This is a genomic window from Roseateles sp. (genome assembly GCF_039595295.1).
In the GTDB taxonomy this organism is placed as follows: domain Bacteria; phylum Pseudomonadota; class Gammaproteobacteria; order Burkholderiales; family Burkholderiaceae_C; genus Roseateles.
On the sequence record NZ_JBCNLU010000002.1, the window covers coordinates 112343 to 281787 of the forward strand.

The window sequence follows — 169445 nt, forward strand, 5'->3', positions numbered from 1 at the left end:
AGGGATCGCGTGCTTCAACGCTTGTTCACGCCGTTCAGGACGGTCGTGAATGCCTCGGTAACGGCTTTCAGCAACTCCACGCCCGGCAGGTTGGGCCCCCCGGACAAGGCGGCGCCCCCGGGGCTCGGCGATCTGTCGACGTTCACCCGCATGCTGAAAGTGGCCCTGATCAAGCCGATCGCCAGCACGACGTCGGCGACCAGCAACGCGGTGATGGCGGCCACCAGGGCGCTCGGCCAGCTGCTCACGCGGCTCACGGCCTCCTCCGATCCGGCCGCTGCGTTGATCAACTCCGCCGGGATCACCCCCAGCGATTCCACGGGCATGGCGCGCTGCCCCTCGACGAGGGCGACCGTGACGGTGTGCAGGCTGGCTGACACCAGGATCAGAACGAACGCGGCGAGGCACAGCGACAAGGTGCGGAAGCAAAGTCGGGCACGTGCGTCGGTGGCATCCCGTGCGAGGTCCTCCTGCGTGAGCGGCGAGAGCGACCCCACCGAACTGGTCAGGGCTGGGGTTGGGGAAGGTGACATGGCGGTTCCTCGACTTCAGGACCAGCGGCATCAGCGGCGCTCGGCCAGCAACTGTGCGTAGCGATAGTTGAGCAGGGACATGGGGACGCAGAGCGTCCTCTCGATCTGCGCGGCATTCCTCATCCAGCCGCTCGTCACGCACCAGCGGAGGTCTTCTCGCGGCACCAGCAGGCTGGCGGCGAAACGTGCAGGCGGCTGATCGGGTGTCTCCACGGGCTCGCTGGAGGTGCGCTCACAGAGCTCCCACGGACAGGCAGGGGGGCGAACTTGTCTCAGGACGATCTGTCCGAGGGCATGCGCAACGGCAAATCTCTGCTCATAAACATGAATCGAGAGATCCACGAGGATCCACAGGATCCCCTCCGGATCGACCGTCACCGAGCCAAGTGGTTGAACGGTCAGCTCTCCGACTTTCACGCCCAGGTGCTGCGCGATCAGCTCCGGCTTGATCGGCATCACCCCCCCGCCATACCGCGCCACCAGCCACTCGGCTGCGTCCTCCGGCCGCATGTGCGACAGATCCACCGGCCACTTCACCTGGACCCCATCGACGACGTCGTTTCCTTGCATTCATGGCTCCTGAGCGCCCATCCCGGACGCAAGGCCGCCAGTGTCCCGAGCGGCCGGTTTCACGCCTAGCACCCTGTTGGGGCATTTCTCGGGGGTGCCCACCCCCCGCTCGCGCATGGTTTTGGTGCGCATGGGGGCTTGACGGGGCGTTGACCGCAACGATTCGTCGCGTCATGGGCCGCTTTGGGGCCGATGGGCGGTCGGTGCGCCCTGGCACAAAAGCTGCAAAGCCTGCCGTGATCGCAGTACGCCCCCAACCTCCAGGAGCCCTCGCGCATGAAAACCCACGCCGTCCGTGTCACCGTCCGCGCCGCCGCCATGGCCGCCGCCCTCGCCGCCACCGCCCTGCCGGCGCTGGCGCAGGAGACCAACCCGCTGTCCTTCAACCTCAGCGTGACCTCGGACTACCGCTACCGCGGCATCTCCCAGACGCGCCTGAAGCCGGCGCTGCAGGGCGGCGTTGACTACGCCCATTCCTCGGGCTTCTACGTCGGCGCCTGGGCCTCGACGATCAAGTGGATCAAGGACGGCGGCGGCGACGCCGACGTCGAGATCGACACCTACGCCGGCTACAAGACGGAGGTCGGCGGCGGCGTCACCGTCGACGTCGGCTTCCTGCGCTACAACTACCCCAGCAACAAGCTCCCCACCAGCGCCAACACCAACGAGCTCTACGGCGCCGTCAGCTACGGCCCGGCTACGCTGAAGTACTCGCACAGCATCAGCAACCTGTTCGGCTTCAGCGATTCCAAGAACTCCGGCTACCTGGATCTCAGCGCGACCTTCGATGTCGGCAGCGGCTTCACCGTCACGCCGCACATCGGCCACCAGTGGGTCAAGCGCAACGACGCCTTCAGCTACACCGATTACTCGCTGACGGTGAACAAGGATTGGTACGGCCTGACCTTCGGCGCCGGCTTCGTCGCCACGAGCACCGACGCCTACATCGGCGGCAAGGGCAAGGACCTCGGCAAGAACGGCGTGGTCGTCTCGGTCAAGAAGGTCTTCTGAATCTGAATCCGGCCGGTCGCGCCAGGCGCGGCCGCGCCGCCCGTCCGTCGAGGAGAAATCGCCATGAAACTGATCACCGCCGTCATCAAGCCCTTCAAGCTGGATGAAGTGCGCGAAGCCCTGAGCGCCATCGGCGTGCAGGGCCTCACCGTCACCGAGGTCAAAGGCTTCGGCCGCCAGAAGGGTCACACCGAGCTCTATCGCGGCGCCGAGTACGTCGTCGACTTCCTGCCCAAGGTCAAGATCGAGGCCGCCGTCTCCGACGGCGTCGTCGAGCAGGTGATCGAGGCGATCGAGAACGCCGCCCGCACCGGCAAGATCGGCGACGGCAAGATCTTCGTCTCGCCGCTGGACCAGGTCATCCGCATCCGAACCGGCGAGACCGGCCAGGACGCGCTCTGATCGCCGCGCCCTGAGCGAAACGTCCTGATCCACGCCCACCGTTTTCGAGTCTCCGCGGTCCTCGAGGGAACCGCGCCCGCCGATCCCCAAGATCCAACGAAGAGAGTCCCGACCATGAAGAAACTACTCGCCTGCCTGGCCTTGGCCGCGGCAGCCTTCACCGGCCTGGCCCCCGCGGCCATGGCCCAGGACGCGGCCTCCGCGCCCGTGGCCGCCACCAGCGAGGCCGCGCCCGCCAGCGCCGCGCCCGCCGCCGCCGCCGTCGCGGCTCCGGCCGCCTCCGCCCCCGCGGACGCCGCCTCGGCCGCCGCCGCGCCGGCCCCGGTGCCCAACAAGGGCGACACCACCTGGATGATGGTCTCCACCCTGCTGGTGATCCTGATGACCATCCCCGGCCTGGCGCTGTTCTACGGCGGCCTGGTGCGCAGCAAAAACATGCTGTCGGTGCTGATGCAGGTCATGGTGACCTTCTCGCTGATCGTCGTGCTGTGGGCCATCTACGGCTACAGCCTGGCCTTCACCGAGGGCAACAAGTTCATCGGCGGCTTCGACCGGCTGTTCATGAAGGGCCTGTGGGACAACGTCGCCGGCACCTTCGCCAACGGCGCGACCTTCAGCAAGGGCGTGGTGATCCCGGAGATCGTCTTCGCCGCCTTCCAGGCCACCTTCGCCGGCATCACCTGCGCGCTGATCGTGGGCGCCTTCGCCGAACGCATCAAGTTCAGCGCGGTGCTGCTGTTCATGGTCATCTGGTTCACCTTCAGCTACGCGCCGATGGCCCACATGGTCTGGTTCTGGATGGGCCCGGACGCCTACACCTCGGCCGCCGTGGTCGATGAGATGAACAGCAAGGCCGGTCTGATCTGGCAATGGGGCGCGCTGGACTTCGCCGGCGGCACCGTGGTGCACATCAACGCCGCCGTCGCGGGTCTGGTCGGCGCCTTCATGGTCGGCAAGCGCATCGGCTACGGCAAGGAAGCCTTCACGCCGCACAGCCTGACGCTGACGATGGTCGGTTCCGCGCTGCTGTGGGTGGGCTGGTTCGGCTTCAACGCCGGCTCCGCGCTGGAAGCCAACGGCTTCGCCGCCCTGGCCTTCATCAACACGCTGTTCGCCACCGCCGCCGCCGTGCTGGCCTGGTGCGTGGGCGAGGCGCTGCTCAAGGGCAAGGCCTCGATGCTGGGCGCCGCCTCGGGCGCGGTGGCCGGTCTGGTCGCCATCACCCCGGCCGCCGGCAACGTCGGCATCGGCGGCGGTCTGGTGATCGGTCTGATCGCCGGCTTCGCCTGCCTGTGGGGCGTGTCGGGTCTGAAGAAGCTGCTGGGCGCGGACGACTCGCTGGACGTCTTCGGCGTGCACGGCGTGGGCGGCATCATCGGCGCGCTGCTGACCGGCGTGTTCAACTCGCCCAACCTGGGCGGCCCGTCGGCCGTCGGCGACTGGGTGACGGCCGCCGCGATCGCGCCGGACGCCTACTCGATCGCCTCGCAAGTGCTGACGCAGGCCAAGGCCGTGCTGCTGACCGTCGTGTGGTCGGGCGTGGTCTCGGTGGTCGCCTTCAAGATCGTCGACCTGGTCATCGGTCTGCGCGTCTCCGAAGAGGAAGAGCGCGAGGGCCTGGACATCACGTCGCACGGCGAGACCGCGTATCACAAGTAAAACGAGCGCTCCTGCAATCGCTCAAGCCGCCCCTCGGGGCGGCTTTTTTCATTCGCCGGAGCGCTGCCCATAATCCGCCGCCATGAATCTCCGCTTTGTCGAAGCCTTCCACTGGGCCGCCTCGCTGCGCAGCGTCACGCGGGCGGCGCAGAAGCTGCACCTCACGCAGTCCGCGCTGTCCAGCCGCATCGCGTCGCTGGAGGAGGAACTCGGCGTGGTGCTGCTGGACCGGCGCGACAAGCAGTTCCGGCTGACCGTCGCGGGCCAGCGCTTCCACACGCTGGCGCAGCGGCTGCTGGAGGTGCAGCGCCAGGTGAAGGAGGAGATGGGCGGCGCGGGCGGGGCGGGGCGGCCGGTGACGCTGCGCATCGGCGCGATCGAATCCGTGGTGCACAGCTGGCTGACCGGCTGGCTGCAGGAGATGCGCGCCGGCAATCCGGACTTCGAGCTGGAACTCACCGTCGAGACCTCGCCCGTGCTGGTCGACCAGGTTCGCCGCGGCGCGCAGGATCTGGTCTTCGCGGCGATTCCGGCGGCCGACGCCGGCGGGGTGCGCACGCGGGCCATGGCCTCCATGCCCATGGGCTTCGTCGGCCGCGCGGATCTGCACACCAAGCGCCGCTACGGACTGTCCGATCTGGCCGGCCACGACCTGCTGACCTTCCAGCGCGGCTCGCAGCCGCATCAAGCGCTGCTGCAGATGTTCCAGGAGTCGGGCCTGCCGCTGCCGCGGGTGCATGCGATCTCGTCGATCTCCGCGATGGTGCAGCTGGTGGAGGGCGGCTTCGGCATCGCCACGCTGCCGGTAGCGGTGGCGGAGCAGCTCGCCAAGCGGACGTCGCTGCGCGTGCTGCGCAGCGACACCGACCTGGTGCCGCTGCCCATCCACGCCAGCTATCGCGAGGATCCGAGCTCCCAGCTCACCGAATCGGTGCTGCAGTCCGCGCTGGACTTCGTCACGCGGCGCAAGCCGTCCGGGAAAGCCCGCATGGCCGCGGACGCGCGCGGCGGCTAAGCGGAAGGGCTGCTTTGCTCATCGAAAAAATCGATGAGCGACGCGGGAAAATTTGCGTTGGATCCGGAGCCGGGCGGACTCCCACAATGCGTCGCATCGACCCGCCTCCCCAGCGATCCGCCATGACCTCCTCCCTCGCCAGCCGGACCTCCGCCCGCCCGCAGGACCACCGCCTCGACGCCGCATCGAGCGCGCTGGATGTTCGACTCGCCGCGCGCCGCGGCGGCTTCGTCGGCCACACCAGCGGCCTGGCCGCCGAGTACGTGCAGGCCAATCTCGCGGTCCTGCCGGCGGCCCAGGCCGAGGACTTCCGCCGCTTCTGCGCGCTGAATCCGCAAGCCTGCCCGCTGCTGGGCGTGAGCGAACCCGGCGATCCCACGCTGGCCGCGCTGGGCGTCGATCTGGACATTCGCAGCGACGTGCCGCGCTACCGCGTGTGGCGCCACGGCGAGCTGGTCGAGGAGCCCACCGACGTGAGCGCCTGGTGGCGCGAGGACTTGGTCACCTTCGCGATCGGCTGCTCCTTCTCCTTCGAGCATGCGCTGCTGGCCGAGGGCATCCCGCTGCGCCATGTCGAGCAGGGCCGCAATGTCGCGATGTACCGCACCAGCATCGAGACCCAGGCCGCCGGCGTCTTCCGCGGACCGACGGTGGTGTCGATGCGGCCGCTGAGCGCCGCCGACGCGATCCGCGCCGTGCAGATCACCGCGCGTCTGCCGCGCGTGCACGGCGCGCCGCTGCACCTGGGCGATCCCTCGCGCATCGGCATCCGCGACATCGCGACGCCCGATTACGGCGACGCCGTCGAGATCCGCGACGGCGAGCTGCCTGTGTTCTGGGCCTGCGGCGTGACGCCGCAATCGGCGATCGCCACGGCCCGTCCGCCCTTCTGCATCACCCATGCGCCGGGCTACATGCTGGTCACCGACCTGATGAACCGCGATCTCGTCGAGGCCTGATCCCCGACGCGCGCCGAGCTTTCGCCTCCTTCCCGCAGTCCTCGCAGTACCGTCCCGGCCGTCGCTCCGCAACGACGACGGCCGTCTCCGTCCCTCGCCGGACGTCGATCCGGCACGACCAGAAAGACGCTGACACCATGTGGCTCCGAGACACCACGCCCGCCGAGCGGCGCACCCTCACCGCGACCTTCGCCGGCTACGCCGTCGACGGCTTCGACTACATGATCTACACCTTCCTCATCCCGACGCTGATCGCGGCCTGGGGCATGAGCAAGGGCCAGGCGGGCGCCATCGCCACCGGCGCGCTGCTGACCTCCGCGATCGGCGGCTGGGCGGCGGGCGTGCTGGCCGACCGCTTCGGCCGCGTGCGGGTGCTGCAGTGGACGGTGCTGTGGTTCGCGATCTTCACCTTCCTGAGCGGCTTCACCAGCTCCTTCGAGCAGCTCTTCTTCACCCGCGCGATGCAGGGCTTCGGCATGGGCGGTGAATGGGCGGTGGGCTCGGTGCTGATCGCGGAGACCATCAGCGCCAAGCACCGCGGCAAGGCCGCCGGCCTGGTGCAGAGCAGCTGGGCCATCGGCTGGGCCGCCTCGGCGCTGGCGTTCTGGGGGCTGTACTCGGTGCTGCCGCCCGAGACGGCGTGGAAGGTGCTGTTCTGGATCGGCATCCTGCCCGCGCTGCTCATCCTCTACATCCGCCGCAACCTGGGCGAGCCGCCGGTGTATCTCGCCGAGCAGGCCCGCGCCAAGGCCCGCGGCGAGCGCGCCAACTTCCTGCGCATCTTCTCGCCCGCGCTGCTGCGCAACACGGTGCTGGCCAGCCTGCTGGCCACCGGCATGCAGGGGGCGTACTACTCGGTCACGACCTGGCTGCCGACTTTCCTCAAGACCGAGCGCCAGCTCTCGGTGCTGGGCACCAGCGGCTACCTGCTGGTGCTGATCGCGGGCTCCTTCGCCGGTTACCTGACCAGCGCCTGGCTGTGCGACGCGATCGGCCGTCGGCGCTGCTTCATCCTCTTCGCCGTCATGGGCGCGGTGCTGGTGCTGGCCTACACGCAGATGCCCATCACCGACGGGCTGATGCTGGTGCTGGGCTTCCCGCTGGGCTTCTTCCTGTCGGGCATCTTCTCGGGCATGGGGGCTTTCCTGTCCGAGCTCTTCCCCAGCGACGTGCGCGGCTCCGGCCAGGGCTTTTGCTACAACATCGGACGGGCGCTGGGCGCCGCGTGCCCCGCGCTGATCGGCCACTTCAGCACCACGCAGCCGCTGGGGCAGACCTTGGGCTGGATGGCGGCACTGTGCTACGGGCTGGTGGTCATCGCGGCACTCGCCTTGCCCGAAACTCGGGGCCGGGAGCTGACCCCCGCCGCAGCCTGACCGTCCCCCGCCTCCCTCACGTCCTCACCCACGACCTCATCGCGCTTCACCCCGTCATCGCGCCCCGACGCGCCCACGCGCTCGACGCCATTGACGCTTCAACGACTTCTGGACCTCACGATGCAAGCCATTCCTGTCCCCGATCGCTGGCAGTTCTGGATCGACCGCGGCGGCACTTTCACCGACTTGGTGGGCCGCGCGCCGGACGGCACGCTGCGCACGCTCAAGCTGTTGTCCGAGAACCCCGAGCACTACCGCGACGCGGCGGTCGAGGGCATCCGGCGCCTGCTCGACCTGAAGCCCGGCGAGCCCATCACCGCCGACCGCGTCGACTGCGTGAAGATGGGCACGACGGTGGCGACCAACGCGCTGCTGGAGCGCCGCGGCGACCGCACGCTGCTGGTGACCACGCGCGGCTTCCGCGATGCGCTGCGCATCGCGACGCAGGCCCGGCCCAAGCTCTTCGAGCGCCACATCCAGCTTCCCGAACTGCTCTACGAGCGCGTGATCGAGGCGAACGAGCGCGTCGACGCGCAGGGCGCCGAGCTCGAGCCGCTGGACGAGCCCGCGCTGCATGCCGAGCTGCAATCCGCGTTCGACGCCGGTCTGCGCGCCTGCGCCATCGTCTTCCTGCACGGCTGGCGCGCGCCGGCGCACGAGCTCGCCGCCAAGCGGCTGGCCGAGGCGGTCGGTTTCACGCAGATCTCGGTGTCGCACGAAGTCAGCCCGCTGATGAAGCTGATCCCGCGCGGCGACACCACCGTCGTCGACGCCTACCTGAGCCCGATCCTGCGCCGCTACGTCGACCAGGTCGCCGGCGAGATGCCGGGCGTGCGGCTGTTCTTCATGCAGAGCTCCGGCGGCCTGACCGAGGCGCGGCGCTTCCAGGGCAAGGACGCGATCCTGAGCGGGCCTGCCGGCGGCATCGTCGGCATGGTGCGCACCGCGCAGGCGGCCGGGCATGACAAGGTCATCGGCTTCGACATGGGCGGCACTTCCACCGACGTCAGCCACTTCGCCGGCGAGTTCGAACGCGCCTTCGACACCGAGGTGGCCGGCGTGCGCATGCGCGCGCCCATGATGAGCATCCACACGGTGGCGGCGGGCGGCGGCTCGGTGATCGCCTTCGATGGCGCGCGCTTGCGCGTGGGGCCGGCCTCGGCGGGCGCGAACCCGGGTCCCGCGAGCTACCGACGCGGCGGTCCTCTGGCGACCACCGACGCCAACGTGATGCTGGGCCGCATCCAGCCGGATCACTTCCCGCGCGTCTTCGGACCCGGCGCGGATCAGCCGCTGGACGGCGAGGTGGTGAAGCAGCGCTTCGCCGAGCTGGCCGCGCAGCTGTCAGCCGCCGGCAAGACCACCAGCGCCGAGGAGGTCGCGGCCGGCGCGCTGCAGATCGCCGTCGGCGCGATGGCCAACGCGATCAAGCGGATCTCGGTCGCGCGCGGCTACGACGTCACCGGCTACACGCTGCAGTGCTTCGGCGGCGCGGGCGGCCAGGCGGCCTGCCTGGTCGCGGACGCGCTGGGCATGACGCGCATCCTGGCGCATCCCTTCGCCGGCGTGCTGAGCGCTTACGGCATGGGCCTGGCCGACCAGACCGCGATGCGCGAAGCCTCGATCGAGCGGCCGCTCGACGCCGCGGGTCTGGAAGCGGCGCGCACGGCGGCGCAGACCCTGGCCGGACAGGCCTCGGGCGAGCTGGTCGAGCAGGGCGTGCAGGCCGAGGCGCTGCGCACGGTCGCGCGGGCGCAGCTGCGCTACCAGGGCACCGACACCGCGCTCACCTGCCCGCTGCCGCTGCATGAGCCCTCGACCGCCGCCATCGCGGCGATGCGCGAGGCCTTCGAGGCCGCGTACCGCCAACGCTTCGCCTTCCTGATGCCGGACCGGCCGCTGATCGTGGAAGCGGTGTCGGTCGAGTGCCTGGCCGCGGGCGCGGCCCTGGCCGAGCCGGCCGATGCCGGCATCGCCGGCGCCCATGAGCCCGAGCCGGCGGCGCGGGTGCGCATGTACTGCCTGGCCGATGAGCAGCCGGCCGGTTGGCGCGAGGCCTCGCTGCATCGGCGCGAACGGCTGAGCCCGGGCGCCCGCATCGACGGTCCGGCCATCGTGGCCGAGCGCAACGCCACCACCGTCGTCGACGCCGGCTGGCGCGCCGAACTGCAAGGCAACGGCGACCTGCTGCTGACGCGCGTCCGTGATCGCGTGCGCGCTCACGCGCTGGGGACCGAGGCCGATCCGGTGGTGCTGGAGGTGTTCAACAACCTGTTCATGAACATCGCCGAGCAGATGGGGCTGCGGCTCCAGAACACGGCCTACTCGGTCAACATCAAGGAGCGGCTGGACTTCAGCTGCGCGCTCTTCGACCGCGAGGGCCAGCTGATCGCCAACGCGCCGCACATGCCGGTGCATCTGGGCTCGATGAGCGAATCCATCCGCTCGGTCATTGCGCGCAATCCCGGCATGAAGCCCGGCGACGTGTTCGTGCTCAACGACCCGTATCACGGCGGCACCCACCTGCCCGACATCACCGTGGTCACGCCGGTGTTCCTCGACTCGGATGCGGGGCCCGACGCCGCGCCGGGCTTCTTCGTCGCCAGCCGCGGTCACCACGCCGACATCGGCGGCATCACGCCGGGCTCCATGCCGCCATTCTCCAAGGACATCACCGAGGAGGGCGTGCTGATCGACAACTTCAAGCTGGTCGAGCAAGGCCGGCTGCGCGAGGCGGCGCTGACGGCGCTGCTGACCGGCGGTCCGCATCCGAGCCGCAATCCGGCGCAGAACCTGGCCGACCTGCGCGCCCAGGTCGCCGCCAACGAGAAGGGCGTGCAGGAGCTGCGCGCGATGGTGGCGCAGTTCGGCCGCGCGACGGTCGAGGCCTACATGCGCCACGTGCAGGACAACGCCGAGGAGTCGGTGCGCCGCGTGATCTCGGTGCTCAAGGACGGCGCATTCACGCTGCCGCTGGACAACGGCGCGCGCATCCAGGTGGCGGTCCGGGTCGACGCGGCGAATCGCCGCGCCACGGTGGACTTCAGCGGCACCAGCGCGCAGCAGCCCAACAACTTCAACGCGCCCAAGTCGATCACGATGGCGGCGGTGCTCTACGTGTTCCGCACGCTGGTGGACGACGCGATCCCGCTGAACGCGGGCTGCCTCAAGCCCATCGACGTGATCGTGCCCGAGGGCTGCATGCTCAATCCGCGCCATCCGGCGGCGGTGGTGGCGGGCAACGTCGAGACCTCGCAGTGCGTGACCAACGCGCTCTACGGGGCGCTGGGCGTGATGGCGGCCGGGCCCTGCACGATGAACAACTTCACCTTCGGCGACGCGACCCACCAGTACTACGAGACCATCTCCGGCGGCTCCGGCGCGGGGCCGGGTTTCGACGGGACCTCGGTCGTGCAGACCCACATGACCAACTCGCGGCTGACCGATCCGGAGGTGCTGGAATTCCGCTTCCCGGTGCGGCTGGACGCCTATGCCATCCGGCACGGGTCGGCCGGTGCGGGCCGCTGGTCCGGCGGCGAGGGCGGCGAGCGCCGCATCCGCTTCCTCACGCCGATGACGGCCTCCATCCTGAGCAACGGGCGTACGGCGGGCGCTTTCGGCATGGCCGGCGGGCAACCGGGGGCGGTGGGGGAGAACCTCGTCGAGCGGGCCGACGGCCGCGTCGAGACCCTGGGCCACATCGGCCAGGTGGAGATGGCGCCGGGCGATGTCTTCGTGATTCGCACGCCCGGCGGGGGAGGGTACGGCACCCCGTGAGGGGACCCCTTGAGATGTGGGAGAAGACCCCAATGTCCGCGTGCCTAGAATCAGAAGACCCCGCCCTCCCAGGCTGTCCAGGCGTCGCTCATCATGGTCCCTCATCTCATCACCGCCCTGACCGGGCCCATCAATGAACTGGAGCAGCGCGTGCTCGAGTCGATGCCGGCGATCGAGCGCTGGTTCCGGCTCGAGTGGATGGAGCACACGCCCCCGTTCTACAGCTCGGTGGACCTGCGCAACGCCGGCTTCAAGCTGGCGCCCGTGGACACGAATCTCTTCCCGGGCGGCTTCAACAACCTGACCCCCGAGATGCTGCCGCTGGCGGTGCAGGCGGCCATGGCGGCGATCGAGAAGATCTGCCCCGAGGCCAAGAACCTGCTGCTGGTCCCGGAAGCGAAGAACCGCGGCAGCTTCTATCTCTCGAACCTGTCGACGCTGGTGCGCATCTTCTCGATGGCCGGCCTGAACGTGCGGCTGGGCACCTGGGACGAGTCGGTCAAGGAACCCACCACCCTGACCCTGCCCGACGCGACCTGGCTGACGCTGGAGCCGCTGGTGCGGCAGCGCTCGCGCCTGATGCTCAAGGACTTCGATCCCTGCACCATCCTGCTCAACGACGACCTCTCGGCCGGCACCCCGGACATGCTCACGCATCTGCACGAGCAGTACCTGCTCCCGCCGCTGCACGCCGGCTGGGCGCAGCGCCGCAAGAGCCAGCATTTCCGCGCCTATGAAGAGGTGTCCAAGAAATTCGCCAAGCTGCTGGGCATGGACCCGTGGCTGATCTATCCGCACTCGGTGGCGGTGGACGGGCTGGATTTCAGCACCGGGGCGGGCCTGGATGCGCTGCAGGCGCAGGTCGACGCGACGCTCACCCGCACGCGCCGCAAGTACAAGGAGTACGGCATCCAGGAGAAGCCCTTCGTCGTCGTCAAGCCGGACGCGGGCACGCACGGCCTGGGCGTGCTGACCATCCGCGATGCCAAGGACCTGGACGCGCTGGCCATCAAGGCGCGCGACAAGCTGGCCAAGCTGGAGGGCGTGCCGGCGCTGTCGCAGGTGCTGGTGCAGGAAGGCGTGGCCACGCATGAGCGCATCCACGACGCGGTGGCCGAGCCGGTGGTCTACATGATGGACCGCTACGTCGTGGGCGGCTTCTACCGCGTGCATGCGGACCGGGCCGAGGACGAGAACCTGAACGCCCCCGGATCGAGCTACGTTCCCTTGGCTTTCGCCCACTCGTCGCACCTGCCGGCGCCGGGCGAGAAGCCGGGCGCCAGTGCGCCCAACCGCTTCTACATGTACGGAGTCATCGGCCGGCTGGCCATGCTCGCGGCCAGCTATGAGCTCGAGACCACCGACCCGGACGCCGAGGACTACGCCTGAGCCTTCTGGCGACGTCGGGGTCAGGCCTTGATGTCCTCGCTGCGAGCCGCTTCGGCCAGCAACTGGGTGAAGCGATCCAGCGCCTCGCCCTGCGCATCGGGCAAGCACCAGACCGAGGTCGGCCCCAGGCCCAGGTCCACCGCGTGCGGCAGGATCACCACCGTGCCGCGCTTGGCCGCGGCCATCGCCAGGTCGTGCGGCATCACCGCGACCAGCGGCATCTCACGCATCAGGCTGACCGACAGCATCGCGTCGCCGCTCTCGATCAGGTCGGTCGGGGCGGGCAGCCCCATCTGCTGCCAGAGCCGGTCCATCAGCATGCGGGTGCGCGTGCCCGGCAGGTGCCAGATCCAGCGCTGCGCGCCCAGGATCTCCCAACTCAGGCTCTTGGTCCGCGCCAGCGGGTGATGGGCGCTCATGGTCAGCACCTCCGGCTGAGAAGCCAGCGGATGACGGACCAATCCCAGCGGCTCGTCCTGCGGCATCGCGCGGGCGACGATCAGGTCCAGCGTCCCGGCCTGGAGCTCCGCGAACAGCGAGCGCAGCGCATGCGTGCGCACGCTCAAGGTCACATGCGGATGCTCGCGTTTCATCGCGGTGATGGCCAGCGGAAGCAGCTTGGCCAGCGCCGCGTTGGTCGCCCCTATCCGTAGTTCCCCGGAGGCGCCGCGCACCAGCGCCGCCACGTCGCCGGCCGCGCGCTGCAGGTCCGCATCGAGCTTGCGGGCCAGTTCGAGCAGCCGTTTGCCCACCGGCGTGGCCTGCATGTTGCGTCCGCGCCGCAGGAACAGGGTTTGTCCCAGCGCCTGCTCCAGCTCGGCTAGCGTCTTGCTCACTGCGGGCTGGCTCACATGCAGGAAATCCGCGGCCTGACTGACGTTTCCGGTCTCGTGCAAGGCCAGCAAGACCCGCGCATGGCGAAGGCTCATGCGCCGCATGACGAAATGTTCGGCCCCTTCCGGGGAGGCTGGTAACGCATTCATAACCAAAGGTTCATCTACGGATCACAAAGCTTCATAGCAATTTGGAAACACATCTTTACCGTGACTGTCGCCGGCTGATGTGCATCGCATCAGACCGATGAAAAAGCCTCCCCAAAAAGGTCTGTCCCGTCACAGGAGTGATTTCCAACATGTCCCGCTCTTCCCACCCGTTCAGCCCGCACCGCTTGTGCTGGGCCGCCGTCGCCGCCATCGCCGCGATCAGCCAAGCCCAGGCCCAAACCCAGCCGGCCAAGCCCGCCCCCCAGGATTCCGCCAAGCTCGAACGCGTGGAAGTGACCGGCTCGCTGATCAAGCGGACCGACAAGGAGACCCCGTCTCCCGTCACCGTGATCACCGCCGAGGACATCAAGTCGTCAGGTTACGCGAATCTGGAAGATGTGTTGCGCGCCAATAGCGCGGTGGACATCAGCTCGGTGGGCGACGGTGCGGCCAGCGGCTTCGTCTCGGGCATTTCGGCCATCTCGATGCGCGGCATGGGCCCGCAGGCCACCCTGATCCTGATCAACGGCCGCCGTCTGGCGCCGGTGGGTGCGGTGGACATCAACTTCGGCCGCGGCAACCTGATCAGCACCAACACGATCCCCAAGTCGGCGATCGAGCGCATTGAAATCCTGAAGGACGGCGCCTCGGCGATCTACGGCTCGGACGCGATGGCCGGCGTGATCAACTTCGTGCTGAAGAAGGAATACCAGGGTGCCGAGATCAGCGCCTCGACCGGCGCGAACGACCACGGCGCGGGCAAGAACCAGAGCGCCAACATCGGATTCGGCTACGGCAACCTGGACACGCAGCGCTTCAACGTCTTCGGCGGCCTGGACGTCTATCACCGCGACCGCGTCGGCTACAACGAGCTGAAGAACGTCGGCAACCTGGCCCAGTACGACGCCTGGAACGCCACGCAAAGCGTGCTGCCCAGCTTCTTCCCCAGCAGCCGCAACTCCTTCTACGCCAACTACTACGCCGTCCCGACCACGGCCACCACGGCCAACACCAACGTCGACGGCAGCTCCTACCTGGGCACCCTGAACGGTTGCCCGGACGCGCTGACGGTGGGCAAGGGCGTGCCGACCAAGTCGCCGGTGAGCAGCTCGGTCTACCCGGCCGGCCAGTGCCGCTACAACCTGGACGACGCCAGCGAAGCCATCGCCAAGCAGGACCGCGTCAGCGGCTCCGTCCGCGGCAACTTCCTGGTGAACAACGACACGACGGCCTACGTCGACCTGATGTTCTCCAAGACCAAGACGACGCAGCGTTCGGCGCCTTATGCGCTGACCTCGTCGCTGGTGTCCTCGGCCGACCCGCGCGCCTCGACCTGGTTCCTGCCCAACGGCCAGACCATCTCGCAGAACGCGCTGATCCTGCCGGTCGGCCATCCGGACAACCCGACCAACGGCCTGCCCGCCGCCCAGCAGCGAGCCGTGCAGCTGCTGTACCGCTTCGAGGACATCTCGCAGGACGTCGTCTCCGACCTGCAGGCCGTGCGTCTGAGCACCGGCCTGATCGGCGAGTTCAAGGGCTGGGACTACGACACCGCCATCGTCTACAGCCGCTCGGACAACAAGGCGATCCGCACCGGCCGCCTGCTGCGCTCGGGCCTGACCGCGGCGCTCGCGCCCGCCGGCGGTCTGTACCACTTCGGCAAGCAGAACAACGCCGCCGCGATCGCCTCGATCTCGGCCGACGCGACCAACAAGGGCGAGTCGGAGATCACCTCCATCGACGCCCGCGCCAGCCGTGAGCTGTGGGACATGGCCGGCGGCAAGGCCGGCGTGGCCCTGGGCCTGGAAGCCCGTCACGAGAAGCTGTCGGCCACCCCGGACGACAACTACAAGAAGGGCGATTACATCGGCCTGGTGGCCAACGAGTCGCACGGCAGCCGCAACATGGTCGGCGCCTTCAGCGAACTGCGTCTGCCGGTGCTGAAGTCCCTGGAAGCCCAGGCCGCCCTGCGCTTCGAGAACTACAGCGACTTCGGCAACTCCACCACCGGCAAGCTGGGCTTCAAGTGGTCGGCCTTCCCGAGCCGTCTGGCCTTCCGCGGCACGGCCGCCACGGGCTACCGCGCGCCGTCGATCTCGCAGATCGGCACCGGCTACTCGCTGTCCTTCCACAGCAACACGGCCACCCGCGTCTACGACCCGCTGCGTTGCGACATCAGCAACCCGAACGCGCTCAAGAGCAAGTCCACGCTGCCCAACCAATGGCGTGACTGCAACGTGCTGGGCTACACCGCCGGCATCCCGACCACCGAGCGCCCGGGCAGCATCCCGACGGTCGTGTCGGCCAACCCGGATCTGAAGCCCGAGAAGTCCAACTCGCTGACCTTCGGCTTCATCGCCACGCCGACCGACTACGTCGACCTGGCCGTGGACCTGTGGTACTTCAAGCGCAAGAACGAGATCCGCGTCCAGCCGGGTCTGGCGGTGATGGAGGCCTACATCGCCAATCCGTCCGCCAACGAGCAGTTCCTGATCCGCGACCCCAACCAGGCCACCTGGCTGAAGGATTCGGCGGGCAACCTGATCCCCAACAGCGGTCCGATCCTGGGCCTGACCCGCAACTACGCCAACTTCAACTACACCGTCACCTCCGGTGTGGACTACGAGCTGAACATCCGCTTCCCGGCGACCTCGTTCGGCAAGTTCAAGGTGAAGTTCGAGGGCACCTACACGCCGCGCTATGACCAGAAGGTCCTGGACACGTCGGCGGTGGACCACTGGGCGGGCACGACCTCGGGCGGCGTGCCGCGCACCCGCGCGACGGTGCGTCTGGACTGGCGTCTGAACGACTGGAACGTGTGGACGCGCTTCAACCACAGCGATCCGCTGTGGAGCCTGTCGACCACGGCCCAGTGCCGCAACAACCCGACCGCGGCCCAGGCCGTGCCGAGCGCCGCCGGCTGGTGCACCTCCAACCGTGACCGCACGGTGGACCTGGGCATCGGTTACACCGGCTTCAAGAACCTGCGCCTGTACGGCTCGGTCCTGAACGTGACGAACAAGTACGACGCCACCAACGCGGGCTCGGTGCCCTCGGCCTGGTCGTACTACGACGTCAACACCACGGGTCAGATCGGCCGCCGCTGGCAGCTGAGCGCGACCTACACCTTCGACTGATCGAAGGCTGAGCGTCGCTCATCGCGGGGTCCTCGGGACCCCGCCACGGGCCGGAATCCTGCGGGGTTCCGGCCCGTTTCTGTTTCCGCCGCGCTTTCATTGCCGCGTCTCAGTGCCGCTTCCATTTGGCCGGCCTCGCGTCGGATCGGCGCGGCCGGATCCATCACGGTGCTGGCCCGCAGTGTGGGGGACACCGTCATCGCTTTCTGAAAGAGGGTGAAGGCCAGCAACGCGGCGATGTCTTCCGCCGTCAACTGCACCAAACCCTTCTCTGGCTCGCACGCGCAGGCATCCAGCACGATGTCGGGATCGAACCTGTGCAGATCAGGGGAACCTTCCCGCACGGTGTTCCGGATCTCTCTGGCAATCCGAATCAAGCGCGTCAACCGCTCGGGTTTCTCCCCGTACGCCACGGGCTCCAGGCCTTGCTTAATCGCCTCCTCGCAGGCGTCCAGCAACTGGTTGAGCGGGGTCGGCTCCGGCACGCCGGCGCGCGTCACCGGCACCTCGCAGTCCGGGCCCTTCATCCGGGCGCGGGGGTCGTGCACCCGAGTGCGGTACTGAGACAGCAGGTTCTGGTCATAGGTCCGGATCACGAAATGCGGGCGTGGCGGATTCAGCGTCGATCGGTTCGTGGCGAAGCCCACGCGCGACGACGTGTCGAGTGTCCGCGGGCTCCTCGAAGCGACCTGGCGGGTCAAATCGGCCCACGTCGTCTTGCCCGCCTGGAAGAAGGACCCCAGCACCCGTCCCAACGCTTGTTCCCGTGCCTTATCCGAGTTGGCCGGCGGCACGGGCTTGTCGCCATTCACGCCGGCCAGACAGGCCGAGAACAGAGATCGTGCGACACCAGTCATCGAGGGCATGGAAAGCGGCTCCGGAATCAGAAGAGGCCGTCAGTCCGGGGCCGAGCCAGGGGCATCCGCCACCCAAGCGCAACTGTCTGCGGCCGTCAAGCCCGTCCCCGCGAAGCCGGGTGACGCCGGTAAAGCCGGTTGACGCACTGCACAACGAAGGGCAGACAATACGCGCTTTCGACTTCCGGCGGCCGCTTGCGTGGCCGCCCCTGCTTTTCGTGAGTTCACACAACGCGGCCCGTTCCCCTGCGGCCCTGGCCGGCCTGACCATCGGCGCGCTGGGCGTCGTCTACGGCGACATCGGCACCAGCCCGCTCTACGCGCTGAAGGAAGTCTTCCACGGCGGCCACGTGCCGATGAACCACGACAACGTGCTGGGCGTGCTGTCGCTGCTGTTCTGGACGATGACCATCATCGTCTCGCTCAAGTACGTGCTGCTGATCCTGCGCGCGGACAACAACGGCGAGGGCGGCCTGATCGCGATGCTGGCCCTGGCCACGACGGCCGTCAGCGGCAAGCCGCCGCTGCGGCGCGGTCTGATGATGGTCGGTCTGTTCGGCACCGCCATCTTCTTCGGAGACGCGGTGATCACGCCCGCGATGACGGTGCTGGGCGCGGTCGAGGGCATCGACGTCTACTTCCCGCAGTACGACGACGCCATCGTCCCCATCACGCTGGTGGTGCTGGCGGGACTCTTCGCGGTACAGCGTTTCGGCACCAGCGGCGTGGGCAAGGCCTTCGGCCCGGTGATGCTGGTGTGGTTCACCTCGCTGGCGCTGCTGGGCGTCCCTCAAATCGTGCGCAACCCGCATGTGCTGCAGGCCATCAACCCGCTGTACGCGATCGAGTTCTGCGTCCATTACGGCTGGGTGGCCTTCGTCGCGCTGGGCGCGGTGGTGCTGGTGGTCACCGGGGGCGAGGCGCTTTACGCGGACCTGGGGCATTTCGGGAAGAAGCCGATCCGCATCGCGTGGTACGGCTTCGTGATGCCGGCGCTGGTGCTGAATTACTTCGGCCAGGGGGCGCTGCTGCTGGACCGGCCCGAGGCCATCAAGAACCCCTTCTTCCTGATCGCGCCGCAATGGGCGCAGATTCCGCTGTTCTGTCTGGCGACGCTGGCGGCCATCGTGGCCTCGCAGGCGCTGATCACGGCGGCATTCTCGGTGACCAAGCAGGCGGTGCAGCTGGGGCTGCTGCCGCGCATGCGGATCATCCACACGTCGGTGCGCGACATCGGTCAGATCTACGTGCCCTTCGTGAATTGGGGGCTGTTCGTCTTCGTCGTGGTGGCGGTGGCCTTCTTCGGCTCGTCGAGCCGGTTGGCCGGCGCCTACGGCGTGGCCGTGACCATCGACATGACCATCACCACGGTGATGACCTTCTTCGTGATCCGTTTCGGCTGGCGCTATCCGCTGTGGCTGTGCATCGTGGCGACGGGGCTGTTCTTCGTCATCGACGCGACGTTCCTCGCGTCCAACCTGCTGAAGGTGACGCACGGGGGCTGGTTCCCGCTGCTGATCGGCATCGGCATGTTCACGCTGATGCTGACCTGGAAGCAGGGCCGGCGGCAGCTGTCGGACAAGCTGCGCGAGGACGCCATCGATCTGAAGAGTTTCCTGGAGGCGGTGTTCATCAACCCGCCGACGCGGGTGTCGGGCAGCGCGGTGTTCCTGGCGGCGGAGCAGGGCGTGACGCCCAATGCGCTGCTGCACAACCTCAAGCACAACAAGGTGCTGCACCAGCAGAACCTGTTCGTGAGCGTCAAGCATCACGAGGTGCCGTGGATCGGCTTCGACAAGCGGGTCGACGTCGAGAGCCTGGACAACGACTGCTGGCAGGTCACGCTGCACTTCGGCTTCAAGAACGAGCCGGACGTGCCGGACGCGCTCAAGCTGCTGGAGACGCACGGCGTGCATTTGGAGGAGATGGAGACCAGTTACTTCCTGTCGCGGGACATCGTGATCCCGACGATCGGATCGGGCATGGCGCTGTGGCGGGAGAAGCTCTTCGCGAGCATGCACCGCAACGCCGCGGCCGCGGCGGACTTCCTGCACCTGCCGGCCAACCGGATCGTGGAGCTGGGGTCGAAGGTGGAGATCTGAGGCCGCGCGGCGGCGACCTCGATCGCCGCCGCAGCCGGCATCAAATCCGGGGAAGCTTCAGCTTGAAGTTGGGGTCCCCTTCGCACAGGGGCTCGGCGAGCGGCTTCTGCAAGGCCGGGCCGATGTAGATCCCCTTCTCCGAGATGCCCAGCACCTTCGCCGCGCGAGCGGGCGAAGGCGGCGTGTAGCCGGGGACGTTCAAGCCCAGTTGCCGCAGACCTTCGGCGTCGGGCACCCACCAGACGCAGCGTTCTCGCGAGAGCGTGAACTGCATCCGGAAGCTGTCGTCGTCATGGACCGCCTGGTTGACGCCGAGGCTGGTGGATCCTTCGACAAATTGCTGGATGTACTCGGGCACCCGCGACTGGGTGCGCCGGCCCTCGCGCAGCTCGGCCGATGCCGTCCAGATCGCCGGCGGGAACTTGGCCTTGAACGAGGCAACGGAGGCGCTGGACCGATCGTCGTCAATGCTCAGCGCACCGGCATCCAGCTGCTCGCTGACGCTGGCCCAGAGCTCGGGCAGCATGCCGAAGGCGATCACCGAGTCCTTGTCGACTTCCAGGCTGCGGCCGCTGTCGAGCATGAACCACGCACAGGCACCGACGCAGTGGCCGCGCAGCTTGATCGCGGGTTGCTGCTCGCGCAGCCACAGGCCGATGCGCATGACCTCGCGACCGTAGCTGTCGGGGTCGACTCTCAGGATCAGCGGATTGGCGAATTTTCCGGTGAGGTCGCGCTTGGCCTCCTCGAGTTCGCCGGGCTTGATGAGACCGCTGATGCGCGGGTCTCCCAACAGAGTCCCGATGCTGGCCGCCTGCGCGCCGGGCCCGATCTGTCCGGACCATCCGGCCAAGGCGATGCCGAGCATCGCCGCCGTGCGCGCGATGTGATGCTTGTTCATTGTGTTTCTCCCTGTGGGGCCGGACTCTAGCCGCATCGTGGTCGTTATGCTTGCCGCCATGAAACGCTGGCTGCAAGACCTGTCCCTCTCGTCCGCCGTCGCGGGCTTCGTCGCGGTGCTCGTGGGCTTCACGAGCTCGGTGGCGATCGTGTTCCAGGCGGCGCAGTCGCTGGGCGCGACGCCCGCGCAGACCAGCTCCTGGATCTGGGCGCTGGGCCTGGGCATGGGCCTGACCAGCCTGGGCCTGTCGCTCTGGACCCGCCAACCCATCCTCACCGCCTGGTCCACGCCAGGCGCCGCGCTGCTGGCCGGCATTTCCGGCGTGTCCATGGGCGAGGCCGTCGGCGCCTTCCTGATCTGCGGCACGCTGATCTTCATCGCCGGTGCCACCCGCTGGTTCGAACGCATCATGGACCGCATCCCGCTCGCCATCGCCTCCGCGCTGCTGGCCGGCGTGCTGGCGCGCTTCGGCCTGGACGCGGTGCTCGCCGCGAAGACCGCGCCGGCCATCGTGCTCACCATGGCGCTGGCCTATGTGCTGGCGCGCCGATTCATCCCGCGCTACGCCACGCCGCTGGTGCTGGTCGCCGGCATCGTGGTCGCCGCCGCGCAGGGCCGCCTGCATCTGGAGGCCGTCGAGTGGGGCTGGGCACATCCGGTGTGGGTCACGCCGAGCTTCTCGTTCACCGCGCTGATGAGCATCGCCCTGCCGCTGTTCCTGGTGACGATGGCCTCGCAGAACCTGCCTGGCGTGGCTGCCCAACGCGCCTCGGGCTACCAGACGCCGGTGTCGGCGAGCATCGCGGTGACGGGTCTGGCGTCGGTCGTCTTCGCGCCCTTCGGCGGCTACGCCTTCAATCTGGCCGCGATCACCGCCGCCATCTGCATGGGTCGCGAGGCGCATGAGGACCCCTCGCGCCGCTACACGGCCTCCGCCATGGCCGGCGTCTTCTATCTGGCGGTCGGCCTGGCGGGAGGCGCGGTCGTGGGCCTGCTCACTGCCTTCCCGCGCGAGCTGGTCGCCGCCGTCGCCGGGCTGGCCTTGCTGGGCACGATCGGCGGCGGCCTGTCCGCGGCGCTTAAGGACGAGCGCCACCGCGACGCGGCGATGCTGACCTTCCTGGTGACGCTGTCCGGCCTGACGATGGCCGGCATCGGATCGGCCTTCTGGGGGGTGGTCGCCGGTGCGGTTTCTCTTTTGGTGCAACACTTCCGGGCTTCCTCCAGCTCCCCGAAGTAACCGCCGGCGCGACGCGTCGACGTTCCGAAGAAAGACCCGCTCATGAAGATCCTGTTCGTCGCCGATCCGCTGTCCGCGTTCAACACCTACAAGGACTCCACCTTCGCGATGATGCGCGAGGCCGCCCGACGCGGCCATGAGATCTGGGTCTGCGAGGTGCCGGACCTGCTCTGGGTCAGCGGCGGCCGCGTGACCGCGCATGCGGCGCGGCGGCTCGAGTTGACCGAGGAGGCCAAGGCCAGCCAGGCCGGCACCAAGATCGAGATCTGGCACGCCGTCACCGCCACGCAAGACCTGGCCCTGGCCGACGTGGATGCCGTGCTGATGCGCAAGGATCCGCCTTTCGATTCCGAGTTCTTCTATGCCACCCACCTGCTGGAGCAGGCCGAGCGCGAGGGCGCCAAGGTCTTCAACAAGCCGGCCGCGCTGCGCGACCACCCGGAGAAGCTCGCGATCCTGGAGTTCCCTCAGTTCATCACGCCGACGCTGGTGACGCGCTCGGCGGCGGCGATCCGCGCCTTCCACGCCGAGCACCGCGACGTCATCCTCAAGCCGCTGGACGGGATGGGCGGCATGGGCATCTTCCGCGTCAAGGAGGACGCGCTGAACCTGGGCAGCATCATCGAGACGCTGAACAAGAACGGTGCGCAGTCGGTGATGGTGCAGCGCTTCGTGCCGGAGATCGCGCAGGGCGACAAGCGCATCCTGCTGATCGGCGGCAAGCCGGTCCCTTACTCGCTGGCGCGCATTCCGCAGGGCACCGAGGTGCGCGGCAATCTGGCCGCCGGGGGCAAGGGCGTGGCGCAGCCGCTGAGCGACGCGGACCGCCGCATCGCCGAGGCGCTGGCGCCGGTGCTGGCGGCGCGCGGCCTGCTGCTGGTGGGGCTGGACGTGATCGGCGACAAGATGACCGAGATCAACGTCACCAGCCCGACCTGCTTCCAGGAAATCATGCAGCAGACGGGATTCGACGTCGGCGCCGTCTTCATCGACGCGCTGGAAGCGGGCGTCGCCGCGGCGGCCTGAGCGAGGGCAACGCCTGACCCCCAGCCGGGATGAGTCCAAGCGCTCGCCGAGTGACATGCGAGCCAGAGAAGCCCAAGAAGCCCAAGAAGCCCAAGAAGCTTAAGAAGTTGGAGAAGTACTGATGGATATGCGACAGCAAGTGCAGGCCGTGACGGCGCTGGGCACGGTCACGAACGAGCACGGCAGCTACGGCGGTCGGCAGCTTTTCCTTACGCATGAGTCGGCCGAGATCGGCCTGCCGATGCGCTTCGCGTTGTATGTGCCGCCGGGCGGCGCGAAGGGCTTGCTGGTCTTCCTGGTCGGCCTGACCGCGACCGAAGAGACCTTCACGATGAAGGCGGGCGCCCAGCGTCTGGCCTCGGAGCTGGGCCTGGGTCTGCTGATGCCCGACACCAGCCCGCGCGGCGAGGCGGTGTCGGCGATTCCCGGCGCGACGGCGTCCTGGGATTTCGGCGTGGCGGCGGGCTTCTACCTGGACGCGACGCAGTCGCCCTGGTCTACGCACTGGCGCATGGAGAGCTATCTGATGCGCGAGCTGATCCCGCAGGTGCAACAGGCGCTGGGCCTGGACGCAGCGCGCACGGGCATCTCGGGCCATTCCATGGGCGGCCACGGCGCGCTGACGCTGGCGCTGCGGCATCCGGGCGCGTTCGCGTCGCTGTCGGCACTGGCGCCCATCGCCGCGCCCAGCCGCTGCCCCTGGGGGGAGAAGGCCTTCAGCGGCTACCTTGGCGAGGACCGCGACGCCTGGCCGGCGCACGACGCGAGCGCGCTGATGCAGGCGCGGGAGGAGGCGCCGTATCCGCATGGGATCCTGGTCGATCAGGGGCTGGCGGACAAGTTCCTGTTCCAGCTGCATCCGGAGGCCTTCGAATCGGCCTGCGCTTCGGTGAGCCAGCCGCTGACGCTGCGCCGGCACGAGGACTACGACCACGGCTACTACTTCATCGCCACGGTGATCGACGATCACCTGGCGTTCCATGCGCGGCGGTTGATCGGCGAATCGATCAATCGGTAATCGGGCGAGCGCCGCGGGGCCAGTTGCTCGACGCGCTGACCAGTTGATTCACCGGGAGGCCTCATGCGCATCGCCTTGCTGTCCGACATCCACGGCAATCTGCCGGCCCTGGAAGCCGTGGTCGAGGACATCCGACGCCGCGGCGTCGACCGCATTGTCAACCTGGGCGACATCCTGTCCGGTCCGCTGTTGCCGCTGGAGACTGCCCGCTATCTGATGACGCAGGGCTGGCCGACGATCGCCGGCAACCATGAGCGCCAGTTGCTGGCGATCACGCCGGCCAAGCCCGGTGGCGGCTCGGACCGCTTCGCGCGGGAGCGCTTGGGGGAATCGGAGCTCGCTTGGCTGCGCTCGCTGCCGAAGACGCTGCGGCTGACCGATGAGGTGCTGCTGTGCCATGGCACGCCGCGGCGCGACATCGAGTACTTCCTGGACACGCAGGAGGGGCATCGGCTGGTCCTGGCGAGCGCGCGGGAGATCGCCTCAAGGCTGGGGCAGGAGCGGGCGCGAGTGATCTGCTGCGGCCACACGCATGTGCCGCGGGCGCTGCGCTCCGCACGCGGCCAATGGCTGGTGAATCCAGGCAGCGTCGGCTTGCAGGCCTGGGATGACGCGCATCCGGTGCGGCATGTGGCGGAGACCGGATCGCCGGACGCGCGCTACGCGGTGATCGAGCGTCGCGCCGATGGGTGGCATGTCCAGCAGCTCAGCGTGCCCTACGACCATGAGGCGATGGCGAGGCTCGCCAGCGCCAACGGGCGCGAGGATTGGGCGAGGTGGTTGAGGACGGGACGGGCGGATTCATAGGTCGTCCTGATGTGCCCCCTCGTCATCGACGCCCGCGACGTCGAAGTAGATCTCGTCGGCAGGCACGATCAGATCGACCGACTTCAGCTCCAGCGAGGCCTCGCCCTCGTAGCGGTGAAGCGACCAGTGGTTGCCGGTCTCCCGGCGATGCAGATCGATGCGGCGCTTCTGGAATTCGATCAGCACGTACTCTTTCAGCGAGGGGAGCGTTCGATACGCCCAGAGCTTGGCGCTCCGATCCACTCGACGCGTGGAAGGGGACTGCACCTCGACGATCATCAACGCGTCGGTCAAGCCTTTCTGCTTGCCATCCGGTCCCTTTCGGCAAGCCACAGCGAGATCGGGCAGGAACTTGTCCCCCGACTTCGTCGATGTGAGCTGGGCGTTGGCCATGTAGCAGCGGCATGTCGTGCCGCGCAGGTGCAAGCCAATGGCGAGGGACAGATTCATCGATACCCGGACGTGGCCGAGCACCGGCGCTGTCATGGCGACGATGCGACCTCCAATGAACTCGTATCGGGTTTCCTCATCGGCATCCCAATCGAGGAACTCCTTCAGCGTCAGCCTCGGCTCCGGCCGGTCGAGCCCCTCGAAGAGCGTGGCGGTCGGCGCGCGCAGACCGACAGACAGGAGCTCGAAGTTGGAGGCAGCTGGATCCGAGACCGGCAGCCAATCTCCCGAGGACCCGCGGTGGTGGATCGCGATGGTCCGACGCTCGATGTCAATGCTGGCGAACTCGACGAGGCTGGGAATGCGCTTGGCGGCGGCGGCGCGTCGTCGCAGTTCTGCGGGGTCGACCTCTGAGGACAGGATCTCGATCACGAGTCGCGGCGCGCGGCCGGCGTCCGAATCCTCGATGACGACGGCATCGGGATAGATGACGTCGCGCTTTCCCATGGGGATGCGCTCGCCCTGGATGCGGGTCGCATAGGGCGAATCTCCGAGGTGCTTCTTCAGCGCGTTGGAGAGATTCACGAGGACTCGAAAGAAGCGCGGGTCACGCTCCCGGACGCCGTGAGGCGTTCCCTCGATCAGCTCAAGCAGCCCTTCGTGCTGCGTTTCCGCTCGGGCATGCTGCTCCGCATCCATCACCAGCTCTTCATGCATGTGGGCCATCCGTCGCTCCTGCCAGTCCGACAACGAGCGTGTGATTCTTCGGAGGGCGGGCGGGGCTGTCTCTGACTCGAATCAGCAGGATTCCAGTCGACAGCCCCGGATGAGAGTCGATGGGTGACTGAAGTCGGGGGCGAGGGGGTAAGGCCCGGTGGGCGTCGTCGCCGCTAGCTCGCCGACGCGGACGTCGAAGCATCCGCCGCCGGCGTGCTCTGCCGATGTCCGGCCGCCGCCTTGTAGCGCTTCACGAAGGCGTCGACCTCCGCCGGATCGATGACGTCCTCCAGCTTCCCGAAGCCCTGGGGCGCGCGCTCCTCGACCATGTCGAGGATGTAGTCGAGCCCCTCTTGACGATTGAGCTCCACGATACGCGCGCACATCGGACGGCGCTCAGCCTCATAGTTCGCGAGCGCCGCCTCCACGCGACGTTCCTCGCGGAAGGCCTTCGCGATCGCGCTGGCATCGAGGATCGCCTGCGTCGCGCCATTCGATCCGATCGGATACATCGGGTGCGCCGCGTCGCCCAGCAGCGTGATGCGGCCGTGGCGCCAGCGCGGCAGCGGATCGCGGTCGACCATGGGCCACTCCAGCAGTTGCGTCGCCTCGCGGATCACGCCGGGCACGTCCAGCCACGGGAAGCGCCAGTCGCCGAAGGTCGGCATCAGATCGTCGATCGAGCCCGCCTTGTTCCAGTCCTCGCGACCGGGCGCCGTGAGGCCGCCGCCCAGGCCGTCCTCGCGCAGCCGACGGTCGCAGATCCAGTTGATCAGCTGCAGCCCGTCCGGTCGCGGCGGCGCGATCGGATAGACCACGAACTTCGCGCGCCGGTGACCCGCCTGCACCATCGTGCGGCCGTCCAGGAAGGGCTTGGCCAGCGAGGTGCCGCGCCACATCATCATCCCGTTCCAGCGCGGCGCGCCCTCGTCCGGATAGAGCTGACGACGGATCGTCGAATGGATGCCGTCCGCCGCGATCAGCACGCCCGCGCGCCGCTCGACCGAGCGTCCGTCCGATGTCGTGAGCTGCGCGACGACCTCGTCGCCATCGAGCTTCGCGCCGGTGATGCGCTCGCCCAGGATCATGCGATCGGTGCCCAGTCGCGCGACCGCCTCGCGCCACAGCATCAGCTGCAGCTCGCCGCGATGCACGCTGAACTGCGGATGGCTGTAGCCGCCGGCCAGGCCGCGCACGTCCTCGTAGATGGTCTGTCCATGCCGGTTGGCGAAGACCAGCGCCGAGGTCGGCACCGCCATCGCCTGAAGCGAGGGCAGCAGACCGAGTTCGTCCAGCACCGCCACCGCATGCGGCAGCAGATTGATGCCCACGCCCAGCGGCTTGAGCTCGGCGGTGGCCTCGCAGACGGTGACGCGGTGGCCGTCGCGGTGCAGCGCGAGCGCGGCGGCCAGGCCGCCGATGCCGCCGCCGGCGATCAGGATGTCCAGGGGCATGGGTGTCTCCAAAGCGTTCTTCGATTGCCGCGGATCTTGCGCCCACGGTCCGTTCGGGTGGGGCAGGGTAAGCGAGATAGTTGCACTGCGCAACAGAACCTAAGCTCGACACGATGAGCCGATCCGCGACCGTCAAGCTCGTTCCCGAGCCGCCCGAAGCCCCGTTGCTGCCCGTCCCCGGACTGGACTACGGCGTGCTGGACGAGCTGCTCGGCTACGCGCTGCGCCGCGCGCAGAACGCGCTCTATCTGGATTTCCATCGGGCCACCGCCGAGCTCGACGTCAGCCCGCAGCGCTTCGCGGCGTTGGTGCTGGTCGGGCGCAACCCCGGCATGCGCCAAGGGCTGCTCGCGCAGGCGATGGGCCTGCACCGCAGCGGCGCGCTGCGCCTGACCGACTGGCTCACGGGTCGCGGCTGGGTCGAGCGTCGCGACGATGCCGAGGACGCCCGCAGCTGGGGTCTGCATCTGACGGCGCAGGGCAAGCGCAAGTTGGCGGTGCTGGAGCGGCGCGTCCGCGCGCACGACCAGGGATTGATGAGCGGCCTGGGCGACAGCGCCGCGCGCCTGAAGGCGGATCTGGAGCGCCTCGCGGCCGTCGCGGCGGCAGCCGCCGCGGCGATCGACACGACGCAGTAGGCAGTTGGCAGTGACGCTCGGTGATGGCGAGTCGGCGCAAGCCGGTGCCCTCTGAGCGATTTGCGGAGAACGCGTCGCTGTGCGGCGCGGGCGGCGCGTATGAGCGAAGGGGGCACCGGCTTGCGCCGACGTGCTCGGTCGACGACAGCAGAAGTCGGAAAACAACCCGTCAGAACGGGACAACAGGAGACAAGCGATGACCCGAAACGGAGTGAGCAGGCGCGACGCCTGCGTGCTGGTGGCGACCGGACTGACCGGCGCGAGCGGCGCCTTGCGTGCGCAGACGGCGGCGATGCCGCGCATCCTGGTGGGCTTCCCGGCGGGCGGCTCGGTCGATGTGAGCGCGCGCCGCGTGGCCGAGGCCTGGCGAGGACGCCTGGCGGAGACGGTGCTGGTCGAGCAGCGCGTCGGCGCGGGCGGCCGGCTCGCCATCACGGCGCTCAAGGATGCGCCGCCCGACGGTGGCACGCTGCTGATGAGCCCCTCTTCGATGTTCACCATCTATCCGCATGTCTATCGGAAGCTGGCCTACAAGCCGGACACCGACGCGATCGCGGTATCCCCGATCGCCAACGCGACCTGCGGCTTCGGCGTGGGCCCGATGGTGCCGGCCTCGGTCAAGACCTTGAGCGACTTCGTCGCCTGGGCCAAGGCGCATCCCGAGCAGTCGGCCTATGCGACGCCCGCCGCCGGCGCGATGCCGCACTTCCTGGGCGACCAGTTCAAGCGCGCCGCCGGCATCACGCTCACGCATGTGCCGTACCGCGGCGCCGCGCCGGGTCTGCAGGACCTGATGGGCGGGCAGATCGCCTCGGGCTGCTTCATCCTGGGCGACTTCCTCCCGCATCTGCCCGGCGGCCGCCTGCGCATCCTGGGCGTCACCGACCACGAGCGCTCGCGCTTCGCACCGGAGGTTCCGACCTTCGCCGAGCAGGGCTTCAAGGGAATCATCGGCGTCGAGACCTACGGCCTGTTCCTGCCGCCGAAGACGCCTGCGTCCATCGTGGACAAGATGTCGGACCTGGTGCGCGTGGCGCTGCGCGAGAAGCAGGTCGTCGAAGGCCTGGCCAAGCTGGGCTTCGAGCCGCTGGCGATGACGCCCGCCGACTACGCCCGGCGCCTGGCCGCCGAGCGCGTGCAATGGGGCCCCATCGTGCAAGCCTCGGGCTTCTCGTCCGACGACTGATCGCGCCCTTCTTATTCCCTCGCTTCCTACTCCCTCTCCCGCTTGCGGGAGAGGGCAGGGGAGAGGGTCTTCCTCCCGCCTACCGCTAAGGCCCCCGATGCAGCCGCCTCCAAGCCAGCAGCGCCAGCGGGACCGCCAGCAGCGACAGCCCCAGACTCACCCCGCCTGCGCTGCTCCACCCCCAGCGCTCCACCACCGCCCCCACCAACGGCGGCCCCATCAACGCCCCCGACGCCCCGAACTGCGTCAATCGCCCGCTCGCCAGCGAGAGCCTCTCCGGCGAGCCCGCCGCCAACGGCAGCAGCGCGAACACCAGACTCGGGAACACCCCCGAGCACAGGTTGATCGCCACCGCCAACGGCGCCTGCATCTCCGACGCGCCGCCATCGCGCATCACGCCCAGGAAACACAGCCCCGACAGCAGCAGCGACAGCCCCATCGCCACTGCGATCGTCGACGAACGCGCGCCATGCCGTCGCAGCAACCAAGCGCCGAGTGCGCTCGCGGGCACGTTGGCAAGCGCCGCGACCGCCGTCCAGCTGCCCGCCGCGCCCAAGGACATGCCGCCCTGCGTGAGCAGACTCGGCAGCAGCGCCAGCAGGCCCACCTCCGCGATCGCATACGCGCCGAAGGCCGCGACCAGCGCCCACAGCAGCACCCCAGTACGGCCGGGATGACGATGCTCATCGGCAAGCGCGGCTTCATGGGCCGACGGAATGCGCCGCAGGCCCAGCCACAGCAGCACGCCGCCCGCGACGCTCAGAACCTGCGCCGTGCGCCACCCCATCACACCCGCCGCGTTCGCGTAGGTCCAAGCGCCGACCGCCATCCCCACCGGCACGAAGGTGCTCCACAAGGCCATCGCGGCGGCCTGTCGCCGCCCGTGCGCCGCGCGCGCGACCAGCACCGGCGCCGCGACGACGACCACCAGATAGCCCAGGCTCTCCAGCAGACGCGCCAGCGTGAGCGTCACCACGTCCTGCGCGAACGCTGCCGCGGCCGATCCGATGACCAGGCTGAGCACCGCCAGCGACAGCCCGCGCCGCAGGCCCAGCCGCGGCAACCAATACCCGGCGACGCCGCCCAGCGTCGCGCCGCAGACTTCCAGCAGCGAGGTCAGCGCGGCCATTGCCGCCAGACCGAGATGGAGCTCCCGCGAGATCAGCGGAGACAGCGCCGCGAACTTGCCCAACTGAGCCGCCGCGAACACGCCGCAGGCGTAGTACAGGAGAATCCTCACCTCGCGCCTCCCCGCTGCCTCATCGACCTCTCCGTCCCGCCATGAACGACGCTCCCTTGCTCTCCTGCGATGCCCGCCAGCTCGGCCGCAGCCTGCGGCTGTGGCGCAGCGTGCGGCGATTGAAGCAGGGCGCGGTGGCCGCCGAGCTGGGCGTTTCGCAGACGACGGTGTCGCGCTGGGAGTCCGGCGGCAGCGCACCGACCTTCGACGAACAGCAGGCGCTGCGCCGCCTCATGGCCGCGCGCCTGGACAGCGCCGCCGATTTCGAGCTCGGCCGCCTGGTCGAGCGCGCGCCCGTGCCGGTGCATCTGATCTGCGATCTGAGCCATCGGCTGCTGGCGATGTCCCAGGGCCGCGAGCGCCATTGCCGGTTGCCACGCTCGCAGCTGATCGGCCGCGCGCTGTGGTGCTACGCCACGCCGGAGATCGTCGCGCAGGAAGCGCAGCTCGATGCGCGGGGCTGGTATGAGCCCGCGCCCGACGCGATCGAGTTCGACACCGGCTCCGCCGTCGAGCAGGACATGCCCATCTGGTCGAGCCGGATGCGCTGGGTGCGGATCCAGCTGTCCGACGGGAGCTTCGTGCGGTTGTCGGAAACGCTGGGCGTGGACTGAGCACGCGCGCGGCTTTGGCGCGGAGGGCCGATGACACGGCCAATGACATGGCCGATGCGGGAGTGACGGGAGCATGCCCGTCACGCTAAGCGGCGAGGACGGCGGCGTCCATGAATAAAAGATTCGCGGGTTCGCCCCTCAGCGCGGCAGCAGGCGCAGCCGCAGGGGATGCTTCGGGCGCAAGGTGATGTTGAGCACCGGCTCGGGCGGCGCCTTGCCGGGTACCCGCGCGAGGCGGTGCCGCTGCAGCACCATCGCCGCGACCAGCGTGATCTCGTTCAGCGCGAAGTGGCTGCCCAGGCAGACCCGCGGGCCGGCGCCGAAAGGCATCCAGGCGCCGCGCGGAATCTCCGCGTGACCGCTGGCCGGATCGAAGCGCTCGGGGCGGAAGTCCTCGGCATCCTCGAACCAGCGCGGGTCGCGTTGCATCACCCAGGGCGTGATGCGCAGCATCGTGCCGGGCTGGAGCTTGAAGCCGGCGATGTCCAGCTCGGTCGTCGCCTGGCGCGAGAACAGCGCCGGCGCCGCCGGATACAGCCGCAGCACTTCCTTGATGCACAGGCTCAGCCAGGGCATCCGGGTCAGGTCCGCCGCCGTGGGCGCGCGATCGCCCAGGACGGCGTCGACCTCTTCCGCCGCCCGGCGCTGAGCCTGCGGATGCGCGGCCATGCACCAGCCCCACCAGGTCAGCGCGGCGGCGCTGGTCTCGTGCCCGGCCAGGAAGGCGGTCATGCATTCGTCGCGGATGGCGGTGTCGTCCAACCCGCGGCCGTCCTCGTCGCGCAGCGACATCAGCAGCGCCAGCAGATCGCCCGGCCCGGCGTGCGCCGAGACGCTCCTGCTCGCTCCCGCCCCCATGCCGCGCCGCTGCGCCACGTGGCCGCGGATCAGTCCGTCCAGCGCCTTCAACGCGCGCCGCTTGCCCGCCTTCCACGGCGCCCACAGCGGCGCGCTGACGGGGACGTACATCTCGCCCATCGCGACGCGGCCCAGCTCATGGACCGCCCAGGCCGCTTCGACCGAGGCGGCATCGGCGTCGCCGCCATCAGGGCTCGTCGTGGAGAACAGCGTCCGCAGGATCACGTCCATGGTGAGCAGCGTCATCAGCTGCTCGAAGTCGACGTCCACCGGTTGGCGGCCCACGACGGCGACGCGCCCCAGCGCGCGCTCGGACGCCTCGACCATCAGCGGGACGAAGCCCTGCACCCGCTGAGGCGAGAACCCCGGCTGCAGCAGCTTGCGCTGGCGCTGCCAGGCCGGTCCCTCGGCCACCAGCACGCTCTGGCCGTGCGCGTCGGCGAAGACCCGCGTCGCGCGCTCCCAGCGGATCATCCCGTCGTGCGCGGCGATGAGCAGCTCCCGCACCTGGTCGGGGTGGAAGAAGTTGACGTCGTCCAGCCCCAGCAGGCGCTGATGCACGACGTCGCCGTAGCGCTGCCGCAGGCGCTGCATGTGGCCCAGGTAGTCGCGCCGCATGGATAGGACTTCGGGCAGGCCGGCCCAGCGGGGACGGGGGCCGGGGAGGTTACCGGAGAGGGCAAGGACGTGGCTCATGGTGTCGCATCGTGGCCGGCGTCTGGCGTGCTGTCTTGAATCGAAGCGACATCGCGGGGTTTCGCGTCGCGCCCTCGCGTGCGAGGCCGCGTCCCGCCTAGACTGCGGCGCCATGGACGCCCCTTTGCATCCCGACACCGTCGCCCGGCTGCGCGTGCCCTCGCTCGCGCTGGACGGCTGCGTCTACGCCTACCTCTGGCGCGATCTGAGCGCCGCGGCCGACATCAGCGACGAGCAGCTCACCACCTGGTTTCCCGCCACGCCGCTGTGCGGCATGAGCTGGGCCTTGAGCGGCCAGGTGCGGGAGCTCGCGCCCGACGGCACGCCCGGCGATTGGCTGCCGGCCGGGTTGGTCGGCGGACCGCGCAGCGGGCCCAAGCGCTTCCGCTCGACGCGTGGGGGCCGCGCGTTCATGGTCGCGATCCGGCCCGAGGCCTTCCAGGCGATGACCGGCGTCGACCTGAGCGCGCTCAAGGACCGGATGCTGGGCTTGTCCGAGGTCGTCGACGATCCGGACTGGCGTGCCTTCGATCGGGCGATGCAAGCCGCACGCGATGAGCATGAAGCCCAGCGCTTGTTCGAGGCCTTCCTGTTGCCGCGCTGGCGCGAGGCCAGCCGGCGGATGGCGGAGGAGCCGGACGCCGCGGCCGTGGCCCCGCGCGGCTACAGCGGCTGGATGCAGCATCTGGCGATGCGCGCGGTCGCCGCCGGCCACGGTCGCAGCGTCCGGCAGGCCGAACGCCGCATCAAGCAATGGAGCGGACAAAGCCTGCGCGCGCTGCGTCTGGTCAGCCGCGCCGAGGCGGCCTTCAAGTCGGTGCGCCGCCAGGAGGAGAGCGCCGAGACGATTCTGTGGAGCGCGCTGGCGCACGACAACGGCTACGCCGACCAGGCGCACCTGTGCCGCGAGACGCGCCGCCTGAGCGGCTTCAGCCCCGAGGAGCTGCGCCGCCTGGTGTCCGAAAGCGAATCTTTCTGGGCCTACCGTGTCTGGGTTTGAGGGGACAATCCCGGGATGGCTGTCCTCTCCCTCACCAACGCCCACCTCGCTTTCGGTCACGTGCCGCTGCTCGACGGGGCCAATTTCTCCCTGGAAACCGGCGACCGCGTCGGCCTGATCGGTCGCAACGGCACGGGCAAGTCCTCGATGCTGAAGATCCTCGCCGGCATCGAGAAGCTCGACGACGGGCTGCTGCAGCTGGAGAAGGGCCTGACCACGGTCTACGTCCCGCAAGAGCCCGACCTGCGCCCCGAGGCGACGATCTTCGAGGTCGTCAGCGAGGGCGTCGCCGAGGCCAAGGCGCTGCGCGAGCGCTACGAGGCGCATGACGAGAACGACGACCTGGCCTGGGTCCAGGAGCGCATCGAGCAGATCGGCGCCTGGAACTGGGAACAGCGCGTCGACGAGACCCTGCACCGGCTGGAGCTGGACGGCAGCCGTCGGGTGGGCGAGCTCTCCGGCGGGCTGAAGAAGCGCGTGGCGCTGGCCCGCGCGCTGGTCGCGCAGCCCGACGTGCTGCTGCTGGACGAGCCCACCAACCACCTGGATCTGGACGCGATCCGCTGGCTGGAAGAACTGCTGAACGCCTTCAAGGGCTCGCTGCTGCTGATCACCCACGATCGCGCCTTCCTGGACAACGTCGCCAACCGCATCGTCGAACTCGACCGCGGCCAGCTGCGCGGCTACCCCGGCAACTTCGCCGCCTTCCAGGCCGCCAAGGCCTATGAACTCGAGAACGAAGCGCTGGCCAACGCCCGCTTCGACAAGCTGCTGGCGCAGGAAGAGGTCTGGATCCGCAAGGGCGTGGAAGCCCGCCGCACCCGCAGCGTCGCCCGCGTGCAGCGCCTGCACGAGATGCGCGCCGATCGCGCCGCGCGCCGCGACGTGCAGGGCAAGGTCCGGCTGGACGTGGCCACCGGCGAGTCCAGCGGCAAGATCGTCGCGGAGCTGGAGAACGTCTCCAAGCGCTTCGGCGACCGCGTCATCGTCGACGGCTTCAGCGGCACCATCCTGCGCGGCGACAAGGTCGGCCTGATCGGCCCGAACGGCGCGGGCAAGACCACGCTGCTCAAGATGATCCTGGGCGAGCTGCCTCCCGATTCCGGCGAGGTGCGCCTGGGCACGAAGATGACCGTCGCCTACTTCGATCAGATGCGCGACGCGCTCAATCTGAGCGCCACGCTGGCCGACACGATCAGCCCGGGCAGCGAGTGGATCGAGATCGGCAACCAGCGCAAGCACGTCAAGAGCTACCTGAGCGACTTCCTGTTCTCGCCCGCGCGGGCCGAGTCGCCCGTGTCCAGCCTGTCCGGCGGCGAGCGCAACCGGCTGCTGCTGGCCCGACTGTTCGCGCGCCCGGCCAACGTGCTGGTGCTGGACGAGCCGACCAACGACCTGGACATCGAGACGCTGGAACTGCTGGAAGAGCTGCTGGCCGAGTACGACGGCACGGTCTTCCTGGTCAGCCATGACCGGCGCTTCCTGGACAACGTCGTGACCTCGACCATCGTCAGCGAAGGCGCGGGCCAGTGGCGCGAGTACGAGGGCGACATCGAGGACTGGCTGCAGCAGTCCAAGCGCGCGGCCGAGATCAAGGCGCGCCAGGCCCCGGCCCCGGTGGCCGCGCCCGCGCCGGCGCCCGCTCCGGCCGCTGCGCCGGTGGTCGCGACCAAGCGCAAGCTCAGCTACAAGGAACAGCGCGAGCTCGACGAACTGCCCGGCAAGATCGCCGCGCTGGAGACCGAGCAGAAGCACCTGAACGCGCTGCTCAACGGCAGCGAGCTCTACACGCAGGGCGCGGCGAGGATCTCCGAGGTGACGCAGCGCGCCGGCGAGATCGACGAGGAGCTGCTCGCGCTGATGGAGCGGTGGGAGGTGCTTGAGGCGAAGTGACGGCGCCCGCCGAACGGCTTTTGCACGAAGCAAACTCATCGGCCCTCTTCCACTCCAAGAGGGTTCGTCATGTGGACTTCAGTTCGTAGGGATGCGTCGGCCTCGGTCGAAGGCTCTGATCCGATCGGCGGCGCGATGACCGCTCCGGCCGGCATGCCGCCCGCCACGGTCCGCATGATGTCCGCGAACGTGTTGTCGATCGCTAATGGGCGGCACGATCAATGCGTCGATGACGCCGTTCATGTCCGCCTGGATGACGCGCTGATGACGGCGCCGATCCGGCTCTCCGGTCGATGGCGATGGGTCGAGATGACGAATGCGCGGATCATCGGCCCGACTGTGGACGGGCCGATGGTCGAATGCGCCGCGCTGCGCATGCGAAGCGCTCATCTGGTGGGGGACGTGCGCTGCGATGACCTGCAGCTATGTCCGAACTCCACGATCCGTGGAAACGTGTCTGTGGCGGAGAGCCCCTGCTCCTTCAGCATGGAGGGCAAGATCGACGGTGAGCTCTCGCACTTTGGCAATGACACGATCGACGGCCAGGTCCGGACGCTCAAGCTGCTCCAACGGGGAAGCTCGCCTTTCCCCGTTTATCTGGGGCCCCGGGCGGTCGTCGGGACACTGATCGCGCCTGCGGGCGCCATTGTCGGCATGCACCCACAGGCGCAGTTGGACAGCTGTCCCGCAGGCGTGCGCATCATGAGCCTCGACAAAGCCAGGCGCGAGTTCGACCGGCTGTTTCCGCCTCAACCCGAGGCGGAATGAGGGTCTTGATCAGGCGCGCACGACCAGGTCCCCCAGACCCGCATAGCGCGCCGTCACCATCGCCCCCTTGGCCAGCTTCGTCGCCACGCGCCACGACCCCGTCGTCACCACGCTGCCCGCCGGCACGGTCAGGCCGGTGCGGGTGGCTGTCTTCAGCCAGCCGGCCATCACCCAGGCCGGATCGTTCAGCCCGTGACCGCCCACGCCGCCCATCGGCGGCTGGTCGCCCACGATCAGCTCGCAGGGCTGATTCGCCCAGTCGTGTCCGGGCTTCCAGGCCTGCCACGGGCCCAGCGCGAGCGCCCCATGCGTCTGCGCATCGGCCAGACGCAGCAGGTTGTCGGTGGCCAGACCGTCCTTCCAGCGCGAGCCCAGCCACTCGATGGCCACGCACATCGCGGCGATCAGGTGTTCGGCCTGGCCAGGCACCAGCGTGGCAGCCATCTCGGGCGTGACGTCCTCAGCCAGTCGCAGCGCGATTTCCGCTTCGGCGCCGATCAGCGTCAGATCGCCGAAGTCCCCGCCGTTGCGCAGGCCGCGAACTTCCCGCGTGCGCAGCGGTGGCAGCGGCGAAGAGCCCAGCGCGCCGTCCCGCGACGAGCCGCCGACCTTCCAGACCTGCGGCCGGCCGGGGGCGAGCCAATCCAGGCGCTGGGCCAGCACGGCTTGGGCTTCATAGGCGGCGGCTTCGTCGTGCAGCGACCAGTCGGCCGCGTCCAGCAGTTGATCCGATTGCCAGGCCTGCGCGAGCGCATCGCCCAAGGCGGCGGGAGAGGAGTGGGTGGTGGCGTTCATGGCCGCCGACTGTAGCCTCGCGAGACTCCGCCAGCGTGCCGCGGGCTTGCGCCACCGCCCGACGACGCGATCCTGGCGGCGGTCAGCGCCGCGTCGCCTCGCGCACCTGATCCCGGGTCTTCTCCAAGGCCTGCCAGAACTTGGGGTCCTGCGAGGTCGCGAAGTTGATCCGCATCAGCGTGCCCGGCGTGCGCGTCGGGCTGAACAGGATGCCCGGCGCGATCAGCCAGCCCTGGTCCATCATCATCGGGGCCAGCCGCTCGGTGTCCACGCCCACCTCGACCCAGCCGAACAGCCCCGCAGGGGTCGAGACGAAGCGGCAGCCCGCTGCTTCGGCCAGGCGCACGCAGCGCTGGCGCGCGGCCTCGAGTCGCGATCCGATGCGCTCGGCGTGCTTGCGCAGCAGCCCCTGCTCCAGGCACAAGGCGACCGCGCGGTCCATCAGCGGACTGGTCGTGAGCGAGGCCACCAGCTTGAGCTCCGTCAGCCGCGCCATGCGGTCCGGGCTGGCCGCGACGAAGCCCACCCGCCAGGCCGGCGACAGCATCTTCGAGAAGCCCGAGACGTAGATCGTGCGCCGCAGCTGGTCGAGCGCCGCCAGGCGCGGCGCGTGATTCGGCGCGAACAGGGCGTAGGTATCGTCCTCGACGATCAGCAGATCGTGCTCGTGCGCCAGCTGCAGCACCTGGTGCGCGTGCGCCAGGTCCAGCGTCGCGCCGGTCGGGTTGTGCAGCACCGACACCGTCACGTACATGCGCGGCCGGTGCTCCTCGATCAGGCGGCGCATGACCGCGATGTCGGGGCCGTGCGCGCCGCGCGGCACCGGCAGCAGGCGCATGCCGGCCTGCGACAGCCGGGCGTACTCGATCGCCCAGCCCGGGTCGTCCACCAGCACCGCGTCGCCCGGCGACAGGAAGGAGCGGGTGATCAGGTCCAGCCCGTGTGTCGCGCCGACGGTGCTCATGATCTGCTCGGGTCCGGCCTGGACGGCGATGTCCAGCAGCCGCCGCGACAGCGCGCGGCGCAGACGTTCGTCGCCCAGCGGCTCACCGTAGCCGGACAGCAGCGCGTCGTCGGCCTGTGCGGCCAGGCGGCGCAGCGTCGATTGCAGCAGCGCCAGATCCAGCCACTCGGCCGGCAGCGTGCCCAGGCCGGGCGAGCGCCGCGCGTCCGCCTGGAACATGCCGCGGATCAGCGCGCTGGCGTCCACGGGCGGCGGCAGTGGCGCCGGCGCCTCGGTCGGGGCGAAGGGCGTGCGTGTCGGCAGGGCGCGGGTTTCGCGAACGAAAAACCCTCGCTTCTTGCGCGCCTCCAACAAGCCCTGCGCGAGCAGCTGGTCATAGGCCGCCACCACCGTGTACGGGCTGACGCCGTGATGGCGCGCGCAGTCCCGCACCGAGGGCAGCCGCGCGCCCGGCAGCAGCAGCCGCTGCTGGATGCGCGCCGCGAAGCGCTGGGCCAGCTGCTGCGCCAGCGGCTGGCTGGCATTGCGCGAAAGGACGACCGGCGCGACATTGGCGCTTGAGGGTGCGCTCAGGCCGGCGCTGGCTGTGCTGGTGTCCATGCCGATACAGATGATGCGGTGGTATGGCGCAGTGTATTGGTTCTGTGCTGGTCGAGGCACTAGACTGGGTCGCTCAACCGGAGACATCCCCCATGAACCGCAGTCCTTGGACCCAGGCCCGCCGCGCCGCGCGCATGAATCCGTCCATCATCCGAGAGATCCTGAAGGTCACCGAAAAGCCCGGCATCCTGTCGATGGCCGGCGGCCTGCCCAGCGCCGACACTTTCCCGGTCGAGGCCATCCAGGCCGCCTGCGACCGGGTGTTGACGAACAACGCCAAGGAAGCGCTGCAGTACGCCGCCAGCGAGGGCTTCGCGCCGCTGCGCGAATGGGTGGCGGCCAAGGTCGCGTCGCTGGGCATCAAGGCCCAGCCGGATCAGGTGCTGATCACCAGCGGTTCCCAGCAGGGCCTCGACCTGGTCGGCAAGCTGCTGTGCGACGCCGGCGCGCCGGTCGCCGTCGAGACCCCGACCTATCTGGGCGCACTGCAGGCCTTCACCCCCTATGAGCCCATCTTCGCCAGCCTGGCCAGCGACGACCAGGGCCCGCTCCCCTCCGCGATCGCCGCGCTGCCGCACGACGCGCCGGGTACCCGCTTCGCCTATCTGCTCCCGAATTATCAGAACCCCACCGGCCGCGTGATGAGCCGTGAGCGCCGCGAGGCCGTCATGGCCGCGGCCCGCCAGGCCAACGTGCCGGTCGTGGAGGACAACCCCTACGGCGACCTGTGGTTCGACGAGGCGCCGCCCGCCGCGCTGAGCTCCCACTGGCCCGAGGGCAGCATCTATCTGGGTTCGTTCTCCAAGGTGCTGACGCCCGGCTTCCGCCTGGGCTACATCGTCGCCCCGACCGAGATCTACCCCAAGCTGCTGCAGGCCAAGCAGGCGGCCGACCTGCACACCCCGGGGTTCAACCAGCGCGTGGTCTACGAGGTCATCAAGAACGGCTTCCTGGACGAGCACGTGCCCAAGATCCGCGCCCGCTACAAGGCCAATCGCGATGCGATGGCCGCCGCGCTGCGCGACTTCCTGCCTGCCGGCTGCGAATGGCAGAAGCCCGAGGGCGGCATGTTCTTCTGGATCCGACTGCCCGAGGGCCTGGACGCGATGGCGCTGCTGCCCCGCGCCGTCGATGCCGGCATCGCTTACGTGCCGGGCGCCGCGTTCTACGCGCACCAGCCCGATCCGCGCACGCTGCGGCTCTCGTTCGTCACGCTCACGCCGGACCTGATCACCGAGGGCGTCGAGAAGCTGGGCCGCATGCTGCACGAGGCGCTCGCCCAGACCGCCGAGACGACGCCCTGAGCGTCGGCGACTCACCGCCCGCCGGCGAGTCGCCTCTCGGTTCGCCACCGCACATCCGGCCGCCTGTCACCGTCGTGTCAGGCGGCCCGGGTGAACTTCGTCCCTACGTTTCGAGGTCCTCCATGTCCCAGTCGTCCGAATTGCGCCGCTTTGTCCAAGTGGATGTCTTTACCCCGCAGGCCTTGAAGGGCAATCCACTGGCGGTCGTCATCGACGGCGCCGGGCTGGACGAGGCCACGATGGCGGCCTTCGCCCGGTGGACAAATCTGTCGGAGACGACCTTCCTGCTGCCGCCGACGGATCCCGCGGCGGACTACCGGGTCCGCATCTTCACGCCGGGCGGCGAGCTTCCGTTTGCCGGTCATCCGACGCTGGGCTCGGCGCATGCCTGGTTGAGCAGCGGCGGTGATCCGAAGAAGCCCGGCGAGGTCGTCCAGGAATGCGCGATCGGGCTGGTGCGCATCCGCCGCGACGGCTCGCGTCTGGCCTTCGCCGCGCCGCCGCTGCGACGCGAGGGGCCGGTCGAGCCCGAACTGCGCGCGCAGGCGGTCAAGGCGCTGGGCATCGCGGATTCGGACCTGCTCGATCTGGTGTGGGTCGACAACGGGCCGCAGTGGATGGCGGCGCGATTGAGCTCGGCCGAGGCGGTGCTGCGGTTACAACCGGATTTCGTGTCAATGGCGGGACTCAAATTGGGCGTCGTGGGCGCTTATCCTGCGGGCTCGCCGCAGCAATTCGAGGTCCGGGCCTTCGTGCCCGGCCTGGGCGTTCCGGAAGACCCGGTCACGGGCAGCCTGAACGCGGGTCTGGCACTATGGCTGCAAGGCGCCGGACTGGCGCCCGACCGCTATGTGGCCTCCCAGGGCACGGCCATGGGGCGCGCCGGCAGGGTCCATGTGGCCCGCGAGGAGGGGCATTGCTGGATTGGCGGCGATGTCGCGCCATTGATTCACGGACAGGTGAGGTTGTGAGGCCATGAACATGGAAGTCGATCATCTCGTTGTCGCCGCGAACACGCTGGAAGAGGGCCGCGCCTGGTGCGAACAGGTCCTGGGTGTCGCCCCTCAACCCGGCGGACGCCATGCGTTGATGAGCACGCACAACCTGCTGCTCAACATCAGCGCGCCCCCGACCTATCCGCGCTGCTACCTCGAGATCATCGCCATCGATCCCGAGGCGCCCGATCCTGGCCGCCCACGTTGGTTCGACCTCGATCAGCCCGCCGTGCGCGAGCGGCTCAAGGACGGTCCCGCGCTGCTGCACTGGGTCGCGCGGGTGCCGAGTCTGGATGCGACGCTGGCGATCTGGAAAGGCGAGGGCATCGAGGCCGGCGAGGCCGTCGAAGCCGCCCGCGGCGACCTGGCCTGGCGCATCGCGCTGCGCGAGGACGGCCGCCGTCTGCGCAAGGAAGGCCTGCCGGTGCCGATCGAATGGAAGGGCAGCGCCCATCCGACCGACAAGCTCCCCGAGAGCGGCGTGCAGCTGCTGGGCTTCGAGGCCCGCGACGGGCTGCGGGCGCAGCTCGCTACACCCAAGGGGACGGTGGAGCTGGAGGCGATCGAAGGGACCTTGTCCGATGCGCCGACGCAGTCCGGCGACCTCGAGGACGTTCTGCCCTGATGAGCACGCTGGATCTGTTCCGCGAAGACGCGCAGCTGCGCGAATGCGGCGCGACGCTGCTGCGCGTCGACGAGCGCGGTCTGCTGCTGGACCGCACGGTGTTCTATCCGCAAGGCGGCGGTCAGGCGGGTGACGCGGGCACGCTGACGCTGGCCGACGGCCGGGAGATCCGCATCGTCGACACCCGCAAGGGCGAGGGCGGCGAGATCCTCCATCTGACCGAGCCCGAGCAGTCGCTGGCCGGCATCGACGCCGGAACGCCGGTGACGGCCCGCATCGATTGGGGGCGTCGTCATGCCCACATGCGTTTCCACACCGCGACGCATTTGCTGTGCGCGCTGGTGCCGCATCCGGTGGACGGATGCTCGATCACGGCGAGCTATGCGCGACTGGACTTTCACATGACCGACGCGCTCGACAAGGACGCGCTGACGGCCGGCATCGCGCGTCTGGTGGCGGAGGCGCATCCGGTCGGCCACAGCTGGATCAGCGATGAGGAGCTCGACGCGAATCCGGGTCTGGTCCGCAGCATGAGCGTGCAGCCGCCGCGCGGCAGCGGCCGCGTGCGCCTGCTCAAGATCGATGAGGTCGACCTGCAGCCTTGCGGCGGCACGCATGTCGCCAACACCGCCGAGATCGGCGCCGTGGTGGTGACCAAGATCGAGAAGAAGTCGGCCAAGACGCGCCGCGTCGTGCTGGGCTTTGCGTCATGAGCGCGCTGCGCGTGCTCGGCCGCGCCGGGTCCATCAACGTGCGCAAGGTGCTGTGGACCGGCGTCGAGCTGGGCCTGGAGATCGAGCGCGAGGACGTCGACGTCAAGGCGGAGGCTTTCCGGCTGCTGAATCCCAACGCGATGATGCCGGTGCTGATCGACACAGCCGAAGGCCTCGCCGGCGCGACCGGCGTGCCTTTCTCGATGTGGGAGAGCAACAGCATCTGCCGCTACCTCGCGCATCGCGAGGGCCGCATCGATCTGCTGCCCGACGAGCCGCATCGGCGGGCGCTGGTCGAGATGTGGATGGACTGGCAGGGTGGCGAGCTCAACAACAGCTGGCGCTACGCCTTCATGGGGCTGGTGCGCAAGAGCGCCCTGCATCAGGACGCCGCACAGATCGAGGCCGGTATCGCGGCCTGGAACCGCCACATGGCGATACTGGAGGGACAGCTGGCCGCGTCGGGCGGGCCCTTCGTGCTGGGCGCGAGCTTCACTGTGGCAGACGTGGTGCTGGGCTTGGCGACGCATCGCTGGCGCGCCGCGCCCATTGCGCACGCCGCGCTGCCACGGGTCGAGGACTATTACCAGCGTCTGCTGGAGCGTCCCGGTTTCGTCCTGCACGGGCGTGACGCGGGGCCCTGACTCCCATCGGGTGCTTTCGCTACACTCGCCCGGGTGGAAACCCCTGAGATACGACTGATCAGCCCCGATTCGCCCCTGTTGTGGGAAGAAGCGCGGCTGATCATGCGCGAATACGCGCAGACCCTGGACATCGACCTCGATTTCCAGAACTTCGAGCAGGAGCTCAGCTCGCTGCCCGGCGAGTACGCGGCGCCCCAGGGCGGCTTGCTGCTCGCGCTCATCGACGGACAGGTCGCCGGCTGCGGCGGCTTCCGGCCGATCGCCGACTCCGACTACGCGAACGCCTGCGAGATGAAGCGACTCTTCATCCGTCCGGCCTTCCGCCGCTTCGGACTGGGTCGCACGATGGCGCAGGCGCTGATCGACGCGGCGACCAGCGCGGGCTACTCCACCATGTTGCTGGACACGCTGGACGACATGGAAGCCGCGCGTGGGCTCTACGAGCATCTCGGCTTCGTCGAGATCCCGCCGTACTACTTCAATCCCATCCCCGGCGCCCATTACCTGAAGGTGGATCTGGCCTGAGGGCCAGGTCTTGCAGGTTTCGCCAAGTTACGGACATAGCATCGGGGCATGTCGCATACGCCCTCTCCGACGCCGTCCGCGGTGCCGTCGTCCTCGTCCGCAGCCGCCGACGAGCGCTTCTTCCAGCTGGAGCCCGCGTCGCTGACCCCGGCGCTGCTGGGCGAGTCGCCGTTCTGGCACCCGGTGGAGCAGCGGCTCTACTACCTGGACATTCCCGGCAAGGCGCTGCTGCGTCTGGACACCGGCGCGACCGAGCCGCGTCGTTGGGCGCTCACCGACGAGCCGGGCTGTGTCGTCCCACTGGAAGAGGGCGGGCTGTTGATTGCCCAGCGAGACGGTCTATGGCGCTTCGACCCCGAGCGGATGGATGCCGGAGATGCGAACGGCTATCAGCGCCTGATCGATCCGCCCTACGACCCGAGCAAGCGTCGTTTCAATGACGGCAAAGCCGATGCGAAAGGCCGCCTGTGGGTCGGCACCATCGATGACGCGCGCCAGCCGGAGTCCGCGCTCTACTGCCTGCGCGACGGCCGCTTCGAGCAGGTCAAGGAGGGGATCACGGTCTCCAACGGCCTGGCCTGGAGTCCGGACGACCGGACGATGTATTGGTCCGACACCAAGGCCCATGAGATTTATCGGCTCGACTTCGATGTCGAAACCGGCGTGGTCGGGGAGCGACAGCTGTTCGCGCAGTTCGAGCGCCGCGGACCCGAGCAACCGCTCGAGACCTATGGCGGGCGGCCCGACGGGGCGGCGGTCGACGTTGAAGGCTGCTACTGGGTCGCGATGATGGAGGGGCAGCAGCTGCTGCGACTCTCGCCGTCGGGAGAGGTCTTGCAGCGCGTCGCGCTGCCGGTGCGTTGCTCGACGATGCCGACCTTCGGTGGTGCGGATCTGCGCACCCTTTTCGTCACCACCGCACGCGAAAAGCGCAGCGCCGAGGAGCTGGCCGCTCAGCCGCTCGCGGGTTGTGTGCTGCAGATGCGGGTGCCGGCGGCGGGGCTGCCGACGCGATTCGCGAAGATCGACGAGACCCTGGGGAAAACCCCTGTGACTTGAGGCATGGCCCGCCCGCGGAGGGCGGATCAGGGTCAGGTGTTGCGCGCCCACTGCGCGCGCGACCGACTTTACGCGCGCGGGTCCGATGGCCGGGAAGGCCGATGGACACGGGCTCTCGGGCCCTTATGCGTGGATCGCACAGCCTGTCAAGTCGAGCCGGAAGGGCCGACGGCGGGGTCTGTTAAGGGTCTGTAAGGGCAAAGCACCTATAATCTCGTGGTTTTGCCGACCGCACCTCGCAGCCGTGACTCCCGATCCCGCGCGCGCCTCCGCGCCGCAAGCCGCCACGACGTCAGACGTTCAAGTGAACGCTCAGCGCCCCGCAGGCCAGGATCCCTGGGACGACCGGATCGACGCAGATGCGGACGGCGAACAGGCTTTCAAGCCCCTGTCTCGAGAAGAGGCGCAGGACTTGAGGGCCCGGCAGCCGGCGGTGTCGGCCTGGACCTTGTTGTCCTGGCAGGCGGTGGCGGGTGTCGCGATGGTCGCGCTGTGGGGTCTGCTGTCCCTACAAGCCGACAAAGCCCTGTCGGCGCTCTTCGGCGCCGGCGCGGTGGTGGTGCCCGGCGCGTTGATGGCGTGGGGCATGACCCGGCGAACGGCGATGAATGGCGGCACGGCGGTGCTCTCGTTCATGGTCTGGGAGCTGATCAAGATCATTCTGGCGGTCGCCATCCTGGTGGCGGTCGCCGTGGGGTTCTCGTCCTTGAGTTGGCCAGCCATGCTGTCGACCCTGGTCGTGACCCTGAAGGCAAATTGGCTGGCCCTGCTTCGGCAGGGTCGAATCAGAAAATAAGCATCGGAAAGCAACCATGGCAGCAGAAGGACACGCGCCGACCTCGGGTGAATACATCACCCACCATTTGCAGCACTGGCAAAAGAACTTCCAGTTCGAGAACGTGAAGCAGACGAACATCGTCGACTTCAGCGTCTTCAACTTCGATTCGCTGCTGTACACGTCCGTCCTCGGCCTGCTGGTGGTGTTCTTCCTGTGGCGTGCCGCTCGCAAGGCTCATGCCGGCGTCCCGGGCCGCTTCCAGGCCGCCGTGGAAATCCTGGTCGAGATGGTCGACAACCAGGCCAAGGCGCTGATCCACAACGAGAAGAGCCGCCGCCTGGTGGGCCCGCTGGCCCTGACCGTGTTCGTGTGGATCTTCTTCATGAACGCCATGGACATGCTGCCCGTGGATGCGCTGCCGTCCGCCTGGACCGGCTACGTCGCCTCGACCGGCCACGATCCGCACCACGCCTACATGCGCGTCGTCCCCACCGCCGACCTGTCGACGACGCTGGGCATGTCCACGTTCGTGCTGCTGCTCTGCTTCTTCTACAACATCAAGATCAAGGGCCTGGGCGGCTGGGCGCATGAGCTGATCGCCGCTCCGTTCGGTGACCACTGGGCGCTGTGGCCCTTCAACTTCCTGATGCAGGTCATCGAGTTCATCGCCAAGACGGTGTCTCATGGCATGCGACTGTTCGGCAACATGTTCGCCGGCGAACTCGTGTTCATGCTGATCGCTCTGATGGGCGGCGGCTGGGCCCTGACCGGCACCGGCATCGGACTGGCCATCGGCCACGTCATCGCCGGCACGGTCTGGACGCTGTTCCACATCCTCGTGATCACGCTGCAGGCCTTCATCTTCATGATGCTGACGCTGATCTACCTGGGCCAGGCGCACGACGCGCACTGATCCGGACGGACAGCCTCGATCTCGTCCCTCTCGTTTTTCTTTCCCTTTTCTTTTATCTAACTCTCTCAGGAGCAAAACATGGAAAACATCCTCGGTCTGGTCGCTCTGGCTTGCGGCATCATCGTTGGTCTGGGCGCGATCGGCGCTTCCATCGGCATCGCGCTGATGGGCGGCAAGTTCCTGGAGTCCTCGGCCCGTCAACCCGAGCTGATGAACGAACTGCAAACCAAGATGTTCATTCTGGCCGGCCTGATCGACGCCGCCTTCCTGATCGGCGTCGCTATCGCTCTGCTGTTCGCCTTCGCCAATCCGTTCGTGCTGCGTTAATCCGCCACGCCCCTTTCACGTCTGAAAGGATCGTGCCGTGAATATCAACGCTAGCCTGTTCATTCAGTGGATCCCGTTCGCCATCCTCGTGTTCATCACGATGAAGTTCATCTGGCCGCCGATCGTGAAGGCGCTGGACGAGCGGGCCGACAAGATCAAGGCCGGACTGGCCGCCGCTGACCAGGCGAAGAGCCAACTGGCCGACGCCAACAAGAAGATCGACGAGCAACTGGCGCAGACCCGCAATGACTCGACGAAGCTGCTGTCCGACGCTGAAAAGCGCGGCGCCGCCATCGTCGACGAGGCGAAGAAGCGTGCGGAAGAGGAAGGCGCCAAGATCATCGCCGCTGCCAAGGCTGAAGCCGAGCAGCAGTCGGTGCGCGCCCGCGAGGCCCTGCGTGAGCAGGTCGCCGCGCTGGCCGTCAAGGGTGCTGAACAAATCCTGCAGCGCGAGGTCAATGCCGGCGTGCATGCCGAATTGCTGAACCGTCTCAAGACGGAGCTGTAATCATGGCTGAACTCGCAACCATTGCCCGTCCCTACGCCGAAGCGCTGTTCCAGGTCGCGTCCTCGCAGGACCTCAAGACCTGGAACGAGCAGCTCGCCGCGCTGGCGCTCGTCGCCAGCGACAGCCAACTGCGCCAGTTCGCCGAAGACCCCAAGGTGAGCACCGAACAGGTGTTCCAGGTGGTGTCCGCGGCGAGCAAGCAGTCGCTGCTGCCCGGCGTTCAGAACTTCCTGCGCGAGGTGATCGCCAACGGCCGCCTGTCGGTGCTGCCGGCGATGGTCCAGCAGTTCCACGAACTGGCCAATGCCGCGTCCGGCGTGTCCGATGCGCACATCTACAGCGCCTTCCCCATCGAGCCGGCTCAGCTGGCCGAGGTGGTCGCGTCGCTGGAGAAGCGCTTCGGTCGCAAGCTGCAAGCGCAGGTTGAGCTGGAGCCTGGCCTGATCGGCGGTATCCGTGTGGTGGTCGGCGACGAGGTGCTGGACACCTCGGTGAAGGCCCGCCTGGAACGCATGAAAGTGGCGCTGACCGCCTGAGGCCTCTGGCCTTCAGGTGCTCAGCCCGACTGCCAAAGATCCCCCCGATTCACCCTGGTGTCCCGCTACGGCGGGATGCCGCTGGGAGCAAGCAATGCAACTGAATCCCGCTGAAATTTCCGAACTGATCAAGAGCCGCATCGAAGGCCTTGGCGCCACGACCGACGTGCGCAACCAGGGCACCGTCGTGTCCGTCTCCGACGGCATCGTGCGCGTGCACGGCCTGTCCGACGTGATGCAAGGCGAGATGCTGGAATTCCCCGTCGCCCCGGACGGCTCGCAGACCTTCGGTCTGGCGCTGAACCTGGAGCGCGACTCCGTCGGCGCCGTGATCCTGGGCGGCTACGAGCACATCGTCGAAGGCGCCACCGTCAAGTGCACGGGCCGCATCCTGGAAGTGCCGGTCGGCCCCGAGCTGGTCGGCCGCGTCGTCAACGCGCTGGGTCAGCCGATCGACGGCAAGGGCCCGATCAACGCCAAGATGACCGACGTCATCGAGAAGGTCGCCCCGGGCGTGATCGCGCGTCAGTCCGTGGACCAGCCGGTCCAGACCGGTCTGAAGTCGATCGACTCGATGGTGCCTGTCGGCCGTGGCCAGCGCGAGCTGATCATCGGCGACCGCCAGACCGGCAAGACCGCCGTGGCGATCGACGCGATCATCAACCAGAAGGGTCAGAACATGACCTGCGTGTACGTCGCGATCGGCCAGAAGGCTTCGTCGATCAAGAACGTCGTGCGCGCCCTGGAAGCCGCCGGTGCGATGGAATACACCATCGTCGTGGCCGCCTCCGCTTCTGAATCCGCCGCGATGCAATACGTGTCGGCCTACTCGGGCTGCACGATGGGCGAGTACTTCCGCGACCGCGGCCAAGACGCGCTGATCGTGTACGACGACCTGTCCAAGCAGGCCGTCGCCTACCGTCAGGTCTCGCTGCTGCTGCGCCGTCCTCCGGGCCGCGAAGCCTTCCCCGGCGACGTGTTCTATCTCCACAGCCGCCTGCTGGAACGCGCCGCCCGCGTGAACGCCGAGTACGTCGAGGCTTTCACCAAGGGTGAAGTGAAGGGCAAGACCGGCTCGCTGACCGCGCTCCCGATCATCGAAACGCAAGCCGGCGACGTGTCCGCCTTCGTTCCGACGAACGTGATCTCGATCACCGACGGCCAGATCTTCCTGGAAACCAACCTGTTCAACGCCGGCATCCGTCCCGCGATCAACGCCGGTATCTCGGTGTCGCGCGTCGGTGGCGCTGCCCAGACCAAGCTGATCAAGTCGCTGTCCGGCGGTATCCGTACCGACCTGGCGCAGTACCGTGAGCTGGCCGCCTTCGCGCAGTTCGCCTCGGACCTGGACGCCGCGACCCGCAAGCAGCTGGACCGCGGTGCCCGCGTGACCGAGCTGCTGAAGCAGGCGCAGTACAGCCCGCTGCCGATCAGCCTGATGGGCGCGTCGCTGTACGCGGCCAACAAGGGCTTCATGGACGACATCGAGGTCAAGAAGGTCCTGGCCTTCGAGCACGGCCTGCACCAGTTCCTGAAGACCTCGCACGCGGCCCTGCTGTCCAAGCTGGAAAGCGACAAGGCCATGGACAAGGACGCCGAAGCTGAACTGAACGCCGCGATCACGTCGTTCAAGAAGTCCTTCGCCTAAAGCAACCATGACCGGGTCTCGCTGAAGTACTGGCAAGACCCGGCCCTCACAAGGAGAAATCATGGCAGCAGGCAAGGAAATTCGCGGCAAGATCAAGTCGGTCGAGAACACCAAGAAGATCACCAAGGCCATGGAAATGGTCGCCGCTTCGAAAATGCGCAAGGCGCAGGATCGGATGCGCGCGGCCCGTCCGTACGCGGAGAAGGTCGGCAACATCGCCGCCAATCTCTCGAAGGCCAATCCCGAGTACCGCCACCCCTTCATGGTGACGAATCCGGACGCCAAGGTGGCCGGCTTCGTGGTGGTCACGACGGACAAGGGTCTGTGCGGCGGCCTGAACACCAACCTGCTTCGCGCCGCGACCAACAAGCTCAAGGAGCTTGAGGCCGCCGGTCAGAAGTCGGAAGTGGTGGCGATCGGCAACAAGGGTCTGGGCTTCATGAACCGGATTGGCGCCAAGGTCGTCGCGCATGCGACGCAACTCGGCGACAGTCCCCAGCTGGAGAAGCTGGTCGGCCCGGTCAAGACGCTGCTCGACGCGTATGCCGAGGGCAAGCTGTCGGCGGTCTATCTCTGCTACACCCGCTTCGTCAACACGATGAAGCAGGAGCCGGTGGTGCAGCAATTGCTGCCGCTGACGGCCGAGTCGCTGGAGACGGATGCCGCGGGCCACGCGTGGGATTATCTGTACGAGCCCGACGCCCAGACGGTGATCAACGAGCTGTTGATTCGCTACACCGAGGCCCTGGTCTACCAGGCGGTCGCGGAGAACATGGCGTCCGAGCAATCGGCGCGCATGGTGGCGATGAAGGCCGCGACGGACAACGCCGGGACGCTGATCGGAGAGCTGAAGCTGGTCTACAACAAGACCCGCCAGGCCGCGATCACGAAGGAACTGTCGGAAATCGTCAGCGGCGCCGCCGCCATCAGCGGTTGATCCCGCGAGCGATCGCAGGCAACGCATAGATTTGGAATTGAAGGAACGAAAAAATGGCTAACACTCAATCGGTGGGCAAGATCGTTCAGTGCATCGGCGCCGTCGTGGACGTGGAGTTCCCGCGCGACCAGATGCCGAAGGTGTTCGACGCTCTGAAGATGGAAGGCTCGGCCCTGACGCTGGAAGTGCAGCAGCAGCTGGGCGACGGCGTGGTGCGCACCATCGCGCTGGGCTCGTCCGACGGCCTGCGCCGCGGCACCGAGGTCTACAACACCGGCGACATGATCAAGGTCCCCGTGGGTCAAGCGACCCTGGGCCGCATCATGGACGTGCTGGGCAACCCGATCGACGAGCGCGGTGACGTCTCGAGCGCTCAGACGGCCCCGATCCACCGCAAGGCCCCGGCCTACGACGAGCTGAGCCCGTCGCAGGAGCTGCTGGAAACCGGCATCAAGGTGATCGACCTGATCTGCCCCTTCGCCAAGGGCGGCAAGGTGGGTCTGTTCGGCGGCGCCGGCGTGGGCAAGACCGTCAACATGATGGAGCTGATCAACAACATCGCCAAGGCTCACTCGGGTCTGTCGGTGTTCGCTGGTGTCGGCGAGCGTACCCGCGAGGGCAACGACTTCTATCACGAGATGTCGGATGCGGGCGTCGTGAACCAGGAGGACCTGAGCAAGTCGAAGGTCGCCATGGTCTACGGCCAGATGAACGAGCCCCCGGGCAACCGTCTGCGCGTCGCGCTGACCGGCCTGACGATGGCCGAGTCCTTCCGTGACGAAGGCCGTGACGTGCTGTTCTTCGTGGACAACATCTACCGCTACACGCTGGCCGGCACGGAAGTGTCCGCGCTGCTGGGTCGCATGCCGTCCGCGGTGGGCTACCAGCCGACGCTGGCCGAGGAAATGGGCCGTCTGCAAGAGCGGATCACGTCGACCAAGGTCGGCTCGATCACCTCGATCCAGGCCGTGTACGTCCCTGCGGACGACCTGACCGACCCGTCTCCCGCCACGACCTTCGCCCACTTGGACGCCACTGTCGTGCTGTCGCGTGACATCGCGTCGCTAGGCATCTACCCGGCCGTGGACCCGCTGGACTCGACCTCGCGTCAGATCGACCCGAACGTGATCGGCGAAGAGCACTACACGACGACCCGCGCGGTGCAGTCGGTGCTGCAGCGCTACAAGGAACTGCGCGACATCATCGCGATCCTGGGCATGGACGAGCTGTCTCCGGAAGACAAGCAGGCCGTGGCCCGCGCTCGCAAGATCCAGCGTTTCCTGTCGCAGCCGTTCCACGTCGCGGAAGTCTTCACCGGCGCGCCCGGCAAGTACGTCCCGCTGAAGGAAACCATCCGCGGCTTCAAGATGATCGTCAACGGCGAGTGTGATCACCTGCCGGAGCAGGCCTTCTACATGGTCGGCACGATTGATGAGGCTTTCGAGAAGGCCAAGAAGATCCAGTAAAGAGCCCTCGACGGAGTGCCGCGCGAGCGGCGCTCCATCGAACTCCGAACGGACTTCTCACTTCTCGATTAAGGAAACGCAATGGCAACCATCCACGTGAACGTGGTCTCGGCGGAAGAGCAGATCTTCTCGGGCGAGGCGAGCTTCGTGGCGCTGCCGGGCGAAGGCGGTGAGCTGGGCATCATGCCCAAGCACACCCCGCTGATCACCCGCATCAAGCCGGGCGCCGTGCGCATCAAGCGCCCGGACGGCGAAGAGGAATTCGTCTTCGTCGCCGGCGGCCTGCTGGAAGTGCAGCCCGACGTCGTGACCGTCCTGGCCGACACCGCGATCCGCGGCAAGGACCTGGACGAGGCCCGCGCCGAAGCCGCCAAGAAGGCGGCCGAGGACGCGATGAAGAACGCCAAGAGCGACATCGACTTCGCCAAGGCGCAAAGCGAGTTCGCGGCCATGGCCGCGCAGATCGCCGCGCTGCGGAAGTTCCGCGCCAAGCGCTGAACCCCGCCCGCGCGGAGTGGACTCGCGACGGCGAGCCCGCTCCCGCGACGACAATCGACGGCAGGCCGTGCACCCCGCACGCCTGCCGTTTCTCATTTGCGCCGCCGGATCGGCCTGCGGCCCGCCACCACCAGCATGAGCACTCCGATCTCCATCACCCGTCACCAGGGCCTTGAGGCCATCGAACTCCGCGCCCCGGACGGCGCCCGCGCGACGCTGCTGCTGCACGGCGCGCATCTGGTGTCCTGGATCCCCGCCGGCGCCGACGAGCAGCTCTATCTGTCCCCCAAGAGCGCCTTCGCGACGGGCCAGGCCGTGCGCGGCGGCGTGCCGGTGATCTTTCCGCAGTTTGCGACCCGCGGCCCGTTGCAGCGCCACGGCTTCGCGCGCGGCAAGCCCTGGCAGCTGGTGAGCGCCGAGTCGGGCAAGGATGACGCGCTGGCCGTGCTGCGCCTGACCGACGACGGCGCCACCCGCATGGTCTGGCCGCACGCCTTCGAAGCCGAGATCAGCGTCCGCATCTCCGGCCGCGCGCTGGAAATGGAGCTCGCCTGCGAGAACCGCGGCGACGCACCGCTGTCCTTCACCGCCGCGCTGCACACCTATCTGCGGCTGACGCAATACATGTCGGCCTCGCTGCAGGGGCTGTCGGGCCTGGCCTACTGGGACTCGACCATCGAGCGCGCCGGCACGCAGCATGAGGACCTGCTGCGCCTGGATGGGGAGATGGACCGCATCTATCAGGACATCAGGCATGACCTGACCCTGCGTGACGGCGAACGCCGCCTGGCCATCTGGCAGCAGGGCTTCGCCGACGCCGTGATCTGGAATCCCGGCCAGGAGAAGGGCGACGCGCTCGTGGACATGCCGCAGGGCGGTTGGAAGGAGATGCTCTGCGTCGAGGCCGCGCAGGCGCTGCGCCCGATCGAGCTCGCACCCGGGGAGACCTGGGCCGGTCTGCAGACCATCGTCTTGCTCTGAGCTTCCCGAGTTAAGCTGCCCCGTCCACCACCGACGGAGCCAGCATGGGCGACAAGAAGTCCGACAAGCGCGCGAAGCAGAGCAAGCTCTCCAAGGCCGATTACTACGACCGTCTGCTCCCGCTCCAGGTCGAGCTCAACAACCTGGCCCGCTGGCTGCAGCACACCGGCAAGCGCCTGCTGATCCTGGTCGAAGGGCGCGACACCGCCGGCAAAGGCGGCGTGATCAGCGCGATTTCGGAGACGCTCAATCCGCGCCAGTGCCGGACCGTCGCGCTGGGCAAGCCCAGCGAGCGCGAGCTCGGCCAGTGGTACTTCCAGCGCTACGTCCAGCACCTGCCCGCCGCCGGCGAGATCGTGCTCTTCGACCGCAGCTGGTACAACCGCGCCGGCGTCGAGTCCGTCATGGGCTTCAGCACGCCCGAGCAGGTCGACGCCTTCCTCAAGCAGGTCCCCACCTTCGAGCGCCTGCTCGTCGACGACGGCCTGCTGCTGTTCAAGTACTGGCTGACCGTTGACCAGGCCCTCCAGGAGGAGCGCTTCGCCGAACGCGCCATCGATCCGCTCAAGCGCTGGAAGCTGTCGCCCATCGACCTGGAATCGCGCGAGCATTACGAGGACTACGGCCGCGCCCGCGACCGCATGCTCGAAGCGACACACAGCAAGCACACGCCCTGGACCCTGGTCGACTTCAACGATCAGCGTCGCGGCCGGCTCACGCTGATCCGCCATCTGTTGGACCACCTGCCCGATGTGAGCGTCCCGCCCAAGGAGATCGAGTTTCCGCCGCTCACCCGCAAGGCGAAGAAAGAGCATTTCGGCTGGAAGCTCAAGCCGATCGATCCGGCGGTGTGATCGCCCTCGGCTCGGCTCGGCTCGGCGATTGGATCGGCGGCAAGGGCCGCCCTCAGATCACGACGACCGCGTCCGGCAGCTCGTTGCGCGGCGGCGCCGACGGATCGGGCGGGAAGTGCTCGGCGAGCAGGCCCTCGACCGCCCGCACCGCTTGGATGAGGCCCTGCTCGAACTGACCGGCCTTGAGGGAGCGCCCCAGCCCGTCGACGACCGCGTGCCATTGCGCCGCGTCCACACGCCGGTTCAGGCCGCGGTCCGCGACGATCTCGATCGCGTGCTCGGCCAGCAGCAGATAGATCAGCACGCCGTTGTTGCGCTCCGTGTCCCAGACGCGCAGCTTGCCGAACAGCGCCAGCGCCCGCTCGCGCGCCGGCGCATGGCGCCAGAGATAGCTGATCGGTAGCGAGGCCTCGACACACAGGCGGATCTCGCCGCCGTGCTTGAGCTCGCTCTCGGTGACGCGCGCGGAGAGCCGCGCCAGCGCCGCTGCGGGCAGCACGCGCCGCACGTCGGCCTCATCCCAGAAGCGATGACGCAGGAAGCGACGAAGCCGCGCGATCACGCCGCGCTTGGCCGGCGCTTGCGGCGGCATCGGGGGATGCGATTGCGATTGCGGCGTGGAGTTCGTCATCACCAGTCTCCCGACGCGCCGCCGCCGCCAAAGTCGCCACCGCCGCCGGACGAGAACCCGCCGCCGTCGCTGCCGCCGCCACTCCAGCCGCCACCGCCTCCACCGCCGCCGCCCCAGATGATGGGCGGCACGACGCCGCCGCGGCCGTGGGCGCTGCGCCGGTAGTTCGAGTACGGGGAATTGGGATTGCTCCGGCGCGCCGCGCCGATGCCCAGCAAGCCGACGAGGATCAGCGAGCCGACTGCCGCGCCGATGCCCAGCAGCAGGCTGCCGCTGAGCGTCCAGCCGACGGCGCCGGCGCCCATGCCGGTGACGACGCTGCCGAGCTTGCGGCCCAACATGGCCGTCAGCAGCGCACCGGCCAGCGGCACGCCGATGAAGGCGAGCATCGCGATCTCACCGATGTCGATGCCGGGACCTCGCGCGGGCTTGGCGGTCTGTACCGGCGCGGGCAGGTGCTCGCCGCGGATGCGCGCCTGCAGCGAGTCCACCGCGCGATTCAAGCCGCCCGCGAAATCGCCGGCCTTGAACGCGGGGCCGATGTCGCGCTGGATGATCTGGCGCGCGGCCAGGTCCGGCACGGCGCCTTCCAGCGCCTTGGCGGTCTGGATGTTGACGCGTCTATCGTTCTTCGCGACGACGATCAGCAGCCCGTCGCCCACATCGCGCCGGCCGATCTTCCAGCTGTCGCCGACACGCTGGGCGTAAGCGGCGATGTCCTCCGGCGCCGTGGTCGGCACCATCAGGATCACGATCTGCGGACCCGCCTCGCGCTCAAACGCGGCGAGCTTGGTTTCGAGCGCCTGCTTCTGCGCCGCATTCAGCGTGCCGGTCTGATCGACGACGCGCCCGTTGAGCGCGGGCACCGCCTGCACGTCCTGCGCGCGCGCCCGCGGCACCAGGCCGCCGAGCATCAGCACGCCCAGCAGCATCAGCGCCCAGGTCCGCAGCAGCGCGCCGGCTGGCCGGTGCCAGGTCATGCGCGCGTCCTCAGCGCGAGGCCGGCGAGGCTGCCGGGGCAGGGGCCACGGGCGTCGGTGCCGTCGTCGCCGGAGCAGCCGGTTTGTCGAAATTGACCGTCGGGGGCGCGGAGATCTGCGCCTCGTTCTGCACGGTGAAGTTGGGCTTGACGTCGTAGCCGAACATCTTGGCCGTCAGGTTGCTCGGGAAGCGGCGCGTCAGCACGTTGTAGTCCTGCACCGCCTTGATGTAGCGGTTGCGGGCCACGGTGATTCGGTTCTCGGTGCCCTCCAGCTGCACGCGCAGATCCTGGAAGCCCTGGTTGGCCTTCAGGTTCGGATATTGCTCGCTGACGACCAGCAGCCGGCTCAGCGCGCCGGAGAGCTCGCCCTGCGCGGCCTGGAACTTCTGCAGCGCCGCCGGGTCGCGCGCCAGCTCGGGCGTGACCTGGATGCTGGTGGCCTTGGCGCGCGCCTCGACGACCTTGGTCAGGGTCTCCTGCTCGAAGCCGGCCTCGCCCTTGACCGTGTTGACGATGTTGGGGATCAGGTCGGCGCGGCGCTGGTACTGGCTCAGCACCTCGGACCAGCTGGCGTTGACCTGCTCGTCCAGGCTCTGGAATTCGTTGTAGCCGCAGCCGCTGAGCGCCAGCGGGGCGCCCACGATCAGCGCCGACGCCGCGAGCGCGCGGGTCGACGACAGCCAACGAGCGGCGACGGGCTTGGATGTCTTCAGGGTCGTGGTCATCGACGGGTCCTCCATGTGTGCCGGCATATGGTTGGCGGCACGGGCATTTTCAAGGGAACACCGGCTTGACCGCATCGATCTGCCGCCGCCGGGTGTCCGACGACCCCGAGGATAATCGCCGCCCATGAGCGCCCCTCTGAAAAACGACGTCTTCCTGCGCGCCTGTCTGCGCCAGCCCACCGACTACACGCCTGTCTGGCTGATGCGCCAGGCCGGCCGCTACCTGCCCGAGTACCGCGACACCCGCGCCAAGGCCGGCAGCTTCATGGGCCTGGCCACCAACAAGGACTACGCGACCGAGGTCACGCTGCAGCCGCTGGAGCGCTATCCGCTGGACGCGGCCATCCTCTTCAGCGACATCCTGACCGTGCCCGACGCGATGGGTCTGGGCCTGTCGTTCGCGCAGGGCGAGGGCCCGAAGTTCGAGAAGGTCGTGCGCGACGAGGCCGCGGTGAAGGCGCTGGCCGTGCCCGACATGGACAAGCTGCGCTACGTCTTCGACGCGGTCAGCTCGATCCGCCGCGCGCTGGACGGCCGCGTGCCGCTGATCGGTTTCTCCGGCAGCCCGTGGACCCTGGCCTGCTACATGGTCGAGGGCGGCGGCTCCGACGATTACCGCCAGGTCAAGAGCCTGATGTACGCGCGCCCGGATCTGATGCATCGCATCCTCGAGATCAACGCCGATGCTGTCGCCGCGTATCTGAACGCGCAGATCGAGGCGGGCGCCCAGGCGGTCATGATCTTCGACTCCTGGGGCGGCGTGCTGGCCGACGGCCAGTTCCAGCAGTTCAGCCTGGCCTACTCGCGCCGGGTGCTGGCGCAGCTGAAGTCCGAGCATGAGGGACAGCGCATCCCGCGCCTGCTCTTCACGAAGGGCGGCGGCCTGTGGCTGGAAGAGATCGCCGATGCCGGCGCCGATGTCGTCGGCCTGGACTGGACGGTCAATCTGGGGCGCGCCCGCGCGCAGCTGAACGACCGCGTCGCGCTGCAAGGCAACCTCGACCCCAACGTGCTGTTCGCGCCGCCGGCCGCGGTGCGCGAGCAGGCCCGCGCGGTGCTGGACAGCTTCGGCCATCCGCTGCGCGCGGACGGCCAGTGGGGCGGCCACGTCTTCAACCTGGGCCACGGCATCAGCCAGTTCACGCCGCCGGAAAGCGTCGCCGAGCTGGTCGACGAGGTGCACCGGCACTCTCGCGCACTGCGCGAGGCCGGGACCTCGAAAGCGGCTTGAGATCGGGCTGGGACTCGACGGGGATTCGGCTGGGAATGGGCGCCGATCTGGCCTTGTCCGAGCCCCGCGCCAGCGTGAAAAATGTTCGGCCCGATTCCAGTTATCCCCAAATCCGTGCTTGTCACCGAAATGCAGCACATGCGGTCGGCCGCCGCTAGGGCTTTCCCCGATGGGCGCGTAAGTGATTGATTTCAAAGGGGACTACAGGTTTCCCCGGAATTTGACGCCGGCGGGCCCACGCGGCGCCAATCGGCCCGGAGGCGGAAAACCCCGGGCGTTTCCCACAAAGTTATCCACAGACTGACGACCCCCGTCGTGAACACCCTTGGAAATCAGGCACTTGGCGCGGCTTCCTCATGCCGCGTGCGCGTCGCCGTGGAGGCGCCGCAGCACAGCGGCCTGACCGGGCCGCTGGATTACCTGGGGCCGCAAGACCTGACCCCGGGCACCCTGGTGCAGGTGACGCTGGGCTCGCGCGACGTGATGGGGCTGGTGTGGGATCCGCTGCCGCCCGGGCAAGTGGACGAGGACGACCTGCTCCCCGAATCGGAGTTGCGCCCGGTGGGCGAGGCGCTGGACGCGCTGCCGCCGCTCTCGTCGGCCTGGCGGCGTCTGCTGGACTTCGCGGCCAGCTATTACCAGCGCAGCGTGGGCGAGCTGGCCTTGTCGGTCCTGCCCAAGACGCTGCGAGAGTTGGACGGCGCCCAGCTGCAGGCGCGGCTGAAAAAGCTGGACAAGGCGGACGCCGCCGCCGCGAAGGCCGCCGCGGACGCGCCGCTGGCGGAGCCGGCTCGACCCGCGCTCACCGCGCAGCAGCAGCGGGCGCTGGACGCGCTCTCGGCCGAGGCCGCTTCCGCGTCGCCGATCCCCTCGCTGCTCTGGGGTTTGACCGGCAGCGGCAAGACCGAGATCTATCTGCGCGCCGCCGAGGCCGCCCTCGAACGCGGCCAGCAGGTGCTCGTCCTGGTGCCCGAGATCAATCTGACGCCGCAGCTGGAGGCGCGTTTCGCCGAACGCTTCGTCGGGCGCTCCATCGTCTCGCTGCACAGCGGGCTGACGCCGGTTCGGCGCCTGCAGAACTGGCTGGCCGCCCACCTGGGGCGCGCGCAGCTGGTGCTGGGGACGCGGCTGGCGGTGTTCGCGTCGATGCCGCGGTTGGGGTTGATCGTCGTCGACGAGGAACACGACCCGTCCTACAAGCAGCAGGACGGGGCGCGCTACTCGGCGCGCGATCTGGCCGTGTACCGCGGTCATCTGGAGAAGATCCCCGTGGTGCTGGGCTCGGCGACGCCGTCGCTGGAGAGCTGGCAGCACGCGCTGGGCGGCCGCTATCGGCGCGTGGACCTGACCGAACGCATCGGCGGCGGCGCACTGCCGCAGGTCCGGCTCTTCGACATGAACCGGCTCGAGCGCAAGAAGGGCGTGACCACGGCGCTGTCCGTGCCGCTGCTGGACGCGCTGCGCAAGCGGCTGGAGCGCGGGGAGCAGAGCCTGGTCTTCCTCAACCGCCGCGGCTATGCGCCCGTGCTGCATTGCGACCAGTGCAACTGGAAGAGCGACTGCCCGAACTGCAGCGCGCATCAGGTTTTCCACAAGGAGGACCGCACCCTGCGCTGCCACCATTGCGGCGTGTCGCAGCGGGTGCCGCGCGCCTGCCCGTCCTGCGGCAATCCCGACATCGCGCCGCTGGGTCGCGGCACCGAGCGGCTGGAGGAGCAGCTCGCCGCCGCGCTGCCGGGCGCTCGGGTGGCCCGCATCGACGCGGACACGACCAAGCTCAAGGGCAGCCTGGAAGAGCAGCTCGCGGCGGTGCATGAGGGCGAGGTCGACATCCTGGTCGGCACGCAGATGATCGCCAAGGGTCACGACTTCCGGCGCATCACGCTGGTGGCGGCGGTGAACCCGGACGATGCGCTGTTCAGCAGCGATTTCCGCGCGCCGGAGCGGCTGTTCTCGCTGCTGATGCAGGTCGGCGGTCGCGCCGGGCGCGACGCCGCCCAGGCCTCGACCAGCGAGATGTGGATCCAGACCTGGTACCCGGATCACCCGCTTTACCAGTCGCTGGGCCAGCACGACTACGAGGCCTTCGCCGGCGCGCTGCTGCGTGAGCGCACGACGGCCAATCTTCCGCCGTTCGCGCATCTGGCGTTGGTGCGGGCGGAGGGCCGGACCGTCGAGGCCGCGCGCGACTTCCTCGTCGCGGCGGAGCGGGCCGCGCGGGCGCTGCCGCTGTCGCTGGGGCTGGTGATCTATCCGCCGGTGCCGATGTCGATGGCGCGGGTGGCCAATGTCGAGCGCTTCCAGATGCTGATCGAGGCCGGCAACCGTACGCAGCTGCAGCGCTTCCTGCGCGAATGGATGCAGGATCTGCACGCGCTCAAGCGCCGTCAGAAGGGCCTGACGCGCTGGGCGGTGGACGTGGATCCGCTGGCGATCTGATCGATCGCTCAGAGCAGCTTGGCGAGCGCGTCCTCGAGCACCGGCCAAGCGGCGCGGACGGCCTCGTCGGCCGCGTCGGATCCGGCGGCAGCCTGTTGGGCGTCGAGCTCCAGCTGACGCGCGACCGCGGCCGCCTCGGTGTGACCCAGCGTCAGAAGCACACTCTTGAGGCTGTGGGCCAGATGGCGCAGCTTGTCGTGCTCACCGCGTTCCCAGGCCTTGCGGCCGTTGGCGATGTCGTTGGGGAACTGCACGCGTGCCCGGGCCAGGAAGGCCTGGTACAGCGCGGCGTTGCCGCCGAAGTACTGCTCGATCGCCGCCTGATGGATGGACGGCGTGGCGGCGCTGGGCGGCGCGTCGCGCAGACCGTCCAGGCAGGATTGCAGGTCCGCCAGCGAGCAGGGCTTGGACAGGAACCGCGTCACGCCCAGCGCTTCCAGCTGCTCGCGCACGGCGGGATTGATGCCGGCGCTGAAGACCGCCAGCCGCGCCCCGGCGCGGAGTTCCGGCCGTTTGTGCAGCGTTTGCAGCAGATCCAGCCCGTGACGGCCCGGCAGCATCAGGTCGCTGATGACGAGATCGAAGCGTTGGGTCGCCAGCGCGAGCAGGGCTTCGTCGACGGAGATGCAGGCTTGCAGGCGGACGTCGTCCTCCTCCAGGGCCATCGCGACGAAACGCTGCAAGGTGGGGTCATCCTCCACCAGGAGGACGCGCACGCGGACCCCCATGTCAGGCGGCGGCCTGGGGCTGGCGGGCGCGGATACGCTGGATCGCGGCGCCCAACAGCGGCGGCAGATCGGTCACCAGACGCGGCTTGTGCACCAGCGGCAGGCCGGCCAGCGCGAAGGCGTAGGGCGCGCGCTGCTGCTCGTCCAGCGCGGTGACGAAGATCAGCTCGCTGCTCGCGAACTGCGGCTGCGAGCGCAGGCTGGTCACCAACGCCGCGCCGTCGATACCGGGCAGCAGGATGTCCACCAGCAGGATTTCGGGCTGCAGTTGCCCATACATGACGAGGCCACCGATCCCGTCGTTGGCGGTATGCAGGTCCAGGTCGGGATACTCCTGCTGGGCCAGCAGCGAGACCAGGTTCTGGTAATGGACGGAATCCTCGATCAGGAGCGCCTTGAGCCGGCGCGGCGATCCATCAAGCGGCGTCAGATCGGCCGGCTTGGTCGGCGCCAGCCCGCGCCCGGTCAGCCAGGCGTCCAGGGAGCTGCGCAAGATACGGCGATGGCCGCCCGGCGTGCGCCAGGCTTGCAGCTCGCCGCGGTCCACCATCAGCTGCACCGAGCGGACGGCCATGCCGAGGCGCTGCGCGACTTCGCGCGTGCTGAAATCCTCTTGCATATCGTCAGGGGTGCGGGCAATAGCAGTCATAGGTCGATTTTGCCGAATTTCCCAGATGTACAGGTGGGTGATCTCCCCATTTATAAGCGCTAAAACTGATATTCGGCGTGACAAACGACGGGCATTCGGAGTTCCCGCGAAGTGCGAGATACGGATCTCTGGTGCAATCCGGGGCCGAGGAGATGCGATGACCCTGTCTGTTCCCATGAGCGGCAAACGCCGCGCCGGCCTTTGGGGCCGCACGCGCGCGCCGGCGAGGCGGGCGTCGATCGCGTCGCTCACGGCGATCGCCACGGGAGCGATGGCCCTGATGCTCACGCTCACGCTCACGGGACCGGCGCGGGCCGAGCCGGCCAAGTCGGCAAAACCGGAGGCCGGACCGACGCTGCAGCGCATCCAGTCCGCCGGGGTGCTCCGGGTCTGCATCTGGCCCGAGTATTACGGCGTGACCTACCGCCATCCGCGCGACGAAACCCTCAGCGGCATCGACATCGACCTGTCCAACGAGTTGGCCAAGGAGCTGGGCGTGCGGCTGCGCTATGTCGAGTCCTCGTTCCCGCGCGTGGTCGCCGATCTGGACGGGGACCGCTGCGACGTGGCGATGTTCGCGGTCGGCGTGCTGCCGCAGCGGCGCGAGGCGCTGGCCTTCACCCAGCCCTATCTGCAGAGCGACATCTATGCCATCACCATGCGCGCCAGCCGCGTGGTCAAGCGCTGGGAGGACATCGATCAGGCCGGCGTCGTGGTGGCGGTGCAGGCCGGCACGTTCATGGAGCCGGTGATGCGCGCCGAACTGCGCCGCGCCAAGCTGCTGGTGGTGCATCCGCCGGGCACGCGCGAGCGGGAGCTGGAATCGGGCCGGGCCGATGTGTTCATGACCGACTATCCCTACAGCCGGCGGCTGTTGGACAACGCGGACTGGGCGACGCTGGTGGCGCCGCCCAAGCCCTTCCATGTGCTGCCCTATGCCTACGCGGTCAAGCGCGGCGACCCGGCCTGGCTGGCGCGGATGGACGATTTCGTCGCCCGCATCAAGCGCGACGGACGTCTGCGTGAAGCCGCCGCGCGCCATGGCCTGAGCGCCATCGTCGTGCCCTGAGACCGCGATGCTGGGTCCCGCCGTCCGATCGCTTCAACGCCTGCGCCGCGCCGCGCTGTGGGCGGGGGTGACGCTGACCCTGGGGACGCTGGCGGCGCTGGTCGGACCGGCCTGGGTCGGGCGTCAGGAGGCGATCGAGGAGGCGCGCACGCGCGGCGCGCTGCTGGCGCAGGTGCTGGAGGCCGATGCGAGCCGCACCATCGAGACGGCCTCCTTGTCGCTGCATGCGCTGGGCGACGGACTGGCGCGCGGCGCCGATGCGTCCGGTCATCGCGACGAGGAAGAGCACCTGGGCGAGCACTTCAATCATGTGCTGGTCGGGCTGCCGTTCATCCGCGCGGTGGCGCTGCTCGACGCGCGTGGCCGGGTGTTGACGAGTACCGATGCGCAGGACGTGGGGCTGGAGATCCCGCTCGACGACTTCGGCCGCTTGCCGGGACCGGATCGCGATCTGCTGCTGCCCTTGCGGCCCGGGCGCGGGCTGGCCGATCTGGCGCGCGGTCGTCAGCCGCGGGGCGCGACAGCGGTGAGCATGCTGCCGATGCTCTTGCAGCTGCCCGCGCCGCCGGATGCGCCGTCCAGCGCGGCCTCGTCGCCGGCCGGCGTCGTGCAGGGCCCGAGAGATCGCGATCCACGTTGGCTGCTGGCGCTGATCAATCCGGACGCCTTGGCGCAGGTGCAGCAGCGCGCGCTGCCGACGGGCCGCAGCGCGGCGTGGCTGGCGTCGACCGATGGGCAGCTGCTCGCGGCGATGGAGACCCTGCATCAGCTGCCCGGCCAACGGCTGGACGGCCACCCGGCCTTCGACGCACTGCGCCGCGGGCGCGAGCACGGCACCTACCTCGGCACCGGCGCGCTGCCGGGCGAACTGGTCGTCGCTTTCCGCGCGTCCAGCCGGCGGCCGCTGATCGTCGGCGTGGAGCAGTCGCTGGACGAGGTCCTCGCAGGCTGGCATGCGGGACTGCGCTGGCTGCTGCTGATCGGCGCGGTGGCGCTGGCGTTGATCGTGGCAGCGACCGCGACGGTGCGGCGCAGCCTGCAGGCGCGGGCCGAAGCGATGGAGGCGCTGGAGGGCGCGCATGAGCAGCTGGCCGATCGCGAGCGCGACATGCGGGTGCTGCTCAAGAGCGTGCAGGAGGTGATCTTCCGGACCAATCCCGGCGGGACGCTGACCTTCGTGAACGCGCGCTGGACGACCTTGCATCGCGGTCGCCCGGACGAGGCGGTGGGACGGCAGCTCGCCGATCTGGCCGAGCCCGCCGATCGCGAGGCGGTGGCCGCGCTCTTCGACGCCGATGACGGCGTGCGCGGTGTGGAGGCGACCATCCGCAACGGCGAGGGCGCGCCGCGCCGCTATCAGATCGCGGTGGTGCCGCTCAGGCGCGATGGCGAGCTGCTCGGCTATGCGGGCAGCGCGGTCGACATCACCGAGCGCTCGGCCGCGGAGCGGCTGACCCGTCAGGCGCGTGACGCGGCGGAGGAGAGCGCGCGCACGAAGGCGGAGTTCCTCGCCAACATCAGCCATGAGCTGCGCACGCCGCTGCAGTCCATCCTCGGCTTCTCGGAACTGGGCATCGCCCGCAGCGGCGAGCAGGAGCGACTGCGGGCGATGTTCGCGGACATCCACGGCTCGGGGCAGCGGATGCTGGCGCTGGTGAACGATCTGCTGGAGGCGGCCAAGCTCGACAGCAAGGTCGGGACGCTGGAGTTGCGTCCGCTGGATCTGCGCGAGCCGGTCGGCGCGGTGCTGCGGGAGCTCACGCCGCTGACCGCGAAGCGGCAGTTGAGCCTGGCGGTCGACATGCCCGAGGCGCTGCCCGCGCGCGCGGATCCGCTGCGGCTGCAGCAGGCGGTGCGGAATGTGCTGGCCAATGCGATCAAGTTCGCGCCGCAGGGTGGGACCATCGAGCTGCGCGGACGGCGCGAGCCGGACGGGGCGCTGCACCTGTGCGTCGCGGACCGCGGGCCGGGCATCCCGGAGGACGAGCTCGAGCGCATCTTCGATGCCTTCGTCCAGTCGAGCGCGACCAAGGACGGCTCCGGCGGGACCGGGCTGGGGCTGCCGATCAGCCGGCGCATCGTGGCGCTGCACGGCGGTCAGCTGTATGCGTCCAACCGTGAAGGTGGGGGGGCGGAGTTCCATTTGCTGCTGCCGCCGTGCGATGCTTCAACCTTGTCTCTGACGGACAGCTCAGGAGTCCAGGATGAAATGGGAAGGCCAGCGCGAGAGTGACAACGTCGAGGACGCGCGCGACGGAGGCGGCGGGGGCGGCGGCCTGCCGATCGGCGGACGCGGCATCGGCATCGGCGGCATCGTGGTGGCGCTGCTGGCGTCCTGGGCCTTCGGGATCAATCCGCTCACGGTGCTGAGCGCGCTGGACGGGAGCACCGTCCAGACCGCGCCGGGACCTCGCGAGGTCGCCCCGACCCATCCGCAGGATGAGCCGGCCCGCTTCGTGAGCGTGGTGCTGGCCGATACCGAGGACGTCTGGACCGGCATCTTCCGCGCCAACGGCCGCGACTATCAGGCGCCCACGCTGCGGCTCTTCACCGGACGCGAGGCGACGGCCTGCGGCACCGGCGCGGCGGCGATGGGGCCGTTCTACTGCCCCGGCGATTCCAAGGTCTACATCGACCTCAGCTTCTATCAGACGCTGCGGGATCGGCTGGGCGCGCCGGGTGACTTCGCGCAGGCCTACGTGATCGCGCATGAGGTCGGACATCACGTGCAGCATCTGCTCGGGATTTCCGACAAGGTCGACGCGGCGCGGCGCACCATGTCGGAAAAACAAGCCAATGCGGTCAGCGTGCGGGTCGAGCTTCAGGCCGACTGCTTCGCCGGAGTGTGGGCGCAGCATTCGCAGCAGTCCAAGGGCTGGCTGGAAGCCGGCGACATCGATGAGGCGCTCAATGCGGCCTCGCGCATCGGGGACGACACGCTGCAACGCGGCGCGGGACGGGCGGTGGTGCCGGAAAGCTTCACCCACGGCACCAGCGAGCAGCGCCAACGCTGGTTCAAGCGCGGGCTCTCCCAGGGCGATATGAGGGACTGCGATACCTTCTCGGTGAAGCAGCTGTGAGCGGTGGCCCCTTGATCAGTTCTGGCGGGAATCGCCCAGGCATCCCTTGAGCCATTGGCTCATTTCCCATTGCACCTGGCCCGCGGACTCGCGCGCGGCGTAGCCGTGCGCCTCGAAGGGGAGCAGGACGTAGCGGGCGGTTCCTCCCAGCCCGGCCAGGGCCTGGTACAGGCGCTCGCTCTGCATCGGGAAGGTGCCGCTGTTGTTGTCGGCCTCGCCGTGGATCAGCAGCAAGGGCTCCTTGATCTGCTGGGCGAAGAGGAAGGGGGACAGCTTCAGATAGATGTCCTTCGCGTCCCAGAGGGAGCGGCGCTCGCTCTGGAAACCGAAAGGCGTCAGCGTGCGGTTGTAGGCGCCGCTGCGCGCGATGCCGCAGCGGAACAGCTTGGTGTGCGCCAGCAGATTCACCGCCATGAAGGCGCCGTAGCTGTGGCCGCCGATCGCGACGCGCTTGGGATCCACCGTGCCCAGGTCCTCGGCCTTGTCCAGGATCGCGCGCGCATTCATCGTCATCTGCTCGATGAAGCTGTCGTTCATGTTGCGCGCGTCCCCCACCACCGGCATGGTCGCGTCCATCAGCACGACGTAGCCATCCATCAGCAGGTTCAGCGGGCTGATGCCGCTGAAGCTCATGTACCGGCCCGGTGAGCCGCTCAGCTGACCGGCGATCGCGGCGTCGTTGAACTCCAGCGGATACGCCCACACCAGCGCGGGTCGGCGCTCGCCCTCGCGCTGATCCGGCGGCAGGTACATCCAGAACGACATCTCGACGCCGTCGCTGCGCTTGAAGGTCACCAGCTCGCGCCGCACGCCCTTGAGCAGCGGCAGCGGATCCTTGATCTTGGTGAGCGCGATCGGCGGCTTGCCGTTCTCGCGCGCGACCAGATTGGGCGGCTCGTGCTCGGCCTCGCGCTGCGTGATCAGCTTGCGATCGTCGAGCAGCGCGACCGGCTGCTCGTAGACGCCGTCGGCCGACTGGAACAGCCGCTGCACCGTCAGACCGCCCAGCGAGAGCTTGTCCAGGAAGGGCCGATCGCCTTTGGGGCTCGCGCCCTGGCCCGTCAGCAGCAGCGCGCCATCCAGGGTCTGCGCGACCAGATGCCCGTTCGGCAGCGTGCGCATGAATGGGTTGCCGGGATGGCGGTAGCGCTCGCGCACCGAGTGCTCGAACAGGAGCCGGCTCTGCGTGCCGCGCAGCGGCAGCAGGTAGGTGCGCGTCCAGCCGCGGCTGCGGTCCTCCTCGGTCAGCAGGCCGTGGACGCCGTCGTCCAGGAAGCGCAGCCGCGTGAAGCGATACGGCATGCGCTGGACCTCGAAGGGATCGCCGGTGTAGGGGGGATCCAGGCGCATGACGCGGTCGCGGAAGCTGGCGCGCACCGCCGGGTTGCCGCCGTCGAGCGCCTCGACCCAGTAGATCGCGGCGTCCTTGGTTGGCGACGGATAGAACACGCGCGGGCCGGGCAGCGCGCCGTCGATGGCCACGCCTTGCTTGAGCGGCATCTTGGCCAGCTCGCGGATGAGCTTGCCGTCGCGCTGACGCACCTCGACGACGGTGGGGAAGTCGTCGAAGGTCAGGTTGTAGCTGAAGGGGCGGATCAGCCGCTCGGTGAGCAGCGCCTGGCCGTTGCCGACGCTGGAGACACTGGTGAACAGGCCTGGCGTGCCCAGGTCGCGGCTCTGGCCGCTGGCGATGTCGACCAGCGTCAGCTGCGAGCGGGCGTAGTACTCGAACAGGTCCTCGTCGCGCGGGTTGCGCAGCAGGTCGGGATAGGTGCGTTCGGGCGAGGCCTTGCCATGCGTCTCCTGGATCGCCGGGCCGGTCTGCGCGCGGCTGGGCAGGCTGCCGCGGTTGTCGGGCACGGTCAGCACCACCACCTCGCGCGGGTTGAGCCAGGCCATGTCGTCCGCATCGATGGCGTTGTTCAGACGCACGTTGTAGATGCGCCAGAGCTGGCCGTTGGAGGTCGAGCCGGCCCAGAGTTCGTCGGCCGTTTCGGTGCGGCGGGAGAGCAGGAAGCGCTGCCCGTCCGGCGCCCAGACGAAGTTGTGCCAGGTGCCGCCGGCGGGTAGCTCGACGTCGCGCTCGGTGGCGTCAGGCTCCAGCAACGGGCGCAGGCGCACGCGCTGCACGGCGCTGAGGTTCTGCTGCGTGGCGTTGCGCGGATCGAAGCGCGCGCCCGCCAGCCGCAGGCCCGGCCGGGCGAGCTCCTCCAGCGGCGTGTAGCGCCGCTGCTCGACCAGTGCCAGCGTCTGCCGGTCCGGGGACACGAGCAGGCGCGGCAGCGCGGGCGCGTCCAGCAGATCGCGGATCGCGGGGGAGGGCTGCTTGTAGGGGGAGGGCGCGGCCGTCGCGCCGGGCGCGGACAGGGCGGCGCTCAGCGCCGCGATCACCGCGAAGGCCTGCACGGCCCTGATGCGTCCCGCGCGCCCGACGGCCTGGAAGGCGTCGCCGATCGGGTCGGCCGCGCGGGCCGATGTCGCCGGAGACGGGGTCGGGGACGGGAGCGGGGAGGACGGACGGACCATTGGCTTGCGGGGTATGGGCCGCTTTGGCGGCACGTGGGCGCGTTGCCGGAAGTATCGCTGCGCTAGGATCCGCGGCCATGACCGAGCCGTTCGCCCCGCACGCCGACGCGCGTGATCCGCACGATCCGACCGGCCCGCACGGCTTCGCCGGGTCGGGCGACGGTCCGGTCCGCGCGCCCGCCGCGCTGCCGGTGGTCGGTGATCGGCTGGGCGTCTGGCGCGTCAGCGCGGCGCTTTTCGACTGCGGCTCCGGGACTTGGTATCGCGTCGAGCACGGCATGGCCGCGGCGCAGACGGGCTTGGCGCTGGTCTATCGCCACGAGTCGGACGCGCAGGCCGTGCTGATGCGCTTCGCCGAGGACTCGGACGCGCTGTCCCGTTTCACCCATCCCGCCTACGGTGCGCCGCTGGACAGCGGGCTGAGCCCGTCGGGACTCCCTTATCTGATCGTGCCCGCGATGGACGGCGCGCCCTTGCTGCGCGTGGCCATGGCGCTGCCGCTGAAGCGGCGCATGCAGCTGTTGCTCGATCTGATCGAGATGCTGGATCTGGCCCACGAGCAGGGGCTGGTGCTGCACGAGCTGGACCCCGGCACGCTATGGCTGAGCCCGGCGCAGCAGCTGCACTGGCTGGGGCAAGGCCTGGCGCCGACGGACAGCCAGGCGCCGGTGGCGCTGGTGCGCGCCGCCGAGCCGCTTGCCGCGACGCGACAGCGCGCCGGTGCGCGTCCCGATGCGCATGGCGAGACCTACGCGCTGGGACGCCTGCTGGGGCTGCTGGTCAACGGCCGGTTGCCACGCCGCGAGGGCGCCGAGGACCTGGGCCTGGACGAGGTCGAGCCCGGCACCACGCCGGTGGCCTCGCTGCAGTCCTGGCTGTCGCTGACGGCCGCGCAGCGCGAGAGCCTGGATCAGTTGCTGGACCGGGCGATGATGGACGGGCGCTCGTTCACCGATCGGCAGTTGCTGGCCCAGGCGGTGCGTGATTGGATCGACGCGGTGCCTGCGGTGACGTCGGGTACGAGCGACGCGGGCGGGTCGGCCCCAGCGGCCGGTCCGGCATCGGCGCCCGCGCCGCTGCCACCCCCGCCGCCGCTGGAGGACGACGAGCCGTCGACGACGACGCTGCCCGCCGCCTCCATCGCGGAGCGCATCGCCGGGATCGCGCTGGTGCTGGCCCTGGCCGGCGTCGTGCTGTGGATGCTGTTGCGCAGCTGAGTTGCTGCGACGGTCCCGGAAGACCCTCTCCCCCACCCTCTCCCGCAAGCGGGAGAGGGGGCAGTACCGCACCGAGCGTCGTTGCGGGCAGCCTCGGTCGCTGCCCGAGTGACTCTCTCACCCGCTTCTTTTTTCGAGAGCCACGAGTGACTCCCTCTCCCGCTTGCGGGAGAGGGCGGGGGAGAGGGTCTTCGGGGTCCTGACACCAGGATGACGCGTCTCCCCCCTCGCATCCCCCCAAATCGTCGACAAGCGCTCGCGACCCCCTTGACCAGTGCATCCGGCGCGATAGGTGGCTGACTCCCGCCCCTCACCGACTCGCACAAGCTAGTTCACCGTCACCACGCTCTCGCAGCGACCAGACGAATCCACAACATCCGCGCATCCTTCCGCAAAGAGAAGCCACCCGCGCGCCATTTCAGGCGGATTGTCCGAGGGCCGTCCCGCTGCCAGCATGCCTGCCCGACGTGACGACCGGCAGGGGCCGGCGAGGAGATGGCGCAGTGAAATTCGAGATGAAGCCGATGACGGCCGAGGACTGGCAGGCCTGCCGGCGCGACACCCTGACCGATCCGGAGTGTTCCGCCTGGCTGCGCAACGCGCTGGAGACCTGCAACGATCCCAAGGGATCGCGCTGGGTCCGCCTGGCCGAGCGATGGGCGGTGGACGCCGCCAGCGGCAACTACCTGGTGCGCCTGCCCTCGCTGATGGGCAGCCAGTTCGAGGACCAGTTCTGCGCCCGTGTCGGGCCGCGGATGTACGCCCTGCGCGGCCTGGGCGTGGGCGACCCCAAGGTCTACTTCAACGGCGGCTCGTCGCCCCCGCACACCGAGATGATGGAGGTGCAGGACGTCCTGATGGCCGCCTTCGCGGTGCACGGCTCCTACGGCGAGGACATCGGCCGCGACCCCATCCGCGCCCCCGTGTTCGTGCCCGGCCCGCTGCCGGAAGCCGGCGCGGCCAAGGCGCCCTCCGTGGTCCTGCCCCGGTGACTTCCCTCCCCTGGACGGCGCTCCTGGCGCGCCTATCATCGGGCCCTTCATGGACGCCGACCGCCGCCAACTGCTGCTCCGTCAGGCCGCCCTCGCGGCGCTGACCCTCGGCGTGCCGAGTCGCACGACGGCCCAGCCGACCGCCGCCTCATCGGCCACCGCGCCGCCAGCGTCCGCGACCGCCAAAGGCGCGGCCCTGCCCCGATCCGGTCCGGTGAGCATCGTCGGCACGACCTTCGCCAAGCTCTTCGAGCCCGCTTCCTCGTCGCGCGGCGCGGCCGAGGGCAAGCCGCAGGGCCTGGCAGTCGACCTGCTGGACGCGATCCTGATCCCCGCCGGCTACCAGCCGCGCTACGCGCTCTACCCGTGGCTGCGGGCCCAGTCCATGATCGAGCGCGGTCCGGCGCAGATCCTCATCGGCCCCTACCGCACGCCCGAGCGCGAGCGCCAGATGCGCTTCTCACGCCAAGCCTTCTACGAGGACTCGCTGGTGTTCTATGCGCGCCGCCGGGAGGAGGGCCTCTGGTGGGGTGACTTCCACGCGCTGCGCTCGCTGCGCATCGGCTCGGTGCAGGGCTGGGTCTACGGCGAGCGCTTCGAGCAGGCGCGCGCCGCGCTCGACGTCACACCGGTGCGCGACCTCCACACCGCGCTGCGGATGCTTCAGGCGCGCCGCCTCGACCTGATCGCGGCCAATCAGCGCAACTCGGAGCCGGTGATCCAGGAACTCGGCCTGAGCGATCAGGTGGCCCTGTGCGCCCCGCCGTTCGCACAGCTGCGCGGGCACTTCGCCTTCGGCACCGACGCGGCCGGCGCGGGCTGGCAAGCGCTGATCGATGCCGGCATGCAGCGGCTGCGGCAGTCCGGCGAGCTCCAGCAGATGGCCGCCCGCCGGGGCGTCAACCTGCCGGACTGAGGCCTCAAGCGGCCAGCGTCAGCGCCAGTCCGAGCGCCGCGGGGAGGGCCTGGATGAAGAGGATCTTGCGGCTCGCGGTCGCGGCCCCATACAGCCCGGCCACCAGCACGCAGGCCAGGAAGAAAATCTTCACCGGACCGCCAGCCGCGCCCAGCACGAGCCCCCAGATCAGGCCCGCCGCCAGGAAGCCGTTGTACAGCCCCTGGTTGGCGGCCAGCACCTTCGTCGCCTCGGCGAACTCCGGCGTCAGGCCGAAGGCCTTGCGGCCCTTGGGCGTGGTCCAGAGAAACATCTCCAGCACCAGGATGTAGACGTGGATCAGGGCCACGAGGGCGACGACGATGTGGGCAGCTGTGTTCATGGTTCGCACTGTACGTCCCGCTATCATCTTCGGCCGCCTCGAAGTTCCCTGTCCCTTACGCGCCATGTCCAAGACCACGCTCAATCCGGCCCAGTTGGCGGCCGTGCATCACCTCGCGGGTCCCTGTCTGGTGATCGCGGGCGCGGGCTCGGGCAAGACCAGCGTGATCACGCAGAAGATCGCCAAGCTGCTCTCTGAGGGCTACCGCCCGAAGAACATCGCCGCGATCACCTTCACGAACAAGGCCTCGCAGGAAATGCGCGAGCGCGCCAAGCACCTGGTGGGCAATAAGGCGGGCTCGGAGCTGCTGATCTCCACGTTCCACTCGCTGGGCGTGCGGATCCTGCGCGAGGACGGCCGCCACCTCGGGCTCAAGGAGCAGTTCTCCATCCTGGATTCGGACGACGTGCTGTCCGTGCTGCGCGACGCTGGCGGCACGACCGACGCGGCGACCGCCAAGTCCTGGCAATGGACGATTTCGCTGTGGAAGAACCAGAACCTCAGCCCGCAGCAGGCGCTGGCCTACGCCAAGGACGACATGGAGCGCGCCGCCGCCGTCGTCATGCAGCGCTATCAGGAGCGGCTGACCGCGTATCAGGCCGTCGACTTCGACGACCTCATCGGCATGCCGCTCAAGCTGTTCCAGACGAATGAGGAAGCGCGCGGCAAGTGGCAGGAGATGCTGCGCTATGTGCTGGTCGACGAGTACCAGGACACCAACGCCGTCCAGTACGAGCTGCTCAAGTACCTGGTGGGCGAGCGTGCGATGTTCACCGCCGTGGGCGACGACGACCAGTCCATCTACGGCTGGCGCGGCGCGACCATCGAGAACCTGAAGAAGCTGCCCGTCGATTTCCCGCAGCTCAAGATCATTCCGCTGGAGCAGAACTACCGCTCCACCAGCGCCATCCTGCGCGCGGCCAACAACGTGATCGGCAGCAATCCCAAGCTCTTCCCGAAGACGCTGTGGAGCGAGTTCGGCGAGGGCGATCCCATCACCCTGATCGAGGCCGACGGCGAGGAGCACGAGGCCGAGCGCGCCGTCGCCCGCATCCAGTCCATCCGCGCGAACCACCCGACGACCAAGTTCTCCGACTTCGCCATCCTCTACCGCGCCAACCATCAGGCGCGCATCTTCGAGCAGGCGCTGCGCCGCGCCGAGATTCCGTACAAGGTCTCCGGCGGCCAGAGCTTCTTCGACCGCACCGAGATCAAGGACCTGTGCGCCTGGCTGCGCCTGCTGGTGAACCAGGACGACGATCCCGCGTTCCTGCGCGCGGTCACTACGCCCAAGCGCGGCATCGGTCACCAGACGCTGGGCCACCTGAGCGAGTTCTCCGCCAAGTGGAAGCTGTCCATGTTCGAGTCGCTGTTCGCGGAGTCGCTCAAGGCGACGCTGTCGAGCAAGGCGCTGCATGGGCTGCACGAGTTCGGCCGCTACGTGGTCGACCTCGAATACCGCGCCCGGCACGCCGTCGGCGGCGAGGAGGGCAAGGCGCTGATGATGGAGTGGCTCAAGGACATCAGCTACGAGCAGTACCTCATCGATCAGGAAGAGAACGAGAAGGTGGCGCAGGCCCGCTGGGGCAATGTGCTGGACTTCGTCGACTGGGTCGCCAAGCGCTGCGGCGGAGAGATCTCCACCGACGGCGGCATCACGACCGAGAGTCCGCGCCAATCGCTGCTGGAGGTCGCGCAGACGATTAGCGTGATCCTGTCGTTGGCCGAGCGTCAGGAGGAGCAGGACCAGGTCGTGCTCACGACGCTGCACGCGTCCAAGGGCCTGGAGTGGCCGCATGTGATGCTGGCCGGCGTGAACGAGGGCCTGCTCCCGTTCAAGGCGGAGAACGACGAGCTCACGCCTCAGCGTGTCGAGGAAGAGCGGCGCCTGATGTACGTGGGCATCACGCGGGCGCGGCGGACGCTGGCGGTGTCGACGCTGCGCCGGCGCAAGAAGAATCGCGAGACCGTGGTGGGCGTGCCCAGCCGCTTCATCGCGGAGATGAAGCTCGACGAGAGCGGCATCAAGGAAGACCCACGCGAGAAGCTCAAGCGCATGCGCGAGCAACTGGCCGCCAAGGCCGCGGCCACCGCGGAGAAGCAGGCGCAGGCCGCCAAGAACGAGCGCTAGCCCGCCCGCGCTGAACCGATCTTGACCGGGCGGCTTTGAGGGGGGCCTTGACGGGTGGGCCTTGACGTGGCGACCGACCGTCGCCGAACGATTCTTACTGGTTCGAGTCATTTCGCTGGCGCGAACGGCTTCCTAGCATCCGTTCCCTCTGAAGCGCGCCCGCCGCTCCCCACCACCGAGGGAGCCGGCGGCGGCGCCTCGCCAGGAGTGCCGCGATGTCCGTCGTTCCGAAGTCCGCCCCATCCGTCGACCCGTCCCCCGTCTCGTCTTCTCCCCTCCCACCGTCCCCACGACGCCCTGTCGAGCTGGACGAGTCCCGGCTGCGCGAGATCGACGCCGCCGCGAGCGCGCTGCTCACCGAGTTCTGGAAGGAGGAGGGCGCTCCGCTCAACCTGGCCGTCTTCACCGACGGCGCCGGCGTTCAGGTGCGCGAGCGCGGCGGGCGGGCGGAGCCGATGTATGCCCATCACGGCCGCCTGCTGCGCCTGGACGGCGCGCCGGTCATCGAGGTCAACCGCGCGCTGGACCCATGGACTCGGCGCCTGGTGGCGGCGCATGCGCTCGGCCATCACGTGCTGGGCCATTTGGCCGTGCCGCCCGAGATCCCCGAGCACTTCGGCTCGACCTGTCAGTCCGTGATCGAGCGCGAGGCCACCCGCTTCGCGCTGGCCCTGCTGCTGCCCGAGGCGGCGCTGCGGCGCGGGATGGAGGAGGGCTGGGTTTCGGTGAAGCGGCTGTCCGAGGGCTTCGCGATGCCCGAGGCCTGCGTGCGCGAGCGCATCCTGCAGATCGAGCGGCACTGTCCGCTCTGAGCCCGTGCCGAGCGCGCCCGGGCGAATCGCGTTCACGGGCGTGAATCGCCCCGCGCCACCTGTAAGGTCTACCACCTCCGAGGGGGCTCCCTACCGCCGGTGTCGCCGCCAACCGGCAGAATGCGGCGCCATGACCGTTACCGCTCCCAAGTCCGGCGTCCTGTTGCCGCTGCTGACGCTCGCCAGCGCCGCCGTCGCGATCCTCGCGCTGTCGCAGCCCGCACAACTGCCTGCCGGACTGGGTTTCATCTTCAAGCCGCTGACCACCGTCCTGATCCTGCTGCACGCCTGGCCGCGCGGCGCCGATCAGCCGCGGCTGGCGCGCTGGCTGCGCGTCGGCCTGCTGTGCTCGCTGGCCGGCGACATCGCGCTGCTCTGGCCCGAGCAAGGCTTCCTGCCCGGGCTGGTGAGCTTCCTCGTCGCGCACCTCTGCTACATCCTGGGCTTCCGCAGCCGGGTGCGGCTGGGCGCGATCCGCTGGCCCTTCCTGATGTTCGGCGTGATCGCCGCGATGGTGCTGGGTCGGCTCTGGCCCAACGTGCCGGCCGCGCTGCAGGCGCCGGTGATCGTCTACGTCGTCTGCCTGGCCGCGATGGCGGCGCAGGCCTGGGTCTGGTGGCGCGCCAGCACCGGCCTGCCCGACGAGCCTCGTGCCCGCTGGGCCGCCTGGGGCGGCACGCTGTTCGTGCTGTCCGACGCGATGCTGGCGATCAACAAGTTTGCCGGCCCGATGGAGATGGCCAGCTTCTGGGTCCTGGCCAGCTACTGGCCGGCGCAATGGTGCATCGCCAACAGCCTGGGACGGACGCGCGCATGAAGTTCGTCCTCCCGACCCGGCCGTCCTCCTTCGGCGCGCTGGCCCTGAGCCTGGCTTGCGCCGTCACCGGCCTGTGGCTGTCCCGCCATTACCCGATCGAGCCCGTGGCGATGACGGCGCTCTGGGCCGCGATCGCGGTGGGCGGCTTCTTCGGCTGGCAGGTGCTGCCGATGCTGGTGCCGGCGCTGGTCCCGATCATCGGCTTCGCGCCCTGGACCGGCTGGCTCACCTTCGAGGAACTGGATCTGCTGGTGCTCGCCGTCGCGGCGGGCGGCTACGCGGCGTTGGCGCTGACCGTGTCCTCGCACCGGCCGGTGCCCTGGCGCTACCGCGCGCTGCGCTGGCGTGCGGCGGTGCGGGTGCTGCTGGCGGTCTTCGGGCTTTCGGTGGGCATCGCCATCTGGCGCGGCTTCGACCAGGCCGGCGGACTGCAGTTCGGCTTCTGGCAAGGCCTGCAGGAACCGATGAACAGCCTGCGAGCCGGCAAAAGTTTCGTGCTGGTGCTGTTGCTGCTGCCGCTGTGGCAGAAGGCGTCGGACCTGCGGCCCTCCGCCGTCCAGCGCCTGACGCGCGCGGCCTGGCTCGTGGCGCTGCTCCTGACCGCGCTGGGCGCCGTCTGGGAGCGCTGGGTCTATACGGGGCTGACCGATTTCTCGAGCGACTACCGCACCACCTCCTGGTTCTGGGAGATGCATGTCGGAGGCGCCTCGCTGGACGGCGCGCTCGCGCTGGGCGTGCCCTTCGCGCTGCTGTGGACGCTGCGGGAGCGGCGTCCGCTGCGCTTCGCCTTCGGGCTGCTGGTGCTGCTGCTGGCCTTCTACGCCTGCCTGACGACCTTCTCCCGGGGCGTCTATCTGGCGGTGCCGGTCGGCATGGGGCTGTGCGCGCTGCTGTGGGCGTCGCAGCGTCGGCTGGGCCTGGACGCGCCGCGATCCGGCGGCGCGCCGGCCTATGTCTATCCGCGGGTGGAACCCTCGCTGCCGCTGGGCTGGTCGGCGGGCGTGCTGCTGGGCACGGCGGTCGCGGCCTGGCTGCTGTTCAGCGCCGGGGGCTATCGCGCGATGCTGGCGCTGGCCGGCAGCGCCGCGGTGCTGCTCGCGATGCCGCATGCGCGCGCCGCCTGGCCGCGCGGCCAGACGCGGGCGCTGTTGGTGCTCGCGCCGCTGCCCGCGCTGCTGCTGGTGCTCGCGGGCGGTCTGCTGATCGACGTCTTGCCCAAAGGCGCCTACCTGATCGACGGCGCGCTGGTGCTGCTGGGACTGCTGCTGGGCTGGATGTGGCGCGGCGGGCTGACGCAGCCCGCGCAGGCCTTCGCGCTGGCGACGGTGTGGATGGGGACGCTCGCGGGCGCCGGCCTGGTCGCCGCGCATTGGGGTGAGGGCCGCGCCATCGTCCCCGCCGCCGTGGCGCTGGCGGTGCTGGCGCTGGTCTGGATCGCGACGCAGTGGTCGCCGCGGGTGGGCAGCGATCTGCGCACCGCCGGCTGGCGCGTGCGTGGGCTGCTGTGGACGGGCTGTCTGCTGATCTGCGCGGTGGTCGCTGCGCTGAGCGGTGGCGCCTACATCGGCCAGCGGATGTCCACCGGTACGCAGGATTTCGAGGGCCGCCTCGAGCACTGGCGCATCGGCCTGGGCCTGCTGCACACGGTGGACGAATGGCTGCTGGGCAAGGGCAGCGGCCGTTTCCCGGCGAGCTTCGCCAACAGCGGCCCCTACGAGGAACGCGTCGGCGAGGTGCGCCTGAACGCGCCCCGCAGCGAGCCGGTCCCGTCGCCCGCCGGCGGCGCGCCGGCCGAACCCTTCCCGGGTCCGACGATCACGCTCACCAGCGGCCTGCATCAGACCGGCTACAACGAGATGTTCCGGCTCGGCCAGCGCCTGCCCGCGGTGGGCGGCGACGTCGGCGTGACGGTGGTGCTGCGCGCGGCCTTCCCGACACGGCTGCGGGTCGAGGTCTGCGAGAAATTCCTGCTCTACCCGCTGCGCTGCGTGAATCGCGAGACCGAGATCAAGCCGCTGGACGGTGCCTGGCAGACGGTGCAGATGCCGCTGGGCCGGGTGCCGGCGGACTTCGGCGGACCGGCCTGGGCGCCGCGCCGGATCGAGATGTCGATGATGCAGAACCGTCGCGGCGGGCTGCTGGAGATCGCCTCGGTGAACTTGGTCGACAGCGAGCACGGTCCGCTGCTGCGCAACGGCGATTTCACCGAGGGTCTGGCGCGCTGGTTCTTCACCAGCGACCGCGTCCACATGCCCTTCCACATGAAGAGCTTGCCGGCGCATGTGCTGTTCGAGCAGGGCTTGCTGGGCCTGGCGCTGTGGACCGCGCTGCTGATCACGGCGCTGTGGCGCTGCGCGCTGGGCGCGGCGCGGCGGCATCCGCTGGCGCCGGCGGTGGCGGGCGGGCTGCTGGCCTTCCTCGTCGTCGGGCTCTTCGACAGCCTGATCGACGCGCCGCGCATCGCCTTCCTGTTCTACGCGCTGCTGGCGCTGGGACTGGGCCTGCGGACGCCGTCACGCAAGCCGATGCGGGAGGGGGAGGGCGACTCGATGCTCGGCATCGAGACCGAGTTGCCGGAGTTGGACTCCGACCTGGACGCGCCCGAGGTCCGGCGCGCCCTGGACGCGGCGGGCATCACCCGCCCCGTGCCCCTGAACTGACCCCAGCTCCGACGTCCACCGCCACGCGGCGACGAATCGGGTGCTGAGCTAGGCGCAGACCACAGCCATAGCAGCGCTATGGCGAGGATCTGCAACGACGCACAGCGCCCGATTCGCAGCCGCGTCACATGCCTTTGAACAGGTGGGTGTAGCTGCGGCTCACCTCGAGTTTCTCGTCGAGGCCGCGCACGCCGACCAGCTGGCGGCCGCGGAAATCGCGGCTGATGCCGTTGATGGCCTTCACGTTGACCAGCGTCGAGCGGTGGATCTGCCAGAACAGCTGCGGATCCAGTTCGTCGACCAGCTCCTTGATCGGCTTGCGGATCAGCGCCTCGACGCTGGAGGTCTGCACGCGGGTGTACTTCTCGTCGCTGATGAAGAAGAGCACCTCTTCGACCGGGATCATCTGGATGGTCTGACCGACCGAGGCCTGGATCCATTGCAGGTACTTGGGCGCGCCGCCGGTGTTGTTCACCCGCGCCGACAGCGAATGCAGCAGCTGCTGCAGTGTGCCGTTGGCGGGGCCTTCCGGCTCGAGCTCGCCGGCGCGCTGGGCCAGGCGCTTCTTGATGCGCTCGACGGTGACCAGCAGGCGCTCGCGCTCGGCGGGCTTGAGGACGTAGTCGCACACGCCCTGCTCGAAGGCCTCGACCGCGTATTGGTCGTAGGCGGTGATGAAGACGATCTCGGGCAGCACCCAGTCCTCGTCGTCGGGCAGCTGCGCGATCTGCTTGGCCGCCTCGACGCCGGTCAGCCCGGGCATGCGGATGTCCAGGAAGACCAGATCGGGCTTGTGTTCCTTGACCAGCTCGACCGCCTCGAGGCCGTTCTTGGCCTCGGCGACGATCTCAAGCTCGGGCCAGACCTCGGCGATGCGGCTGCGCAGTTGCTCGCGCATCAGGCGCTCGTCGTCGGCCAGGACGGCGCGGGGGGCGGTGGTGGTGTCGCTCATGGGGGGCGATGTTAGGTCAGCGAGGGCTCGGTCGGCGCGGTCGGACCGGTGGGGGGCTGGGGGGGCAGCGGCGCGGCGGTCGACATGGCCGGCGGGGCGGCGGCGGGCTTGCGCGGCTTGTCGCGCAGGATCAGCCAGAGGATCAGGCCGATGATGATGGCGGGCGACCCCAGCACCGCGCCCACGCTCAGCAGCGCGACGATGCCGGCCAGCAGCACCAGGCCCAGGATCAGCAGGGGCAGGCCCAGGCCCAGCAGCAGCACCAGCGGGATGACCAGGCACATCACGCCGAAGGCGATGACGAGGCCCAGGCCGGCGCCGAAGGCGTCGGCCAGATTCATGCTCGACCACATGAAGTCGTCGCCGTTGATGGTCAGGTGGGCGCCGGGAATGTCGGACAGCAGGCCCAGCACGCTGAAGCCCAGGACGGAGGCGAAGGCCGTCAGCGCCAGTCCCCCGATGAGGACGATCTTGAACAGCGTTTTCATGCGTGTGCTCCTTGTTCCTGGGCTTGATGGGCCGTCCGGTAGGGGACGGTGATGGTGACGACGGTGCCGCTGGGCTGGTTCTCCGCCACGGTCAGGCTGGCGGACTTCCCATAGAGCAGCGTCAGGCGTTCGCGGATGTTGGCCAGACCCACGCCGGTGCCCGAGGTCGCGGCCCGGCCGAAGCCCAGTCCCGTGTCGGCCACCGTGACCTGCAGCTTGCCGTGCACGATCTCGGCCTTGAGCGTCAGGCTGCCGCCCTCGGCCTTGGGTTCCAGGCCGTGCTTGATGGCGTTCTCGACCAGGCTCTGGATCATCATGGGCGGGAACTCCGCCGAGAGCAGGCCGTCCGGCACGTCGATGCGGCTGACGAGCCGCTCTTCCATGCGGACCTGCAGGATCTCCAGATACGGCCGGATGACGGCCATCTCGCGGCCCAGGTCGCGCACGCCGGTGGCGTTGGTCTCGCGCATGGTGGGCATGGAGGCCCGCAGCAGCGCGATCAGGTTCTTCTGCATCTGCGAGGCGCGCGGCGGATCGGTCTCGATCAGGTGGTCGATGGAGGCGAGGGTGTTGAACAGGAAGTGCGGCTCGACCTGCGCCTGCATCGCGGCCATGCGGGCCTCGACGACCTGGCGGCGCAGCGATTCCGCCTCGGCGGTCTCGGTGGCCTTGGCGGCCTTGACCTCGGCTTGCAGCCGGCCCTTGTAGGTCGCCTTGATCAGCGCCGAGGCCAGCACGATCAGCACCGCCAGCTTGTCCAGGAAGTCGCCCAGCTTCACCGTGCGGTAGCGGGTCTTGCGTGAGGTCTCGCGCTGGGCCTGCTCCAACTCCTGGCGCGCTTCCTCGGCGTCGGCCTTGGCCTGGCGGGCGTTCTCGGCGGCTTCCTCGAGGGCGCGCTTGGCCTCCTCGACGGCGGAGCGCACCGCCTCGCGCTGCTTCTCGGGCAGGCGGATGTCGAGCGAGGGCAGACCGGTGACGTCGGTCGCGTCGCCGGCTTCCGAGGCGCTGGACGCCGCGGCGCTGGCGGACATGCCCGGGGCCGCGCGCGGCACGATGCGCACGCCGCGGTTGTCGATCTGGACTTCGTAGCGCAGGCCGTTGACGTCGACGACGGAGCGGCCGTCGGAGCCCGCCTTCTCCGCTTCCCGGGCGGCGCGCAAGGCTTCTTCCTTGGCGCGCTCGAGACGCTCGGTCCGGGCGTCGTCGTCCTCGTCCTGGGACTGCTGCCGGGCCTTCTTGTCCTTGCGCAGTTCCTTGGGGGCCGAGGGCTTGGAGTGGACGGTCTCGGTGGTCTCTTCCAGGCGCTGCCAGCTGAAGGAGAAGGGCGGCAGCTGCTGCAGGATGTTGGCGCCGATGATGAGCAGCACCGCCAGCAGCGAGAAGCGCTTCCAGGTGATGGTCACCAGCCAGCTGCCGTAGGCGTGGAAGCCGTGCTCGGCCGCCTTCATGAAGGCGAGCCAGCGCTGGCGCATGGGGGTCTGGGCGGGAGTCGGCGCGTTCATGAGGGGACCTGTCGTATGGCTTCGCACTGTACGCAAGTCCTTTGCGCGCCCAGGGGCCGCGGCGACGCGCCGTGCGGTCGGCGGGATGGACTGCAGCGATCGCCGACAGGCCGGAGGGGCTCCCCAACGAAAAAGGCCCGCCGAAGCGGGCCTCGTTCAGGGGCGCAGGGGCTTACTGCTTGATCGCCTCGACCTGGATCACGACCTTGACTTCCTTGGGGAAGCCGTAGGCCACGCCGTAATCGGCGCCGAAGACGGTGCGGTCGAAGGTGGTCTCGAAGTCGCCGCCGCAGACTTCACGCTTGAGCATCGGGTTCTCGTAGCAGTTGAAGTTGTCGGCCTTCAGCGTCACGGGCGCGGTCTTGCCCTTGAGCGTCAGCTCGCCGTCGATGGACGAGACCTTGTCGCCGGTGAAGTTGAACTTCGTGCTGACGAACTTGGCGGTCGGGAACTTCGCGGTGTCGAAGATCTCGGCGCTCTTCAGGTGGCTGTCGAACTTGGAGAAGCCGGTGTTGACGCTGTCCACGTTGATGGTGATCTCGACCTTGCCGGTCTTGGCCGCCTTGTCCAGCTGCACGGTGCCTTCCTTCTTGTCGAAGCGGCCGCGGTTGGTCGACGTGCCGAAGTGGCGCATCTCGAAGGTGGCGTAGGTGTGGGTCGGATCGATCGCGTAGTTGGCGACTTCGGCTTGGGCCAGGCCGGTCACGGCGATCAGGGAGGCCAGCAGCAGGGCTTTCTTCATGGTGGGTGGTCCTGTTATGAACGGGTGGAACGGTGAGAAAGGTGGAACGGGACGGACCCGGACCGGTGGGGAAAACTGTCGATGAGCCGCAGGCCGCGCTTTACAGCGGACCCATGCCGGTGATGGCCAGCTTGAACTTCACCTGGACGTCGTTGGCGACGATGGAGGTGTCCTTCCACTCGCCCTCGCCGATCTTGAAGTCCAGGCGCTTGATGCCGAAGGCGCCCGTGGCGGTCGTCGTGCCGCCGGACTGCACCAGCGTGACCGGCACCACGGCGTCATGCGCCTGGCCCTTGATCAGCAGCTTGCCGGCGACCTCGAACTTGCCGCCGCCCAGCGTCTTGATGGACGTGCTCTGGAAGGTCGCGGTCGGCACCTTCTTGGCGTCGAACCACTCGGGCTTGATCAGCTCCGCGTCGGTGGCCGCGTCGCCGATGGTGGCGCTGGCCAGTTCGATGGCGAAGCTCACCTTGCCGGCCGCGGCGTTCTTCGGATCGAAGGCCAGCTGGGCGTCGAACTTCTTGAAGTGGCCGTCCACCGGGACGCCCATCTGGCGGAAGGTGAAGGCGATGTCGCTCTGCGCCGGCACCACCTTCGCGGCCGTGGCCGGCGCGGCGGCCGGAGCCGCCGCCGTGGTGGCGGCGGGCTTGGCCGCCGGCTTGGTCTGGGCCATCGCCGGCGCGGCCAGGATCAGCGCGGCGCTCAGCACCGACAGCGCGGTGACGGAGAAATGGGTGGCCAGTCGTTTCGTCATGAGAGTCCTCTTGAAGGCGGGGAGGTCTTGAGGGAGCGGGGCTCGCGCCGGGGCGCGAGGGTCAGGTCTTGTCTGCTTGTCTGGGAGTCGCCTGGATGGCCGCGCTCAGGCGCGGCCCGGGAGCATGCGCTTGAGCAGGCCGTCCTTGTCGATGACGACATGCTTGACCACGGCGCCGAGATGGGCAAGCACCAGCAGGCCGAGTCCGTAGGCGAAGAAGGCGTGGACTTCCTTGAGCGTGGCGGCCAGCGCCTTGTCCGGCGCGACGAAGTCGGGCAGCTGCAGCACGCCGAACCACACGATCGGGAAGCCGGCCGCGGAGCTGTAGGCCCAGCCGCTCAGCGGCACCGCGAAGAACGCGGCATAGAGCAGCCAGTGCACCGCGTGGGCGCCGAACTTCTGCCAGCCGGGCATGGGCAGATCCGCGGGCGGGCGGTTCGCCAAACGCCACAGCAGGCGCAGCGCCGACAGCGCCAGGATGGTCACGCCGGCCCACTTGTGCCAGTTGAAGAGCTTGAGCCGCGTCATCGAGAACGGCAGGTCAGACATGTACCAGCCCACCGAGAAGGTGCCGATGATCAGCAGCGCCAGCAGCCAGTGGAAGGCCATGGCCAGGCCGTCGTAGCGGGTCTTGACGGGCTTGGCCACGGGGGTGGGCGCGGCGGCGACGGCGGGCGGAAGCACCGGCGGCGTCATGGCCGCCGCGGCTTGCGCGGCAGCCTGAACCGGGACGGCGGGCGTGGGCTCGACCGGGACGGCGGCGGCCGGCGCGGGCACCGGGGTGCCGGCGGGGATGTGGTCGTTGTCGTTCGTGCTCATGTCGGGCTCTCGTCCTTGGGAAGTCCTGGGGTGGCTCCGGAATGGAAGCAAGTGTCCGCGCGGCGCACAGCGTGTCGGTTCACCGGAACTGAGGCCACTGTTCAGTCGATTTGAATGTGAGGGCCGGGGACAGTTCACAGATCCGTCATGGCGGACATCGAGACTGGCGGCCGCTCCGCTGTGGAGCCGAGCGTTCGGAAGGATTGGCCATGGACTTGATCGCCAAGATCGAGGCGCTGTTTCAGCGCCGCGGTCATTTGCGGTACGGCGACGAGCGTCGCGAACCCGTCACCGCCCTGGAGCACGCGCTCCAATGCGCGCAACTCGCCGAATGGGCGCACGCGGAGCATAGCCTCGTCGCCGCCGCCTTGCTGCACGACATCGGGCAGTTGATGGACGGCCCCGAGACCGCCCCGCTGCGCGACGACCAGCATGAGCTCAGCGCGCTGCCGCTGCTGCGCGCCGGTGGCTGCGGGCCCGAGGTGCTGGAGCCGATCCGGCTGCATGTGGCGGCCAAGCGCTATCTGGTCAGCACCGATGCGGCCTACGGGCCGGGGCTGTCGGACGCCTCGCGTCACAGCCTGGCGCTGCAGGGCGGCCCGATGAACGCCGAGGAGCGGCTGATCTTCATGGCCCATCCGCACGCCTCCGCCGCGCTGCAGCTGCGCCGCTGGGACGATCTGGCCAAGCGGCCGGGCATGCGCACGCCGCCGATGGCCTATTACCTGGCGTTGCTGGAGGAGCTCTTGCGGGACAAGCGCGCCCCGCACCGGATGAGCATCGCGTGAGGCGAGGGGGTGATCGGTTCGCCGTCTCCCTCTTGAGGGGGATTCCGGTGGCCGGGAGGCCTTTGCATACTGGCCCCCGATCGCGCGCTGCCTGGACCTCAGCGTCGTGATCAAGGGGAGGAGTGCTATGCCGACCTACCAAAGCCCATCGGGGCGGCGGTGGTCGGCATAGTTTTTTCTGGGGTTCGCGGGGAGGGACCGCGCGGGACCCCGTCTTTGGAGGGCGTTCACGCCCGGCGTGCCTACCGCCCGGGTGAGCCCGTGCCCCGAGCGGCACCGCTTGGGGTGATCGGGACCGGCGAGCTATATTGCCGGCCCAATACAAGGTTTACAAAAAGCATGCATTTCCACTCGTGGCAGCGGCCAGGGGCTGCCCCATCCGGTCATGGCGGGTGAACGCAGCGCCGGGCAGGCGAGCGTCGACCTCGAGCTGCTGCGCCTGATCGGCAAGCAGGGCCGGCGCGTGCCTTATCCGGTGGGCATCGCGGCCTTCGCGCTGGCGCTGATGGCGTCCAACGTGGTGTCGGGCTGGGTCGCCTTCGGCTGGCTGGCGCTGGCTTACCTCGTCCTGGCCGCGCGTTGGGCGGTGCTGGGCCGGCTCCCGGAGATGCATCAGCGCCCGCTCGACCAGCGCCTGAACTGGGCGGTGGTCCTGAGCCTGGTCAACGGCGTGACCTTCAGCCTGTCGCTGATCGTCGCCCCCCATTTCAGCGACTTCCAGCGCATGGTCCAGACCATCGTGCTGCTGGGCCTGTGCGCCGGCGCGGTGGCGACCACGGCCGGGCACCGGGTCGTGTTCCAGGTCTTCCTGTGGCCCGTGACCATCGCCAATGCGCTGGCCTGGGGGCTGTTCCACGACTCGGGCGACTACCGCTGGCTCGACGCGCTGCTGGCCGCGCTGATCGTGTTCTTCGGCGTGATCCTGACCGGCCTGGCACGCGACACCTACCGCGTCTTCGCCGAGTCCGTGCTGATCCGCCAGCAGCAGATCAAGAGCAACCAGCAGCTGCGCGCGGCGCTGTCGCAGGCGGAATCGGCCATGGCGGCCAAGACGCGCTTCCTCGCCTCGGCCAGCCACGACCTGCGCCAGCCCATGCACACGCTGTCGCTGTTCGGTGCCGCGCTGGACAAGCGCCCGATGGACGAGGAGGGCCGCGTCATCGTCACGCAGATGAATTTGGCGCTGCAGTCGCTGTCCTCGCAGATGGACGCGCTGCTGGACATCTCCAAGCTGGACGCCAACGTGGTGCCGGTGAACAACCAGGTCTTCGCGCTCCAGCCCTGGCTGGCGCGTCTGCAGCGCGAGTTCCAGCCGGTGGCCCTGCGCAAGCAGCTGCTCTTGCGGCTGGACTGCCCGCCCGAGGCCTGCGTCGAGAGCGACCCGGTGCTGCTGGAGCGGGTGGTGCGCAACCTGATCGACAACGCGATCAAGTACACGCAGCGCGGCGAGGTGGCCGTCGAGGTCAGCCGCGGCCAGGACGAGGACGTCTGGCGCCTGTCGGTGCGTGACACCGGCATGGGCATCCCCGAGCACGAACAGGCGCGCATCTTCGAGGAGTTCTATCAGGTCGGGAATCCCGAGCGCGATCGCGCCAAGGGCCTCGGCCTGGGACTGTCCATCGTGACGCGTCTGGTGGATCTGCTGGACCTGCACCTGGCGTTGCGCTCGGCGCCGGGCCACGGGTCCAGCTTCATGCTGAACGTGACCGCCGCCGACATGAGCCTGGTGCAGCCCGACACCGCGACGCGCCACGGCCCGTCGCTGCCGCCGGTGCGGGTGCTGGTGATCGACGACGAGGAGCCGGTGCGCGTGGCGATGCATGCGCTGCTGAGCGCGCACGGGTGCCAGGTGCTGGTGGCCGGCTCGACGCGCGAGGGCCTGCTCAAGAGCATGGGTCAGCAGCCCGATCTGCTGCTGACCGACTTCCGGCTGCGCGGGGGCGAGGACGGCATCAGCGCCGTGCGCTCGCTGCGCAGCGCCTTCCCGGGCCTGCCGGCGCTGCTCATCAGCGGCGACACGGCGCCCGAACGCCTGCGCGACGCGCATCAGGCGGGCCTGACCCTGCTGCACAAGCCGGTCACGGAGGAGCAACTGATCAACGCGATGCAGGCCGCCCTGGCCGAGCACCGCAGGGAGGGTTCCGATGTCACGTCCGTTCGAGGAGGCGCCGCCAGCCCGGCCTGATCGCGCCTCGTCCCCTGACTCCGCGCCGCCGGTCGACCCCGGCGGCGCGCGGCCTTTCGGCACGCGTTGGCTGTCCCGTCCGCTGGAGGACTGGATGGCCGAGCGCTTCGCCGCGCCCGCGCCGGGGCCGCAAGCCGTCGACGTCCTGATCGTCGGCAGCGGCTATGGCGGCGCGGCCGCCGCGCATGCGCTGGCCGGAAGGCTCGACGCCGAGGGCCGGACGCAACGCGTGGTCGTGCTGGAGCGCGGCCGCGAGTACCTGCCCGGCGCCTTCCCCGACCGCTTCGCCGAGCTCGCCGGCCATGTGCGGCTCGCCACCGCCGGTGGCGATGCGCCCTCGGGCCGGCGCGAAGGGCTCTTCGACCTGCGCGTCGGGCCCGATGTCTGCGTCGCGCTGGGCAACGGCCTGGGCGGCGGATCGCTGATCAACGCCGGCGTGATGGAGCGTCCCGATCCCGCGGTGTTCCGCGAGCCCGGCTGGCCGCAGGCCTTCCTGAACGAGGACCTCACGCCCTGGTTCGAGCGCGCCGAGCGCCAGCTGGGCGTGCGCGACGAGGCGGGCGACAACACCATCGAGCGGCTGCGCGGCCACAAGCCGCGGCGGCTGGAGGCGCTGCGCGGGCTCGAGGCCTCGCGCACGCGCCCGGTGCGCATCCAGGTCGCCTTCGACGAGCAGCCGCGCGGCGCGGCGGCGTGGCCGCACAAGACCTGCGCTGCCTGCGGCGACTGCGCGACCGGCTGCAACCACGAGGCCAAGCAATCACTGGACACCAGCCTGCTGCTGCAGGCCTGGCGGCAGGGCGCGGAGCTGGTCTGCGGCGCGAGCGTGGAAAGCCTGGAGCTGCTGCCCGGTGCCGGTTGGCGCGTGCAGGTGCAGCACACCGACGAGCTGCTGCGCCACCGGCAGGGCGAGGCCTTCGAGGTCGTCGCGCGGCGCGTGATCCTGGCCGCGGGCAGCCTGGGCTCGACCGAGATCCTGATGCGCTCGCGCGCGCGCGGGCTGAGGCTGTCGCGGATGCTGGGCCAGGGCTTCTCCGCCAACGGCGACGTCATCACCGTCGGCCACGAGCTGCCCAAGGCGGTGCACGCCGTCGCCGACGAGCGCCAGGCGCCTGGCGCTCGGCAGGTCGGACCGACCATCACCGCGATGCTCTCGGCCGGCGGCGATCATGTCGTGCAGGACCTGGCGATCCCCGGCGCGCTGCGGCCGCTGTTCGAGGAGAGCTTCGCGCTGGCCGGCACGTTGGACGCGCTGAGCCGCGCCAACGCCGGCCCGCACGAGGAGCGCGAGGACTTCGAGGATCCCTTCGCCGTGCGGCCCTCGGTGACCGACCGCTATCTGCCGATGGCCGTCATCGGTCGCGACAGCGGCACCGGGCGCCTGACGCTGAAGGACGGTTGCCAGGAGCCCGGCAGCCTGCAGGTCGAGTGGCCCGGACTGCGCAATGAGCCCGCGGTCGCGCGCCGGCATGAGCTGCTGGAACGCCGTCTTCGCCCGCTGGGCGCGCGGCTGCTGCGCAACCCGATGTGGCAGCTGCTGCCGCAGGAGATGGCTTTCCTGATGTCCGGCGCGCGGGGGCCGATGATCAGCGTGCATCCGCTGGGCGGCTGCTCGATGGGTGACATCGGCGCGGACGGCGTGGTCGATGCGATCGGACGGGTCTTCGCGGGCGAGGGCGACGCGGTGCACGAAGGCCTGGTGGTGCTGGACGGCGCCATCGTGCCGACCTCGTTGGGCATCAACCCGGCGCTGACGATCAGCGCGCTCGCGCAGCGCGCGCTGGATAGCCTGATCCCGCTCTGGGGCCTGGACGGCGCCGAGCGCGCGCCGACGCGCGTCGAACGCGTGCGTCCCCGATTCGGCGAGGTCGCACGCGACCAGGCGCCGGCCGATCAACCGACCGAGATCGAAGTGCGCGAGCGCCTGGGCGGCTTCGTGCACTGGCCCGGCGCGGAGGGTTCGCCGCTGAAGTACCTGGAGCTGTGCTTCGTCTATCAGCCCAAGGCGGTGACCGAGCTGCTGCGGCCCGGCCCGGCGCGCAAGCTGGTCGCGGCGCCGGGCAGCATGCTGCGCGTCTTCGAGGCGCGCGAGACCCGGCCCGGCCGCTTCGAGATCGTCGGCCCGCGTGCCGGCGACGGCCGCCTGTGGCCGCACCTGGAGCGCGGCGACGACAACGCGCTCTTCACCGTGCCCATCGCATCGGGCGAGCTGGCGATCTTCCAGCGCGAGGCCTCCAGTTCCCTTCGCCGACACGCGCGCGGACTGTGGGCCTGGCTCATGAATCGCGGGGTGCGCGACAGCTGGCAGGGCGTCGTCGATTGGGCGGCGGGACGCAGCGCGCCCAAGGCGCCGGGCGATCCGTCGTCGGGCCTGGGGGCGCGCATCGTCAACGCCTGGCACCTGTCGGGTCACGCGGGCGAGGCGCGGCTGATGCGCTACAGCGTCCGCCTCGACGAGGGCGCCGAGCTCCCGCCCTGGGCCGTCGGTCTGCGGCGGCAGACGCTGAGCGGCCACAAGCGGATCAGCTACACCCGGCGCGGGAATCCGTGGTCGCAGCTCAGCCGCATGACGCTGGCGCCGGTCGCGGGTCTGGCGCCGCCGCCGGGCGCGAAGGAGATCCGGCTTGAGCTGGACCTGCATCACCTCGCGCGCGAGCGCATGCCGCTGCTGCGCATCCGCAAGGCCCGGGACATTCCGTCCGGCGTGCGCGATGTCGGCGCGCTGATGGCCTACGTCGCACGCATGACGATCGGCCTGCATGTCTGGACCTTCCGCAAGCCCGACACGCCGCCGCCGCGCCGCATCGACCGCCTGCCCGGCAGCGTGCCGGGCCTGCCGGAGCCGACCATCCTGGAGATGGCCACGGGCCGCTGGGGCGATGCCGGCGCGCAGCGGCAAGACCTGGATCGCCGCCCCCGCGAGGACGACGACCGGCCGGTGATCGTGCGCCTGACCCGCTACGCGCGTTCGGGCGGCACGCCGGTGCTGTTCATTCACGGCTACAGCGCCAGCGGCACGACCTTCGCGCACCACTCGGTGCAGCCGGGGCCGGCCAAGCTGCTCTGGGACCAGGGCTACGACGTCTGGATCGTGGACATGCGCACCAGCGCCGGGTTGCCGACCGCCAAGCTGCCCTGGACCTTCGAGGAGGCCGCCTTCAACGACATTCCGCTGGCCGTCGACCGCGTGCTGCGCGAGACCGGCCGCGAGCGGCTGCATGTCTTCGCGCACTGCATGGGCTCGGTGATGCTGCACATGGCCTTGCTGGAACCGCGCGAGCAGTCCTGGGAGCGCTTCTACCCGCTGCGTCGCGGGCTGATGGGGAAGATCTCCAAGCTGGTGATCTCGCAGGTGACGCCGCTGATGGTGATGTCGCCGACCAACAGCCTGCGCGGCGTGCTGATGCAGTACCTGCGACCCTATCTGCCCTTGCAGGACTTCGCGTTCCGGCCCGAGGGCATGCCGACCTTGCTCGACCAGCTGATGGATCGGCTGCTGGCCAGCCTGCCGTATCCCGAGGCGGAGTTCGACATCGAGAATCCGCCGCCCTGGCCGATCTGGAAGATGAAGCGCACGCCGTGGACCGCGACGCGGCATCGCATGGACCTGCTCTACGGGCGGGACTTCGCGATCACCAACGTCGACCAGCCGGTCTTCGATTTCATCGACGACCACTTCGGTCCGCTGAACATGGACACGGTGGCGCAGGCGGTGCACTTCGCGCGCTGCCACGAGATCACCGACTGGCAGGGCGCGAGCGTTTATCTGGACAGCCTGGCCAAGAGCCTGGCGCTGCTGAAGTCCTTCCCGGTGCTGTCGCTGCACGGCGAGGAGAACGGCCTGTGCAGCGCCGACAGCGCCGAGCTGCTCGCCGACCATTACGCGCAGGCCGCCAAGGGCCGCTATCACTATCGCGTGATCGCCGGCCACGGCCATCAGGATTGTCTGATTGGCCGCGACATCGAGAGCAAGGTGTTCCCTTACGTGCTGGACTTCCTGGCCGACGGGCACGATGAACGCCGCGGCGCGCGGCAAGGAGAGGCCGCATGACCACGATCACCGCGCCGATGGTGGCCACGACGCTGCGGGCGCTGGCGTCACCGATGCCGCCGCCGGCGGATCAGGAGTTGCTGCTTTGCGCCGAGGCGCCTCGACATCGCGTCGAGCATGCGCCGCCGCAGGGCGATCGCGTGCCGCTGCTGAGCGCGCTGCGACCCGAGCTCGGTTGGCCGCATTGGCTGCTGCGCGTGCCGATGCGGTGGCTGGGCGAGTCGCGCTATGAGCGCCTGCAGGGGCTGGACTGGCAGGTCGAACCCTTCGTGCCGCCGTCGGTGGGGCAGCCGGGCGAACCCTGGCGGTTCTCGCTCGATGTGGCGCAGTTCCCGCCGCGTGCGGCCCGTGTTCCGCGCGTCGACACAAGCGTCGAATCCGCCACCGACGTCGGCGGCGTTGCGAGCGGCGAGGTGGAGAACGACGCAGGGGGTGAGGTCGACATCGAGATGAACGGCCTGCTGCTGCTCGGTCTCTACCTGGAGCCGCGCGCGGTGGTGATGGAAGGCGAGCGGCACGGCGTGATGCATGAGCTCTCCGCGGCCGAGTTGAATCAGCAGGTGGCGTGGGCGTTGGACGAGCTGTTCGAGTTGCCGCCGCATCGCTGGGCGCATGGCTTCGTGCCGTCGCCGGGCGAGGTCGACGCGCAGGCCGCGGCGATAAGCGAAGTGAAGGGCGAGTCGGCCGGCGAGTCCGACGGCGTCTGCTTCGTCGTCGCCGCCTGCCAGTACCCGCCAGGCATCCTGGACGTGAGCCCCGGCTGCGAGCTGGATCCGACGCAGGCCGGGCCGGCGCTGGCGGCGTTGGCGCGCCTGCATCGCTTCGCGCGCTCGACGGCGCTCGGGCGGCGCTGTTCGCTGGTGCTGTTCGCGGGCGATCAGATCTATGCGGACGCGAGCGGCGGGCTGGCGGACTCGCGCAGCGGTGTCGAGCGCTATGCCCGCAGCTACAACGAGTTCAAGGCCGGACCGGCGCGACTGCTGCCGCAGACGGTGGCACGCGTGGTGCACGGCATCGACGATCACGAGATCGTCGACAACTGGGAGCCGGGCGCGAGCGACGACCTCGGGCCCTGGTTCAGCGTGGCGCGGCAGGCGGCCTGGGATCACCGCTGGGAGGCGGGGGCGCGGGCCGGCGGACCGGAGGCCTTGTGGCACGACTTCGAGTGGCGCGGGGCCTCGTTCTTCATCGCGGATGCGCGCTGCGAGCGCGAGGCGCGACGCGTCGCCAACTGGTCGACGGCGCGCATGTGGACGGCGGTGCAGCGCGATGCCTTCGTCGCCTGGCTGGCGCGCAGCGCGGGTCGGCCGCGCTTCATGATGAGCGGTTCGCTGCCGCTGCCGCGACGCCGCGCGACGGCGGAGCATCCGGCCAGCAGCCTGCGTTCGGATGCCTGGGACGGCTATCCGCACAGCCTGCACGAACTGCTCGGCGAAGTCTGGCGCGCGCGGGCCTCGGGGCTGGTGTTCCTCTCGGGGGACGAACATCGCTCGGGTTGGGTGAGCGCGCAGATCTCGGCGGTCGACGGCGGGTCTGATGGCGAAGCCGGCGGCGATCCGGTGCGGATTCACTCGGTGCACAGCTCGGCGCTGTACGCGCCGTGGCCGTTCGCGATCACGGCGAAGGAAGAGTTCGCGGCGCCGGAGGCCTTCGAGTTCGACGGCCCGGACGGGCGGCGGCTGCGCTGCGTGGTGAGCGCCTGGGACGACCATCCGGGCGATGGCTTCGCCGTGCTGCGCGTGCGAGCCGGTGCGGTGGAGTTGTGGTTCGATCGGGCAGGGGATCCGGTAGGGGATGGCGCCGACCCCCATGCGACACTCCTCCGATGAATGAAATCGAGCTCCGCTTCCAGATCCCCGAGTCGCAATGGCCTGCCGTGCGGCGCTGGGTTGCTGGGGATGCCCGCTCCGCCACGGCGCAGGAGCGGCTGCAGGCCTCCTACTTCGACACCGTCGATCGCGACCTCGCGCAGGCGGGCTTCGCGCTGCGCCTGCGCCGCGAGGGCGAGGTCTGGGTGCAGACGCTCAAGGGCGCCGCGCCCGACGGGATGACCCGGCTCGAACACAACGTGCCCCTCGGCGCGGACGAGCCCGCGCTCGACGTCTCGCGTCACGCCGACCATCCCGCCGGACAGGCGCTGCAGCAGTTGCTCGCCGAGCTGCCCGAAAACGCCTTGCAGCCGCTGTTCCGCACCGACATCCAGCGCCTCACGCGCTCGGTGCGCACGCAGTTCGGCACGGTCGAGCTCGCGCTGGATCACGGCGCCCTGCTCGCCGGCGAGGGCGACTCGCTGCGCTCCACGCCGGTGTCCGAGCTCGAGATCGAGCTCAAGAGCGGCCAGGCCCGCGCGGTGCTCGAAGTCGCGCGGCAGTGGGCGGTGGAGAAATTCGGCCTCACGCTGGAGCTGCGCACCAAGGCGCTGCGCGGCGATCTGCTCGCCCGCAACCTCGATTGCGCGCGGGTGTCCGCGTCGTCCCCCATCCACTGGTCCGGCGACATGAGCCGCGACGACGCGCTGTATGTGCTGCTGGGTGCGTCGCTCGAACCCATCGTCGGCAACGCCTCTCAGATCGTGAGCGGGCGGCATCAGCCGGAGCATCTGCATCAGCTGCGGGTCGCGCTGCGCCGCCTGCGCGCCGGCCTGCGCCTGTTGATCGAGGACGGCGACGCGGGCCTGCAGGCGCTCGCCGATGGCGCGGGATCGCTGTCGCAGGTGCTGACCGCCGCGCGTGATGCGGACGCGCAGGCCGAAGCGTCCTGGCGCGTGGGGATGCTCGCGGCCTGGCAGGCGGAGCGTCCTTCCGCCTCGACCGAGTCGGAGCCGACTCGTCCGGTCGACGTCGCCGCGCTGCTGCGCGACAAGGACGTGCAGGGATGGATGCTCGCCATCATCGGCTGGCTGGCGCGTCCCGCCCCGGAGCAGCAGGAGGAACTCTCGGGCGTCCACGCGCGCATTGACGAATGGCGCGCCGCGGCCGACCAGCAGATCAAGCGCTTCGGCCGGCTGGACAGCGAGGGCCGCCATCATCTGCGGCGCCGCCTGCGCAAGATCCGCCTCGCGCTGGAGCTCGCGATCGCGCTGCCCGGCGGCGGTGCTGGGGCGCGTCTGTCGAAGAAGGAACTCGAAGGCCGCGGTCGACTGCTGGCGCAGGTGCATGAGGCCCAGCAGAAGCTGGGCGCGCTGAACGATCTGGAGGTGGGCCTTGCGCAGGCGCGCGAGCAGCTCGCGATGGCGATGGCGCGCGGCGACGTGCCGGCCGCCGCGCAGGCGGGCTTCTCGCTCGGCTATCTGCGGCCGCGTCAGGCGCAGGCGCTCGACAAGGCGGCCAAGGCCGTCGCCCGCATCAAGCCGGTCAAGGCCGCCAAGAAGACCGCAGACAAGGCCGCAGACAAGGCCGCAGACAAGGCCGCAGACAAGGCCGCAGACAAGGCGGAACCCAAGTCGGGCGACAAGAAGCGCTGATCGCGCGCGGCGCTCGCCTCACCGCGGTGCGGAGAGGCGCTGCGAACCGGATCCACGGTCCCTGATCACCACTCACGAACGCGCCGGGCCTCGTCACGAGGCCCGGTCCATGTCAACGCGTTCATCAGAGGCCTCATGGATCACGACCCTTCCCCGCTTCATCCGCTCCCCGCTGAAACCGCGTCCGCATCGACGGCATCGGACGACGCCCATTCACCCCTGCCGCCGCGGCCCGATGCGGATCGCATCGCGATGCTGCTCTCGCATGCAACCTCCGCCATGGAGCTGCGCGCCGCGCAGGAGCTCGCTGCTCGCAAGCTGTTGAACAACGCTGGCGAGCGCTATCCCGCCGACGGCTGCGCCATCACGCTGTCCGTGCTGATGCAAGGAGCGGGCTTCGACATGCCGGACCTGTACTGGGCCATCGAGGTGGCGCCGTACCTGGTCGGCCGCGGATGGATCGAGGTGCCCGTGGGCTCGCAGCGGGGCGGCGATGTCGGCAGCACCTGCCGCGAGTCGCCGCATCACGGCGAGGACCACGTCTACCTCGTGATCCGCGCGGTCAACGAGGACGAGATGGTTGTCGTCGACAACCAGGCCGCCCACCCGCACTTCCGCTGGGCCAGCGGCCAGGGCGGCAAGACGCCGACGACCCGCTTCTATCGCGCGCCGGCGGTGGGCGCATGATTCGCGACACCGCCTATCTGGTGCCCGGTGCGGCGAGCGCCGCTGCCGACGCCACGGTCGCCTCGGGCGCGGACGACGCCGGGGCCATCCGTGGTTTGCTCTTCCGGATCCGCCATGAGCCCCGCTGGCGACTCGATGTTTGGAAGGAGGCGAGCCGGCTGCAGGAGCTTCACGATCCGGACCAGGATCCTTATCCGAAGAACGGGTGTGCGAGCACGCTATCGGTTCTCCTCAAACGATGCGGCATCGACGTCGGCAACGAGGTGTATGCGCTGCGCCTCGTTCGTCAGCTGCTGGAGCGTGGTTGGGAGCGGGTCCCGGTCGGGCAACAACGCGCGGGGGACGTCGGAACGACTTGTGGAGATGAACGTCAGCCCGGCATCGATCACGTCTATTTCGTGCTCGACGTCGATCCTCTTGGCGGCATGACCGTGGTCGACAACCAGGATGGCCTTCGGCCCCACTGGCGCCCGACCGAGGCGCAAGAGAGCTTCAGTCCAACGACGACTTTTCTTCGGGCGCCGACGGCCAGCCGCTGAGTTCGCCGCCGCCCACGCCCGGAGGGCGGAACCGCTCGCCCATTGGCGCCTTGACCCCATGAGAATCGGCCCGCCCGGAGTTCCGGAACGGGCCGTGCGCGGGCCGCGAAGTCGGCGACTCGCCGTGCGGCGTACGCGGCTTACGCCGCTTCAGCCCAGCGCTTGCTCAGCTGGTCCCACTTCAGGCGGGCCGCCTTCACATTTCGCTCCTTCACGTGGCCGTAGCCGCGGATCTCCTCGGGGATGCGCGCCAGATCGACGGCCACCGGCAGGCGATCAGCGCTCAAGCCCTTGGCCAGCACCGCTTCGATGGTCGCGCGGTAGTCGACGATGAGCTGGCGCTCCATCTTGCGTTCCTCGGTCCGGCCGAAGGGGTCGAAGGCCGTGCCGCGCAGGCCCTTCATCTTGGCCAGCAGACCCATCGCCGGACGGATCCAGGCGCCAAAGGGCCGCTTCTGCGCCTCGCCCTTGTCGTTGGTCTTGGCCAGCATCGGCGGGGCCAGGTGATGCACGACCTTGAAGTCGCCCTCGAACTGGGCCTTGATGCCGTCCAGGAACTTCGGATCGGTGTGCAGGCGTGCGACCTCGTACTCGTCCTTGTAGGCCATCAGCTTGAACAGATAGCGCGCGACCGCCTCGGTCAGGCGCGTGCTGTTCAGCGAGGCTTCCGAGGCGCGGACCTTCTCGACAAACGAGCGGTACTGCTCGGCGTAGGCGGCGTTCTGGTAGCCGGTGAGGAAGTCCACCCGCTTGGCGATCAGCTCGTCCACGCCCTGGCGCTTGACGAAGTTGATCACCTGCTGAGCCGCGAACAGCGACTTCACCGCCGCCAGGTCATGCGCGCAACGACGACCCCATTCGAAGGCGGCCTTGTTGTTGTCCACCTGCACGCCGTTGAGCTCGATGGCGCGCATCAGCGCGGCGTGGCTCAGCGGGACGCGGCCCTTCTGCCAGGCGAAGCCCAGCATCAGCGGGTTGGTGTACAGCGAGTCGCCCACCAGCTTCACCGCGACTTCTTCCGCATCGAACATGCCCACGTGGTCGGTGCCGACGGCCTTGGCGATCGCGGCCTCGCAGGCGTGGCCCGGGAAGGACCAGTCGGCGTTGTTGACCAGGGTCGCTGTGGGGGAGCCATGCGTGTTCAGCGCGACATAGCTGCGGCCCTCGCGCATCACGGCCAGCGTCGTCTTGTTGGCGGCGACGATGGAATCGCAAGCGATGACCAGATCCGCCTCGGCGGTGCCGACCTTGGTGCAGTAGATCGCGTCGGGGCTGTTGGCGATCTGGATGTGGCTCCAGGTCGCGCCGCCCTTCTGCGCCAGGCCTGCGGCGTCCTGCGTGATGATCCCCTTGCCCTCCAGGTGCGCGGCCATGCCCAGCAGCTGGCCGATGGTGATCACGCCGGTGCCGCCCACGCCCGCCACCACGATGCCCCAGGCGTCGATCGCGTTGGGGATGGACGGCTGCGGGATCGCGGGGAGCGAGGCGTCGAAGGGGCTGACACGCTTGTCCTTCTTGGGCTTGCGCAGCTCGCCGCCCTCGATGGTGACGAAGCTCGGGCAGAAGCCCTTCACGCAGCTGAAGTCCTTGTTGCAGGTGTTCTGGTTGATCTGGCGCTTGCGGCCGAAGTCGGTCTCCAGCGGTTCGACCGACAGGCAGTTGGACTGCACCGAGCAGTCGCCGCAGCCTTCGCAGACCAGCTCGTTGATGACGGTGCGCTTGGCCGGATCGACCATCTTGCCGCGCTTGCGGCGGCGGCGCTTCTCGGTCGCGCAGGTCTGGTCGTAGATGATGACCGTGGTGCCGGCAATCTCGCGGAACTGGCGCTGCAGCGCGTCCAGCTCGTCGCGGTGATGCACGGTGACGCCGGCCGCCAGCGGCTTGCCGTCGTACTTCTCGGGCTCGTCGGTGACGATGATCAGCTTGGCCACGCCTTCGCTGATCAGGCTGTTCATGATCTGCGTGACGCTGTGGCCCTCGGGGCGCTCGCCGACCTGCTGACCGCCGGTCATCGCGACCGCGTCGTTGTAGAGCACTTTGTAGGTGATGTTGACGCCCGAGGCGATGGACTGGCGGATCGCGAGGATGCCGCTGTGGAAGTAGGTGCCGTCGCCGAGGTTGCTGAAGATGTGCTGCTCGGTGGTGAACGGGGCCTGACCGACCCAGGGCACGCCCTCGCCGCCCATCTGCGTGAAGGTGGCCGTGTTGCGGCCCGGCATCCAGGTCACCATGTAATGGCAGCCGATGCCGCCCACCGCGCGCGAGCCGTCAGGCACGCGGGTGCTGGTGTTGTGCGGGCAGCCGGAGCAGAACCACGGCGTGCGGTCCGCGCCGCCGGCGGTCTTCTCTTCCGACTTGAGCGACTGCTCCTTGGCGTCGATCAGCGCCACGCGCGCTTCCAGCCGCGCCGCGGTGTCCGCGTCCACGCCCAGCTTCCTGAGCCGCTTGGCGATGGCGCGGGCGATGATGGCCGGCGTCAGGTCGGCCTGCGGGCGCAGCAGCCAGTTGGTGCTGGGATTCGGGCGCGACCATTCGCCGCCGCTCTGGTCGCCTTCGGTCTCGTCGAACTTGCCCAGCACGTTGGGACGCACGTCGGGACGCCAGTTGTACAGCTCTTCCTTGAGCTGGTACTCGATCATCTGGCGCTTCTCCTCGATGACGAGGATCTCCTGCAGGCCCTGGGCGAAGTCGCGGGTGATGGTCGCTTCCAGCGGCCACACCACGTTGACCTTGTGCAGCCGGATACCCAGGCGGCGGCAGGCGTCGTCGTCCAGTCCCAGGTCGTGCAGCGCCTGGCGCGTGTCGTTCCAGGCCTTGCCGGAGGCGATCAGGCCGATGCGGTCGTTCGGCGTGGAGATGACGTTGTGGTTCAGCTTGTTGGCGCGGACGTAGGCCAGCGCGGCGTACCACTTGAAGTCCATCATCCGGGCTTCCTGATCCAGCGGCGGATCGGGCCAGCGGATGTGCAGGCCGCCCGGGGGCATCTCGAAGTCCTCGGGCATGAGGATCTGGACGCGGTCCGGGTCGACGCTGACGCTGCTCGAGGACTCGACGATCTCCTGGATGGTCTTCATGCCGGACCACAGGCCGGAGAAGCGGCTCATCGCGAAGGCGTGCAGGCCCATGTCCAGGATCTCCTGGACGCTGCTGGGGAAGAAGACCGGGAAGCCGACCGCCTTGAAGACGTGGTCGCTCTGGTGCGCGGCGGTGGAGCTCTTGGCGATGTGGTCGTCGGCCGCGATGGCGATGACGCCGCCGTGCTTGGACGTGCCGGCCATGTTGGCGTGCTTGAACACGTCGATGGAACGGTCCACGCCCGGTCCCTTGCCGTACCACATGCCAAAGACGCCGTCGAACTTGTTCTTCTCCGGGAACAGGTCCAGTTGCTGCGTACCCCAGACGGCGGTGGCGCCGAGTTCCTCGTTCACGCCGGGCTGGAAGACGATGTTCTGCTTGGCCAGGTGCTTCTTGGCGGCCATCAGCGCCTGGTCGTAGCCGCCCAGCGGGGAGCCGCGGTAGCCGGAGATGAAGCCCGCCGTGTTGAGCCCGGCGATGGCGTCGCGGGTGCGCTGCAGCATGGGCAGGCGGACCAGCGCCTGGACGCCGCTCATGAAGGCGCGGCCTTCGTCGAGGGCGTACTTGTCGTCCAGCGTGACCTTCTCTAGCGCACGCAGGATGTGTTCGGGCAGGGGGGCGTTCATGCGGGGAGTCTCCAGATGGGTGGCTGACCTCGGTCCCCGCTTGTGACGGGGCCGTGTGCCTTTGCTGCCGACGCGTCGAGTATGGCGCCGTGAGTCCAGTGTAGGAAACAAGCCCGGGCGAGTGCTTGCTTGTTCTGCCCCGGCGGATGTCGTTTGAGCAAGAATCTTTCCCAGAACATCGACACGGAGACGAAATGGCATCGAAAAATGTGGCTTCAGGGAAAACCATGAGGCGACCGGCGGGATCGCCGCCGGTCGAGGAGGCGGACGAGGGCGGCCCGGCGGGGGGCGAGCTGGACCGGTACCACGTGGCCATCCTGGCGGAGCTGCAGCGCGAGGCGCGGCTGTCGAATGCGGAGCTGGCGGCGCGCATCGGGCTGTCGCCGGCGCCGACGTGGCGGCGGGTCAGGTGGCTGGAGGAGCAGGGGTTCATCACGGGTTATCGGGCGGAGATCGATCGGCGGCGCTTGGGGCTGGGGGTGCTGGCCTTCGTGCGGGTGGATGCGGATCGGAACAACGGGTCGGCGACGAAGGAGCTGGAGGAGGCGATCCGGCAATTGCCCGAGGTGATCGCGTGTCACTACATCAGCGGGGCAGGGACCTTCGAGCTGGAGGTGATGGCGACGGATCTGGATGCGTTCAGCCGGTTCTCGATCGATACGTTGCTGAATCTTCCGAATGTGAAGGACATCCATACGAGCTTCTCGCTCGGGGAAGTGAAGGCGGGAGGGGCGTTGCCGTTGGGGCATTTGAGGCCGAAGGGGTAGGGGGCTCGGTGGCACGTGGCTCCCTCGCCCGCTTGCGGGAGAGGGCTGGGAGAGGGCCTTCTGCCTCGCTGTACCGGTCGCCCTCGCATCTCCCTGTACGGGGCGCTGGCCGCGCCCCGCTGGCATAGTCGGCGATCCCCTCGCATCCGCCCCCGCCGCCATGACGCTCCCGCTCCGCCACTTCCTGCTCGCGCTGTCCGTCGTGGCCATCTGGGGCAGCAACTTCGTCGTCATCCGCTGGGGCCTGAACGCCTTCCCGCCGCTGCTCTTCGCCGCGCTGCGCTTCACCTTCGCCGCGATCCCGGCCATCTTCCTGCTCCCCAAACCCAAGATCGGCTGGCGCAACCTCGCGGCCTACGGCGGCTTCGTCGGCGTCGGCCAGTTCGGCCTGCTCTACCTGGCGATGCGCTCCGAGATCTCTCCCGGCCTCGCCTCGCTCGTGATCCAGACGCAGGTCTTCTTCACGCTGCTGCTGGCCATGCGCATGAGCGGCGAACGCGTGCAGGGCTTCCAGTGGCTGGCGCTGGCGATGGCCGCGGGCGGCATCGGCATCATCGCGTCGCACGCGGACGGATCGACCACGGTCCTGGGCCTGGCGATGGTCCTGGTCGCCGCCTTCAGCTGGTCCAGCGGCAACATCGTCGGCAAGCGCGCCGGCGCGGTGAACATGCTGGCCTACGTCGTCTGGAGCAGCGTCTTCGCCGCCCCGCCGCTGTTCGCGCTCTCGCTGGTCGTCGAGGGCCCCCAGCAGATGGGCGACGCCCTGCGCCACGCGGGCCCGGGCGCCTGGGCCGCCGTGCTCTGGCAGTCGGCGGGGAACACGATCTTCGGCTACGGTGCGTGGAGCTGGCTGCTGTCGCGCCACCCGGCCGCGACCATCGTCCCGATGGCGCTGCTGGTCCCCGTCTTCGGCATGAGCTGCTCAGCCTTGCTGCTCGGCGAGGGCCTGCCCGCCTGGAAGCTGGTGGCCGCCGCGATGGTCATGAGCGGCCTGGCCGTCAACCTGCTGTGGCCGCGCCTGCGCGGCGTGCTGAAGGCCGCGTGATGGCGCGGTGCCCGCGCCCGATGAAGGCGGTCCATCGCGCGATCGGCGCTTTCATCGGCTTTGTCGTGCTGGCCGCGCTGCTGTTGCTGCTCGTCCCCACCGGCGCCAGCGCCCAGCTCGTGCCGCCCGACAAGAGCAAACCCGCGCTGGCCTCGGTGCGCGACCAGGAGATCGCCCAATGCCTGCCCGGCGAGATCCGCACCTGGGGCGACGGCCGCGACCGCCCGGCGGCCTCGCGCGTGCTGCGTTTCGCCTACCGCCACGAGGCCGCGCCGCCGTGGTTCACCGAAGCGCAAGTCCTGACCCTGGTGCGCCAGTCCGCGCACGCCTGGTCCGCCTGCGGCCTGAAGCTGGAGGTGATCGCCGTGCCGCGCGGCCAGGTGCCATCGGACGACGCGATCCAGATCCTGTGGAGCGACACCGGCAGCCGCGGCCAGTTCGCGTTGGCCAACGTCACCGCCAGGAGCCTGTCCATCGGACCCAGCCTCTTCGCGCTGCTGCGCGAGCGCAACCCCAAGCACCCCGCCGAGCAGACGCTCCAGATGGTGCTGTCCCACGAGATGGGCCATTTCCTCGGCCTGATGGCGCATTCGCGGCGCTGCGTGGACACCATGTCCTATTACGACAACGGCCAGGGCGAGCGCTGCGCGCTGCGCGATCCGAAGAGCTGGGGCAGCGTGGTCGAGTACCGTTCCATCTTGCCCACCGCCTGCGACATCGACCGCTGCAAGGCAATCAACCCGCCGCGTTGAACCCTCGCGGCGTATGCTGCCCCGCATGAATCCGCATCGCCGCCTCCTCTCGTCGACCTGCGCGCTGGTCGCTGCCATGGCCTTGGCGTCGTCACTCGCGCCGTCGCGGGCGCTGGCCGCCGGTCCGCGCCAGAACTTGCAGGTCGAGCTGCGCTGGGTCGAGTCCGAGCTCAGCCCTGCCGCCGTCTCCGGCCTGCGCGACGGCGGCACGGCGGTGAGCACCGGCGGCAGCGTGTCGGCGCGCGGCGGCGTCTCGCTGTCGACCGAGAACCGCGAGCAGCGCCAGCAGCTGTTCCCGCGCATGCTGGTGCTCAACGGCGCGCAGGCCTCGTTCACGATGACGGAGGCAACGCCGGTCCAGTGGGTCGACGTCGCCGTCGATCGCCAGCAGGGCGCGCAGGACCGGGTGGTCGTCGTCCCGCGGCAAGGCGTGGCCGAGCGGGTGCGCGGTTTCAGCGTCAAGCCCAACTGGCCGGGCGGTCGCAGCCCGGTCAACGTCGAGGTCCGCGCCACCGATCAGGCCCAGCAGCCGCAAGGCCAGTACGGCAGCCAGTACGGCACGGCGGGCATGGGCTCGGCAGGGTATGGAAGCTCGTCCGGCGACCCTCAGCAGCGGCCCTCCACCGACGTGCTCAGCACCGTCCAGGCGCCGCTGGGCGTGTGGGTCACCATCGCCCGCACCGGCGGCGCGGCGACCCCCTCGCCGCGCGGGACATACAGCACCCGCGACGCCGAGGTGCAGAAGCTGCGCGAGTTGCAGCTTCGGGTCGAAGTGGCTCCATAAAGGTAGCGTCGTGTTCTCCGAATCAGTCGAATTGGTATTTGACTGGTGTTGACTTTGCCAGGCTTCCGTTAAGCTGCGGCGTCCTTTGGAGGCCCCGCATGTCCGTTCGAGTCCTGTCCCGAATCACCGCCGCGCTGTCCGTCCTGGTCGTCGGCGCCGCCTTGGCCGCCGATGCCGCGCCGGCTGAAGCGCCCGGCTATGCCCTCTTCGGCGCCAAGCCGGTCGAGTTCGAGCGCACCGGCGGCAAGGTGGTCGGCATCTACGTCCCGAACTGGGAGCCGGTGGAGCTGATCGAGCGCGTCCCGCCGCAGAACCTGACCCATGTGCTCTACGCCTTCCTACGCCTGTGCGGCCCGGGCCAACTGGCGAAGGACGCCGCCAAGTGCGTCGGCAAGAAGGATTTCGAGATCGGCACCGGCCCGATCGACCAGCGCTTCGACGCCGCCTTCCAGCGCTACAAGCAGCGCGCGCCGCATTTGAAGATCGTCGCGTCGGTCGGCGGCTGGGGCGGGTCGGATCCGATCTTCCACATGGCCAACGACGCGTCGCGGCGCGCCGTCTTCGCGGCCTCGGCGCAGCGCTTCCTGCGCGAGCATCCGGCCTTCGACGGCATCGACATCGACTGGGAGCATCCCGGCGACAACGGCGCGGCCAACGGCGTGAAGCTCGGCAGCCCGCAGGACGGGCAGGGTTACGCGGACCTGATGGCCGACATGCGCCGCGCGCTGGACGCGCTCACCGCCGAGACCGGTCGCCCCTATCTGCTGACGACGGCGGTGAATCCGATGTCGCCCATCATCGACCGCATCAACTTCAAGCAGGCCGCGGGGCCGCTGGATCTGGTGTTCATGATGAGCTACGACTTCTACGGCAACTGGTCGCCGGTCGCGGGGCATCACACGGCGCTGCGCTCCTCGACGCCGGAGGCCGACGACAGCCTGGAGCGGTCGGTGCGCAACCTGACGAGGGCCGGCGTGCCGGCCGGCAAGCTGGTCGCGGGCGTGGCGGGCTATGGCCGCGGCTTCACCGGCGTGAGCGAGACCAAGGCCGGCACCGCCAAGAGCGGCAGCTATCCAGGCAGCGACGGCTCCCAGGGCTATCGGGAGTTCGCCGGGCGGCTGCTTGACGCGCAGGGCAAGGGCAGGCAAGGCTATGAGGCGCGCTTCGACGCGGTGACGCAGTCCTGGTCGCTCTACCACCCCCGGCTCAAGCTCTGGCTGGGCTATGACGACCCACGCGCGGTGCTGGCCAAGGGCCGCTTCGCGCGCGAGCAAGGCCTGGCCGGCGTCTTCGCCTGGGAGCTCAGCCAAGACAACGGCGACCTGCTCAACGCGATGAATCGAGGCGTCGGCAATCTGCCGCTCGTGCCGACCGAAGCCGCCGCCGTTCCGAAGACCGCCAAGCCCAAGGCCGCCGCGCAGCCGAAGGCGCAGAAAGAATCGCAGCCGTAACCGGATCGCGGCCGTCGCCCCCTACCATCGCGCCCATGACTGCAACGACCGCTTCCGCTCTCCCCGGCGACGTGCCGGCCAGCCCCGCCACGCCGGTCCGCCCCGGCCCGCTGCGCATCGCCCTGATCGCCCATGACGGGAAGAAGGACGAGATGGTGGTGCTCGCCAGCGAGTTCGCGCGCTTCCTGTCGGGTTGCGAGCTGGTCGCGACCGGCACCACCGGGACGCGGCTGAACGCGGAGGTCGGCCTGACGGTCGAGCGCATGCTCTCCGGCCCGCACGGCGGCGACCTTCAGATCGGCGCGCGGCTGGCCGTGGGCGGCGTGGACGCGGTGGTCTTCCTGCGCGACCCGATGACGCCGCAGCCGCATGAACCCGACATCAACGCGCTGGTGCGCGCCTGCGACGTGCACAACGTCGCCTGCGCGACCAATGTCGCGAGCGCGCGCTTGATGCTGGGGGCCTTGCAGGACGCCGCAGCCCGGAGTCGCTGAACCCCGCCGGATGCGTCGGAACTGAGGCCGTCCTTGATCGCGGCCTCACATGCACCAGCTAACCGCCCCCATCGAACAAACGACGGTCTTGTTGCAAACATGGGCGGACGGGGCGCCCGCGGCGCGAGGCGATCCGCCGCTCACGGGCGAGGCGGTCAGCGAAGCGAGACCGGCGTGGCGCCGCGCCCATCCGGCACCCCCGGGGGCGTTGACGAGGATCGTGGTCGACGTTCCTCCGGGGCCTAACGAATCGCTACTGAGCTACATCCACCGGACCGGCGTCAGGACGGGGTGGCGCTTCTCGGCCGACGAGTGCAACGCGCTCTTGCGAATTTGGGATCGCTTTGCCACCCCGCATTGCCCGCTGAGACAGGAGCCCTCGACGGGCGTGCCGCCAGGGCGCCCATTTCGTCCGATCGCGCCGGACGTGGAGCCCGCCCTCATGCGGGTGTGGAACTGGCGGACCGCGCCAGCGGGTGCGGACGAGGATCGCGAAGCGGCCATGCACCGGGTGTGCGCGGCCATCGTGCGTGGTCACCCCCATCTGTCATTGGCAGGTCTGCGGCTCAGAGGAACGCCCCCGTTGGAGAGCTGCCTGCAGCTGCGAACCCTCGATCTCTCCGGTAATCGCCTGACCGCGTTGCCGATGCTTTCCGCGCCGCAGCTGCTCCTGGTCGACCTCTCCCGCAATCCATGGCCTCAGCGGCCGCCGCCGATGCTGGGTGCCGTGTCCGTCATCGCAGGCCCGCCGCGTGCGGGCGATCGCTCCCGATCGGATCGCGCGCCGGTTCTGCGGCGCTTTGCTCGCGTCTTCTCGTGTCGGACCCGGGAGACGCCCATTCCAGCGATTCCGAATCTGCTCGAAGAACGATTGGCGCGCGCCAGTGAAAGCGTGGTCGAGTCTCCCGTCCGGACGCTGGATGCCGTGATCGTCCACGACCTCCGTGAAGCACCGGCGCAGGAGCGCAAACCGGAGCCGGGCCGGCTGCGCCAGGCCGCGGCGGCGGCGTGCTGGGTCGAAGTCGCGCTGGACCAGGCCCGCTCCGCCTTCTTCGAGGAGCTTGGGCAGTACTGCGACCTCACCGGCGACGGACCGCAGTGGCAATCGACCCTGGCCGATCGTCCTGCTTGCGTGCTGCACCATCCGATGGCCCCCGACCCCGCGATGGACGACGCCTTTCCGTGGCGCGATCCTGAGAATCCCCACCGGGTCCACCGCCGCTATGCGGATGCGGCCGGACGGGTGTCGCCATGGACCAGTGTCGGGCCGGTGCGATGGATGCCGGCGATGGACGCCCATTTCTGGACCCTGGCCGAGCGCGACGAGACCTTGCGGACACGCGCGCTTTCCGCGCCTGAGCGCAGGCAGTTGCGAGAGGCGCTGGCCCAGGACGTCCACGACGAGTTGGCGCGCCTGATTGCCGGGCGGCCGCGCACGCCCCGCTGTCATGTGAGGCGCTTGCGTCCTGAAGAGCTGCCGGCGCATGAGCAGCCGCTGGCGGGGCAGCAGGGCCTGTTCGTCGACGGGGCGGACGAGCCCGGTCAGCGCCACACGGCGACGCGCGGCCGGATCCTGGGGCTGTACATGGGCATGCTGTTGGAGTCCGAGGACGAGGAGGCTGCGCATCTGCAGCGGTATCCCGGCGGCAACGCCTATCTGCTCGATGTTCGCCGACCCGGAGGACGGTTGATTGGCCTGGCGGGGCTCGGGGCGGCCAACGCCGCGGTCTTCGCCAACACCAGCCTGCTGCCGGGCGAACCCGCGCGATATGACAAAGAGCGGCTGAACGCGAGCTTCGTCGCCTTCGATGTCCGGATGACCGACGGTCGGGGCCGCGCCGTCCGCGAGACGGCGGTCGCGCTCGTCGCATTCGACGCGCTCTATGGTCCGTTGCATCCTCGTCGAGAGGTCCGCGTCGATTACGGGGATGACTACCTGCGCCACTTCGCCGGCGGGTCGGTGCAAGGGGCGACGGCGTGCGACATCAAGCAGGAGCCGGGGCCGGAGTAGAGTCATCCGCCTCGGGATCCGTCGCGGATGATCCGCCGACGGTCTGTTCCGCCCCAAGGAGACTCCCATGCAACGTCGTTCCCTGATCGCCGTGGCGGCGAGCCTGTCCGCGCTCCCTGCGCTGTCCGCCTTGCCGGTGTCGACGGCTCGCGCGCAGGCCGCGAAGTCCGATGCCAAACCGGGTTCGGGGCCTTCGAGCCCGCGGAGCTTCGCCGCCGACACGACCTTCTTCATTTTCCTGGAGACGGGGCGCCCGACGCCCGATGACAAGGCCGCGGTGCAGGCCATGCAGCGCGGCCACCTGGACAACTTCAAGCGCCTGTTCGCCGAGGGCAAGCTGCTGGCGGCCGGGCCGCTGCGGGATCCGTCGCGGGCCAAGCGCGGCATCGTCGTCGTGAAGGCGCCGAGCCGGCAGGTGCTGATGAACTACTTCGAGCCCGACGCCTATGTCCGCGAGGGCTACATGACCGTCGACGCGCAGCCGGCGGTGGCGCATCAGGGGCTCAACCACATCGGCATCGATCCCGACGCGGGCATCGAGGAGCACCGCATCGTGCTGTTCTCGCGCGCGGACGAGAAGGACAAGGCCGGCGTGCCGGTGTTCCTGCAGCGCGCGCTGGACGATGGGGTGATCGGGGCGTGGTACTCGCTGGAGGACGGGCCGATCGGGGAGGTCGTCTTCATGCGCGGCACGGATGAGACCGCGCTGCGCAAGGCGATGGTCGAGTACCCGGGGCTGTCGGATCAGCGCGTGACGATGAGGATCTGGGGGCAGTGGTTGGGGAAGGGCGTGTTGAAGTGAGCGGGGCGGGGGAGCTCGAAGACCCTCTCCCCCACCCTCTCCCGCAAGCGGGAGAGGGGGCCGCCAGCGCTCAGGCGTTTGTGTGACGAGGGGGGCCGCCAGCGCTCAGGCATTTGCGTGGCAGACATGCCAGGCATGACCTGGCCCCATCGAGACATGTCGAGCCTGACGTGCCCCTCGCCCACGAAGTGGGAGAGGGGTTGGGGTGAGGGCCGTTGAAGTCAGCGAGCCCTCTTGCTCCCTCTCCCGCTTGCGGGAGAGGGCAGGGGAGAGGGTCTTCGAGGTCCCTCAACGCGACAACGGCAGCGGATAACTCGCCAGACTCGCGTGCCCGGACTTCGACACCGCCTGCACCCCGAAGATCAGGTTGTCCTTGGACAGCGGTAGCGTCACCGTGGTCACCAGACCGACGTCCTTCGCCCCCTCCCAGCCCTGCGACTCGCTGCGCCGCCACACGACGCGATAACCCGCCAGCTCAGGATCGGCACTCGCCGCCCACAGCAGCGTCGTGTCATTGGTCAGCTCGCGCGCGTCAATGCGCGCGCCCTTGACCGGCGACGGCGCCCAGGCCAGCGTCGCCAGCCCCACCAGATTGATCCGCGCCACATCCGCCACGTAGCCGAAGTCGACGAACTCCGGCAGATCCCCGTAGACCACACCGTTCTCGGTGCGCAGGTTCTGATGCTGGTGACGGAAGTCCTCGAAAGGCTCGGAAAAGCGCACCGCCGCATAGCCGCGCTCCAGGAAGGGCAGGTGATCGCCTCCTCGCAGGTAGCGGTCGCGACGCTGGATCAGATCCACATGGAAGCCGGGCAGATAGCGCTCGCCCTCGGCCTTCAAATGACGCCCGAACTGCTGCGTCGGCAGGTCTTCCCCGCCGCCCGCCACGGCCAGCGGCTGCAGCTGCGCGCGGATCGCCGCATTGGTCTTGGCCTCGTCCTCCGATGCCGGGCTGTTGCTGTTCGCGTTGACCAGCAGCCGCAGCAGCGGATCGAATCCGTCGGCGAACAGCCTCAGGCGCTTGGGGTCGTGCTCGCCCTTGTCGCCGCGTGAGCTGCCCACGATGTCGTTGGTGATCATGCCCTCGACGTTCAGCCCCTGTGCCCGCGCGCGGCGCGCCCAATGACGCGCGCCGAGCAGCCCCTGCTCCTCGCCCGGAACGGCCATGAACACCAGCGTGGCGTCGAAGCGTTGTGTCGCCATCGCGCAGGCCATGGCCATCACGGCGGCGGTGCCGGACGCGTCGTCATTCGCGCCGGGCGCCTCGCCGCTCGCGTCCATCACGTCGCTGTTGCGCGAGTCGTAATGCCCGCTGACCACCAGCACCCGCTCGCGCGGCGTGCCCGCCGACGCGCCGGGCAGCGTGGCCACCACGTTCACCAGCTCGGTGGGCTGCGTCAGGCGCGGGCCGGGGGGCTCGATGAACGCGTCCATCGTGACCTGCAGCCGTCCGCCCGTGCGCGCGCTGCAGTCCTTGAGCTGCTGCTCGATCCAGCGCCGCGCCGCGCCGATGCCGCGGGTGTCGCTCTTCGTGTCCGAGGCCGTGTGGCGCGTGCCAAAGGCGGCGAGCGTGCGGATGGTCTGCTCGATACGCGCGGCGGAGATGTCCGCCAGCATGGGCGCCACGCGCGGATCGAGCGGCGCGGGCGCCGTCTCGGCCGCCGCGCGGGCCGTCGCCGTCGACGGGGTCGTTGCAGTCCCTGTCGTCGACGCCGAGGTCGACGTGACCTGCGCGCAGGCGCCCAGGGTCAGCAGCACGGCGCTCAGCGCGAGGACGGTGGGGACGTGGTGTCGGTGCATGGTCGGCGCGGGTGGCTCGGGGGTGCGGGTGATCCGGCGGGCTCAGCCCAGATGCTTCTTCAGGAAGTCCAGCGTGCGGGTCCACGCGAGCTGGGCGGCGGCCGCGTCGTAAACCTCGGGACGGGTCTTGTTGGAAAAGGCGTGGTCGGCGACATAGCGGTGGATCTCGGGCTGATGGCCGCCGGCCTTGAGGCGCGCTTCGAGCGCGTCGACCTTCTCCGGCGTGCACCAGTCGTCGCGCGTGGCGAAGTGGCCGAGGAAGGGCGCCTCGATCTTGGCCGGATCGGCGAACTCGACCGGCGGGATGCCGTAGTAGCAGACCGCCGCCTGCAGGTCCTTGATGAAGACGCCGGACGTGATGGTCAGCGCGCCGCCCATGCAGAAGCCCATCACGCCGACCTTGCCGCAGCCCAGCTCGTCGCGCAGATGGTTGAGCGCGCCTTGCAGGTCCTGCGTGGTGGCGTCGGCGAAGTCCAGCCCGTTCATCATGTGGCTGGCCTCGTCGGCGTCGGCGGCGATGCGGCCGCGATAGAGATCGGGCGCCAGCGTCGTGATGCCGGCGGTGGCGAGCTGCTCGGCGATCTCCTTGATGTGGGGCTTCAGGCCCCACCACTCCTGGATCAGGATCATGCCGGGCGCGCCCTGGCCGCCTCCGGCGAGATAGCCGCTGGTGGTGCCGCCGTCGGGGCGGGCGAATTCGATCATCTGACCCATGTTGAACTCCTTCGTATCATCGACGCCCTCAAGGCCGTCGCGACCAGCGGTCGCATCCTGAGGGAGGAACCTGTGAGTCTGCACGAGCAGTTGTACCAATGGACGGCCCGGCAGGGCCTGGATGCGAGCAGCGCACGCCGTCTGCGCGCGTTCAGCGGCATCGACGATCCCCCCACGAATCCCTGGCTCTGGCTGCGCCGCGGCACCGGCGCGCTCGCGGCCGGCCTGGTCGGCTTCGGGCTGATCCTGTGGATCGCGGCGAACTGGGGCGAGCTCGGCCGCCTGATGCGCTTCGCGCTGATCGAAGTCCTGTTCATTGCGAGCCTGGCCGGCGCCGCTTTCCGCGCCGCGTGGCGCGCGCCGCTGGGCCTGCTGGCCTTCCTCACGTTGGGCGGGTTGCTGGCCTTCTACGGCCAGACCTACCAAACGGGCGCCGATCCCTGGCAGCTCTTCGCGGTGTGGGCGCTGCTGGGCCTGCCCATCGCATGGGCGGCGCGCTCGGACCTGATGTGGACGCCGTGGGCCCTCGTCGTGGCCACCGCCATCGGGCTGTGGATCCAGACCTTCTCCGATCACGGCTGGCGCGTGGACGCGCTGACGCTGCCGGTGCATGCGATCGGCATCGTCGCCTATGGCCTGCTGTGCCTGGGCATGGCGCTGCGGCCCGGTGCGACCTCGCGCTCATGGTCCTGGCGCGTCGCGGTGCTGGCGACGGTGATCGCCGTGTCGGCGATCGCGCTGGGCGGACTGTTCTCGCGCCACGTGGCCGCGCAGTACGGGCTGGGACTCGCGGCCATCGCCGTGGGTCTGGCGCTGGCGTGGATCCGGGCCGAGGTCTATGCGCTCAGCGCGCTGGCGCTGGGCTTCGACACGCTGATCGTCTGCGGCATCGGCCGCGTCGTCCTGGAGAGCATGCGCTTCGACATCGGCGGCCTGTTCCTGATGGGGCTGGTCGCGTGCGGCGTGCTCGCGGTGAGCGTGAGCCTGATCATGCGGCGCCTGCGCGCCGTGGGAGCGCGCGCATGAGCACGAGCGATACGACAGCGGCCGCCATGGGCGCGACGTCCATGAACGCGACCGCAACGCAGGCGCCCGAGTGGATCGCCCGAGCCCGCGCGGAGGGGCTTGCCCCGCCCGACGACGACGCGCCCCCGCGGCCCTGGCCGGTGGTGGTGCTGACAGCGCTGGGCGCCTGGCTGGCGGTGCCGCCCTTCCTGATCCTGTTCTTCGTGATGTTCGGCCAGGCCTTCGAGCGCGGTCCGATGCCCTACATCGAAGGCGTCGGCTTGAGCGCGGTCGCGGTGGTGCTGCTGCGCTCACGCGGGATGCCGCTGTTCCTGGAGCAGGTCGCGGTGCCGTTGCTGCTGACCGGGTTGGCGAGCCTGGGCTATGCGCTGGTGCGCGATCTGCCCGCCGTCGCGGTGGAGCTGATCGGGCTGCTCATCGCGGCCGGGCTGATCGTGCTGCTTCAGGCGAGCTGGCTGCGCGTGCTGCTGGGCCTCGCGGCGGCGCTGTTGACGGGCGCGCTGTTCAGCGACTTGCTGATGAGCGATCCGGGCAGTTTCTGGCGCCGCATGGACGAGCCGGGTTGGGGAGCGGTCTGGCTGGTGCTGGGCGCGGGCATTTCTCTGCTGGCGTGGCAGCACCGGATCGGCGGCACGGCTCGCGGGGCGGCGGTGGCGGCGGCGCTGGAACCCGTGCTGGCCGGCTGGTGGGTCGCGCTGTTGGGGGTGCTGGTGCTGCTGTCGGGCAGGTCCTGGGCCGCGCTGGGGACGATGCCGCTGGTCGATGCCGCCGTCGGCGGCGACCGTGCGCTCTCGTCATGGATGCCGCTGTATACGGCGATGGGCGCGTCGGCCCTGCTGGCCTTGGCGGCCGGTGCGCGCCTGGCCATGCGGTGGGCCTGGGCCCGTTCCTGGCGGCTGTTGCCGCTGTTGCTGCTGCTGACGGGGCTGGCGGCGCTGATGCCTTCGCTGGGCGGCTGCCTGTTGGTACTCGCGTTGATGCTCGAATCGAGGCGCCATCGGCTCGCGGCACTGGCCGCCGCGGCCGCGCTGTGGGTGCTGGGCTCGTTCTACTACGAGCTGCATTGGCGCTTGGCTGACAAGGCGCTGGTGCTGGTCGTCGCGGGCGTGCTGCTCGCGGTCTGGACGCGTTGGATCGCGTGGCGGCCCGCGGCGACGTTCGCATCGCCCGATGCGCCTGACGCGTCCGCTGCTCCGGTGGACGAGTCAGCGCGGCGCGAGCGGCTGCTGGCCATCGGCTTGCTGGGGCTTGCGGGAGTGGCCGCGCTGCTGACGGTGGACTACTCGATCGCGCGCAAGCAGCGGCTGATCGCGAAGGGGCGGCCGGTGTATGTGAAGCTGGCGCCGGTGGATCCGCGCTCGCTGATGCAAGGGGACTTCATGCGGCTGAGCTACGACCTGCCCGGCGTGGGCTGGCGCGGCCGCGGCGACGCAGAGCCGCCCATGCTGTGGGGCGCGCGGCCGCGGGTGGCGGTGACCCTCGACGCGCAGGGCGTGGCGCAAGAGCCCAAGCTGCTCGCGCCGGGCGAGGCGGCACCGCCGGGGACGCTGGTGCTGACGCTCACGCCCAAGGACGGCGGCTGGACCTTCGTCTCCGACGCCTGGTTCTTCAAGGAGGGCGAGGCCGCGCGCTGGCAGGCCGCGAAGTACGGGGAGTTCCGCGTCGACGAGGACGGGCGCGCGCTGCTGGTGGGGGTGGTGGGGGAGGGGTTGAGGCCGTTGTGACGACGGTCACGCAGGCCCGGCCAGCTCAATGGAGGGCGGCTTCCGTCGTCTCGGCGCCGCTTGGCCCCCAACCGGGGATCGCCACGTAGTAGCGAGTCGATCGCCCAGCGCCGACGCGACGCAGCAGGCCGAGCTGCTCCAACTGCAGCAGCTCGCGCGAAGCCGTCGCCTTCGAGGTGGCGCCGATGCTCTCGTACTTGCGTGTGCTCATGCCACCTTGGAAGCCGTCGGGGCCCGCGTCAAGCAGGACGTTGAGCACCTTGCGCTGACGCCCGGTCAGTTCGAGCGCCGCATGATCGACCCAGAAATGGAATTTCTCGATCGTGTGGTCAATGAGAAGGCTCGCCTCCTCGCAGCAGGTGCGTACCTGCTCGAGAAACCACAGCACCCACCGCGTGACATCCACGGAACGCGCCCCGCGAAGCTGGTCGTAGTACTCGGCCCGGACCTTGAGCAAGCGCTGGGAGGTGCGAATCAGGCGACTCGACGCGCCCATCTCCCGCGCGAGCACCAGATCGATCAGCGCCCGGCCCACCCGGCCGTTGCCGTCCTCGAACGGATGGATGCTCTCGAACCAGAGGTGCGCCAGGGCTGCGGCGACCATCGGGTCCTTTCCGAGCCGAAAAGCGGTCATAGCGTTCGCCCTCGATCGCCGCGGTCGCGAGCGCATCCTCGCTCCAAGCGGCGGCCTCCAGCACCGCGCGATGCCGGGTGGCGACGGACGCCCATTTGCCTTCCACCATGCCCTGAGCCCGTCTCGCCTTCGAGAGGGCATCAGAGACGAGATCGATGTCGAAACGCAGCTGAGGCCAGGCAGTGTCCTGCCAGATGAGAGGGAGCTCGTAAGCCATCGCAGTCTCGTCAATCAACTCATGGGGTGAGTTGATTATGAGTCGAGGATGCCGGGCTTGGCCTGATCGCCTCACGCCCCGTCCAACCCCTCCGGCTCCCCGCCATCGATCAACAGATCGATCAGTTCGCGCAGGAAGGCGAGGGCTTCCTCGGCGGTGGCAAAGTAGTACTCCCCGCCGAGGTCCGCCGGATGGCCGTCCGGTCCGACGTGGACCACCGACCATCCTTCCGCCCCGCCGCCGATCGCGCAGATGCCGAAGCTGCCCGGCGCGAGGTCGCGCGCGGAGCCGGCGGTGATGAAGATGTCCTTGCCCCGATGGGCGTAATAGCGTTTGAGCACGAGGAGTTGGAATGAAAGCGATCTGGAACGGCGTGGTCATCGCCGAGAGCGACGACACCGTGGTCGTGGAGGGGAATCACTATTTCCCGATGGCCGCGCTCAAGCGCGAGTACACGACCTTCAGCAACCACCGTACAAGCTGCCCTTGGAAGGGGCAGGCCAGCTACTTTAGCCTGCTGGTCAACGGCGACATGAACCCCGACGCCGTCTGGTATTACCCCGCGCCCTACGAGGCCGCCGCCGAGATCAAGGATCGCGTGGCCTTCTGGAAGGGCGTCCAGGTCACCGAGTGACTCCGGCCGCGAGGTCCGGTCGAGGCGCCGCTCAGCGGGCGCCCGCCGCGCCGGATCCGGCCGCCGCCGTGCCGGCGCCGTCCCGCGGCCACAGCGCCCACAGCCGCAGCGGCTGCTTCATGCGGCCCGCCTGGGTCTCCGCCTGGTCGCCCCAACCCCAGAAGTAGTCGGCCCGCACCGCGCCGACGATGGCGCTGCCGGTGTCCTGCGCCATCACCAGCCGGCGCAGCGGCGTGGTCGACAAGGGCTCCGTCGAGTCCAACCAGACCGGCGTCCCGTAAGGGATGCTGGCCTTGTCCACTGCGATCGAGCGTCCCGGCGTCAGCGGCACGCCTTGGCCGCCGCGAGGCCCCACCGCCAGATCGGGCAGCGGCTCCTCGCGAAAGAAGACGTAGCGCGGATTCGCCCACAGCGCCTCCTTGAGCCGCTGCGGATTGCGTCGCGCCCAGTCCTTGATGCCCGGCCAGGAGACTTCTGTCGCCTTGAGCTCGCCCTGCGCGATCAGCCACTGGCCCATCGATCGGTAGGGCTGCTCGTTGTGCCCCGCGAAGGACAGCCGCACCCAGCGGCTGCTGCCGTCGCGCTCGGTGATCCGCAGCCGACCGCTGCCCTGGATCTGCATCACCAGCGCATCCACCGGGTCCTGCACCCAGGCCAGGCTCAGCCGGCCCAGCGCGGTGTTGGCCTCGATCTGCTGACGGGTGTCGTAGGGCTTGCGCTGCGCCAGGTCCAGCGGCGGCGCCAGCAGCGGCACGCGGAACTCGCCCTGCGACTGGCGGCGCGCCTCCAGCTGCGGCTCGTAGTAGCCGGTCATGACGCCTTCTCGCTGGCCCTCGGGCGTCTCGATCCGATAGGGCTGCAAGGTCCTCATCAGCCAGACCATCGCCTCCCAGTCGTCGCCCGGACGCAGCGCCCGCGCCTGCGCGCACACCGTCGCCCAGCCGGGCATCGGGCGCTCGCAGCTGCGCAGCAGCGCGGGCCACCATTCCAGCGCGCGGTCCTGGCCCCAACCGGGCAGCTCGTTCCAATCGGCGGCGATCCACCGCGAGCGCTCGCGCTGCAACACGCGCCGGCCAGTGCTGACGTCCTCGCCGTTGAGCAGCTTTTGCGGATCCACCGTCGACCGCGGCGCGGCGGCGACGGGCGGACGGCTCGCGGGCGTACCCTGGCCCGCCGCTCCCGACGTCGCCCCCGGGACCGAGCCGAGGCCCGTGCCCGACGGCTGAGACCTGGGGGAAGCCCCCGGTTCCCGCACTGTCGGCGGGCCGCCGCAGCCGGCAAGCACGCCTAGAATCGCCAGCGCCGCGCTCCAGCGGCGAGTCCTGCAACGAAGAGCACCACGACACATCATGGGCGTGATTTTGCTGGAGGCGCTCGGCGCCCTTGCGCTGCTGATCTTCATCGTCTGGTGGACGATGTTTTCCGGCCGCAAAGGCGGCGAGCGGCCGGACGACCGCGACGCCGCCTGAACGGTGGCGCTCAGCGAGCCGCGGGCCCGCTCGGACCCGGCGCGATCGGGCGATCCGGCATCGTGTTGCTGTCGCTGCTGCTGTTGCTGTTGCCGCTGTTGCCGACGAGGGCGGTCTTCTCGCTCGTCGCTTCCAGGCGCGCCAGCAGCGACATCCGCGCCCGTCGATCAACGGCCAGATGCTGTTCCAGCGCGGCGTCGTCCGGCGGATTCGCACGCAGCAGCTGCTCGACGCGAATCGCGTCATCCCCCAGCCATTGATAGAGCGAAGGCCCCGGCCCACCGTTGGCCGACGCGGCCTGTGCACGCACGAGCTCGAGCGCGGTCTCATCATCGATCCAAGCTCGCTCCGCAAAGGTCGCGAAGGTCCGGATGTTGGCTTTCAGAAAGGGCGTCGCCCGCCGCCAGAATCGTTCTTGCGTGCTCGGCGCGCAGGAGGCCGGTGTTCGGGGCGCCAGCGCGCGCAGCACCGCCACCATGTGGTGGCGTTCGTCCATCGGCAGCACTTCCAGCAGGCGCCCGACTCCGTGCAGCCAACTGCGCCAGGCCTGGAGCGACTTCCCCTCGAAGGGCGTAGCGCCGTCGTGGAGCAGCATCTGCCAGGGCGCGGCCGGGCCCGCCCACAATGCCGGGAGACGCGCGGGCGTCAAGAGTCCTTCCCGCAGCGCTTCGGCGAGCGCCGCCAGATAGATCTCCAACGCCGTCGTCAGCCGGCTGAACAGCGCTTCCTGAGCGATGCCGCCGAACGCGTCGCCGCTCAGCAGCCGATGCAGGGTCGCTTCATCGACGACGCCGGATCGCCGCCAGCTCAGCACGCCGTCCAGCAGGGTTTCCCATTGGTCCATGCCGCCTCTGAGCGCGAGCTGAAACGCGGACGGCTGGTCCCGCCTCGGCGGCGCGAACAGCTTCAGCAGACCAGCCACCGACAGCCGGCCACCGGTGACGAGCTCGCCCAGCGCCCGAAGATGGCCTTGGATCAAGCGCGGTGACGAGCGCTCGCTCGTCATCTGGCGCCAGAAGCGTTGCGGATCGGTCGTTGACGCGGGGAGGAGCAGCTCGTGCTGCGCATCGGTGTCGAGCCAGCCCATGGCTGCGGATTCGCCGATCAGCATGACGTAGGTGGCGAGTGCAGCCGCGTCCTGGCGGCGCATCGCCTGCCACAGCCCGCCGTGCACGGCCGGGCAGGCGATGGCCCGCAACTGCGCGCGCATCGTCAGGCACGACGCGTGGTCGTTCGTCAGGCCCAGGTCGAGGAAACGCATCAGGACGGCGTCGCGGGTGTGGGCGTCCGGCTGGGCGAACGCCTCCCGAAGCAAGGCGGGCGCCAGCGCACGCGCTCTCGCGGGACCGCGGGCCGGACGATTCCAGGCATCGAAATGCTCGGCGCTCAGCAACGCATGCCGCTGCCTGCGGACCAGCTCCACCTGCCAGGCATGCCGGAGTGGATCCCGGAAGCCGCGACCGTGCCGGGCCAAGGCGGCCTGGAGTCTTTCGTCCGACAAGCAGTCGCAGCAGACCGCGCGGCTCTGTACGTCGATCATCCAGGACGCCGGGACGACGCCCTCGTCCGGGGGCGTGTTGGCCAGTGCGATGCGCAGCAGGCAAGCCCTCAGCGCCGGGTCCTCTCGACCGGCACCGGTCAGCAGCTCGAGATCGGCGAGGACGAGCCGCTCCGGGTGGCCGCGCATCAGCTTCCAGGCCGCGAGCCCTTTGCCCAGGGTTTCGATCGCCACAAGCGGCTCGAGACGGGGGCCGCCGTTCCTTGCCACGGGATATCCCTCCACCAGTCGCTCGGGATGGTCGTTCGCACCAGGGACGAGCAGCGCCTTGTCCTGCAACTCGATGTAGAGGTGGCGCGCCAGCAGCGACGCGTCGGCGGGCACACGCATGCGGCCGTCCCCGCCGACCTCCATCAGCGCGTGCTCGGGCAGCGGGCCGTAGCGCGCCACGACCGCGTCGCTCGCCGCCCGCGAGGCGCTTGCGCTGCGGTCGTCCCAGGGCACGCCGTCGATGAGCCTCGCGGCATCGACGCTCAGGCGAATCGCCATCTCGTTTGTCCAGGCGGCGAGAGCCTCGTCCGCCAGACTCGTGACCAACAGGGCCGGCCGCAGCGACGCGCGCAAGGCGTCCAGGCAACTCCTCACGTATTCCCTGGCGAGCGGCGCGGCGAGCCGGTCCTTCGGAGCGGGAAGACCGAAGAGGGGCAGGATCGCCCGTCGATAGGCATTGATGCGATGGATGTCGAGCGGCGACACGAGGCCTTGCGGCTGCTTGCCGACGCCGATCCTGCGCACGTGCTCGCACAGGGCGGCGTCCAGCAGACGTTCCAGCATCTGGCCGGCCTGGGCCGCCAAGCCGCGGCTCGAACGCCCCAGGGTGTTGAGCGACGTCTGGATCTCGCTCATCAAGCCATCGGCGCAGGCATCGAGACGATCGATCAGACGGGCGAACTCCACGCTGCGCCCGCCGGAGGACTCTTCCTCATCCTCCAACAGGGCGGCGACGCGCTCCAACGCGGGCATGCCCTGGTCGATCAGGAGCCAGATGCCGTCGCCGAAGGCAAGGTTGTCGCCGTGCCAGTCGGCAACGAACAGCCGGTGGTGCATCCCGGCCAATTCGCGGTCCAGGGTTTGCGGCGTGATCGCGTCCAGGCGCCGATTGACGGCGAGCAGACGCGCCGCGAGCGCCGACCAACGCCGCTGCAGCGCCAGGCCGGCGTCGCTGTCGCGGTAGCGAGCGAAGCTGGTCCTGTCCTCTTCGGCCGGACGCGGCGATGGTGGACCAGGCTCGATCGCTGGCGGCTCTGGCGCCGTGGACGGCGCGAACAGCAGTGGCGAGAAACCGGGCAGGGGCAGCGACATGGCAGCGTCAGTCCCGACGCGCCGGGCGGGGTTCTCGCCGCCCCCCGCCCCGCCCGCTCCCCGGCTATTGCAAGCTCATCGCCGGCTCATCCCTTGGGCGGCACCAGGAAGCTCATCGGCTGACGGCGCATGCGTGCCCAGATCGCCGCGCGCACCCGCTTCTGATCGGCCAGCCGGATGCCGCGCGAGCGCAGCGCCACCTTGAAGGCCAGGAAGAAGCTCACCCCCACGTTCAGCACGCCGGTTCCCAGGATGCTGATCACGCACAGCCAGAACGGCCAGTGCTTGAGCACGTCCCAGCCCAGCGCCCCGGCCGCCGCCGCGAGCTGACCCGTCGACAGCGTGACGTGCCTGACCTCGATCGGCAGACCGAAGAAGCCCAGCAGTGCCGGCACCAGGCCCAGCATCAAGCCCAGGCTGATGTTGGCGGTCAGGCCGGAGATGTTGTCCCGCCACCAGCGCGACCAGCGTCGCGCCCGGTTCATGCCCAGCGCCGCGACGATGCGCGGATTCCAGGCGATGGCGCTGTCCAGCCGGTGGAAGACGAACCAGTTCTCGACCCAGCCCGCGATCAGGCTGGACGCGAACAGCAGCACCCCGGTGAAGGCCGCGAACAGCAGCGACGGGCCCAGCACCGTCAGCGAGTGCAGCACGTGCTTGGCTTCCTCCGCGCCCACCAGCGGCCGGCCCAACGCGAGCCAGGCGGCCAGTTGCACCACCAGCACCATGGGCGCGGCCAGGGCCAGGTTGCCGATGATCCCGGCCGTCTGCGAGCGGAAGAGATGCGCCACCTCGTCGACGAAGGACTGCAGGCCGGCGTCGCTGTCGATGTGGCGCAGCTTGTCGGCCAGCGCCGGCGCGGTCATCGCCGGCTGCTTGGTCGCGACGGTCCAGTGCAGCAGCAGGATCAGCACGAAGCTGGCCGCGTAGTTCACGCCGGCCCAGAAGCCGCCCCAGAAGGCCGACAACCCGATCGCCATGATCGCGAACTTCAGGAAGGTCGTGCCCGCGATCACCAGTCCGCCGCCGCCGGCGCGGCGCAGCATGTCGCCGTACTCCTCGCGGTTGCGGGTGATGTAGTGCTCGCCGGTTTCGGCGCTGCGCTCGGCGACCTTGCGGGCCAACAGCGAGTAATGCTTCGCGAACAGCGTGCGGATGCTGCGCCGCTCGTGCACCACCGTCACCAGACCGGCGACCAGCCGCAGCAGTTCGCGCTGCGGGTGATCGGCCAGCAGCACCGCCAGCAGATCCTCCACGCGCCGCAGCCGCGCCTGCATCTGCTCGACGCCGAACATCAGGTCCACCGAGACGCCGTGCTCCTCCAGATGCTCCGGCACCGAGCGCACCGCGGCGCGGCATTCGTCGAGCAGGCCGCGCAGGAACTGCAGCGCGCCGGGCAGCGCGGCGCGGTCGTTTTCAATCAGCGCTTGCTCGACGCGCTCCCAGGCCGTGGCCAGGTTGCGGAAGGGCCGGCTGGCCAGGCGCTTGGGGTCCATGCGCACGCGCAGCGCGCCCGACAGGCCGGCCGAGCGCACCGCGCTGACCAGCACCGTGATCGCGGCGCGCATCTCCTCGCGCCAGTCGCCGTCGGGCGCGTCGGCGAAGAGCAGGCTCAGCCGCCGCAGCAGGTCGTCGTCGACCGCGTTGATCCACTGCTCGTCGCTCTCATGCGGGAACAGCAGCTCGAAGAGTTCGGCCAACTCGCGGGTGTCGGCCGTCTGCGGCAGCAGCCGGCGTCGCAGCCGGCCAAGGAACTCGCCCCACAGCGCCATGCGCGGCGCGAAGCCGACCTCGGCGAACAGTCCGATCGCGTCCACCTCGGCCCACACGCTCGCGATTACCGCGGCGAAGGACTTGGCGTGCTCGGGGTGGCGCTCCAGCAGGTTGAGCAGGTACTTGAGCCGGCGCACCGGCAAGGGCGTCGTGCCGATCGCGGGTGTCGTGGGCGCGGTGGATGCGGTGGATGCGCCGTCGGACGAGGGCTGCCGTTCGTCCTTGACGCGGTCTTCCTTGGCCCGTTCGTCCTTGAGCGGTGCGTGACGCAGCCACTCGATCAGCCGCACCAGCCAGAGGTTGCGCTCGGCCAGCGGCGCCTGCGGATGCGCCGCGTTGAGCAGCGCCGTGAGATCCCAGCCTTGTCGACGCGCCATCAATGCAGGCTGCCGCTGTCGGCCAGCAGGAACTCGGCCACCTCGGCCTCGAAGACCTCGGCGTGCTCGGTGACGCACAGGAAGCGGCCGCTCATCGTGCCGTGACGGGTGGGGATCTGCGCCCAGGAGCTGTACTGGAAGCGCTCGCCCGGTTGCAGCAGCGGCTGGTGGCCGACCACGGCCAGGCCGTGGACTTCCTGCTCATTGCCGTTGGCGTCGACGATCAGCCAGTGGCGGCCGATCAGCTGCGCGGTGACATCGCCGCGGTTCTCGATGGTGATGGTGTAGCTGAACGCGTACTCGTCGCGCTCCGGGTCGGTCTGCTCGGCCAGTGGCTCGACGGCCACGCTGCAGTGGAAATGCGGATGTGCCATCGGCGGATTCTAGGCGCCGGGTCGGCTATGCTGGATGGCGCACATGACCGGGTCGGCACGCATCCGGCCCGCATCCCCGATGGAGACAAGCGAAGGACATCAGCCAGCCTCCACGTCGGCCTCGCGCCGCGCCACGCTGCTGGCACTGCTCGCCGGTCTGGCCGGTTGGCGCGCGGTCGTGGCCGCGCCGCCTTCGACGGCGGGCTCCTCCGGTTCGTCCTCCTCGACCGCCGGGGCGACGTCGACCTCCTCCGCCTCGACCTCCACCGGCCCGCTGACGCTGCGCAGCGCCGGACAGGCCGGCGTGCCGGTCAAGTACGCCTTCGACGACCCCCAGCGGCCCGGCCTGTGCGCCGAGATCGCCGCCGCCGTGCAGCGCATCGACCCTGATTTGCGCATCGAGGGCCTGAACCAGGCCTTCCCGCTGCGCCGCCTGGAGCTCATGCTGTCCAACGGGGATCTGGACGTGTTCTTCTGCCTGCTCAATTCCGAGCAGCGGCGCGCGCAGATGCGCTTCCTGCCGGTGCCGCTGTACCGGGTGAATCACGTGGTGGCGATGCGCGCGGGCGACGCCCGCATGCCCAAGGGCTGGGACGAGTTGCGCAAGCTCGCCCGGAAAGAGCCCTTGCTGCTGGCGCAGGGGACCAAGCTGGCCTCGACGTTGCAGCGCGCCGACGTGGCCTTCACCGAGACCGCCCGCAACGACCGCGACGCGCTGATGATGCTGGTGCGCGGCCGCACCGCCGCGGTCTACGGCCAGGATCTGAACCTGCGTCTGGCCGCGCGCAGCGCCGGCCTGGAGGGACAGGTGCGCATCAGCACGCAGGTCTTCGAGGAGGACGTCCAGTACGCGGTGGTCTCGCGCCGGTTGCCGGACGCCATCGCGGACCGGCTGACCGAGCGGCTGCGGCAGCTCTCGGCTTCCGGAGAGATCGCACGCCTGGCGGAGCGCTATCGCTGAGCGGCTGGCGCGGCGGCCGGCGGGCTTTCTACAATCGCTGACTTTCCGCTGCCAGCGGCCGAGCCGGCCCGCCCCGCCATGAACCCGCCCCAATACCGCATCGCCCCGAGCATCCTGTCCGCCGACTTCGCCAACCTGGGCGCGGAGGTCCGCAACGTGCTGGCCGCCGGCGCGGACTGGATCCACTTCGACGTGATGGACAACCATTACGTGCCCAACCTGACCTTCGGCCCGATGGTCTGCGAGGCGCTGAAGAAGCACGCCGTCAAGCCCGACGGCACGCCCGCGCCGATCGACGTGCACCTGATGGTGCAGCCGGTGGACGCGCTGGCCCAGGCCTTCTGCCGCGCCGGCGCGGACCTGGTGAGCTTCCATCCCGAGGCCAGCCAGCACGTCGACCGCACGATCCAGCTGATCAAGGGCGAGGGCGCCAAGGCCGGTCTGGTGTTCAACCCGGCCACGCCGCTGGACGTGCTGGAGTGGGTCATCGACAAGGTCGACCTGGTGCTGATCATGAGCGTCAACCCCGGCTTCGGCGGCCAGAGCTTCATTCCCGGCGCGCTGAAGAAGCTGCAGCAGGCCAAGGCCATGATCCTGGCCTCGGGCCGCGACATCCGCCTGGAGATCGACGGCGGCGTGAAGGTCGACAACATCCGCGAGATCGCGGATGCGGGCGCGGACACCTTCGTCGCCGGCTCGGCCATCTTCGGCAAGCCCGACTACCAGAGCGTCATCGACGCGATGCGGGCCGAGCTGGCGCGCTGAGCGGGCGACGTTTCGGTGACGCGTCTCCTGCTCGTCTGCGCGGCCAACCTGTGTCGCTCCCCGATGGCCGAGGCCGTGCTGCGCGCGCGCGCCGCCGAGCTCGGTCTGAGCGAGGTGCGCTCGGCCGGCGTGTTCGCGTCCTCGCGCGCGCATCCGGTCGACAAACGCGCCGCGACGGTGCTGGCGCAGCGCGGCTACGAGCTGGACCGGCGCTGGCGTTCGCGCAAGCTGGTGGCCGAGGACTTCGACCAGTACGACCTGATCCTGGCGATGGACCGCAAGGTCCTGCAGGCGCTAAGGGCGACGCGGCCGGCGATCTCGCCGGCGCGGCTGGGGCTGTTCCTGGCGGGGATGACCGGCCTGGGCCTGGACGAGGTGCCCGACCCGTATTACGGGGCGGGCAACGCCTTCGTGCATGTGCTGGATCTGATCGAGGCGCGGGCGCACACGTGGCCGGCGGATCTGGCGCCCTTCCTCAAGGACGCGAGTTGAGTTGGGTCGTCGGGCACGGTGCTAGCGGCCGTCGCCCAGTGCCGTGGCGGTCTCCTCGGGCTTGAACGCCAAGGCGTCCATCGTGCGCTTGAGCAACTTCGCAAAGAAGTCGACCCTGTCGCTTTGATCGGGCGTTCGCTTCGCGCCGATCAGACGGCCGGACGTCAGACCGTCCAGACCGACGAGCTGCTTCAGCAGTTGCCGACGCATCTCCGTTTCGTGGGTCGGTCTGGTGGAGAACTGCCCACTGCTCGTCAGTCGACGTATCGGTTCACACGCGGTGGTGAAAGCGATCGCCATCTCCAAGGCCCAACGATCGACCACTTCCAACGGAAGCTTGTCGTCCACGCCGGCACGAGACGTCAGGGCCGCGACAGCCTCGTCGACCGTCAGCCGGTTCGCGAAGTGCAGGTTGGCGATGTGCCGGGCCCAGGTACGGGTCACACATGTCCAGTCGTCCCATTCCTGTTTACTTGAGAGGACGCGGTTCCGGGACATCGCGACACCACGCGCCAGCGCCTCACGAAGATCGGCTCGGGACAGGAGTCCTCGCTCGGTCGCCTCGTCCAGGAACGGCAGATAGATGCGTAGCGCATTCGTCCCATGGCGCTCGACATCCCGCATCATCAGGCCGTCGGCAACGGGCAGCGAGAAGCCAGTGCCCGGCTCTTGCTCGGGGCCGAGAAGCAGCATGCGGCAGGTGTCGGGAGACAGCTGATTGTGAGCAGGGGCTCGTATCACGAAGGGCAGGAATGACCTGAGCGTGTGGGAATCGAGACAGGGCAGGAAGTCGTCCGAGCCGGGTCGCCTCACGTCGGACCCAACGAGCCGTCGGACCAACTGCTCGGTCGACAGCAGACTGTCGCGCTGCAGTTCCGTCAATCCCTCCAGCATGACGTGCTTGAGGTCTTGATCGGCGGCGGTCAGACATGCGATCAGTGGCGCAGAGCCGCCGGGGCCCGAAGTCGTCATCACGGCCACCAGCTCCGCGGCGGACATCCGCGCGGGAGAAGCCCGCATGGCGGCGCCGACCGCGCCCCACCATTGCCTCAGCGGCTGGACATGGGACATGGTGCGCCGCGTGCGGAGCTCCTGCATCGAGAGTTGGTCAGCACCACGGCGCCGCTCTGCTGACCGTTGCATGGACAGCACCAGGGTCAGCTGATCGCGCAAGCCGTCGAGCGCAGCGGATGTCAGCGACCGGTCCTCGCCACGATCGGCCAGGAGCCGCTCGACATGGTCACGCGCAAGTTCGTGGGAGCCGGCCTCGTCGGACCAGGACAGCAGTCCGGGAGCGGCTCGACGCGCGCGGTGCGCTGCCTGCGCCTGGGCCCACCATTGCTCCACATCGCCGGGGCAGCCCCCCTCTTTTCGCCAACGGGCCATCAGCTGGCCGACGCCCTCCCAATCGAGGCGGCCACGCAGGCGATCGCCGACGTCGTGATCGAGCAACCAGTGCGGCGCGAAACCGTCGAGGAGCTCCGAGGGGGCGCTGTTCGTGATGGCGGTCGTCACCATGGATGGGCTCAGATCGGACTGCGGCACGTGGTCGAGATCAGCGAGCTTGAGCGGACGTGGCTTGCCGCCCTCCTCCGTCCAGGCCAGATCGCCCAATGTCTGGATCCGGCAGCAAAGCCCGTCCGAGTCCTGGTTGGGCGCTGCAATCCAGGTGGCGACGGTGTTGAAAGCTAGGCCCGGCACGACCTGGGTTTCATGCAGCCGATCAAGGAAGTACAAGGCAATCAGGGTGGCGTCGGTCAAGCATGCACACCGGTTGTCTTCATGCTCCCGCAGCAGCGTGTCGCGCGGCGGCGCCGGGCCGAACAGCGTCTCCAGCGGCGCGAGACAGTCCCGGAGCTGTGACTCCCCGGGGAGCGGCAGCGAACCATCCGACTGCTCGTCGATCGGCTGCGCAAGCTTTTCGCGTAGCGCTTCGCTGAAGCGCTGCAGGAAGTCGTCCGCCAGCAGGCGGACCACAGCGGCGGGGGTGATCGCCGGTGCCACTGATTCGGCGCAGCGTCGGATCAGCGCCGGTGGGAAGCGGGTGTGGGCGAAGGGGTCCTCGGGCAGCTTCCACTTGAGCTTAAGTGCCTCGTAGAGCTTGCGTTTCAGTCCGGCGACGTAATGCCGCTGGTCCAACTGCGCCTCGGAGAGCTCGGGGCCGTACTCGATCTCGACGGCGTCAACGGCGGCCTGCTCGATGATCTGTTCGATGCTGCTCTTGAAGAGACCGGGCAAGCCGTTGCGCTTCGGGTCGAGACGACCCAAACAGTTGTCCAGTGCCTCGATCACGCCGCCGGCACAGAGGGTCAGTTGCGAGGTGAGCTGGCGCAGCTCCAGGCGGCGGCTCTTCAGGCTCAATCGCTCGTCGCCGATGAGGCTGGCCAGCTTGGACAGGCCCTGAGCGGCGGCGCCGAACATGATGGGGGATTCCGATTCGCCGTAGCCTCGAGGGTGTCCGCTGGCATCGAGGTTGAAGAGCTTCGACTCCAGCAGGTCAAGATCATTGACGACGGGCTCCATGTCGGCGGCGAAGGCCCTGAGCGTGGCCAGGTCGCGTTTGACTTGCGTTCGGAAAGACGCGAAATCGGGATGCCCGGTGAACGCCGCGGGCGTGCCGTGACGGACCGGGCTGTAGGTGACCTCGGGATCCGTTGGCACGGCGGCGGCGTCCGTTGAGTCGGGTGGGGGCTCGGCGAGGAAGGCCGGCGAATAAAGCGCTTGGAGGGTAAACATGTGCGCCTGAGTAGGCGGCTCGAGAAAGCGGGCGAGCGAAGGCGAGCGATTTCCTGCTGACACCCCCGCGCGCCGGTCGCTGTGAGAATCGCGCGATCGAAATCCCGCAGGAGGAGAGACGATGTCCGAACGACTGGCCCAGGGCCCCGACGGCCAATGGCGCTGCAAGTGGTGCGAGGCCCCCGGCTTCGACGCCTACCGCGACTATCACGACAACGAGTGGGGCTACCCGGTGCACGAGGATCGCCGGCTCTTCGAGAAGCTCTGCCTGGAGGGCTTCCAGTCCGGCCTGTCGTGGCGGACCATCCTGGCCAAGCGCGAGAACTTCCGCAAGGCGTTCAAGCAGTTCGAGATCGCCAAGGTCGCGAAGTTCAAGGAGGCCGATGTCGAGCGGCTGCTCGCCGACGAGGGCATCGTGCGCCATCGCGGCAAGATCGAGGCGGCGATCCACAACGCCGCCCGGGCGCTGGAACTGCAGAAGGAGGCGGGCTCGCTGGCCGCGTTCTTCTGGCGCTTCGAGGAGCCCGATGCCGGCGGCGATGTGCGGCCGACGTCGGACACCTCGGTCAAGCTGTCCAAGGAGCTGAAGAAGCGCGGCTGGAAGTTCGTCGGCCCGACGACGGTCTACGCCTTCATGCAGGCCATGGGACTGATCAACGATCACGCGCCCGGTTGCATCGGGCGCGCGACCGTTCGGCAGCAGCGCAAGGCCTTCACGCCGCCGCAGTGAGCGGCGCGCCGCTCAGTCGGCGTGGCCCGGCGCCGGATGCGCGGTCAGCGAGGTCTGCTCGACCTCTCGCGTATCCGGCCCCTTCCCGCTGAAGCGGTCCAGCGCCAGGTAGATCACGGGCGTGATGTAGAGCGTCACCGCCTGCGACAGGATCAGCCCGCCCACCACCGCCAGGCCCAGCGGCTGACGCAGCTCGGCGCCGGCGCCCAGGCCCAATGCGATCGGCAACGCGCCCATCAGCGCGGCCAGCGTCGTCATCATGATCGGACGGAAGCGCAGCACGCAGGCCTCGCGGATCGCCTCGGCCGGCGTCATGCCGCCGTTGCGCTGCGCGTCCAGCGCGAAGTCGATCATCATGATCGCGTTCTTCTTCACGATGCCCACCAGCATCAGGATGCCGATGGTCGCGATGATGGTCAGCTCCATGCCCGCGAGCTGCAAGGTCAGCAGCGCGCCCACCGCCGCCGACGGCAAGCCCGCCAGGATGGTCAGCGGATGGATGTAGCTCTCGTAGAGCACGCCCAGCAGCACGTAGATCACCGCGATCGCCAGCACGATCAGCAAGACCTGGCCCCCTTGCGAGTCCTTGAACACCGCCGCGTCGCCGCCGTAGCTGGTGATGATGGACGGCGGCAGGCCGATCTCCCGGGTGAACTGGTCGATCTTGCCGGTGGCCACGCCCAGCGGCGCATCCGGCGCGAGGTTGAAGCTCAGCGTGATCGCCTGCAGCTGGCCCTGGTGGTTGACCGCCGTGGGGCCCAGCTCGCGCTTGACGCTGGCGAAGGCCGTCAGCGGGACCATCGTGCCGTTCTTGCCGCGCAGATAGATCTTGTCGAAGGCGTCCTCGCTGAGGCGGTCGCTGTCGACCGCTTCCATGATCACCTGATAGGTGTTGCTCTCCGCATAGATGCTGGACACCTGGCGCTCGCCGAAGGCCGAGTACAACGCGTTGCGCAGGTCCTGCATCTGCACGCCCAGCAGCGTGGCGCGCTCGCGGTCGATGACCAGATTCGCCTGCAGCCCGCGCAGCTGCGAGTCGCTGGTGACGTCGCGGAACACCGGATCGGCCTTGAGCTTGTCCTGCAGCTTCACCGCCCAGGTGTTGAGCTCGCCCGCGCTGACCGATTGCAGCGTGAACTGATAGCGGCTCTTGGACTGCCGGCCGCCGAGCTGCAGGTTCTGCACCGGCCGAAGATAGACGGCGATGCCGGGCACGGCGCGCAGCTGCTTGCGCATCTGCTCCAGCACCTGCGGCATCGGCGGACGCTGCGCCCGGGGCTTCAGGTTGATGAACAGCCGGCCGGTGTTGACGTTGCCGCCGCCGCCGCCGCCGCCCACCGCGGCGGACACCGACGCCACCGACGGATCGTTCTGGATCACCGCGGCCACGCGTTCCTGCAGCACCGTCATCGCGGCGAAGGAGATGTCCTCGGACGCTTCGGTGCTGGCCTGGATCTGGCCGATGTCCTCTTCCGGGAAGAAGCCCTTGGGGATCGCGATCCACAGCCAGGCGCTGGCGACGAAGCTGGCCAGCGCAACGAGGCCGATCACCCAGCGGTGCCGCAGCGCCCAGTCCAGCGAGCCGGTGTACTTGCCCAGCACCCAGCCGAAGCCGGCCTCGAAGGTCCGGCCCAGGGCGTTCTCCTCGACGTCGTGATGACTGCTCAGGAAGCGGCTGCACAGCATGGGCACCAGGGTCAGCGACACGCCCGCCGACACCAGGATGGCCAGCGACACGACCACCGCGAACTCGTGGAAGAGCAGCCCGATCACGCCCGGCATGAAGAAGATCGGGATCAGCACCGCCACCAGCGAGATCGAGATGGACATGATGGTGAAGGCCATCTCGCGCGCGCCGCGGATGGCGGCGTCGAAGGGCGCCATGCCGTCCTCGACGTGGCGGTAGATGTTCTCCAGCATCACGATGGCGTCGTCCACCACCAGGCCAACGGCCAGCGTGATGCCCAGCAGCGAGATGTTGTCCAGGCTGTAGCCCAGCGCGTAGAGCAGCGTCACCGCGCCGATCAGCGAGATAGGCAGGGACAGCGTCGGGATCAGCGTCGCCACCATGCGGCGCAGGAACAGGAAGATCACCATCACCACAAGCGCCACCGTCAGCGCCAGCGTGAAGTAGACGTCGTGCAGCGACTCGCGGATGGACACCGAGCGGTCGTTCAGCGTGCTCATCTGCACCGAGGCCGGCAACTGCGCCGCGAAGCGCGGCAGCATGGCCTTGACCGAGTCCACCACCTTGACGGTGTTGGCGTCGGGCTGGCGCTGCACGGCCAGCACGATGGCGCGCTCGCCATTGAAATTCGAGAAGGATTTGACCGTCTCGTAGCTGTCCTCGACATCGGCCACGTCGCGCAGGAAGACCGGCGCGCCGTTGCGCGTGGCCACCACGATGCCGCCGAAGGCCTGCGCGTCGCGCAGCTGCTTGTTGGCCTGGATGGTCAGCGTCTGACGCGAGCCATCCAGCGTGCCCACCGGCGTGTTGGCGTTGGCGCCCTTGACGGCGGCCTGCAGCTCGTCGAGCGTGATGTTGCGTTGCTGGAGCAGCTCGTTGCGCGCCTTGATGCGCACGGCGAAGCGCTTCTGGCCGTAGATCGAGACCTGCGCCACGCCGTCGATGGTGGACAGGCTGGGGGTGATCAGGTTCTCGGCGTAGTCGTTGAGGTCGGACAGGTTGATGGAGGGCGAGGTCAGCGCCACCAGCAGCACCGGCGCGTCGGCCGGATTGACCTTGCGGTAGGACGGCGGCGTCGTCATCTCCACCGGCAGCGCGCGCAGCGAGCGGAACAGCGCGGCCTGCACGTCGACCGCGGCGGCGTCGATGTCGCGCGAGGGGTCGAACTCCAGCGTCAGCGAGCTGTTGCCCAGCGTGTTGGTCGAGGAGATCGTGGTGATGCCGGCGATCGTGGAGAACTGCTTCTCCAGCGGCAGCGCGACCGACGAGGCCATGGTCTCGGGGCTGGCGCCGGGCAGCACCGCCTGGACGTTGATGACCGGGGTGTTGAAGCTGGGCAGCGCGGCGACCGGGATGCGGCTCCAGGCCGCGAGACCGGCGACGACCAGCGCGATGTTCAGCAGCACGGTCATGACCGGCCGCCGGATGAAGAGTTCGGTGAGATTCATGTCAGCGTCCGCGGCGAGGGCAGGGGCGAGGCAATCACGCGGGGCGCGGTCAGGGCGCGGCCACACCGACGGCGTTGCCGCCGCCTGGGACGTTCCGGCCGGACTCTGCCTCGGCGGCTGCGGCCAGCTTTGCCGCGGCGGCCGGATTGACGGCAGCCGGCTGCGTGCGGACCGGGCTGCCCGGGCGCAGGTTCTGCTTGCCGTCGAGAACGACTTGCGCGCCCTCGTCGACCCCGTCGACGACCGCCATTTCGCCGAAGGTGTAGCGGATGCGGACCGGCTTGATCAGCGCGGTCTTGTCGGGGCCGACGACGTAGACCTGGCGGTCGCTGCCGCGCAGGATGATGGCGGCCTGCGGGATCACGATGGCGCCGGCCATGCTGCGCAGCGTCATGCGCACGCGCAGGTACTGGCCGGGCCAGAGCTTCTGCGCGTCGTTCTGGAACTCGGCCTTGAGCTTGATGGTGCCGGTCGTGGCGTCGACCAGGTTGTCGACGAAGACCAGCTTGCCATGCGCGACGGACTCGACCGGCTTGCCGCTCTTGCTGTCCTTGCGCGAGGGGCCGCCCTCGATGGTCGGCAGCACGACCTGCACCTCGAGCGGCGTGGCCTTGGCCCCGTCCGCGCCGGGACGCATCGCCTCGAGCACGGGCGCGAGCTCGGTCTCGGGCAGGCTGAAGGCGATGGCGATCGGGTCGATCTGGACGATGTTGACCAGCGGCGTGCCGGTGGCGCTGGCCTGCACCAGGCTGCCCGGCCAGACGTTGACCGCGCCGGCGCGGCCGGCGAAGGGCGCGCGGATCTCGTTGTAGCTCAGCGCGACCTCGGCCGACTGCACGGCGGCGGCGTCGGCGTCGATCAGGCTGCGGCCGGCGTCGAGGTTGGCCTGCGCGGTGTCAACGGCGCTCTGCGCCACGAACTTCTGGGCCAGCAATTCCTTGGCGCGGTCGTACTGGCGCTGCAGGTCGGACAGATTGGCCTTGTCGCGGGCGAGTTGGGCGCGCGCCTTGTCCAGGTTGGCGCGATCGGCGCGCTCGTCGAAGCGAAACAGCACCTGGCCCTTGCTGACGGTCTGGCCGTCCTTCACCAGCACGTCGCGCACGGTGGAGGTGGTCTGGGCGCGGATGTCGACCTGGTTGATCGGGGTGACGGTGCCGCTGGCCTCGACGGTGACGGGCACGTCCTTGCGCAACGCGGTGACGACGCCGACCAGCTGCATGCCGCCGGGTGCGGTGGCCCCGCCCGCGCCGGCCGAGGCGGCGGCCGCGTCGTTGCCAGAGGCCGCTGTCCGGGACTTCCACCACCAGCCGCCACCGGCGATCAGAAGCAGGACGATGAGGGACAGGACGACGGGTTGGCGGCGCATGCTTTCACTTTTCCAACGACGGATCGCCGAGAGGGCGAGGAGGGTGGGAAAGCTTAGGTCGCGGCCATTCGACGAATGTTTCGATCAGGTTAATGCGATGTACGCGTACGGGAAAGCTGTGCGGGAGAGGGCAGGGGAGAGGGTCTTCGGGCTGCCCGAGCGCCGCTCAGCCCTCGCTCAACGCTTTCGCCAACGCCGCTCCTACGACCGCGTTGTTCTTCACGAGCGCGATGTTGGTCACCAGGCTGTCCCCACCGCTCAGATCCTTGATCCGCGCCAGCAGATAAGGCGTGACCGCCTTCCCGCTGATCCCCTGCTCATCGGCCTCCGCCAGCGCCTGCGCAACAAACCCGTCAATGCGCTCCTTCGCCATCGCGAACTCCGCCGGCACCGGATTGCTGACCACCGCGCCGCCCCCGAGCCCCAGCGTCCACTTCGTCCTCAGGAACCGCGCCTGCTCCACCGCGCCATCGATCCGGAAGTCCGCCTTCAAGCCGCTGTCCCGCGTATAGAAAGCGGCGAAGTTCTCCTGCCCCACCGACAGCACCGGCACCCCATGCGTCTCCAGGTATTCCAGCGTCAACGCCAGATCCAGGATGCTCTTGGCCCCCGCGCACACCACCGCCACCGGCGTCCTGGCCAGTTCCTGCAGATCCGCCGAGATGTCGAAGGATGTCTCCGCCCCCCGATGCACCCCGCCGATCCCGCCGGTGACGAAGACCTCGATCCCCGCCAGCTGCGCGCAGATCATGGTCGCGGCCACGGTCGTGGCGCCCACCCGCCCCGTCGCCAGCGCGAACGGCAGATCCCGCCGGCTCAACTTCATCGCATCAGGCGACCGTCCCAGCAACTCCAGCTGCTCTTCATTCAGGCCGATACGGATCTTCCCGTCCAGCACCGCGATCGTGGCCGGCACCGCGCCATGCTCACGCACGATGGCCTCGACCTCGCGCGCCGTCTGCACGTTCTGCGGATACGGCATGCCGTGGGAAATGATGGTCGACTCCAGCGCCACCAGCGGCTTGCCCTCGGCGCGCGCGGCGGCCACCTCGGGCGAGAAATCGATCAGCTGGCGCTCCACCAGGGATTGCAGATGGGTGGCGGCATTGACGGGGCTGAGGGTGCTCATGGGACTTCGCTTTCTCGTTGGGGACTTCGTTCAGGTCAGCAGCGCAGGGCTCAAGGCCTCGCTCACGGTGGCGTCGCTCTGCAGGGTCAGCGCGGCGAGCCGCAGACCCAGCGCGCAGGCCGCGCGCAGGTCTTCATGATCACGATGCAAGGCCGCCACGATGCCGGCGCTCATCGCGTCGCCGGCCCCGGTCACCTCGCGGATGCTGCGCGGATCCAGCGCCGGCGGCGACATCGTGGCGAAGTCGTCGCCCTCGCTGAACCGCAGGCCGCGGGCGCCGTCGCTCATCACCAGGCGCTTCAGGCCCGCGTGCTGCAGTTGACGCCAGGCGGCGCGCAGCGCGCTCTCGCTGCCGAGCTTGCGACCGGTCAGCGCCTGCAGCTCGCCGCGATTGAGCACCAGCAGCTCGACGCCGCGCAGATCCTCGCCCAATCGCGCCATCTTGGGTTCCGACACGGCCACCAGCATCAGCCGCTGGTCGCGCAGACGGGCTTCGTCACGCAAGGCATCCAGGGTCTCGCGCGGGAGGTTCAGATCGGCGACGACCCAGCGCGCCGGTGCCCGCTGCGGTGCGGTCTGGCGCAGGAAGGCGGGATCGAGTCGATCCGTGAGGGCCATGTCGGCCAGCGCGATCAGCAGGTCGCCCTGCGGGTCCAGCACCGCGGTGTAGCTGCCGGTGGGCGCGTCCGCCGCTTGCAGCGATCCGGCGCAGTCCGCGCCCAGCGATTGCAGCTGCGCGAGCAAGGCCTGCCCCGCCGCGTCGCGGCCGACGGCCGTCAGCAGATGCACCGGCAGGCCCAGGCGGGCGAGGTTCTCCGCGATGTTGCGGGCGACACCGCCGGGGGACTCGTGCTGGCGCGCCGGATTCGAGCTGCCCATCTGCAGCGCGCCCAGGCCGCGCAGCTTGCGGTCCAGGTTGGTTCCGCCCAGGCAGACGATGGGCTGGCGCTGCGGCAGCACGTAGGCGCGGCCAAGGATGCGGCCTTCCCTCGTCAGCTGCGCGAGATGGCCGGCCACCGCCGAGCGCGACAGGCCGAGCTGGTCGGCCAGCTCCTGCTGGCTGATGAAGGGGTTGGCCTCGACCAGCGCGAGCAGCTGATCCTTGGACGTCGGTTCCTTGGGGGAGGGCATGGGGCCGGATTCTATGCAGGTGGGCATATTGTCGCAAACAATTGTCCTTCTGCTAAACAATAGTTTATTGATGAGGATTTTCCGAAGCTGTCGACCCCCAATCGATTGAAGAGGCGACTCGCTCGATTGGCGAACATTGCCTACGCTTCACGCGGCCCCACAGATCGGCGGACGCCGGCGGGGCCTCGAGGCGAAACAACAGGAGGACGCCCCATGCGGAAAAACTTGCCCGTCACCCAGCGCCAGTACGATTTCCCGGCCGACGCCACCTTGATGTCGACGACGGACACGAAGAGCCGAGTCACCTACGCCAACGCCGCCTTCGTCGAAGCGAGTGGCTTCGCGCCGGAGGAGTTGCTGGGACAGCCGCACAACATCGTCAGGCATCCCGACATGCCGCCGGAGGCCTTCGGCGACTTGTGGAAGACGCTGCAGGGCGGCGAGTCCTGGACCGGACTGGTGAAGAACCGGCGCAAGGATGGGGACCATTACTGGGTCCGCGCCAACGCCACGCCGGTGATGCGCAACGGGAAGCCGGTGGCCTACATGTCGGTGCGCACGAGGCCGTCGGCCGAGGACGTGGCCGACGCCGAGCGGCTCTACGCCGACATGCGCGAGGGCCGCGCCTCGCATCTGCGTTTCCACAAGGGCGTGGTGCTGCGCAAGGGCGCGATGGCCTGGACCACGCTGCTCAAGACCCTGCCGGTGCGCTGGCGCATCCGGCTGCCGCTGCTGGCGCTGACCGTGGCGGCGATCGCCTCGGCGTGGATGAGCGCGGCGTCGCTGACCGCCGCGGGCGCTTGGATCGCGGGCTTCGTCGTCGTGTCGTTGCTGGCCATGTGGTTCCTGGAGGCGCAGGTGGTCGGGCCGCTGGAGGCGCTGTCGCGGCATGCGTGTCGCGTGGCCAGCGGGGACACGCGCGAGCCGCTGCAGATGGACCGTGTGGACGAGATCGGCATGGCGCTGCGCTCGCTGAATCAGCTGGGGCTGATGTTCCGCTGGGTCATCGATGACGTGGCGGCGCAGGTGATCACGGTGCAGTCGTCGAGCGGCGACATCGTCACCGGCAACAACGAGATCAGCGCGCGGACCGAGCAGGCCTCGGCGAGTCTGCAACAGACGGCGGCGTCGATGGAGCAGATGAGCGCCACGGTGAAGAGCAACGCGGATGCCGCGCGTCAGGCAGAGGATCTTGCGGCGGGGGCGAGCCTGGCGGCGGCGCAGGGCGGGGAGGTGGTGCGCAATGTCAACGAGACCATGGTGGGGATCACCGCGTCCAGCAAGCGGATCGGCGACATCATCGGCGTCATCGACGGGATCGCGTTCCAGACCAACATCCTGGCCTTGAATGCGGCGGTCGAAGCGGCGCGCGCGGGCGAGCAGGGGCGCGGGTTCGCGGTGGTCGCGAGCGAGGTGCGCTCGCTGGCGCAGCGCAGCGCGGCGGCGGCCAAGGAGATCAAACAGCTGATCGGGGAAAGCGTCGATCGCGTGGAGGCCGGCGGGAGGCAGGTCGACGAGGCGGGGAAGGCGATGCTGGACATCGTGGAACAGGTGTCGCGGGTGTCGGCGTTGATCTCGACGATCGGAAGCGCGACGAGGGAACAGGCGGCGGGGATCTCGCAGGTCAGCCAAGCGGTCAGCGAGCTGGATCGGACGACGCAGCAGAACGCGGCGCTGGTGCAGAGGTCGGCGGGGGCGAGCGATTCGCTGGAGAAGCAGGCCACGCAGCTGGTGCAGGCGGTGGCGGTGTTCAGGATGGGGTGAGAGTCCGAAGACCCTCGCCCCTGCCCTCTTCAATAGAACCCCAACGCCTTCGGCGAGTAGCTCACCAGCAGGTTCTTCGTCTGCTGGTAATGGTCCAGCATCATCTTGTGGGTCTCCCGCCCGATGCCCGACTCCTTGTACCCGCCGAAGGTCGCATGCGCCGGATAAGCGTGATAGCAATTGGTCCACACCCGCCCGGCCTTGATCCCCTTGCCCATGCGGAACGCGGTGTTCATGTCCCGCGACCACACGCCCGCGCCCAGCCCATACGGCGTGTCATTCGCGATCCGCAGCGCTTCCTCCTCCGTCTTGAAGGTCGTCACCGCCAGCACCGGCCCGAAGATTTCCTCACGGAAGATGCGCATGTCGTTGTGGCCCTTGAACAGCGTGGGCTGGATGTAATAGCCCCCCGCGAGATCCCCGCCCAGCTCCGCGCGGCCGCCGCCGATCAGGCACTGCGCGCCCTCCTGCTTGCCGATCTCCAGATACGACAGGATCTTGTCGAGCTGCATCGACGAGGCCTGCGCGCCCATCATGGTCTCGGTGTCCAGCGGGTTGCCCTGCTTGATCGCCTTCACCCGATCGATCGCGCGGGCGATGAACTTGTCGTAGATGGACTCGTGGATCAGCGCCCGCGACGGGCAGGTGCAGACCTCGCCCTGGTTGAACGCGAACAGCACCAGGCCCTCGATGGCCTTGTCGAAGAGCTCGTCGTCATGCGCCGCGATGTCGGGGAAGAAGACGTTGGGGCTCTTGCCGCCGAGCTCCAAGGTCGCCGGGATCAGGTTGGTCGCCGCCGCCTGCGCGATCACGCGGCCCGTCGCCGTCGAGCCGGTGAACGCCACCTTCGCGATGCGCTTGCTCTGCGCCAGCGGCATGCCCGCTTCCTTCCCGTAGCCGTTGACGATGTTGAGCACGCCCGGCGGCAGCAGATCAGCGATCAGCTCGGCCAGCACCAGGATGCTCACCGGCGTCGACTCCGCCGGCTTGAGCACCACCGCGTTGCCTGCGCCCAGCGCCGGCGCCAGCTTCCAGGCCGCCATCAGGATGGGGAAGTTCCACGGAATGATCTGGCCGACCACGCCCAGCGGCTCGTGGAAGTGATAGGCCACGGTGTGGGCGTCGATCTCGCTGAGCGCCCCCTCCTGCGCCCGCAGGCAGCCGGCGAAGTAGCGGAAATGGTCGACCGCCAGGGGCAGGTCGGCATTGAGCGTCTCGCGCATGGGCTTGCCGTTGTCGACGGTCTCGGCATAGGCCAGCAGCTCCAGGTTCTGCTCGAGGCGGTCGGCGATGCGCAGCAGCACGTTGGCGCGCTCCCCCGCGGAGGTCGCACCCCAGCGCTCGGCGGCGGCATGCGCGGCGTCCAGCGCCAGCTCGATGTCCGCCGCGTTGGAGCGCGCCGCCTGCGTGAACACCTGGCCGGTGATGGGCGTGATGACGTCGAAGTACTGGCCGTCGCGCGGCGCGGTCCACTGGCCGCCGATGAAGTTGTCGTAGCGTTTCTTGAACTGCAGCGGCGCACCGGCGGCATTGGGCTTGGCGTAGATCATCGTTGTCTCCTGTCTCTCTTGTGGGTGATCGGGTGATCCGATCGTTGGGGTGGATGAACGAGGCCTTCATTGCACGGGCCGTGCCAGCGCGCGTCGGCCGCGGGATTCGGGCGAGAAGCCCCCACAAGACGGCGTAAAGCCGCTTCCCACGCCGCAAGAACGCCGTCAGGATCGCGCCACAGACTGTCCCGGCACCGCCGCGGCGGCACAGGTGTTCCGAAATGGAACAACCAGGAGACAAAACCATGGTGAAACCCCCGAGCGGCGCGCTCATCGCGCCGCGGCTGCTGCGCGCGGCGCGGCGCGAGTTGCTGGACACCGGGCGGCTCAGCGTCCAGACGCTGGATGAAGGCCTGAGCCGCAGCTGGCTGCGCAGCCGGGACTTCGGGCTGAGCCCGGTGGGCCGGCCGCCCGGCGCGCCGCATGCGTCGGGCGCGCAGCTGCGACGCGCGCTGGAGCGCCAGCATGAGCTGGTCGCCCACGCGCGTCCCGTGATGGAGGACCTCTTCGAGCAGACCCGCGACGGCGAGGGGCTGGTGATCCTGGCGGATGCGCAAGGCATGTTGCTGCAGGCGCTCGGTGACGGGCGCTTCGTCGACCGGGCGGAACGCGTGGCGCTGCGACCCGGCGCGATCTGGGACGAGCGCTGGCGCGGCACGAACGCGATCGGCACGGCGCTGGCCGAGCAGCGGCCGGTGTCGGTGCTGGGGGGCGAGCACTTCCTGGAGCGCAACGCCTTCCTGAGCTGCACCGCGGCGCCGATCCGCGATCCGCAGGGGCGGGTGCTGGGCGTGCTGGATCTGTCCGGCGAGCGGCGCGGCTTCCAGCGCCACACGCTGGCGCTGGTACGGTCGGCCGCGCGGATGGTGGAGCACCGTCTGTTCCAGACCCGGCATGCCGACGGGCTAAGGCTGGAGCTGCATGTGCAGCCGGAAGGACTGGGGACGCCGACGGAAGGCTTGCTTGCGCTGAGCGAGGACGGCTGGATCCTGGGCTGCAACGCGGCGGCGCAGGCCTGGCTCGGGCCGGAGGCGGCGCGGCCGAGTCCGCTGGAAGCGGTGCTGCCGTTGCGTGTCGATGAGCTGATGGACTGGGCGCGGCACGGCGGCGAGGGCGCGCGGCTGCTGCATCGCGAGGACGGGCCGGCCTTGTGGGTGCGGGTGCGGATGCCCGGCGCGCGGGTGGTGATGTCGCGAGGTCAGGCGCCGGGATCGGTCGCTAAGGCTGCGGCCGTTGACGTCCAGGAGGCGGCGCATTCAGCCGTCCCGGCAGCGCTTCCTTCAGCGGTTCTCCCGGGGGGCCATCCTGCGGATCGCGTACCGGTGCTGCCGGACGATGCGTTGCAGCCGCTCGATCTCGGCGATGCCGCGATGCACCAGGCGGTGGTACGCACGCGGCGCGTGCTCGACAAGCCCATCGCGCTGCTGCTGCAGGGCGAGTCGGGCGTGGGCAAGGACCTCTTCGCGCGCGCCGTGCACGACAGCAGCGCGCGGCGCGATCGCCCTTTCATCGCGGTGAACTGCGCGGCGCTGCCGGAGTCGCTGATCGAGTCGGAGCTCTTCGGCTATCGGCCGGGCGCCTTCACCGGCGCCTCGCGCGAGGGCGCGCAGGGTCGGCTGCGCGAGGCGCATGGCGGGACCTTGTTCCTCGACGAGATCGGCGACATGCCGCTGTCGATGCAGGCGCGCTTGCTGCGCGTGCTGCAGGACCGGCAGGTGCAGCCGCTGGGCGGCGGCCCGTCGGTCGCGGTGGACTTTCAACTGATCTGCGCCAGCCACCGGCCGCTGCGGCAGCTGGTGGCGCAAGGGCAGTTCCGGGAGGACCTCTACTACCGGCTCAACGGTCTGACCCTGAGCCTGCCGCCGCTGCGCGAGCGTCAGGACTTGCCGCTGCTGATCGAACGACTGCTCGCGGCACTGGAGCCGACGCGGCCGGTGACGCTGGACCCGGCCCTGCACCGCGAGCTGACGGGCTATGCGTGGCCCGGGAACATCCGGCAGCTGGAGCAGGTGCTGCGCATCGCCTGCGCGCTGATGGAGCCCGGCGAATCGGTGATCCGCCGCGGGCATCTGCCGGATGACCTGATCGAGGAGCTGGATCAGCGCGATGACGCAGCGACGGGCAGCGACGAAGGGCCCGGTGCCGCCGGTCCCGCTTCTGCCGCAGCCGGCGTCCCTGGGATGTTGCGCGATCAATCGAAGGCGCATGCGCGGCGGGTGCTGGCGGACTGCGGCGGCAATCACTCGGAGGCGGCACGGCGTTTGGGCATCGGGCGGAACACGCTCTACCGGTTGCTGCGTTAGCCGCCCGTCAGCCAAGCCTGCGGCCGTAGGGCATCGCCCGACACCCGCATCAGCCAAGCGCCCGCCCGGCGATGCGGGAAGCGCCGCTGGGCGAGGCCGGATCAGCTCCCTAAAGTACGACTCATGCGGTCCAGGTTTTGGTGGTGGATCCGCAGAGGCGCAAGCCGGACGTCAATGGGTAAGGCGGACATTCGAAAGGATGTCCGCCTTCGTCTTTTGGAGGGGCGCGTCAACGCCTCTGCCCTGACCGCCAGGATCCATCCGCGAAGCCCTGAACGATGCGACCGACCCGCGCAGTCCGGAGCAACTCGGCGAGCTCCTTCATCAGCTCATCGCCATGACCGCAAGGCAGGCTCAGGAAGTTGTAGACCAGCTCGATCGGATAGCCGCCGTCTCGATCGGTCCTCCAGCCCGCGATGATGCGACCGTGGCGCTCGTCCTCGGTGCTGCGGATCACCAGTCGCTCGGTGAGGTCGGCGATGCTCAGCGCCAGTTCATCGTCCGAGTTCTGGAACTCTCCGAGGAACAGCTTGGCCTTGCCGAACGTCGCGCTCTGAAGGGCCTCGTCGAGTCGGTCGAGGATGCCGCGGATCTCTGCCCACTCGCCATCCGCGCTGTTGGCGGACGCGATGCCCGATTGAATGTCGCTGGCAAAGTCGCTCATGACGCGTGCCTTTCAAAGTGACCGACGATGGGCAGGTGGTCGACCAGACTGCTCCCGGATCCGACCAGATCGTCGAGCGCCGGCAACGAGAGAACCCGGGTGCGCTGCTCATTCATGCGCCAGCCCGACCGGCTCAGGAGCAGCGAGGACGACACGATCAGCTGGTCGAACGTGCGCCAGTAGGAGAACTCGCCCTTGGCGTGGAAGTAGGTGCCCGGATCGCTGAGGTGGGCGGTGGATCCCCCGCCCCCGAAGCTGCTGAGATGGCGCCAGAACGGGTTGTAGAGGAGCTTGGGATTTCGCTCGACGCGGAGCCGGTCGCGGCTGGCTCGGAGATAGCGCTCGATGCCCTCGTCGAAGGGCTCGTCATTGAAGTCGCCAAGGACGACGACGTTCGCCTGCGGGTTCAAGCGGAACAGATGCTGGTCTATCCATCGCCGAAGGAAGGAGGCGATGTGCGTCCTGGCGCTGTCTTGTCGGTCCAGGTGCAGGCGGCTGGGCCAGTGGGCGGCGATCACCTCCAAGGGCGGATCGCCCTCGGCCAGTTGGGCGCGGAAGTGCATCCCGACCTTGACCACCGGACCGCGGCCGTCGTCGACGATCGGAGACCGGAATCCGACCTTCACGTATCCCTTGCGGCCCAGAATGCAAAGCGAGAACCGGCTTCGTCCCGCCGTTTGGAAGAAGGGGAACCACACGTAATCCGATCGTGAGATCGGGCAGGCCTCTTGCAGGCCGGCGACGCTGCTCGGCGCCATCTCGCCCAGCACGATGAGGTCGGCGCGGACTTCATGAATGAGGTGCAGCAATACTGCCGCCGCGGTTTGATAGTCCTTGGGTTTGGCGCGGTCGGGGTCACGGGTCGGCGACAGACCTGTGTTCCACCACGCGATGCACACGCCCGATCCGGGCTGGATTCGATCTCGGTTCATGACTGCGAACCACCTCTGCAACGAAGCCATCACTTCCGCCAATCCATCGCGACCGGCGCCGACTCCCCGCGTTTCTCGCAGGGGAAGCCGGTCACTCTACGCGTCGGGATGTCACGCGGACCTGGACTTCGCAACCCTCGATAGGTGGACTTTCAGCCTCGACTGCCGCTCATAAACTACCGGACCCACCGAGATCTGCCATCGCTGCGTCCGGACCCCTCATGAAGCTCTACGAGAAGCTCGCCAACGACATCGAGCGCCAGATCCGCGGTGGGGTGCTTCGCCACGGCGACCGGCTGCAGTCGGTCCGCCAGACCAGCCGCCAATGCGCGCTGAGCGTCACCACCGTGCTGCGCGCCTACCTGCTGCTGGAGAGCCGCGGGCTCCTGATCAGCAAGCCGCAGTCGGGCTACTTCGTCCAGCTGCGACCGGGCAGCGATGCCGCCGAGGCCGCCGCCGACGCGGTGGAGGCGATCACCACGCCCAAGCCCATGGCGCTCTCCGCCACGGTCGACGTCTCGCGCCTGGTCCTGTCCACGCTGCGCTCCATCGCCGCGCACGACGCGGTGCCGCTCGGCTCCCCGTATCCCGACACCGGCAGCTTCCCGCTGCAGAAGCTCAACCGCTATGCCTATGCCGCCGGCCAGGACCCGTCGCTGCGCGCGCTGCAGACCGGCCTGCCGCCGGGGCATCCGCAGCTGATCCGGCAGATCGCCAAACGCTATCTGGACAAGGGCCAGACCGTCGATCCGGCGGAGATCCTCATCACCCTGGGCGCGACCGAGGCCATCAACCTGTGCCTGCAGGCCGTGGCCAAACCGGGCGACGTGATCGCTGTCGAGTCGCCGACCTTCTACGCGATGCTGCACGCCATCGAGCGCATGGGCATGAAGGCGATCGAGGTGCCCACGCATCCGGAGCACGGCATCGACGTCGACGCGCTGGCCGGCATCGCCGCGTCGCAGGCGATCGCCGCCTGCATGGTCATGCCCAACTTCCAGAATCCGCTGGGCTTCGTGATGCCGGATGAGCGCAAGCAGACCCTGGTGGAGCTCGCGACGCGGCTGGACATGCCGCTGATCGAGAACGGCGTCTACAACGAGCTGTATTACGGCGCCGCGCCGCCGCGCACGCTCAAGTCCTATGACCGCGAGGGGCTGGTGCTGCATTGCGGCACCTTCTCCAAGACGCTGACCTCGATCTATCGCATCGGCTGGGCGCTGCCGGGCCGCTATCGCGATCAGGTCGAGAAACTGAAGTTCCTGAACACGCTGACCACGCCGCCGCTCCCGCAGATGGCGATCGCGCGCTTCCTGACGCGCGACGGCTACGAGGCTCACCTGCGCCGCCTGCGCAAGGCCTATGCGCAGCAGGCCAGCCTGATGCGCGCGATCGTGCTGCGCTTCTTCCCGGAGGGGACGCGCGTGTCCACGCCGCGCGGGGGCTACGTGCTCTGGATCGAGATGCCGCCGCAAGTCGACGCGATGCGGCTCTACGAGCTGGCGCTCGCGCGCGGCATCACGATCGGGCCGGGTCACATGTTCTCGGTCTCGGACCGCTACCGGCATTTCATCCGGCTGAACTACAGCACGCCCTGGTCGCCCGCGATCGAGCGGGCCGTCATCACCGTCGGCAAGCTGGCCGCCGACTGCATGCGCTGAGCGGCGGGCGATGACCTGGTGACGGGCGCGCCGGTCACCTTGACCAGCCGCACCGGGATGGACTTGTACGAGGGCGTGCCGCTCTCCTCGTCGATGTCGTCCAGCGGCGCGAGCACGTTGGCCTCGGGGTAGTAGGCGGCGACGGAGCCGCGCGCGATGTCGTACTCGATGACGGTGATGCCGGGCAGGCGCAGCGCGCGACCCTCGGCGACGGTCTCGATGTCAACGACGTCGCCGTGCTCCAGCCCTTGAGCCGCCAGATCCGCCGGATGCATGAACAGCACGTCGCGCCGGCCGAAGACGCCCCGATAGCGATCGTCCAGTCCATAGACGGTGGTGTTGTACTGGTCGTGGCTGCGGATCGTGACCAGGCGCAGCGCGTCGGCGGACCAGGGCTGATAGCGCTCGCTCACGCCGCGGAAGACCGAGAACATCGCTTTGCCGCTGGGCGTGGGCCAGACGCGCTCGGTCGGCGGCAGCGGCATGCGGAAGCCGCCCGGCACGCGGATGCGCGCGTTGTAGCCGTCGAAGCCGGGCAGGGTGCGCTCGATCAGATCGCGGATGCGGTCGTAGTCCTCGACCAGCCCCAGCCAGTCGACGCGGCTCTGCGGCAGCGTGGCGCGCGCCAGCCCCGCGATGATCGCCGGCTCCGAGCGCAGCAGCGGCGACGCGGGCCGCAGCCGCCCCGCCGACGCATGCACCATGGACATCGAGTCCTCGACGGTGATGGACTGCGCGCCGCTCGCCTGCAGGTCGAGCTCGGTGCGGCCGAGCACCGGCAGCAGAAAGGTCTCGCGCCCGACCAGCAGGTGCGAGCGGTTCAGCTTGGTGCCCAGGTGCACGCTGAGTTCGAGCGACTTCATCGCCGGATGGCAGCGCTGCGGATCCGGCAGCGCCACGGCGAAGTTGCCGCCCAGGCAGATCAGCGCCTTCGCCTGACCGGTCTCCATCGCCTGCATCGCCTTGACCGCGTCGTGGCCGTGCGCGCGCGGCGGGGCGAAGCCGAAGACCTGCTCGATCTTGTCGAGGAAGTCCTGGGGCGGCTTCTCGGTGATGCCGACGGTGCGGTTGCCCTGCACGTTGGAATGGCCGCGCAGCGGGCAGATGCCGGCGCCGGGCTTGCCGATGTTGCCGCGCATCAGCAGCAGGTCGGCGATCAGCCGCACGTTGGCGGTGCCGGTGTTGTGCTGGGTCACGCCCATGCCGTAGCAGACGATGGTGGCCTTGGACTTGGCGTAGGCCTGGGCGACCCGCTCCAGATCGACGCGGCGCAGCCCGCTCTCCTGCACGATGTCGGCCCACGAGGTCGCGTGCAGATCCTCGACCAGCGCGTCGAACCCCTGCGTGTGCTCGGCGATGAAGGCGCGGTCCAGCACCTGGCCGCGCTTGTCCCAGGCGTCCAGCGCGAGCAAGGCCTTCATGACGCCCTTGAGCGCCGCCGCGTCGCCGCCGGCGCGGACCAGCAAGTAGGTCGAGGCGATGTCGGTGGAGCGGTAGGTCGCCATCTCCACCACGTTCTGCGGATCGGCGAAGCGCTCCAGCGCCCGCTCCCGCAGCGGGTTGAACACGATGATGGGCACGCCGCGCCGGGCCGCCTCATGCAGCGTGCCCATCATGCGCGGGTGGTTGGTGCCGGGGTTGTGGCCGATGGAGAGGATCAGCTCGGTCGTGTCGAAGTCCGCCAGCGACACCGTGCCCTTGCCGATGCCGATGGACTGCGGCAGGCCGACGCTGGTGGCCTCGTGGCACATGTTGGAGCAGTCGGGGAAGTTGTTGGTGCCGTACTCGCGGGCGAAGAGCTGGAACAGATAGGCCGCCTCGTTGGAGGCGCGGCCGGACGTGTAGAACTCGACCCGGTCGGGCGAGTCCATGGCGCGCAGCCGCTCGCCGATGCGGGCGAAGGCCTGGTCCCAGTCGACGGGGAGGAAGCGGTCGGACGCCGCGTCGTAGCGCATCGGGTGCGTGAGGCGGCCGAAGTTCTCCAGCTCGTAATCGGACATCGCCAGCAGCTCGGTGACCGTGTGACTGGCGAAGAACTCCGGGGTGACGCGCTTGCTGGTGGCCTCCCAAGTGACGGCCTTGGCGCCGTTCTCGCAGAACTGGAAGGTGGACTTGTGCTCCTTGTCGGGCCAGGCGCAGCCGGGGCAGTCGAAGCCGGCCGGCTGGTTGGTCCGCATCAGCACGATGGGCGCGGTGACGAACTCCATCTGCTCGCGCACCGCCTTGGCCGTGGCCTGCAGCGCGCCCCAACCGCCGGCGGGGCCGTCGTAGGGGCGGATGCCGGGGACTTCGCGACGCTTGCTCATGGGAACCTCTGGACGAAACGGAATGGGGGAACGGGATCGTTCGATGGACTGAATGGTGGGGGCGAGGCGGGTGGCGCACAGAGCACAGATCGGCGCGGCGCGGCAGTGCACAGTTCATCGTCGGTGCGCCCGGCCCAGGCGGCAATCGGGCGGGATCGCCGCATTCATCGGCATGCGCCGGCCTCGCGTCGGAGTCGTCCGAGGCGATGTGGCCATCGAGCGTGCGGAAGTGACGCAATACGCCGTGCGTTAGCGCCCGTCGGCTTCAGAGGCAGGCGGCCATGGCCGATAAACGCGGGTTGGTCCGATGCCATTTCGGCTCCCGCCCCTGTTCCCGCTCCTCTTCCAGAAGCTCCATGAAACTCCGTACTCGAATCTTGTTCCTCTGCCTGGCCGCGCTGGTCGGCATGCTGGTCTTGGCGGCCGTGTCGCTGACGACGCTGCGCCAGACCATGATGAAGGAGCGCACCGCGCAGCTGTCGACGCTGGTGGTGCTGGCGCACTCCGCGCTGGAGAAGCTGCACGCGCAGGAGGTCGCCGGCCAGATCACGCGCGAGGAAGCGCAGAAGCAGGGCAAGCTGATCATCGGCAGCTTCCGCAAGGACGAGCAGTACTTCTTCGTCCGCGGCTACAGCGACGACGTGAACCTGGTCCATCCGAATCCCAAGCGCGTCGGCATCGTCGACGCCAAGGGCGGCAAGGAAGCCGGCGTGCGCTACCGCGCCGCGCTGGAGGGCAAGACCATCGGCACGGTGATCGCGCCGGGCACCCGGCCCAACACCAAGGACGAGGTCGAGAAGCTCTATGCGGTGACGCGCTTCGGCCCCTGGGACTGGATCATCGGCTTCGGCGATTACATCGACGACATCGACAAGGCCTTCTGGCGCAGCGCCGCGATGCTGCTGGGGCTGGGCCTGGCGCTGATGGCCGTCGTGGGCGTGCTGGGCTGGCGTCTGGCGCGCAGCATCTATCGCCAGCTGGGCGGCGAGCCGGCTTATGCCTCGGACATCGTTCACCGCATCGGCGGCGGCGACCTGAACGTGGCGGTCGACCTGAGCGGCGCGCACGCCGACAGCCTGCTGTCGGCCATGGACCGCATGCAGCGCAGCCTATCGACCACGGTGTCGCAGATTCGGGGATCGACCGACACCATCGCCAGCGCCGCCGGCGAGATCGCCATGGGCAACCGCGATCTGTCCTCGCGCACCGAGTCGCAAGCCAGCGCGCTGGAGGAGACCGCCGCGTCGATGGAGGAGCTGACCGCGACCGTCAAACAGAGCGCCGACAACGCGCGCCAGGCCAACCAGCTGGCGATGTCGGCCTCCGAGATCGCGGTGCAGGGCGGCCGCGTGGTGGACGAGGTCGTGGCGACCATGGCGTCGATCAGCGGCTCGTCCAACAAGATCGTCGACATCATCGGCGTGATCGACGGCATCGCCTTCCAGACCAACATCCTGGCGCTGAACGCGGCGGTCGAGGCGGCTCGCGCCGGCGAGCAGGGCCGCGGCTTCGCGGTCGTGGCCTCGGAAGTGCGCACGCTGGCGCAGCGCAGCGCGACGGCCGCCAAGGAGATCAAGTCGCTGATCGGCGACTCGGTGCAGAAGGTGGAGGCGGGCAGCGCGCTGGTCACGCAGGCGGGCGCGACCATGTCGCAGATCGTCGGCAGCGTGAAGCGGGTCACCGACATCGTCGGCGAGATCACCAGCGCCAGCCAGGAACAGACCGCCGGCATCGAGCAGATCAACCAGGCCATCGCGCAGATGGACCAGGCCACGCAGCAGAACGCGGCGCTGGTGGAGCAGGCGTCGGCTGCGGCTGAGTCGCTGGAGCAGCAATCGCAGACGCTGGTCGCGGCGGTCGGCGTGTTCTCCTGAGGCGGCAAGCCCTGGCACGGGCCGGGGCGCGGGCGCATGGCGGCGGGCGCGACCGGCGAGGCGGCTACGATCCCGGCCCATGACCGCGCTCGTCCCCCGCCCCACCGCTTTCATGATCGACCTCGACGGCACGCTCGTCGACACGCTCGGTGACTTCGTCGCCGTGCTCCACCAAGTGCTGTCCGATCTGTCGCTGCCGGCTGTCGATCGCGGCTTCGTCGAGCACACGATCGGGCAGGGCAGCGAGCATCTGATCCGCAGCGTGCTGACCGAGGTCGGCGCGCCGCAGTCGCTTTACGACTCGGCCTGGGCGCTTTACCAGCGCCATTACGACGCGCTCAACGGCACGCATGCCGAGGTCTATCCCGGCGTGATCGAAGGACTGGACGCCTTGCGCGCGCTGGGTCTGCCGATGGCCTGTCTGACCAACAAGCCCGCCGCCTTCGCGCGCGAGCTGCTCAAGCGCAAGGGGCTGGATCGCTACTTCGACCGCGTCTTCGGCGGCGACGATTTCGAGCGCAAGAAGCCCGATCCGCTGCCGCTGCTCAAGACCTGCGAGGCGCTGGGCTCGATGCCCGGGACGACCTGGATGGTGGGCGACTCCAGCAACGACGCGCGCGCCGCGCATGCGGCCGGTTGCCCGATCGCGCTGGTGAGCTACGGCTACAACCACGGGCAGCCGATCGCCGACGTGCCGGCGCAGCGGCACATCGATCGCATCGACGAGCTGATGCGCTGAGCGCGGTGCTTACTTCGCGCCGCCCAGCAGGGCCGATTTCAGGCCGTTGTCCGCGGGGGACTTGCCGACCCAGATCTTCAGCAGGGCGTTGAAGAACTCGGGCTCCTTGATCGCCTCGCCGGGTACGAGCGCGCCGTTGACGAAGATCACCGTGCCGGTGCCCGGGATGAAGTCCACGCCGAAGCTCTCGCCGCTCTTGAGCTTCTTCTTCTGCACGAAGATCTCCGACATGCGCAGCACGCCGTTGATCGAGCGGCCGAATTCCTCGCGCGAGGTGTTCTGCTCCATGCCCTTGGTGAAGAGCTTGCCCAGCTCCTCGCCGTCGATGTCGCGCAGCATCTGGATGTGCATGCGCTTGGGACCGGTGTTGGCCAGGATCGCCTCGGGCGTGGTCGCCTTGGCGTTCATGTACAGGCCGGCCGTGTAGACCTTGAAGATTGCCTTGTAGCGGATGCCGGCGCCGTTGAGCACCAGCTTCTGGCCGGCGACCTCGACATTGGCCGGGTACTTCACGCCGGCCAGCTCCACCGGTGCGGCGGGCGCCTCGGCGGTGGCGGGTGTGCCCTGGGCCGTGGCGGGCAGCGGGGTGGACAGCGACAGCACCGTGACGGCGGCGGCGCTCAGGACAGCGAGAACATGGCGCTTGGACATCGTGTCTCCTTCCCTCGTGGAGGATCGGCCGGCTCCCATGCCGGCTCTGGCCGCGCAGTATCCGCCAAGCGCCCGCGCGGCGGCCATCGGGGATGCTCCTGCTACACTGCGCCGCACCATGTTTATCACGCGCAAGCACATCAAGGGGTCGAACGACCGGGGAGCCTGGCCCTGGCGATCCTGGCACGACTTCACCTGAAGCCGCCTGCTGCTTGCCACCCGCCCCGGATGCTCTTTCTCCGGCCGCGGGACACCGTCACACATTCTCTGCACCCTGGTCGATGGGGCAGGTCCAACAGGCGACCTGAGACTGCGCTTGCGCGCGTCGCGTCACGTGTCCAACACTGACCGCACGCCGCATTCACGAGAGGTTTGACGACGTGATCACCGAACTGGAATTCCAAAGCCTGGCCGCCGACGGCTACAACCGCATCCCCCTCATCAGCGAGGCCTTCGCCGATCTCGAGACGCCGCTGTCGCTGTATCTCAAGCTCTGCGCCGGCAACGGCCCCGGCCGTCACAGCTTCCTGCTGGAGTCGGTGGTCGGCGGCGAGCGCTTCGGCCGTTACTCCTTCATCGGCTTGCCGGCCCGCACCGTCCTCAAGAGCGAGGGCACGACCACCCGCGTGATCCGCGACGGCGAGGTCATCGAGATCCACGAGGGCGACCCGCTCGCCTTCATCGAGTCCTATCAGCAGCGCTTCAAGGTCGCGCTGCGGCCCGGCATGCCGCGCTTCTGCGGCGGTCTGGCCGGCTACTTCGGCTACGACGCGGTGCGCTACATCGAGCCGCGCCTGGCCGACTCCACGCCCGAGGGCGGCCTGCCCACGCCCGACGTGATGCTGCTGCAGTGCGAGGAGCTTGCCGTCATCGACAACCTGTCGGGCAAGCTCTATCTGATCGTCTATGCGGACCCGTCGCAGCCCGAGGCCTATTTCCGCGCCAAGAAGCGGCTCACCGAGCTCAAGGACAAGCTGAGCTATTCCGTGGCCGCGCCGCGCGTGGCCCGCGGCCAGGCGCATCCGGTGGAGCGCGAATTCGCGAAGGCCGATTTCCTGGCGTCGGTGGACAAGGCCAAGGAGTACATCGCCTCCGGCGACTGCATGCAGATCGTCTTCGGCCAGCGCCTGAAGAAGCGCTACACCGAGTCGCCGCTGAGCCTGTACCGCGCGCTGCGCTCGCTCAATCCCAGTCCCTACATGTACTTCTACGACATGGGGGACTTCCAGATCGTCGGCGCCTCGCCGGAGATCCTCGTGCGACAGGAGTCCACGCCCGACGGCCGCAAGGTGACGATCCGCCCGTTGGCGGGGACGCGTCCGCGCGGCGGCACGCCGGAACAGGACCAGGCGCTGGAGGTTGAGCTCAAGGCCGATCCGAAGGAACGCGCCGAGCATCTGATGCTGATCGACCTGGCGCGCAACGACATCGGCCGCATCGCGCAGACGGGCAGCGTCAAGGTCACCGACGCCTTCGCGGTGGAGCGCTACTCGCATGTGATGCACATCGTCAGCAACGTCGAGGGCATCCTCAAGCCGGACGTCGGCAACATGGACGTGTTCCGCGCCAGCTTCCCGGCGGGCACGCTGTCGGGCGCGCCCAAGATCCGCGCGATGGAGATCATCGACACGCTCGAGCCGGTCAAGCGCGGCATCTACGGCGGCGCCTGCGGCTACCTGAGCTTCGGCGGCGACATGGACCTGGCCATCGCGATCCGCACCGGCGTGGTCATGGACCAGGTGCTGTACGTGCAGGCGGCGGCGGGCATCGTGGCCGATTCGGTGCCCGAGCTCGAATGGAAGGAGACCGAGGCCAAGGCGCGCGCGCTGCTGCGCGCCGCGGAGCTGGTCGAAGAAGGTTTCTGAGGCTGAGGACGGAGAACGACATGCTGCTGATGATCGACAACTACGACAGCTTCACCTTCAATCTGGTGCAGTACTTCGCCGAGCTCGGCGCCGACGTGAAGACGGTGCGCAACGACCAGATCACGCTGGACGAGATCGCGGCGCTCAACCCGACCCACCTGGTGCTCTCGCCCGGTCCCTGCACGCCCAAGGAAGCGGGCGTGTGCGTACCGGCGATCCAGCGCTTCATCGGCCAACTGCCCATCCTGGGCGTGTGCCTGGGGCACCAGAGCATCGGTGCCGCGCTGGGCGGCCACATCATCCGCGCCAAGGTGCAGATGCACGGCAAGTCCTCGACCATCGCCACCGATCGGCAAGGCGTGTTCAGCGGGCTGCCGGAACGCTTCGACGTGATCCGCTATCACTCGCTGGCGATCGAGGAATCCTCGCTGCCCGCAGCGCTGGAGATCAGCGCCCGCACCGACGACGGCGAAATCATGGGCGTGCGTCATCGCGCGCTGGCCGGGACCGCGACGCCGCTGGAAGGCGTGCAGTTCCACCCTGAATCCATCCTGTCCGAGCACGGTCACGCGATGCTCAAGAACTTCCTGGAGTTGGCGCGATGAATGCAAGTACGAACGCGGTGAACACGAACCGCGCGAAGGTCGTCGACCTGCGCAGCGACACCGTCACCCAACCGACGGCCGCGATGCGCGCGGCAATGGCCGCGGCTCCGCTGGGCGACGACGTCTTCGGCGACGACCCCAGCGTGAACGCGCTGCAGGCGGCGCTGGCGGAGCGGCTGGGCTTCGAGGCCGGGCTGTTCATGCCGACCGGCACGCAGAGCAATCTGGCCGCGCTGATGGCGCATTGCGAGCGCGGCGATGAGTTCATCGTCGGCCAGTACGCCCACACCTATCGCTGGGAGGGCGGCGGCGCGGCGGTGCTGGGATCGATCCAGCCGCAGCCGCTGAATCACGCGGCCGACGGCTCGCTGCCGCTGGCCGACGTCGAGGCCAACATCAAGCCCGATGACCCGCACTTCGCGCGGACGCGCCTGCTGGCGCTGGAGAACACCATCGGCGGGAAGGTCCTGCCCATGGGCTACCTGGCCCAGGCCTCCGAGCTGGCGCAGCGCCACGGCCTGTCGCGGCATCTCGACGGCGCGCGGCTGTTCAACGCGGCGGTGGCCGTGGCGGCGGCCGAGGGCGGCGATCCCTATGCGGCCGCGAAGCGCATCTGCTCGCACTTCGACAGCGTGTCGGTGTGCTTCTCCAAGGGGCTGGGCGCGCCGGCGGGCTCCATGCTGTGCGGCTCGCGCGAGCTGATCCGGCGCGCGCGGCGCGCGCGCAAGATGCTCGGCGGCGCGATGCGGCAGACGGGGGTGCTCGCGGCGGCGGCGCATCATGCGCTGGACCATCATGTCGCGCGGCTGGGCGAGGATCACGTGCTCGCGACGCGTCTGGCCGAGGGGCTGCAAGGTCTGCCCGGTCTGACGGTGGAAGCGCCGCAGACCAACATGGTGTTCTGCGATGTGGACAAGGAGATCGCGACCCAGCTGGTCGCGCATCTGAAGCGCGAGGGCGTGTTGTCGACGGGGCTCTACAAGCTGCGCTTCGTGACCCACCTCGACGTGGACGCCGAGGGCGTCGACCGCGCGATCGCGGCGACGCGCCGCTTCTTCCAAGCCCAGGCCTGATCGGAGAGCTCCATGCCCATCACCGACAACGAAGCACTGGTCCGCGTCATCGAGCATCGCGAGATCTTCCATGACGAGATGCTGGCGCTGATGCGCCGCATCATGAGCGGCGACATCTCGCCCGTGACCGCAGCGGCCATCCTGATCGGCCTGCGCGTCAAGAAGGAAACCATCGGCGAGATCACCGCCGCCGCGCAAGTGATGCGCGAGTTCTCGGTGAAGGTGCCGATCGCACCGGGTCCGCACCTGGTCGACGTCGTCGGCACCGGCGGCGACGGCGCGCACACCTTCAACATCTCGACCTGCTCGATGTTCGTCGCGGCCGCGGCGGGCGCGCAGGTGGCCAAGCACGGCAACCGCAGCGTGTCCTCGAAGACCGGCAGCGCCGATGTGCTCGAGGCGCTGGGCGTGACGCTGTCGCTGCCGCCGCAGGCGGTGGCGCAGTGCGTGGAGCAGACCGGCATCGGTTTCATGTTCGCGCCCAACCACCATCCGGCGATGAAGAACATCGCGCCCGTCCGCAAGGAACTGGGCGTGCGCACCATCTTCAACATCCTGGGCCCGCTGACCAATCCGGCGGGCGCGCCCAACATCCTGATGGGCGTGTTCCATCCGGACCTGGTGGGCATCCAGGTCCGCGTGATGCAGCGCCTGGGCGCGGAGCACGCGGTCGTGGTGTACGGGAAGGACGGGATGGACGAGATCTCGCTGGGCGCGGCGACGATGGTGGGCGAGCTGAAGAACGGCGAGATCCGCGAGTACGAGATCCATCCCGAGGACTTCGGCATGCCCATGGTCGCGAGCCGCAATCTGCGGGTGAGCGGACCGGAGGAGAGCCGCAAGATCCTGCTGGGCGTGCTGGGCAACGAGCCCGGCGCGGCGCGCGACATCGTGTTGCTGAATGCCGGCGCGACGCTGTATGCGGCCAATGTGGTCGACAGCATCGCCGACGGCATCGCGAAGGCGCGCGTGGCGATCGAGTCCGGCGCGGCGCGCGCCAAGCTCGACCAGTTCGTCGCCGAGACGCAGCGGCAAGCCGCGGCGCAGTCCTGATCTGACGCCGCCGGAGGTCCTGAGCGACCTCTGCGCGGTCGTCGCCGGCGCTGACGCCGGAGAAGAAGTGAGAGAGCCATGTCCGACATCCTGGATCGCATCAACGCCGTGAAGCGGCAAGAGGTCGCGGCTGCGCAGGCCCAGCTGCCGCTGGCCGCGCTGCGCGCCAAGGCCGAGTCCCGCGCCGAGCCGACGCGCGGTTTCGTGAACGCGCTGCGCGCCAAGATCGCGGCGGGCCGCAGCGGCGTGATCGCCGAGGTGAAGAAGGCCAGTCCCAGCAAGGGCGTGCTGCGCGCGGACTTCCGTCCGGCCGAGATCGCTCGCAGCTACGAGCAGCACGGCGCCGCCTGCCTCAGCGTGCTGACCGACGCGCCGCATTTCCAGGGCTCGGTCGAGTACCTTCAGCAGGCCCGCGCGGCCTGCGCGCTGCCGGTGCTGCGCAAGGATTTCATGATCGACGCGTACCAGGTCTACGAGGCCCGCGCGATGGGCGCCGACTGCATTCTGCTGATCGCCGCCAGCCTGGACGACGGGCAGATGGCGGAGCTCGAGGACTGCGCGCTGGGGCTCGGACTCGACGTGCTGGTCGAGGTCCATGACGGCGCGGAGCTGGAGCGCGCGCTGCGTCTGAAGACGCCGATGGTGGGCATCAACAACCGCAACCTCAAGACCTTCGAGGTGACGCTGGACACGACGCTGGGACTGCTCAAGCAGGTGCCGGCGGACCGGCTGCTGGTGACGGAGTCCGGCATCCTCGGCCCGGCCGATGTGGCCCGCATGCGCGAGGCCCAGGTCAACGCCTTCCTCGTCGGCGAGGCCTTCATGCGCGCGCCCGATCCGGGCGCGGCACTCGCGGCGCTGTTCAACTGATGGGCGCGAGCTTCTCTTCCATCGATTGGCAGGTCGGCGACGGCTGGCAGCCGCTGATCGACGCATGGCGCGCGGGCGCCGACGGGCAGCGCATCGAGGCGCTGCTGAAGGCGCGCGTCGCGGAGGGGGCGGTGATCTATCCGCCCGATCCCTTGCGGGCGCTGCGGCTCACGCCGCTCACGAATGCGAAGGTGGTCATCGTTGGCCAGGACCCGTATCACGGGCCCGGGCAGGCCGAGGGCCTCGCGTTCTCCGTGCCCATCGGGCAAAAGCTGCCGCCGTCGCTGCGCAACATCTTCAAGGAGCTGCTGCGTGACCTCGGCCAGCAGCCGGCGATGTCCGGTCACCTCGTCGAATGGGCCAAGCGCGGCGTGCTGCTACTCAACACCAGCCTGACCGTCGAGGACGGCGCGGCGGCGTCCCATGCGAAGAAGGGCTGGGAGTCGCTGACCGACGCGCTCATCGCGGCCACCGCGCAAGACCCGGCCCCCAAGGTCTATCTGCTGTGGGGCGCGCATGCGCAGGCGAAGGCGCCGTTGATCGAGTCGGCAGGGCGCGGGCACCTGGTGCTGCAGGCCAATCACCCGTCTCCACTGTCCGCGACCCGCGGGCCCGCGCCGTTCATTGGTTGCGGGCATTTCTCGGCGGCGAGCGCTTGGTTGAAGACGCGGGGCGTGGACCTCGACTGGTCCTTGGACTGACGCGAAGGCGCGTCGTTGCGCGACCTGCGAGCGCTGCAAAGGCTGTGGGTGGTTTGACAAGAACAGCGGCAGACACGGCACGACGCCATCAGCGGGCAGGGCTATGGTTGGCAAGACCTGGTCGATATCGCTCAACAAATCAAGAACGGGACATGGTGATCATGGAGATTCCGTCCATCCTGATGCAGCGGCTGCCGCTCACCGTGAGTTCTGCGGACCAGTACTGGGGAAGCTTCGTCAAGATCGTCGGATCGAGTGAGGAGACCTTCTTCCGACTGCTCTATGCCGATTGGGCCTTGGAGTTGGGCGGGCGAATCATTGCCGATTCGTCCAGCTCTGCACAGCACAACCGATCGGGCTTGGACTTGCTGAAGGGGCGCTCGATCGAAGCGCTCACACTTGACGTGAGCGCGCATCGGATCACGTTGTGCAGTGGCGATGACCTGCGGCTGCAACTGAGCGCCAATCTCGCGGAGTACGAAGTCGATGACGAACTGCTCCTGATGAGCGTCCCGAACGCTTTCATCAGCTACTGCCCGGCCGCAGGTTGGGTCATCGAGCCACGTTAAGCGTGGACGTCAGGCCGAGATGAACATGCCCGACCACAAGGTGATCGCGGCCCTTTACCTCAAGGGCGCAGAACTCCAGCCAAGCGACGTTACTGCGGCCGTCAGCGTTGCACCGACGTCATCGCGGACACGCGGAGAGACGCGAACAACCTCGGCCGGGGCCACGATCTCCGCGAAGACTGGCCTGTGGGCCTTGATCGTTGAACGCGACGGGATGGAGGTCTCGACGGTCCTGACGGAGCTGCTCAACGCGCTGGGTCCACAGTCAGGGCTCTCAAACCTCCCCAACGTTGAAGAGGCCTACTTCGACATCTTTGTCGCGGCGCTCTCGAATGAGGACGGTGAGGGGACGTGCGAGTTTGGGCTGGCGCCGTCGCAATCGGCGGCGCTGGCGACGTACGGCTTGCCCGTGAAGTTCACCGTCAACATGGGCAAGCCGTAGCGATGGCGGGTGTGGTGGAACGCAGGTTGAGGGCCGTCGTCTCAGCGCTGATCGTCGCACTGGCGAGCCCGAACGCTGCCCAGGCCCTGCCCTCGGCCGACCCGGCGATGCGCCTTTACGCCGACACCCGATCGCAACGCAGGCCCGGCCCATGAGCGACAGGCATGCACCTCCTGCGAAGCATCGCGCGCTGCTGATGGTCACGCTCTTGGCCGCGAGCGCGGGCCTGGCTTTTGTCGGGCGTCTCGGCCTCGACTGGCTCATCGCCGCGTATCCCGACGAGGCCGGCGCCATCGAGCGCATTGGCGGCGGGATCCTTGGCATGGCCATCGGGTTGCTCGTCGTGATTCCGGTGTACAAGATGTATGGCGTCTTCGACGACAAGCACGAGTCCGGGCGACCCAAGCGATGAGGTGAAACGGACCAGCGAGGGCCGCGCGATACTCCCCGCTCGGCCCTCCCATCGGCGTTGCCCACAACTGGTACGCCGGTGGTCGTGGGCCAGATCCCCCTTGCGGAGCGGCCTCAGGCATCAGGGTTAAGTCCAGTGCGCTACCAATTGACGCTCCGCGTTTTTTGGTACTAAACTGGTATTAATCATGAATGCCCTCTCCCTGGCGGACGCCTGGTCCGCGCCGTTGCAGCCGCGCTTCGCGGTCGTCCGCTTCCTCGTGGGAGTGGATGGCGGTGGCACCGGCACGCGGGTCCGCCTCAGCGACGTCCATGGACGTCTGCTCGGCCAGGGTTGGGCCGGGCCGTCGGCGCTGGGGCAGGGCATCGCCCAAGCCTGGCGCCACATCCAGATGGCCGTTCAGGAAGCCGCCGCGAAGTCGGGCATCGAACGGCTGCCGCTCAGCGAAACCGCCATCGGGCTCGGACTGTCCGGCGCGGGCGTGGCCGCGCAGGCGCAGGCCTTCATCGCGCAGCAGCCGGGCTACGCCCACATCGAGCTGGTCAATGACGGCACCTCGTCGGTCATCGGCGCGCACGCGGGCCAACCCGGCGGCGTGATCGCGGCGGGCACCGGCACCGTCGGCGAAGCCCTGCGGGCCGACGGCTCCATGGTCTGCGTCAGCGGCTGGGGCTGGATCGGCGGCGACGAAGGATCGGGCGCGTGGCTGGGCATCCAGGCCATGCGCATCGCGCAGAAGGCGATGGACGGCCGCGTGGTCGCCGGACCGCTCGCGCAAGCCGTGTGGGGCGCCGCGGGCGCGACGCACGAGCAGGACCGCGACGCGATCAACGCCTGGGTCGCCCAGGCCGGTCAGCACGCCTATGCGCAGCTGGCCCCGCTCGTCTTCGAGCATTCGGAATCGGATCCCGCGGCCGGCGCGCTGGTCGCGCAGGCGGTGGCGGAGCTGGAGCAGCTCGCCCTCGCGCTGGACCCCACGCAGCAGCTGCCGCTGTCGCTGGCGGGCTCCGTGGCGCAGCGGCTTGCCGCGCTTTTCTCAGGCAACATTCGGGCCCGTTGCGTGTCGCCTCAAGGCGACTCGGCCGACGGCGCGCTGCGGCTGATCCGCGGCGCTCTCTCCGAAACACGTTGAGAAGAAGAGACGCCCGATGAGCACCAAGCTGCCCTTCCAGTTCAAGCCCGATTCCGCCGCCGCCTCGCCGTTGTACATGCAGCTGGCCCACAAGCTGGCCCAGGCGATCCGCGAAGGCCAGTACCAAGCCGACGAAGCGCTGCCGTCCGAACGCGTCCTCTCCGAGTCCCTCGACCTCTCGCGCGTGACCGCGCGCAAGGCCATCGACCGACTCGTCGAGCAAGGCCTGATCGTGCGCAAGCGCGGCTCCGGCAACTACATCGCCCCCAAGCTCGAGCAGCCGCTGTCGCGTCTGACCAGCTTCTCCGAGGAACTGCATCAGCGCGGCTTCAAGCCGAGCAGCCGCTGGCTCACCCGCGGCTTCGCCATGGCCGCGCCGGACGAGCAGCTCTCGCTGGGCCTGACCACGGGTCAACGCGTCGCGCGCCTGGAGCGCCTGCGCCTGGCCGACGCCGTCGTCATGGCCTATGAGCTGTCCGTGCTGCCCGAGGCCGTGCTGCCCGAGCCGCAGAAGGTCGAGTCCTCGCTGTACGAGCACCTCGCGCAACACGGCGGCGCGCCGGTGCGCGCGCTGCAGCACATCCGCGCCATCAATGCGGACTCGCGTCTGGCCGGCCTGCTGGAAGTCCCGGTGGGACAGGCGGTGCTCTTCATCACGCGGGTGGGCTACCTCGACCAGGGTCAGGCCGTGGAGCTGACCCATTCCTATTGCCGCAGCGACTACTACGACTTCGTCGCGGAGATGAGGCGCGACGGATGACGGCCAAGCACATCGACGGATTCATCCTGACACCCAGCGGTTTCGTCCGCGGTGTGCTTGAACATCAAGACGGTCGCATCCTCCGCATCGACGGCCATGCGACCTCCGAGTACGAGGTCCGCCACGGCGCGCAAGACCTGCCCCTGATCCTCCCCGGCTTCATCGACACGCATGTGCACGGCGGCGCCGGCCGCGACACGATGGAAGGCGGCGACGCGGCGATCGCGCTCGCCAAGCTGCATGTGCGCCACGGCACCACCTCGCTGCTGGCCACCACGATGACGGCGCCGCTGGACGAGATCCGCCATGCGCTGGACGCGCTCTCCACGCTCTGCCGCGAGCGCCCCGCTGGCGCCGCGCGCGTGCTGGGCGTGCATCTCGAAGGCCCCTACATCAACCCCGGCAAGCTGGGCGCGCAGCCGGACTTTCCCCGCAGCGCCACGCTGGACGAGATCCGCGCGCTGCACGCGATTGCGCCGATCCGGCTGATCACGCTGGCGCCGGAAGTGCCGGGCAATCTGGACCTCGTCGCCGCACTGCGCGCCGACGGCTTCCAGGTGCAGATCGGCCACACGCTGGGCACCTACGAGGACGGCGTGGCCGCGCTGGCTCGCGGCGCCGGCGGCTTCACTCATCTGTTCAACGCGATGACCGGGCTGCACCACCGCGAGCCCGGCATGGTGGGCGCCGCGCTGGCCCATGCGCAGTACGCCGAGATCATCCCCGATCTGCTGCATGTGCACCCCGGCGCGATCCGCGTCGCGCTGCGCAGCATTCCCTGCCTGTTCTGCGTCACCGACTCGACCGCCGCCGCCGGCATGCCTGACGGCGAGTACCGCCTGGGTCGTCACCGCGTCACCAAGTGCCTGGGCGGCGTGCGCCTGCCCGACGGCACGCTGGCCGGCTCGACGCTGACCATGGACCAGGCGCTGCGCAACCTGGTGCTGAAACTCGGCCTGGAGATCGAGGACGCGTCGCGGCGCGTCTCGACCCACGCCGCCGATTACCTGGGTCTGGACGACCGGGGCCGACTGGCTCCGGGCGCCTGGGCCGACTTTGTCGTCATGGACCGTGGCTTGCAGTTGCAACGCGTGGTCGTCGAAGGAGAAGCAATTGACCTCGCGAATGCTGGATGAGGCGCTGAGCGCGCCGCAAGCGGTGGCCCGTCAACTGGCCGCCGATCAGAACGCCTACGCCGCCCTGGGCGCCGCGCTGCGAGAGCAGCCGCCGACCTCGCTGCTGACCATCGCGCGCGGCAGCTCGGACCACGCCTCGCATTACCTCGCCTACCTGGTGATGGCGCGCCTGGGCCGCTTGGTGACCTCGCTGCCGATGTCGCTGATCACGCTCTATCAAAGCAAGATCGAAAGCAAGGGGTTGGTGTCGCTGGCCTTCTCGCAATCGGGCCAGAGCCCCGATCTGGTTTCGCCGACGCAGTACTTCCGCGCCAATGGCGCCCGCACCGTGGCCTTCGTGAACGCGGACGGCTCGCCGCTGGAAGCGGCCGCCGAGCACGTCTTCCGCCTGCATGCCGGCGTGGAGCAGAGCGTGGCCGCGACCAAGAGCTACATCGCGCAGCTGGTGGCAGGCGCGCGCGTGGTCTCCGCCTGGCAAGGCGACGAGGACCTGGCCGCCGCGCTGCAGACCCTGCCGCAGGCGCTCGAGGAAGCCGCCAAGCAGCGCTGGGACGTGGCGGTGGACGCGCTCAAGGACGCGGACAAGCTGTTCGTCATCGGCCGCGGCACCTCGCTGCCGATCGCGCTGGAAGCGGCGCTGAAGTTCAAGGAGACCTGCGGCATCCAGGCCGAGGCCTTCTCCGGCGCCGAGGTCAAGCACGGCCCGATGGCGCTGGTGGAAGAGGGCTATCCGCTGCTGTTGTTCGCGCCGCGCGGCCCGGCCCAGGCCGGTCTGCTGGCCCTGGCCGAGGAGATGCGCGGCCGTGGCGCGCGCGTGCTGTTGGCCGCGCCGGCCGGCACGCCCGGCGCCGAGCTGCCGCTGACCTGCACCGGCAACGAGGACCTGGATCCGATCGCCGCGGTGCAGAGCTTCTATCCGATGGTCGAGGCGCTGGCGCAGGCCCGCGGCCTCAACCCCGACCAGCCGCGCCATCTGGCCAAGGTCACCAAGACGCATTGATCCCGTTGAACGCGGCGAGGGCGCGAGCCCTCGCCGCCTGATGCCGCGGGGCCCGAGTGGATCGGACCTCCGCGACGAACCTTCGATTCCCAGCCGCCGACCCCGCGGGCCAGGCAACAAGAGAGCGACATGAGCGAGACAGCATTCCATCCGGGCCGGCTGGTGATGGTGGACATCCAGGGCAAGACGCTGGATGCGACGACCGCGGCCTTTCTGCGCGACAACCAGATCCGCGCGGTCTGTCTGTTCCGCAAGAACCTGGGCACCGAGGCCGAGGTCCGGCAGCTGACACGCGATCTGCGCGAGGCCATGGGGCCCGACGCGCTGATCGGTCTGGACCAGGAGGGCGGCTCCGTCGTGCGGGCGACCTTCCTGCCGCAGCCGCCGTCGGCGATGGCGCTGGGCGCCTCGGGCGACGAGGCGCTGGCCGAGTCCGTCGGCGCCGCCGTGGCGCGCGGGCTGCGCAGCATCGGCATCAACTGGAATTTCGCGCCGGTCACCGACATCAACAACAACCCGGCCAATCCGGTCATCGCGGAGCGCAGCTTCGGCGAGACCGCCGAGACGGTGACCCGTCTGGCGGGCGCGTGGATGCGCGGCTCGATGGCGGCGGGCGTGGCCTGCTGCATCAAGCATTTCCCCGGTCACGGCGACACGCATGTCGACTCGCATCTGGATCTGCCGACGGTGGACAAGACGCGCGAGGAACTGGATGCGCTGGAGCTCAAGCCCTTCAAGGCGCTGCGCGACGCGGCGCCGTCGATGATGACGGCCCACATCGTCTATCCGCGCATCGATCCGCTGTATCCGGCGACGCTGTCCAAGACCATCCTCGGCGGCATCCTGCGCGACGAGTACGGCTACGACGGCGTGGTGATCACCGACGCGCTGATGATGAAGGCCATCGCCGAGCGCTACGGCTATGCGAAGGCGGCGGTGCTGGCGATCGACGCCGGCGCCGACATGATCCTGGCGCAGGGCTCGCTGGACGAGCAGGCGCAGGCCATTCATGCGCTGCAGGATGCGCTGTCGCGCGGCGCGCTGCGGGTCGATCGCTGCCGTCAGGCGGCGGCGCGCCTGGACAAGCTGGCGCGCGACTTCCCGGTCCGCTTCGACGATTACCAGGGCGCGGTCCGCGAGGCCGACGACGTGCTGATGCGTCGCGCCTGGGCTGCGGGCCTGAGCGCGCTGCGCGGCGCGAGCGCGCCGGCGGTGGATCGCCCGGTGCGCGTGCTGGTGCAGGACGAGGTGCCCACCGACGGCGTGTCCGAGGCGGGCCCGACCGGCGCGCAGGTGAGGGCGCTGTTCGAGGGCTTCTCCAACGTGGAGTTCGTGTCGCTGGGCGACATCGCCGCGCTGGACTGGGCGCAGGTGCCGGCCGACGGCCGCTTCAACATCGTGGCCTCCACGCACCGCGCGCGCTACGGCGCGCAGGCCGGCGGCTGGAAGCCCGATCTGCATCTGGTGCTGTGGAATCCGTTCCAGTCGCTGGACGTGGCCGCGCCGACGGTGATCAGCTGGGGCTATGCCGACGGCGCGCTGGCCGCGCTCGGCGCCTGGCTGCAAGGCCGCGGCGACGCCGGCGGCCAGTCGCCCGTCACCCTGAACTGACCCGGCATCGGCCATCGTCGCCGACGCACCGCATCGATCCGAGGGCCTCCCCCATGAGCCAGTCGCAGATTCCCGCCGCCGACGCCGTCGACGCGGCCTCCGAGCGCAGCCCCATCCGCTGGGTGTCCAGCCTGTATTTCGTGCAGGGCATGCAGTTCTTCGTCGTGATGCTGATCGCCGGCCTCATGTACAAGAACATGGGCGTGGCCAACGACCAGATCGCGCGCTGGACCGGCCTGCTCGGCCTGGCCTGGGCGTTCAAGCCCCTGTGGAGCCCTTTCCTGGAGCTGGCCCGCAGCAAGAAGCTGATCGTCGTCTTCGGCCAATTCACCAGCGCGGCGGGGCTTGCGCTGATGGCGATGGCGCTGCAGCTGCCGATGTGGTTCGCGGCCAGCTTGGCGGTGCTGTTCCTGCTGGCCTATGCCTCGGCCACCCATGACATCGCCTGCGACGGCCTGTACATGGCCTCACTCGACGACAAGCAGCAGGCGGCCTATGCCGGCTGGCAGGGCGCGTTCTTCAACGCTTCCAAGTTCCTGACGCTGGGCGGCCTGCTGGTGCTGGCCGGTCATCTGGAGCGCGGCATCGGCGTCATGAACGCTTGGTCGGTGATCTTCGGTTTGCTGGCGGTGCTGCTGTTCGTGCTGGCCAGCTACAACGCCTATGCGCTGCCCGGCGTGCTCAACACCGATCACGGCGACCTCACCGCGGCCGGCGTGCTCAAGACGCTGCGCGAGGTGATCGCCGATTTCCTGAGCAAGCCCGGCATCTGGCTGATGATCCTGTTCATCGTGATGTTCCGCTTCGCCGAGGGCCAGGTGCAGACCATCGGCCCGCTCTTCCTGATCGAGGCGCGCGACAAGGGCGGCCTGGGCCTGACCACCGAGCAGGTGGGCGGGGTCTACGGCACCGTGGGCACGGCGGCCTTCCTGGCCGGCAGCATTCTGGGCGGCTACTTCACGAGCTGGCTCAGCCTGCGACGCGCCATGCCCTTCCTGATCATCGCGATGGCGGTGCCCAACGCGACCTTCTACTACCTGGCGGTGACGCTGCCGGCGGACCTGTGGCACGTCGGCGCCGCCGTCGCCATCGAGATGCTGGGCTACGGCTTCGGCTTCGTCGGGATGATCCTGTACATCATGCAGGTGGTGGCGCCGGGCAAGTTCCAGACGGCGCATTACGCGCTGGGATCGGGCGTGATGCAGCTGGGCTTCATCCTGTCCAAGACCATCAGCGGCGACATCCAGATCAAGATGGGCTACGAGCACTTTTTCCTCTGGACCATCGCCTGCGGCCTGCCGGCGCTGATCCTGCTGCTGTTCGTGCGCATGCCCGGCAAGGCGGCCAAGCCCGCCGAGGGCATCGCCGCGCCCGTGGAGAACGCGACATGAAGACGCAGCTGTCCACCGTCACCGCATTGACCGCGCTGGCCGTGTCGGGCGCTCTGCTGGCGACCGCCGGCGCGCATGCCGCTTCGTCCTCGCCGCCCCAGTATTTCTTCGACGACTTCAAGTACCCGGACATCGCCGCGATGTTCAAGCAGGGCTGGTCGCCGCGCAGCGCGGCGGGCCATCCCGGCATCCCCGGCGCCCGCTGGGCCCCCGAAGGCCTGAGCGTCGTCGACGGCAAGCTGCGCCTGCGCGGCGCGACCGACGGCACCGGCCCGGGCACAACGCAAGCGCAGGTCTGCCATCAGCGCAAGTACCTGGCCGGCACCTACGCCGCCCGCATCCGCTTCAGCGACACCCCCATCAGCGGCGCCGACGGCGACCCGGTGATTCAGACCTTCTACGCGGTCAGCCCGCTCAAGCACGACTTTGATCCCGAGTTCAGCGAGCTCGATTGGGAGTACCTGCCCAACGGCGGCTGGGGCAGCGACAAGACCCGCATCTACGGCATCACCTGGCAGACCGTGCGACTCGATCCCTGGCTGGCTTTCAACCAGCAGCACGAGGAGTTCACCGCGCTGGGCGCGCCCGGGCACGATTGGCACACCCTGGTGATGCAGGTCGCCGACGGCCGCACGCACTGGTATCTCGACGGTCGCAAGATCGACCAGCACGGCGGCCGCAACTATCCGGTCGTGCCGATGTCGATCAACTTCAACCTGTGGTTCTCGCCCGAAGGCCCGTTGCCGCAAGGCCCGGCCGGGGGCCCGCCGCGCGTCTACGAGCAGGACGTCGACTGGGTCTTCCACGTCAAGGACACGGTGCTGAGCCCGGCCCAGGTCGAGCAGCAGGTCGCCCGCTGGCGCCAGCGCGGCATCGCCCGCCTGGACGAGGTGCCGGCCGCGCAGCCCGCGCTCGAAAGCCGCTGCGATTTCTGAGACCCCGATGGCGCCTCCACGGCGCCGCGCTTTTCTGAGCCTCCGCTGACATGACCTCGACTCCCAAGCAGCGCATCGCGTCGGTGGACGCGCTGCGCGGACTCGCCGTGGCGGCGATGCTGCTGGTCAACAACCCGGGCGACTGGGGCCATGTCTACGCACCGCTGGAGCATGCCGCCTGGAACGGCTGGACGCCTACCGATCTGGTCTTCCCCTTCTTCCTGTTCATCGTCGGCGTGTCGCTGTCGCTCGCGATGGGCGCGCGCATCGCGTCCGGCGGCGGCGCCGCGCTGCGCGGCACGGTGATCAACCGCGCGCTGCGCATCCTGGTGCTGGGCCTGGTGCTGCACGCGCTGGCCTGGTGGCTGATGGACAAGCCGGCCTTCCGCATCCCCGGCGTCTTGCAGCGAATCGGCCTGTGCTTCGGCATCGTCGGGCTGATCGCGATCCAGTGGCGCGCGCGCGGGCAGTGGGCCTGGATCGCCGCCTTGCTGATCGGCTACGGCGCCTTGCTGCTGTGGGGCGGGCCGCTGGACAAGGCCGGCAACATCGCCAGCCGCATCGACGCCTGGCTGCTCGGCCCGCATGGCTATGAATGGGATGCGGTCACCGGTCTGGGCCACGACCCCGAGGGCATCGTCGCCACGCTGGGCGCGCTGGCCACGACGCTGCTGGGCTGGCGCTGCGGCGAGGCGCTGCGCGACGGCGCGCTCCGGCGGCTCGCGATCATCGGCGTGGTTGCCGCGGCGGCAGGCTTCGCGCTCGACGCCAGCGGGCTGATGCCGATCAACAAGAACCTGTGGACGCCGGCCTTCGTGCTGTGGACCGGCGGGCTGGCGGCGCTGGCGCTGCTCGCTGCGCACGCGCTGATCGACCGCGCCGGCTGGCCGCCGCTGTTCCGCAGCTTCGGCGTCAACGCGATCGCCGCCTACGCCGGCGCGTGGATGTGCACGGTCTTCCTCGAGGGCTTCCATTGGATGGCCCCGATCTACGCCCACGGCTTCGGCTGGCTGGAGCCGCTGGTCGGACCGGAAGGGCGCTCGCTGGCGTTCGCGCTGGTGTTCGTCGCGGTGTGGTGGGCGATCGTGAAGGTGCTGGAGAAGCGCCGGATCTTCATCAAGGTGTGAAGCCGGACGCGCATCGCCGCGACCCGACGGACAATCGCGCGATGAGCTTCGCCATCCGCATGCCGCCCGATGTGCAGTCGCTGTCCATCGGCGGCCACCAGGTTCTGCTGATCGACGACTTCCTCGAGGATCCGGGGGCACTCGTGCAGGCCGCCTGCGACAGCGTCTTCGAGCCGTGCCCCGGCGCGGCCGAAGGCAAGGGCTATCCGGGCATTCGCGCGGCGGCGCCCGCGGCCTATTCGCAGGAGCTGGCCGCGCTGCTGGATCCGCTGATCAAGATCAACTACGGCATCGACGAGTCCCTGCCGCTGCGCAAGACGCCGTGCATGTTCTCGCTGACGACGCTCGCGCCCGAGCAGCTCGGTCCGCTGCAGCGGCTGCCGCATTTCGACTCGAGCGCGCCGCGCTATATGGCGGCGCTGCTGTATCTCTGCGACGGTCGCCACGGCGGCACCGGTTTTTATCGCCACAAGGCCACGGGCCTGCAGCGCATTGCCGCCGACGACAAGGACCGCTTTGCCGCGGCGATTCGCGATGAGCTCGACCGCCGGCCGCCACCCCGGCGCTACTTCGATGCGGGCGACGAGCACTTCGAGTTCCTCGGCATGCTGCCGGCGAAGTTCAACCGCCTGGTCGTCTACGCCGGCGCATTGCTGCACACGGCCTGCGTGAATCCGCAGCTGAGCATCAGCGACGACCCGCGCCAGGGTCGCCTCACCGTCAACACCTTCGTGGACTTCTGATCGGCGTCCGCTGATGCGTCCTGGGAAGGGCACCGACGCTTGGCCATTCGCCAATGAAAAAAGCCCGGCGGCTGCCGGGCTTGGAAGAGGGCCGCAGCCCTCGGAGATGTCCAGGAATCAGAACTTGGCGCTGAGGCCGACGCGGTAGGTCGTCTCGCCCAAGAAGGACCAGGCCGGGAAGCCGGCTTGTGTCGGCGCCTTCGAGGTCGTGTTCTTGCCGGCGGCACCGTACTGGATGTCGTCGTCCTTGAGCAGGTTGACCGCTTCGAAGGACAGCTTGATCTTGTCGGTGATGTTCCAGCCCAGGCTCAGATCCAGGCTGCCGATGCTGTCGTGCATGCGGTTGCCATACCAGTACGGCGTTTCGCGAATCATGTACTTCGAGCGCCAGTTGTAGGCCAGGCGGGCGAAGTAGGTTTGATTCTCGTAATAGCCGACCAGGTTCCAGTTGTGCTTGGAGGACAGCGTGAACATGTTCAGCTGGTCTTCGTAGCTGGTGCTGGGGGCCTTGGCGTCCGAGTAGGTGTAGTTCACCGACGCGCCGAAGCCGTTGTCGAAGGCGTGGTTGACCTGGGCTTCGAAGCCGTTGATCTTGCCGCCGCCGGCGTTGACGTAGCGCGCCACGGTCCAGCTGTCCACCTTGCTGACCGGGTCCACGACGCCGATCTTCTGGTTGGTCTGCGTGACGGTGGTGACGAAGTTGTCGATCTTCTTGTGGAAGATGCCGAACGACGCCAGGTTGCCGCGGCCGTAGTAGTACTCGATGCCGAGGTCGAACTGCTTGGAGGTCTGCGGCTTCAGGGCCACCGTGCCGTAGGTCAGCGTCTCGTTGCCGGCGCGGTCGTCGGCGTAGCCCGACTGCTCCGCCTGGAACATGTTGACGAAGTTCGGGCGGGTCATCGCCTTGGCGGCGGCAAAGCGCAGGTTCGTGTCGCTGGCGAGCTTGTAGACCACGTTCAAGCTGGGCAGCGTTTCGCTGTAGCTGGACTTCTCGACCGTGATGTTCTTGCTCCAGCCCTGGTTCGCACCGGTGTCACCGGGCGTCAGCGGCGTGCCGTCGAAGGCGTAGCCGCGGCTCGTGGCGTTCGTGTGCACGTAACGCAGACCGAAGTTGCCGCGCCACGGGCCCTGATCGAACTCGAACATGCCGTACAGGGCCTTGTTCTCCTCCTTCAGCTGACCGTAGCCGGGACGCTCTTCCAGCCAGCCGGTGATGTTCTGGCTGGTGTTGTCCATCATCGCGTCGATGTTGGGCTTGACGAAGCTCCAACCCGGCGAGCCCATCGGCATGCTGCCGCCGTACACGTTGGACGTGGCGGTGTTGGTCGTCGTCGCGGCGAAGACGGCACGGTCCTTCCAACGGGTGAAGGTGTGCTCGGTCGCGCGGGCGCCGGTCTTGAACGAGGTCAGCGCGCCCCAGTCCAGATCGATGGTCAGGTCGGCTTGAGCGAAGCGCTCCTTGTCCTCGTTGGGACCGCGCGAGGTCGCCCAGGCGCCCGACGGACCCATCGTGGCGGGCAGGTTGCTCAGGCCCACGCTCTGGTTGGAGCCCGGGTTGACCTGGATCTGCTTGCCGGTGGCGTCGACGGTGCCGGTCCACTTCGGGAGCGGGTCGCCGGAGTAGGCGTAGTTCGTCGTCATCGACGTGCCGCCCTTGGCCTTGGTCGTGCCGACCACGCCGTCCAGCTTGAAGGACTCACCCTTGTACGAGCCGTCCAGCACGTAGCTGTCCGAGGTCATCTTCCCCTTGCGCGCCCAGGTCTGGATGAACGCGTCGTTGGTGGCGTTCGGGGTATCGCGGTGGCTCTTGACGCACAGGCCGTTGTCCGGGTTTGTCTGGTCGCAGACCGAGTTGCCGGTGAAGATGTAGTGGCTGGTGTTCGAGTTGTCCCCGACCAGCTCCAGCTTCATGATGTTCAGGCCGATGTCCAGGTTCTTGATCGGACGGGCCTGCAGGGCGACGTTCAGCGCGGTGCGCTCACGTTCCTGGATGAAGGTGGTCGGCGCGACGTCGCCGGACCAGCGCATGTCGGCTTCGACGCCGCGGCGCATGTAGTCGCCTTGCTCATAGGCGCCGGCCACCAGCACGCCGAACATCTTTTGCTGGTCGCGCCAGCTGAAGAGACCCGAGACCTCCTTGTTCGTGTCCTTGCTGATCGTGCCCTTGCCCAGCTTGGTGCTGATGAAGGCCGTCATCGGGGACAGGTCCAGCGGCTTGCGGGTCTTGACGATCACGGTGCCGCCGATGCCGCCTTCGGTGATGTCGGCCTGGGAGGACTTGTAGACCTCCATGCCGCCGATCAGTTCCGGGGGCAGCAGCGAGTAGTTGAACGACCGGTCCACCGACTGCTGGTCATACCAGCCGGTCGACGCGACGGTCTGGCCGTTCAGCGTGGTGTAGGTCATTTGGGGGTCGGAACCGCGGATGGACACCGAGGCGCCTTGGCCGAACGCGCGGCCCACCGAGATGCCGGGGATGCGGCCCAGCGCCTGGCCCACGTCGGCGTCGGGCAGCTTGCCCACGTCCTCGGCGGTCACGGCGTCGACGACAGCCGTGGCGTTCTTCTTGATGTTGGCGGCGGACTGCATCGACGCGCGGATGCCGGTGACCACCACTTGTTCCAGCTGGGCGCTGTCGTCCTTCTTCTGTTCTTGCGCCTGCACGGCGAACGCCGCGCTCAGCAGCGTCAGCGTCACCGCTGCCGCGATAGGGGTCTTGTTGACCTTCATGAACTGCTCCTCGAGTGGCCAGTCATCTGCTGGCCGGTGATGAAGACTTGGCACCTGAAATCACGACACCCTTCGGCGGAGTGGCATGCGGCTGGCGCCCCCGAATACACCTCAATACAACCAATGCCATGCCACTATAACGGCCGCTAGTGCCACTTTGCTACCAGTTCAAAGGCCGTGTTTTCCCTGCTGTGGCGGCGCCGCGACCCCGATGGAAAGCGCTGTCCAGCCGTTCGTCATGGCGACGGCGGGTGGGCGCCTCGGCGGTCTCTTGATGAGACCACTTGGTCGCAAATTGGTATTAGGACTGGTCCGCTCGATTGCGGTGTGTCGACCTGGATGCGGCGCTTGGCGATGGCTCGTTGCTGTAGCCGGCTTCACTCGCTTGGGCATCGGCGGGTGCCGTCGGGGTTGGCGAACGCAGCGTGACGCGAGGGGTTGCGCGAGTTGTCGGTTCGCGCTCCGGGAGGGTGTGGGCGCGGCAATCGCACGCTTGGGAGAATTCGCGCAGATTTTGTTTGCGCGAAAAAAGAACGGTGCTATAGTCATGGGCTTGCCTCGGAGGGGTGGCCGAGTGGTTAAAGGCAGCAGACTGTAAATCTGCCCGCTAACGCGTACGCTGGTTCGAATCCAGCCTCCTCCACCAAGGCAAACAAATGCAGAGACTCGAAGCGGGTGGCGTCACCCGCTTCGCAGTTGAAGCAGATGTGAATTGGAAAACTCCCGGGCGGGAGTAGTTCAATGGTAGAACCTTAGCCTTCCAAGCTAATGACACGGGTTCGATTCCCGTTTCCCGCTCCAACGGAAGTTTGAAGGTGTCGTGTCGAGAGATCGACACAGGATTGCTGATATGGTCATCAATCCTGTGTCGATGCCCATGTGGCTCAGTGGTAGAGCACTCCCTTGGTAAGGGAGAGGTCGCGCGTTCGATCCGCGCCATGGGCACCACCTCTTCTTCCTATCCCGTTTCTTGATCTGATCGCCAGGAGCGCAAGATGGCAAAAGGCAAGTTTGAACGTACCAAGCCGCACGTGAACGTGGGCACGATTGGTCACGTTGACCATGGCAAGACCACGCTGACGGCCGCGATCGCGACCGTGCTGTCGAAGAAGTTCGGCGGCGAGGCCAAGGCGTACGACCAGATCGACGCTGCTCCTGAAGAGAAGGCGCGCGGCATCACGATCAACACGGCTCACGTCGAGTACGAGACGGCCAACCGTCACTACGCGCACGTTGACTGCCCGGGCCACGCTGACTATGTGAAGAACATGATCACGGGCGCGGCGCAAATGGACGGCGCGATCCTGGTGTGCTCGGCCGCTGACGGCCCGATGCCCCAGACCCGCGAGCACATCCTGCTGGCTCGTCAGGTTGGCGTGAAGTACATCATCGTCTTCCTGAACAAGTGCGACATGGTGGACGACGCCGAGCTGCTGGAGCTGGTGGAAATGGAAGTCCGCGAGCTGCTGAGCAAGTACGACTTCCCCGGCGACGACACCCCGATCATCAAGGGCTCGGCCAAGCTGGCGCTGGAAGGCGACACGGGCGACCTGGGTGAGCAGGCCATCATGCGCCTGGCTGACGCGCTGGACACGTATATCCCCCAGCCGGATCGTGCCGTTGACGGCGCCTTCCTGCTGCCGGTCGAAGACGTGTTCTCGATCTCTGGCCGCGGCACTGTCGTGACCGGTCGCGTCGAGCGCGGCATCGTCAAGGTCGGCGAGGAAATCGAGATCGTGGGTATCCGCGATCTGCAGAAGACCACCGTGACCGGCGTGGAAATGTTCCGCAAGTTGCTGGATCAAGGTCAAGCCGGCGACAACGTCGGTATCCTGCTGCGCGGCACCAAGCGTGAAGACGTCGAGCGCGGCCAAGTGCTGGCCAAGCCCGGCACGATCAAGCCGCACACCCACTTCACTGCTGAGATCTATGTTCTGAGCAAGGAAGAAGGCGGCCGTCACACCCCGTTCTTCAACAACTACCGTCCCCAGTTCTACTTCCGCACGACGGACGTGACTGGCGCCGTGGAGCTGCCGAAGGACAAGGAAATGGTCATGCCTGGCGACAACGTCAGCATCACCGTGAAGCTGATCGCTCCGATCGCCATGGAGCAGGGTCTGCGCTTCGCCATCCGTGAAGGCGGTCGTACCGTCGGCTCGGGCGTCGTGGC

General features: G+C 69.0%; 139 protein-coding genes, 3 tRNA genes and 1 pseudogene. 99 read left to right on the forward strand and 44 right to left on the reverse strand.

Annotated features, from left to right (window positions below):
- Positions 1 to 14: 14 nt before the first annotated feature.
- Positions 15 to 533 (reverse strand): hypothetical protein, encoded by a 519-nt coding sequence (locus tag ABDW59_RS02525; protein ID WP_343627836.1) that lies wholly within the window; start codon positions 531 to 533, stop codon positions 15 to 17.
- Between the two features lie 30 nt (positions 534 to 563).
- Positions 564 to 1103 (reverse strand): hypothetical protein, encoded by a 540-nt coding sequence (locus tag ABDW59_RS02530; RefSeq protein WP_343627837.1) that lies wholly within the window; start codon positions 1101 to 1103, stop codon positions 564 to 566.
- Positions 1104 to 1379: 276 nt separating this feature from the next.
- Here ABDW59_RS02530 and ABDW59_RS02535 point away from each other — a divergent pair, with 276 nt between their 5' ends.
- The 8 genes from ABDW59_RS02535 (at position 1380) to gshA (ending at position 12691) form a co-directional block, all read left to right on the forward strand.
- Positions 1380 to 2114 (forward strand): TorF family putative porin, encoded by a 735-nt coding sequence (locus ABDW59_RS02535; protein ID WP_343627839.1) that lies wholly within the window; start codon positions 1380 to 1382, stop codon positions 2112 to 2114.
- Between the two features lie 63 nt (positions 2115 to 2177).
- Entirely contained in the window at positions 2178 to 2516 is a 339-nt protein-coding gene (gene glnK, locus ABDW59_RS02540) for a P-II family nitrogen regulator (RefSeq protein WP_261758615.1), read from the forward strand.
- 114 nt (positions 2517 to 2630) lie between these two features.
- The gene (gene amt, locus ABDW59_RS02545; protein WP_343627844.1) at positions 2631 to 4175 is read left to right on the forward strand and encodes an ammonium transporter; all 1545 of its coding nucleotides are present in this window, start codon (positions 2631 to 2633) and stop codon (positions 4173 to 4175) included.
- An 82-nt stretch (positions 4176 to 4257) separates the two neighbouring features.
- A complete protein-coding gene (locus ABDW59_RS02550; RefSeq protein ID WP_343627846.1) occupies positions 4258 to 5190 on the forward strand; it encodes a LysR family transcriptional regulator in 933 nt (310 codons plus the stop codon).
- 122 nt (positions 5191 to 5312) lie between these two features.
- A complete protein-coding gene (locus ABDW59_RS02555) occupies positions 5313 to 6149 on the forward strand; it encodes a putative hydro-lyase (RefSeq protein ID WP_343627848.1) in 837 nt (278 codons plus the stop codon).
- Between the two features lie 137 nt (positions 6150 to 6286).
- Entirely contained in the window at positions 6287 to 7525 is a 1239-nt protein-coding gene (locus tag ABDW59_RS02560) for an MFS transporter (protein WP_343627850.1), read from the forward strand.
- A 120-nt stretch (positions 7526 to 7645) separates the two neighbouring features.
- Positions 7646 to 11302, forward strand: a complete 3657-nt coding sequence (locus ABDW59_RS02565) for a hydantoinase B/oxoprolinase family protein (protein WP_343627852.1) — start codon at positions 7646 to 7648, stop codon at positions 11300 to 11302.
- Positions 11303 to 11395: 93 nt separating this feature from the next.
- Entirely contained in the window at positions 11396 to 12691 is a 1296-nt protein-coding gene (gene gshA / locus ABDW59_RS02570; RefSeq protein ID WP_343627854.1) for a glutamate--cysteine ligase, read from the forward strand.
- Positions 12692 to 12711: 20 nt separating this feature from the next.
- On the opposite strand, the gene ABDW59_RS02575 is transcribed toward gshA, so the two are convergent.
- Positions 12712 to 13620 carry a LysR substrate-binding domain-containing protein gene (locus ABDW59_RS02575; protein WP_343627855.1) on the reverse strand — a complete coding sequence of 303 codons (909 nt, stop codon included), beginning with the start codon at positions 13618 to 13620 and terminating at the stop codon, positions 12712 to 12714.
- Between the two features lie 203 nt (positions 13621 to 13823).
- Between ABDW59_RS02575 and ABDW59_RS02580 the strand changes: the two genes are divergently transcribed.
- On the forward strand, positions 13824 to 16811 hold the full coding sequence (locus ABDW59_RS02580) for a TonB-dependent receptor (protein WP_343627856.1): 2988 nt from the start codon (positions 13824 to 13826) through the stop codon (positions 16809 to 16811).
- Here ABDW59_RS02580 and ABDW59_RS02585 read toward each other — a convergent pair.
- Positions 16796 to 17677, reverse strand: coding sequence for a hypothetical protein (locus ABDW59_RS02585; protein ID WP_343627857.1), 882 nt, complete (start codon positions 17675 to 17677; stop codon positions 16796 to 16798). The two genes, ABDW59_RS02580 and ABDW59_RS02585, sit on opposite strands and share 16 nt — an antisense overlap.
- 209 nt (positions 17678 to 17886) lie before the next feature.
- Between ABDW59_RS02585 and ABDW59_RS02590 the strand changes: the two genes are divergently transcribed.
- Positions 17887 to 19770 (forward strand): potassium transporter Kup, encoded by a 1884-nt coding sequence (locus ABDW59_RS02590; protein ID WP_343627858.1) that lies wholly within the window; start codon positions 17887 to 17889, stop codon positions 19768 to 19770.
- A gap of 40 nt (positions 19771 to 19810) precedes the next feature.
- Here the strand turns inward: ABDW59_RS02590 and ABDW59_RS02595 are convergent, their stop codons facing one another.
- Positions 19811 to 20671: a hypothetical protein gene (locus ABDW59_RS02595; RefSeq protein WP_343627859.1), complete on the reverse strand. Its 861-nt coding sequence runs from the start codon at positions 20669 to 20671 to the stop codon at positions 19811 to 19813.
- Positions 20672 to 20729: 58 nt separating this feature from the next.
- Between ABDW59_RS02595 and ABDW59_RS02600 the strand changes: the two genes are divergently transcribed.
- The 4 genes from ABDW59_RS02600 (at position 20730) to ABDW59_RS02615 (ending at position 24762) form a co-directional block, all read left to right on the forward strand.
- A complete protein-coding gene (locus ABDW59_RS02600) occupies positions 20730 to 21911 on the forward strand; it encodes a benzoate/H(+) symporter BenE family transporter (protein WP_343627860.1) in 1182 nt (393 codons plus the stop codon).
- 42 nt (positions 21912 to 21953) lie between these two features.
- Positions 21954 to 22937: a glutathione synthase gene (gene gshB / locus ABDW59_RS02605; protein WP_343627861.1), complete on the forward strand. Its 984-nt coding sequence runs from the start codon at positions 21954 to 21956 to the stop codon at positions 22935 to 22937.
- Between the two features lie 127 nt (positions 22938 to 23064).
- Positions 23065 to 23955: an S-formylglutathione hydrolase gene (gene fghA, locus ABDW59_RS02610; protein ID WP_343628001.1), complete on the forward strand. Its 891-nt coding sequence runs from the start codon at positions 23065 to 23067 to the stop codon at positions 23953 to 23955.
- Positions 23956 to 24018: 63 nt separating this feature from the next.
- Positions 24019 to 24762 carry a metallophosphoesterase family protein gene (locus tag ABDW59_RS02615; protein WP_343627862.1) on the forward strand — a complete coding sequence of 248 codons (744 nt, stop codon included), beginning with the start codon at positions 24019 to 24021 and terminating at the stop codon, positions 24760 to 24762.
- Here the strand turns inward: ABDW59_RS02615 and ABDW59_RS02620 are convergent.
- Together ABDW59_RS02620 and ABDW59_RS02625 are read right to left on the reverse strand one after the other, a co-directional pair.
- Complete coding sequence (locus ABDW59_RS02620; RefSeq protein WP_343627863.1) at positions 24757 to 25878, reverse strand: Uma2 family endonuclease; 1122 nt, start codon at positions 25876 to 25878, stop codon at positions 24757 to 24759. The two genes, ABDW59_RS02615 and ABDW59_RS02620, sit on opposite strands and share 6 nt — an antisense overlap.
- Before the next feature lie 164 nt (positions 25879 to 26042).
- Positions 26043 to 27323: a flavin-dependent oxidoreductase gene (locus tag ABDW59_RS02625; RefSeq protein WP_343627864.1), complete on the reverse strand. Its 1281-nt coding sequence runs from the start codon at positions 27321 to 27323 to the stop codon at positions 26043 to 26045.
- Positions 27324 to 27436: 113 nt separating this feature from the next.
- On the opposite strand from ABDW59_RS02625, the gene ABDW59_RS02630 reads away from it, so the two are divergent.
- Positions 27437 to 27961, forward strand: coding sequence for a MarR family transcriptional regulator (locus ABDW59_RS02630; protein ID WP_343627865.1), 525 nt, complete (start codon positions 27437 to 27439; stop codon positions 27959 to 27961).
- Positions 27962 to 28157: 196 nt separating this feature from the next.
- Positions 28158 to 29147 carry a Bug family tripartite tricarboxylate transporter substrate binding protein gene (locus ABDW59_RS02635; RefSeq protein ID WP_343627866.1) on the forward strand — a complete coding sequence of 330 codons (990 nt, stop codon included), beginning with the start codon at positions 28158 to 28160 and terminating at the stop codon, positions 29145 to 29147.
- A gap of 85 nt (positions 29148 to 29232) precedes the next feature.
- Here the strand turns inward: ABDW59_RS02635 and ABDW59_RS02640 are convergent, their stop codons facing one another.
- Entirely contained in the window at positions 29233 to 30387 is a 1155-nt protein-coding gene (locus ABDW59_RS02640) for an MFS transporter (protein ID WP_343627867.1), read from the reverse strand.
- Between the two features lie 41 nt (positions 30388 to 30428).
- Here ABDW59_RS02640 and ABDW59_RS02645 point away from each other — a divergent pair, with 41 nt between their 5' ends.
- Entirely contained in the window at positions 30429 to 31001 is a 573-nt protein-coding gene (locus ABDW59_RS02645) for a helix-turn-helix transcriptional regulator (RefSeq protein ID WP_343627868.1), read from the forward strand.
- 138 nt (positions 31002 to 31139) lie between these two features.
- Here the strand turns inward: ABDW59_RS02645 and ABDW59_RS02650 are convergent, their stop codons facing one another.
- Positions 31140 to 32555, reverse strand: coding sequence for a cytochrome P450 (locus ABDW59_RS02650; protein WP_343627869.1), 1416 nt, complete (start codon positions 32553 to 32555; stop codon positions 31140 to 31142).
- A gap of 112 nt (positions 32556 to 32667) precedes the next feature.
- On the opposite strand from ABDW59_RS02650, the gene ABDW59_RS02655 reads away from it, so the two are divergent.
- From ABDW59_RS02655 to ABDW59_RS02665, 3 genes are all read left to right on the forward strand, one after another.
- A complete protein-coding gene (locus ABDW59_RS02655) occupies positions 32668 to 33555 on the forward strand; it encodes an AraC family transcriptional regulator (protein ID WP_343627870.1) in 888 nt (295 codons plus the stop codon).
- 15 nt (positions 33556 to 33570) lie between these two features.
- Entirely contained in the window at positions 33571 to 35448 is a 1878-nt protein-coding gene (locus tag ABDW59_RS02660) for an ATP-binding cassette domain-containing protein (protein ID WP_343627871.1), read from the forward strand.
- A gap of 69 nt (positions 35449 to 35517) precedes the next feature.
- Positions 35518 to 36216: a hypothetical protein gene (locus ABDW59_RS02665; RefSeq protein ID WP_343627872.1), complete on the forward strand. Its 699-nt coding sequence runs from the start codon at positions 35518 to 35520 to the stop codon at positions 36214 to 36216.
- 9 nt (positions 36217 to 36225) lie between these two features.
- On the opposite strand, the gene ABDW59_RS02670 is transcribed toward ABDW59_RS02665, so the two are convergent.
- Both ABDW59_RS02670 and ABDW59_RS02675 read right to left on the reverse strand, forming a co-directional pair.
- Entirely contained in the window at positions 36226 to 37011 is a 786-nt protein-coding gene (locus tag ABDW59_RS02670; protein WP_343627873.1) for a fumarylacetoacetate hydrolase family protein, read from the reverse strand.
- Positions 37012 to 37093: 82 nt separating this feature from the next.
- A complete protein-coding gene (locus ABDW59_RS02675; RefSeq protein ID WP_343627874.1) occupies positions 37094 to 38575 on the reverse strand; it encodes a PLP-dependent aminotransferase family protein in 1482 nt (493 codons plus the stop codon).
- A gap of 92 nt (positions 38576 to 38667) precedes the next feature.
- Between ABDW59_RS02675 and ABDW59_RS02680 the strand changes: the two genes are divergently transcribed.
- The 18 genes from ABDW59_RS02680 (at position 38668) to ppk2 (ending at position 53886) form a co-directional block, all read left to right on the forward strand.
- On the forward strand, positions 38668 to 39879 hold the full coding sequence (locus ABDW59_RS02680) for a PLP-dependent aminotransferase family protein (protein ID WP_343627875.1): 1212 nt from the start codon (positions 38668 to 38670) through the stop codon (positions 39877 to 39879).
- Positions 39880 to 40001: 122 nt separating this feature from the next.
- The gene (locus ABDW59_RS02685; protein ID WP_343627876.1) at positions 40002 to 40850 is read left to right on the forward strand and encodes a PhzF family phenazine biosynthesis protein; all 849 of its coding nucleotides are present in this window, start codon (positions 40002 to 40004) and stop codon (positions 40848 to 40850) included.
- Between the two features lie 4 nt (positions 40851 to 40854).
- Positions 40855 to 41499: a VOC family protein gene (locus ABDW59_RS02690; RefSeq protein ID WP_343627877.1), complete on the forward strand. Its 645-nt coding sequence runs from the start codon at positions 40855 to 40857 to the stop codon at positions 41497 to 41499.
- Positions 41499 to 42212, forward strand: a complete 714-nt coding sequence (locus ABDW59_RS02695) for an alanyl-tRNA editing protein (protein WP_343627878.1) — start codon at positions 41499 to 41501, stop codon at positions 42210 to 42212. The genes ABDW59_RS02690 and ABDW59_RS02695 overlap by 1 nt, the downstream gene beginning before the upstream one ends.
- A complete protein-coding gene (locus tag ABDW59_RS02700) occupies positions 42209 to 42856 on the forward strand; it encodes a glutathione S-transferase C-terminal domain-containing protein (protein ID WP_343627880.1) in 648 nt (215 codons plus the stop codon). Before ABDW59_RS02695 ends, ABDW59_RS02700 begins: the two co-directional genes overlap by 4 nt.
- Before the next feature lie 33 nt (positions 42857 to 42889).
- A complete protein-coding gene (locus ABDW59_RS02705) occupies positions 42890 to 43381 on the forward strand; it encodes a GNAT family N-acetyltransferase (protein WP_343627881.1) in 492 nt (163 codons plus the stop codon).
- Between the two features lie 48 nt (positions 43382 to 43429).
- The gene (locus tag ABDW59_RS02710) at positions 43430 to 44440 is read left to right on the forward strand and encodes an SMP-30/gluconolactonase/LRE family protein (protein WP_343627882.1); all 1011 of its coding nucleotides are present in this window, start codon (positions 43430 to 43432) and stop codon (positions 44438 to 44440) included.
- Positions 44441 to 44684: 244 nt separating this feature from the next.
- Positions 44685 to 45236, forward strand: coding sequence for an ATP synthase subunit I (locus ABDW59_RS02715; RefSeq protein WP_343627884.1), 552 nt, complete (start codon positions 44685 to 44687; stop codon positions 45234 to 45236).
- A gap of 16 nt (positions 45237 to 45252) precedes the next feature.
- Positions 45253 to 46131: a F0F1 ATP synthase subunit A gene (gene atpB, locus ABDW59_RS02720; RefSeq protein ID WP_343627885.1), complete on the forward strand. Its 879-nt coding sequence runs from the start codon at positions 45253 to 45255 to the stop codon at positions 46129 to 46131.
- Between the two features lie 78 nt (positions 46132 to 46209).
- Positions 46210 to 46458 (forward strand): F0F1 ATP synthase subunit C, encoded by a 249-nt coding sequence (gene atpE / locus ABDW59_RS02725; protein WP_058933479.1) that lies wholly within the window; start codon positions 46210 to 46212, stop codon positions 46456 to 46458.
- Between the two features lie 37 nt (positions 46459 to 46495).
- Entirely contained in the window at positions 46496 to 46966 is a 471-nt protein-coding gene (locus ABDW59_RS02730) for a F0F1 ATP synthase subunit B (RefSeq protein WP_343627889.1), read from the forward strand.
- Between the two features lie 2 nt (positions 46967 to 46968).
- Positions 46969 to 47502, forward strand: coding sequence for a F0F1 ATP synthase subunit delta (locus tag ABDW59_RS02735; protein WP_343627890.1), 534 nt, complete (start codon positions 46969 to 46971; stop codon positions 47500 to 47502).
- A 94-nt stretch (positions 47503 to 47596) separates the two neighbouring features.
- A complete protein-coding gene (atpA, locus tag ABDW59_RS02740; RefSeq protein WP_343627891.1) occupies positions 47597 to 49150 on the forward strand; it encodes a F0F1 ATP synthase subunit alpha in 1554 nt (517 codons plus the stop codon).
- Between the two features lie 61 nt (positions 49151 to 49211).
- Positions 49212 to 50087: a F0F1 ATP synthase subunit gamma gene (gene atpG / locus ABDW59_RS02745; RefSeq protein ID WP_343627892.1), complete on the forward strand. Its 876-nt coding sequence runs from the start codon at positions 49212 to 49214 to the stop codon at positions 50085 to 50087.
- Between the two features lie 53 nt (positions 50088 to 50140).
- Positions 50141 to 51553, forward strand: coding sequence for a F0F1 ATP synthase subunit beta (atpD, locus tag ABDW59_RS02750; protein ID WP_067066410.1), 1413 nt, complete (start codon positions 50141 to 50143; stop codon positions 51551 to 51553).
- An 81-nt stretch (positions 51554 to 51634) separates the two neighbouring features.
- Complete coding sequence (locus tag ABDW59_RS02755) at positions 51635 to 52051, forward strand: F0F1 ATP synthase subunit epsilon (RefSeq protein WP_067066411.1); 417 nt, start codon at positions 51635 to 51637, stop codon at positions 52049 to 52051.
- 135 nt (positions 52052 to 52186) lie between these two features.
- On the forward strand, positions 52187 to 53032 hold the full coding sequence (locus ABDW59_RS02760; RefSeq protein ID WP_343627893.1) for a D-hexose-6-phosphate mutarotase: 846 nt from the start codon (positions 52187 to 52189) through the stop codon (positions 53030 to 53032).
- A gap of 44 nt (positions 53033 to 53076) precedes the next feature.
- Complete coding sequence (ppk2, locus tag ABDW59_RS02765) at positions 53077 to 53886, forward strand: polyphosphate kinase 2 (protein WP_343627894.1); 810 nt, start codon at positions 53077 to 53079, stop codon at positions 53884 to 53886.
- A 52-nt stretch (positions 53887 to 53938) separates the two neighbouring features.
- Here the strand turns inward: ppk2 and ABDW59_RS02770 are convergent, their stop codons facing one another.
- From ABDW59_RS02770 to ABDW59_RS02780, 3 genes are read right to left on the reverse strand one after another with little or no spacing between them, the layout of a single operon-like run.
- A complete protein-coding gene (locus tag ABDW59_RS02770; protein ID WP_343628002.1) occupies positions 53939 to 54478 on the reverse strand; it encodes a TPM domain-containing protein in 540 nt (179 codons plus the stop codon).
- A gap of 38 nt (positions 54479 to 54516) precedes the next feature.
- Positions 54517 to 55497, reverse strand: a complete 981-nt coding sequence (locus ABDW59_RS02775) for a TPM domain-containing protein (RefSeq protein WP_343627895.1) — start codon at positions 55495 to 55497, stop codon at positions 54517 to 54519.
- Between the two features lie 10 nt (positions 55498 to 55507).
- The gene (locus tag ABDW59_RS02780; RefSeq protein ID WP_343627896.1) at positions 55508 to 56224 is read right to left on the reverse strand and encodes a LemA family protein; all 717 of its coding nucleotides are present in this window, start codon (positions 56222 to 56224) and stop codon (positions 55508 to 55510) included.
- Between the two features lie 124 nt (positions 56225 to 56348).
- Here ABDW59_RS02780 and hemE point away from each other — a divergent pair, with 124 nt between their 5' ends.
- Positions 56349 to 57455 (forward strand): uroporphyrinogen decarboxylase, encoded by a 1107-nt coding sequence (hemE, locus tag ABDW59_RS02785; protein ID WP_343627897.1) that lies wholly within the window; start codon positions 56349 to 56351, stop codon positions 57453 to 57455.
- A gap of 315 nt (positions 57456 to 57770) precedes the next feature.
- Positions 57771 to 59894 carry a primosomal protein N' gene (locus ABDW59_RS02790; RefSeq protein ID WP_343627898.1) on the forward strand — a complete coding sequence of 708 codons (2124 nt, stop codon included), beginning with the start codon at positions 57771 to 57773 and terminating at the stop codon, positions 59892 to 59894.
- 8 nt (positions 59895 to 59902) lie between these two features.
- Here the strand turns inward: ABDW59_RS02790 and ABDW59_RS02795 are convergent, their stop codons facing one another.
- Positions 59903 to 60610 (reverse strand): response regulator, encoded by a 708-nt coding sequence (locus ABDW59_RS02795; protein ID WP_343627899.1) that lies wholly within the window; start codon positions 60608 to 60610, stop codon positions 59903 to 59905.
- Between the two features lie 13 nt (positions 60611 to 60623).
- Positions 60624 to 61241, reverse strand: a complete 618-nt coding sequence (locus tag ABDW59_RS02800; RefSeq protein WP_343627900.1) for a helix-turn-helix domain-containing protein — start codon at positions 61239 to 61241, stop codon at positions 60624 to 60626.
- 205 nt (positions 61242 to 61446) lie between these two features.
- On the opposite strand from ABDW59_RS02800, the gene ABDW59_RS02805 reads away from it, so the two are divergent.
- From ABDW59_RS02805 to ABDW59_RS02815, 3 genes are read left to right on the forward strand one after another with little or no spacing between them, the layout of a single operon-like run.
- On the forward strand, positions 61447 to 62340 hold the full coding sequence (locus ABDW59_RS02805; protein WP_343627901.1) for an ABC transporter substrate-binding protein: 894 nt from the start codon (positions 61447 to 61449) through the stop codon (positions 62338 to 62340).
- A 7-nt stretch (positions 62341 to 62347) separates the two neighbouring features.
- Positions 62348 to 64573, forward strand: coding sequence for an ATP-binding protein (locus ABDW59_RS02810; RefSeq protein WP_343627902.1), 2226 nt, complete (start codon positions 62348 to 62350; stop codon positions 64571 to 64573).
- Positions 64545 to 65420, forward strand: a complete 876-nt coding sequence (locus ABDW59_RS02815) for a neutral zinc metallopeptidase (RefSeq protein WP_343627903.1) — start codon at positions 64545 to 64547, stop codon at positions 65418 to 65420. The genes ABDW59_RS02810 and ABDW59_RS02815 overlap by 29 nt, the downstream gene beginning before the upstream one ends.
- Before the next feature lie 15 nt (positions 65421 to 65435).
- Here ABDW59_RS02815 and ABDW59_RS02820 read toward each other — a convergent pair whose 3' ends face one another.
- Positions 65436 to 67946, reverse strand: a complete 2511-nt coding sequence (locus ABDW59_RS02820) for a prolyl oligopeptidase family serine peptidase (protein ID WP_343627904.1) — start codon at positions 67944 to 67946, stop codon at positions 65436 to 65438.
- A 77-nt stretch (positions 67947 to 68023) separates the two neighbouring features.
- Between ABDW59_RS02820 and ABDW59_RS02825 the strand changes: the two genes are divergently transcribed.
- The 3 genes from ABDW59_RS02825 to ABDW59_RS02835 all read left to right on the forward strand — a co-directional run bounded on the left by ABDW59_RS02825 (position 68024) and on the right by ABDW59_RS02835 (position 71071).
- Entirely contained in the window at positions 68024 to 69163 is a 1140-nt protein-coding gene (locus tag ABDW59_RS02825; RefSeq protein ID WP_343627905.1) for a hypothetical protein, read from the forward strand.
- Between the two features lie 503 nt (positions 69164 to 69666).
- Complete coding sequence (locus ABDW59_RS02830) at positions 69667 to 70155, forward strand: hypothetical protein (protein ID WP_343627906.1); 489 nt, start codon at positions 69667 to 69669, stop codon at positions 70153 to 70155.
- Between the two features lie 49 nt (positions 70156 to 70204).
- Complete coding sequence (locus ABDW59_RS02835; protein ID WP_343627907.1) at positions 70205 to 71071, forward strand: transporter substrate-binding domain-containing protein; 867 nt, start codon at positions 70205 to 70207, stop codon at positions 71069 to 71071.
- 4 nt (positions 71072 to 71075) lie between these two features.
- Here the strand turns inward: ABDW59_RS02835 and ABDW59_RS02840 are convergent, their stop codons facing one another.
- A complete protein-coding gene (locus ABDW59_RS02840; RefSeq protein ID WP_343627908.1) occupies positions 71076 to 71432 on the reverse strand; it encodes a DUF1304 domain-containing protein in 357 nt (118 codons plus the stop codon).
- 64 nt (positions 71433 to 71496) lie between these two features.
- On the opposite strand from ABDW59_RS02840, the gene ABDW59_RS02845 reads away from it, so the two are divergent.
- The 4 genes from ABDW59_RS02845 to ABDW59_RS02860 all read left to right on the forward strand — a co-directional run bounded on the left by ABDW59_RS02845 (position 71497) and on the right by ABDW59_RS02860 (position 77852).
- Entirely contained in the window at positions 71497 to 73563 is a 2067-nt protein-coding gene (locus ABDW59_RS02845) for a UvrD-helicase domain-containing protein (protein ID WP_343627910.1), read from the forward strand.
- Between the two features lie 215 nt (positions 73564 to 73778).
- A complete protein-coding gene (locus ABDW59_RS02850; protein ID WP_343627911.1) occupies positions 73779 to 74375 on the forward strand; it encodes an ImmA/IrrE family metallo-endopeptidase in 597 nt (198 codons plus the stop codon).
- A 130-nt stretch (positions 74376 to 74505) separates the two neighbouring features.
- Complete coding sequence (locus tag ABDW59_RS02855; RefSeq protein ID WP_343627912.1) at positions 74506 to 75192, forward strand: lysoplasmalogenase; 687 nt, start codon at positions 74506 to 74508, stop codon at positions 75190 to 75192.
- Positions 75189 to 77852: a hypothetical protein gene (locus ABDW59_RS02860; RefSeq protein ID WP_343627913.1), complete on the forward strand. Its 2664-nt coding sequence runs from the start codon at positions 75189 to 75191 to the stop codon at positions 77850 to 77852. Before ABDW59_RS02855 ends, ABDW59_RS02860 begins: the two co-directional genes overlap by 4 nt.
- Positions 77853 to 77976: 124 nt before the next feature.
- Here ABDW59_RS02860 and ABDW59_RS02865 read toward each other — a convergent pair whose 3' ends face one another.
- The 6 genes from ABDW59_RS02865 to ABDW59_RS02890 all read right to left on the reverse strand — a co-directional run bounded on the left by ABDW59_RS02865 (position 77977) and on the right by ABDW59_RS02890 (position 82986).
- On the reverse strand, positions 77977 to 78804 hold the full coding sequence (locus ABDW59_RS02865) for a LytTR family DNA-binding domain-containing protein (RefSeq protein WP_343627914.1): 828 nt from the start codon (positions 78802 to 78804) through the stop codon (positions 77977 to 77979).
- Between the two features lie 11 nt (positions 78805 to 78815).
- Positions 78816 to 79292, reverse strand: a complete 477-nt coding sequence (locus ABDW59_RS02870) for a hypothetical protein (RefSeq protein WP_343627915.1) — start codon at positions 79290 to 79292, stop codon at positions 78816 to 78818.
- Positions 79289 to 80794, reverse strand: a complete 1506-nt coding sequence (locus ABDW59_RS02875; RefSeq protein WP_343627916.1) for a histidine kinase — start codon at positions 80792 to 80794, stop codon at positions 79289 to 79291. Before ABDW59_RS02875 ends, ABDW59_RS02870 begins: the two co-directional genes overlap by 4 nt.
- Before the next feature lie 172 nt (positions 80795 to 80966).
- The gene (locus ABDW59_RS02880) at positions 80967 to 81536 is read right to left on the reverse strand and encodes a YceI family protein (protein WP_343627917.1); all 570 of its coding nucleotides are present in this window, start codon (positions 81534 to 81536) and stop codon (positions 80967 to 80969) included.
- Between the two features lie 100 nt (positions 81537 to 81636).
- Positions 81637 to 82209 carry a YceI family protein gene (locus tag ABDW59_RS02885; RefSeq protein WP_343628003.1) on the reverse strand — a complete coding sequence of 191 codons (573 nt, stop codon included), beginning with the start codon at positions 82207 to 82209 and terminating at the stop codon, positions 81637 to 81639.
- A 186-nt stretch (positions 82210 to 82395) separates the two neighbouring features.
- Positions 82396 to 82986 (reverse strand): cytochrome b, encoded by a 591-nt coding sequence (locus tag ABDW59_RS02890; RefSeq protein ID WP_343628004.1) that lies wholly within the window; start codon positions 82984 to 82986, stop codon positions 82396 to 82398.
- Between the two features lie 332 nt (positions 82987 to 83318).
- Between ABDW59_RS02890 and ABDW59_RS02895 the strand changes: the two genes are divergently transcribed.
- The 7 genes from ABDW59_RS02895 to ABDW59_RS02925 all read left to right on the forward strand — a co-directional run bounded on the left by ABDW59_RS02895 (position 83319) and on the right by ABDW59_RS02925 (position 94822).
- Positions 83319 to 83897 (forward strand): phosphohydrolase, encoded by a 579-nt coding sequence (locus ABDW59_RS02895; RefSeq protein WP_343627918.1) that lies wholly within the window; start codon positions 83319 to 83321, stop codon positions 83895 to 83897.
- A gap of 385 nt (positions 83898 to 84282) precedes the next feature.
- The gene (locus tag ABDW59_RS02900) at positions 84283 to 86082 is read left to right on the forward strand and encodes a hybrid sensor histidine kinase/response regulator (protein WP_343627919.1); all 1800 of its coding nucleotides are present in this window, start codon (positions 84283 to 84285) and stop codon (positions 86080 to 86082) included.
- Entirely contained in the window at positions 86042 to 90133 is a 4092-nt protein-coding gene (locus ABDW59_RS02905) for an alpha/beta fold hydrolase (protein WP_343627920.1), read from the forward strand. The genes ABDW59_RS02900 and ABDW59_RS02905 overlap by 41 nt, the downstream gene beginning before the upstream one ends.
- On the forward strand, positions 90130 to 91962 hold the full coding sequence (locus tag ABDW59_RS02910) for an alkaline phosphatase D family protein (RefSeq protein ID WP_343627922.1): 1833 nt from the start codon (positions 90130 to 90132) through the stop codon (positions 91960 to 91962). Before ABDW59_RS02905 ends, ABDW59_RS02910 begins: the two co-directional genes overlap by 4 nt.
- Entirely contained in the window at positions 91959 to 93596 is a 1638-nt protein-coding gene (locus ABDW59_RS02915) for a CYTH domain-containing protein (RefSeq protein ID WP_343627923.1), read from the forward strand. The genes ABDW59_RS02910 and ABDW59_RS02915 overlap by 4 nt, the downstream gene beginning before the upstream one ends.
- A gap of 135 nt (positions 93597 to 93731) precedes the next feature.
- On the forward strand, positions 93732 to 94283 hold the full coding sequence (locus ABDW59_RS02920) for a hypothetical protein (RefSeq protein WP_343627924.1): 552 nt from the start codon (positions 93732 to 93734) through the stop codon (positions 94281 to 94283).
- The gene (locus tag ABDW59_RS02925) at positions 94280 to 94822 is read left to right on the forward strand and encodes a hypothetical protein (RefSeq protein WP_343627926.1); all 543 of its coding nucleotides are present in this window, start codon (positions 94280 to 94282) and stop codon (positions 94820 to 94822) included. The genes ABDW59_RS02920 and ABDW59_RS02925 overlap by 4 nt, the downstream gene beginning before the upstream one ends.
- A gap of 140 nt (positions 94823 to 94962) precedes the next feature.
- Here the strand turns inward: ABDW59_RS02925 and ABDW59_RS02930 are convergent, their stop codons facing one another.
- Positions 94963 to 98523, reverse strand: coding sequence for an indolepyruvate ferredoxin oxidoreductase family protein (locus tag ABDW59_RS02930; protein WP_343627928.1), 3561 nt, complete (start codon positions 98521 to 98523; stop codon positions 94963 to 94965).
- A gap of 194 nt (positions 98524 to 98717) precedes the next feature.
- Between ABDW59_RS02930 and ABDW59_RS02935 the strand changes: the two genes are divergently transcribed.
- The 8 genes from ABDW59_RS02935 (at position 98718) to ABDW59_RS02970 (ending at position 106629) form a co-directional block, all read left to right on the forward strand.
- Positions 98718 to 99290 (forward strand): Lrp/AsnC family transcriptional regulator, encoded by a 573-nt coding sequence (locus ABDW59_RS02935; protein WP_343628005.1) that lies wholly within the window; start codon positions 98718 to 98720, stop codon positions 99288 to 99290.
- Positions 99291 to 99450: 160 nt separating this feature from the next.
- Positions 99451 to 100335 (forward strand): EamA family transporter, encoded by an 885-nt coding sequence (locus ABDW59_RS02940; protein ID WP_343627930.1) that lies wholly within the window; start codon positions 99451 to 99453, stop codon positions 100333 to 100335.
- Entirely contained in the window at positions 100335 to 101087 is a 753-nt protein-coding gene (locus tag ABDW59_RS02945; protein ID WP_343627931.1) for a hypothetical protein, read from the forward strand. The genes ABDW59_RS02940 and ABDW59_RS02945 overlap by 1 nt, the downstream gene beginning before the upstream one ends.
- A 25-nt stretch (positions 101088 to 101112) precedes the next feature.
- The gene (locus tag ABDW59_RS02950) at positions 101113 to 101871 is read left to right on the forward strand and encodes a hypothetical protein (protein ID WP_343627932.1); all 759 of its coding nucleotides are present in this window, start codon (positions 101113 to 101115) and stop codon (positions 101869 to 101871) included.
- Between the two features lie 98 nt (positions 101872 to 101969).
- Positions 101970 to 103322 (forward strand): glycoside hydrolase family 18 protein, encoded by a 1353-nt coding sequence (locus tag ABDW59_RS02955; protein WP_343627933.1) that lies wholly within the window; start codon positions 101970 to 101972, stop codon positions 103320 to 103322.
- Between the two features lie 152 nt (positions 103323 to 103474).
- Positions 103475 to 103816 carry a methylglyoxal synthase gene (locus ABDW59_RS02960; protein WP_343628006.1) on the forward strand — a complete coding sequence of 114 codons (342 nt, stop codon included), beginning with the start codon at positions 103475 to 103477 and terminating at the stop codon, positions 103814 to 103816.
- Positions 103817 to 104258: 442 nt separating this feature from the next.
- Positions 104259 to 105827, forward strand: coding sequence for a leucine-rich repeat domain-containing protein (locus ABDW59_RS02965; protein ID WP_343627934.1), 1569 nt, complete (start codon positions 104259 to 104261; stop codon positions 105825 to 105827).
- A gap of 67 nt (positions 105828 to 105894) precedes the next feature.
- Complete coding sequence (locus tag ABDW59_RS02970) at positions 105895 to 106629, forward strand: hypothetical protein (protein ID WP_343627935.1); 735 nt, start codon at positions 105895 to 105897, stop codon at positions 106627 to 106629.
- 288 nt (positions 106630 to 106917) lie between these two features.
- Here ABDW59_RS02970 and ABDW59_RS02975 read toward each other — a convergent pair whose 3' ends face one another.
- Together ABDW59_RS02975 and ABDW59_RS02980 are read right to left on the reverse strand one after the other, a co-directional pair.
- Positions 106918 to 108429, reverse strand: coding sequence for a M28 family peptidase (locus ABDW59_RS02975; protein ID WP_343627936.1), 1512 nt, complete (start codon positions 108427 to 108429; stop codon positions 106918 to 106920).
- Positions 108430 to 108471: 42 nt separating this feature from the next.
- Positions 108472 to 109143, reverse strand: coding sequence for a dienelactone hydrolase family protein (locus ABDW59_RS02980; RefSeq protein ID WP_343627937.1), 672 nt, complete (start codon positions 109141 to 109143; stop codon positions 108472 to 108474).
- A 72-nt stretch (positions 109144 to 109215) separates the two neighbouring features.
- Between ABDW59_RS02980 and ABDW59_RS02985 the strand changes: the two genes are divergently transcribed.
- Together ABDW59_RS02985 and ABDW59_RS02990 are read left to right on the forward strand one after the other, a co-directional pair.
- Positions 109216 to 110169 carry a DUF2157 domain-containing protein gene (locus ABDW59_RS02985; RefSeq protein ID WP_343627938.1) on the forward strand — a complete coding sequence of 318 codons (954 nt, stop codon included), beginning with the start codon at positions 109216 to 109218 and terminating at the stop codon, positions 110167 to 110169.
- Positions 110166 to 111893 carry a GDYXXLXY domain-containing protein gene (locus tag ABDW59_RS02990; RefSeq protein ID WP_343627939.1) on the forward strand — a complete coding sequence of 576 codons (1728 nt, stop codon included), beginning with the start codon at positions 110166 to 110168 and terminating at the stop codon, positions 111891 to 111893. The genes ABDW59_RS02985 and ABDW59_RS02990 overlap by 4 nt, the downstream gene beginning before the upstream one ends.
- Positions 111894 to 111918: 25 nt before the next feature.
- Here the strand turns inward: ABDW59_RS02990 and ABDW59_RS02995 are convergent, their stop codons facing one another.
- Positions 111919 to 112668 carry a Fic family protein gene (locus ABDW59_RS02995; protein ID WP_343627940.1) on the reverse strand — a complete coding sequence of 250 codons (750 nt, stop codon included), beginning with the start codon at positions 112666 to 112668 and terminating at the stop codon, positions 111919 to 111921.
- Positions 112669 to 112815: 147 nt separating this feature from the next.
- Positions 112816 to 113085, reverse strand: a complete 270-nt coding sequence (locus ABDW59_RS03000) for a hypothetical protein (RefSeq protein WP_343627941.1) — start codon at positions 113083 to 113085, stop codon at positions 112816 to 112818.
- Positions 113086 to 113096: 11 nt separating this feature from the next.
- Between ABDW59_RS03000 and ABDW59_RS03005 the strand changes: the two genes are divergently transcribed.
- Positions 113097 to 113378, forward strand: coding sequence for a DUF427 domain-containing protein (locus ABDW59_RS03005; protein WP_343627942.1), 282 nt, complete (start codon positions 113097 to 113099; stop codon positions 113376 to 113378).
- A 31-nt stretch (positions 113379 to 113409) separates the two neighbouring features.
- Here ABDW59_RS03005 and ABDW59_RS03010 read toward each other — a convergent pair whose 3' ends face one another.
- The 4 genes from ABDW59_RS03010 to apaG form a co-directional block, all read right to left on the reverse strand.
- Positions 113410 to 114495, reverse strand: a complete 1086-nt coding sequence (locus ABDW59_RS03010) for an MltA domain-containing protein (protein WP_343627943.1) — start codon at positions 114493 to 114495, stop codon at positions 113410 to 113412.
- 362 nt (positions 114496 to 114857) lie between these two features.
- Entirely contained in the window at positions 114858 to 117707 is a 2850-nt protein-coding gene (locus ABDW59_RS03015; RefSeq protein ID WP_343627944.1) for a hypothetical protein, read from the reverse strand.
- Between the two features lie 86 nt (positions 117708 to 117793).
- Complete coding sequence (locus tag ABDW59_RS03020; RefSeq protein ID WP_343627945.1) at positions 117794 to 119857, reverse strand: site-specific recombinase; 2064 nt, start codon at positions 119855 to 119857, stop codon at positions 117794 to 117796.
- A complete protein-coding gene (gene apaG / locus ABDW59_RS03025) occupies positions 119857 to 120231 on the reverse strand; it encodes a Co2+/Mg2+ efflux protein ApaG (protein ID WP_343627946.1) in 375 nt (124 codons plus the stop codon). Before apaG ends, ABDW59_RS03020 begins: the two co-directional genes overlap by 1 nt.
- 79 nt (positions 120232 to 120310) lie before the next feature.
- Between apaG and ABDW59_RS03030 the strand changes: the two genes are divergently transcribed.
- The 3 genes from ABDW59_RS03030 (at position 120311) to ABDW59_RS03040 (ending at position 122449) form a co-directional block, all read left to right on the forward strand.
- Entirely contained in the window at positions 120311 to 121192 is an 882-nt protein-coding gene (locus tag ABDW59_RS03030; protein ID WP_343627947.1) for a transporter substrate-binding domain-containing protein, read from the forward strand.
- 78 nt (positions 121193 to 121270) lie between these two features.
- A complete protein-coding gene (rpe, locus tag ABDW59_RS03035; RefSeq protein ID WP_343627948.1) occupies positions 121271 to 121957 on the forward strand; it encodes a ribulose-phosphate 3-epimerase in 687 nt (228 codons plus the stop codon).
- A gap of 15 nt (positions 121958 to 121972) precedes the next feature.
- A complete protein-coding gene (locus ABDW59_RS03040; protein ID WP_343627949.1) occupies positions 121973 to 122449 on the forward strand; it encodes a low molecular weight protein-tyrosine-phosphatase in 477 nt (158 codons plus the stop codon).
- Between the two features lie 21 nt (positions 122450 to 122470).
- Here the strand turns inward: ABDW59_RS03040 and ABDW59_RS03045 are convergent, their stop codons facing one another.
- Positions 122471 to 125185: a hypothetical protein gene (locus ABDW59_RS03045; protein ID WP_343627950.1), complete on the reverse strand. Its 2715-nt coding sequence runs from the start codon at positions 125183 to 125185 to the stop codon at positions 122471 to 122473.
- A gap of 121 nt (positions 125186 to 125306) precedes the next feature.
- Between ABDW59_RS03045 and ABDW59_RS03050 the strand changes: the two genes are divergently transcribed.
- A complete protein-coding gene (locus ABDW59_RS03050) occupies positions 125307 to 125915 on the forward strand; it encodes a DNA-3-methyladenine glycosylase I (RefSeq protein ID WP_343627951.1) in 609 nt (202 codons plus the stop codon).
- Positions 125916 to 125927: 12 nt separating this feature from the next.
- Here the strand turns inward: ABDW59_RS03050 and ABDW59_RS03055 are convergent, their stop codons facing one another.
- From ABDW59_RS03055 to ABDW59_RS03070, 4 genes are all read right to left on the reverse strand, one after another.
- Positions 125928 to 129050 (reverse strand): efflux RND transporter permease subunit, encoded by a 3123-nt coding sequence (locus ABDW59_RS03055; protein WP_343627952.1) that lies wholly within the window; start codon positions 129048 to 129050, stop codon positions 125928 to 125930.
- A gap of 49 nt (positions 129051 to 129099) precedes the next feature.
- Complete coding sequence (locus ABDW59_RS03060) at positions 129100 to 130416, reverse strand: efflux RND transporter periplasmic adaptor subunit (RefSeq protein ID WP_343627953.1); 1317 nt, start codon at positions 130414 to 130416, stop codon at positions 129100 to 129102.
- 166 nt (positions 130417 to 130582) lie between these two features.
- Positions 130583 to 131545 (reverse strand): pseudouridine-5'-phosphate glycosidase, encoded by a 963-nt coding sequence (locus tag ABDW59_RS03065; protein WP_343627954.1) that lies wholly within the window; start codon positions 131543 to 131545, stop codon positions 130583 to 130585.
- Between the two features lie 30 nt (positions 131546 to 131575).
- On the reverse strand, positions 131576 to 132676 hold the full coding sequence (locus tag ABDW59_RS03070) for a carbohydrate kinase (RefSeq protein ID WP_343627955.1): 1101 nt from the start codon (positions 132674 to 132676) through the stop codon (positions 131576 to 131578).
- A 213-nt stretch (positions 132677 to 132889) separates the two neighbouring features.
- Here ABDW59_RS03070 and ABDW59_RS03075 point away from each other — a divergent pair, with 213 nt between their 5' ends.
- On the forward strand, positions 132890 to 134440 hold the full coding sequence (locus tag ABDW59_RS03075) for a methyl-accepting chemotaxis protein (protein WP_343627957.1): 1551 nt from the start codon (positions 132890 to 132892) through the stop codon (positions 134438 to 134440).
- Positions 134441 to 134469: 29 nt separating this feature from the next.
- Here the strand turns inward: ABDW59_RS03075 and ABDW59_RS03080 are convergent, their stop codons facing one another.
- Positions 134470 to 135990: an aldehyde dehydrogenase family protein gene (locus tag ABDW59_RS03080; RefSeq protein WP_343627958.1), complete on the reverse strand. Its 1521-nt coding sequence runs from the start codon at positions 135988 to 135990 to the stop codon at positions 134470 to 134472.
- A gap of 245 nt (positions 135991 to 136235) precedes the next feature.
- Here ABDW59_RS03080 and ABDW59_RS03085 point away from each other — a divergent pair, with 245 nt between their 5' ends.
- A complete protein-coding gene (locus ABDW59_RS03085; RefSeq protein WP_343627959.1) occupies positions 136236 to 138293 on the forward strand; it encodes a sigma-54-dependent Fis family transcriptional regulator in 2058 nt (685 codons plus the stop codon).
- 229 nt (positions 138294 to 138522) lie between these two features.
- On the opposite strand, the gene ABDW59_RS03090 is transcribed toward ABDW59_RS03085, so the two are convergent.
- Both ABDW59_RS03090 and ABDW59_RS03095 read right to left on the reverse strand, forming a co-directional pair.
- Positions 138523 to 138957: a hypothetical protein gene (locus ABDW59_RS03090; RefSeq protein ID WP_343627960.1), complete on the reverse strand. Its 435-nt coding sequence runs from the start codon at positions 138955 to 138957 to the stop codon at positions 138523 to 138525.
- Positions 138954 to 139922: an endonuclease/exonuclease/phosphatase family protein gene (locus tag ABDW59_RS03095; RefSeq protein WP_343628008.1), complete on the reverse strand. Its 969-nt coding sequence runs from the start codon at positions 139920 to 139922 to the stop codon at positions 138954 to 138956. Before ABDW59_RS03095 ends, ABDW59_RS03090 begins: the two co-directional genes overlap by 4 nt.
- A 188-nt stretch (positions 139923 to 140110) precedes the next feature.
- On the opposite strand from ABDW59_RS03095, the gene ABDW59_RS03100 reads away from it, so the two are divergent.
- The gene (locus ABDW59_RS03100; protein WP_343627961.1) at positions 140111 to 141550 is read left to right on the forward strand and encodes a PLP-dependent aminotransferase family protein; all 1440 of its coding nucleotides are present in this window, start codon (positions 140111 to 140113) and stop codon (positions 141548 to 141550) included.
- Positions 141551 to 141588: 38 nt separating this feature from the next.
- Here ABDW59_RS03100 and ABDW59_RS03105 read toward each other — a convergent pair.
- Positions 141589 to 143856 (reverse strand): annotated as a pseudogene (locus ABDW59_RS03105) (FdhF/YdeP family oxidoreductase); the annotation flags it as partial.
- Positions 143857 to 144212: 356 nt separating this feature from the next.
- Here ABDW59_RS03105 and ABDW59_RS03110 point away from each other — a divergent pair.
- Positions 144213 to 145730, forward strand: a complete 1518-nt coding sequence (locus tag ABDW59_RS03110) for a methyl-accepting chemotaxis protein (protein ID WP_343627962.1) — start codon at positions 144213 to 144215, stop codon at positions 145728 to 145730.
- Positions 145731 to 145809: 79 nt separating this feature from the next.
- Positions 145810 to 146469 carry a phosphoglycolate phosphatase gene (gene gph, locus ABDW59_RS03115; protein WP_343627963.1) on the forward strand — a complete coding sequence of 220 codons (660 nt, stop codon included), beginning with the start codon at positions 145810 to 145812 and terminating at the stop codon, positions 146467 to 146469.
- Between the two features lie 9 nt (positions 146470 to 146478).
- Here the strand turns inward: gph and ABDW59_RS03120 are convergent, their stop codons facing one another.
- Complete coding sequence (locus ABDW59_RS03120) at positions 146479 to 147120, reverse strand: chalcone isomerase family protein (protein WP_343627964.1); 642 nt, start codon at positions 147118 to 147120, stop codon at positions 146479 to 146481.
- 380 nt (positions 147121 to 147500) lie between these two features.
- On the opposite strand from ABDW59_RS03120, the gene trpE reads away from it, so the two are divergent.
- The 18 genes from trpE (at position 147501) to ABDW59_RS03210 (ending at position 164545) form a co-directional block, all read left to right on the forward strand.
- Positions 147501 to 148985: an anthranilate synthase component I gene (gene trpE, locus ABDW59_RS03125; protein ID WP_343627965.1), complete on the forward strand. Its 1485-nt coding sequence runs from the start codon at positions 147501 to 147503 to the stop codon at positions 148983 to 148985.
- Positions 148986 to 149005: 20 nt separating this feature from the next.
- Positions 149006 to 149590 carry an aminodeoxychorismate/anthranilate synthase component II gene (locus ABDW59_RS03130; RefSeq protein ID WP_343627967.1) on the forward strand — a complete coding sequence of 195 codons (585 nt, stop codon included), beginning with the start codon at positions 149006 to 149008 and terminating at the stop codon, positions 149588 to 149590.
- Positions 149587 to 150663, forward strand: coding sequence for a low-specificity L-threonine aldolase (gene ltaE, locus ABDW59_RS03135; protein WP_343627969.1), 1077 nt, complete (start codon positions 149587 to 149589; stop codon positions 150661 to 150663). The genes ABDW59_RS03130 and ltaE overlap by 4 nt, the downstream gene beginning before the upstream one ends.
- 12 nt (positions 150664 to 150675) lie before the next feature.
- On the forward strand, positions 150676 to 151716 hold the full coding sequence (gene trpD / locus ABDW59_RS03140; RefSeq protein WP_343627971.1) for an anthranilate phosphoribosyltransferase: 1041 nt from the start codon (positions 150676 to 150678) through the stop codon (positions 151714 to 151716).
- A 78-nt stretch (positions 151717 to 151794) separates the two neighbouring features.
- On the forward strand, positions 151795 to 152586 hold the full coding sequence (gene trpC / locus ABDW59_RS03145) for an indole-3-glycerol phosphate synthase TrpC (RefSeq protein ID WP_343627972.1): 792 nt from the start codon (positions 151795 to 151797) through the stop codon (positions 152584 to 152586).
- Positions 152586 to 153287, forward strand: a complete 702-nt coding sequence (locus ABDW59_RS03150; RefSeq protein WP_343627973.1) for a uracil-DNA glycosylase — start codon at positions 152586 to 152588, stop codon at positions 153285 to 153287. The genes trpC and ABDW59_RS03150 overlap by 1 nt, the downstream gene beginning before the upstream one ends.
- Before the next feature lie 152 nt (positions 153288 to 153439).
- The gene (locus ABDW59_RS03155) at positions 153440 to 153856 is read left to right on the forward strand and encodes a hypothetical protein (RefSeq protein WP_343627974.1); all 417 of its coding nucleotides are present in this window, start codon (positions 153440 to 153442) and stop codon (positions 153854 to 153856) included.
- Positions 153857 to 153881: 25 nt separating this feature from the next.
- Entirely contained in the window at positions 153882 to 154298 is a 417-nt protein-coding gene (locus ABDW59_RS03160; RefSeq protein WP_343627975.1) for a DUF4279 domain-containing protein, read from the forward strand.
- 151 nt (positions 154299 to 154449) lie between these two features.
- On the forward strand, positions 154450 to 154710 hold the full coding sequence (locus tag ABDW59_RS03165; RefSeq protein WP_343627977.1) for a hypothetical protein: 261 nt from the start codon (positions 154450 to 154452) through the stop codon (positions 154708 to 154710).
- Between the two features lie 187 nt (positions 154711 to 154897).
- Positions 154898 to 155842: a BadF/BadG/BcrA/BcrD ATPase family protein gene (locus tag ABDW59_RS03170; RefSeq protein WP_343627978.1), complete on the forward strand. Its 945-nt coding sequence runs from the start codon at positions 154898 to 154900 to the stop codon at positions 155840 to 155842.
- A 16-nt stretch (positions 155843 to 155858) separates the two neighbouring features.
- Entirely contained in the window at positions 155859 to 156602 is a 744-nt protein-coding gene (locus ABDW59_RS03175) for a GntR family transcriptional regulator (RefSeq protein WP_067066530.1), read from the forward strand.
- The gene (nagA, locus tag ABDW59_RS03180) at positions 156599 to 157738 is read left to right on the forward strand and encodes an N-acetylglucosamine-6-phosphate deacetylase (protein WP_343627979.1); all 1140 of its coding nucleotides are present in this window, start codon (positions 156599 to 156601) and stop codon (positions 157736 to 157738) included. Before ABDW59_RS03175 ends, nagA begins: the two co-directional genes overlap by 4 nt.
- A complete protein-coding gene (locus tag ABDW59_RS03185) occupies positions 157728 to 158738 on the forward strand; it encodes an SIS domain-containing protein (protein WP_343628009.1) in 1011 nt (336 codons plus the stop codon). Before nagA ends, ABDW59_RS03185 begins: the two co-directional genes overlap by 11 nt.
- A 129-nt stretch (positions 158739 to 158867) precedes the next feature.
- On the forward strand, positions 158868 to 160349 hold the full coding sequence (nagZ, locus tag ABDW59_RS03190; RefSeq protein WP_343627980.1) for a beta-N-acetylhexosaminidase: 1482 nt from the start codon (positions 158868 to 158870) through the stop codon (positions 160347 to 160349).
- A 53-nt stretch (positions 160350 to 160402) separates the two neighbouring features.
- Complete coding sequence (locus ABDW59_RS03195) at positions 160403 to 161740, forward strand: MFS transporter (RefSeq protein ID WP_343627981.1); 1338 nt, start codon at positions 160403 to 160405, stop codon at positions 161738 to 161740.
- A complete protein-coding gene (locus ABDW59_RS03200) occupies positions 161737 to 162675 on the forward strand; it encodes a glycoside hydrolase family 16 protein (protein ID WP_343627982.1) in 939 nt (312 codons plus the stop codon). Before ABDW59_RS03195 ends, ABDW59_RS03200 begins: the two co-directional genes overlap by 4 nt.
- Positions 162676 to 162725: 50 nt before the next feature.
- Entirely contained in the window at positions 162726 to 163802 is a 1077-nt protein-coding gene (locus tag ABDW59_RS03205) for a heparan-alpha-glucosaminide N-acetyltransferase domain-containing protein (protein ID WP_343627984.1), read from the forward strand.
- Positions 163803 to 163843: 41 nt separating this feature from the next.
- Positions 163844 to 164545 (forward strand): DUF6445 family protein, encoded by a 702-nt coding sequence (locus tag ABDW59_RS03210; RefSeq protein WP_343627986.1) that lies wholly within the window; start codon positions 163844 to 163846, stop codon positions 164543 to 164545.
- A 117-nt stretch (positions 164546 to 164662) separates the two neighbouring features.
- On the opposite strand, the gene ABDW59_RS03215 is transcribed toward ABDW59_RS03210, so the two are convergent.
- Positions 164663 to 167275 (reverse strand): TonB-dependent receptor, encoded by a 2613-nt coding sequence (locus ABDW59_RS03215; protein ID WP_343627987.1) that lies wholly within the window; start codon positions 167273 to 167275, stop codon positions 164663 to 164665.
- A gap of 560 nt (positions 167276 to 167835) precedes the next feature.
- On the opposite strand from ABDW59_RS03215, the gene ABDW59_RS03220 reads away from it, so the two are divergent.
- The 4 genes from ABDW59_RS03220 to tuf form a co-directional block, all read left to right on the forward strand.
- Positions 167836 to 167921, forward strand: a tRNA-Tyr gene (locus tag ABDW59_RS03220).
- Positions 167922 to 168002: 81 nt separating this feature from the next.
- Positions 168003 to 168076: transfer RNA gene (locus ABDW59_RS03225), tRNA-Gly, on the forward strand.
- Between the two features lie 72 nt (positions 168077 to 168148).
- A tRNA-Thr gene (locus ABDW59_RS03230) sits at positions 168149 to 168223 on the forward strand.
- Positions 168224 to 168270: 47 nt separating this feature from the next.
- On the forward strand, positions 168271 to 169445 hold a 1175-nt coding region (tuf, locus tag ABDW59_RS03235; protein WP_343627989.1), incomplete at its 3' end, for an elongation factor Tu.

Coding starts and splice junctions, on each gene's coding strand:
- ABDW59_RS02940 (WP_343627930.1), top strand. CDS start 99,451: ATGACGCTCCCGCTCCGCCACTTCCTGCTCGCGCTGTCCGTCGTGGCC.
- ABDW59_RS02935 (WP_343628005.1), top strand. CDS start 98,718: ATGGCATCGAAAAATGTGGCTTCAGGGAAAACCATGAGGCGACCGGCG.
- ltaE (WP_343627969.1), top strand. CDS start 149,587: ATGAATGCAAGTACGAACGCGGTGAACACGAACCGCGCGAAGGTCGTC.
- ABDW59_RS03085 (WP_343627959.1), top strand. CDS start 136,236: ATGGTGAAACCCCCGAGCGGCGCGCTCATCGCGCCGCGGCTGCTGCGC.
- ABDW59_RS03165 (WP_343627977.1), top strand. CDS start 154,450: ATGAGCGACAGGCATGCACCTCCTGCGAAGCATCGCGCGCTGCTGATG.
- ABDW59_RS02680 (WP_343627875.1), top strand. CDS start 38,668: ATGAACCGCAGTCCTTGGACCCAGGCCCGCCGCGCCGCGCGCATGAAT.
- ABDW59_RS02875 (WP_343627916.1), bottom strand. CDS start 80,794: ATGAACGCGCCGACTCCCGCCCAGACCCCCATGCGCCAGCGCTGGCTC.
- ABDW59_RS02535 (WP_343627839.1), top strand. CDS start 1,380: ATGAAAACCCACGCCGTCCGTGTCACCGTCCGCGCCGCCGCCATGGCC.
- ABDW59_RS02920 (WP_343627924.1), top strand. CDS start 93,732: ATGGATCACGACCCTTCCCCGCTTCATCCGCTCCCCGCTGAAACCGCG.
- atpA (WP_343627891.1), top strand. CDS start 47,597: ATGCAACTGAATCCCGCTGAAATTTCCGAACTGATCAAGAGCCGCATC.
- ABDW59_RS03170 (WP_343627978.1), top strand. CDS start 154,898: ATGAATGCCCTCTCCCTGGCGGACGCCTGGTCCGCGCCGTTGCAGCCG.
- ABDW59_RS02735 (WP_343627890.1), top strand. CDS start 46,969: ATGGCTGAACTCGCAACCATTGCCCGTCCCTACGCCGAAGCGCTGTTC.
- ABDW59_RS03050 (WP_343627951.1), top strand. CDS start 125,307: ATGTCCGAACGACTGGCCCAGGGCCCCGACGGCCAATGGCGCTGCAAG.
- ABDW59_RS02840 (WP_343627908.1), bottom strand. CDS start 71,432: ATGAACACAGCTGCCCACATCGTCGTCGCCCTCGTGGCCCTGATCCAC.
- hemE (WP_343627897.1), top strand. CDS start 56,349: ATGAGCGCCCCTCTGAAAAACGACGTCTTCCTGCGCGCCTGTCTGCGC.
- ABDW59_RS02965 (WP_343627934.1), top strand. CDS start 104,259: ATGCGGGTGTGGAACTGGCGGACCGCGCCAGCGGGTGCGGACGAGGAT.
- ABDW59_RS02945 (WP_343627931.1), top strand. CDS start 100,335: ATGGCGCGGTGCCCGCGCCCGATGAAGGCGGTCCATCGCGCGATCGGC.
- ABDW59_RS02865 (WP_343627914.1), bottom strand. CDS start 78,804: ATGAGCGACACCACCACCGCCCCCCGCGCCGTCCTGGCCGACGACGAG.
- ABDW59_RS02955 (WP_343627933.1), top strand. CDS start 101,970: ATGTCCGTTCGAGTCCTGTCCCGAATCACCGCCGCGCTGTCCGTCCTG.
- ABDW59_RS03070 (WP_343627955.1), bottom strand. CDS start 132,676: ATGCCCTCCCCCAAGGAACCGACGTCCAAGGATCAGCTGCTCGCGCTG.
- ABDW59_RS03160 (WP_343627975.1), top strand. CDS start 153,882: ATGCCCGACCACAAGGTGATCGCGGCCCTTTACCTCAAGGGCGCAGAA.
- ABDW59_RS03185 (WP_343628009.1), top strand. CDS start 157,728: ATGCTGGATGAGGCGCTGAGCGCGCCGCAAGCGGTGGCCCGTCAACTG.
- ppk2 (WP_343627894.1), top strand. CDS start 53,077: ATGGGCGACAAGAAGTCCGACAAGCGCGCGAAGCAGAGCAAGCTCTCC.
- ABDW59_RS02595 (WP_343627859.1), bottom strand. CDS start 20,671: ATGAACAAGCATCACATCGCGCGCACGGCGGCGATGCTCGGCATCGCC.
- ABDW59_RS03005 (WP_343627942.1), top strand. CDS start 113,097: ATGAAAGCGATCTGGAACGGCGTGGTCATCGCCGAGAGCGACGACACC.
- ABDW59_RS02565 (WP_343627852.1), top strand. CDS start 7,646: ATGCAAGCCATTCCTGTCCCCGATCGCTGGCAGTTCTGGATCGACCGC.
- ABDW59_RS02870 (WP_343627915.1), bottom strand. CDS start 79,292: ATGAAAACGCTGTTCAAGATCGTCCTCATCGGGGGACTGGCGCTGACG.
- ABDW59_RS03200 (WP_343627982.1), top strand. CDS start 161,737: ATGAAGACGCAGCTGTCCACCGTCACCGCATTGACCGCGCTGGCCGTG.
- ABDW59_RS03100 (WP_343627961.1), top strand. CDS start 140,111: ATGAAGCTCTACGAGAAGCTCGCCAACGACATCGAGCGCCAGATCCGC.
- ABDW59_RS03215 (WP_343627987.1), bottom strand. CDS start 167,275: ATGAAGGTCAACAAGACCCCTATCGCGGCAGCGGTGACGCTGACGCTG.
- ABDW59_RS02575 (WP_343627855.1), bottom strand. CDS start 13,620: ATGAGCCTTCGCCATGCGCGGGTCTTGCTGGCCTTGCACGAGACCGGA.
- ABDW59_RS02685 (WP_343627876.1), top strand. CDS start 40,002: ATGTCCCAGTCGTCCGAATTGCGCCGCTTTGTCCAAGTGGATGTCTTT.
- ABDW59_RS03030 (WP_343627947.1), top strand. CDS start 120,311: ATGGAGACAAGCGAAGGACATCAGCCAGCCTCCACGTCGGCCTCGCGC.
- ABDW59_RS02650 (WP_343627869.1), bottom strand. CDS start 32,555: ATGAGCCACGTCCTTGCCCTCTCCGGTAACCTCCCCGGCCCCCGTCCC.
- ABDW59_RS02800 (WP_343627900.1), bottom strand. CDS start 61,241: ATGCAAGAGGATTTCAGCACGCGCGAAGTCGCGCAGCGCCTCGGCATG.
- ABDW59_RS02850 (WP_343627911.1), top strand. CDS start 73,779: ATGTCCGTCGTTCCGAAGTCCGCCCCATCCGTCGACCCGTCCCCCGTC.
- ABDW59_RS03175 (WP_067066530.1), top strand. CDS start 155,859: ATGAGCACCAAGCTGCCCTTCCAGTTCAAGCCCGATTCCGCCGCCGCC.
- ABDW59_RS02815 (WP_343627903.1), top strand. CDS start 64,545: ATGAAATGGGAAGGCCAGCGCGAGAGTGACAACGTCGAGGACGCGCGC.
- ABDW59_RS02930 (WP_343627928.1), bottom strand. CDS start 98,523: ATGAACGCCCCCCTGCCCGAACACATCCTGCGTGCGCTAGAGAAGGTC.
- ABDW59_RS02675 (WP_343627874.1), bottom strand. CDS start 38,575: ATGGACACCAGCACAGCCAGCGCCGGCCTGAGCGCACCCTCAAGCGCC.
- ABDW59_RS02660 (WP_343627871.1), top strand. CDS start 33,571: ATGGCTGTCCTCTCCCTCACCAACGCCCACCTCGCTTTCGGTCACGTG.
- nagZ (WP_343627980.1), top strand. CDS start 158,868: ATGAGCGAGACAGCATTCCATCCGGGCCGGCTGGTGATGGTGGACATC.
- ABDW59_RS02880 (WP_343627917.1), bottom strand. CDS start 81,536: ATGAAGAAAGCCCTGCTGCTGGCCTCCCTGATCGCCGTGACCGGCCTG.
- ABDW59_RS02710 (WP_343627882.1), top strand. CDS start 43,430: ATGTCGCATACGCCCTCTCCGACGCCGTCCGCGGTGCCGTCGTCCTCG.
- ABDW59_RS02560 (WP_343627850.1), top strand. CDS start 6,287: ATGTGGCTCCGAGACACCACGCCCGCCGAGCGGCGCACCCTCACCGCG.
- ABDW59_RS02555 (WP_343627848.1), top strand. CDS start 5,313: ATGACCTCCTCCCTCGCCAGCCGGACCTCCGCCCGCCCGCAGGACCAC.
- gph (WP_343627963.1), top strand. CDS start 145,810: ATGACCGCGCTCGTCCCCCGCCCCACCGCTTTCATGATCGACCTCGAC.
- ABDW59_RS02600 (WP_343627860.1), top strand. CDS start 20,730: ATGAAACGCTGGCTGCAAGACCTGTCCCTCTCGTCCGCCGTCGCGGGC.
- nagA (WP_343627979.1), top strand. CDS start 156,599: ATGACGGCCAAGCACATCGACGGATTCATCCTGACACCCAGCGGTTTC.
- ABDW59_RS02630 (WP_343627865.1), top strand. CDS start 27,437: ATGAGCCGATCCGCGACCGTCAAGCTCGTTCCCGAGCCGCCCGAAGCC.
- atpG (WP_343627892.1), top strand. CDS start 49,212: ATGGCAGCAGGCAAGGAAATTCGCGGCAAGATCAAGTCGGTCGAGAAC.
- ABDW59_RS02655 (WP_343627870.1), top strand. CDS start 32,668: ATGGACGCCCCTTTGCATCCCGACACCGTCGCCCGGCTGCGCGTGCCC.
- ABDW59_RS02855 (WP_343627912.1), top strand. CDS start 74,506: ATGACCGTTACCGCTCCCAAGTCCGGCGTCCTGTTGCCGCTGCTGACG.
- ABDW59_RS02925 (WP_343627926.1), top strand. CDS start 94,280: ATGATTCGCGACACCGCCTATCTGGTGCCCGGTGCGGCGAGCGCCGCT.
- ABDW59_RS02990 (WP_343627939.1), top strand. CDS start 110,166: ATGAGCACGAGCGATACGACAGCGGCCGCCATGGGCGCGACGTCCATG.
- amt (WP_343627844.1), top strand. CDS start 2,631: ATGAAGAAACTACTCGCCTGCCTGGCCTTGGCCGCGGCAGCCTTCACC.
- ABDW59_RS02825 (WP_343627905.1), top strand. CDS start 68,024: ATGACCGAGCCGTTCGCCCCGCACGCCGACGCGCGTGATCCGCACGAT.
- ABDW59_RS02905 (WP_343627920.1), top strand. CDS start 86,042: ATGTCACGTCCGTTCGAGGAGGCGCCGCCAGCCCGGCCTGATCGCGCC.
- ABDW59_RS03210 (WP_343627986.1), top strand. CDS start 163,844: ATGAGCTTCGCCATCCGCATGCCGCCCGATGTGCAGTCGCTGTCCATC.
- ABDW59_RS02665 (WP_343627872.1), top strand. CDS start 35,518: ATGTGGACTTCAGTTCGTAGGGATGCGTCGGCCTCGGTCGAAGGCTCT.
- ABDW59_RS03205 (WP_343627984.1), top strand. CDS start 162,726: ATGACCTCGACTCCCAAGCAGCGCATCGCGTCGGTGGACGCGCTGCGC.
- ABDW59_RS02810 (WP_343627902.1), top strand. CDS start 62,348: ATGCTGGGTCCCGCCGTCCGATCGCTTCAACGCCTGCGCCGCGCCGCG.
- ABDW59_RS02645 (WP_343627868.1), top strand. CDS start 30,429: ATGAACGACGCTCCCTTGCTCTCCTGCGATGCCCGCCAGCTCGGCCGC.
- ABDW59_RS02960 (WP_343628006.1), top strand. CDS start 103,475: ATGGTGGTGCTCGCCAGCGAGTTCGCGCGCTTCCTGTCGGGTTGCGAG.
- ABDW59_RS03120 (WP_343627964.1), bottom strand. CDS start 147,120: ATGTCCAAGCGCCATGTTCTCGCTGTCCTGAGCGCCGCCGCCGTCACG.
- ABDW59_RS02755 (WP_067066411.1), top strand. CDS start 51,635: ATGGCAACCATCCACGTGAACGTGGTCTCGGCGGAAGAGCAGATCTTC.
- ABDW59_RS02895 (WP_343627918.1), top strand. CDS start 83,319: ATGGACTTGATCGCCAAGATCGAGGCGCTGTTTCAGCGCCGCGGTCAT.
- ABDW59_RS02950 (WP_343627932.1), top strand. CDS start 101,113: ATGAATCCGCATCGCCGCCTCCTCTCGTCGACCTGCGCGCTGGTCGCT.
- ABDW59_RS02995 (WP_343627940.1), bottom strand. CDS start 112,668: ATGCCCTCTCGAAGGCGAGACGGGCTCAGGGCATGGTGGAAGGCAAAT.
- ABDW59_RS02770 (WP_343628002.1), bottom strand. CDS start 54,478: ATGCCGCCGCAAGCGCCGGCCAAGCGCGGCGTGATCGCGCGGCTTCGT.
- ABDW59_RS02915 (WP_343627923.1), top strand. CDS start 91,959: ATGAATGAAATCGAGCTCCGCTTCCAGATCCCCGAGTCGCAATGGCCT.
- ABDW59_RS03130 (WP_343627967.1), top strand. CDS start 149,006: ATGCTGCTGATGATCGACAACTACGACAGCTTCACCTTCAATCTGGTG.
- ABDW59_RS02530 (WP_343627837.1), bottom strand. CDS start 1,103: ATGCAAGGAAACGACGTCGTCGATGGGGTCCAGGTGAAGTGGCCGGTG.
- atpD (WP_067066410.1), top strand. CDS start 50,141: ATGGCTAACACTCAATCGGTGGGCAAGATCGTTCAGTGCATCGGCGCC.
- trpD (WP_343627971.1), top strand. CDS start 150,676: ATGCCCATCACCGACAACGAAGCACTGGTCCGCGTCATCGAGCATCGC.
- ABDW59_RS03150 (WP_343627973.1), top strand. CDS start 152,586: ATGGGCGCGAGCTTCTCTTCCATCGATTGGCAGGTCGGCGACGGCTGG.
- ABDW59_RS03080 (WP_343627958.1), bottom strand. CDS start 135,990: ATGATCTACGCCAAGCCCAATGCCGCCGGTGCGCCGCTGCAGTTCAAG.
- ABDW59_RS02970 (WP_343627935.1), top strand. CDS start 105,895: ATGCAACGTCGTTCCCTGATCGCCGTGGCGGCGAGCCTGTCCGCGCTC.
- ABDW59_RS03065 (WP_343627954.1), bottom strand. CDS start 131,545: ATGAGCACCCTCAGCCCCGTCAATGCCGCCACCCATCTGCAATCCCTG.
- ABDW59_RS02580 (WP_343627856.1), top strand. CDS start 13,824: ATGTCCCGCTCTTCCCACCCGTTCAGCCCGCACCGCTTGTGCTGGGCC.
- ABDW59_RS03020 (WP_343627945.1), bottom strand. CDS start 119,857: ATGGCGCGTCGACAAGGCTGGGATCTCACGGCGCTGCTCAACGCGGCG.
- rpe (WP_343627948.1), top strand. CDS start 121,271: ATGAACCCGCCCCAATACCGCATCGCCCCGAGCATCCTGTCCGCCGAC.
- ABDW59_RS02975 (WP_343627936.1), bottom strand. CDS start 108,429: ATGCACCGACACCACGTCCCCACCGTCCTCGCGCTGAGCGCCGTGCTG.
- ABDW59_RS03075 (WP_343627957.1), top strand. CDS start 132,890: ATGCGGAAAAACTTGCCCGTCACCCAGCGCCAGTACGATTTCCCGGCC.
- ABDW59_RS02890 (WP_343628004.1), bottom strand. CDS start 82,986: ATGACGCCGCCGGTGCTTCCGCCCGCCGTCGCCGCCGCGCCCACCCCC.
- ABDW59_RS02635 (WP_343627866.1), top strand. CDS start 28,158: ATGACCCGAAACGGAGTGAGCAGGCGCGACGCCTGCGTGCTGGTGGCG.
- ABDW59_RS02900 (WP_343627919.1), top strand. CDS start 84,283: ATGGCGGGTGAACGCAGCGCCGGGCAGGCGAGCGTCGACCTCGAGCTG.
- ABDW59_RS02820 (WP_343627904.1), bottom strand. CDS start 67,946: ATGGTCCGTCCGTCCTCCCCGCTCCCGTCCCCGACCCCGTCTCCGGCG.
- ABDW59_RS02775 (WP_343627895.1), bottom strand. CDS start 55,497: ATGACCTGGCACCGGCCAGCCGGCGCGCTGCTGCGGACCTGGGCGCTG.
- ABDW59_RS03110 (WP_343627962.1), top strand. CDS start 144,213: ATGAAACTCCGTACTCGAATCTTGTTCCTCTGCCTGGCCGCGCTGGTC.
- gshB (WP_343627861.1), top strand. CDS start 21,954: ATGAAGATCCTGTTCGTCGCCGATCCGCTGTCCGCGTTCAACACCTAC.
- ABDW59_RS02780 (WP_343627896.1), bottom strand. CDS start 56,224: ATGACCACGACCCTGAAGACATCCAAGCCCGTCGCCGCTCGTTGGCTG.
- ABDW59_RS03090 (WP_343627960.1), bottom strand. CDS start 138,957: ATGAGCGACTTTGCCAGCGACATTCAATCGGGCATCGCGTCCGCCAAC.
- ABDW59_RS02700 (WP_343627880.1), top strand. CDS start 42,209: ATGAGCGCGCTGCGCGTGCTCGGCCGCGCCGGGTCCATCAACGTGCGC.
- ABDW59_RS02885 (WP_343628003.1), bottom strand. CDS start 82,209: ATGGCCCAGACCAAGCCGGCGGCCAAGCCCGCCGCCACCACGGCGGCG.
- gshA (WP_343627854.1), top strand. CDS start 11,396: ATGGTCCCTCATCTCATCACCGCCCTGACCGGGCCCATCAATGAACTG.
- ABDW59_RS02525 (WP_343627836.1), bottom strand. CDS start 533: ATGTCACCTTCCCCAACCCCAGCCCTGACCAGTTCGGTGGGGTCGCTC.
- ABDW59_RS02910 (WP_343627922.1), top strand. CDS start 90,130: ATGACCACGATCACCGCGCCGATGGTGGCCACGACGCTGCGGGCGCTG.
- ABDW59_RS02620 (WP_343627863.1), bottom strand. CDS start 25,878: ATGGCCCACATGCATGAAGAGCTGGTGATGGATGCGGAGCAGCATGCC.
- ABDW59_RS03060 (WP_343627953.1), bottom strand. CDS start 130,416: ATGCGCCGCCAACCCGTCGTCCTGTCCCTCATCGTCCTGCTTCTGATC.
- ABDW59_RS02585 (WP_343627857.1), bottom strand. CDS start 17,677: ATGCCCTCGATGACTGGTGTCGCACGATCTCTGTTCTCGGCCTGTCTG.
- ABDW59_RS02845 (WP_343627910.1), top strand. CDS start 71,497: ATGTCCAAGACCACGCTCAATCCGGCCCAGTTGGCGGCCGTGCATCAC.
- ABDW59_RS02625 (WP_343627864.1), bottom strand. CDS start 27,323: ATGCCCCTGGACATCCTGATCGCCGGCGGCGGCATCGGCGGCCTGGCC.
- ABDW59_RS02760 (WP_343627893.1), top strand. CDS start 52,187: ATGAGCACTCCGATCTCCATCACCCGTCACCAGGGCCTTGAGGCCATC.
- ABDW59_RS03155 (WP_343627974.1), top strand. CDS start 153,440: ATGGTGATCATGGAGATTCCGTCCATCCTGATGCAGCGGCTGCCGCTC.
- ABDW59_RS02550 (WP_343627846.1), top strand. CDS start 4,258: ATGAATCTCCGCTTTGTCGAAGCCTTCCACTGGGCCGCCTCGCTGCGC.
- ABDW59_RS02805 (WP_343627901.1), top strand. CDS start 61,447: ATGAGCGGCAAACGCCGCGCCGGCCTTTGGGGCCGCACGCGCGCGCCG.
- ABDW59_RS03015 (WP_343627944.1), bottom strand. CDS start 117,707: ATGTCGCTGCCCCTGCCCGGTTTCTCGCCACTGCTGTTCGCGCCGTCC.
- atpB (WP_343627885.1), top strand. CDS start 45,253: ATGGCAGCAGAAGGACACGCGCCGACCTCGGGTGAATACATCACCCAC.
- ABDW59_RS02690 (WP_343627877.1), top strand. CDS start 40,855: ATGAACATGGAAGTCGATCATCTCGTTGTCGCCGCGAACACGCTGGAA.
- ABDW59_RS02615 (WP_343627862.1), top strand. CDS start 24,019: ATGCGCATCGCCTTGCTGTCCGACATCCACGGCAATCTGCCGGCCCTG.
- apaG (WP_343627946.1), bottom strand. CDS start 120,231: ATGGCACATCCGCATTTCCACTGCAGCGTGGCCGTCGAGCCACTGGCC.
- ABDW59_RS02670 (WP_343627873.1), bottom strand. CDS start 37,011: ATGAACGCCACCACCCACTCCTCTCCCGCCGCCTTGGGCGATGCGCTC.
- trpC (WP_343627972.1), top strand. CDS start 151,795: ATGTCCGACATCCTGGATCGCATCAACGCCGTGAAGCGGCAAGAGGTC.
- ABDW59_RS02835 (WP_343627907.1), top strand. CDS start 70,205: ATGGACGCCGACCGCCGCCAACTGCTGCTCCGTCAGGCCGCCCTCGCG.
- ABDW59_RS02860 (WP_343627913.1), top strand. CDS start 75,189: ATGAAGTTCGTCCTCCCGACCCGGCCGTCCTCCTTCGGCGCGCTGGCC.
- ABDW59_RS02980 (WP_343627937.1), bottom strand. CDS start 109,143: ATGGGTCAGATGATCGAATTCGCCCGCCCCGACGGCGGCACCACCAGC.
- ABDW59_RS03195 (WP_343627981.1), top strand. CDS start 160,403: ATGAGCCAGTCGCAGATTCCCGCCGCCGACGCCGTCGACGCGGCCTCC.
- glnK (WP_261758615.1), top strand. CDS start 2,178: ATGAAACTGATCACCGCCGTCATCAAGCCCTTCAAGCTGGATGAAGTG.
- ABDW59_RS02695 (WP_343627878.1), top strand. CDS start 41,499: ATGAGCACGCTGGATCTGTTCCGCGAAGACGCGCAGCTGCGCGAATGC.
- fghA (WP_343628001.1), top strand. CDS start 23,065: ATGCGACAGCAAGTGCAGGCCGTGACGGCGCTGGGCACGGTCACGAAC.
- ABDW59_RS03055 (WP_343627952.1), bottom strand. CDS start 129,050: ATGAATCTCACCGAACTCTTCATCCGGCGGCCGGTCATGACCGTGCTG.
- atpE (WP_058933479.1), top strand. CDS start 46,210: ATGGAAAACATCCTCGGTCTGGTCGCTCTGGCTTGCGGCATCATCGTT.
- ABDW59_RS03045 (WP_343627950.1), bottom strand. CDS start 125,185: ATGTTTACCCTCCAAGCGCTTTATTCGCCGGCCTTCCTCGCCGAGCCC.